Consider the following 230,686-nt stretch of genomic DNA (forward strand, 5'->3'; position numbering starts at 1 on the left):
GCAGTTCGGGCATGGCCTGCGTCTGTGTCAGTACATGCTTGCGGGCGCGCCACCACCGCATGCAGCGAACCATGCACGCGAGGCTCAGCGCGGCTGGAATATAGATGGAAAGCCAGGCCGGCGCGCAATGGAGATGCGTGATGGCAACCGTTGCCGTGTTGACCAGCAAAATGAAGTAGAGCAACGGCACCTGGCTGACGGACGCTTCGAGTTGCGAACGCACGAGTTCGGGGTCGCCTTCCGCGACAGACAGCGTTTTCCTCAATTTCCCAAGCCCGACCATGTTCCTTCCTTAACGTTTGCGCAGCACACGCAGCTTTGTATATCGGCTGACGCGACGCGACCTGAAGGGCGTTGGAAGTTGAAATAATGGGTATTCGCCGTTGATGGTCAGTGGGCGCCGCCCGTGCGGGCCCGCGATCCGGTCATGCGGGAAGGTTGCGGTCAAACTGGCCGATGGACGCCAGCCCGCGGTGAACAGGCGTCACCGCCTGCTCGAAGCGGCGTCCAAAGTGTCGTTCAAAGTGTCGTTCAAAGTGTCGGGCACGACAGCACGTGTTGTGGCGCGAGCGTGGTTCCGGGGTCGCCATTCGTGACGGGGGTGCCTTGCGGCGGGGTCGAGACGAGGCGGACCGAGTCGACTCCCGCGGTGGCCAGCACGTATTTTTCCTGGCTGTCAGCCGGTTGCCAATACGCGCGAAAGACGCCGCCATCACCGAAAACGTGCAGGGTGCCGTGCACGGTTTTTGTCCCGGCGACGAGGTCCACGGGTTCACCGTCCCGCACTTTGAAGCTGTGCAACCCTTGGGAATTGACTGCGCCGGAGAGCGGCGCGCAGCCCATATCGTCGGCGGCGAACGCGGTGAGCGGCACGGCAATAAGCGAGATGTATGTTGCAATAAGGCGAAAATTCATCTTTTTTATCCTCCCGAATTCTTTTAATGAACGGTGTTGGCGGGTCATTGAAACGGCTTCCTGAACCCGCATACGATAGTAAAAATGCCCGAACGGGTTGCGGTTGGCCGTGCTAAAGCACTGAAATTGCAACGGATTGTGATAGGCCGATTGCCGTATTGGACCGCTTGAGTCGCGTAAGCACGCGTTTCTTATGGCACTTTGCACGTAAAAAACGTCAAATTGGCTGTGGGCGGGTGATACACGGCTTACACCCAAGGTTTGCGCGAATGCGCGCCTATGCGTTAGTGTGTCGGTCCCGGCGCAACAGATGTAGCGCCGGTTCCATGATTACCATACGGGAAGTGCTATGAACAAACAGGAACTGATTGACGCAGTCGCCGCAGCAACGGGCGAGAGCAAAGCGGCCACCGGCCAGACCATCGACGCTATCGTCGAAGCGGTAACAAAAGCCGTTGTGGGTGGCGATACGGTGCAACTGGTCGGTTTCGGTTCTTTCTCGACCGGCGCGCGCGCAGCACGCGTGGGCCGCAATCCGTCGACGGGTGCCGAGATCCAGATCGCGGCGGCCAAGACCGTGAAGTTCACGGCGGGCAAGGCGTTCAAGGAAGCGGTCAACGCTTCGTAATGCCACGCGCCTTGCGTCGGAGCATGCTTGCATGCCACCTCGGCGCGCGCAGTGCGATGCCTCGGGCGTAAGGAATCACGTGCTGCACCACCTCGGATGGTGAACCGTCCGGCGGCGGGTGCGGCGCGTGTGCATCGCGTTTATAGGTTTTCCGTTGCTGAGCCCGCGCGACGTTTGCGGGTGGCATCGGCCAGCGTGTCGAGCACCGGTTCGGTCTGTGCCCAGCTCACGCAGGCATCCGTGATCGATACGCCGTAGCGTAGCGGCACTCCGGCTTTCAGATCCTGACGGCCTTCCTCCAGATGACTTTCGAGCATGACGCCGACAATCCGGCGCTCGCGCTGCGACAGTTGTTGCGCTATATCCTGCACGACCTCGATCTGACGCAAATGCGATTTGCCCGAATTCGCGTGCGAGCAGTCGATCATCACCTGCTCACGCAAGCCCGCTGATCGCAGCGCGGCGCAGGTCGCCTCCACTGATGCGCGGTCGTAGTTCGGCCCTTGCTTGCCGCCGCGCAGGATCACGTGCGCATCGCCGTTGCCGCGCGTTTCGAAGATGGCCGCCATGCCCATCTTGGTCATGCCCATGAATGCATGGCTCGCTCGCGCGGCGACAATGGCATCCGCGGCGATCTGCACGCCGCCGTCGGTGCCGTTCTTGAAGCCGATTGGGCAGCTCAGCCCCGACGCCAGTTGACGGTGGCTCTGGCTCTCGGTCGTGCGTGCGCCAATGGCGCCCCACGCGATCAGATCGGCAATATATTGCGGGCTCAGCAGATCGAGAAACTCGGTGGCGGTGGACAGGCCAAGACCGTTGATATCCAGCAGCAATTGCCGCGCGAGACGCAGACCCTCGTTGATACGGAAGCTGCCGTCAAGACGCGGGTCGTTGATATAGCCCTTCCAGCCGACGGTCGTGCGCGGCTTTTCGAAGTACACGCGCATCACGATCAGCAGATCGTCGCGATAGGTGTCGGCGGCAACTTTCAGCTTGCGCGCGTAGTCGATTGCCTGGTCGTGATCGTGAATCGAACAGGGGCCGACGATCATCACGAGGCGATCGTCCCGGCCATGCAGGATGTCGGCGATTTCCGCGCGCGTTTTCTCGACGAGCGTTTGCACCGGCTCCGGCACGGGCAATTCGTCCTGCAGCAGTGCCGGCGATATCAGCGGACGGACTGCGCCGATCCGCACATCGTCGATGCGCGTGGTGTCCCGGGTGGCGTCGGCCGAGCCGACTTCCCGATCGTGCAAAGGATTGTCGATGGCGCTCAAAATATTCTCCCGGACCTGAATGAAGAGCGGGCCTCGCGGCCCGCATGAAATGACTGTGGACGTGCTGCGTGAGTGACTCGCCGGGATTATGACACTCGCGCGTGCCGGCCGGAGCAACACGCTCAGATGCGCTTGATGAGCGCCATGGCAGCGGCCGGATTGCGTTCCTTGAAGCCGCTGATCACGTACAGATAGACGTCGCGCGCCACGGCTTTTGCTGGCGCGGAGGCAGTCGTTTCCAGATCGTCCGGCGTGGCGCCGGATGAAAGTTGGCGCGCGCGTTCGGCCCAGGTGTCGAGCGCTTTGGTCGAGTACCCGTTGGCCTGCTTGTCGGTCGTCCCCATGATGCGCGCGTACACGAACGGCGCGGTGAGATCGGCGATCTGCGGATAGTCGCTGTCGCCGGCGAGCACGACCGCCACTTTGTATTTGCGGGCCAGCGCGACGAATTCCGGCGTCTTGAACGTGTCGTGACGGACTTCAAGGGCGTGTCGCAGTTTCTGTCCTTCGACACTCGAAGGCAGCAGTTTCAGAAACGCTTCGAAATCGTCGGGATCGAACTTCTTGGTCGGCGCGAATTGCCAGTTGATCGGCCCGAGCTTTTGTTTGAGCAGCAACAGGCCGCTCGCGAGAAAACGCTCGATCGTTTCACCGGCATCGGCGAGTACTTTGCGATTGGTCGCGTAGCGCGGCGCCTTCAGTGAAAAAACGAAATCGTCGGGCGTTTCCTGATACCACTTCTCGTAACTCGCGGGCTTCTGCAAACCGTAGAACGTGCCGTTGATTTCAATCGACGACAGGTGTTGACTCGCGTATTCAAGTTCGCGGCTTTGTGTGAGATCGGACGGGTAAAAGGTGCCGCGCCACGGCGCGTAAGTCCAGCCGCCTATACCGATCCGGATTGTCGCGGGCTTTTTTTTCGGCACCAGGCTTCTCCTTGAAAGTCATGCAAAGGGAAGCCGTAGAGTAGCCGGTTTTCAGGCGTTGAACAGCAGTTCGACGAACGCGGCGGCTACGCGTGGTCGGCCGTGCCCTCTGCGCCGTTGCGCGCCGCTTCCTCGAACCGGCGATTGGCTTCGGCCACTTCCGCGCGGAATTGCTGCAACGCGCCGAGTGCGGCATTGGGCGGCGCAAGCGCGGCCCACAGCACGTCGATCAGCTGACCCGCGGTCGCGTCGATATCGATATGCCGGTTCGCGAGCGTGGCGTCCCATAGCACGTGTTCCATCGGGCCGAACACCATCGAGCGCAACAGACGCAGCGGCATATCGGTACGAACCTGGCCGGTTTCCTGTCCCTGTGCGAGGACGCGCATCAACGGTGCGGTGTAGCGGCGCTGCAATTCGACGAGCGCCTCACTCAGTTCATGATGGCGTGCGCGTCCTTCGGACAACACCAGTGCGCATAGATCCGTGCCGTTCACGAGCATGAGCCGTAAATGGGTACGCACGATAAACGCGAACTGCTGACGCACGGTGCCCTCGCGCGGCAAGCCCGACTCGATTGCCTCGATGATCTCGTCGTACCAGTCGCCGATTACCCGCGCGCACAACTCGCGTTTGCCGCGAAAATAGCTGAACACCGTCGCCTCGGAGATGCCCAGACGTTGCGCGATTTCGGCCGTGGTCGCGCGCTCGTAACCCTTTTCGGAGAATACGTCGCGCCCCGCCTGAAGGATCTCCTTCACGCGCTGTTGCGACTTGCGTCCGGCGGGCTGGCGGCGCGAAGCGGGCAGCTCGGCGTTGGTAGCAACCGTCATATGAGTCCAGTTCAGTTTCAATGCTTGAAATCGTTCAGTCTAGCAATCGTATCACGCGCCAGAGCCCGTTTTGCTGCGTCAAACGTTTCTGAGTGATACTCAAAATTACCTATTGACGCTTACGGAAATCTCGCGTGAAATGCGGCTTGAACGTTTTGCGCTTACTCCAGGAGACACCGCAATGAGCAACCTGCCCGGTCTGCAATTCCCGCTTGGCGAAGAAATTGAAATGCTGCGCGACAGCATCGCGGGATTCGCTGCCAAAGAAATCGCTCCGCGCGCCGCGGAAATCGATCGCACGGACCAGTTTCCAATGGACCTGTGGCGCAAATTCGGCGACCTGGGTGTGCTCGGCATGACGGTGTCGGAAGAATACGGCGGCGCAAACATGGGCTACACAGCGCACATGATCGCGATGGAAGAGATCTCGCGCGCGTCGGCTTCGGTCGGGCTTTCGTATGGCGCGCACTCGAATCTATGTGTGAACCAGATTCACCGCAACGGCACCGAGGCGCAGAAGCGCAAGTACCTGCCCAAACTCGTGTCCGGCGAGCACGTCGGCGCACTCGCGATGAGCGAGCCCAACGCGGGCTCCGACGTGGTCAGCATGAAACTGCGCGCGGAGAAGCGAGGCGACCATTACGTGCTCAACGGCACAAAGATGTGGATCACCAATGGCCCGGATTGCGACACGCTGGTCGTCTATGCGAAGACCGATCCCGAAGCCAGTTCGCGCGGCATTACCGCGTTTATCGTCGAAAAGGGCATGAAGGGTTTCTCCGTCGCGCAGAAACTCGACAAGCTCGGCATGCGCGGCTCGCATACCGGCGAACTCGTGTTTCAGGACGTCGAAGTGCCGGAAGAAAACATCCTCGGCCAGTTGAACGGCGGCGCAAAGGTGCTGATGAGCGGCCTCGACTACGAGCGCGCCGTGCTCGCGGGCGGCCCGACCGGGATCATGGTCGCGGTGATGGACGCGGTCGTGCCGTACATCCATGACCGCAAGCAGTTCGGTCAGCCGATCGGCGAATTCCAGCTGATTCAGGGCAAGGTGGCCGATCTGTACACCACGTTGCAGGCGTGCCGCGCGTATCTCTATGCAGTGGGGCGTCAGCTCGACACGCTCGGCAAGGAACACGTGCGCCAGGTGCGCAAAGACTGCGCGGGCGTGATTCTCTACACCGCCGAGAAAGCCACGTGGATGGCCGGTGAGGCCATCCAGATTCTCGGCGGCAACGGCTATATCAACGAATATCCGGTGGGGCGTTTGTGGCGCGATGCGAAGCTCTATGAAATCGGCGCGGGCACAAGTGAAATTCGCCGCATGCTGATTGGGCGCGAACTGTTTGCAGAGACGGCCTGAACGCGGTTTAGCACAGCACCTACAAGAGCGGCGAACTGGAGAAGCCACGCAATGCCGATCATCGAATCAAAGCTGAATCCGCGCTCCGACGACTTCCGCGCCAACGCGGCGGCGCTCGAAGCGCTCGTCGCCGACCTGCGCGCCAAAGTGGAGAAACTCTCGCTGGGCGGTGGGCAGGCGGCGCGCGACAAACACACCGGGCGGGGCAAGTTGTTGCCGCGCGAGCGCATCGCGCAACTGCTCGACCCGGGCACGCCGTTTCTCGAGTTCTCGCAACTCGCCGCATACGGCATGTATAACGACGACGCACCGGGCGCGGGCGTGATCACCGGAATCGGAAGGATCGCGGGACAGGAGTGCGTGATCGTCTGCAATGACGCGACCGTGAAGGGCGGCACGTACTATCCGGTCACCGTCAAGAAGCACGTACGCGCGCAGGAAATCGCCGCGGAAAATCATCTGCCGTGTGTGTACCTGGTCGATTCGGGCGGTGCGAATCTGCCGAACCAGGACGACGTTTTTCCCGACCGCGATCACTTCGGGCGCATTTTCTACAATCAGGCGAACCTGTCCGCAGCCGGCATTCCGCAGATCGCCGTCGTCATGGGTTCGTGTACGGCCGGCGGCGCGTATGTGCCTGCGATGAGCGACGAGTCGATCATCGTCAGGAATCAGGGGACCATTTTTCTGGGCGGCCCGCCGCTCGTCAAAGCGGCTACCGGCGAAGTGGTCAGCGCGGAAGACCTGGGCGGCGGCGACGTGCATACGCGGCTGTCAGGCGTGGTCGATCATCTTGCGCAGAACGATCCGCATGCGCTGGCGATTGCGCGCAGCATCGTCGGTAATCTGAATCGCACGAAACAGGTGCCGGTTGCATTGCAGGAACCGAAGCCGCCACGCTACGACGTCGGCAGCATATACGGCGTGATTCCTGTCGACACGCGCAAGCCGTTCGATATTCGCGAAGTGATCGCGCGTATTGTCGACGACTCCGCGTTCGACGAATTCAAGGTCCGTTATGGCACAACGCTCGTCTGTGGCTTTGCGCATATCTGGGGACACCCGGTCGGCATCATCGCGAACAACGGCATTCTTTTTTCGGAGTCCGCGCTCAAGGGTGCGCACTTCATCGAACTGTGCTGCCAGCGGAAGATCCCGCTCGTGTTCCTGCAGAACATTACCGGCTTCATGGTGGGCCGCAAGTATGAAAACGAAGGGATTGCGCGAAATGGCGCAAAGATGGTGACAGCCGTGGCCACGGCGAAAGTGCCGAAGTTCACGGTAATCATCGGCGGCTCGTTCGGTGCGGGCAACTACGGGATGTGCGGCCGCGCGTATTCGCCGCGCTTTCTGTGGATGTGGCCGAACGCGCGCATTTCGGTCATGGGCGGTGAACAGGCGGCTTCGGTGCTGGCCACGGTGAAGCGCGACGGTATCGAAAGCAAAGGCGGCGCGTGGAGCGCGGAAGAAGAGGAAGCGTTCAAACAGCCGATTCGCGACCAGTACGAACATCAGGGCCACCCTTACTACGCAAGCGCGCGTTTGTGGGACGACGGTGTGATCGATCCGGCGCAAACGCGCGACGTGCTCGGTCTGGGTTTGTCGGCGGCGATGAATGCGCCGATCGAAGACACGCGTTTCGGTGTGTTCAGAATGTGACGCAGCGTCAATCTTAATTCGCGGGAGCGGCAGGCATGCAATACGACACGCTGGATGTGCAGTTCGCCGGGCAGATCGCCACGGTCACGCTGAATCGGCCGGACGTGCGCAACGCGTTCAATGAAACGATGATCGCGGAGCTGACGTCGGCCTTCACTGCGCTCAACGATCGCGACGACACGCGCGCGGTGGTGCTCGCCGCTAACGGCAAGGCGTTCTGCGCGGGCGCCGACCTGAACTGGATGAAGAAGATGGCCGGTTACTCGGATGACGAGAACCGCGCCGATGCCATGCGTCTTGCGGACATGCTGTCGGCGATTTATCGCTGCAACAAGCCGGTGATCGCACGTGTGAGCGGCGACGCCTACGCGGGCGGCATGGGGCTGATTTCGGTGTGCGATATCGTCGTGGCCGTCGAGGGCGCACGCTTCTGCCTGTCGGAAGCGCGCCTCGGACTGATTCCGGCGACCATCGCGCCGTATGTGATTCGCGCATTGGGCGAACAGGCGTCGCGCCGCTATTTCACTACTGCAGAACAGTTCGACTGCGCGACGGCGTTCCGTCTCGGCCTTGTCAGCGAAATGGTGAGCGCGGAACAGCTCGATGCGACTGTGCGGCAGATCGCCGACGCGTTGTGCGCGAATGGTCCGCAGGCGGTGCGCGCGTGCAAGCAGCTCGTGCAGGACGTCGCGGGCCGCGAGCTAAACGCGGCGCTCATCGAAGAGACGGCGGCGCGCATCGCACGCACCCGTGCCAGCGCGGAAGGCCGCGAAGGCGTGGCGTCGTTCCTCGACAAGCGCTCGCCCACATGGCGTGTCTGATGCCGGTCAGCTAGCGGGCAATCCATCGAGGCGCCGGTAGGCCTCCAATAGAACAACGTCCCCGATATGGTCACATCGCGGGCAAACCATCGAGACACTTCATGTTCAACAAGATCCTGATTGCCAACCGCGGTGAGATTGCGTGTCGGGTCGCCGCGACCTGCAAGCGGCTTGGCATCGCGAGCGTGGCCGTCTATTCCGATGCGGACGCCAACGCAAAACACGTTGCCGCGTGCGACGAAGCGGTACACATTGGCGGCGCGACGGCGGCGGAAAGCTACCTGCGCGCGGAGCGCATCGTCGCCGCCGCACTCGCAACCGGTGCGCAGGCCGTGCATCCGGGCTATGGTTTTCTGTCGGAGAACGAAGCGTTCGCAGAGGCTTGCGAGGCCGCCGGCATCGTTTTCATCGGGCCGCCGGTCGAAGCGATCGCCGCGATGGGTTCGAAAGCGGCCGCCAAGGCGCTGATGCATGCGGCCGCCGTGCCGCTCGTGCCGGGCTATCACGGTGACGATCAGGACCCCCAGTTGCTGCATCGCGAAGCGGACGCGATCGGTTATCCGGTGCTGCTCAAGGCGAGCGCGGGCGGCGGCGGCAAGGGCATGCGCGTCGTCGAACGCAGCGAAGATTTCGCTGCGGCGCTTGCGTCGTGCAAACGTGAAGCGGCCAGCAGTTTCGGCAACGATCGCGTGCTGATCGAAAAGTATCTGACGCGTCCGCGTCACGTCGAAGTGCAGGTATTCGCGGACCGTCATGGCGGCGCGGTGTACCTGTTCGATCGCGACTGCTCCGTGCAGCGGCGCCACCAGAAAGTGCTCGAAGAGGCGCCTGCGCCCGGTTTGTCGGCCGGAATCAAGCGCGAGATGGGCGAGGCGGCCGTTGCGGCCGCCCGGGCGGTGAATTACGTCGGCGCGGGCACGGTCGAATTCATCATGACGCCCGCAGGCGAGTTCTATTTCATGGAAATGAACACGCGCCTTCAGGTCGAGCATCCGGTCACTGAAATGGTGACGGGGCAGGACCTGGTGGAGTGGCAGCTGCGCGTGGCGTCGAACGAACCTTTGCCGCTCACACAGGAACAACTGAGAATCGACGGGCACGCGATCGAGGCGCGCATTTATGCCGAACATCCAGCGCGCGGGTTTCTGCCGTCAACGGGTACGCTGAGGCACTTGCGTATGCCGCAGGGCGTCGAGTTCTCGATCGGCGAGCCGGGGCGTAAAGCATCCGTGCGCATCGACAGCGGCGTGCGTGAAGGCGACACTATTACGCCGTTTTACGATCCGATGATTGCGAAGCTGATCGTGCATGGTGCCACGCGTGAAGAGGCGCTCGCGCGTCTGAACAGGGCGTTGCGTGCGTGCGAAGTGGTCGGTCCGCACACCAACGTCGAGTTCCTGCAGCGCATCGTGACAAGCGAGCCGTTTGCCACCGGCGATCTCGACACGGGCCTGATCGAGCGTCATCACGACGCGTTATTCGCACCGGTGCGAAAGCCGTTCAAGGAGGCGCTCGCTCTCGCCTGCGCTGCGTTGCTCGCGCGTGAAGGCGGCACCGCGCACGGCGCGTCGCCGTGGGATGCGTTGTCGCACTGGCGTCTGAATGGCGGCTATACGCAAACGCTCGGCTGGAGCGATGTCGCAAACGACACGCCCTTTACCGTCACGTTTGCACGCGACGGCGCCACGCAAACGCTGGAGCATGACGGCGCGCGCGAAGGTTTCGCGTGGTCGAAGGGCGAGCGCCCGCACGAATACCGTGCGACGATCGACGATGCGCGGGTGACCGGCACCGTATTCATCGACGGCGATACGTTTCATGTGTTCGTGCTGGGTGAAGCGCTGGCATTCGAATGGCAGAATCTGCTCGCGCATGCCGCCGACGCCGAGGGCGGCGAGGGCCGTCTGACTGCGCCGATGCCCGGCAAAGTGATCGCGGTACTGGTCGAGCCGGGCGCGGTTGTCGAGAAGGGTACGCCGCTCATCGTGATGGAAGCGATGAAGATGGAGCATACGATTGGCGCGCCTTCCGCCGGCACGGTGTCAGAGGTACTGTATGCAGTCGGCGATCAGGTCGCAGACGGTGCGCAGCTGCTCGTGCTCGAAGTGAAGCAGCCGTGACCCGCCGCGAAATCGCAGTCAGGCAACGACAAAGCGGTTGCTGATCCAGCGGTAGTTACGCCAGTGGTCAGGCAAGGCTTCACGTTAGACGAGGCGTGCGTAGCCCATCGCGCGCGCGTCGTTTTCGAGTTCCACGATCCGCGCATAGTCGCTGAGCGCAAGCCTGGAAAAGCCGAGCAGGCGCAAACGCCGGGCGCGTTCCGGTTGGGCATCGACGGCTTCGTCGAGCGCGACGCGCAGCGCGTCGATCGTGGCTTGCGGCACGGTTGAAGCGGCAATCAGCGGGAGACCGGGCGAAGCCGCCGTCATGCCGATGCGGCGAACCCTGCGCGCCAGGTCCGGCAACGCGTCGCAAACGAAGGCGAACGTCACACAGTCGATCGCGGCCACGTCCGCTTGATTGTCCGCGACCGCTCGCAACGAGCCGACGTGGGAACCGGTTTGCAGCACACTCGCAAAAAAGGGTTCGCCGTGCGCGAGCGGCGCGACTGCGTGGCGAAAGACGTTCATGCCGCTATTCGAGTCGTCCTGATTGCAGGCCGCGCGCGCGCCGCGGCACGAGGCCAGCGTGTCGAACGGCGCATCGGCGCGTGTCACGAGTACGCTCGAATAGTCCGCGCCCTCGCAGCCGTGCGCGTGAAAACGCGGGGTCGCGACCAGCTGAACCTGCTCGCGCAGGCCGTGCATCAATGGGTAGCCGCAAGTTTGTGACAACAGCAGATCGGGGCGACGCCAGAAGCCGTGCAGTTCCTCACTCACCTCGACGATGCGGCACGCCGGTTCGACGCGGGCCAGGACATCGGCGAGCCACGCGCGCCATTCGTACGCTAGCGCGGGCGTCACTTCGTACATCGGCAGGGCAGCGATCCAGGTCATGACTGGATTCTGTCATACCTAATGCAACACGGTCCGGAACGCGTCGAGGTCAAGCCGTACGGGTTCGGTGGGCCGGACGGTCCACCTGCTTGCGGCCACCGAGAGAATGTCCAGTTGCGCGCCCTCGAACGCAACCAGCAGGTCCTGTTTGCGCTTGCTCGCGGCGCCGCAATAGGCGACGAGCGCGTCCGCGCTGACCTCGAAAATCTGCGCGCGTTCGTCGCAGTACACGCGGAACGCGACTGTTGCGCACTCCGTTACGCAGGGCCTGAAACCCTCATCCACATAGACTGTCATCGTCCTCTCCCGCCACTCGTCCAAGTCGTCAGGATGACAAGACGTAAGTTTCGGGTATGTGTGGGAACCGGCATTCGCAACGAGTTGGCGCATTTTCCGGGCGGGCTATCCGGTTAGCGTGACCGACTGGCCGGTGACCGGCTTGCCTCGACGGTCCACGTGGACGCGCACGTCCGCAGGTTTCAGACCGAGCGTTCGATCGCTTTGCCGAGCAGGTCCAGCCCCAGGTCAATTTCCTCCTCGCTGACGGTCAACGGCGGCGCAATCCGGAACACGCCGCCCATGCCCGGCAACTGCACGATATTCATGCTCAGTCCGAGGTTCATGCATTCGCGCGTGATCTTTGCACCCAGACCGTCCGCCGGCTCTTTCGTGCTGCGGTCCTTGACGATCTCCATACCCAGAAGCAGTCCGCGTCCGCGAATGTCGCCGATGCACGCGTGCCGTTCCATCAGCGTCGTCAAACCGCGCCGCAGCCGCTCGCCCATTACGTTCGCACGCTCGACCAGACCGTCGCGCTCGACCACGTCGAGAACTCGCAGGCCGACGGCTGCGGGAAGCGGATCGGACACGTGCGTCGTATAGAACAGATAGCCCATTTCGTGCGCCCGTTCCTCGATCTGCGCGGAGGTGACGACCGCCGCCAGCGGCAGACCTGCACCCAGCGTCTTCGAGAGCGTGAGAATGTCGGGCGTGACGCCGTCTCGCTGGCAGGCGAACATCGTGCCGGTGCGCCCGACGCCGGTTTGCGCTTCGTCGAGAATCAGCAGCATGCCGCGCTCTTCGCATTTGCGCTTCAACGCGGCCATGTAGCCCTCAGGCAGCTCGATGATGCCGCCGGAGCTTAGGATCGGCTCCGCAATGAAAGCAGCGAGATTGCCGCTCGACTGGCGGTCGATCAGATCGAACGCATAGTCCAGTTCCGCAAGATAGTCGTAAGCGCCATGGCGCTCGAAGCGCGGCCGGTATGCGAACGGTGCGGGAATCGCGAACGAGCCGACCGCAGCCGGACCCACGCCTTTGCGACCCGCGCTGTAAGTGGCGGATGCCGCGTTGCCCGTCATGCCATGCCACGATTGCGCGAAGCCGACGATCTCGTATTTGCCCGTCACCAGCTTCGCCATGCGTATGGCGGCTTCGTTCGACTCCGCGCCGGTGCTGAGCAGCAGCGCCCGATCCAGTCCGGCCGGCGTGATGCCGGCGAGACGGGTGGCGAGATCGACCACGGGCCGTGACAGCATCCCGCTGAAAAGGTGGTCGAGCTTGCCCGCGTATTCATTGATGACCGAAACGATGTCCGGATGGCTATGCCCGAGCACAGCGCTCATCTGCCCGGAGGTGAAATCGAGAATCGCCCGGCCGTCGGCATCATGGACAAAGCTGCCTTGCGCGCGCTCGACGATCATCGGCTCGAAGGTGCCGCCATATCGGATCAGGTGCTGGCGGGCGTGGCGCCAGAAGGTTGCATCGTCGTTGCGGGACACGGCGTTCCTCCATGGATGAAAAGTCGGATTAGCTTGCAGTCTAGACAGCGCCGTGGTTTCATGGAATCGAATAGTCCTTATCGAAGATAGTAGCGGGGCTTATACCTTGAGTCTTTCTCTGGAAATCGATTTGCTGCGCTCGTTTGCCGTCGTCGCCGAAGTGAAGGCGCTCAGCCGCGCGGCTGCCCGGATCGGCCGCACGCAATCGGCGCTCAGCCAGCAGATGAAGCGGCTCGAAGAGATCGTCGACCAGACGCTGTTCCAGCGCACGGGGCGCGGCGTGGTGCTGACCAATCCCGGCGAACGGCTGCTCGTGCACGCGCAACGCATTCTGCGTCTGCATGACGAAGCAATGGCCGATCTGTCCGGCAAAGGGCTGTCGGGCACCATCCGTTTCGGTTGCCCGGACGACTATGCCGCCGTGTTCCTGCCGCATCTGCTGCGGCAGTTTTCGAGTCAACATCCGCAGGCGCTCGTGGAAGTCAGCTGCGCGCCAACACCGCGGCTGCTCGAACAACTGGACATGCGCGCGCTGGATCTCGCGATGATTTCACTGCCGGAAAACAACGCAAGCGACGACATCATCCGGACGGAGCCGCTCGTGTGGGTCGGCTATCCCGGCCTGGAATCCGCGCACTTCGATCCGCTGCCACTGGCGGTCTCCGACGCGGACACGCTCGATCACGTGGCGGCCTGCGAAGCGCTGCAACGCGCAGGCCGGCCCTATCGGATCGCGTATGCAAGCAGCAGCCTGGCAGGGCTCACTGCGCTGGTGCGCTCGGGGCAAGCGTTTGCCGTCATTACGCAGACTGCCGCGCCGGCGGACCTGGCGATCCTGAATGGCGATCCGTTGCTGCCGCCGCTGCCTGCCATTGGCATTACGCTCAAGTTCGAGCGCGGGCGTCCTTCTCATCTGATCAAGGCATTCGCGGAGCACATCCGGTCCACGCTGCCGTTACTGTGATGTCCGCATGCGGTGCTTTCATTTGACCGACACGCGCGCTGATGAAGGTTTCGTGACCGTGCGTGTCACGCGGCCGCCTTGCAACGCTAGTGCACACGGTAGGCACTTTCCCTGTTCTCCCCGACAGGCGCGCCCGCTAATATGCAAAGGCGCTGCAAGTAGGAAAACGTTTGCGCCAGGTTTCCGGGCGTCCATGACCGGTCCGTGTCGCGCATCACGTTTTACCTTTGCTCACGGGATCGTGGTGTCTCGTGGCTGCGAATCACCAGGAGGTCTTTTTGCGCATGCCCACCATGAGTCCTTATACGCCTGTAGCCTCACTGCTGCGTGCGCACGTTCTCCTGCGTGTTGTGTGGCGCTATGGCGCGTATCTCGGTTGCGCGCTGCTGGTCGCGTCGGCGGCGATTGGCGCTGGCGGCACGATCTGGCTGTATCGCAGCGAGGCTGCAATCGATCGTATCTATGACCTTCAAACCCGGTTGGAGCGGCTTCTGTCACTCTGTCTGGAGCAGGAGACGGATCAGCAGAGCTACGTGCTGACCGGCGAGACGCGCTACCTCGAACCTTACAGGGAAGCGACGCGCGAGCTGAATCAACAGGTCAGCGAACTCAGCCATCGCTTTGACGACAACGACGTGCAACGGCAGCGTTATAGCGTGCTTCGCGACCTCATCGCGACGAAGGAAGCCGGGATGGACGCGAGCCTTCAGGCGCGCACGCAGGGCGGCATATCGCCGGCCGTCGCGGTGAAGAGCGTGGTCAACAATCAGGCGCTGATGGAGGAAGCGCGCAATGTTGTCTTTTCCATGGAGTCCAGCGCGCGCGATGGTCTGACACAGCGGGCGCAGAGTGCGGTCGCCGTCAGGGATCTTTCCGTGGCCGCCGGGCTCATTGCGTCGGTGATCGCGGCGGCCATGCTCGTGACGCTCGTCAAGGCGACACGCCGCGTGCTCATCACGCAGAACGATGCGGCAGCGAGGATCGGCGCGACACTCTCGCTGCTCGAAACGGTGGTGTCGAGCATCGGCGACGCATTGATCGTGACCGACGAAAACGGCATGATCAAGCTGATGAACCCTGCAGCGGAACACATGACCGACGTCTCCAGCGCGCATGGAATCGGTGCGCACGTGGATTCGGTGCTGGACCTGCGCTCGCCTGCGGGCGAACGGCTCCTGTGCGCGGCCGTGCAGGCCATCACCGGCGGCCACCGGATCGACAGTCACGATCCGGTCCAGATGCGCAAACCGGGCGGCGCGACGCTTTATGTCGAACAGGACGCGTCGCTGATTCGCGACACCACGGGAACGACGACGGGCGCGGTGCTGGCGCTGCACAATGTCACCGCGCGTACCTTGTGGGAAGAGGAAATCAAGGCGAGCGACCGGCGCAAGACGGAATTCATTTCGGTGCTCTCGCATGAATTACGCAACCCGCTTGCCGCAGTACGCAGCGCATTGCACGCAATCGGTTCACCGTCGTCGCCGGTCGGGCAGGACGAACTGCTTGCCATGGCCGAGCGTCAGATGAAGCACGTGGTCAGAATGGTCGACGATCTGCTGGATGTGGGTCGCCTCGAGCGTGGCGTGCTGCAGTTGCAGATGTCCACCAGCGACATCAACAAGATCATTCAAAGTGCGATCGAAGCGGTGCGCGCCACGTTGGATCGGCGCGGAAATCGCGTCACCGTGAATTCGGCTCGCACGCCGACGTTCGTCATGGGTGACTTCCAGCGGCTCGTACAGGTGTTCTCCAACCTGCTCAATAACGCGTCGAAATATTCGCCGCTGCGCGCGCCCATTCAGGTGACGATCCAACGACACGCCGCAACCGTCGAAGTACGGGTCAAGGATTGGGGCATTGGTCTTGCGCCGGAGAGCATCGGCCGTATTTTCGACATGTTCGCTCAGGTCGAGCCGGTCGCAGGGCGGCAAAAGGAAGGGCTCGGGATCGGGCTGACGCTGGCGCGGCAGATTGTCGACATGCACGGCGGTGAGATTCGCTGCACGAGCGACGGCCTCGGCGCTGGCAGCGAATTTAGCGTCTCGCTCATGCTGGCTCAGGCCGCGACGGCGGAAGGTGTGCCGCCGCCGGCTGCGCAGCCGCACGTGGTGGCGGAGACGGTGAGTGTACTCGTCGTGGATGACAATGAAGACGCCGCCGATGCGCTGGCCGCGGTCCTCAATTCGTCAGGATTCACAACCAATGTCGCATATGACGGACAGCACGGCATCGATCTTGCCGAACGGACACGGCCGGATGCGCTGCTGCTCGACATCGGCATGCCGGGAATGAATGGCTACGAAGTCGCACGCACGATACGCAGGCAGCCTTGGGGCGGCCAGATCGTGATTATCGCGGTGACGGGGTGGGGCCAGGAGTCCGATCGTCACGAGGCACTCGAAGCCGGATTCGACATGCACTTCGTCAAACCCGTGGACTACGCCGCATTGCGTAACGCGTTGCTCGAAGCGGTTGGGAATAAGGCGGCGCATGACGGTGGCTAACGCAAGCTCTCGCAATGAACACGCTCCCCGCATTTCATGCATTGTGTGCGCGTACGACGAAGCGCCCAGAATCGCTGCGGTATTGAAGGTGGCGGCGGCACATCCCATGCTTGCGGAGCTCATCGTTGTCGACGACGGCTCTACCGATAACACCGCAGAGGTCGTGAGACAGTTCCCTTCGGTGCGGCTCATCGAACGGGCGACGAATGGCGGCAAGAGTCTGGCGATTGCCGACGGCATCGCCGCTGCGCAATGCGAGTTTCTGATGCTACTCGACGCCGACCTCAAGGGCCTGAGCCCTGACAATCTCAGTGCGCTAGCCGCGCCCGTACTCAGCGGCCGGGCGGAAGTCAGCATGAGTTTGCGGCAAAACAGTCTGCTGATTTTTCGTGCGCTCGGAATCGACTTCGTATCCGGTGAACGGGTGGTCCGCAAGACGCTTCTCGAAACTGTCCTTGCTGACATTCAAAGGCTGCCGCGTTTTGGAATCGAAGTGTTCATGAACCGGCGGATTATCGAACGCCGTCTGCGGATCGCGGTCATCCATTGGCCTCATGTCACGCAAGCGCGTAAAACCGAAAAGTTGGGCTATTGGCAAGGCGTTCGCGCGGAGTGGCGGATGATTACCGATCTGTTGAAAGCGATCTATCCGCTCGCGTTGATCTCGCAGACCCTGCGGTTATTGTCGCTGCGGATCACTGAAGGACGCGCGCCGTTTGCCGCCAGAATGAGCCGCGCTTCCACTACGCCGCGTTAGACAGGGCCGGTGGCGCATCACGTACGGGGGCCGGCGTCCGGCGAAATAAGTTTGCAAGGTTCGCGCGGTCGGTCCAGTCAGTCGACGTTCACAGTTGAAGCGGGAAACCGCGCGGTTGGAAGCGATAACAAAATTACCTGGGTCAGGTAACAAATGGCAAGCGACCTGACCGCCGCCTGCCTCATCGCCGCAACAGGCGAAACACGCTAAATTCCGAGTCACCGTGTACTACGCGAGGCTGAAAGCCCGTGCAGAGCGACGTCCGCGCCGGTGAGCAAGATTGGCATGCGATTTGCTTGGTATGGTCGATAGCTCCGGAGCCGACCATGAACCATTCCGATACGCCGCGCTCTTCGACCGACGAACTCGACGCCGTTCCAGATACCGCCAGTCCCGCGTATGCGGGCACCCATCCGCTCACCCGTCTTTTCGACAAATTCGCGAGCCTCGTGACCCGTTGGGCGGGCTCGCCAGCGGCGTTCTGCCTCGCCGTGCTCACTGTGATCGCATGGGTCGTGACAGGACCGATCTTTCACTATTCGGACGGCTGGCAACTCGTGATCAACACGGGCACGACCATCGTCACTTTTCTGATGGTGTTTCTGATCCAGCAAAGCCAGAATAAGGACAGCGTGGCGCTGCATCTGAAGCTCAACGAATTGTTGTCGTCGCATCGCGCGGCGAGCAACCGTCTGATCGGGATCGAGGATGCGACGGAGGAGGAATTGCGACGGCTTGCCGCGGCCTACCTGCGCCTGTCCACGACACCCGCTGAAGTCTGCGAGCCGTCGCCGGGCAATACGTTAGCGGAGCGTCGCCGTGAGGCGGACAAGGTGAGGACTTAAGCGCCCGCGCCGTCTGCGTCGGCCGGTTAGCATGGTGTCGGCCATCGCGACGCGTGGCCGGCACGCGAAAAGGCGGGCAGTGAGTTACTGATCTTCGTCGTCCGTGCTGCTGTTCTCGTCTTCCTGATGCGACGCAGCCGATGCGGATGCAAGACGTGCCTGCTCCGCTTCCTCCTCTTCTTCGAAGCTGGGTAAGCCTGCGGCTCTTCGCATGGCATTCGCTTCTACGTGCAGCGTGTATAGCTCCTGCGCTGCCGCCGCAACCAGCGTTGCGGCGCCGTAGCCAATCTCGTCGGCCAGTGCCTTGTCGAAAAATTTCATCATCCCTTTGGTAACGGCGGCCGGTGCGCGAACTTAAGGGAATGGACTGACGATCACTTATAGCGCGCTCCCTCTGCCGAACGACAAAGGTCAGTTGACGAACGTAGCCTGCACGGTAATGCTCGCGCCAAACGAAAAAGGCACCGCGCTGGAAGGACCACTGCGATGTGGTGGACACGCTCTGCGATTCATCGCCCAGGTCGGGATGTAAGCGCGAAAGACGGGAATGACGAACGGGGCGCTATGGCCCGGGCGTTTTCGATCAGCTCGCGCGGGCCCATTGTGGCTTCGCGGCAGCAGGCGAATGGCCCGGGACCGCGTCGGCCAGCTTGCCGTGAAGCGGATGCGCGACGGGCACGAGCGCATGGCGGCCGAGCCACTCGCTGTAGCCTTTGACCAGAAAATTGCCCGAGCGCTCGATATAGCGCTGGCGCGACATTTCATACACCTTACGAAGCGCGAACCACGGCACATGCGGAAGATCGTGATGAACCGCGTGGTAGTTGTTGTTCAGAAACAGCAAACGCCAGAACCACGCCGCTTCATTGATGACCGTGCGATGCTGAGGCGCGTCCGCCACGCGATGCTCGTGAAACGAGCGGATCGATCCCACGGCGAGCGCTCCATATCCCGCGCCGACGATAAACGCCCACGCCGGGATGCCGCAGCAACGCTGCAGCCATGCCGTGAGCGCGGTCAGCGCGGCACAATGCGCGAGCCACACCGGCACGTCGTGCCGGTCGCCGCGAGCGAGCCTGCGCAGCGCCTGCGCGCCAGTCGCTGCAATCGCGAAAGCCGGTCCGAGCAGCAGGCGGCCAATGAACGCGTTGCGCACCACCAGCAATGCCCGGATGCCGCGCCCAGCGTTTTGCCACGCGATGTGGCTCACGAAGTAGCTTTCGGGGTCGCGCTCCGGGTGTGTGAGATGCGCATCGTCATGATGCTGCAGATGCGACTCCCGATAGATGCCGTACGGAAACCACACGGCAAGCGGTGCGAAACCGACGAGCGCGTTCACGAACGGAAAGCGCGTGGGGTGGCCATGCAGCAACTCGTGCTGGAGCGACATGTACCACGCACCGAGCAACGCGAGGAGCAGCGTCGTGACGGGCAGGCCTAGCTCGCGTGCATGCGTGGCGACGCAGAACCATCCGCCGTAGATCGTGATGATGAGCGCCCAGGTCGGCCATTGCGTGCGCCAGGTCCAGCTGCTTGCCAGCCGTGCGAGGGACTGGCGTTGTGCGTCGTCGAGATATATCGCCATGGGCAGAATCGGTCGTCATACGGGTTCAGACCGATCCTACGGACCTGGGTCCAGTACGAGAACGATTTTGTTCAGCAATGCATCTGCGCTTTCGTGCTTAGCCAGGCCGCATCGCGTCATGGCCGCCGGGAGGCAGTTGCGCGATGCCTGATGAAATCAGTCCCCGTCCGCGACGCGGCACTTATGGTCGAGCAGTCCCTCGGCGCTGCCGCTGCCGTTATCCGCTTCGAGGTCACTGTTCACCACCAGCCAGCCGTCCTTCGCCGCCGACGGTCCCGCGCCCGTCACGAGGATGGTTTGCGTCGCCATCGCCGCGTTGTTGCCTTCGGCGTTGCCGCTGGGGTTGCCGCTGACTTGCGCGGCGGCGTCGCTATCCGCATCCTTTCCTGCGTCATGGTCAGGGTCGCTGCCAGCGCCCAGGCCGGGAATGCCGCGCGCGACGAGCCGGAACGGATCGTCGCGCTGTGCAAGCGACATCACGTGCATGATGCGATAGCGGTTCCCATCGAGGGTGTCCCATTGCCACCGGCCGGGCGCGTCGTTCGCATGACGGGCGAGCGCCTCGCTGATATCGCGGCGCATACAGTCGATGTGAATGTGCAACTGGTTCTGCGAACGACGGTATTCGGAATTGATCTCGATGCCGAGCAAGGTGTCCGGCAGCGTGCGCTTCACCGATTTCTCGACGTAAGCACGCGAATCCCACGCATCGACCCAATAATCGCGCGCATGCGGCGCAAGCAGTAGCGGGCTTTCAATACCAGTGATGCGATCGGTCGGAATCAGCAGATGCTGCGAGCGTCCGACAATATCTTTCAGGATAACGTAGTGTTGGTCGAGATTCACGAGCGTGCATTGGCCCGGCGTACCGGTGGCCTGTTGCGACGGCACGCAGCGCAGGTCGACGATTTTCCATAACGCGTTGGGATCGGCCGCCGCCAGACGCGCACACGCGCCGACGGTCAATGCAAGGAAGAACGCCGCGCTCCAGCGTGCGCCGCGGCACAGAAGAACCCGCGTGGTTCGGGCGGGCGATGGTGTTGTCATCGAGATAAGCAATGGATGAAGGGAGGGTTGTTTCGTTCAGACCTGGGTGTCCACAAAACCACGCGCGCTAGATTACCGGCGCCGGCGGCAGGCCGAGCACCTGCTCGACCGCGATGCCGATGGCGAGCAGGCGCCGGTCGCTGCCGAGCGGGCCGTCCAGTTCGAGACCCACGGGCAGGCCGCTCGCCGTCATGCCCGCCGCGAGCGACAGTCCCGGAATGCCTGCCGTGCTGGCCGGATCGGTGTTGCGCAGGAAGGCGTCCATCGTGTCGATGCTCGGCGCGCCGTCGATCGACACCACCGACGAGCCGTTGATGTCGTCGATCGGCACGGCCGCGAGGCGCGTGGTCGGAAACAGCAGCGCGTCGAGACGCTCGTCCGCGAACGTGGCGGCGACGTACTGTTGCAGACGCGGCCGCCACACATTCAGCGCTTCGGCGTAGCGCGTGCCGAGCGTGTCGGCGAGCACTTCGTCGTAAATCGCGCGCACGTCCGGGCTCGCAATGCGGGCCGCGACGCCCGCGACGGTCTGGACGGGCGCGCCGTTCGCTATGAGCCAGTCGCGCATGTCGTCATGCGCCTCATGCACGGCAATCGGGCCGCCTACCATGCTGTTCAGAAGGTCCAGCTCGCTCATGTCGACCGGCACGAACACGACCCCTGCTGCGCGCAACTGCGACAGCGCGGCGCGCGCGACCTTTTCTATCTGCTGTTCGAGACCAGCCCACAGCGGCGCGGGCAGCCCGATGCGCAGGCCGTTCAGCGCCACGACGGGGAGTTCGCTTGCGCCGGTGATCACGCCGTCGAGCAAAGCTAGGTCGGCGACGGTGCGGGCCATGGGCCCCACGGTGTCCCGCGTATGACTGATCGGCACGACCGCGTGCGGATCATGGTAGCGGCGCTCGGCGCCGCCGTTGCCGACAGAGGGACGGAAGCCCGCAGTGCCGGTCAACGCCGCCGGGATGCGTATTGAGCCGCCGGTGTCGGTGCCGAGTCCCGCGGGCACGATGCGCGCCGCGATGGCGACTGACGTGCCGCCCGACGATCCGCCCGGAATCAGCGACGGGTCGTACGGATTGCGCACGGCACCGGCATGCGTGGCCAGGTTCGTGCTGGTAATGCCGAACGCCAGCTCGTGCATGTTGGCCTTGCCGAGAATGACCGCGCCGGCGTCGAGCAGACGCTGCACCGAAGGCGCGGTGGTGGGTGGGACAAAGCCTTCCAGCGCGGGTGTGCCCGCCGAGGTCGGCAGCCCCGCCGTATTGATGTTGTCCTTCACGACGAGCGGCAGGCCGGCGAGCGGCAGGCGCGCTTTTTCGCCGGCGGGCAATGCGTCGATGCGCCGCGCGGCGGCGAGCGCGCCGTCCAGGTCGATCGTGGTGAGGGCGTTCAGGCTCGACAGCGCGGCGGCGCGCGCGAGCAACGTCGCTACGTAGTCGGCGGCATGCAGACGGCCTGACTGGATCGCGGCGACGGCTTCGCTTGCCGTGAGCGCGAGGTGTTCATCGACCGTCCATGTCATAGCCGCTTGTCTCCTGGCGTGATTGACGTGATTTACGCGTTGCGGCGTGTCGGTTTCATGAAACGCAGCGCGAATCGCGCAAGCGTGGGCACGAGGCGCGGGCGCAGCAACCGTGCATCATAGCCGCTCATGCGCCGGTCGTTTTCCGCGAGACACAGTTCGAACAGATCGCGCGCGTGCAGCGCCTCGCCGATCACGCCGCTGCTGGCAGGCAGGAAGTTCGAGTCGTGGGCGACGCCGTCGGCATCGATTCCCTTGGCGATCGCGAGGCGCTGCCACACGAGCACGACCCAGATTGCCGCGACGCGCAGCGAATGCCACGGCCGGCGCCAGAGCGGCATATTGCGCCGATACCACGCCACCCAGTTGATGAAGAAGAGGATATGGCGCGCCTCTTCCTGTATCACCGGCTCGAATGTCTCGACGAGCGCTTCGGGAAAGTAGCCGGACTGGTGCGCTGAGCGAAACAGGCCAAATGCAAAGAAGCTGTCGATGCACTCGCTGTAACCGGTGCGCATCCACTCCCATTCCGGATCGCGCGGCGGCAGATACTCGGGCTCGGGTGCGAGTGCGATGCCGTACGCGGCGACCAGTTTCGAGAGCACATGCTTGTGACGGGCTTCCTCGTTGCCATCCATCGTGATGGCTTCGCGCAGCAGCGGGTCGCTCAGTTGCGCGGCGTAGGTGTGAACGGCGATCGACGCGCGCCCCTCGGTCTGTACCGCAATATCCCAGATCGGCAGCGCGCAGAGCCGCGCAAGTGCATCCGGCGGCAACGGCGGCCATTCGAGCACGGCAGGTTTGTAGGGGTTGTGGGTTTCAAGCAGCATCCGGCAAAACATCTGCTTGTGGGCCTCTGAACCGATCTTCACGCGGGCGGGGCCGCGGAATGTCCAGTGGCGAAGGGTGCGGTCTTCGGCTACATCTGTCAGTGTGTCGGACATGGCAGGCGTACAGAGCGAACGTTCGATGTGTCGCCCATTCTGTCACATCCATTTATTTTTCGACGCGAGGCTGCCTGACGCGTACCGCGTGAACCGCATCGACCAGATGCACCGCGCGGCGCGTCGTTCCCGCATTGATCCGTCACGCCGAATCCGGCGCCCTGTCCTCACTGATGATGGTCGATCCACATGCGTCCCCAGCGGAACGCATAGGCGAGCGCATGTTCTTCGTCGAAAAAATAGTCGAGCGCGTCGAACGAATACGCCTGGGCGTGGTTCGTGGTTTTCTCGATCGTGAGGTTGGCGGCGAACAGGCCGTTGGGCAGCTTTTGCGCGGCAGGCGCGACCTCGTAGCCCTTGTAGCGGTGATGTGAATTCATGTTCCTGGCAGTCAGTATGCCCGCGTGTTTGCGAGAGATCCGGCCAGTGTCATGTCTTCCCGTAGCGTCTGGTGGCCGGTGAGTCGGGCGGGCAGGGATGAGCGTAGGGTGCCCTGCACGGCGAGTGAACCAATCATTCTTCGAAAGCTAATCAGCGCGCGTCGGGAACGGTCATCACAAGACCGGATCGGAACAGGTTCGCCGTTTACGAACATACTATCCAGCGCCGCGCGCGACGGGTCTGTTATGAAGCGCACATGAGCGGGATGGTTGGGGAGAACGTGAGGTGAAGGGACGCGGAGTGAAGTGAAGTGAAGTGAAGTGAAGTACGGGGCGTGGCCTGTCGCATGTCGCAATGAAAAATGCGGGTCGGTAACGCGTGGCGCGCGTTATTGACCCGCATCGCAGGGAACAGGTGTAACCGTTCAGACCGCTTTCAGCAGCCGGGCAGGCGGTGTTTCCTTGAGCACGCCGCCCGCGGCCGCGCCGGCTGTTGCATTCGGCAGGCGATGCGCGGCGAACGCCAGCGCGAATTGCGCGGCCTGCTGGCCAACCGTGGCGAGCTGGTCGACCACCTTCGGGTCCGAGCAGGTGTCCACTGTCTCGAAGCGCGTTTCCAGCGTGTTGATGCCCGCGCCGAACGGTGTCGGCCAGCCGCGCAACGCGTGCACGATCGAGCGCAGCGACGTGAGCACCGAGCCGGCTGCCTGCCAGCCGTAGGCCGTGACGATGCAGCCGACGGCGCGGCCGTCGAGATACGGACGCTCGTCCGCACGCAGTTCTTCCAGCGTGTCGAGTGCGTTCTTGACGAGGCCGGACACGCCACCGTGGTAGCCCGGCGTGGCGATGATCAGCGCGTCCGCGTGACGCACGGCTTCGATCAGTTCCAGTTGCCCGTCGGTACGCTCCGTCTGTTCCGGCGCGTAGTGAGGCAGGCTGTGCAGGAACGTGCCGCCGAACAGCCGCGTGTTCGCGCCGGCCGCTTCCGCGCCGCGCAGCGCGAAACCAAGCGCGCGTTCGGTCGACGAGGCCGCCCGGGTCGTGCCGCCGATGCCGATGACAAGCGGCCGGCGATGATGATCGAAACTGGTCAACGCAATACTCCTTCGGTAGCGGCTCACGGCTCCATGGCGCGGGGCTGCGCGCAGGGGCCGGGGCGAACCGGTCTTTGAAGCGTTATCTTAATGACGGCCGCTGTGATGACGAAGCGACTTTTTGTTCTAACGTTATAACCGCGTGGCCTGTGCGCACTGTTGGCTAGCGCTCATGCGCGTTGCACGGTTTTGGCTCGTGACCCGATGAGGCACCGGACGGCCCGGCAGATAAGCTTATGGCGAACGATTGGTTAGGGGCGCGATGCGGCGCGGCTATGATCGTGTCGTCTCCTCCATGACATCTCCTTGACATGGGATTCGGCCTCGCTGCGTCAGTGGCGAGGCCTTTTTTTCGTCTGCTTCTGGTAGGGGCTGACTGACGGCCGGGCACCGGCAGGCACCGCCGCCTACCATTCGATCGACGTGCTAGTCCGGGAAATCGGCGCTCAGCGTGGTGGCTTCCCAGGCGGCAATTTCGGCACGCAAGTTCTCCAGCTTGCCTTTGACGCGAGCGAGTCCGTCGCCACCGAGGATCAGGTGGCCCGGCGGCGTAGGCGATTGAACCGCGGCGATGATCGCGAGCGCTGCGCGCGCCGGGTCGCCGGGCTGCTTGCCGCTCGCGGCGGCGATGCCGGCGCGGCGCTTGCCGGCGCTTGCCGCATAGGCGTCGATCGGCGTGCGGGTCTGTTTCAGCGAACGCCCCGCCCAGTCGGTGCGGAAAGGTCCCGGCTCGACCGCTGTCACCTTGATCCCCAGTTCGGCTGTCTCGGCGGCGAGCGCTTCGCTCAGGCCCTCCACGGCGAATTTGGTGGCGGCGTAGTAGCCGCTTCCGGGGTTGCCGACCAGCCCGCCCACGGACGTGATGTTGACAATGTGCCCGGCCCGCTGCTCGCGCATGACGGGCAGGACAGCCTTGATCGTGTTGGCAACGCCGAAGAAGTTGACCTCGAACATGTCGCGTACGTCCTGATCATCGCCTTCCTCGATGGCGCCCAGGTAGCCGTAGCCGGCGTTGTTGACCAGCACGTCGATGCGGCCAAAATGTTGTAGCGTGGCTTCGACCGCACGGGCGATCTGGCTCGTCTGGGTCACGTCGAGTTCGAGCACCAGCGCACGATCGCCATAACGGTCAGCAAAGTCTTTCAGCGCGTCGGGCTGACGAGCGGTCACGACGACGCGCCAGCCCTTTTCAAGGGCGGCCACTGCGATCTCCCGGCCGAACCCGGTGGAACAGCCGGTGATGAACCAGACGGGAACGGGGGAAGTGTGGGCAGATGACATGACGTTCCTTTTGACGGAAGCCGAGCGGCAGCAGTGCCGCAAGGACGGATGAGCGGAATGAAAAGTATCGCATGTCGAGGCAGCGCGCGTGGCATGCGCTTTGCGCGACGCTGTGCGCTATCGGCGCTATCGGTGCGATCGCGTCGCGCAACTTCAGGAGCTATCTGTAATGATCCAAGCAGCGATTTTCGATATCGACGGAACGTTGGTTGATTCTGTCGACCTGCACGCCCGCGCCTGGCAGGAGGCGTTCGCCCAGTTCGGACACGACGTCACCTTCGAGCAAGCCCGCAGCCAGATCGGTAAAGGCGGCGATCAGCTTATTCCCGTTTTCCTTTCTGCCGACCAGCAGCGGGAATATGGCGAGGCATTGGAGCAATGGCGCGGCGAGCACTTTCGCTCAACTTATTTGCCCATGATCCGCCCATTTTCGGCGGTGCCTGAGTTAATTAAACGTGTTCGCGACGCCGGGCTGAGAGTTGCGGTCGCGTCATCGGCAAAAAAAGAAGAGCTTGATATTTACCTCGAGATAGCGGGCATCAAGCCATTGATCGACGAAAGTACGTCGTCTGAAGACGCCGACCGATCGAAGCCTGCGCCAGACATTTTTGAAGTCGCGCTGAAAAAGCTGGATATCGCGGCAGCGCAGGCAATTGCCATTGGCGACACGCCCTACGACGCCCAGGCCGCGCGCAAGGCCGGATTGCAGGCGATCGGCGTGCTGTCCGGCGGCTTCACGGAAGCTGACCTCCGCGCGGGCGGCTGTGTGGCGGTATATCCGGGACCGGGGGCGCTGCTTGCATGCTTCGAGACTTCACCGCTTGGCGCGGGGCGGTAGCACGAGTGGACATCGCGCGGCGCGCTTGAGCGATTATCGATTTCTTCGCGAAATGTAAAGCGCACGCGGCAAGTGCGCTATTTTCCTTCAACGCGCAACTATATGGAATGCTGCTTTAGCCGGAACACCGGCTGAGGTTGCACGAGTCGCCGGATAAGCCATGTTCTTTTGCATCAAGCCGCGGCCGCCAGTAAAACATTAAGGTAATAGTAATCAGAAAGGTCAAATCACAGAATATCGGCTGTTTGAACACACTCAACAATTTATACTTATTTGCCGATATCAAGATGGATTGAAGATTTTCGCAAGGTGAGAGTATGTCCGATTGGCCCAACGAGCCAGTTCAGCCCGCGGGCAGCACGACGACATGCGTTGCTGTGATCGCACGCGATGAGCACGAAAGACTCATCATTACCGTCTGTAATGATCTGTTCTTCCAGATGACGGACGCGGCGTGCGCAGGCACTCGGCATTTCCCCATTCCGTTCGACACGCTGGCCGCCAACGTTGGCACGCGCCGATTGCTGAAAAAACTGCTCGCGTGCTTCGACTCGGCCGCACCCAGCCAATGGGAGCCATTTGACGATTTTCACAGCGACGGGAGGGGGTGGCGCCTTTCGTTACAGCCAGTGCGTCGCGCCGGCGGCGCGGACGTACACAAAGTTCTCGTCACTGGCGTTCACATGGCAGGACAGAAGGCCGAACAGAGCGATCCGGCGCAGCAACCCGAGGTGAATGCTTCACGCTATCGCGCGCTTGTCGACCTCGCGTACGACGCGATCGTGACGATGGATGAGCAGCACAACATCACACTGTTTAACCGTGCTGCGGAAAATATGTTCGGCTATACCGCGGCTGAAGTGCTGGGCCGCCCCATCGTCACCTTGTTACCCGAAAGATTTCGCGCGGGCCACGCGCGCAAGGTGCGCCAGTTCGCCGAGTCGTATGAGCCCGGCGTACGGGGCTCCACGCCGCCACGCATGGACGAAAGCAACAGCGTGTACGGCCAGCATCGCGACGGATCGGTGATACCGGTCGAAATTGCAGTCTCCAAAATTGAACTGAGCGGCGGGACCGAGTTCATGGCGGTCGTGCGCGACATTACGGACCGCGCGCGGCTCATGGAGCTGCTCAAAAAGCAGGCGTCGACCGACGCTTTGACAGGCCTGCCCAATCGGCGAGGTTTCCTGGAGTTTGTCGAGAACATCCTGTGCGCCAGCGAACAACTGTCGGTGTTTATCCTCGACATCGACTTCTTCAAACAGATCAACGACACCCACGGTCACGATGCCGGCGATGAAGTGCTGCGCGTACTGGCCCGCGTCGGTGCATCGATAACGCGTGGCTCGAACCTGTTTGCTCGCTGGGGAGGCGAGGAGTTCGTCGCGGCGATGCCAGGCGCGACGTCGGAACTCGCGCTGACGATTGCCGACCAGTTGCGCCAGCGCTTCGAGCATGGCGACTTCGATCATCAGTGGAGTCATGCTGCCATTTCATTCACGGTGAGCATCGGCGTCGTCACGCGCGAGGCCGGCGACGTCGACGTCGACGCGCTGATGAAGCGCGCGGACCGGGCGCTCTACCGGGCGAAGAAAGCCGGGCGCAACCGTGTGGAGGCGGGGTGAGCTGCCGGGCAGCAGCGTGGCATCCAGGCTGGGATATGGGCCTGCACCTTGCAGGCGCGTGCAGCGCTTCTGATGGATGGATTGTGCTTTAAACACCCTGCGGTGGCACATCATGGCAGCTTAAGTAGAGCTGCGAAAATCCGACGGCGTGAGTAACGGGGCGCGCTGGATAGCGTCCACGGAGGATGGACTGACGCTCATCAGCAGTGCGGGTAATGCCATTCATGCCTGCATGCTACGATGGTTCGCGAAACGCCCGCCGCGTAGCCCTCTGGCGGTGTCAGAGCAGAATCCAACGCGAGGTCGAGCAGGCAATGGCAACTCTTTATGACACGCTCGGCGTGCACGCGCACGCCACCGAGGACGAAATCAAGCGCGCCTACCGGAAGGCCGCGATGAAGTGGCATCCCGATCGCAATCACGGCGCGGAGGAGATGGCTCGCGCAAACTTTCAGGAAATCAGGGACGCGTACGCCATTCTTTCCGACGCCGCGCAGCGCGCGGTGTACGACGCCGTGTACGCGGAACAGATGCGCAGCTGGGAAGACCAGCAGGCGCGCCGGGAGGCGGCGCGGGCAGAGCGTGAGGCGTCTGCGAGAGCCGCCGATGAAGCGGCGTACGCGGAAATGGTCGCGCTCGCCATGCGTTTCGCCGACGAAGGCCACAATCGCGACGTGTTGTTCGGTGTGCTACTTGGCCGCCAATACGACGCTCGGCGCGCTTCGCAAATCGCGGATAGCATCGCGGCGTTGCAGGCGGCGCGTCGTGAAGCGGCCGCGAACGCGGCACGTCAAGCACCCGTTGACGCTGACGAACACGCTGCAACCGCCGATGCAACCGCCGGTGACGAAGGCGCCGCCACGCGAAGCCACGCCGCCTCGTCGAAAGACGACGCAGCGCGCGATAGCGGGCGAGGGCGGTGCGCCACGGACAATTGCCACGAGGTCCACGGCGGGGCGCAACCGGCCGGATCGCTCGGCGGGCTATGGTTTCAGTTCTTGAACAGCCTGCGGTTTTGATGCGTCATGCCGGCTGCCCGGCAACGCGCGTCAGTTCGGACACGAGTTCGTCAATGTAGGGGTCGCCGAGCTGGCAATTCGCAAGCGCGTCACGTAGTTTGAATACGTATTCGGCGTTGCTGCCAAACAGCCCGGAAGCCGCGGCGATTAACGGCGCGATTGCGCGGGCGCTTGAGTCGTTTTCGTAATGCATATGGTCAGGCTCGGCGACGAAAGCGATCGCATTCAGTTGCGTGCCGTCGTCGAGCGTAACGGGCGCCCATGTCGGGCGATAGGCGCCCGTCACCATTTCGCGGATCCACAAGATCCGCAACTCCTCTCCGAGCGCAGCGCCGCAAAGGCGTAGCGCGACACCTTGGGTACTGCCGCCCCGTTCGAGCGCGAGCATGCGGCCGGGCTGCTCCGGTGTGCCACGTCCGGCAATCAGCCGGATGCAGAAGCTGCGATGCCAGCCATGCAAAGTCGCAATCCGGCGGCAATCGAAGTCCGAAATGGGATTCCATAGCAGCGAGCCGTAGGCGAAAATCCACACGTCGCCCGCGTCGCCGGCCGGACGCGCGGCCAGCGTCTGCGCAAGCGAAGCGTCGATGCGCGCCTGCGTCCACAACAGCTCTTTCGGCAGCGATTCAAAACTGTCGAGATAGGCGCCAGAGCGAATGGCGTTTCTGTTCAGCATCCAAAGTTTCCCATCTGATCGCCACGCGCTGCCCGGTCGCGCGTGCGCAACTTCTTCCTTATTATCACCGGACGATCAGACGGAAAAAATCCGTATGCAGATAACAGAGCTTTCCATAAACGCGACAATCGGCAACGTGCGCGAATAAACCGCGCGCGACGCGCAACGCGCTGCGTGCCGGGAATGACGCGTTGTCCGCCGGGTCATAGACCTCGACCGAATTGATAGAGACCGCGACCTTCGGCGGATGTCAGAGCGCTTCTAGAATCGAAAGCGTGTCTTCGAAGCGTTGGGCACCGGGGATGTCCGTGTGCCCCGTCAATCACGCCATCCAATCCGCGAGGCGCCAGCCATGTTCACTTTCATTTTCGTCGTCGCGGTTGCGGCGTTTATTCCCTATGTGGCAACGCCTGGGATTGCTAACGGAGTCAAGGCGATCGCGCAGCCTCACCAGGCCATGATCGATGAACCAATGTCGACGCCAACCGCCCCGGCCACAGCCGGCGACGATGCCATCAACCGCCTTGTTAGCGCGCCACGCGAACGGGACACTTCCGTCTGATCACGCCGCCACTCGAGCCGCCACTGCAGTCGTCCAACGGTTGATCCGTCGAAAGCTCCATGTAATATTCAGGCCTGAGTGGATTTGTCATCCTGGTGCAAATTCTCGTGGCGCGCAGATTTAAGACATCGTAGTGTCACGGGTGCGCAAGACTCGGTCGGCAAAATGGCGAACAGAAAATGGTGACGGGGTAAGTGTGACGAAAAAATATAAGGTGCTGTTTCTTTGCCGCGAGAATTCAGCGCGCAGCATCATGGCGGAGGCGTTGCTGCGCGAACTGGCGGGACACCGGTTCGAAGCGTTCAGCGCGGGACCGGAACCCGCTGCGCGGGTTCATCCGCTGGCTGTTGCGCAATTGCGCCCGGGGATTTCCGATCTCGGTGTGCTCAGTCCAAAAAGCTGGCTGGAGTTTACCGGTGAGTGGGCGCCGCGCATGGATTGCGTAATCACAATGGACGAAACCCTCGTTGGCGCATCGGTGCCCGTCTTTCCAGGCGAGCCGATGTGCAGCGCCTGGCGCCTTGCCGATCCGCTGCAGGAAGAGGTGTCCGACGAAGAACGCGGCCGCCTGTTCGCGAAAGTGTTCTGGCAGATTGTGCGGCAGGTGAGCGGCTTGATTGAAGCGCCGCTCGATGCCGGCGGGAGCAGCGCTGTGCTCCCTGCGCGCGCGCAGCGCATCAGCGCCTGCGATGCGTAAAACCGGCCGGCGGCTTATGGAATTCGAAAAGCCTCTGATATAAAACGCCGCGGCGGCCGGACTGACTCACGACGCCATTTATTGGCCGGTAGTGGACGGCGTCGCTGCAGTGTCCGGCGACATGGCCGGCATGGAAGTGTCGCCCGAACTCATAGGCTTCATTGCGCTTCCCGGCATCACGTCGAGTGGACTCGGCGCCGGGTCGCCGCGGTATGTCATGCCAGCAGTGGCCGCACTATGTGCGTTACCACCGCCCGAACCGCCCTGGCCATTACCGCCGCCTTGTGCATGGGCCGCTCCGCTTGCCAATACGAGCGAAGCCGTACAACCCAGCATGATTCTGAACATTGATTGACGCATGACAGTTCTCCCGACGTGCTCGTCAGGCTGATATGGCCGCGAGCTGGATAGACGCCGCCCATGATCATCATGACCGGTTCCCGTAGGCAACACGTGATCGCGCTGCTCTGACCGGATATACGGCGCACTCTGCTGTCTGGATGCAATGTGGGGATGCAACGCGGGGGTGCAACGCGGGTATGCAACGAGCAGTACCGCTGCACGCAAAGGGCACGCAACGTACGCCTCGGCAAGACACCGGGCAAACGACAACTTAGCGGATTATCGGCTGTTCGACGAACGCGCGAGCGGACTGCCCGCAAACGGATCGTTAGTCCAGTCCACATGTTTTTTAGGCTGTGAGACCGGAGCGGTTTTGCTCGACAATTCAAAATGGTCGATTGATTGACCGGCGCTAATTGCCTGTTTGAGCCACTGCGGCATTTCACCCTGGCCGTCCCAGCTATCTCCGGTTGCGCTACGGTAGCGTTCAGCCTTTTGTGCGGCCGGCTCCGCTGCAAGCACAGCGGCCAGGTCTTCTGGTTCGATACCAAACTCTTCCATGCGATGGCGGAGATACGCAATCATGCTATCTCGCTTTCTTTCGTCCATAAGATATTCGTCCTTCTAAAGCGTCCAGCGTTCTGTCAATTACAGATTGCAAGAAAAGCCGCGGAAGCCTTGAGCCCTTAAACAGGGCCGGCACGCGGCGGGGTGATCGATTGAAGGGAAATGCGACGGGCAGCGTTAGAAAACGTCGCTCCATTATTGCCAATAATTGCTATACAGCATCTGCTGGCCGTTAGCAGGGTGAACGCACCACTCAGTGACTAGTCAAGCCGTGCGCCGATAGAGGCCGGTGAGCCTTGAAGACGCATTGGAAATACCGGATTTGTTTGTGCACTGATTGCGAACGGCCGGTTCCGCTTTGGCCTCCGCCTTTCGATGGCGCCGTCTGCGGATCGATTTTCTGGGTTATGCCAACATAATAGCGCACTGTACGACGGAAATATGCATTCCCATTGAGGATTTTCTTGCGCCGAAGTGGTCTTACGCACTTTGCGTACAGCCGTCTGCGGGGTTTCCCGGAGATTGCATTCCTGATTGGCCGAGCTATAACCAGATTACGGAGTCAACGCTCCGCGCTTCCAGCTTGTGGTGTCCGCTTCCGTTGGCCGCACAGTCCAATCGACACCGGATCGCAAGTCGGGCAACTCTTCAGTCGATGAATTCGGTGACTCGCCGCAGTGTCATACGGGCGGTAAAGCATCGCCGATGCGTCTGCTCAATGATGGTCTGGACGACCTGTCGTCTTTCGCGAAACACGTCAAAGGGGACGACCGTCGCGGCGCCGGATTCGAGGAGTCTGGACATGAAACTACGTTTATTGACTGCGGTTACGACCGCCGTTTTACTTCTCGCGCCGAAAACGGCGAACGCGCTGGACACGCAGGGTCAATACAGCGCCGTAGCTTCCGGGCAAGCGCTAATGCAGAACGCCAACGAGTCGGTGCAAGCCACGACCGATATGTCGTTCAGTGACCCGGGGATGGACGCACCAGCGGCGTCACAGGCCGCACGAAACGGCTCTTTTGGTGGGATAGGAGGTGTGGTTGCCGGGCAATCGGAAATGGGATCGAGACGGGACGAGTTGTGCACCGGCGGGCCGCAGTGCAAAATTTATTTTGGCCACTGAATCTTGCCGTTAGATTTAGCCGCTTAATCTTGGCCGCTTGATTCTGGTCCCCTAACTGCCCGCGTCGCGCGGTGCCGGTTGCCGAGAGCGATAGACAACGGCTCGAACCGGCACCGCAGCGCCCTGTTTCAGGCCAGCGCGACGGGCTGCGCGACCCGGTCCATATGCTTGCCGATGCGGCCCACCATCGCATCGAAGCTGACTTCTTCCGTTGCCGAACGTTGCGCAAAGCCGCGGAATTCGTCCAGCAGCGCTCGCCACGATGCGTCCCAACGCGTTTCCTTAATGCACCTGCCCGACGAGTCGGCAATACGAAGCACGCCGTTGTCCGGGTAGAAGGTCACCGTGACCGGCATACCGTCGATAACGCAAGTCGAGGTGCAGGGGCGTGTGCTGAGCATAGTCAAAATCCTTTTTTATGAGCTGTTAGAGAGTGCGCTGAACGCTGACGTTGCGTTGAGCAAACAGCGTGCCCAACCCTCGTCGCGAGCATATTCACCGCTTCGCCATATAACCTCACAGCGAACGCACTCATTTCTGATTGTCGAGCAAGCCGCTAAATGTAATGTTAAGGTGTGTCCGGTTCTGGTTTCACCCACTTAATTTCCAACGTGATTCCCGCTAGAGGCGACCCGGCACGGCTCGCTTTGGGCGTCGGCTCGTGCCGCTTTTTCAGCGCGCCGCATCAGCGATTAGTTCGGTGAAATCGCTCCAATATCACCCTTTGTTTAGTCACTCGCGAACAAAATATTATGTTGATCGAAGATAATCCGCCGACGAACGGTGTTCTGGCGGACGACGACACGTCCTCGTCCCTGCGTTCGTGGCTCGCCGTCGTCGCAGTTGCCATTGGCGCTTTTGCGTTCGTCACCACGGAATTTCTGCCAGTGGGCGTGTTGCCGCGCGTTGCCGTGGACCTGGGCGTGCTGCCCGGCACGGCGGGCCTGATGGTGACCGTGCCCGGCGTGATTGCCGCCATTTCCGCACCGGGGTCGATGCTGGTTGCGGGACGTATGGACAGGCGGCGCGTATTCCTTCTACTCACCGCTTTGTTGCTCGCGTCGAATCTGATTTCCGCGTTCGCGCCGACTTTCCTGATCATGCTGGTTGGCCGCGCGCTGCTCGGAGCCGCGCTCGGCGGATTCTGGACGCTAGCGACGGCGGCATCGGGTCGCCTCGTCAAGCCAAAAGATTCGGCACGGGCAATGGCGACGATCCTGACTGGCGTGACGTGCGCCACCGTGATCGGCGTGCCGCTTGGCACGTTCATCGCCAGTTTCGCTTCGTGGCGCGCGTCTTTTATGGCAACAGGCGTGCTGGTCGCGGTTGCACTCGTCGCGCAATTTATTTTCGTGCCGTCGCTGCCATCCAGCGCTGCGCTGCGTCTGCGCGATCTGGTCGAGCTGCTGCGCCGTCCCCATCCGCGTCGAAGCATGATGATGGTTGCGCTCGTGTTCGGCGCGCATTTCTCCTCGTACACCTACATCACGCCTTTCCTGCTGCGCAACGCCAATCTCGGCATGGCGACGATTACCTGGCTGCTGCTCGGCTTCGGCATCATCGGTTTCTTCTCGAACTTCGCCATTTCGTCGACGGTGACGCGTCATCTGAAAATGTCGGTAGGCGCAATGGTGTCGTTGTTGATGGTCGCGCTCGTCTCGTTGCCGCTGCTGCAGCATTCGTCGCTGGGCGTGGTGGCGCTGGTGCTCGCGTGGGGCGTGTCGTTCGGCGCGTTACCGCTCTGTTTTAGTGTCTGGATTCAGCGTGCCACGCCGGATTCGCCGGAAGCGGGTTCCGCACTTTTTGTCAGTATCATTCAGGTGGCGATCGCCGTCGGTTCGCTCGTGGGTGGTATGGTGGTCGACCACGTGGGTATCACTGCCGACTTCATGTTTGGCAGTGGGCTTGCCTTGTTCGGCCTCGCTACGCTCGCGAGTTTTGGCGCGCGTGAGAAAGCGGCTGCGACCGAAGCCGTGCCGTGTCCGGCCTGCACCGACTGATCACGCGAACGAGGCGACCGACCTGCAGAGGGGAACCGGGAAAAGGCAGCGTGCCGGCATAGCGAGGTGCTGTTCGCCGCCATTGATCCGTGTGACCACGTCCCCATGTGTGGGGTTTGTTCAACGCCGCGTGTAAGCTGACAGAGATGCGAAAACCCGAATTCAACGAACCCGCTAGCGCGCGCCCTGACCTGCTGTGCTTCCTGGTTGCGATCGCCGCAGCCTCGTATGCATTGAGCGAGGAGTGGCGCGTCGATCACGTCGTGGAATGCTGCCGCCGGTGGCTGACAAAGAACCAGATGACGATGGACTGGCTCGACCGGGTCCGCATCGGCCAGCTTGCGTTGAAAATTGCGAGCAAGGATCTGCTGGAGGCGGGCGTCGCGGTCCGGCTATCGAGCGTGAATGCGCTCTTTACCGACGAGATGGAACTCAACGAGGCCAGCACGATGGTTCAGCGCATGCTGGCGCTCTGTCACGAAGCGCTTTAATTGCGCGCCGGCCACGGCCAGCCTCTTTTTTCGCCAGCCTGCTCCTGCGCGGTATTTAAAGCCGGTGCCTGTTCCGCCGCCTGTGTCGTGGCGGCCGTCGCGCCGATTTGCGCGCGCGCAACACCGGCTCCGAAACCTTCGACTTTCTGCTGGACGTGAGCAAGATAGGCGTCCCACCCCTCGGCGTTATGGTCGAAAAGATTGCGTAGAACGGGTAACGCCAGCGCGTTGCTGTCCAACTCAGCCGCAAGCAGCGCTTCGGGCCACACGGCAAACGTTGCGAGGACTGCACGGGCAAATCCGGCCACCGTCATCGTAGGCGCCAGCGTTTGCAGAAACGCATGCGAGCGCAATGTCTCGTCCTTATTTGCGATTGCCCTCACTGGCGCGTCTGGCGCATTCGCTTTCGTCAAACGGCTGGCGATGTCGAGCATGTCGCCCAGGTGAAGCAGCAGTTCTCGCCTGTCAAATCTGTCGTCCATTGCTGTTGGTCCGCTCAAGTCGTGTTTGGTGGGGTCTCGGATGCGCTACGCAATGCATTGTCGTCTATGCATGTGCAGTATGGGGGAAGGCAGCGCGTTGTCGGGTCCCAGCTGCACCTTTTCCGTGCGAAAGAATGTTGCTCGTGATTGATGCCCAATTGCGAAACAGCCCTAGCCGCTATATTGAGCAAAAACCCGGCTCTATAGCTATTGTTCAATTTGGCACGTAGCTTGCATAAATGAGGATCCGGCGAGTTGCGGGGCAGACCATGAATAAAAGTTTTCGCGTTGTGGCGAGCGTGACTTTCAATGAGAACCGCGTAACTGCTGAGTACGACCGGTCCTCAGGCCGACTGCGCATTTTCGATAATGACGAGGTCAAGACGGAATGGTTTCCGCCTCACTCCTGGTTTGCACTTGCAACGGTGGCCGGGTCACGCATGTGGGGCACGAATCCAAGCGAGGAGGATCTTCGCATGTTCATCGAAGATTTCGCGGGAAAGTGCATTGATTAACGGTCGCTCATGAGTTTGCAAAGCACGGTAGCGGGAATCGATGTGGGTGGCGACCGCAAGGGGTGCCACCTGGTGATCCTCCACGGCAGCCGGATTGTGGTCAATCTGAACAGCACGTCGCCCGCAGTTATGCTCGAGGCGTGTCTCGACCATGACGTGATTGCAGTGGGCATCGATGCGCCATGCCGATGGCGAACCGGAGAAAGCGGCCGGCAGGCGGAACGTCAGCTCGCGCAGCAGCGTATTGCGTCATTTGCCACGCCAACCCGGCAACAGGCCGAGTCGAATACCAGCGGCTTCTATGCATGGATGTTCAACGGCGAGCGAATGTACCAAACGTTTTCTGCCCACTATCCTCTCTTCGACGGTTGCCTCAACGCCCGCGCGCGTTTCTGTTTCGAGACATTCCCGCATGCCATCACGTGCGCGAAACTCGGCAGGGAAGTCGCTTCTGCGAAACTCAAACGCACACAGCGCCAGGCGGTGCTCGAACTGACGGGCATCGACACCACCACGCTCAAGTCCATCGACGACATCGACGCCGCGCTTTGCGCGCAGATGGCCAACTGGCTGCTCGCGGGGCAGGCGCATGCGTATGGCGACGCACTCGACGGCTATATTGTCGTGCCCCATTCGAAAACAGGCGAGGCCACGGCGGGCAGCGTGCCATTGTTCGACTCACAGCAATTGTGATTTCGCGCCATTGGCATAGAAAAAAGACAGGTCGCGTCTACACTCAATCTTGTCAACGCCGTACGTCTTCTGGCTTCGGCGCTTCTAATCAGATTGGGGAATCATCATGAAGAGCAAACTCCTTGCAGCATTGCTGGTTGCTGTCACCGCTTCTATTGCCGCACCGGCATTTGCCAGTGGTTACGGGCCGGCACCTTCGTATCGTCCTTCGGTTGGAGCGCCTGCTTCGCAACGCGGCCAGAGCGCGCAAACCGTGGCCGCCGAGAATGGCAATTCAGCGGGTTCAGTCAGCGATTCTTACGGCGGTGTGATCGGCTCGACTTCTCAATCGGGTAGCCGTCAGGTGGCTGATGCGAATAGCCATCTGTTTTCTCGCCATTGAGGCTAGAGCGGTTCGCCGCTAAAGGGCGATGTGAGGTGATGACATGTTGAAAATAACGGAAGGTGGGCTGTTCGTTGGCGCGCTGCTGCTTTACCTCGCGCCTTCGATCATCGCCGACGCGAGGGAGCGCAAAGATGCGTTCGCGGTAACGATGGTGAACATCCTGCTCGGGTGGACGGTGATCGGCTGGTTTGCGGCGCTGGTGTGGGCACGGCATCCTGTCAGCGACCGGCGCCTCAAGCAGTTTGCGAAACGGGCGCAGCGCGCGGTGGCGCGAGTAACGATCGATGCAATCGTAGCGCGGGCGGAAGGGCGGGCAGAAGGGCGCGCCAGTTCTTTTCCAGCGCTCAATCCGCGGCTTGTACCCGTCGTCGCGCGCATTGCAGCTGAAAGAAGGCAGCACCGCAGGTACTGAGACAACCGGCGGCATGGCCGGTGAACGAAAGCCCCGGTATTAGCTTTGACGGTGGCCGACGTGATCGGCCATTAATCGCCGCATGGTGGTCAATAGCACTGCAGGCGCGACGGGCTTGCGAAGAAATCCGTCAAAGCTGACGAACGCCGGCGGACTGGGCTCCCCGGACACCAGAATGAATGCGACATCAGGAATGCCGGGCACTGTCCGTAGCCGGTGGCACAGTTCGCTGCCCGACATGACCGGCATGCGCCAGTCCGCGACGACGACATCCACGGGTGATTCGATAAACATGGCCAGTGCGGCTTCGCCGTTCGTGGCAGTGCGCACCGTGAAGCCATCGGCAGCGCAAACGGCGCTCAACGCCGCCAGCGTCTCTTCTTCATCATCCACAAGCAAAACGCTCGCCATTCCCTGTGCCTCGAACACTGCCAATATGTCCATTCGGCAGACTTAAGCATTAAAAAGTTCAATCGGCGTGGCGGGTTGTCAAGGGGGAGGGCGAAATTACCTTGCTGCGCATCGCGGTCGCAGGAAATCGGCAACCTTTGGATTAACACTTGAACCGGCCTACGGTCAACTGCTTCGGCTGGCTTTGCAGCATCACGCTTTGGCCAGGTATAAGCAGATTAGTTAGGATGCCAGATAAATAAAAGGCGGCCCGGATTGCGAATGCGAGCGACAGGCGAGGGGCGAGCCAGCGCGTTGTGCGGCAATTTGATAATCTCGCTGACCTGTCTACCCCGCAATGTATGGACGCAAGGAGCATCAAGCATGAGTGATTCCGCTGATTGCGAACCGCCGAAAGTCTGGACCTGGAACAAGGACAACGGCGGCCGGTTCGCGAACATCAACCGCCCGATCTCGGGATCGACCCACGACAAGGATCTGCCGGTCGGCCAGCATCCGCTGCAGTTGTATTCGCTTGCCACGCCCAACGGCGTCAAAGTCACCGTGATGCTCGAAGAGTTGCTGGCGCTGGGCCACCACGGTGCGGAATACGACGCGTGGCCGATCAAAATCGGCGAAGGCGAGCAGTTCGGCAGTGGTTTTGTCGAGGTCAATCCGAACTCCAAGATTCCGGCGCTGCTCGACCGCAGCGGTCCGACACCGATCAGAGTGTTCGAGTCGGGCGCAATCCTGCTGTATCTCGCCGAGAAGTTCGGCGCTTTCCTGCCCACCGAGCCCGGTGCGCGCGCTGAATGCCTGTCGTGGCTATTCTGGCAGATGGGCAGCGCACCCTATCTGGGCGGCGGCTTCGGCCACTTCTATGCTTACGCGCCAACTAAAATCCAGTACGCAATTGACCGGTTCGCGATGGAGGTCAAGCGTCAGCTCGACGTGCTGGACAAACAGCTTGCCGTCAACGAGTACATTGCCGGCAGCGAGTACACGATTGCCGACATGGCGATCTGGCCGTGGTATGGCGGCCTCGTGAAAGGTTGGCAGTACGGCGCCGCGGAGTTTCTCGCCGTGCAGGACTATCGGCATGTGCAGCGCTGGGCGGACCTGATTCACCAGCGTCCGGCGGTGCTTCGCGGGCGCAAGGTGAACCGGCTCTTTGGCGAGCTTTCGGATCAATTGCATGAACGTCACGCGGCAAGTGATTTCGACACCAGTACACAGGACAAGCTCGCCGCGTCGACCTGAAGTCTTTAGCCAGCCGATCCATTTTTGTTATCGCCCTCTTCAATAGTCGAATTGTTCGCGCATCGCCCGGCTCGTATATTGACTGCATCATCAGCAGACAGCAAAACGACAACATCAGCACGCTGGTCGGGCGTGTCACAGGAGCACAGCGATGAATCAGATCGATCTGGAGGGGCGCGTCGTCGCCATTACGGGCGGCGCGCGCGGCATTGGCTATGCGGTCGCACAGCGGGCGCTCAACTCGGGCGCCTCCGTCGCGCTCTGGGATGCCGACGCGGAACGGCTCGCGCGCAGCCAGAGGGAGCTAAGCGAACTCGGCAGAGGCAAGGTCACGGCGGTTACTGTGGAACTCACGCAGGAAGCCAACGTCGCGCAAGCGGTCGAACAAACGGTTGCCGATCATGGCGCGATCCACGTGCTGATCAACTCCGCGGGCATCACCGGCGGCAATGGCACGACCTGGGAGCTGGAACCCGACGTATGGCGCCGCGTGATCGACGTCAATCTGATCGGCCCGTACCTGACTTGCCGCGCCGTGGTGCCGCACATGCTCAAGCAGGGGTATGGCCGCATCGTCAATATCTCGTCGGTGGCGGGCAAGGAAGGCAATCCGAACGCGTCGCACTATAGCGCGTCGAAAGCCGGGCTTATCGGCCTTACCAAATCTCTTGGCAAAGAGCTTGCAACGAAGAACATCCTCGTGAACGCGGTCACACCCGCGGCAGCCAAAACCGAGATATTCGATTCGATGTCGCAGCAGCACATCGACTACATGCTCTCCAAGATTCCGATGAACCGCTTCCTGTTGCCGGAGGAAGCAGCTTCGCTCATTTTGTGGCTTTCTTCCGAAGACTGCGCGTTCAGCACAGGTGCGGTGTTCGATCTGTCGGGCGGCCGCGCGACGTACTGACCACGCTCTGCCCCGCGACACGCCGCGCATCAGGCAATAGCGGCCGGCAACGCATAAAAACGCCAGGACACGCATGCACGTGTCCGGTGAAGGAGACGACATGGACCCGCAGGCGCCCGTTTCACTCGAAGCGGTCAACAGCAAGGTGATGCGGCGGCTGTTGCCGTTTCTGCTGCTGATGTACGTGCTGGCGTTTCTCGATCGCGCGAATATCGGTTTCGCACAAAAGGCGTTGCAGCACGATACAGGTCTGTCCAACGCCGCGTTCGCATTCGGCGCGGGTGTGTTTTTCGTGGGCTATGCGCTGTTCGAGGTACCGAGCAATATTCTTCTGCATCGGGTCGGCGCACGGGTGTGGATGTGCCGGATCATGGTGACGTGGGGGCTCGTGTCAGCGGCAATGTGTATGGTGCACACGGCCACTGCGTTCTACACGCTGCGCTTCCTGCTGGGTGTTGCCGAAGCCGGGTTTTTCCCCGGCGTGATCTATTACCTCACACACTGGTTTCCGCAAACGTCGCGGGCGCGAGCGGTTGGCGTGTTCTACTTCGGCGCGCCGCTTGCCTTCATTTTCGGCAGTCCGTTATCCGGCTCGCTGCTGCAGTTGCACGGCGCGTGGGGTTTGACAGGCTGGCAGTGGCTCTTTCTCGTTGAAGGCATGCTGGCCTCGGCAGTCGGCGTGTTGGCGTTCTGGTATCTCGACAATCGTCCGGAAAACGCCGGCTGGCTCGATGCACAGGAGAAGGCGACCCTGCGCAGCGCACTCGACGAAGACGCGCGCACGGCGTCGGCGCACGGCCCGCACCGCATTCTCGCCGCGCTGGTGGATCGTCGCGTGCTGCTGTTGTCGGCGATCTATCTGCTGATCCAGATGAGTGTCTATGGCGTGATCTTTTATCTGCCGCAACAGGTGGCCGCGTTTCTCGGCACGTCCGTTGGCTTGCGCGTTGGAATGGTCGCCGCGCTGCCCTGGCTGTGCGCGCTGGCCGTGACCTGGTATGTACCGCGTCGAGCGGATCGTACGGGTCAGCATCGGCGGTGGGCGGTCGCGTTGCTGGTGATAGCGGGCCTCGGCATCGGCGTATCCGGGCTTGCGCATAGCCCTGCGATCGGCCTGATCGCGCTGTGCTGCGCCGCAAGTGGTTTCATCGCCGCGCAGCCACTGTTCTGGACATTCCCGACACGGCATCTGACAGGCGCCGCTGCTGCCGGCGGTATCGCACTGATCAATTCGCTCGGCGGGCTTGGCGGTTTCATCGCGCCGAGCTTGCGGACGGCGGCGGAACATACCTTTGCGTCGACCTCCGCGGGACTGGTCGTGCTTGGCGTGTCGAGCCTCGTCGCCGCGCTGATGATCGGCACGCTGCTGCGCCGCGATCCGGCTCAGTCGAGCGATGCCTTCGGTCACGTCATGCATCGCGCCCGCTAGGCGCAGACAGCTTGTGTCGAACGAAATGGCGCGACTCGTAGCGGGCAGAACGCAGCAGACGCAGCAGACACGCAACACAGACAGGCGGAATACATTCCGACGCACTCATCACGGAGCCCATTCATGGCCATGCCCACTATCCGGCACGTGCGTGCCTTCATCGTTCGCGGCGGCGGCGCGGATTATCACGATCAACCCGGCGGACACTGGATCGACGACCACATTGCCACGCCGATGGCACGCTATCCCGAGTATCGCCAGAGCCGCCAGTCGTTCGGCATCAACGTGCTCGGCACGCTCGTCGTGGAAATCGAGGCCAGCGACGGCACAGTCGGCTTCGCTGTCACGACAGGCGGTGAGATCGGCGCATTCATTGTTGAAAAGCATCTGGCGCGCTTTCTCGAAGGTCAGCTCGTGACCGACATCGAAAAGATGTGGGATCAGATGTATTTTTCCACGCTCTATTACGGTCGCAAGGGCGTGGTGCTGAATACGATTTCGGGCGTCGATCTCGCGTTGTGGGATCTGTTGGCGAAAGTCAGAAAAGAACCTGTGTACCAGCTGTTGGGCGGACCCGTTCGCAATGAACTCACGTTCTACGCAACCGGCGCGCGGCCGGATCTCGCGAAGGAGATGGGGTTCATCGGCGGCAAGCTGCCCTTGCAGCATGGTCCGGCCGAAGGCGAAGAGGGGCTGAAGAAGAACCTCGAAAAACTCGCCGATATGCGCAGCCGCGTAGGCGACGACTTCTGGCTGATGTACGACTGCTGGATGAGCCTCGACGTACCCTACGCGACGCGGCTCGCGCAGGCCGCGCACGAGTATGGTCTCAAGTGGATCGAGGAGTGTCTGCCGCCCGACGACTACTGGGGTTACGCCGAACTGCGCCGCAACGTGCCGCGCGGCATGATGGTGTCCACCGGCGAGCACGAAGCCACGCGTTGGGGATTTCGCATGCTGCTGGAGATGCAATGCTGCGATCTGATCCAGCCGGACGTCGGCTGGTGCGGCGGCATCACTGAACTGATCAAGATTTCCGCGCTGGCCGACGCGCACAATGTGCTGGTCGTGCCACATGGGTCGTCGGTGTATAGCTACCACTTCGTCGTGACACGGCACAACTCGCCGTTCGCCGAGTTTCTGATGATGGCGCCGAAGGCCGACGAAGTGGTGCCGATGTTCACGCCGCTTCTGCTCGACGAACCGGTGCCCGTGAACGGGCGCATGAAAGTACCGGACACGCCGGGCTTCGGCGTGCGGCTGAATCCGGAATGTGCGCTGGTGCGGCCTTACCCGCGTTGAACATGGCGTGGTATTGAATCAGGAACGACAGGAGGATAGACGTGTTGCTCAAGGACAAGGCCGTGATCGTCACCGGCGGCTCGCGCGGAATTGGCCGTGCGATTGCCGTTGCGTGTGCAACGGAAGGCGCGGACGTGGCGATCAACTACTGGGGCGATAACGACGCATCGTATGGGCGCCGCTCAGCGGTCGCGGAAGTGGTCGCCGAGATCGAGGCGCTCGGCCGGCGTGTCATCGCGATCGAGGGAAACGTCGCTGCGCGCGAAACGGGGCAGCAACTCGTGCGTCAGACAGTCGAAGCATTCGGCAAGGTCGACGTGCTCGCAAGCAATGCCGGCATCTGTCCGTTTCATGCGTTTCTCGACATGCCGCCCGAGGTGCTGGAGTCGACGGTAGCGGTCAATCTGAACGGCGCGTTTTATGTCGTGCAAGCCGCCGCGCAGCAGATGAAGGCGCAGGGTACCGGCGGCGCGATTGTCGCGACGAGTTCGATCAGCGCGCTGGTGGGCGGCGGCATGCAAACGCATTACACGCCGACCAAAGCAGGTGTCCATTCGCTGATGCAGTCCTGCGCGGTCGCACTGGGGCCCTACGGCATTCGCTGCAATTCGGTGATGCCGGGGACGATCGCGACCGACCTGAACGCCGACGATCTCGCTGACGAAGCCAAAAAAGCGTACTTCGAGAAGCGCATTCCGCTCGGCAGACTGGGACGTCCGGACGATGTCGCTGAATGCGTGGTGTTTCTCGCGTCGGACCGCGCGCGCTACGTGACCGGCGCAGCGTTGCTGGTGGACGGCGGCCTGTTCGTGAACCTGCAGTAAGCAAGCGATGCCGACTTCAATCCACGGGAGCGGACGCCACAACCGCCGGCGTGCTCGTGACAGCGGCGGCGCTGGTTTCGTCGCGGGTCAGTGTGCGCGAGAAACCGCGCAGCAGGTCGATGAAACGCAGCGCGGGTTCGGCGAGCGCTTCGCCTTTGCGCGTAAGAATCCCGAAACCCGCAAGGCTCTTGCCGATTTCGAGTGGCAATGCGACCAGCAGTTTGCCGCGCAGGTGATCACGTACCACCGACTCCGGCAGCATGGCCACCGCGTCGTAATTTTCAAGCAGTTGCAGCGTGGCGAAAATCGACGCGCATTCGGTGAGATTCACCGGCGTGGCCAGTCCCGCGCGCGCGAGTTCTTCTTCGAACAGCACGCGCGCCGGACTGGTGACGGGTTGCGCAACCCACGGCCAGTCCATCAGTTCGCGCAGCGTGATGCGTGTGCGCTGGGCAAGCGGATGCACGGCGCGCACCACCAGCAGCAGCGTCTCGCGGGCAAGCGGTTCGAAACTGAAGTCGTTGTGTTCGAGTGGACTCGTCAGTCGCCCGAGCGCGAGATCGACTTCGCGGCGATGCAGCAATTGCACGACCTGGTCGCTCGTCTCGCCGAGAATGCGCACGTTCAGCAGCGGACTTTCCGTCTTGAGCGCGGCAACCGACATCGCAAGCAGATCGGGCGCGGCGCCCATGATCGCGCCGACGGTCAGCTGTCCGTGTCCGCCACGGCGCTTGACGTCGAGGTCTTCGGAAAAGCGCGTGAGTTCGGCGAGCGCGCGGCGCGCGTAAGCCAGTGTGACGACGCCAAGCGGCGTAGGCGTCATCCCGCGCGCGTTGCGCTCGAACAGCAGAAAGCCGAACGCTTCCTCGATGTCGCCGAGCATGCGGCTCGCGCTTGGTTGCGCGACGTTGACGGCCTCGGCGGCCTGATGCAGATTGCGCGCGTCGTCGAGCGCGACGAGCAGCGCGAGGTGCTTGAACTTGAGCCGATTGACGAGTGCGACGGTTGCTGAGGGTTGGCTCATGGTTCCGGTGCGATTCGGTTTGTGGATCGCCCAATCCCAACAACGGATTGAGATGCTATCGACGCAGGAATTATAGTCGTATCAGACGCTTCTACGTTTCACAGGGAAAGCGCCCCGACACGACGGGAGACAGGCCGCTATGGAGACAATCGCTTTCCGGATGGTGCTCAACCCCGGCATGCGGGAGGAATACGAGCGACGTCACGCGCAGATCTGGCCAGAGCTGGTCGACGCGTTGCACAACGCCGGCGTGCGCGATTACCGCATATTCTTCGACGCGGACTCGCATCATCTTTTCGCCATCCTCACGCGCACGACCCATCATTCCATGGACGCGCTGCCGCATCTCGACGTGATGCGCAAATGGTGGGATTACATGGCCGACATCATGCACACGGCGCCCGATCATACGCCGCTTCAACAGGCGCTGGAGCCCGTGTTTCATCTGAATACCGTCAACCGGCCGGTTCACACGAACTGAGTACGGAGCGAACGTTCATCGAATGGAGAATGACGCATGCAGGTTGTCGATTCGCATATTCATCTGTGGGATCTGAACGCATTGCGTTACCCGTGGCTGGAGAATCCGGGCGTCTCGTTCGTGGGCGACGCCCGTGCGCTCAAGCACGATTATCTGCTCGAGGATCTGCTGGGCGAGGCCGGCGAGATCGAAGTGCTGAAAGTGGTGCACGTCGAGGCGAATCCCGATCCCGCGAATCCCGTTGCTGAAACGCGCTGGCTGCAGTCGGTGGCCGATAGCGCGCGCTCGCGCGGCATGCCCAATGCGTTTGTCGCCGCTGTAGATCTGTCGGCGCACAACGCTGCCGAACTGCTCGAAGCGCATGCGTCGTTTGCAAACACGCGCGGCGTCCGGCAGATCCTGAATGTGCACGACGACAAGCTTTACGACTACGTCGGCCGTCATTTCATGCGCGAGCCGCAATGGCGTGAACATTTCGGCTTGCTGCGAGCGCACGACCTGTCGTTCGATCTGCAAATCTATCCGTCGCAGATGGATGAGGCCGCGGCGTTGGCGCGAGCGCATGGCGACACGCAGTTGATCGTCAATCACGCCGGCATGTTCGTGGATCGCAGCAGCGTGGCCGGTTATCGTGCGTGGCGCGACGGCATGCGGGTGCTCGCGGGCTGCCCGAACGTCGCAGTGAAAATCAGTGGCTTTGCGATGTTCGATCACAAGTGGACGGTGGAAAGCCTGCGGCCGTACGTGCTCGAAACGATCGACACATTTGGTGTGGAGCGGGCGATGTTCGCGTCGAACTTTCCGGTCGACCGGCAGTTCAGTTCGTACACGGATTTGTGGCGCGCGTACGCGTCGATCGTGGACGGCGCGAGCGACACCGACAAGGACGCACTGTTTCGCCGCAATGCAGAACGTTTTTACCGCATCTGACGATGCGGGTTCGAACGCGAAAAGAAGGAGGCAGGTAGTGCAGTCAACCCCATCCGCTGTGCCGAGGCTCGAACTGCGGCATGCAAGCAAATCATTCGGCCGCGTGCGCGCTTTGTCCGATGGCGACCTTGCGCTCTGGCCGGGCGAAGTGCATGCGCTGCTCGGCGAAAACGGCGCGGGCAAATCGACGCTTGTGAAAATACTCGCCGGCGTGCATCAGCCCGATAGCGGCGAGCTTCTGGTGGACGGCGCGCCGCGCCGCTTTGCGACGCCCGCTGAAGCACGCGACGCGGGCCTCGCCGTGATCTATCAGGAGCCCACACTATTTTTCGATCTGTCGATCGCGGAAAATATCTTCATGGGCCGCCAGCCGGTCGACCGGATCGGGCGCATTCAATACGATGCGATGCGCCGTGAAGTGGACGGCCTGCTGGCGTCGCTGGGCGTGGATCTGCGTGCCGATCAACTGGTGCGCGGCCTGTCGATCGCGGACCAGCAGGTGATCGAAATTGCGAAAGCGTTGTCGCTCAATGCCAACGTGCTGATCATGGACGAGCCGACAGCAGCGCTCTCGCTGCCGGAAGTGGAGCGGCTCTTTGCGATCGTGCGCAAGCTGCGCGAGCGCGACGTGGCGATACTTTTCATCACGCACCGGCTCGATGAGGTGTTCACGCTCACGCAACGCGTCACGATCATGCGCGACGGCGCAAAAGTATTCGACGGCCTGACTGCCGACCTGACCACCGATGCGATCGTGGCAAAGATGGTCGGCCGCGACCTGGAAACGTTTTATCCCAAGGCGGAGTGCGTGCCGGGTGAAGTGCGTCTTTCCGTGCGCGGCCTGACGCGCACGGGCGTATTCAAGGACATTTCCTTCGACGTGCGCGCCGGCGAAATCGTTGCGCTCGCGGGTCTCGTGGGCGCGGGGCGCAGCGAAGTGGCGCGCGCAATTTTCGGCATCGATCCGCTCGACTCGGGTGAAATTCAGATTGCGGGCAAGCGCCTCCCGGCAGGCAGTGCCGCTGCGGCCGTGCGTGCCGGTCTCGCGCTGGTGCCGGAGGACCGTCGTCAGCAGGGACTCGCGCTGGAGTTGAGCATTGCCCGCAATGCGTCGATGACGGTGCTCGGCCGTCTCGTCAAACATGGCCTCATTTCCACGCGCAGCGAGACTCAACTCGCGAATCAGTGGGGCACGCGTCTGCGTCTGAAAGCGGCGGATCCGGCCGCGCCGGTCGGCACGCTGTCAGGCGGTAACCAGCAGAAAGTGGTGCTCGGCAAATGGCTCGCGACCGGCCCGAAAGTGCTGATCATCGACGAACCGACACGCGGCATCGACGTCGGCGCGAAAGCCGAGGTCTACAGCGCGCTCGCCGAACTCGTGCGGGACGGCATGGCCGTGCTGATGATTTCGAGCGAACTGCCCGAGGTACTCGGTATGGCGGACCGTGTGCTGGTGATGCACGAGGGTCGTATTAGCGCGGATATAGCGCGCGCCGATGCGAACGAGGAGCGCATCATGGGCGCCGCGCTCGGCCAGCCCGCAGGCCAACCTGTCGGCCAACCCGTCGGTCATCCGACTCCACCGTGGGGACACGCCGCATGATGCGCCAATCTTCCACTCATCCCGCACCGGTCCAGGCGCCGGTGCCCAGACGCGCCGCCGCTTCGCCCGGCGGCCTGATCGGCAGCGTGGCGAAGAGCCGCGAAATCACGCTGTTCGTCGTGCTGATCCTGCTGATCGTGGGCACGGGGCTCGCCAAGCCGCAGTTCCTGAACCTGCAGAATCTGCGTGACGTGCTTCTGAATGTATCGATCATCAGCTTGCTGACAGCCGGCATGACCGTGGTCATCCTGATGCGGCATATCGATCTTTCGGTGGGCTCGACCGTCGGCATCAGCGCGTATGCGGTCGGCAGTCTATACGTGGCGTTTCCGCACATGCCGGTGATCGTCGCGCTCGGCGCGGGCCTCGTGTTCGGGCTGGTCGCCGGCGGCATCAACGCGCTGCTCGTCGCGGTGGGACGCGTGCCGTCGCTGGTGGCCACGCTCTCCACGCTGTACATCTTTCGCGGAGCCGACTACGCATGGGTGCACGGTGGCCAGATCAACGCGACGAGTTTGCCCGACGCCTTTTCGCGGCTTGCGACCGGCACGCTGCTCGGCGTTCCGACGCTTGCATTGATTGCGATCGTCGTGCTGATCGGACTGGCCGTGTATCTGAAGCAGTTTCGTGCTGGGCGTGAGCACTACGCGATCGGCTCGAACCCGGAAGCGGCACGCCTTGCCGGCGTGAACGTGGAACGGCGCGTGATGTCGGGCTTCCTGCTGTCGGGCGCGATTGCCGGTTTCGCGGGCGCGTTGTGGCTCGCGCGCTTCGGTACGGTGGACGCGAGCACGGCGAAGGGCATCGAATTGCAGGTGGTGGCCGCGGCGGTGGTGGGCAGTGTCGCGATCACCGGCGGGGTGGGCACGATCCTCGGCGCGACGCTCGGCGCGCTCGTGCTCGGCGTCATCAGCATCGCGCTCGTCGTGCTGCACGTGTCGCCATTCTGGGAGCAGGCGATCGAAGGCGCGCTGATCGTCGCCGCGATTACCGCCGACACGTTGCTCGCCCGTTCCGTCGCCAAACGCATGATGAGGAAACGCGATCATGGCTAAACCCGATTCCGCGCTGATTACGCGCAAACGCGAAACACCGCTCCAGTGGGAAGTCCTGCTGTTGATCGTGCTGATTCTGTCGCTCGTGCTGGGCCGGGTGCTATCGCCCGTGTTTCTCACCGGCGCGAATGTGAGCAACATATTGGCCGACCTGACGGAGATCGCGTTGATGGCGTTGCCGATGACGCTCATCATCGTCGCCGCCGAAATCGATCTTTCGGTCGCGTCGGTGCTGGGTGCGTCCAGTGCGTTGATGGGCGTGCTCTGGCATATGGGTCTGCCGATGCCGGTCGTGATCGCACTCGTGCTGATTGCCGGCGCATTGGCGGGCCTGCTCAACGGCCTTGTGATCGTGAAGCTGAATCTGCCTTCATTGGCGGTGACGATCGGCACGCTCGCGCTCTTTCGCGGTCTGGCGTACGTGCTGCTCGGAGACCAGGCGGTCGCGGACTTTCCAGCTGCGTACACGGCTTTCGGCATGGACACGGTCGGCGCGACGTTCATTCCGCTGCCGTTCGCCATCGTCATCGTGAGCGCGGTTCTGTTCACGGTGTTGCTGCAGTCGACCGCATTTGGACGCAGCCTCTATGCAATCGGCGCGAATCCGACGGCGGCGGCGTTCTCCGGCATCGAGGTCGCGAAGATGCGCTTGCGCCTGTTCGTGCTGTCCGGCCTGATGAGCGCACTGGCGGGCGTCGTCTATACGCTGCGCTTCACCAGCGCGCGCGGCGACAACGGCGAAGGCTTCGAGCTGTCGGTCATCGCGGCGGTGCTGTTCGGCGGCGTGAGCATTTTTGGCGGACGCGGATCGATGGTTGGCGTACTGCTTTCGTTGCTCATCATCGGCGTGCTGAAAAACGCGCTGACGCTCGACGACGTATCGAGCGAAACGCTGACCATCGTCACCGGCTTGCTGCTGCTTGCGTCGGTTCTGATTCCCAATCTGGTTGCCCGGTGGCGCGCGGCGCGCGACCGGCGTTTCATCGCGAAGTCGGCTTCTTCCGTTTGATTGTCTGGCTGTATGTGTCTGCGAAGCGAAATACCAACGACTGATAACCTGGACCTCGTCACGTCCAACAACAAGGCAGGAGACACTTCATGTTCAAACCTCTTCGTCATACCGGCAAGGCTGCGCTCTGCGTGGCGCTGATCGCGCTCAGCTGCGCCGCGTCCGCGGCAGGCCTGAAAAGCGGGCTCAAAATCGCGTTCGTACCGAAACAGATCAACAATCCTTATGAAGTCACCGCCGACAACGGCGGTCTTGCGGCGATCAAGGAGTTCGGTGGCGTGGGCAAAGTGGTGGGACCGTCGGACGCGGGCGCGTCGTCGCAGGTGCAGTACATCAATACGCTGATCACGCAGCGTCAGGATGCGATCGTGATCGCCGCGAACGATGCGAACGCAGTGGTCCCCTATCTGAAGAAAGCGATGGCGCAAGGCATCAAGGTGGTGACGTTCGACTCGGACACCGCGCCTGACGGCCGCCAGTTGTTCGTCAACCAGGCGAATGCGGAAGGCATTGGCCGCAGCCAGATTCAACTCGTCGCGAAACTGATGGGCGGCGAGGGCGAGTTCGCGGTGCTGTCGGCCACGCCGAACGCGACCAATCAGAACACGTGGATCAAATGGATGCAGGAAGAGCTGAAGAAGCCCGAGTACTCGAAAATGAAGCTCGTGAAGATTGCCTACGGTAACGACGACGACCAGAAGTCGTTCGTCGAAACGCAGGGCTTGCTGCAGGCTTATCCGAATCTGAAGGCGATTGTGTCGCCGACCACGGTGGGCATTGCGGCGGCGGCGCGCTATATCTCGTCGTCGTCGAGCAAGGGCAAAGTGGCGGTCACCGGGTTGGGCACGCCGAACCAGATGCGCGCGTTCGTGAAGAACGGCACGGTCAAGGCGTTCCAGTTGTGGGACCCGAGCCAGCTCGGCTATCTGGCGGCTTATGCGGCGGCGGCTCTGTCGTCGGGCACCATCACGGGTAAGGAAGGCGAATCGTTCGACGCCGGCAAGCTCGGCAAGCGCACCATCGGCCCGCAAGGCGAAATTATTCTCGGACCGCCGACCACGTTCGATGCGAGCAATATCGACAACTTCAATTTCTGACGGATCAGGACGCGCCGCGCTGCGAGGCTCGCCACGGGCGGCACATCTCGCGGCGCGCCGTGCTGTCCATCATCCGCGCATCGCAAAACTTTGCGCGTAGCCCGCTGGCGATGTATTGCCGTCCCACACTTTCCCGTCGATCAACACCTGCCCCGCGCGCGCCTCTCGCGCGGGCACGTTCACACTGGCCGCTGCTTCGCGATACAACGCCGTCTGATTGATGCTCGCCGCAATGTCCGCATAGTCGGTGCGCGCGTCGATCATGCCCCAGCGTTCGAATTGCGTGAGAAACCATGCGCCCTCGAACGGACTCGGAAAGTTGACCGCACCGTTATCGAAAAAACGCACCGGCAGTCCGCGCGGCATAGTGGGTGCGCCGCTTTGCGCGAGGCGCGCGGCGATCAGCGTTTCGTCGATGCCGATGTACTCCGGGCGCGCCAGCCAGTGAGCGATCTCGTCGCGATGCCCCGCGCCGTCGAGCCAGCGGCACGCTTCGATCATCGTTTGCACGAGCGCACGCGCCGCATGAGGGTTGGCGCTGACGAAATCGCGCCGGCATGCGAGCACTTTTTCCGGATGGTCGGGCCACACATCGCTCGTATAAGCCGCCGTTCGGCCGACCTTTTGCGCTTCCGCCAGCGCGTTCCACGGCTCGCCCACGCACAGGCCGTCGAGTTTGTCGTCGGCAAGCGCGGCGACCATTTGCGGCGGCGGAATCACCACGCTGTCGATGTCGCGCAACGGATGCACGCCTTGCGACGCGAGCCAGTAATACAGCCACATTGCGTGGGTGCCGGTCGGGAAGGTTTGTGCGAACACCGGTTTGCGGCCGAGCGTGGCAAGCGCTTCGGGCAACGTGCGGTGCCTGTCGAGCGCGTCGGCGAGACGGTTCGACAACGTGATCGCCTGGCCGTTGCGATTAAGCACCATCAGCACGGCCATATCCGTTTGCGGACCGCCAAGACCCAACTGCACGCCGTAGACGAGACCGTAGAGCGCATGCGCGGCGTCGAGGTCGCCCGCCAGCAGTTTGTCGCGCACGGCGGCCCATGACGGTTGCCGGCACAACTCGAGCGTCAGCCCATGGGCGTGACCGAACTCGAGCAGCTTCGCGGCGACGAGCGGTGCGGCGTCGGAGAGGGCGACAAAACCGAGCCGCAAGTGAGTCTTCTCGAGCGGCCCGGCGGTCAACGGTGAACGGGAGGAAGTGGAAACGGTCATGGGCAGCGCTTCATTTGAGCGAGTCAGCCGACGCGACGACGGCGCGGGCGACTTCGGCGAGTTTGACGCCCTGATTCATTGCGCGCTTGCGCAGGCTCGCGTAGGCGGCATGTTCGGTGATCTTCTGCTGATCCATCAGCAGGCGTTTCGCGCGGTCGATCAGCTTGCGCTCGGCAAGTTCCTTTTCCACCTGGGCGAGCCGTTCGCGCAATTGCGACTCCTGCGCGAAACGCGCGAGCGCGACTTCGAGAATCGGTGCGAGCCGTTCGGTTGCAAGACCTTCGACGAGATAGGCGGTGACGCCCGCGCTGACCGCGTCGCGAATCAGTTGCTGGTTGGCGTCGTGACTGAACATGAGCACTGGACGCGGCGCGGTGGCGTTCATCACCGCGAGCTGTTCAAGCGTGTCGCGCGACGGCGACTCCGTGTCGATGATGATCACGTCGGGCCGCTCGCTTTGCACGACGCGATGCAGCGCCTGCGGTGTCGCTGTGCCGGCCAGCATCTCGTAGCCGAGCTGGGCCAGCGCGTCGCGCAGATCGCCAATTGGCTTATCGGTGTCGGTGACCAGAAGGACGCGCAGCATGAAGTGACAGAGTGTGATCGGCGGCAGCGGTCGATTAAAGCAACGGCTATGCCAGCGGCGTGACAGGCATCAGGTCGACTGGACACCCGCTCGGGAGCGGCGCGGGAACGCCGGGCACTCCGCACGGTGCACTTGCGCGGGGCATACGGCGCGAATGCACCGAACGGGCGCACGATCGGCGTGCGCATGTCTATCAGGGCTGGAGTTACAGGGGGTGGAGCAGGTGCGCAAACGCGCCTCGGGCGACGACCCGGCGCAGTCTCTGGCGTGTTGGGAAAAGGCGGTACGGGCAACGAACGAGCCCGCAAGAGAGGTGTGCTACGAAGCTGGAACGACGAACCACCAGTACGGTTGATGCGACGCCGCTGCGCGCCGCTCAGGTCGAAAGATAAATCGTCGAACCGGAGAGGGCGCGCGAAAGGCTTCGCTAACAGCTCAGGTGAAACTCAACTGTGAATGCGCACGCAGCCTCAGGGGAGCAGACCGTGCGAGGCAGACGCGCTGCGCGCCTTAGCGGCGACGGAATTGCGTGTTGCGAGCACCGCCGCCACCGCTGGCGCGCTCGTCTTTGTGACGGAAATTGATGCGGCCCTTGGTCAGATCGTAGACCGACAGTTCCAGCGTCACGCGGTCGCCCGCGAGGATACGGATGTGATTCTTGCGCATGCGTCCGGACGCGTAAGCGCCAACCACGACGCCGTTGTCGAGCGTCACGCGGTAACGGCTATCCGGAAGTACTTCGTCGACGATACCGTCAAGTTCAAGCAGTTCTTCTTTCGCCATGCATAACTCCTGGTCGATGGGGATAAGGGGTGTTGGTCGCCCATGCCGGGCAGCACAACATCTAGATGGGGTCAAACGCGGCTTTTTCGAGCCCGCGGTCCTGCGGCGCCGGCGGATGGATTCGCCGTCATGCCGCTCAATGTCAAAGATCGGCGACCGACTGGCCGTCTACCTGACCGTCGATCAGTTGCTCGGCGTGAGCCATGCACGCAATGCGCGCCTTGCCCGTGCCGTCGAACGGAAACAGATACTGCAGCCGGAACACCCGGCCTTCCGACGCCGGATTGGCGCCTACACGGCAGATGCGCACCGACGCGTCATAACCGGCGTCAGGATTGCGGCGCGCCTGCGCGTCCGTAGGACGGCGCGGATAGACGAGCGGGTGAATCTCATAACCTTTGTACGTCTTGACAACTGAATTCATGAAGCTCATGTCCTGTATTACGTGGCCGCCGTGTCACGCGTGTTACGCGCGGCAAGACAGGCCGGGCTGCGCAGCACCTTGGGGCGCGCCGCCATGGAAAGAGGTTGGCACAGGCCCGATGGCAAGGGCTTGAGCGCGGCCGCGCTAAGTCGCGGGTTCGATGGAGAAGAAACACGCCGATGTCGCGCGGACACCGGGCGCATAAACCTGACTGGGAGCTGAACAACTCAGCTGCACAACTCGCGACGGCGAATGCATGCGGCGCATTGCCGGAGTGACGGGAGCGCCGACGGGCGGCGATCGAACAGTCGGGGGTAGTGCGGAGAAGCCGTTTGAAACTGCCTGCCGTTGCCTGAATCTGCGCAGAACGCTCGCGAACACGGCAGAAACTGCGAAAGCGGAATACAGCTATTCCAATATGATGCACTAAATGGGGCTAATTGGATAGCGAAAAGTTCCGCGCACAGCCAAACTGCCCGCCTGGCGGGACATTCAGCGTCTGGGCGCGTTTTCTCGGTGATGAACGTTCCGCCTGAGCGGACCGGCCGGCTGGCGAGCGCGCCGCGCGCCGCGCGCTTGCGTTCGGAAGCGGCTGATCGTGATGACCCGTCAGTGCGGCGTTGGCATCGGCATCGGCATTGAGGCGAGCGAAGAGCCGGCGGCGGGTCAGCGGGACGTTTCGGCGACGCGTTTCTGCAATTCGCGCGACGCAGCGAGCGGAATGCGCGCGTCGTCCCAGCCGGACAGCCATTCGACTTCCTTCGACGTAAAAATCTGTCCGTGATTGCGCAGCGCGTACTGCAACGAATCGATGATGTGGTTCTTGATGATTTCCGGCGTGCCGTCGTCGTCGAGCACGGCGCGAAACGCTTCGAGCGTGGCCATCTGCTGCTCCGTCAAATTGATTGCTCTGTTATCGCACGAAAAAAAACCGCTCGCCACGAGACAAAAATCGGGGGCACTCGTACGTGCGCATGGGCGGGCAGCGGATTTTCGTTCCCCATCCGCGCGACGGTCGCCGTGGCCGGACGAGGTGGCTACAATGGCGAGTTGCCGCGGGCGGCCGGCGGGCTTGATGCCGCACGCTGCCTCCCTGGACTATCGCGACTGTCAATGCGCAACCCGAACGTGACTTCTGTTAAAGACCTGTTGCTGGCCCGCTACGCGCCCATCGCCGACGGCATCGCCGCGCTCTTCTATCCGTGCGCGGAGGTGGTGATCCACGATTTGCGCGACCAGACCATCGCATACCTGGTCAACAATCTGTCGAAGCTCGAAGTGGGCGGCCCGTCCGTGCTCGACGAGGTGCACTATGCGGCACGCGGCCAGACGATCGGCCCTTACGAGAAGCTCAACTGGGACGGCCGGCGCATGCGCTGCGTGAGCAACATTCTGTTCGACGACGACGGCAAACCCGCCGGCATGCTGTGCATCAACTTCAACATCGCAGTGTTCGAAGACGTGCGCTCGACACTCGATCTGTTCATCAAGGGTGGCACGCTGACCGACGCGCCTGCGGAGGAACTCTTTCGCGACGACTGGCAGGACCGCATTAACACCTATCTGCACACGTGGTTGCGTGAACGGCAGATCGGCATCAATGCGCTGACGCGCGAGCACAAGCGCGAGATCGTCGAAGCGCTTCACGCACAAGGCGCATTTCGCGGACGCAGTTCCGCGAACTACGTTGCCGCCGTGCTGACCATGGGCCGCGCCACGGTCTACAAAATCCTCAAGCAGATGAAAGAGGGCGCTTGACGTGAACACGCGGTGCTGCTCAATAGATAGGAGTTTCAGATGACACAAGCATCGCAGGCAGCGCAGCCAGTGCGCTATCGGCACTACAAGGGCGGCCTGTACGAACTGGTGTGCGAGGCTACGCTCGAGTCCGATCCGACGATCACGATGATCGTCTACAAGGCGAGCAATGGTACGATCTGGACACGTCCGGCGTCGGTCTTTTTCGAGTGGATCGAGCATAACGGTGCGAGGATCCAGCGCTTTGCGCGGATCGATTGAGCACCTCCAGCGCGGTAGGTGCCGTCACCGCGTAGTCGTACTCACTATTATGAAAACAGGAAAATCTGAATGCGTTTATTGCTTGCCATTATCTTGCCGTGGTTCCAGTTCTTCACAATCGGGCGACCGTTTGCCGGAATCATCTGCCTGATCTTGCAGATCACGCTGATCGGCTGGATTCCCGCTGCGATCTGGTCGGTGTACGCGCTAAGCCAGTACAACACGGACAAAAAGATTTCCCGCGCGATGGGAAGCGGGCGGTAAGCGCGGATTTCCGCTTAGCCTCGATCGCAGCCGTCAGCGCGGCGGCACTGCCACTGCATCCGGCGCTTCGATCACCACGTCGGTTTCCGCGACCGCCACGCACGGCAGGATGAAACCTTCCGCTTTTTCTTCCCGGCTCAGGCCCGGCCATTCGATCGTGTAGCGCACGCGCCCTTTGGTCATTCTGCACAGACAGGTGCGGCACGTGCCGTTGCGGCAGGAGCGCGGCAAGCGCACGTCCGCAAAGCCGGCGGCTTCGAGAATAGTGAGCGAGTCCGGCGCTTCGAAGCTCTTGCCAAGCGGCTCGACGCGCACGTGTGGCGGGCGGGTGGGATCAGACATCATGTGGAGGCGATGAAGTGCACCGTAGCGGATTGCGCCACACTTTACACGCTGATGCTGGCATCCAGGCCGGGCAGCGCCGATGCACTTCAATGCGTCGTGCCGCGCCGCAGATATTTGTACACCGTATTGCGCGCGAGCCCCAGTTCACGCGCCGCCGCGGACACGTTGCCGCCCAGTCGTGCGAGCGTTTGTGCGATCAGCGTGGCCTGCCAGTCTTCCATTCGTCCTGTCGATGCAGGCCGGGAGACTCGGGCGTCGCAATCAGCGTGAGCGCGATCGAAAGCGGCGTCGACGTGCCGTAGCGCGGCGCCAGCCTGCGGCGCGTCTCGCGCGGCCGCCTCCGGCACGCAATCCTGCAAAAAGTCGTCCGGCAGATCTTCGAGCTCGATCTGCTCGGTGCCTTCCGCCATGATGCTCGCGGTGCGCAGCACGTTCGCCAGTTGACGCAGATTGCCCGGCCAGCGGCATTGCGCGAAGCGCGCGAGCACTTCCTCGGACACGCGACGCGGCAAGCTTTCGCTTTCCGGTTGCAACGCCAGCATGCGCGTGACGAGTGTGGCCAGGTCGCTCCTTTCGCGCAGCGGCGGCAACGTCAGAACCAGCCCGTTGATTCGGTAATACAGATCTTCGCGGAAGCTGCCCGCTTCGATCATCGCGCGCAGATTGCGGTGCGTTGCGCAGATGATCCGCAGATCGACCGGAATCGCTCGTGTGCCGCCGAGCGGTACCACGGTGCGCTCCTGCAGCACGCGCATCAGCCGCACCTGCTGCGCGAGCGGCATATCGCCAATTTCGTCGAGGAACAACGTGCCGCCGTCCGCCTGCACGATCTTGCCGACGCTGCCGCGTTTCTTCGCGCCGGTGAACGCGCCGTCCTCGTAGCCAAACAGCTCGGCTTCGATCAGCGTGTCCGGCAGCGACGCGCAATTCAGCGCAACGAACGGTGCCCCGCGTCGCGGTGAATCATGGTGGATCGCGCGCGCGAGCCACTCCTTGCCGGTGCCCGTCTTGCCCAGCACGAGAATCGGAATGTCGCGGCCACGCAGCTTTGCGACGCGGTGCAGAAGTGCGGCCACCTGCGCGTCGCCGGTGTCGAGCGTGTCGAGCGTCGCAACGGGCGCAGCCGGCGCGTGTGTCGCCGGATCAGCGTGTCGCGCTGCTTCGGGTGATGACGCGTAGGGCGAACAAGGTGCCCGCTGATAGACCGACCGATGCGCGCCGCGCGCGTAGTCGACCTCATTCGCGCGTGCCGCGCTCGTGACACTTTCCGCGGGCGCGACGAACCGCGGCGTCGAGTAGTCGGCTCGCGCGACGACACGCACGCCGCTTGGCAACGTCAACAGAATGTTTTCGCCGGGCGCGCGCGCGATTTGCCGCAGCAGTCGGGCGAACGCGCTGCCGAACAGCCCGTCGAACGGTTGCTTCTGCAATTCGTCGAGCGGCCGGCCGAACTGGAACAACGCGCTGCGATTCGCGGACAGCAGGCCGCCGTCCGGTGCGAACGCGGCCAGGCCTTCGAACAGCGTGCCAATGAATTCCGCGCGCGCATGAAAATGAACGCGCACGGCATCGGCGAACTGGTTTGAAAACAGATGGTTTTCGATCATCTGCGCCGACATTCTGACGAGCGCGAGCGTGTGCTTATGAAAGCCGCGCGTGTCGCCGCTCACATCGAGCGCGCCGATCGTGCGCCCGAACGCGTCCGCAATCGGCGCGCACGAACAGGTAAGAATGCGATTGGCATGCAGGAAGTGTTCGCCGGCATGCACAACGGTTGGCTGGCCGTCCACCAGTGCGGTGCCGATGGCGTTCGTGCCGCGATCGGCTTCTGCCCACGACACGCCCGGACACAATGCCACCCGTTTTGCCTTTTCGACGAAGTCACTGTCGCCGAGGCTGTGCAGAATCACGCCGCGGTAGTCGGTGAGCAGCACCATGCTTTGCGTATCGACGATCTGCGCATGCAGCGTTTCCATCACGGGCAGCGCATGCAGGTAGAGCGACTGATTGCGATCGACCAGTTCGCGCAGTGCGGGCTGGCCCAGCGGCTGAAAATCCGGCGCCTCGCACGCTCGCAATCCAGTCCGAAGCGAGCGGGCATGAGCTTGCGCGATGACTTCAGGCCGGCCGATCACGGGCGGCGTGGCGGAACGTTGGGTCAAGGCATGTCTCCGATGGTCGGACGCAGCGGGTGCGTTGCCCGCCTGGGATGCCGCAGCGCAACATGCAAGCGTGTGGCTCAATCCCGATCTTACAGGAGCGAACGGGTGCTGCACGACAGGGAAAAAACGGAGTCAGCCGGTCATTTGCGCACCGCGACGTGGCACGCGCAGCACCAGAAGCAGGCGCATCGTCGGCCCTCACAGACGGAAACGCAGCAAACAGGAAGAAAACTTGCGCCGTCGCCGAACTCGTCTAAAGTGATCAAATCACCTCCGCGGCGCGCGAACTCATCGAGCATGCACGCGGAGTGATCAGCCCGCGTCATCGGCATACAAGGAGGAGGCTCAAGCTGCTAACGCGACCAGGTGCAACCGGCGTGCGCATCAACCGTCATGAACATGCGCGGCCTCCAACTTCCAGGTGGACTCCCATGCAGATCCTTTTCCCGAACGAAACCCCTGAATATTCAGGTCGCGAACTCACCCTGGCGTTTCCGGCGCTGGTCGATGGGCAAAGGGTGGAATGCATGATCACGGCGGAAGCGCTGGAGGACCACTACGGCGCGGCATCGCCAAGACTCGAAGACATGGTCGGTGCGTTCGATACGCACCGCGCGCGCATTGAGGCGGCCACGCGACGCCTGATTTCGGAAACGCGCGCGCAGTGCCTCGTATTGAGAAGCGGCTATGTGCGCTTCTACGAGGCGAACTGGCGCAACTGACGGCTCGGACCATCCACTTCGGATGGCTTTAACGGCGCGTTGCAACCCTGCGCCGTTGGCCTGCCATGCCCGCTCCCCGCGTGACGTCATTCGCTGCCGAGATAGAAATAACGGAACAGAAAAATCGCGGCAATGATCCACACGACGAGTTTCACTTTGCGCGCCTGGCCCGTCAGCAGCTTCAAACCGGCGTACGAGATGAAGCCGAACGCGACACCATTGGCGATCGAGTAGGTGAACGGCATCAGCAAGGCGGTAAGTGCCGCGGGCACGACTTCTGTTGCGTCGTCCCACGGCAGGTCGAGCATCTCGCGCAGCATCAGGCACGACACGTACAGCAGCGCGGGCGCCGTCGCATAGCCCGGCACCACGCCCGCGAGCGGCGCGAAGAACAGCGCCGCGAGGAACAGCACGGCCACCGTCAACGCGGTGACGCCGGTGCGGCCGCCGGCCTGCACGCCCGATGCGCTTTCAATATAGGCGGTGGTCGACGAGGTGCCGAGCATCGAGCCTGCCAGAATGGCGGTGCTATCCGCGAGCAGTGCGCGGTTCAGGCGGTGCATCTTGCCTTCGACCAGCAGTCCCGCGCGATTGGCGACGCCCATCAGCGTGCCGGTCGCGTCGAACAGTTCGACGAGGAAAAACACGAGGATCACGTTCAGCACGCCGCTCGACAGCGCGCCGCGAATGTCGAGTTGAAAGAGCGTCGGCGCAATGGATGGCGGCGCGGACACGACGCCGTGAAACTGGTTGCCGCCAAAGAAAAAGCTCAGCACGGTGACGCCGACGATCCCGATCAGGATCGCGCCGCGCACTCGCAGATGATCCAGCGTGACGATCGCGAAAAAGCCGATCACCGCAAGGATCACGTGCGGGCTGTGCAAATCGCCCAGCGTGACGAGCGTTGCCGGATTGCCGACCACGACACCCGCCGTCTTGAGCGAGATGATCGCGAGAAAAAGGCCGATACCGCCGGTGATCGCAATGCGGATCGAATGCGGAATGCCGTTGACGATCACCTCGCGCACACGGAACAGCGTGACGATCAGGAACAGGCAGCCGGAGATGAACACCGCGCCGAGCGCGGCCTGCCACGTAAAGCCCATGCCCTTCACCACGGTGTACGCGAAGTATGCGTTCAGCCCCATGCCGGGCGCGAGCGCGATCGGGTAGTTCGCATACAGACCCATGATCAGCGAAGCCAGCGCGGCCACGAGGCAGGTCGCGACGAATACCGCTTCCTTCGGCATGCCGGCGTCGCCGAGGATCGCCGGGTTGACGAAGATGATGTAAGCCATCGTCAGAAAAGTGGTGACGCCGGCGAGGACTTCGGTGCGGAAGTTGGTACCGGCGGCTTCAAAACCGAAGTAGCGTTTAATGGAGTCCATGAGGCGGGTCTCTCGTCGATCAGATACGTGTGTTGTGATGAGGTGTTGACGTAGCGAATGAGCGGGCGAGGCGCCGTTGAACGCCGTACCCGTGCGCTGCGCGAGCGCGCCACGGGCGGATTGTAATTGTGATTGATGCCCAGACGGGGAATTGGCACGATGAATAGGTCGCTTCGACGTGCATCCCGTTCCGGATCGGCCGGTGACTGTGGCGTACGCGCATCAGCCTGCGGCGGCCACTGCTGCGCGAGCAGCCGGCCGGCGGCCGGGCTCGGCGAGCGACAGTCTTGCTATTGCACCGACTGAACGCAGCAACGCCGGTGATAACGACGCCGTTGCCGCACAAAGCGAAAGCGCGAAAACGCAAAAACGCGAAAAAACCGCAGCGTCACACGCGCTCGCCGGCGACCGTTGCAATCGCGGGCGAGTCCAGCAGATGCGTCGAGAAGGCGAGGAAAGCTAAGGCTTTACTGGACGAGCGTGCCGCCGTTTGCTTGCGCACGCCGCGCCGCCACGATCCGGCCGGCACGCTGCGCATTCTGCGGATAGTCGATCCAGTCGAGCGGATCGTAGCCGGCGGCGCGCCATTCGACCAGATCGGCGCGCACCTCGGCACGGGTTTTCGGCGCGGAAGGATCGTTCTGACGCGCGGGCGTCTGCGCGAACGCGGCACTGATGCTGACGGCGGCGAGCAACGCGCCGAACGCGATAAATGAAGCAGGTTTCATGATGAGCTCCCGTGAAGCGGTTAAAAGCGAGGGCTGAATTCTAGTTTCCCAATGCGTTTCGAGTAATGCCGTTGAAGGCAATGATCCGTTTCATCCAGCGAACCAACGCCGACCGTACCGGCTGCGAAGCGCGCCGGCGCCGAATGGCGTTCACGGGACCGTCGGCTTGCCGAAGCGGTCGAGTACCGCGCTCAGCAGGTCGATCGGCAACGGGAAGACGATCGTCGAGTTCTTGTCGGCGGCGATGGTGGTCAGTGTTTGCAGGTAACGCAACTGCATGGCCTGCGGCTGCCGCGCCAGCGTCTGCGCCGCTTCCAGCAGATGCTGCGACGCCTGCAGCTCGCCTTCCGCGTGAATGACCTTGGCGCGCCGTTCGCGCTCGGCTTCCGCCTGCCGCGCAATCGCGCGGATCATCGTTTCATTGATATCCACATGTTTGATTTCGACAATCGACACCTTGATGCCCCACGCGTCGGTCTGGGCGTCCAGCACCTTCTGGATGTCCGCGTTCAGTTGCTCGCGCTCGGCGAGCAGCTCGTCGAGCTCGTGCTTGCCGAGCACCGCGCGCAGCGTGGTCTGCGAAAGCTGACTGGTCGCCTCGAAATAGCGCGCCACCTGGATGACGGCTTTTTCCGGATCGACGACGCGGAAATACACCACTGCGTTGACCTTCACCGAAACGTTGTCGCGGGTGATCACGTCCTGCGGCGGCACGTCGAACACGATCGTGCGCAGATCCATGCGCACGGCCTGCTGCACGATCGGAATGATCAGCACGAGGCCGGGTCCCTTTACCTTCCAGAAACGCCCCAGCATGAACACCACGCCGCGCTCGTACTCGCGAAAAATCCGTATCGACGACGCCACCAGCGCGGCCACCAGCAGAATCAGAATGCTGGTGAAGCCGAATGTGAAACCGATCATGTGTGTTCTCCTCGATGGTCCTGTCGCGCGTCGGTGGGCACGACCGTGAGCGTGAGTCCGCGCCGTGCGATGACGCGCACGGCATGACCCGCCGCGAGCGGAGCCGTGCTGGACACCCGCCAGCGTTCGCCCTGCACGCGCGCCCATCCGGCCGCCGCACCGTGTGCGTCCGGGGCGCCTGTCGTCTCATCAGCTAGCAAGCCGTCGTCCAGCACCACGCCGACGCTTCCAATCAGCGCTTCCGGACCCGTGACCACGGGCCGCCGCCGCGCGCGCAGCGCGAGGCGCGACATGCCCAGCACGAAGCCCACGCTGAACACGACGATGGCCGCGATCATCGGCAACGGGATGCCGTAGCCGGGCACGTCGGTGTCGATCAGCATCAGCGCGCCGATCACGAACGCGACCACGCCGCCGAAGCCGAGCGAGCCGAAGGTCGGCAGAAATGCTTCGCCGATCAGGAAAGCCATGCCGAGAAAGATCAGGCCCAGGCCGACATAGTTGACCGGCAACATCTGCATCGCGAACAGGCCCAGCAGCAGACTGATCGCGCCGACCACGCCCGGCAGCACGAAGCCCGGATTGGCGAATTCGAAGAAGAGGCCATACATGCCGGCCATCAGAAGAATCAACGCGACATTCGGGTCGGTGATCACGGCGAGAAACTGGCTGCGCCAGTCGGGTTCGAGTGTGACGACCCGCGCGTGCGCGGTGTGCAGCGTGACCGTCCCGCTCGCGGTGCTCACGGTGCGGCCATCCAGCTGACGCAGCAGATCGGGCACGTCGCGCGCGGTGAGATCGACCACGTGCTGAGCGAGCGCCTCCTGCGCGGAGAGGCTCACCGCCTCGCGCACCGCGCGCTCGGCCCAGCCGGCGTTGCGGCCGCGCAGCTGGGCAAGTCCGCGAATGTAGGCAGCGGCGTCGTGAACCTGCTTGCGCAATTCGGTCGATGAAGTGTCGAGCGGCAGCGTGCTGGAATCGGGCGCGCTCGCGGACCGCGCGGCGCTGGCCGAACCCGCCGAACCCGCCGGCGCCTGTCCGCCGGCGCCGGTCGACGGCGGCGCGCCGCCGCCCAGGCCGATCTGGATCGGCGTTGCCGCGCCGAGGTTGGTGCCGGGCGCCATCGCCGCAACATGGCTTGCATAGACGATATAGGTCCCGGCGCTCGCCGCCCGCGCACCGCCTGGCGCAATGAACGTGGCAACCGGCACCGGCGACGCGAGAATGGCCTTGATGATCTGGCGCATCGCCGTGTCCAGCCCGCCAGGCGTATCCAGTTGCAGCACCGCGAGTTGCGCGCCGCCGGATTGAGCACGTTGCAAGCTGCGCACGAAGAAATCGGCGCTTGCAGGCCCAATCGCGCCGTTAAGTGGAATCACCACCACCTGAGCGGGCGCGCTCGACGCAACGGTGACTGCCGCATGCGCCCCGTTCAACAGAAGACCTTCGCACGATGCGAATCCGAACGACAACAGCATGCCGAGCACGGTCATGCCGCGCACCAACCGGCTCATCGCGGTGCCCTGGTCAAGCAGCGCGCACGAGCCAGACTGCCGGAACGGGAGACGCGGATACGTGCTCATCGTCGACGGCTGCCGCGCCGGTCGACGGGTTTCGACCGGCGCGGGCCGAACCCCAGGAAGGCCTGCTGCTTACAGCTTAGTCCGATTCCGCATGCGGCGTGTGATCCGCCTGTGCCGGGCGGTAGTCGGTCGGACGCATGCCCGTCCACTTGCGGAACGCGCGATGAAACGCGCTGGGCTCCGCGAATCCTACGGACGTGGCGATCTCGGCAATCGTGCGTTTGCCGTCCTGCAATTCGCCGATCGCAATGTCGCGCCGCAGGTCATCCTTGATCGATTGGTACGTATAGCCTTCCTGCTTCAGACGCCGGCGCATGGTCGCCTCGGCGACGTTCAGGCGCTCGGCCATGCGGTCCGCGGGAGGCCAGTTCGCCATGGGCAGCGCGCGCAGCATCTTGCGCACGCGTGCCGCGAGCGAGCCCGGATTGCGATATTTGACGATGAAGCTGCCGGGCGCGTCGCGCAGGAACGCCTTGACGGTTTGCGTCGTCTGGATCACCGGCAGGTCGAGGAACGACGGCGCAAGATCGACATACGAGCCGGCCTGATCGAAGCTCATCTGGTCGCAGAACATCAGCCGGTATTCGTGCGCGGCGGGCGGCTCGGCGCAGCGGAACCCCGCTTCGAGCAATGGAATGCGCCGGCCGACCAGCCAGCACAGCAGCCCATATACGAGGATGAAATAGGTCGCGTAAGCGAACATGGCGGGTGGCATGCGGCCTTCGCGTTCGACAAAGCGCAAGCGCACGTAATCCGTACCGGTTTCGATCTGCGCGGCAAGATCGTCCAGCACGAGCCGCATGAAACTCACCGCGCGGGCGAGCGCCTGGCCGCCCGTGCGCGCGGTGAGCGCGGCACGGGTCATGGCGACGAAACTGCCGCTTTTCATCCGGTGCGAATCCTGGCCGAAGAATTCGTCGTCGAGCGCGCGGGCGATGCTGGCCCACAGCGCGCCGTATTGCGCCGCCGACACCCGGCTTCGCGGGGACGCCAGCAGCGGCGCGGCGATGCCTGCGGCCTCCGCGAGCGGCAACGCGTCGAGCCCACTCGCGCGCGCGAGCGCCAGGGTTTCTTCAACGAGGCTGACGGAAATCGTGCCGCGGTCGTGACCCGCGCTTCTCAGGGTTTTCATGGGTAAGAGCTGGCAAACGCGCTCAACAATCTGCTTGGAGTGAATGGCTAAGCCCTTGAAAATGCGGGCCGACTCGCTATTTCAGTGCGCGGGTATGGCAATCGCGCTCAGTGAGAATGATCGGGCTGAGCATCGAACCTGTCCAGCGCCATGCCTACACTTGCTTGAGGATGGCGCACCGCGTACCCCGCGCGCGATCCCACGCACATCACAGGACCACGCCATGGACAGCCTTTATACCGACGAACAACGGATGATTCGCGACGCCGCGCGCGACTTCGCCACCGAACGGCTCGCGCCGCACGCGGCGCAATGGGACCGCGACGCGCAACTGCCCGCCGAAGTCGTCACGCAGATGGGCGAACTCGGCTTTCTCGGGATGATCGTGCCGCCCGAATGGGGCGGCTCGTACTCCGACTATGTCGCCTACGCGCTTGCCATCGAAGAAATCGCCGCGGGCTGCGCGTCCTGCGCCACGCTGATGAGCGTGCACAACTCCGTGGGCTGCGGACCGATCCTGAACTACGGCACGGATGCGCAGAAGGACCAGTATCTGAAAGACCTTGCCACCGGCCGCCGGATCGGCGCCTTCTGCCTGACCGAACCGCAGGCCGGCTCGGAAGCGAACAACCTGCGCACGCGCGCCGTGCTGCATGACGGCAAATGGGTGCTCAACGGCAACAAGCAGTTCGTGACCAATGGCGCGCGTGCCGATATCGCCATCGTGTTCGCCGTGACCGACCCCGAGCGCGGCAAGCGTGGCCTGTCGGCGTTCATCGTGCCGACCAGCACGCCGGGCTTTAACGTCGGCAAACCGGAGCACAAGCTCGGCATACGCGCATCGGATACCTGCCCGATTTCGTTCGACGACTGCGCGGTGCCGCAGGCCAATCTGCTCGGCGAGCCCGGCGACGGGCTGCGCATCGCGCTGTCGAATCTGGAGGGCGGGCGCATCGGCATCGCGGCGCAGGCAGTCGGCATTGCGCGGGCGGCTTTCGACGCCGCGCGCGCTTATGCCAGTGAGCGCGTGCAGTTCGGCAAGCCGATCAGGGAGCATCAGACGGTCGCCAACATGCTGGCGGACATGACCACGCGTCTGAATGCCGCGCGGCTTCTGGTGCACCATGCGGCGCGGCTGCGTTCGGCAGGTCTGCCGTGCCTGTCGGAAGCGTCGCAGGCCAAGCTGTTCGCGTCCGAAGTGGCCGAGCAGATCTGTTCGGACGCCATTCAGATTCACGGCGGCTACGGCTATCTGGACGACTACGCGGTGGAGCGTCATTATCGTGACGCCCGCATCACGCAGATCTATGAAGGGACGAGCGAAGTGCAGCGCATGGTGATCGCGCGCAACGTGTAGGCGCAAATGCGTGAGGGTTCCAGCGCAGAACAGCCGGTGAGCGCACCGGCGGGCAGGCAAGGTAGCAGCGAATCAAAGCGGCATACATAGAGCGCACAGCGCGCCATCCGGAGACGACGATGACTGCAGCGAAAGCCTTTTTCGACGCGCGTGACCTGTTACAGCGCCATCGAACCGACTACGACCGTGCGTATCGCGAGTTCGCGTGGCCGGTGCTGGGCGAGTTCAACTGGGCGCTGGATTATTTCGACGTCATCGCGCACGGCAACGACAACCCCGCGTTGTGGATCGTCGACGACCCGGCCACCGAAGGTTTGCGCCTCTCGTACGCACAGATGTCGGAGCGCTCGGCACGCATGGCGAATTTTTTGCGCGGCGTGGGCGTGGGACGCGGCGACCGCCTGCTGCTGATGCTGCCGAACCGCGTCGAACTGTGGGACGTGATGCTCGCCGCGATGAAGCTCGGCGCGATCGTGCTGCCCGCCACCACCCAGCTTTCCGCCGACGACGTACGCGACCGCGTACAGATTGGCGGCGCGACGTTCGTCGTGGTGGATAGCGCGGAACTCGCCAAGTTCGACACGCTGGACGTGCCGCTTACGCGCCTTTCGGTCGGCGCGGCGCGCGAGGGCTGGATCGACATCGCCGCCGCTTACGAGGCCTCGCCGCATTTCACGCCAGAAGGCATCACGTACGCCACCGATCCGCTGCTGCTGTACTTCACGTCCGGCACCACGTCGAAGCCGAAGCTTGTCGAGCATACGCACCAGAGCTATCCGGTCGGCCATCTGTCCACGATGTACTGGATCGGCCTGCAGAAAAACGACATTCACTGGAACATCAGCTCGCCTGGCTGGGCCAAGCACGCATGGAGCTGCTTTTATGCGCCCTGGAACGCGCAGGCCTGCGTGTTCGTGTTCAACTTCGCGCGCTTCGTGCCGAAAGATACACTCGACGTGCTGGTGCGCTTTAACGTCACCACGCTGTGCGCGCCGCCTACCGTCTGGCGCATGCTCGTGCAGGAGCATCTCGCGGAGTATCCGGTCAAGCTGCGCGAGATCGTCGGCGCGGGCGAGCCGCTCAATCCGGAGATCATCGAGCGGGTCAGGCATGCGTGGGGCATCACGATTCGCGACGGTTTCGGCCAGACCGAAACCACCTGCCAGATCGGCAATCCGCCGGGTCAACCTGTCGTGGCAGGGTCGATGGGACGGCCGCTGCCGGGCTACCGCATCGAACTGCTCGACGCCGACGATCAACCCGTCACCGAAGGCGAAATCTCGCTGCCGCTTGCGCAGCGCCCGCTCGGACTGATGACCGGCTATGCGAACAATCCGAACGCCACCGCGCAAGCCATGCGCAACGGCTTCTATCACACGTCGGATGTCGCGCTGCGGCGCGAAGACGGGTACTACGTGTATGTGGGCCGCGCGGACGATGTTTTTAAATCGTCCGATTACCGGCTCAGTCCGTTCGAGCTCGAAAGCGTGCTGATCGAGCACGAGGCGATCGGCGAAGCCGCCGTGGTGCCGAGCGCCGACGCGCTGCGTCTGTCTGTGCCGAAGGCGTTCGTCACCGTGCGCCAGGGTTACGAGGCCGGTCCTGAACTTGCGCGCGCCGTGTTCGCGTTCTCGCGCGAAAAACTCGCGCCGTACAAGCGGATTCGACGCCTGCAATTTAGCGAGTTGCCCAAAACCATCTCGGGGAAAATTCGCCGCGTCGAACTCAGGCGCCGCGAAATGGAGCGTGCAGCTGAACCGGCGCGGCTGCCCGGCGAATTCTGGGAGGAAGATTTTCCGGATCTGCGCTAAAGCCGTTTCGTCTTTCGGCTTTTCGGCCGGCTTTAAAGGTCGATGCAGGCCGATTCGTTTCAGTCACTGTCCGGCCGCCGCCGCGGCCACTGCAGAGGAGTTTGAGCATGAGCGCAACTGATTCCAATCCCGGCGCGCAGGATGTCGCCAAAGTCAAATTGTTGATCAACGGCGAATTCGTCGATTCGAAAACCAGCGAGTGGCGCGATATCGTCAATCCGGCCACGCAGGACGTGCTGGCTCGCGTGCCGTTCGCGACCGTCGAGGAAGTGAACGAGGCGGTCCGTTGCGCGCACGCCGCGTTCAGGACCTGGAAAGACACGCCGGTCGGTGCGCGCATGCGCATCATGCTGAAGTACCAGGCGCTCGTGCGCGAGCACATGCCACGTATCGCTAAAACGCTAAGCGCCGAGCAGGGCAAGACGATTCCCGACGCCGAAGGCGATATTTTCCGCGGCCTCGAAGTGGTCGAGCATGCGTGTTCGATCGGCACGCTGCAGCAGGGCGAATTCGTGGAGAACGTGGCGGGCGGCGTCGACACATACACGCTGCGTCAGCCGATCGGCGTGTGCGCCGGCATCACGCCGTTCAACTTCCCGGCCATGATTCCGCTGTGGATGTTTCCGATGGCGATCGTTTGCGGGAATACGTTCGTGCTGAAGCCGTCCGAGCAGGACCCGATGTCCACCATGCAACTCGTCGAGCTTGCGCTGGAAGCCGGCGTGCCGAAGGGCGTGCTGAACGTCGTGCACGGCGGCAAGGAAGTGGTCGATGCGCTTTGCACACACGAACTCGTCAAGGCGATTTCGTTCGTCGGTTCCACGGCGGTCGGCACGCACGTGTACCGCCTCGGCAGTGAACACGGCAAACGCGTGCAGTCGATGATGGGCGCGAAAAATCACGCCGTGGTGTTGCCGGACGCGAACCGCGAACAGACATTGAACGCGCTCGCGGGCGCCGGCTTCGGCGCGGCCGGGCAGCGCTGCATGGCGACCTCGGTCGTGGTTCTGGTCGGCGCGTCGCAACAATGGCTGCCCGATCTGGTGGCGAAAGCGAAAGCGCTCAAGGTCAACGCCGGTAGCGAGCCGAACACGGACATCGGCCCGGTGGTCTCGCGCGCGGCCAAAGAGCGCATTCTCGGGCTGATCGAAACGGGCGTCAAAGAGGGGGCGACGCTCGCGCTCGACGGACGCGGCGTGAACGTGCCCGGCTACGAGCAGGGCAATTTCATCGGCCCGACGATCTTTACCGACGTCACGACGGACATGCAGATCTATCGCCAGGAAATTTTCGGCCCGGTGCTGGTGGTGCTCAACGTCGCCACGCTCGACGAAGCGATCGCGCTCGTCAATCGCAATCCGTTTGGCAACGGCGTCGGCCTGTTCACGCAAAGCGGCGCGGCGGCGCGCAAGTTTCAGAGCGAGATCGACATTGGCCAGGTGGGGATCAACATTCCGATTCCGGTGCCCGTGCCGTTTTTCAGCTTCACCGGTTCGCGCGGCTCGAAGCTCGGTGACCTGGGCCCGTATGGCAAGCAGGTCGTGCAGTTCTATACGCAAACCAAGACCGTCACCGCACGCTGGTTCGACGACGACACCGTGAACGACGGCGTCAACACCACGATCAGCCTGCGCTGAGCGTTGCGCATCCAGTGAGTGCCTTAACGGAGACGGCATCATGAAAATCGGTTTCATCGGACTCGGCAACATGGGCGCGCCGATGGCGCAGAACCTGCTCAAGGCGGGCCACGCGGTCAACGTGTTCGATCTCAATGCGCAAGCTGTGCAGGCGCTCGTCGACGCGGGCGCGGTGGCCGCAGGTTCGCCGAAAGCAGCGGCGCAGGACGTGGAGTGCGTCATCACCATGCTGCCCGCCGCCGCGCATGTGCGCAGCGTGCTGAGCGACGCCGATGGCGTGCTCGCCGGCATCGGCAAAGGTGTGACGATCATCGATTCGAGCACGATCGACCCGGCGAGCGTGAAGGCGTTCGCCGGGCTGGCCGCGCAGCATGGCAATACGTTCGTCGACGCGCCGGTGTCCGGCGGCACCGGCGGCGCGGCGGCCGGCACACTGACCTTCATGGTGGGCGGCAGCGCAAGCGCGTACGAGCAGGTCAAGCCGGTACTCTCCGCCATGGGCAAGAACATTGTCCATTGCGGCGACACCGGCACCGGCCAGGTCGCGAAAATCTGCAACAACCTCGTGCTCGGCATCACGATGGCAGGCGTGGCGGAGGCGATGGCGCTCGGCGAATCGCTCGGCATCGACGTCAAAGTGCTGGGCGGCATCATCAATACGTCGACCGGGCGCTGCTGGAGTTCGGACACGTATAACCCGATGCCGGGCGTGATCGACACCGCGCCTTCCACGCGCGGCTACACGGGCGGGTTCGGCACGGATCTGATGCTCAAGGATCTGGGCCTTGCGACGGACGCCGCGAAATCCGCGCGTCAACCGGTTTATCTCGGCGCGCTGGCCCAGCAGCTTTATCAGACGATGAGCACGAAAGGCGCGGGACGCCTCGATTTTTCCGCGGTGATCCGGCTGTATCGTCAGGACAGGAATGAAGGTAAGGACGGAGCCGTGTGATGATCGATCTCGACTACGCCCACGACGGCAGCGTCGCGCTGCTGACGCTCAAACGGCCGCCCGCCAACGCGTTCACGCCAGAGGGATTGTTGCAGTTGCAGCACACCGTCGAGCGGCTGAACGGCGAGGCGCGGGTGCGTGCCATTGTCGTGACCGGCGACGGCCCGAAGTTCTTCAGCGCGGGCGCCGACCTGAACACGTTCGCCGACGGAAACCGCGAAGTCGCGCGCACGGCGGCAGCGCGCTTCGGCTCTGCGTTCGAGGCGCTGCAGAACGCGCGGCCCGTGGTCATCGCGGCAATCAACGGTTATGCAATGGGCGGCGGTCTCGAATGCGCGCTTGCGTGCGATATCCGGATCGCCGAACAGCACGCGCTGCTCGCGCTTCCGGAAACCGCAGTTGGGCTGCTGCCTTGCGGATGCGGAACGCAGACGCTGCCGTGGCTCGTCGGCGAAGGCTGGGCCAAGCGGATGATCCTGACCGGCGAGCGTGTGGACGCAGCCACCGCACTGCGCATCGGTCTGGTCGAGGAGGTGGTGGACAAGGGCGCGGCGCGTGAAGCCGCACTGACCATGGCCGCGCGCGTCGCCACGCTCAGTCCGCAGGCGGTCGACTCCAGCAAGACGCTGATTCATCAGGCGCGCAATGGCGTGCCGCGTTCGGCGGCGCTCGCGCTGGAGCGCGAACGCTTCGTTGATCTGTTCGATGGTGCGGATCAGCGCGAAGGCGTGAACGCGTTTCTCGAAAAGCGCGCGCCGCAATGGCAGGTCGCACGGCACGAGCCCGCCGATCCCGCTGACGCTGCTTCACGCGCCGAATCCGTGCGACCACCGGAGGCGCATTGATGAGCGCTTTGCAAAGCGCCGCGCCCGACGTCGCCGCGGAGGCCGAGCGGGAGATCCTGTTTCGCGTGGTCAACCGCGTCGGAATCATCACGCTGAACCGGCCGGCGGCGCTCAACGCGCTGTCGCATGCGATGGTGCGCGAACTCGCCGTGCTGGTCGAGCATTGCCGCACGGACGACGCGATCGTGGCGCTCGTGCTGAAGGGCGCGGGCAGCAAAGGCTTCTGCGCCGGCGGCGATGTGCGCGAAGTGCATCGTCTCGCGAAAAACCGCGATCCGCGCTGGCTTGCATTCTTCGTGGACGAATACCGGCTCGACTATGCGTTGCACCGGTTCCCGAAACCCGTGGTCGCGCTGCTCGACGGCATCGCAATGGGCGGCGGCATGGGGCTCGGGCAGGGGGCCCGCCTGCGCATCGTCACCGAGCGCAGCAAGATTGCGATGCCGGAGACGCGCATCGGCTTTCTGCCCGACGTCGGCGCAACCCGCTTTCTGAACGTGATGCCCGCGGAAGCGGCGTTGTACGTGGGCTTGAGCGCCGCGACGCTGTCGGGCGCGGACGCGCTACGCCTGCAACTAGCGGATCTCTGTGTGCCTGCCGACTGGCTCGCCACGTTCGAGGAACGCCTGCAGCGCATGTCGCATGAAGGGGGGCTGATGATGGCGTTGCGCGGCGTTTTCGAGCCGCCTTGCAATATCGTCCCGCATGCGGCGCTTACGCCGTTTTCACAGCTGATCCAGCGGCATTTCGACCGGCGCTCGGGTGTCGAGCGGATGGTCGCGACGTTGCGGCACGATCTGGATCGCGATCCGCCGCGCGAAACCAGGCAATGGCTGCAGTCCGCATACGACGCGTTGACCAGCCATTCGCCGACGATGCTCTACGTGACCCGCGAGGCATTGCTGCGCGGTCGCCAGATGTCGCTGGCCGAATGTTTCAGGATGGAGCTGGGCATCGTGAAACGCGCGATTGAAGACGGCGATTTCTGCGAAGGCGTGCGCGCGCAGCTGATCGACAAGGACCGCAAACCGCGCTGGGCGCCTGCGACGCTTGCCGAAGTGCGGCCTGAGCGCGTGCGGCAGTTTCTGGCGTCGCCGTGGAAGCGCGACGCGCATCCGCTCGCCATGCTGGGCGCGGAAGACGTTTGAAACGGGGTGAATAACCGGCTGCATTGAACATCGGCCGACAGCTTGCAGGATGAGTGGTTGTCGGAGGATGCTTGCCGACGGTTGTATTTTTTACCGGCGAGCGCCGATAAAAACCGTTGGTCAGTCGGTTCTGCTACATCCTGGCGGTCCGTTTGGGCGGAAAAGCTGTACAGTGTAAGCGGACAGGTATTGCACTATGCGACTGTCCCGCGCCTGGTGCGCTTGCATCATGCGTTCTGGTGCATCCGCGATTGGCGCAGTGACTTCTTTTGGTTAATTCTGCGAACTGGACAGGCTCTCGCGCGCCAAGCACGCGCCCATAACAATGAAAGGAACACCCTCCGCCACACCCACGCAACTGGTGCAAGCCAAAGATCCGGAGGACGCGCCGCCGGACGACAGGATACTGCGTTCGCAAACCGACCGCCGCCAGTTGCAGCAAATCATTACAGGGCTCACTGAAGGCGTGATCCTGATCGAACCCGACCAGACGATCGTCTGGGCAAACCAGGCCGCGCTCGACATGCACGGCATCGATGAAATTGCGCAACTGGGCGCCGACGTCACCGAATACCGCGAGCGCTTCCGGCTGCGTTACCGGAATAATCATCCGTTGCCGGAGGGCAGCTATCCGATCGAACGCGTGGTCGCGGGCGAGTGTTTCAGCGATGTCGTGGTCGAGGTCTTTCCCGCCGACGATGACACGGTGAACTGGGTGCATCGCGTGCGCAGCCTGGTGCTGACCAACGCGCAAGGTGAACCGGACTGTCTCGCGCTGATTCTGCACGACGCGAGCGAGTGGGCCAGCGCCGAGCGGCGCTTCGAGAAGACCTTCAACGCAAATCCGGCGCCCGCCGTGATCTGCCGTCTGAGCGACCAGCGCTACATCAAGGTCAATCAGGGCTTTCTGGAAATGACCGGCTATGCGCGTGAGGACGTGATCGGGCGCTCGGTGTATGAACTCGACGTATTCGAGAACGCCGACAGGCGCGAACTCGCAGTCGAGCGGCTCGGCAAGGGTGAAACGATTCCGCAGATGGAGGCGACGCTGCGTTTGCCCGACGGCAGCGCGAAGTTCGTCGTGGTGGCCGGCCAGCCGATCGATATTGGCGAGGAGGCGTGCATGCTCTTCACCTTCATGGACCTCGAGCCGCGCAAGCGCGCGGAGAGCGCGCTGCGTCAGAGCGAAGAACGCTTCGAGAAGTCGTTCCGGATGACGCCGGTGTCCACGGTGCTGTTTGCCGCCGAAGACATGACCACGCTCGATATCAATGACGCGTTCACGGCGACCACCGGCTTCACGTCGGAAGAACTGATCGGCAAGCCGCTCGACCAGAGTGCGCTATGGACCGACGACGCCTGCGCCCGCGTCTGTGCCGCACTCCAGGAAAGCGGCAGCGTGCGCAACGTCGAATTCGAGGTGCGCACGCATGGCGGCGAGCCGTTGAACTGCCTTGTGTCCGCAGAGGCGGTGGCGATTCACGGCAGGGCGTGTGTGCTGATGACACTGCTCGACATCACCGAGCGCAAACGCTCCGAGATGGAACTGGTGGCGGCAATCGAAACGGTTATGCAGGACGCCTCGTGGTTCAGCCAGACGCTGATCGAGAAGCTCGTGAATGTGCGGCGCGCGAATGCGCCCGACGCCGGTGCGCATCTCGCGGACCTGACCGCGCGCGAGCGGGATGTGTTCGCCTGCCTGTGTGCCGGACTGGCGGACAAGGAAATCGCGCGCGAACTCGGGCTGGCGCCGAATACGGTCCGCAATCACGTCGCCACGATCTATGCGAAGCTCGACGTGCACAGCCGTGGCGAAGCGATTGTCTGGGCGCAAGCCCGCGGGCACTTCGGTCTGAAGCCGGGCAGTGCGCCACGCCGCAAGTCGTCAAAGTGACGCCTGAGCGGGCGCTCCGGGCCTGACTGGGCCGCCTTCGGGAGCGCACGCGAAAAGCCGGGAACGAACTGTGCTGCTCTGATGCGCCCGGGCGCTGCGAGTTGCGCCGCGGGCGGCCGACATTGTTCGGTTGCAGTTCAACCGCTCCAGAAGAATCAAGGAGAGACCATGATGGATAAGAATCGTGTGGAAGGCGCGTCGAAACAGGTCAAGGGTTCCGTGAAAGAGGCGATCGGCAAGGTCACTGGCAACCGGACCACCCAGGCCGAAGGCGCGGCTGAAAAGCTCGCCGGCAAGGTCCAGTCCAAGGTGGGCGAAGCGGCCGACGCCGTGAGAAACCGCATGAAGAAGTAAGGTAGACCAACTCGACAGTTTCAATTACCTGTGTTCAAGGAGAACGACGATGAATTCCAACCAGTTCGAAGGTACGGTGAAAGATGCGGCCGGCAAGGTGCAGGACGCTGTTGGCGGCCTCACAGGCGACGCGGATCTCCAGGCGGAAGGTAAAGTGCGTCAGCTCGCCGGCAAGGCCCAGGCCAAATACGGCGAGAGCGTGGATCAGGTCGCAGAGACGACTCGCAATAATCCGATCGGCGCGTTGCTGGTCGCCGCCGGCGTTGGTTTCCTGCTGGGCAAGCTGCTCTGACTTCACGCCGTGACGGTGTAGTGCGGATGAAGTGTGGTGTCCGATGTTCCCGGCGCGTCCGAGGCGCCGGATCTCATCGTTAATCAAGGAAGTTCCATGCTGGGATTCGATGTTGGCACGGCCAGAAAAGTCTGGACCGCGTTTCTGATCGCGCTGCTGCTGTTCATTATCTATACCGCGTCGTCCACCGTGCTGGTGGTGGTGTTCGCGGTCTTCTTCAGTTATCTCATCTACCCGATGGTCGAGCTGGTCGAGCGCATCACGCCGCGCCGCGTGCCGCGCGTGGCGTCGATCGCGCTCGTGTTCATCGTGGTGGTCGCGGTGATCGCTGTGGCCGGCTCGATCTTCGGCGTGCAGTTGCAGGATCAGGCCACGCATCTTTTTTCGCAGTTGCCCGCCTTGTTGAAGTCGGACGTGCCCAACCGGTTTCCGCTGCCGCACTTTCTGGAGCCGCTGCGCGAACGGATTGTCGACTTCGTGCGCAGCCAGATCGAAACCGGCTCCGACAAAGCGGTGCCGATGGCGCGCAGTGTCGGCCTCGGCGTGGTGCATGCGGCGAGCAATCTGATCTACCTCGTGCTGATTCCGATTCTGAGCTTCCTGCTCATCAAGGAAGGTCCGCAGATGCGCGACTCCTGTCTCGCGCTGCTGTCGGACCGGCATCGCGTGTTATGGACCGAGATCGTCACGGATCTGAACGTGCTGTTGTCGAAGTACGTGCGGGCGCTGCTGTTTCTGTCGCTCGCAACCTTGATCTGCTATGGCGCGGCGTTCTCGCTGCTCGGCGTGCCGTATGCGTTCCTGCTGGCGGTCAGCGCGGGGCTGCTCGAATTCGTGCCGTTCGCCGGGCCGCTCGGCGCGGTGGCGATTACGCTCGTGGTGGCGGTGTTCAGCGGCTACGGGCATCTGCTGTGGCTGGTCATCTTCATCGCAATCTACCGGGTGTTCCAGGACTACGTGCTCAATCCTTATCTGATGAGCGAAGGTGTCGAGGTTAGTCCATTCCTCGTGATCGTCGGCCTGCTCGCGGGCGATCAGCTTGGCGGCGTGGCGGGCATCTTTCTCGCCGTCCCGGTGATCGCCATGCTGAAGATCATTCTCGGCCGCGCGAAAGTGTTCTACTCGCGCTCGCACGCCGAAGGTGAAGAGGCAAGAAAGGCGCTGACGGGCAAAACCGATTGAACGCTGGCGGGCCGCGTCTAAGTGTCGGCGTGGCTGCCCGTGAAACTTGTGAAAGCGGCATACGGCAGACTCAACGGGACGCCATTGACCATGATCCCGTAAGTGCTGTTGCCGCTGTCCAGCACGTAATACATGACCGACTGGATGTTGGCCGATTTTCTCGCGGCGTAGAACTTGCCCAGCTGTGTCGTGATGTAGGTCGCGCGGAAAGCTTCTGTCTGGTCCGGGCCTGTGTTCCATTCGGTGATCATGAAGGGCACGCCGTACCGTGCCTTGCAGTACGCAGGAAGATCGAAAGCCGGACCTTGGCCGTCGCTGCCGATGCTGAAGATATCCCCGTATGCGTCGTAGTTGTGCCACGTGGTCATGTCCCACCGCAGCGGCGGATGGCCGCCGCTGCCGTCCGGTTGCATGCCTTCCCATAGCGCGTCCGAGGCGCCCACGTCCGCGACGCAGAAATTCACTCCGCACTTTGCCGTCGGCTGAACCGATTTAACGCCGTCTATCATGCCGCGCATCACGCCGCGCATGGCAGGCCAGTTCGCATTGTTGAAATCCATCGCGAGGGTGCCCGAGTAGGACGGGTTCATGATCGTCGCATCCTCGCGGGTCAATTCATTGCCGCATTCATACAGGGCGACGCCATACGGCATCATCGCGCGGGCAATCGTCTGCGCGCAGGCGAAGCCGCGCGCGTAGGCCGCGGTTTCGCTGGCGAACACGTTGCCGCTGGCGTCGTAGACGCCCTGGTTGATCAGCACGAAAAGCGTCAGTCCGGCCGCGCGGAACGCTTGCGCCAACTGGACCACGGCCTGGATCTGCGCCGGGGCGTCGGTGCAGCCCACGCGATAGGTCGAGCAACGCATCGCCTTCATGAACGCGACCACCTGAGTGGGCGTGTACGTGTAATCGAAGTGTCCGTTCATCCCGTAGAACATGCCTGGATCGAAACTCACCGGCGTGTGCGGATCGCTGCACGGGAGCCACTGCGCCGCGACGTTTCGTCCGTCCACGTTCACGTAGTACTGGCCACCAGTGCCGACATGCCAGATTTTCCCGCCCAACCACAGCACGAGCGACACGTTGTAGTTCACGCCCACCGTCGCGCCGTTCCGATAGATGACGTCGTCGACGAGTGTCCAGATCGCACCGGTCTGGTCGATGATGTAAGGCGAAGCGGGGAGTGTGGTGCCGTCGGCGGAGGTGCCACCAAGACGCGGATCGTTGCAGATATTCCAGATCGAGCCGTTCCACGCATAGAATTGCCCATCCGTTCCGCGGCAATACAGGGAGCCGCCGTACCAGAGCAGCAGCGACACGTTGTAGGTCATGGAGAGCTTGACGCCGTTTTCATAAACGGCGGCCTGCTGCACGGTCCACACGGAACCGGCGCTATCCGTGATCGACGTAGCCGGCGGCACGGCCGTGCCCGACGCCGACGCTAATGACGCGCTCGCGTGAGCAGTCGGCCTGTGGTTCGCCCCTTGAGAAGCGTCATCGTCTGAGCCGCCTCCACCTCCGCACCCGCCGAGAAGATAACTTCCCCCCAATGCCGTCAGGCAGCCCATGAACCGACGTCGTTTCGTCATTGCGAGTCCTCAGCCAGAAAACGCCGAAATAACCTCTGCCCTGTACGTGATGCTAATTAATTAGGATTAGAAAATATCGAGCGGACGAGGAGAGGGGTTGCGGTCAACGAGCGGCGATACGGCCGCCGCCGCGAAGTCGATGATCGACCTTGCGTCGGGCTTAGCCGTCAGGGTCGAGCGCGACTGTCGGTTTCAAAAAAAGTGTAGGTGAGCGGGCCGGCAAAGAGCGTTTTATTCGTTTTTTTTGCCGGCGAGCGACGGACGTTGAAGCGGTGCCGGCGTCAGACTTCGCCGACGGGTTCAGTCGGCAGCGCGCCCGCACGAGGGGGCGTCTTCGTTTGCGCGCCGCGCACGCGCGACACCCACAGCACGCCGAAGATCGCGACTGCCACCGCGGTCCAGCCCACGGTGCCGTAGCCGGCAATCTGTCCGCATGGCGCATTGCCGAGCATCAGACCGCCGAGCCACGCGCCGCACCCGGTACCGAGCGCCTGCAGTGCGCTGTTCGCGCTCAGGAACGCGCCGCGTCGCGCAGGTTCGGGAACGGTGGTCAGAAGCGCTTGCATGGGCACCATGCGCCCGGACATCAGAACCATGAAGAATGGAAAGAAAATGACGAGGCCATAAAACGGCAGATTCGGCAGATGCGTGACGAACAGCACGGGCAGGCATGCGAGCAACGCCGCGATCCGGAACACGCGGCGTGTGCCGAACCGGTCAGCAAGCTTGCCGACTTGCCGCGACGTGAAAAACGTCGCGGCGCCGCCGGCCATATACAGCCATGACAGTTGTTCCGGCTTTACGCCGTGGTTGGCGACCAGCACCGGCGAGATGAATGGAATCACCAGCATGTGCGCGACCATCATCATGAACGTGAGAACGAACGCGTTCAGATGACGCGGGTTACTCAGGAGCCGCCACAAATCCGGCAGCACTTGCGCGAGCGTCGGTTGGCGACGGTTCAGATGTTCGGCGAGCGACGGCACCAGTTTCCAGCCGACCGACCAGATCAGCAGCGAGAGCGCGACCAGCAGGAAGAACGGCGCGGCCCAGGTGTAGTGCGCGCCGAGCATCACGCCGGCCGGTACGCCTGCGATGGCTGCGAGCGAGAACGCCGTCATGATCGTGCCGGTCGCCGCGCCGCGGCGCTGTACAGGAATCACGTCGCCGACGATCGCCATGATCACGGAGCCGAGCACGCCCCCCGTGATGCCCGCGAAAGCGCGCGCGACGAGCAGCAGCGCAAAGCTGTCCGCCAGCGCGCACGCGAGGTTCGACGCCGCGAACAGCGCATACACGGTCAGCAGCAGACGGCGCCGGTCGAAGCGGTCGATATAGGTCGCGGCGAACAGCCCCGACAGGCCCGAACACCACGAGTACGCGGACACGGCGGTCGCGAACGCGGCCGGCGTAATGCTGAACGCGTGCATGATCTGAGGCCCGAGCGGCATCATCACCATGAAGTCCATGATGATCGTGAACTGCGTCAGCGCGAGCAGCCAGAGCAGGCGCCGCTCGTGTTTCGTGCTGATTGAATACATAGTTCAAATCCTTGTTCTGAACGAAGCATCGCCGCTCGCAGGGTTTTGTCACGGCATCCTGATTGCCGGAAACGCCGCGCGACTCAGGCCGCGACGCCGTGCATGCTCAATCGTCGAGCTTTTCGTGAACAGCCCGAGCGCCCATTTTCCAGTAACTTGACGCCCGGATGCGCGATTTGTCGACACCGCGTTCCGTGCACAGGTGATACCGCACGGCGCGCATCGTCGACGATTCGCCGGCGGCCCACACGTAACCTTCGCCGTCAACGGGCAAGTACATTTCACGCACGGCCTTCAGCAGCGTGTCGCCACGCTCCGCGGCTTCGCTGCGATAGCACCAGAGAACGTGCAGTTCGGCCTGCGTGCTAAATTCGAGTTTCGCCGACGCGTCCGCTACTTCGATCACGGCCGCCACGCGCGTGCCGGGCGGCAGTTCTTCGAGGCGTCGTGCGATGGCTGGTAACGCGGTGTCGTCGCCGACGAGCAGATGCCAGTCGAAGCCGGTGGGAATCACCATCGAGCCGCGCGGGCCGCCAATGCCGAGATACTGGCCCACTCTGGCTTGCGCCGCCCACGTCGCGGCGGGCCCGGCTTCGTGCATCGCGAATTCGATATCGAGTTCGCGTGCGTCGCGGTCGAAGCGGCGCGGCGTGAAGTCGCGCGCGGTCGGACGCTTGCCGTCGGCAAATACTGGACCGTCCGGCCCGGCTTGCGGCAGCAGCGGTTTGTCCGCGCCCGGCTCGGGAAAGAATACCTTGATGTGATCGTCGAACGACGCGGACACGAAGTCGTGCAGGTCGTCGCCTGTGAACGTGACGCGGATCAGGTGTGGCGTGAGCTGGCGCACCTGTTTAACCTGCAGCAGACGGAACTTCAGCGGATGCCGCACGCGCTGTACGGCAAGGTGGTCACGAGGGTCGTTGGTCAGCATGAGGGTGTTGCTCCTGTCAATCTTGCGGATTCATAGAGAAGACACCTCCGCGCGTGAGGGCGCAAGCGGGAGCATGCTGGCGGCAGCGTGCGCGCTAGCGTGCTCGTGGATGGGCGTGCGTGTGCGTGGCGGTGCGTGTGGGTGTCTGCGGCGCCCGTGCGGCCGTGCGGGCGTGCGGGCGTGTCAGGGCGTGTCAATGGTGGGATCGCCGTTCCCGTCACTGGCTGCCGTGTTGCCGTCACCTTCGATTTCCCTCGCGGCCCGCATCAATATGTCGGCGATGCGGCGTTGCTCGGCCGCCGGTGCGTTGTCACGGCGCAGCAGCGCGCGCTTGAGCACGCGGCGCGCTTCGTTCAACTCGGGCGCCCAGCCGCCTTCGCTGATGTCCGCGGGTTCCTCGCCGGCGAATGCCCGGCGCACCGAGTCCATCTTGCGCGCGATGTGGTTCAGCTTGGCCAGCATCAGTTCGACGCGCTCGCGATTGGCGGCAAGATAGTCGCGACCCGTTTCCGATAACGCGTAGCGCTTGCGGTTGCCTTCGAGCTGTACGGTCACGTAGCCAAGTTCTTCCAGATACGTGAGCGCCGGATAGACCATGCCGGGGCTCGGGCTGTAGAAGCCGTTCGAGCGCGTTTCGAGCGCCTTGATGAGTTCGTAGCCGTGGCTCGGCTGTGCGTCGATCATCGAAAGCAGCAGCAGTTGAAGATCCTCGGAAGTGAATTTGCGGCCGCGCGGAAAGCCGTCGCCATCGCCGCCGAAACCGCCGGGTCCGCCGCCAAAGCGCCCGCCCCGGCCACCGCCGCGATGGTCGTGGTGACGACCGATCATGTGCCGCAGCGCATGAAGGGACAAGCGTTCGTGCGATTCGGCGAAATCGCGGCCAGACTCATAGCCCGCGTACCCGCTGCGATGCTGGTAACGGCGCGCAAAGGCATGCCAGAGGGCGTGTAGCGAAGCATGGCCGTCGTCGGCGCGGCGCGCCTCGTCCGCGTGGTGCGAACGGGAGAAACGAGAGTGATGACGCATCTTGGATACTCCATCTATGTCTTAAGATGTGTCGTAAGATATATATCTAAAGATAGATTGTCAAGGAAGGATCGCGAAAACCCGAACGGCGGCCGTGCCTGCGACGGAACTGCGGATTATTTGCCCCGAAGCGGGGCGCGTGCTGAAGAGAAGTAAGCGAGACCGGAAGAGATTCGACGTGCCGGCGACTGAACGGAACCTCAATATTTCCGTCACCGCAACCGGAACTAAGCGCGCGCAAAAGCGCCGGCTGCCGGGCCGGCAGGCGTCGCGCATCGATTGAAAAATCATGCCGCCACGATCGATCGTGGCGTTGCTGTTACCCGGGTAGCGGCTCGGCTCGTGCTGTCCATGTCGAGCTACCCGGTTAATCCCGCTGGGCGCTTAGTGTGCGCCCGCTGCATCCGGGCCGCCGCCGCCTTTTGCCGGACGCGTGATCCAGATCAGCGGAATGATCAGAATGAAGATGATCGCCGACACGAAGAAAATATCGTCGAGGCCGAGCATTGCCGCCTGCGTGTTCACGGTGAAGTCGAATAGCGCATGCGCGGATTGCGTGTTCAGGTGAAGCAGCGACTGCGTCGAGTTGATCTGCTGATTGAATACCGGATTATTGACGGTGGCGATTTCGGTCAGGCGTTCATGGTGCAGCACCGTGCGGTTATTCCACTCGTTGCCCGCGATCGATGTCCCGACCGCGCCGCAAAACACACGCGCGAAATTGGACAGACCAGCCGCCGCCGGAATACGGTTCGGAGGCTGACCTGACAGGATGATCGATGTTAACGGCACGAAGAACAGCGCCATTGGAATGCCCTGCAGCAGCGTCGGAATCACGAGGTGCCACGTGTCGATCTCGATCACATATTTCGAGCGCATGTAAAAGACTATCGCAAAGCCGATGAACGCGAGCGTGGCGATCACGCGCGCGTCGGAACGCGGCAGCACGCGGCCCATGACCGGCGCGAGTAGTACGGCGAATACACCGAGGGGCGCGGTGACGAGACCGGCGTCCACCGAACGGTAGTTCAGGTATTCCTGCATCCATTGCGGCAACAGCACGAGGTTGCCGAAAAACACGCCATACGCGACTGAGATCGCAATCGTGCCGCCCAGGAAATTGCGCTGCTGGAAGAGCCGCAAATCGACGATCGGGTTCTCCTCCGTCAATTCCCACACGAGGAAAAACGCGAAGCTGATCAATGCGGTGACGCCGAGAATCACGATCACGGGCGAATTGAACCAGTCGAGGTCCTTGCCCTTGTCGAGCATCACCTGCAGCGACGCGACCCAGGTGATCAGCAGGCCGAGACCGACCACGTCGATCGGCGGTTTGCGGGTGGCCGACTCGCGCGTGCGATAGATCATCCACGTGACGCCGGCGGCGAATATGCCGACCGGAATGTTGATGTAGAAGATCCACGACCAGCTATAGCTGTCCGTGATCCAGCCGCCGAGCGCCGGGCCGGCGATCGGGCCGACCGTCGCGGTCATCGCCCATAAAGCGAGCGCCGTCGACGACTTCTCCTTCGGATACGAGCCGAGCAGAATGGCCTGTGACAACGGAATCAGCGGACCGGCCACCGCGCCCTGAAAAACACGTGCGAGCAGCAGGATAGGCAACGTGGGCGCGATCCCGCACAGCCACGAAGCCAGCACGAACGAGAGGATCGCCCCCACGAACAGCTTGACCTGGCCGATGCGCTGCGTGAGCCAGCCGGTCAGCGGAATCGACACGGCATTGGCCGCGGCGAACACAGTGATGACCCACGTGCCTTCGTCGACGGAAACGCCCAGGTTGCCCGAGATGGTCGGGATCGCCACGTTCGCAATGGACGTGTCGAGCACGTTCATGAACGTGGCGAGCGCGACGGCAATGGTCGCCAGAACCAGCTGGCCGCCTTGCAGCGGCGGCGGAGGTGGGGGGGCTGCGGATGCGGCGGGCGGCCCCGGCGGCCCCGGCGGTGCTGGCGGTGCGGAGGCGGGCGCGGAAGTCGGCTGGCTCAAACGTTTCTCCGGATCGGAAGGTGACAGTGGTGCGGCGGTCGTGTAGCGGTCGTGCAGCCGTTATTCTGGCTCGATGGGCGGTTCGCCGGATGCGTTCAGTTCACAGGGGCCGCACCCGAACTCGTGCGGCGGCCAGCGCTACCGCCGCAAGCTCGCAAAAGCATACCTGCATTCGGGTTTTGCCGTCGTCGTCCGCCGCAGGCTGGCCGACGAAAACAAATGCGCGGGTCCTCGAGCGAGAGTCTGCCGGACGTCGCATTCACGTCGCTCGACGGCACCGACGCGTTACGTGGGACACGAACTTCCTGTTACTGTCCGCCCAGCCTTCCGATGGTCGGTAGTCATTTCCTCATAGACAGGAAGATGGCCCTATCCCAACGCCAAAAGCCCCGTTTGAAGAACCAGCTCCTGCCGTTTCCCGGCACGATAGTCCGCATGATCTCCGTCCGGCATCATGGCGCGCTGTCTTTTTCACGCGATGGCGATCACGTGTATGCACTCGTGTTCTCACCCTACATGGCCTACCTAACGGGGTGCAGCCATGTGGCTTTGTTCGGGCGCAAACAGGAAGGGGTGACGAGATGAGTGGCACATGCTCGCGCTCCCTAGCCCGGTGCGGCACTCAGTGCCGCGCGCTGGCAATGCGTTTTGCGTATTGAAAAACTAAGGATAACTATGGATACGGACTGGCTTCATCTCGACCTGTCGTGTGGCGGCTTCGCGCTGCTGGTCGTTGTCCTGCTAGTGCGGAATTTCTTCGGCGGGCGGCGCAAGCCCTGATGGAAGGACGTCCTGGAGGCCGCAGCATGAGCATAGCGCCTGGTCTGCTACGCGTGAGACACAAGCACTTGTTGTTGCCCGCTAAGCCAGCGCCGGTTGTGCGGACGTTGTGCGCGCAACTTATGCGCGGTGCATGTCCGTTGTTTGGAGACAAAGGTTTGGAGACAAAGTCATACCCTGTGAGTCTGTAGAAGAATCAAAAATTCATTTCATGATTTGTCCCATTGCGACTGTACGGTGATACTGATATTTTTGAACTCACTAAGCATTTAATAATTGATTTGAGAATGGCGAAACTTGCCTTGAAGATCTGGATATGCCATTCCATGAAGCGCGGGGCGCTGCCTTTGACGCTGGGCGCGACAATCTTGATGTGTACGGCACTCCCTGTCGAGGCCGCAAGTCTGGATGATCTGGTCAATGATGCAATTGCGCACGATGCTACCCTCGCGAGTGCCGAGGCTACGTACCGAGCCGGACTCGAAAGGGAACCCGAGGCACGAGCCGCGCTTCTCCCTCATCTTGGCCTCACGCAGTCCGATTTCAAGAACGGGATTCATGTACCGGGACAGCCAGCGGCTCCGTATTCGACGGTCGGTGCGTCACTGTCACTTAATCAGACCGTCTTCAAGTGGGACGACTGGCAAAGCTGGCAGCAGAGCAAACTATCCGTGGCCGATGCGGGGCTTGCGCTTGCAAGCGCGAGACAGGACCTGCTACTGCGAGTCGCGCAGGCGTACATAGACGCACTTGCTGCAAACGACGGACTTCTGCTCGCGCAGGAGCACCAGCGCGCGGTCAATGAGCAGCTGGCGCTGACGAAGCGTACCTTCGCGTTGGGCGCGGCGACTGTCGTAGACCTGAATGAAGCTCAGGCCGCTGCGGACGCTGCTCAGGCCGACCTCATCCATGCGCAGGGCGTTCTCAACACGCGCTATGCGTCGTTGCAGAAGATTGTCGGCCATCCGGTCGATAGCGTCGAGCCGCTTGATGCCAAAGCAGGTCTTCCGGTCGTAGCGTCGGATGCGTCCGACCGCTGGGTTGCCGACGCACAAATATCTGGTTTTGACGTGAAGCGGCGGGAGATCGCATTGGAGATTGCGCGACGTGAAGTCAGCAAGGCTGACGCGGGATATATGCCAAGCGTTTCAATCATTGGCAGCGTCAGCAACGGTAATGCCGCGTTCATTAACGGACAGACGAATTTTTATACTGGTGCGAACCGCGCCACGTCCGGGGAAATCGGCATACAGATCAGCATCCCTCTCTTTGATGGCTTCTCGACAGTGAGCAAGAAACGGGAAGCGCTTGCACTGAGGGACAAGGCTGAAGACGATCTTGAGGATGCGCGCCGGTCGGCTGCGTTTGATGCCCGTCAGTCGTTTCTTGGCGTTCAGGACGGGTTGGCGCAGATGGCGGCGCTGCGCACTGCGCAACAGTCCGCTGAAACGGCACTGAAGTCGAACCAGAAGGGATTTCGCGTTGGTGTGCGGATCAATGCGGATGTTCTGAACGCAGAAGACAAGCTATCAGGTACGCGTCGCGATCTGGCGAAGGCGCGGTATGACACACTCATGCAGTTTCTGCACCTGAAGGCGAGCGTTGCCCAGCTCGACCAGACAACGCTTTCACAGCTTGATTCTGGTAGCGGGGCATCGCCAGCGGAATCCGGGAAATAACACATGACTATGTTCCAGGCGATCCGGCGGCATCTCTGGCTCGCCGTTCTGTTTGGCGTCGCGAGTAATCTGCTCTTGCTGGCGCCCACTATCTATCTGCTCCAAGTCTATGACCGTGTGCTGCCGAGCCGGAGTCTGGAGACATTGGCAATGCTGATGGTGGTCATGGGGATTGCACTCGCCATGGCGCTGGCTGTCGATGTCGTACGCAATCGATTGCTGGGGGACCTGGGGCGTCAGCTAGCCGACCAGCTTGACCGGCTTGCGCTTGAGGCGCGCATCGAAGCTCAGGCACGGCGCACCGTCCGTACTGATCTTGCAACGGCGCAGGACGTTGCCGCGCTGCGCACGTTCCTTTCCGGCTCGGGTGTCAACGCGCTGCTCGACATGCCGTGGCTCGTCGTGTACCTCGGGGTAATGTTCCTGTTTCACTGGTCGCTCGGGCTGATCGCTATCGCGAGCGCAGTGCTGCTTGTCGGTCTGACGCTGCTTAATGACCGGTTGACCCGGAATAGCGTCCGCGCCTATACGGCCCGGCAGCGGGAGACGGATCAGTTCTATGCGCAGCTCAGCCGCAACGCGGAGATCGTCACGGTGCTCGGTATGAACAGGGCGCTGATCGATAGCTGGCTCGCGCGTCGCTCCGTCGATCTTGATGCTCAGGCGAAAGCGGCCGATACCTCAAACCTGAACCGCAGCATTGGCAAGATGGTGCGACAGGCTATACAGGTTGTGATGATGGGTGCGGGTGCATGGCTCGTCATCAACCAGTTCGCCACAGGGGGCGTGATGCTGGCGACAACGCTTCTGCTTGGCAAGGCGCTCGCGCCAATTGACCAGATGCTGGGTAGCTGGAAGCAGTTCACAGAAGTGCGTCAAGCGTGGCCCCGGCTCGATGCGCTCTATGGTCGGCCGTCAGCCCCTCGCGCGGTGGAATTGCCGCGTCCGATGGGGCGGCTCACGGTCGAGGCGCTGGCGTTCAGCAGCGGGAGGCTCGGTGATCCGCGCGCGCGCATGCTCATCCGGGGTGTCCAGTTTGCGCTTGCCCCCGGTCAGTTGCTCGTGATTGTCGGACCCAGTGCTTCGGGAAAATCGACACTGTTGCGGCTGCTTGCTGGACTTTGGGAGCCGCAGGCAGGGGCAGTGAGGCTCGATGGAGCCGATGTCGCAAAGTGGCCACGCGATATGCTCGGGCGCTTTCTCGGCTATTTGCCGCAGGATGTCGAACTGTTTGCTGGAACCGTGGCTGGCAATATCGCCCGTAATCCTGATCCGGCAACGCACGACGCGGCTGCCATCGTCGAGGCGGCTCAGCGTACAGGTGTGCACGATCTGATCCTGAGCCTGCCGAACGGCTACGAAACGCAGATTGGCGAGTCAGGCGAAACGTTGTCTGGTGGGCAGCGCCAGGCGATTGCGCTGGCCCGGGCGTTATATGGCGATCCGAGCCTGGTGTTGCTTGACGAACCGAATGCAAATCTCGATGCAGAAGGTGAGCGGCTCCTGAATCGTACCCTGCTGAATCTGAAGCAGGATGGCGTAACCGTGGTCGTCGTCACACACCGGCAGGCCGTGCTTTCCGTTGCCGACCGGGTCATGGTGATGCGCGCCGGAGAGGTTGAATACTTCGGCACACGCGAACAGGTCGAGGCCGCGATGCAGTCGCGGGCGAAGTCAGGCGGCACGGCGACACAGATTACGCGTCAGGAGGCGACTGCATCATGAAAGTGCCTGCCATCATTCAGGCGATTCGCAGCGACGTTCAGGGCATGCTTGCAGTTCCCGAGGCGGGAATGGCCGGTGAGCCGCTGCGGTTGCCGCGCGGGGTGATCGCCGCCGGTTGCGCATCACTGATATTAGGCACCGGCGCGCTTGCGCTCTGGGCCGCCCTCGCGCCGCTTTCGGGTGCAGTGGTGGCCGAGGGCATGGTGCGCGACGAGGGCGAGCGCAAGACCATCCAGCATCAGGAAGGTGGCATCATCAAGGCGATTCTCGTGAAGGACGGAGATCATGTCCGGGCCGGACAACTTCTCGTCATGCTCGATAACGTCCGCCCCGATGCCGAGGTGGCTGCGCTTCATTCCCAGCTGGATGACGAGGAGGCGAAAGCGGCGCGGCTTGTGGCAGAGCGCGACATGAAGAGCACTATCACATTTCCGCAACGGTTGACCGCGCAGGTTTCCGATCCCCGTGTTGCCGCGCTATTGCAGCGGGAACGCACGCTCTTCGATTCCGAACGCCTGACCCTGACAGACCAGTTGACGCTGTTACAGGAACAGCTCGCACAGACCCGGCTGGAAATCGCTACAGAGTCGGAACTCGTGCGTACGAGCGAGCAAAGCCTTGGCATCTCGAAGCAGGAGCTTCAGGTTAACGAACAACTTCGAAGCGAAGGCTATGTCACGGAGACCAAGCTGATGGAACTGCGTCGTGCTGCTGCCGACTACCAGTCACGCCAGCAATCGGATACGGCAGAGCTGATTCGGGGGCACCAAAAGCAGACGGACCTCGACCTGAAGATCACGTCGTTGCGTAACGAATACGTGAAATCTGCCGACGGCCAGTTGAAGGACACGACGGCGAAAATTCTCCAGTTAACCGAACAGTTGCGTCCGGCTCAGGACATCGACGCGCGCACCCATATCGTGGCTCCAGTTGCAGGGGAAGTCGTGGGGCTGCGCGTTCATACGATTGGCGCGCCTATCGGCCCGCGTGATCCCATCCTTGATCTGGTCCCGGCAAGCACGCCGCTGATCGTCGAAGCGAAAATCAAGCCGGACAACGTGCGCGAGATTGTGCCTGGCAGCAAGGCTGATGTGCGGTTGACGGCGTACAACCCGCGCACTTCTCCGGTACTGGAAGGCAAGCTGACCTATCTGGCGGCCGATTCGCTCAATGATAGGGATACGCACCAGTCGTTTTATCTGGCGCATGTGGAGATTGCGCCGGAAACACTGGCGAGGGCAAACCGGCTCGCGCGTGAGCCGATCGTGCTTGGCCCAGGGCTGCGGGCCGAAGTGTTCATTAAGACTCGTTCCCGTAGCGCGTTCGACTATCTGTTCGAACCGGTGTGGGATGGCATACAGAAATCCATGCGAGATTAGTCGATATGGAATTCTTAAAAAATTTGAAATATACGATAACCAAAACCACACATAAAGGGTGATTGGATATGAAAGATAAGTTTTTGTTTTTTTTATTTGCTACCGTTCCGGTAATTCTTTTTTCGATTGTCTTTTTTTCGAATTGCGATGGATTCTTGGTTGCGGTAAGGCGTTTGCCGAATTCTCTCGCTGTCTTGTTGGTGCTTTCCATTGCTGTTTTTTCCGCTGTATCTATTATTTATGCAATATTTAAATTCTTCAGAATTTATGCGATTCCAGGTAGCGGCGGTCTGCTGATTTCTAGGCGTCTGGGTATCGCCATTGCTGTCACATTTGCGATTTTTTTGGTTGGGATAAAAGCGATTTCAGATCGAATTTGCAGTGGGTAGTTCTGTGGGTTGAAAAGTTGCAGTTCGGATGTTGATATAGATTTTTATTTACACAGGAAAACTAAATGACTTCTTTGGCTGTAGCTGGAAACGTTATCGGTGGTCTGGATAGTTATGCTGGTGTTAAAGACGCCGCGGCGCAATTGGCTGCGAATCCGAGCGATCTACATCTGATTGCCAACTATGATGCTGCATTGGCTAATGCTGCAGCCACTGTTGCGGCGGCGACGGATAATGGGGAAATTGCGTCCACATTTGCTGCGAATGCGATTATCGCAAACATTAATAATCTTAATTCTAATATCTCGACGATGAGTCTGAATGACGTCGAGAGCTCTATTGCTGCGATTACCGGTGAGGTTATTACCCTTGTTGGTCAGGGTGTTTCCTTTTACGGTGTGGAGGAGGCGAATGTCAATCCCTTGGCCGGTGGTGCAACGATTACGGTTGGTCAGGTGTTGAATATAGTTGGCTTTATTGTCACTGCTGTTGGAGCAGGTCTCGATGCAGCAACAATTGCGAATGTTGCACACCAAGAATTGGATGCGGCAGGCATATCAACCGATCCAAACGCCATAATTACTCCGTCAGGATTCAGTAATTCAAATTTCATTTGTGATGCTGATAACGCTTCCACCATGTTCAACATGGCGGTGGGAGACAATACGCTTGATTTGCAGGCCCCGTCGATTACAGTGACGCCCGGTGCAGTCGCAACGGTGGTCGTTGAAAATGCCCAAGACCAGGCGCTCATCATTTCCCCGGGTGTCAATGGCTCGGGCATGAATGTCGAAATCAGCGGTGGTGGTAACGACATCACGCTTAAGCAGGGCGCAGCGGTAACGGTGAATTCTACCCAAGCCAACACCATTCACAACGATGTGACTGGACAGGATTTCACCGTTTCGAGCGGTCAGATCAGCACCAGCGGTGGAACCGAAACGCTTTCAGGCGGTGCTCTGAATGAATTTTCGGTCAACGGCGACGGGTCACTGGATGTCACGATGGCGAATTCCAGCGGAATCGTGACGGGAATTGCGACCTACAGTTCCCAAGGAGCTTTGCAGCAGCAGGTTTTCTATGATCCGTATTCAGGTCGCGAGACACAGGTAAATAATCATAATGCTGACGGCAGCCAAGTAGACCACCTTTTCAATGTCAATGGCACGCAGACTGCAACCGTCTACGACGCTGCGGGCCATGAGACTGAATATGCTACGTTTGGCGCGAATGGCATGAAGACGCAGGATATCTTCTTCGATGCCACGACAGGGCGCGAGACGCAGGAGAACGACATTAACGCCGATGGCAGCCAGATCGACTGGACCTTCAATGCGAATGGCTCGCAGAACGCGACCGTGATCAACGCCACGGGACACGAAACCGAGTACGCGACGTTCGGAACCAATGGTGCCAAAACGCAGGACGTTTTCTTCGACGCCACCTCGGGTCGCGAGACGCAGGAAAATGACTTCAATGCCGACGGCAGCCAGGTAGATCACCTCTTCAACGCCAACGGCACGCAGACTGCCTATGTTTTCAATGCGGCAGGCCATGAAACCGAGCAGGCCAGCTTCGGTACAAACGGCAAAATCACGCAGGATCTCTTTTATGACGCTACCAGTGGCAAGCTGACCCAGGAGAACGACTACAACGCAGATGGGAGCCAGACCGACTGGACCATCAGCGCAAACGGTACGCAGAACGCGACCGTCATTAACGCCGCCGGACACGAGACCGAGTACGCGACGTTCGGGACCAACGGCCAGAAGACGCAGGACGTTTTCTTCGATGCTACTTCGGGCCGCGAAACGCAGGAAAACGACATCAACGCTGACGGCAGTCAGGTGGATCACCTCTTCAATGCCGACGGTACGCAGAATGCAATCGTGTTCAATGCGGCAGGTCACGAAACCGAGCAGGCGAGCTTTGGCACCAACGGCAAGATGACGCAGGACGTGTTCTACGATGCCAGCACGGGCCGCGAGACGCAGGAAAACGACATCAATGCCGATGGCAGCCAGATTGACCACGTCTTCAACACAAACGGTACCCAGACCGCCTACGTCTTTAACTCGGCGGGTCACGAGACGGAGCAGGCCAACTTTGGCACTAACGGCAAACTGACACAGGACTTTGTGTTCGATGGAACAACTGGCCGGGAATTGCAGGAGACGGATTACAACGCAGACGGCAGCGGTGTTGCGCATATCTTCAATCCGAATGGCACGCAGAACGCCGCCGTGTTTGATCCGAATGGTCATGTTTCCGAGTATGCAACCTTCGGTGCCAATGGCCAGAAGACGCAGGATATCTTCTACGACACCAGCACGGGGCGTGAAACGCAGGAAAACGACTTCAACCCGGACGGCAGCGCGGTCGCACACATCTTTATTCCCGATGGTTCGCAAACTGCCACGGTATACAACGCCGCCGGTCATGAGACCGAGTACGCGGTTTTTAATACCAGCGGCCAGAAGACGGACGACTACTTCTATGATGGCACGACCGGGCGCGAAACCGAGTACAACCAGTACCACGGCGACGGCAGCATGACGGCATGGCAGTTCAATGGCGACAATTCGTCTGATGCCATTATCTTCAACGGAAACGGTCAGGAGCTTGAGTACGATTCGTACAACTCCAGCGGCCAACTGACCGGCTTTACCCAGTTTACCTATGGTGCCGGGGGTGGCTACAACGCTGTGGCGTATGGTCCGACTGGATATGAATTGGGCTGGTCAGACTACGGCAGCAACAATATGCTCATTTCTTCCGGCGGAGGCGAGTATGACTTCTCGTTGAGCGGCGATTACGGCAGTGGAGTCGATACGTCGGGATTCGAGCAGTCGTTTGAGAATGACTTCGGCTATTCGTGCGACTTCGGTTTCTAAAACTGGAAATGTGAAGAAGAAGGCGCGGACCACAAGCTCGCCTGATCTGCATATCAAATGCCGCGCCACAAGCGCGGCGTTGTGCATCGAGCGATGACTTTTGCTGGCCTGTGGCAGTTGCTTTCCTATGATTGAAGCCGCTAAATAAATAAAAGGTAGGCTGATGCTGCGCTTCTGCTGGGCGAGAGCGTCCACGCGTCACGGATCGTCATAAAGCGCTGGTTCAGCGTCCACGCTTCTTTGGGACTCAGGACCCGCTCACGGTGCAGCTTGTAGTCAGGCGGCAGGAGTCCGCCGATGGCAATCAGCTCGACCGGGTTCACGTCGAGCAGTGCGCCATGGATTGCGCACGAGGCCGCAACGCAGCGCCAGGACTGCGAAGGTAACAGTTCGATAGCGCCGCGGCACTTGCCTTCGTCAATGAGTGCGCGTAGCCGCGCCGTGAGGGCGCTGTCGTTCAGATCGCGCAGCTTCGTGCGCCCGAGCAGCGGCAGCAGGTGGCGTTCGCAGAAGCGTGCGCATATTCTCCGCCATCCTTGCGCAACAACCCCTCCGTTTGCCAGCTCGCGTGTAGGTCGCCAAACGTCAGTTGCGGTTCGCGCCGCCGCTCGATGTCGTCCTGCTCCTGCTTCACCTTTGAGGCGACTGCCTGCTTCCGTCCAGCGGGATCGATGCCGTGCGAGACGCGCAGCCTTATTTTCTCGAAGCGGTCGCGGATGGTGTCGGGGCCGTCCCGCGGTCACGCGCCGAGCGTCGCCTCACGCGCCTGATCGTCAAACCGCGAGCGGTAGCGAAAGTGCACCGACACCGCGCCGTCGCGCGTGACGTGCACGTTGCCCGAGATGCCCGAGCCGTCGCGCACGGTACTGTTGTCGTCGGCAGAGCGCCGCAGCATCTATTTATCATGGACGTGTCGAGCACGTTCATGAACGTGGCGAGCGCGATGGCAGTGGTCGCCAGAACCAGCTGGCCGCCTTGCAACGGCGGCGGAGGTGCGGGGGCCGCGCATGCGGCGGCGAGCGGCACCGCCGCAAGCTCGCAAAAGCATACCTGCATTCGGGTTTTGCCGTCGTCGTCCGCCGCAGGCTGGCCGACGAAAACAAATGCGCGGGCGTATGCTCGCCATTCATCCCACATGGATCTGCAACGGGTGTTGAGGTCCATGAACGACGTTTGACTCACATTGCACGCGGAGAATGAAAAGCATATGGCCTGGGAGCAATTCGAACATGGCTGGCGACGCGCACCGGTCAGCGCGCCGGCGAAAGGACTGGTCGTGCTGATGCACGGCGTCGGCAGCAACGCGCGCGATCTGATGCCGCTCGCCGACATCTGGAGCGAGAGTCTGCCGGACATCGCGTTCACGTCGCTCGATGGCACCGACGCGTTCGACGGCGGCTTCGGCGGACGCCAGTGGTTCAGTCTGCGCGACATCACCGAAGGCAATCGCGCTGCGCGCGTGGCGGCCGCCTATCCGGCGCTGCGCGAGAGGCTCGACGCCGAACTTGCGCACGCGCAGGTGTCGTTCGGGCGCCTTGCGCTGGTCGGATTCTCGCAAGGCTCGATCATGGCGCTGCATCACATTGCAACCAGCGACGAAGGCGCGGCCGGGGTCGTCGCCTATTCCGGGCGGCTCGCGTCGCCGGTAACGGCGCGCAACGCCGCCGCAATCACGCTGATCCATGGCGAGGACGACGAAGTGATCCCGGTCTGGGAACTGGAACGGGCCGCCGACGCGTTCAATGCAGCCGGATACACCGTCGACGCCTATGCGCTGCCCGGCATTGGTCATACGATTAATGCGGACGGTGTCGCGCTGGGTCACGAAGCGCTGGAACGAGCGCTCGGCGCGTTGTCGCGCGGCTGAGACAGCACGTTTGTAAAGTCACCCTAAAGATTCTGATCCGCTTGCCGTTATCTGCTCATTAGTATGACAATCACCCGCGCCGCGCTTACCGGGCGGCGCCTGCAGAGGCGCAACAGACGGCTCGGGTGACCTGGGGCGCGCTTTGCAGACTGCCCGGGTTCGGGTGGACAACAGATAACAGCCAACCATCAGAGCCTTTACATGGGCAGACCGACGCCGCAACACCCGCTCTTCGACCGCCTGTTTCGGCACGCCGTGACCGTGGACCTCGGTACGGCCAACACACTGATTTATACCGACGACGGCGGCATCGTGCTCAATCAGCCGTCGGTCGTCGCGTTTCAGAAAGATGGCGGCGAACGTGGCAAACGCGTCGCCGCAGTGGGCGCCCAGGCGCGCCAGCTGCTCGGCCGGGAGCCGCGCAATCTCGAAGCCGTGCGGCCGATGCGCCACGGCGTGATCGCCGACTTTCCCGCTGCCCGGCAGATGTTTCGCCAGTTCGTCGACATCGCGCGTCCGTGCACGCCGTTCAGCCGGCGTGGCACGTTCACGGTGTGCGTGCCCGCGGGCGCGACCCAGGTGGAGCGTCGCGCGATCCGCGAAGCGGCCGTCGCGGCCGGCGCATGGAAGGTGAGCCTGATCGGCGAATCGCTTGCGTCGGCAGTGGGCGCGGGGCTGCCGGTGGCGGAAGCGACCGGGTCGATGGTGGTCGATATCGGCGGCGGCACCACCGAAGTCGGCGTCATCGCGCTAGGCGGCACGGCCTATAGCGGTTCGATCCGCGTTGGCGGCGACGACTTCGACCTCGCGATCGTCAATTACGTACGCAACCTGTACGGCGTGCTGCTCGGCGAACAAACCGCCGAGCACGCCAAGCGGAGCATCGGCTCGGCGATGCGCGATGTCCCCTTCGAACATATTCATGCCACCGGCCGCAGTGTCGACGACGGCTTGCCGCGCACAGTGCAACTGAGCAATCACGATATCGCGGACGCGCTCGACGGTCCGTTGCGGCAGGTGATCGGCGCGGTCAAGCGTGGATTGGAAATGGCGCCGGCCGAGCTGGTAACCGACATTGCCCATCACGGCATCGTGCTGACAGGCGGCGGGGCGCTTCTCGGCAACCTGAGCCGCCGCCTGACCAACGAACTCGGACTCGACGTGCGGGTCGCCGACGAACCGCTGACGTGTGCGGTGCGTGGCGCGGGCGCGGCGGCAGCGGCCGGACTGGTCGAGGATTTCGCCGACGCGTGAGCCGAACGCGCGAGCCGACTGCATACCGGGTGCATGACGGGCGCATGACCGAGGGCATGGAGGGCGCATGACGTGCGCTCTGACGCGCGGCCGTCCGGGCATGCCGGCGTCGCTCGATTTCCTCCGCACACGCACGCGGATTCGACCCGCGTGTGACAATGGCCCCGCGTCCCCGCTTTCGAGGACGACAGCGCGTTTCTTCTCCCATCCAATTCTAACGATCGCCGCCACGCTATTCGTGGCGCTGCGACGCATTTAACCCATTGCCTGTGAGCCGATCCTATTCCGAGCAGCCCGCATCTTTCATCGAGTTGAAAGGCGGCTTGCGCATGCCGTACGTCGAAGCCGGCGAGGGCGAACTGCTGCTTTTCGTGCATGGCTCGCTGTGTGATTACCGTTACTGGCAGCCGCAACTCGCGGGTCTTTCGCGGCATTATCGCTGCGTGGCCGTGAGCCTCACGCACTATTGGCCCGCGACGGACGTCGACCCAGGATTGCCGTTCGGCTGGAGCCGCCATGCGGACGAACTGGCGGAGTTCATCGACCGATATGGAGCGGGGCCCGCGCATGTGGTGGGCCACTCGCGCGGCGGCTGCGTGGCGTTCCATCTCGCGCGGCGGCACCCTGAACTGCTGCGCACGTTGACGCTGGCCGATCCCGGCGGCCCGTTGCAGATAAGCGGACGGTCGTCGGGCGACGCTGTGCCGGAAACCGTCAACCCGCTACGTGCGAAAGCGGCGCAGCTGATCGAAGGGGGAAACGTGGACGCGGGACTGCAACTGTTCGTGGATTCCGTGAGCCGTCCCGGCTTCTGGGCGATGAGCACGCCCGCCTTCCGCACGATGGCGACCGACAATGCGCACACGCTCGTGCGGCAATTTGGCGATCCGCTGCCCGCCTATGTACCGGACGAGGCCGCGCAACTGCGGTGTCCAGTTTTGCTGATCGATGGCGAAAAGAGCCCTGATCTGTTTCGCCGCACCGTTGCCGCGCTGCAAGCGTGGCTGCCGGATGCGCGCCGCGAGACCGTGCGCGGCGCATCGCACGGAATGAATCTCGCCCATCCGTCCGCATTCAATCGCTACGTGGACGAGTTCATTCGCGCGGTGAACAAGCTGAACTGAAGCGTTGCACTGGCGCGCTGCACCTGGTGCGAAGGCTGGTGCCCGACTCGCATTCACCAGTCAGCTACGCGCGTAGTGACGCTCAGGCCTTGCGGTGCGCGTCTTTATCGAGCATGCGTTCCGCGGCTTCGCCAACCAGACCGTGATAGTAGAGGTGCACGCCGATCGCAAGCGAATCGTTGCGGATCTCATGGAATGCGCGCCATGCCTTGACCGGATCTTTGAACAGCAGATAGTGCGCTTCCCGCGCGACCAGGTCCGCCACTTCGTGCAGACCGTGACCATGCAGCGCATCGACGAGTGCATCGAGACTGCGGTGCGTGCGCGCATCGGTGCGGGGATAAAGCATGTGCAAGACCGCCACGTCCTGCGTCTTCAGCGCCGCCGACAAGGCGACCACGATGTCCTGATGATTCAGCGCGGTGACGATGTTTTCGTCAGTGTGCACGTGATCCGGAAACAGCGTTTCAAGAGAGGCGTTCATGGGGTTGATCCTTTTCTTCTGCTGAGTAAAAAGGCCTGCCGAAAAACGGCAGGCCAAAGACAGCTGTGTGCTTGCAGGGGAAGCAGAACACGAATTCAGTATCGCAGATGGCTCAGTCGCGCGCAGCCCGCCTGCAGCAAAACATTGTTGCAGCAGGTGTTCTAACTTTCATTTGGCTGGCGACGTGGTGGCGACATGGTGGCGACGCGTGAGGCATTCTGCGCAGCGTATTCGTGCAACATTCACGCAGTCCTCAGTGGTCTTCAATGCAGTCCGCGTGGCAGTCTCCAATGCATTTCCTACGGCAGTCGCTACAGCGATCCTTCACGCAACGAATGTTGCGTCAGTCGAGATGGATTGTTGCGGCCAATCGTCGCAATGCCCGGGCTCGTGGACCGTAGAATGCACAGCGGAGCCGGAGCATGCGATAGCGCTTATCGACAGCAGCCACCTGCATGCCGGCATGTATGCGATGTCAAAGTGAAAGGAACGCATAGAGATGAATTCGAAGACGCACGCAACGCTAAGCTTTTCCGACAGCGATCAGACGATTGAGCTACCGATCTATCAAGGCACGCTCGGGCCGGACGTAATCGATATTCGCAAGCTGTATGGTCAGACTGGCAAGTTCACGTACGACCCCGGTTTCATGTCCACTGCGGCGTGCAACTCTGAAATCACGTATATCGACGGTGACAAGGGCGAACTTCTTTATCGCGGATATCCGATCGACAATCTCGCACAGAACGCGGACTTTCTCGAGACCTGCTACTTGCTGCTCAAAGGAGAGTTGCCGAATGCGCAGCAGAAGGAAGCGTTCCAGCAAAGCGTCACGCTTCACACCATGGTGCATGAACAGATGCACTTCTTCTTTCGCGGTTTCCGTCGTGACGCTCACCCCATGGCTATTCTGGTCGCAGCCGTCGGCGCGTTGTCGGCGTTCTATCACGATTCGCTCGACATCAACGATCCACAGCATCGTGAATTGTCCGCGACCCGCATGATTGCCAAGCTGCCGACGCTCGTGGCAATGGCGTACAAGTACACGGTGGGTCAGCCGTTCGTGTATCCAAAGAACGACCTGTCGTACAGCGCGAATTTCATGCGCATGATGTTCGCCAATCCGGCGGAGGAGTACGTGGTCAATGACGTGCTGGTGCGCGCGCTCGACCGCATTCTGATCCTGCATGCCGATCATGAACAGAACGCGTCGACCTCGACGGTTCGGCTGGCCGGTTCGTCGGGAGCCAATCCGTTCGCCTGTATTGCTGCCGGGATCGCGTGCCTGTGGGGTCCGGCGCACGGCGGCGCGAACGAAGCCGCGTTGAATATGCTGGAGGAGATCGGGTCCGTCGACAATATTCCGGAGTTCATTGCCAAGGTGAAGGACAAGAACTCGGGCGTGAAGTTGATGGGGTTCGGCCACCGTGTGTACAAAAACTATGACCCGCGCGCGAAGTTGATGCGCGAGACGTGTCACGAGGTGCTCGAGGAACTCGGCCTGCACGACGATCCGCTGTTCAAGCTCGCAATGGCGCTCGAAAAGATCGCACTTGAAGATGAATACTTCGTGTCGCGCAAGCTTTACCCGAATGTGGATTTCTACTCGGGTATCGTGCAGCGCGCGCTGGGCATTCCTACGTCGATGTTCACGTGCATCTTTGCAATGGCGCGTACGGTTGGGTGGATCGCGCAGTGGAACGAAATGATCGCCGATCCGGAGCAGAAGATCGGGCGACCGCGCCAGTTGTTCATTGGGGAGAGCGAACGGGTCGCTCGTCCTGTCGCGGAGCGCTAAGGCTCTGCACGACCCGTGCCAAAGACAAAACCCGAAAAAACTGGAAACTCCGCATCAATAACGTCGTCTGACGCGATCAGAGCCTCTACAATCGGAATGACCTGACAAACTGGCACCAGGCAAACGAGACACCGGTCCCCAGAGCCGGAGCAACGCGCCAGCGTGCAGAGCACCAGTAAAGCGCATACCGAACGCGAACCCAAAGGAGCGACCCTGATGCAGCAACCAGAAGCCCTCGGCGGCCTGTCCGGCGGAATCGACCACCGCGAATCCGAGCCAGATGGCGTTTTCATCCCGACGGAAAATCTCAACGTCGCAAGCGCCGCCCAGCATGTGTTGAAATCGGGCGACACGTTCATCGTCAACGATCCTCTGGGCGATATCACGGGTCACGACGACGGCCTCTTCGTCAACGATACCCGCGTCCTCTCGCGGCTGCGTCTCACCTTCGGCGGCCGCGCGCCTTCGCTGCTCTCGGGCAGCGTCAGCAGCGACAATACGTCCTTTACCGCCCACCTGACCAACCGCCCGCTGCCCCCGCTTGGCGGCGACAGTACGCCTGAAGGCGTCATTCACGTCGAACGCGTGCGCGTGCTGTCGGGCACGGTGCTCAACGAGGCAATCGAACTCACCAATTACGGCACGAGCGACGCGCTCGTCCCGCTGTCCATTTCGTTCGCGAGCGACTTTCGCGACATGTTCGAAGTGCGCGGCCTGAAGCGTGACAAGCAGGGCCGCGTCGAACCGGCGCGTGTCGAAAATCGCGAGGTGTTGCTCGGCTATATCGGTCTCGACGACGTCGCGCGCAACGTGCAGATAGCGTTCTCGCCCGAGCCCGACAAACTGTTTGCCGATCGTGCCGACTACACCGTCAAGCTGCCTGCACAGGCATGCGTGTCGATCTATCTGTCGGTAGCGGTGCAGGTCGTCGCGCAACCGGGCAAACCGGGCGCCGGCGTGTCGCAGCCAACCCACGCGCTGAGCGAGTCGCACCTGTCGCAGATCGATGCCGAGCGGCCGCGCGTCGGCCGCACGGCGGTGCGCGCCGCGCTTGTCGACGCCCACCTCGTCATGCGTGAACGGCGCCGTGCAACCGCGCGCGTGCGCTCGAGCAACCCGCTTTTCAACGCGTGGATCGACCGTTCGCTCGCCGATCTCGGCCTGCTGACCACGGATCTCGCCACCGGCCCGTATCCTTATGCGGGCATTCCGTGGTTTTCCACGCCGTTCGGCCGCGACGCGGTCATCACGTCGCTGCAGACGCTCTGGCTGCAACCGGCGCTGGCTGCAGGCGTCTTGCGCTTTCTTGCCGAACATCAGGCGCGCGAAAATTCGCCGTTCCGCGACGCCGCGCCCGGCAAGATCATGCACGAGATGCGCAAGGGCGAAATGGCGGCCACCGGCGAAGTGCCGTTCGCGCTGTACTACGGTGGCGTCGACACGACGCCGCTTTTCATCGTGCTGGCTGGTGCGTACGTGGCGCGCACTGCAGATCTCGCATTGATCGACGAATTGTGGCCGGCGCTCGAACGTGCCGCGCAATGGGTCGCGGGCGTATGCGACAAGAACCGCCTGGGGCTGCTCGACTATCAGCGCGAGTCGGACGGCGGTCTCGCAAATCAGGGCTGGAAAGACAGCCACGACTCGGTGTTTCATGCCGACGGGCGCTTTCCCGATGGTCCCGTTGCGCTCGTCGAAGTGCAGGCGTATGCAAGCGCGGCGTTCGACACCATGGCGCATTTCGCCACACTCCGCGGACTGCCCGACATCGCCACGCAGTACCGCGAACGGGCGAAGAAAATCCGCCAGTGCGTCGAAGAAAAGTACTGGATGGAAGAGGCCGGTTTCTACGGCATTGCACTCGACGGCCACGGCGAACTGTGCCGTGTGATGGCGTCGAACGCCGGGCACTTGCTGGCGTTCGGTTTGCCGTCGCGCGAGCGTGGGGAGTCTGTCGTGCGCGCCTTGGACTCCACGCTGTTTCACACCGGCTGGGGTGTGCGCACGCTCGCCGCGAGTCAGGCGCGCTTCAATCCAATGGCCTATCACAACGGTTCGGTGTGGCCGCACGACAACGCGCTTTGCGCGCGCGGTCTGTCGCGTTACGGCGGCAAGGCGGCGGCCGTGCGATTGCTGCAGGCGCTATTCCAGGCTGCGGTCAATTTCGACATGCGGTTGCCCGAACTCTTTTGCGGTTTCCCGCGTCGGCGCGGCGAGCCGCCCACCGCGTATCCGGTCGCCTGTTTGCCGCAAGCGTGGGCTGCGGGCTCGCCGTTCATGATGCTCGAAGCGTGTCTGGGTATCACGATCGACGCCGAACGCCGCGAAGTGCTGATCGAGCAGCCCATGCTGCCCGAAGGCATCGACTGGCTGGAAGTGAGCGATTTGCGGGTCGGCGGTGCCACGGTCTCGATCACGTTCCGGAGAATCGGCGACAAAGTCGTGGCGTCCGCCGAGCAGGGCGATGTGCGAGTCGTGGCGCTGCTTTAAACGCGGATGTTTTTACGGCGCGGAAGCGTCAGGTGGCGCGCTCACGCTCTGGCGCCTGCGGCGCGAGAGCGTGAGCGCCATCCAGCAGAACGCGGCGCTGGCGGCCCCCACCACGCCACCAAAAGAGCCAATCCACGGCAACCCGAAGTCGTGCGCGATGTGGTTGCCTAACAGCGCGCCCGCGCCAATGCCGACGTTGTACAAACCCGAAAAGAGTGAGACCGCCAGATCAGTCGCGTCGGGCGCGAGCTCGAGAACCTGCGCCTGCATGGCGAGCCCGAAGCAAATAATCACTCCGCCCCACAGCAGAATGTGAAGCGACAATGTGCCGATGGTCAACGCGAAAGGAAATAGCAGCAGCAGGCACGCTGCGAGCAACGCGATGGTCGTCAGCAGGAACTGGCGCGGTTGCTTCGGGTAGAAGCGATTGAAGCAGATCGCCGCCGGGATGCCGGCGACACCGAAGAGAACCAGCAGGTAGGTAATCCGGCCGTTGCTCGCATGGTTCACGAGGTGCGCGAACGGTTCAAGGTACGTATAGACCGAAAAATGGGCCGTCACGGTGAGCACCGTCACCGCGTAAAGCACCATCAGCACGGGCGTCTTGAGCAGCCCCGGCAGACTTTTCAGTGAGCCTGCGCGTTCACTCGGCAGAACCGGAAGCGTCACCCACAGCCCGGCCATGACCACGAGTGCCGCGCACGCAATGAGCTGAAACGTGGTGCGCCATCCCAGCGCTTCCCCGATCACCCGGCCAATGGGAATGCCCGCCACCATCGCAATCGAAGTCCCAATGGAAAGCAGCCCAAGCGCACGACTTTTGTCCCCCGGCGGTACAAGGCGCACGACCATTGCGACGGAGACGGACCAGAAGATTGCGTGCGCAAACGCAATGCCGATTCTGCCGATCACCAGTATCGTGAAGTTGGGCGCAACGCCGGTAACCACGTGGCTGACGATAAAAAGCCCGAGCACCTGCATCAACAGCTTGCGCCGTTCCACCTTGCGCACGAGCAACATCAGCGGCATGGAGGCGAGGGCGACCGTCCATGCATAAATCGTCAGCATCAAGCCGACGTTGGTCGGTTCCATGTCGAGGCTGTTGCCGATCGCGGTGAGCAGACCAACCGGAACGAACTCGGTCGTATTGAAGACGAATGCTGAGCATGTCAGCGCGATCACACCCCACCAGGGCCGCTTGAAATAGGAGAAGTCGGTTGTCGGCATCATGAGTTCGAAGTGGACGCTGGCAGCACGAATCATATCAACCGACGTGACGCGCGGTATGGCCTCCTGAGGCGAAGAACAACGTGGGTGTGGCGCTGGGCAGACATTCCTGAACGATGGCCAACCGCTGGCGGTCTAGGCTGCCCGGTCGGTCGACGCGGCAACGCAGCTGCCGCACGAGCGTGCCTTACCTAGTCGCAGGCGTCCTGCGCTGACGACCGTCTCGTTGCCGCATTCGCACCGGCAAACCCACAGCCCATCGCCCGCGTATCGCTCGGTCATCAGCTGACCAAATACTTCGCCGCTTTTCAGCGCGGGCGAACCGGGCCGCGATCGCCACACGCGACGCTGTTCGCGACAGCCGCAATCTGTCACGACGCCGTCTTCCACGAGCCTGAGCGCGGCTGACACCTCTCTGCCGCATCGGCACTCCCAAAGCCATACCTCCGCGCCGCGATACTGAAGCGCGACGAGATCGCCGCATGCGCGACCCGTCATGTCGCGACGTGGCGGAAAAGGCCATTGAGGCTGCAAAGGACGGCGAGTGCGTTTGTTCACGGAAACGTAAATGGTGTGCAGGCTTGCCGCTTTCAAGCAGTGGAGGGGCGCTCGATGGCGGGACAGTTCGTTGACGCGGTGCACGCATTATCGTGCTTCAGGCGAAAGTTGGCTGACAGGCGGCGGCGCGTGGATGAACTGTAAGGGACGTCCGGCCCATGATCCAGCGGTCGATGAGGTGTGATTTGCGCCTTCGTCGCCGGCGCGTCGGCAGCCTGAGGCCGTTGTGTGCGATTCCTCACACTTTGTTTCAATTTGTTGCAAATGGTTCGGAGTGTTGCCTGGCAAGGCTTTTCGGGTTTTCCTCCCTCTTCGGAGGGTCCGCCTGCCTTCTTGCTGGGTAAAGATTGCAAATGCGGGACCGTTAAAAGATTTAACGAGTCGGAGGTCACATCGTATGAAAATCGAATCCAGCCATTACCAGATCACGCCGCTGAACAAACGCATCCAAAGCGGGACAGATGCAGGCGACACGAACGGCAGCGTCGAATCCGTCCAGCAGGTGGGCGCTGCCAGTGCGCAGAATTCAACGGTCAATCTCTCATCCATGTCCACCCTGCGCTCATCGAGCGATTCGGACATCGACACGGCTAAGGTCGAGTCGATCAAGGCCGCGCTGCGCAATGGCACTTACAGTATCGATTCCAGCAAAATCGCTGACGGCATGTTGAACAGCGCAAGCGAATTGCTAGGTAAGTCAAGCCGCTGATCGGCGCCTGTTGGCGGCGGTGCCCGGGTGGTAACATTTGTTGTCATCCCTATCAGCCGTTATGCCCGGGTCATCGCATGCCAGACAGTTTCGACCAGCTCGCCGCCCTGATTCGGGCGCGCTTTTCAGAACTGAGTCCGCAGTTCCAGATGGGAGCAGGTTTCCTGCTCGATCATCCCGACGAAGTCGCCGTGTCGTCCATGCGCAAGGTGGCGGAACGGGCTCAGGTGCAGCCGGCGTCGCTGGTGCGCCTGTCGCAGCAACTCGGTTTTCCGGGCTGGAACGAGTTGCGCAATCTGTTCGTCGCGCGCGTGCGCACACGGCCTGAACCGCTTACCAGTCGCGCGCGCTCGCTCGTCAAATCAAAAGACGCGCTCGCGAACGATCTGCTCGTCGCACAGCAACATAATCTCGACGTCACCGCCGCCCACAACGGTCGCGCGATCGTCGAGGCAGCGCGTCTGCTACGGCGCGCGCCCCATGTGCATGTGGCCGGTTTCCGCTCGTGCTATCCAGTCGCGTTCGGCCTCGTCTATGGGTACAGGCTGTTCCGTTCGTCGGTCTCACTGCTTAACGGCGAAGCGGGTACGCTCGAAATGCAGTTGCGCACGCTCGCGCGTGACAGCGCCACCATTGTCGTCAGTTTCGCGCCGTATTCGGTCGAGGCCGCCCGCGTGGCCGAGGCGGCGCTCGAAAAAGGCAGCAAGCTGATCGCCATTACCGACAGCGCGGTGTCGCCCATCGCGCTGAACGCTGACAAAGTGCTCATCTTTTCGCACGAAAGCCCTTCCTTTTTTCCGTCGCTCGTTGCCGCGACCGCGATCGCCGAATCGCTCGTCGCGCATCTGCTGGCGCTCGAAGGCGCGGGCGCAGTCGAACAGCTCGCGATCGCTGAGCAATCGTTGCATGCGAAGGGCGCCTACGTCCCCTAGGATCTTTTCTGCTGAGGTTTGAACGCTTGCGGTGCGAACCCGTCGCACCGTCTGGATCGCGTGCGGCCTGTTTGACAACAATTGTTGCCTAGCGTTATAAAGACGTATCGATCGTTGAGGCGCTACGGCGATTCGCGTCTGGCGTGCGCATGGCAGTCAGGGCGCTGGCATCGAAAACCCGCTGACGCGTATCGAAGCGCTTTGCAAAAACCGCACTTTTACACAGGAATCGGCAACGCATGTCCACTGTCTTCCATCGTTCTCCGAAGCAATCGCTGCCGCTCGCGGTCGCGGGCGACGGTATCGAGATCATCGACTCCGCGGGCAAGCGGTATATCGACGCGTCCGGCGGCGCCGCCGTGTCATGCCTCGGCCACAGCAATCAGCGCGTGATCGACGCGATCAAACAGCAAGCCCAGGCGCTGCCCTATGCGCACACATCGTTCTTTACGACCGAACCCGCGGAAACGCTCGCGGATCATCTGGTGGCGAACGCGCCGCAAGGGCTCGAACATGTGTATTTCGTATCCGGCGGATCGGAGGCGATCGAGGCGGCGCTGAAACTCGCGCGTCAGTATTTCGTGGAGAAAGGCGAGCCGCAGCGCCGCCACTTCATCGCCCGCCGGCAGAGCTATCACGGCAATACGTTGGGCGCGCTCGCCATTGGCGGCAACGCGTGGCGGCGCGAACCGTTCCTGCCGATCCTGATCGAAGCGCATCACGTGAGCCCGTGCTACGCGTATCGCGAGCAGCGTGCGGGTGAAACAGAAGAAGCGTTTGCGCAGCGTCTCGCCGACGAACTCGAACAGAAAATCCTCGAACTCGGTGCCGATTCGGTGGCGGCGTTCGTTGCCGAAACGGTGGTGGGCGCAACGGCAGGCGCAGTGCCGCCGGTGCGCGAATATTTCCGCAAAATTCGCGCGGTGTGCGATCACTATGGTGTCTTGCTGATTCTCGACGAGATCATGTCGGGCATGGGCCGCACCGGCTATCTGTACGCGTGCGAAGAGGACGGCGTCGCGCCGGACCTGCTCACCATTGCCAAGGGGCTGGGCGCGGGCTATCAGCCGATCGGCGCGACGCTCGTGAGCGAGCGGATCTATCGGACGATTGTCAGCGGCTCCGGATTTTTTCAGCACGGCCACACGTATGTCGGTCATGCCACCGCCTGCGCTGCCGCGCTCGCGGTGCAACGCGTGATTGCCGAAGACAAACTGCTCGCCAACGTGCAGGCGCGCGGCGAGCAATTACGCGCCCGGTTGCGCGGGCACTACGCGCAGCATCCGCATATCGGCGACGTGCGCGGCCGCGGACTGTTCGTCGGCGTCGAGCTGGTGAATGACCGCGTGAGCAAAAGGCCATTCGACCCGGCGCTGAAACTGCACGCGGCGATCCGTCGCGAAGCATTCGCGCGCGGCCTGATGGTGTACCCGATGGGCGGCACGGTGGACGGCAGGATCGGCGATCATGTGCTGCTCGCGCCGCCGTTCATCTGCACTGCGCGCGATATCGACGAGATCGTCAGCCGGCTCGCCGATGCAATCGAGAGCGCGCTGGCTGCCATTTGAAGCATCCGACATCACGACACCACACGAGACACCTCATGACCGACCGCCTGCCTCACTTCGATCCCGCCACCGCCACGCCCGAGCAACTGTCGGTGCTCGACGAGATTCTGGCCGGCCCGCGCGGCAATCTGGATGGGCCTTTTCTCGGTTGGATCCATAGCCCGGAACTGGCGCAGCATGCGCAGCGCCTCGGCGCGTTTTGCCGCTACGAGACCGGCTTGCCGCTGCGCCTGTCCGAACTGGCCATTCTGGTGACGGCCGCGCGTTGGCGGGCGCAGGCCGAATGGCACATCCACTATCCGATCGCGCTGCGAGCCGGGCTCACGCAAGCGGACGCGGAGGCGATCCGCGCTGGACGTCGCCCCGATTTCGCGGACACGGACAACGCGTTGGTCTACGACTTCGCAAGCGAGCTTTACGAGACGCAACGTGTGTCCGATGCGACCTATGCCAAGGCGGTCGAGCGCTTCGGCCATCAGGTCGTGATCAACCTCGTGGGACTGCTCGGCTACTACGCGCTCGTGGCCATGACGCTGAACGTCTTTGGCATGCGGGCGGCGGGGCAGGAGAGTCTGCCGTTCCCGGAATGACGGGTGAGTTGTCGCTGCTTTTACGCCGACCTGTTCGGCCCGCTTTTTGCTGAGTGCTCGCTTCGGGCGCAATGGAAGGTCTGTTCACGCTATCGCTGACACCGTCACGACGCTGGAACACGGATGCGCCTATGATGAGGTTCGGTCCATGCCCACGTCTGCTGCGCGGCGCCACGGAGACGACCGATGCCAATACCGCGGAAGATCCGGGCGGGACCGCTGCGGCGGCATCAAAGGGTTGTAAGCGAGCGAAGCAGAACACAACTGGAGAGAGCGATGAAGCGCAAGGCATCAGCAGTCTGGCAAGGCGGTCTGCAAGACGGCAAGGGCTCGATTTCCACCGACAGCGGTGTCCTCAAGGACACGCAATACTCGTTTTCGACACGCTTTGCGGACGGCATCGGCACGAATCCCGAAGAGCTGATTGCGGCGGCGCACGCAGGATGCTTTTCGATGGCGCTGTCGGCGGAACTGGGCAAGGCCGGCATCACGCCGGAGCGTATCGGCACGACGGCCACGGTCACGCTGGACAAGGAAGGTGGCGGCTTTGCGATCACCGCTGTGCATCTGGATGTAGCCGTCAAGATTCCGGGCGGCGACAAGGCCGCATTCGACAAAGCCACGGCTGACGCCAAGGCGGGTTGTCCGGTGTCGAAGGTGCTGAATGCGACGATCACAATGGATGCGAAACTCGAAACGTGATCTGGATTGAAGCCGCGATGCATGCGGCCCGAACGAGGTGATAGAGGTAACAGAGGCAATAGCGCCGGCGCGCGGTCCACCTCCGCGCGCCGGCTTCCTTGCGTGGCCGTGCTGCGGCAGCGTTATCCGACTTTCGCAAGACGATTGGGCGCGGTGTGCGTGGCGGCCGCGCCGTTCGACATGGATTCACGCACGTGGCGCGCGAACTCCTGAGCTACCGGCTGCACCGTGGCCGGCAATCGCAGGCAGATCGCGAACGACGGCAGCGCAGGCAAGCGCACCGCATGCGGCGCGACGATCTCCAGGTCGGACGGTACGGTCGAGACCAGCCAGGTCGTGACGGCGAGGCCCGCCCGCACCGTGGCGGCTGTGGCTTCAATGTTGCCGCTCTCGAACACCGTGCGCCAAGGTATGCCTTCTTTCGCGAGCGCGCCCAGCACCACCGGGCGGAACGCGCAGCGTTCGTCCACCATCGAAAGCGGCAGCGGTCGTTTCTGCCACGCGTCGCTGCCACGGCCGTTCACCCACACCAGGGGTTCGACGCGGATTACTTCGCCGTGCGCTTCGTCCGCCACGTACTCGACGAGCGACACGTCGACGCGCCCCGTGTTCACCGCCTCGTTCAGTTCCGGTGACGCGGCGCATACGAGCGAAATCTCAACCTGCGGGTGCGCTTCGGCAAACGCTTTCATCGCAGGCGCGAGCGGCGTGACCAGATCGTAGGGCACACCCACGCGCAGGCTGCCGTGCAACGGCTGGGCAGTCGCGTCGTCCCAGATTTCGTCGTTCAAGCGCAGTAGCTGCCGCGCCTTGACGAGAAACTGCTCGCCTTGGCGTGACAGTTCGAGCTTGCGCGTCTTCCGGACGAACAGCAGGCAATCGAGCGTGTCTTCGAGGCGTTTCACCTGCTGGCTGACCGCGCCTTGTGTCATGTGCAGCAGATTGGCGGCGACCGTCATGCTCGCATTGTCGGCGACGGTCACGAAGGTGCGGATCAGGTTGAGGTCGAGGTTTCGGGTCATGGACGCATTATGCAGGTTAATGTGTTGCATCATCATTATTGGCTTTTGTGATGCGTAGCGACTGCCTATAGTGGGCGATCCGTTTCTCCTGAACGCATCCGATGACTTCGATTTTGCCCCTCGTTCTGTTCGTCGCCGTCGCGACGGCCACACCCGGCGGCGCGACCACGCTTGCCACCGCGTCGGGCGCGCGCTTTGGCTTCGCGCGCTCGATTCCGCTCGTATTGGGCATTGCCGTCGGTCTCTCGCTGCTCGCCGCCGTCGCGGCGCTCGGCCTTGGCAGCCTGTTGCGGGCAAGGCCCGCGCTGCAGACGGGCGCCAAGGTGGCAGGCACCGCCTATCTGCTGTGGCTTGCGTGGCGCATTGGGCGAAGCGGTCCGCCGGACGGGGGCAACGGGCCCGCGCGACCCGTCACGCTCGGGCAAGGCGTCCTGCTGCTATGGCTTAACCCGAAGAGCTGGGCAATGACGGTTGGCGCGACGGCCTCGTTTGCAACGCTTGCGAGCAGCGCGAGCCGGCTCGCCGTGGTGCTTGGCGTGGCATTCGGCACGGCTGCGTGTGCGTCGCTGATGCTGTGGTGCGCGCTCGGCGTGCTGCTTGCCCGACAGCTGCGGACCGCGCGGCATTGGCGCATCCTGAACCTCGTAATGGGCGTGCTGCTCGCCGCTTCCATCATTCCTGCGTGGAGATAAAAAATGTCTGTCTATCCATTTGCCGAGTCGTTCGATCTGGACACCGCCTTTGCGGAGGTGTCGGAGTACTGGTCGCCGAAAGTCGTCGCGCAGGTCAACGACCAGTACGTGAAGATTGCCAAGGTGCGTGGTCAACTTGTGTGGCACGACCATGCGCACGAGGACGAAATGTTTTACGTCGTGCGGGGGCATCTGAAGATCGAGTATGAAGGCGGTCGCGTGGTGGATTTGCCTGCCGGGTCAATGCATGTGGTGCGACGAGGCACCTTGCACAACCCGGTGGCGGAGAGCGAGTGCTGGATCGTGCTGATCGAGCCCGTGCAGACAAAACATACGGGCGACGTTCAGTCGCCGTTGACGAGGAGCATTGACGAGCAGCTACGGGCATAGGCGCAGGCAGCAGGATCGTTCAGGCTGAGCTCCCACCGTCTGCGTCTCTTGCTGCCTTCAGGAACCGCGTAAGCGACAGCAACACCAGATTAATGCTGCGGTGCTCACATCGAGCGGGTGCTCGACCGCTACGGTGACGCTGCATTGCAGCGGGCGGTTTGTGCGGTTCAAGAAGTGGAGTGCATATAGACGATTTCAGAGCTGCTGCTGGAATTTATCGAGTATTTTCATTCGCGATCCAATGATGGACGGTTGGATTTACCGATGATCCCTTTGTTCACAGGTAATTTCAAATATCCCGGCCGCACGCAACAAGATTTAATAAACCGTAATAACTTTTCAGTCAGCATTTAGATATGGTTGAGAAAGGTCAGCGTTCTCCGGAATGCGGTGGGAGCGTCGACAGTAACTCTTGCGATCGTGCAGTGCCGCACGGGGGCAAGGCCTGGCATAGGTTGCCGCTTTTTCCGCAAGTTTTATCGCTGCGCGTGTTGTGCAGTGCTTATCGCTGCAGTGAAAACGGTATCAATTAAAAATTGCTTGCCGGCATTAATTTCGATTGATAATCTGGCGTTTCATTTGGAGTTTCCTTCCGTGGGTCGGATGTCGAGAAGCGTGGCGCAATGACTTAATGAGTTCATCGGGTTGAGTGGGGGATTGAAATGCTGACAGCGACTGTTGACACGATGCAGACCCCGCCGCCCGGAACCTTTAACGTCGGCGATGTGGTGACAATCAAGGAAGGAGGCCCGCGGATGACGGTGACTTACGCGGGGCCGGTGGCCTTGAATCCCGGTGACTGGCTCGTTTGCGAATGGTTCGACGAGCACGGCGAACTGCGCCGCGAGATGTTCGCCCCTGCCAGTGTGCAGGCGGAGCCGCGCTCCATCCCTGCTGCCTCGGTTTTATGGAACCGGGTCGGGCGCGCTGCCTGACGAATCTGACCTGCCTGCACAAGTTTCCGCCGGCGCTCCCTCGCGTTCGTTGGCTATGGTCTATTGCGCGCTTCTGCGCAAACCGTGTTGGACTTGACCCGCTTGCCTGCTGCGGTTCGCCGGAACCCCTGCATTCGTCGCTGACCAGCTACCTCTTAGGCCGCTCCTGCGCGGCCGCGCGCCGCTGCACGCGAATCATCAAAGCCGCCGAAAACGCCCGCATGCGCACCACCTTCCGGTTTTCCACGACTTCGCCCGCAATGGCCGGCGGCGGGTTCGGCTGCAGCGACCAGTAGAGTGCGAGCAGCCAGCCGAAACCGGTCCAGCCGAGACAGGCATTGAATAGCGCGAGCGTCAGCACGTCGTGACGCTTGCGGCGGTCCGCGAGAATGGCAGGCAGGAAGTAGAGCGCCAACGCGAGAGCGGCGGCGACAGCCTGAACCAGCACAATGCCCCTCATGAGCGGCTCCGTGGGGGTGCGGCGATTGCCGCGATGCGGCAATTGTCGCGCGATTGCCTGCTTTGCGCAGCCTTGTCGCACGCTGTGCAAAGCGGGTGCTGACGGGCAAGCGGCGAAGTCTCCGATCGTCCGGCGCCGGCATGTCACGCAATGTTCAACAGGCGGGACGCGTGGCGAGGGGTTTAGCCGATCGCCCATCCGGACTATCATGGTCGTTTCCGACCACCGACAGCACGGACCGCCACCATGATCTCCGACGACACCACCCAGCAGGTTCAGCGAATCAACCACGACACGCTCCGTGAATTTGTGGACCGCAAGTGGAACGACGAGATCGTGCCCGCGCTGACGGACTACATTGCAGTGCCCGCCAAAAGCCCGGCGTTCGATCCCGAGTGGGTGAAGAATGGCTACCTGGAGCGCGTGATTACCGACGCCGCGCAATGGGCCGAGCAGCAGCCCGTGCGCGGCCTGAAGCTCGAAGTCATTCGCCTGCCGGGCCGCACGCCGGTCATCTATTTCGAAACTGCCGCGACGCGCTCGGGCAGCGAAGAAACCATCGTGCTGTACGGCCACCTCGACAAGCAACCGGAGTTCGACGGCTGGCGCAACGATCTCGGTCCGTGGACCCCCAAGATGGAGGACGGCAAGCTCTACGGCCGCGGCGGCGCGGACGACGGCTACGCGATCTACGCCAGCATCACCGCGCTCGCCGCGCTGGACCAGCAGGGCGTCGAGCGTCCGCGCTGCGTCGGACTGATCGAAACATGCGAGGAGTCGGGCAGCTACGATCTGCTGCCGTACGTCGACGCGTTGCGGGAGCGGCTCGGCAAAGTGGGGCTCGTCGTGTGCCTCGATTCGGGCGCGGGCAATTACGACCAGTTGTGGCTGACCACGTCGCTGCGCGGCCTCGTCGCCGGCGATCTGGAAGTTCAGGTGCTCGACGAAGGCATTCACTCTGGCGGCTACGGCGGCATCGCGCCGTCGAGCTTCCGCGTGATGCGCCAACTGTTCGACCGCCTGGAAGATTCGGCCAACGGCACGCTGCTGCCAAAGGGTTTTCACGTTCAGATTCCCGCCGACCGTCTGCGTGAAGCCGAAGCCACCGCCCGCATTCTCGGCGACGACGTGTGGAAGAAGCTGCCGTGGGCCTGCGGCGAAAACGGCCGTCAGGTGCTGCCCACCACGACCGATCCGAAAGAAGCATTGCTCAATTCGACGTGGCGTCCGTCGCTGTCGGTCACGGGCGCGGCCGGTTTGCCCGCGCTCGCCGACGCCGGCAACGTGCTGCGTCCGCGCACCGCGTTCAAGCTGTCGCTGCGTCTGCCGCCGATGGTCGAAGCCGAGAAGGCGGTGGCCGACCTGAAGGCGCTGCTCGAACTCGATCCGCCGTACAACGCCAAGGTGACGTTCAAGCCGGACGCGGGCGCGGCAAGCGGCTGGAACGCGCCCGACCTCGCGCCGTGGCTGGCAACCGCGCTGAACGACGCGTCGCGCCAGCATTACGGCGCGAATGTCGCATACATGGGACAAGGCGGCACGATCCCGCTGATGAACGTGCTGAAGGCCGGTTTCCCGAAGTCGCAGTTCATGGTGTGCGGCGTGCTCGGGCCGAAGTCGAATGCGCATGGGCCGAACGAGTTCCTGCACGTGCCTTACGGCAAGAAGCTGACCGCCGCCGTGGCCGACGTGATCGCCGCCGCGCCGTGACCGGCCAGGCCGTTCGGTATTCATTCCCTTCGCATCCCTCGTGAGGCCTGCTCGCTGAATGACCGATAAACCGACTGTGACTGTTCAACCGGCCCCGTCCCGCATCGCGGCCGACCAGCTTCATGACTACGTCCGCGCGATATGGGAGCGGGCGGGCAGTTCGCCGCGCGAAGCGGAACTGGTCGCCGATCATCTGGTGGCGGCGAATCTGACCGGGCATGATTCGCATGGCGTCGGCATGATCCCGCGCTATGTCGCGTCGCTCGCGGACCGGCAGCTGCAACTGAACCTGCATGCGCAGGTGGTCAAGGACGCCGGCGCCGTACTGACTGTCGAAGGCGGTAAAGGCTTCGGACAGGTGGTGGCATTCGAGGCAATGGCGCTGGGCATCGAGCGCGCCAAACGGCTCGGCATCTGCGCGGTCGGCTTGCGCGGCGCGCATCACATCGGGCGAATCGGTCACTGGGCCGAGCAGTGTGCGCGGGCCGGGCTGGTGTCGTTTCATTTCGTCAATGTCGCGGGCGATCCGCTCGTCGCGCCGTTTGGTGGCGCGGACCGCCGCATCGGCACGAATCCGTTCTGCGCGGCGTATCCGCGGCCCGGCAAGCCGCCCCTCGTGCTGGACTTCGCCACGAGCACCGTGGCTTATGGCAAGACGCGGGTCGCCTATAACCAGGGCAAGCATGCGCCGCCTGGCGCACTGATCGATCACGAAGGGTATCCCACGCTCGAACCCAGGGTGATGCATGAAGAGCCGTTCGGCTCGCTCACACCGTTTGGCGGCCATAAGGGGTTTGGCCTCGCGGCCATGTGCGAGATTTTTGGCGGCGCGCTTTCGGGCGGTTTCACCACGCATCAGGGGACGCTTCGCACGACCAGCGCGATCATCAACTGCATGCTGTCGGTCATCATCGATCCGGACGCTTTCGACGCGCCGAACGCGCAGGCCGAAGCCGACGCGTTCCTCGACTGGGTGAAGGCGTCGCCTCTCGCGGCGGGCAGCGAGCGGATTGACGAGCCAGGCGAGCCAGAGCGCATGACACGCACGCAGCGCGAGGCCGAAGGCATTCCAGTGGACCCGGCCACGTGGCAGCAGATTCATACGGCGGCGCTGGCCGTTGGCATGAGCGAGGAAGACGCGGCCCGCTGGTCGGCGGCGCTGCGATGACAGGCGGATGGCTGCAATTGCGGCTCAACGGGTATTTTCGTTAATCCCGACCGTTAGCCCTGCGGTTCATTAAGCGGCATTGAACATGCCTTTTTTATGCGTCGATTCAATCGGCTGCCCGGTATTCCATTTTTTTGGCCCGAATAGAAGTCTCTTTTCCCATTCTCGGCGGCCCAAGCTTGCGGGTTGCCCAATTGCCGGGCGCGTGTCGCCCCTTTCCGGTGCGCAAGCGTTGCGCGCGCGGCGCTCCCCGCGGTCGCTGCCGCTCCCCTGAAAGCCCCGCCTGGCAAGGCTCTTATAACGGCTTGCATTCATCTGTTGGTTACCCCGCTCCCATCTCATTACGGTCTGCTTTAGGCTCCCATTGCACGCCAGTGTTTAACCTCAAAAGGACCGCCAAAATGAATTTGCATAACCATCCCGCCTGCCGCCCATTTCTCGAAGCCGGCAATCTGTCGCAAATCTCCGCTTACTACGAGGAAGGCCGCAACGTCATGTGGATGATGCTGCGCGCGCAGCCGCGCCCCTGTTTTAATCTCGAACTCGTTCACGACATTCTGGGTCTCGCGCAAGCAGCACGGGAATCCGGCCTGCCGATCGATTTCTGGGTTACGGGTTCGGTGATCCCGACGATGTACAACGTCGGCGGCGATCTGGATTTTTTTGCCGAGACGATCCGCTCGGGCAAGCGTCAGGCGCTGATGGCTTATGCACGCGCCTGTGTGGACTGCGTGCATGCAGCGGCGCGGGGTTTCGACACGGGAGCGATTTCCATTGCGATGGTGGAAGGCACGGCACTCGGCGGCGGCTTCGAAGCAGCGCTCGCGCATCATTTTCTGCTCGCGCAGAAAGACGCACGCATGGGCTTCCCTGAGATCGCATTCAACCTGTTTCCGGGAATGGGCGGTTATTCACTGGTGGCGCGCAAGGCCGGCATGCGGCTCGCCGAGGAACTGATCGGCATTGGCGAATCGCATACGGCCGAATGGCATTACGGCAAGGGCCTGGTCGACCAGCTGTTCGAGCCGGGCGACGCGTACATGGCGACGCGCACGTTCATCGACACGCTGAAGCCGAAAATGAACGGCATTCGCGCGATGTTGCGGGCGCGCCAGCGCGTGCTGCAACTCTCGCGCGCCGAATTGATGGAAATCACCGAGGACTGGGTGGACGCCGCGTTCACGATCGAGGAAAAAGACCTCGCTTTCATGGAGCGGCTGGTCATGCTGCAAAACCGCCGGACGTCGAACCTGCGCCAGACGGCGAGTAGCACGGCAAACTTCGCCTGAACAGATCCCGGCTGGGCCAACGTAAGCCGCAGCGGTCAGTCGGCGAGCTCAGGCAATCAGTCTGAGCTTCTGACGGTCCTGCAACCAGCGCTCGAACTCCGCGGCGGGCATGGCCTGACCGTACAGGAAACCCTGCACGTATTCGACGCCCAGGCCCTTCATGAATAGTTCTTCCGATTCGGTTTCGATGCCTTCGGCCACGACCTTGAAGTCCAGTTCCTGCGCGACCGCGACCATCGAGCGCACCAGCGCCTGCGCTTTGGTGTCGGCGTTGATGGAGCGCACGAAACTGCGATCCAGTTTGATGACGTCGAGCGGAATCCGCCCCAACTGCGAGAGCGACGAATAGCCGGTGCCGAAATCGTCCAGATGAACCTGCGCGCCGATCTGGCGGAACTGCTTGATCAGATCGATTGCTGCCGCTTCGTCTTCGATCAGGCAGCTTTCCGTCAGCTCCAGGTCGATCAGGCAGGGATCGAGTTCGGCCTGCTGCAACGCTTCGCTAAAATGCCGCACCACGGCTGTATCCACCAGTTGGCGCGCCGACAGGTTGATCGCGATGCGCAGGTTATAGCCCTCCGCCTTCCATTTCGCGGCCTGTTTTGCCGCTGTGACCATCACCCAGCGGCCCAGCACGCCGATCAGGCCGGACTCCTCCGCGTAGCGGATGAACTCGTTTGGCATGATCTGCCCGCGTTCCGGCGAATTCCAGCGAACCAGCGCCTCGGCGCCTTGCACGGCGCCGGTGGCGAGCGACAGCTTGGGCTGGTAGTGCAGCGTGAGCTGGCCTTCGTCCAGACCGCGCCGCAGATTCGTGTCGAGCCACATGTACTCGGCGACACGGCGGTTCATGTCGGGCGAAAACACGCGGTGCGTTCGCTTGCCCTCGTCTTTCGCCACGTACATGGCCGTGTCGGCCGAGCGGATCAGTGATTCGAGGCTGTCGCCATGTTCCGGATAGCGCGCAATGCCGATCGAACAGCCCGTATACACCTCGACGAGACCCAGCGCGAAGGGCGTGCGCATGCGCTCCAGAATGCGTTGCGCGGTGTCTTCGAGTTGATGCGCGGTGCCTTTTGCCGCGAGCACGATGAATTCGTCGCCGCCCAGCCGCGCAAGCGTGTCGCCCGGGTTCAGGCACGTGCTGATCGCTGACGACACATCGCGAATCAGCCGGTCGCCGAAGACGTGGCCGTAGTGGTCGTTGACCTTCTTGAAGTTGTCCAGATCGAGAAACAGCACGCCGACCGCCTCGTCCGGGCCCGCGTCTTCGATGGCCGCGCGGATTCTGTCCTGAATCGCGTTGCGATTGGCAAGGCCGGTGAGCGCGTCCGTATTGGCGAGTTCGGTCAGACGGTCCTGCGCGCGCCGCTGTTCCGTGATGTCCGTGCCGGAGCAGATCAGGAACTGTTCGTCGACGCCGCTGCCGCTTTGCACGAACTTGTTGCGAAACAGGAAAAGCCGCTCGCCATGCACGGTTTTGACGCGCCGCTCGACTTCGTACGACACGCCGCGATTGAAAAAGCCTGCGATATTCTGACTTGACGCCGCGCCGTCTTCGGACGTCATGAAAAGCGCCCACACGTTGCGGCCAATAATATTTTCTTCCTTGACGCCCGTGAGTTCCTCGGCGAGGCGGTTAAAGCGTTGTATCCGGCCATGCCGGTCGACGATCACCACGACCGAGTTGACTTCGGACACCACCTGTTCGGCGAAGGAGAGACCGTGAACCAGATCGCGCGCGACGGATTCGGTGTCGTCATACGCCGACGCGGTCCCGGCCCACGTGTTGCTGTTGAGCTTTTTGCCGACCAGATGCAGGCGCAACGGCTCGCCGAACAGACGGATGTCGAGTACCAGATGCGCGGTGACGCCCGTGAGGCAGCGGATTTGAGAAGCCTGCTGGGGATTGAGCGGAATGGCGACATTGACCGGCACGTCGCCGTTCACGGGCGTGAGTTCGAGCGCGTTGCTGTCGTTCGACAGACGCCAGCATGGGCTGCTTGTGCCGAACTGGGCAAAAAGCACCTGGTCGTGTTGGTCGTCGTTCATGAGATCCCCGGGCGGTGCCGACGGCCGTCGTATGGGCGGTCGGGCGGCAAACAGTCTTTATCATACTTAAGACCGACCCCATTGTAGCGAAGCGGCTTGAATTCATGCTTATAAACATTAACGGTTATTCAGCATGGGGTCTTTAGCCTTTTTTGCGGCTAATTGATGACGCGCGTGCAATTATTGCTTTTATCGGTGATTCCGTGGTCCTAAAAGCGGCGTGCGAGCAAGCTGCGAGCACGTTCGCGCTCCGCCGGAATGTGTTCCACCGATGCGTCGAACCAGAAAGTCCCGGACGTGAGCGTGGCGATTACGATCCCGTCCCGATACAGAATCCGGTTGCCCGAGACGGCCGGCACCCGTTCGCCGACGAGCAGTGTACCGGCAAAATTCAACGGGTCCGTGCCCGCGACGCAGACGAAAGTACCGTCGTTCGCATGGCGGCGCACTTCGCGCAATAACGGAATGGCCTCGGGTAAAGCGAACTGTTCGCCGGCAAGACCGCTCACGAAGCGTCCGCCTCGAATCACGCCGCGTGCCTCCAGACGTTGAAACACGCGCAGCAGGTCACGCCACGGCGGCAGCCATTCGGCCTCGCGTTCCAGCAGACGCCAGAACACCACACCATACCGGCGCAGCAGCGTCATCGCGATATGTTCGAGCACTTCCGGCGCGAGCGCGCGGCGGCGCTCGGGCTGCTTTTCCGCCTGCTTGAGCGGCACTTGCGCACCGGTTTCCACCTCGGCCGACGCCCTCGCGCCGGTTTCCGCGCTGGCAGCAGGGCGCGCGACGAGCGCCCAGCGGCCCGCGTCGTCCATGCCGCCGATCAGCGCGCTCGACCTCGCACGCCGGCTGCCCGAAAAGGCGCTGCGTTTCGCGGCGGGCCTCACCAGCGCGCGCAGCCCCGCAAAACTGTCGGAATTCACCAGCCCGGCGGCCACGAGTTCACCGAGCGCGCTCTCGAGTTCCATGCGCAACACGCAAACTTCGCCGAGCAGTTCGTCGAAGAACATCGCGCCGTGCTGCGACAGCGCGTCATGGACGCTTTGTGCGCGAGCCGACAGTTCAGGCTGTTTCGACGGATCGATCAATGCGCGCCACAGGCGAACCTGCGCACGCGGCAGAAGCACGATCGGCGTGCTGCGCACCGGACCGGCGGCGCTGCGTGCGCGCTCCGTCAAACGGGTCCACACGACCTTGCCGGCACGGCATAGTTCGTCGAGCGAAGTATTGGCGTAGGCCTTCACGCGGGCCGGCAGAATGTCGTCCTCCCACGCGCCTGCCGCGGCCTGGAAGCCTTCCAGCTGGTCGAGCACCGCCGCGAGCGCGTCGCGCCCCTCGCTTCGCGTGTCCGGCGTGAGGTGCTGCCATTCGAACAGGAAACGCATGAAATCGTGTCGTTCGACAGGCTCGATCTCACGGCGCAAACGTTTCACCGTGTACCTGTGGATACGCGCAAGCAGATGGCGCTCGCACCACTCTTCGTCCGTGGCGTTCGGGGTGAAGCGGCCGCGCATGACGTAGCCTTCCGCTTCGAGTCGAGCCAGACACCGTTCGACCGACGCCGCCGGCTGTCCCAACGCGTCCGCGATCGCCTGCACCGGCAACGGGCCAAAGCCGGTCAGTCGCGCGCGCAGTACGTCGAGCAATGCGTCTTCGGCGCTCCAGTTTTCCGTGAATCCCTTTGGCGCATCGAGCGGCGGCTCGACGCGCGCGCCGGGATAGAGCGCTTCGAAACACCGCACGCGCTCGACGGGCACCCACACAGTGAGACCGGCCGGCAGGATGACGCGTGTAGCCCGGCCGCCCGCCGCCAGTTCCGCCAGCCAGCCGCTCCAGCCCTCCTGACGGCGCGCCTCGGCCTCGGTGATGCAGGCAAGACCCGTCAGCGCTTCGTGCATCTCGTCGGCTGAGCGCGCCTGCGGCCATGCTTCGTCGCGCACGCTGTCGATCGCATCGGCGTCCAGCGCGCCAAGGTCGTCGGCGCTGGCCGGATCGGTCCAGCGGCGGTTCAGAACGGCTTGCGTGCGACGCTCCTCGATGGGCGCGTCGTCGAGATACGCATACGGCTTCGCGTTGAGAATTTCGGCCGCGAGCGGCGAGGGCGCGGGCAGGTCGCGTGCGATGAGCCGCACCTCACCCGCCTCGATGCGGCGTAGCAGCGCGAGCCAGCTTTCGCTGTCCATGGCCTCGTGCAGGCAGTCGTCGATCGTTTGGTCCACTAACGGATGACTGGGCAACTCGCGCTCGCCGACCACGTTCTCCAGACACGCAGCCTGCTCGGGGAACACATTCGCGAGCAGGTCCTCGCTGCGCATGCGCTGCAATTGCGGCGCGGTCTTGCGGCCGCCGGTATAGCGCGGCAGACCGAGCGCGGTGGTCGCGTTCCAGCGCCAGCGCACGCCGAATAGCGGCGCGTCGAGCAGCGCCTGGATCAGCAGACGCTCGGCGCTGGTCGAATGCAGATAGCGCCACACCTCGTCGAGTACGAAAGAGTGGCTGCCCGTGAGCGAGAGCACGATCGCGTCCTCGGTGGCGGCCGCCTGCAATTCGAAATTGAAGGTGCGGCAAAAGCGCTTGCGCAGCGCGAGGCCCCATGCGCGATTCACGCGGCTGCCAAACGGCGCATGAATGACGAGTTGCGTGCCGCCGGATTCGTCGAAAAAACGCTCCATGACGAGCGTGTTCTGGGTGGGCAGCACGCCGAGCGCGGCACGCGCCCGCGCCAGATAGTCGACGATCTGACGCGCGGCGGCTTCGTCTATCGCGAGTTCTTCGACAAGCTCGCCGACCGCATATTCGATCGCGGCGCAACGCGCGTGATCGGGCGAATCGGCCGCCGCTGTCGCCGGGTTCTCGCTGTCGAGCAGGCGTTCGATGTGCTCGCGCAGGCGTGCGACGCCGAACGACAGTTCGTCGCTGCGCCCCGGCGCTTCGCCGAGCCAGAACGGAATATTCGGCGGTTGCCCTTGCGCGTCTTCGACCCGCACGCGGCCGCCTTCGATCCGCAGAATCCGGTATGACGCATTGCCGAGCTGGAACACGTCGCCCGCGAGGCTCTCTACCGCGAAATCTTCGTTGACGGTGCCGATGTTGATGGCCTGCGGTTCGAGCACGACGGCGTAGTCGGCATTCTCGGGGATCGTACCGCCCGAGGTGACGGCCACCAGTTTGCCGCCGCGCCGCCCGCGCAGCGTGCCGCTCACCACGTCGCGATGAATATATGCGCCGCGCGGCCCGTTGCGGCTCGTATAGCCTTCGGCGAGCATGCGCAGCACGGCGTCGAACTGTTCGCGCTGCAACTGCGCGTAAGGCGCGGCGCGCCGCATCAGGTCGAATAGCGCGTCCTCGCTCCATTCGGCGCAGGAGACTTCGGCGACGATCTGCTGTGCGAGTACGTCGAGCGGGGCGCGCGGAATATGCAGCGCGTCCAGCTCGCCGCGACGCACGCAGTCGAGCAGCGCCGCGCATTCGATCAGATCGTCGCGCGACGCTGGAAAGAGCCGCCCCTTCGGCATGCCGCCGACGTGATGCCCCGAGCGTCCCACGCGTTGCAGGAACGGAGCAATCGCACGTGGCGAGCCCATCTGGCACACCAGGTCCACGTCGCCGATATCGATACCGAGCTCCAGCGACGCCGTGGCGATCAGCACGCGCAATTCGCCGCGCTTCAGCCGCTGTTCGGCATCGAACCGGTGTTCCTTCGCGAGGCTGCCGTGGTGCGCCGCGACCGCCTCCTTGCCGAGACGCTCGGTCAGATGACGCGCGGCGCGTTCGGCCATCCGCCGCGTGTTGACGAAGATCAGCGTGGTGCGGTGCATCGCCACGAGTTCGGCCAGGCGGTCGTACACGCGCTCCCATACTTCGTTCGGCATCACCGCTTCGAGCGGCACGGGCGGGATTTCGAGTGCAAGGTCACGCGCGCGGATGTGGCCGACGTCGACGATCGCGCAATCGGCCGGCGTCTCGCTGTCGACGCTCGCGCCGCCCACGAGAAACTGAGCGACGGCGCTCACCGGCTTTTGCGTGGCCGACAGGCCGATGCGCGGCAGTCGCCGTCCGCACAACGCGTCGAGCCGCTCGAGGCTGAGCGACAGATGGGAGCCGCGCTTGCCGCCCGCGAGCGCATGAATTTCGTCGACGATCACCGTGCGCACGGTGGACAGCATGCGGCGGCCGGAATCCGACCCGAGCAGCACGTATAGCGATTCGGGCGTGGTCACGAGGATATGCGGCGGACGCTTCTTCAGCGCGTTGCGTTCCTGCTGCGTGGTGTCGCCGGTTCGCACGGCGGTGCGGATGTCGAGCGCTGGCAAGCCGCGTTCGGCAAGCTCCTGCGCGATGCCTTGCAACGGCACCTGCAGATTCAGGCGGATGTCGTTCGACAGCGCCTTGAGCGGCGACACGTAGACCACCAGCGTTTCATCCGGCAGCGCGCCGCCGTTCGCGAGGCCTTGCTGGACCAGTTCGTCGAGAGCGGAAAGAAAGGCGGTGAGCGTTTTGCCAGAACCCGTTGGCGCGGCGACCAGCGTGGAGCGGCCGCTGCGGATGTGCGGCCACGCGTCGGCTTGCGCACTGGTGGGCGCAGGAAACGTTTTCAGAAACCAGCTGACGACGGCCGGGTGAAATCCGTCCAGCGCATGAGCCGTGGACGGTTTTGCCGTGGTCGCCGCCGCGCGCGCCGGATCAGCGGAAGACGATCGCTCCGTAGGCGTGGTATCGAGAGTCGTGGCCGAAATCATGACGGAGTAGATGGGGACGCTTTGAGCCAAATCCAGCATTCAGTCTCGCAGGTTTCCGCGCGCGTTGCCGGAAACGTCACAGCATGATGTAGCGCATCGAAAAGGCCCCGCCTGACGTTCGCGGCGGGCGTTAATTGCCGATGCCGCCGCGTCTTTCGGGGATTGCACGCAAGAATTGCCGCATCGGTTGCGGCTGATTGCGCACGAACGCGAGCCTTGCGCGATGCTCTGCCGACTCAGCGCAATTGCAGTACTCTCTACGGCTCACGATCCCCGATCCAAAGGAGTTTCAACGATGCGTTACAACCAGTTGGGCCGTACCGGCGTGTTCGTTTCAGAGCTTTGTCTGGGCACGATGACTTTCGGCGGCGGCGAGGGTATGTGGAAGCAGATTGGCGATCTGCAACAGGCGGATGCGGAGCGGCTCGTCGGCCGCGCGCTCGACGCAGGCATCAATTTCATCGATACGGCCGACGTGTATGCGGAAGGCCTGTCGGAACAGATCACCGGCCAGGCGCTGAAAAACCTCAAGGTGCCACGCGATCAGGTCGTCGTCGCCACCAAAGTGTTCGGGCCGACCGGTGCGTCGCAAAATGCACGCGGCGCCACGCGCTATCACATCATCGACGGGATCAAGGCGAGTCTGAAGCGTTTGCAGCTCGATCACGTCGATCTGTATCAGATTCACGGTTTCGACCCGGCCACGCCGATTGAAGAAACGGTGCGCGCGCTCGACACGATGGTTCAGCACGGTCATGTCCGGTACGTCGGCGTATCCAATTGGGCCGCCTGGCAGATCGTGAAAGCGCTCGGCATTTCGGAGCGGCTCGGGCTCGCGCGCTTTCAGACGCTGCAGGCGTATTACACGCTGGCAGGCCGCGACCTCGAACGCGAACTCGTGCCCATGCTCAACAGTGAAGGGTTGGGGCTGATGGTGTGGAGCCCGCTCGCGGGCGGCCTGTTAAGCGGCAAGTACGGGCGCGAGCAGCAGGGCGAGGCGGGCAGCCGCCGCACGACATTCGATTTCCCCCCGGTCAATCGCGAGCGCGCGTACGACTGTATCGACGCCATGCGCGAGATCGCCGACGCGAAGCGGGTGTCGGTCGCGCAGATTGCGCTTGCGTGGCTGCTGCATCAGCGCGCGGTGACGTCGGTGATCGTCGGCGCGAAAAAAGTTGAACAGCTCGACGACAACATCGCGGCCACCGGCGTGTCGCTCACCGCCGATGACCTCGCGAAGCTCGACAAGGTGAGCGAACTGCCCGCCGAATACCCCGGCTGGATGCTGGCGCGCCAGGGTGAAGCACGGCGCAAACAGCTCGAGGAGGCGCGCCAGGTGGTGTAATCCTGCGCGGCGTGGTGCGCCGCGCAAACGGTCGACGCAAGCTTGGCGAAAGCGTCGGCCGCGCACGGCGTTCACCACGCGTGTTGCTGCGTCTATCCGGCTAGCTCGCGTTTTTTTCGGCGGTGTAGGCTGCAACGGCGTCCATCGTGCGAGCCGAATACACCATCGTGGCGCCTGCGTTCATCGCCACCGCAACGCCGAGTGCTTCGGCGATTTCTTCACGTGTTGCGCCCTGTTTGAGGGCGGCGTCCGTATGCACGGTGATACAGCCGTCACACCGCAGGCTGACCGCGACTGCGAGTGAAATCAGCTCGCGCGTTTTGGCGCCGAGCAGGTCGGCCTTCTGACCGGCGCTCGACAGGGTCTGATAAGCCTTGACGGTATCCGGCGACAGTTTGGCGATTTCGCCGATGCGGCCAAACAGTTGCTTGCGGTAGTCGATCCAGTTCAACATGGCAATGCTCCTTGATCTGATGCGCGTCGGCGGGTGCCGGCGTCGTGAGAGGAAGTATTGCGCCGCGTCGTCCTATCCTGAATACTCGATTCGCTCAACTTTTAGCGCCGGCGTCTCATGGACACACTCAGCCGGTTGATCGACCTTGCGCGCCCTCAGGCGAGGCTCGATTTACGCTGCCTGCTGTCGGGCGGTTTCGATATCGACCACGCGCCAATGGAAGCGGGCATTGCGCCGTTTCATCTGGTGCTCGGCGGTGCGTGCGTGGTCGACACCGCCGCCGGCGTGCAGGTGCCGCTGCGCGCGGGCGATTTCGTGCTGTTTCCGCGCGGCGCGGCGCACCGGATACGTGATGTCGCGTGCTCGCCCGCCACCGCGCCGCTGACCATCGCTCACGACGGCATGCTGCCGCTCAGACGCAATCAGGACGAAAGCGCATCGGCGCCGGCCGACCTCGATCTGCTATGCGGGCGCTTCGTCTACTCACCGGGCTCATCGGCGCTGCTGCTCAATGCACTGCCCGATCCACTGCACGTGTCGCTCGGCGACGAGCAATCGCTGCATGCGTTGCAAACGGTGATCGCGCTCATGCGCACCGAAGCGGAGCGACGCCAGGCCGGCGCGCTCGCGATCGTTACCGCGTTGAGTCAGGCGCTCTTCGCGATGGCGCTGCGCGTGCATGGCGAGACGAATGCTTCGGCTTCCGGCGTGTTGGCACTGCTCGCCGACGCGCGGCTCGGATCGTCGGTGCAAAGCATGCTGCACGCACCCGAACGCGCATGGACGATCGCCGAACTCGGGGAGCGCGCGGCGATGTCGCGCGCCACGTATGCGCGCCATTTCGCCGAGCGTGCCGGCATGACCGTGATGGACTTTCTCACGCAGATCCGCATGACGGTCGCCTGCGACCTGTTGCTGCGCACGCAGCGCAGCGCGGCGGATATCGGCGAAGCGGTGGGGTATCAGTCAGAGGCGGCGTTCGGCAAGGCGTTCCAGCAGTGCATAGGGGTGACGCCCGGACGCTATCGGCGCAAGCAGCCAGGCGCGGAGGGCGCGGAAGGCGCGGCGGGTGCGGCCGGTGCCTAGGTTTTGCCGCCCTCGTTCGAGTTGTCCGGCGCGCCCAGCACGTGCCGCTCGATCGCCGACATGATCCACGCCACGAGCAGTGCGCAAAGCGTGCCGAGCGTCACTTCGAATAGACGCAGCAGCGCTTTGTCCCACACCGGTCCCATACCCGGCACAAGCAGCATGATGGTCGCGGTAATGCCGCCCAGGCGCGCGGCGCTGCCCACGTTGCCGATCCAGCAGATCACGATCGCCGCGGCGACCGTCGCGGCGTAAGCGGCAAAATGGCCGCCGCCAAGCGTCGCGCCGACAAGACCGCACAACGCGCCCGCCATGGCGCCGAGGAACTGGTCGCGCGACAGCTTGCGGGTGTCGATGTAGCTATGTTGGCTTACCGCGATCGCCGTGATGGCCGCCCAGAACGCCTGTTCGGTGTGCAGCGCGCGGCCGATCGCGACCGCGAGGCTCGCGCCCGCCACCGCCTGCACCGCCATGAAACTGCCTTCGAGAAGCCGTTCGCCGAACGGCAGCGACTTGAGAAACGCAAATAGCGAATTGGCGGCGCTCGCCCGCGCGGCGCGCCGTGAATCATCGGGTCGGGTCATTGAACGCAGACGCTTATTGCAGCATGAAGGTCTCGTATTCTAGCGACTCCAACTTACGATCGAGCAGATACAGGCTCGCCAGGACCACCACCAGCAGCGAGCACGCAAAGCCATAGCCATAGAACGCCGGATTCAGCGCCAGCGTGATGGCGGTGAACACCACATTGAGTCCCACGAAGCCCGCCACGAGGCAGAGCACGATCCGGCGTTTGTCCAGATAGAAGAACACGTTGATCGTGCCCATGAACACCACCTGCATGCTCGCTGCGATCACGTCGATGTAAAGCAGCGGCAGATAGAGCGTGGAAATTTTCAGCCACGACAACAGCACGGTGCCGGCGGCAAAGAGCATCATCGCGGCGATCGTCTGAACCTTGATGATTTCCCAGATGCCGTTGCGCAGCGCCTCCACCATCGCGTTGCGCATCCGCTCGATATGTTGCAGCGACGCGCCTCCGCGCACCGCGTCGTAGAACGCGTCGTAATACTCGACGAAGTCGGTTTCGATCCGCATCAGGAAGACGGCCATGCCCGGAATGATCGCCAGATAAGCGAGAAACACGGGAATGTCATAGATGATCGACGCACGCAGCGGACCGATCACCGGCTGGCCCGTGCCCGGCGAATACCAGAACATGAACTTGTCGACCCAGATGCCCAGGTTGTAAAGCAGACCGGTCAACATCAGCGAAGGGTAGCGGTACTTCTTCCAGAACACTTCGAACGAGATGAAATGGTCGCTGCGGTAATCGCGATAGATCAGTGAGAGCAGACCGGTGAGCAGAACGGTCTGGCCGGCCACGAAGCCGGACAGCAGTCCCGTCAGACCAAAGCGGTTCAGTGCCAGTGCGGCGCAGGTGGTGAACGAATAGCCGATGAAAAACACGACGATGATCGACACATACTGCTTCATGCCGGACAAAAAGATCGTCGCGATCCAGATGTTGCTCATCACGACGAAGCCGGCCAGCATCAACAGCCGATAGGCCACGGTCTGCTGCGCAAACAGCACCACGACCGCGAGCGCACCGAGCACCGCGGCGGCGGCCGTCACCACGAAAACGACCGCGTGATAGTTGGGCAACACGAGATCGTCGCGTTTTTCGAACAGACGGTCGGACGTGAAACGCGTATAGGCGAGTTGCAGCGGACCGGTGAGGATCAGCGAAAGCGAGATCAGATACGTGACCGATACCTGGAACTGCGTAATGAGTCCGGTCGGCAGCACGAAGGGCAGGCTCAGCACGCCGATCAGCAGAATGCCGACGATCGACAGCACCCACGGCCCCGCGCCGATCAGTCCCGCGTAGGTGTAAGCCTGCATCAGCCCCAGCAGCGTATTGCGGCGGAGCATCTTGCGCAGTTCGAAACCGATTCCGGCCATGGCAATGCGTTCCGTGTGTGTCGGGTTGTGCGATCAGCGATGCAGCGTCGCGAGCGAAGCCGGTAACGCCTGTGGCTCTTCCACGTCCGGCAGTGTGGTCAGCCGTGCGTACAGTTCGCGATACGAGCCCACCATCTGGTCCTGCGTATAGAAACGCTCCACGCGGGCGATGCCGGCCTGCTGCGCCGCATGCCAGTTGGCGTCGTCGAGCAGATCGAGCGCGGCCTCCGCCAACGCACGCGGATCGGCAATCTGCACCACGCGGCCCGCCGCGCCGAGCGCCGCGTCTTCGCCGTCGAGACCGTAGATCAGTTGACGGCACGACCCGACATCGGTAGTGACCGACGGCACACCCGCCGCGAAGCCTTCCAGCACGACGAGCGGCAGTGCTTCGGATATCGAACTGAGTACCAGCACGCCGCATTTCGGCAGCAGCTCGTCGATTTTCTGGAAGCCCAGGAATTTCACTTTGTCCTGCAAGCCAAGACTTTCGACCAGTGCGCGGCATTCGTTCGCATACGACACGTCTTCGTCCTCAGGGCCGGCAATCCACGCTTGCGCGTCGGGCATCTGGCGCACCACAGTCAGCATTGCGCGAATGAAGGTCTTGATGTCCTTGATCGGCACCACGCGGCCGATCAGGCACAGCGTTTTCGGCACCTCGGCGCTGCGTTGCGCGCGCAGCGGCGCGAGGCGTGGCAGATTGACGCCGTTTGGAATGTTGGCGGTCTTGTGTTCCGGTGCGCCGTCGATGATCTGCCGGCGCCGGTTGCCTTCGTAGAGCGCGATGATGTCTTCGGCGGCGTCGTAGCAGACCTGGCCGAGCGTCTCGAAGAAACGCACCCACAGGTCGCGGAAGTAGCCGATCTGCGACACGTCGCGCTCGAAAATGCTGCGGTTGTCGCGAATCCACTGACTCTGGAAGAGGTCGATCTTGCGCTCTTTCGTATAGATGCCATGCTCCGACACGAGCAGCGGCCGGCCGTGCCGATAGCGCAGCAGTGCGCCGAGAAAGCCCGCGTAACCGGTGGAGACGGTATGGAACATCTTCACCTTGGGCAACCCTTCCGCGATTCGCGCGAGCTGCCAGAGCGGCTTGTGCATGATCCGCACGGTCCAGAAATAATCGACGAACGACGGGTCCGTGCAGAACTGCCGGTACTGGTCAGTCAGATAGGTCCACGCTTCCTTCGAGTACAGGAACGCTTCTTCGCCGAGCGCGCCGCCCGGACGCAGATCGTCGAGCATGTCTTTGAGCATGCGGCCCGCCGCCTGACGCATGGCCGGATTGCGCAACTTGTCGTGCATCTGCGCGGCCTGCATGAAAGCCGCGGGGTCGCCTTCGTGGCGCTGGACCATCGGCGGCGGCGCGAAGTCGTACAGGTAGTGATTTTCCAGATGCACGACGTTCTCCGGCAGCGCATACGACATCTTCGGATAATCCTGCGGACGGCTGCCAAGAAAGCACAGCGCGAACGTGTACTCCGGAAACGCGCGGATGATCTGGTTGACCCAGCTCGACACGCCGCCGCTCACGTACGGGAACGTGCCTTCGAGCAGGAGGCCGATATCGGCGGACGCCGCGCGCGGCAGCGCCGCCGGCATGGCGGCGGATGATGGCGAGGGCGAGGGCGAGGGCGAGGGCGAGGGCGAGGGCGATGCCACGGCGGACCTGGGCGAGTTCATGTTGGCATTCTCAAAGGGGAGTGCGCCGGCCAGCGAGGCGGGCAGCAGGGCGCACGGCGTGGCCGGCGGCCGCTGTGGCAAGCGCGGCGGGCCGGTCGCGGGCTTGCCAGAACGCGAGCACGGCGTGCATCGTCGATCCGCCGGCGTGGCTGTCCATTTCGCCGAGCAGGCGGCGCACGCGCGCGAAATCGCGCCGCTGGTAAGCGGCCTCCGCGAGATACGGCAGCATCCGCTCACGTGGAAAACCGCAGTCGATCGCACGTTGCAGCATGGTGTCGGCGGCGTCGAGGTCGCGCCGGTCGAGCGCGAGGCGGCCGCGCAGGCGCCACAGCGAAGCGTCGTCGGGGTCGGACGCGAGCGCCGCGGCGGCGAAGCCTTCGGCCTGATCGGCGGCGTTGCGATATACGTCGCCGGTCACGAGATGTTCGTAGATCAGTTCGCTATAGAGTTCGGCAAGCGCCTTGTTCGCGCGGCGCCGGTCGACATCGTTCAGCTCGGGATGCTGCGCGCGGTCGAGCTTCGGCCGCTCCTCCAGAATCTGTTTGGTCAGCGCTTTTTCACGGTTGTCGAGAATGCCGTAAGCGAGGAGCCGGATGTCGTCGAGCGGGTCGGAGAGCATGCCTTGCAGCAGCGGCGAGACGGTGCGCGCGGGCATCGATTGCATGGCCAGCAGCGCGGTCATCCGAAACGCGGTGCCGGCATCGGCGTTCTGCAATTCGGCCTTCAGACGCGCGCCGCGTCCATACGCGACGTTGCCGATCAGATTCGCGGCGAACTCCGGTTCGTCGATCTGCGTAACCGGCAAGCGCGCGGCCGGGCGCGGCAAAAGGCGCGCAATGCCGAGCGCACCGAGCGTGCACGCAATGCCGCCAATCGGCACCGCGAAATTGAGGAACCACAACGCGGCAAGCACGCCTTTGCGCGGCGTGCGATAGCGTAGCGGCATCGCGCGCGCGATGCCGAGCGAAATCAGCAGCGCGGCCACGGCTTGTATGGCGAGGCACAACAGCAGTAAGCGGGTATTGAGCGCTGGGGTGGTGAACGGGATGTCGGCGGGCAGACCGCCTAGTTCCTGCGCCGATCTGTCCGGCGCGCCGTGCGCCGCGATCGCGAATGCGACGGCTTGCAACGCAAGCCCTGCTGCGCCGGCGAGCAGGGCCAACCACGCGCCGATGCGTGAAGGGCGCCGCGCATTCGCGTCTGCGCCCTCGCGGCCCGCGGAAGCGGGTTCAGCCGCGCGCATCGCAGCGCTCCAGCAGACGACGCAACGCGGCCACCGGTTCTTCGTCCGCGATCACCATCGTATGTACCGCGATGCGTGCCGACTCGAAGTCGACCCCGTATTGCGCCCGCAGATTGTCTTCGATCCGCAGCAGATAGCCGTCGATCGAGCCTTCGCCGGAGAGCGGCATCAACGTGAGAATGGTGCGGTGCTGACCGTCGCCGCGCGCCCATTGCACGTCGAGCGCGCGCCGCGTGCGCAACACGTGTTCATACCAGGTCGTGCTTGCGTCACGCCCGTCGAACACCAGTCCCACCAAAGACGATCGCACGCGGGTATCGCGATAGAGATGGACGAGCCGTGCGTAATCCAGCGCGAACTCGTACGGGCAATCGGGAAACGCTTCGAGCATGTCGCGCGTGACGTCGGCGTGGCGCACACCGTCCGCGTAGTAGTTGCACAGCACCAGCAGAAACTGAAGGTTGTCGCGAGTCAGCGCGAGAAACGGCATGCGCTCGATCACCAGCAGCCCGACCGGCTCCTTCATGGCATCGACGAGCGGCACGCATGCAATATAGCGGCTCGGCGCGCCGGATTCCTGCGCGCCCGACTCGATATGCACGAGCGTGCGGGTCTCCAGCGCTTCACGCACCAGCGGATCGTCCGGCTCCAGATCGAAGGCGGAGCCGATCCACGCTGCGGCGTCGGCGTTCGGCTTGCCGTCGCGCCATGCATAAAGGCGCGCGCCTTCGAGCTGGCAGGCCTGCGCGGCAGTATCCAGAAACTGCTGCGCACCGCGCAGATCGACCACGCCGCGCTGTGCGATCGCGGGCTCCTTCGAGATCGTCACGGCGCGCATACGGGCCAGCGAATCGCGCAACGTGGCGGGACGTCCCAGCAGATCCTGCTCCAGCCGTTCGTGCGAGAGCCGCAGCAGGAACTGGTTGCGCGTGAGGATCGACAGACGTTCGGCCAGATAGTCGTTGGCCATGCGCGCCTGGCCGAGCCGCGTGATCCAGACGTCGCCGAACTGCCCGCACAGCAGCGTAAACACGAAACCGCCGAAGAAGAAGCCAACCGGAAAAGCCTGCGCACCCGGCGGCGATTCGAGCAGCGAGTGCGCGATCGAACCGATCGACGACACATCCGCCCCGGGATAAAGCACGTACCACGCGCCAAGCAGAATCAAGCCGGAAAACGCGCCGGCGATCGACCCATAGCGCAGTGCCAGCACGATCGGCACGATCCAGATCCAGCCGAAACCCACGTGAATCAGCAACGGATTGTGCGGCCGGAACAACCAGCACAGCGCAATGGCGAGCAGCGTCGCGAGAACCGACTCCAGTGTGGTCACCGCGCGCCGGTGCATGGAACCGCGCGGCGGCGAGATCAGCCGCGCCCACCACGAGCCAGCGCCGACGCTCTGTGCCTGGCGGCGCTTGATCCGGGTGCGCGGCGCAAATTGATCGGGAGCGCGCGTATTCATGGCGATGCCTTTCTGATTGCGATTGAGCGGTCGCGGCAAGGTCCGCGCCGGATAGCGCGCTTTACCTGCGGTTGCCGTGTACTGCGCGACATGGCTGGAACCGGAAGCCGTCAGCGCGCGAGCGGGCCGAGCAGGTCGCGCTCGAGTTTCTGCGCGACGCCCGAAACCGCATCGCGGCTCCAGCCGGTGCGGCTGCCGCTGCCGCTCCAGACGACCTTGCCGCTTTGCACGTCGAGTACTTCCAGCGTCAGGCCGACGGCCGGCTCACCATCCACGCCGACCTTGTAGCGCCATTCGTTGACCGCGCCGGTCAGCGCATAGTGCGCGTTCTGCTGACGCGCCCAGTTCAGCGCGTTCTGTTGCGCGTCCGGCTTCGCCGGGTCGAACAGCGTTTCGTCGTCGGCGCTCGCGGGGTAGCGCGCCAGATTGCCGTACCCGTAGGACGCCAGCAGACTCTGCGCGATCGATGCGGCGCGCTGCCCGGCCTGCGGCGTCTCCGTGTTGTTGGCAATCGGCAGGATCGCCCACGTGTCGCTCTTCGACAACGCGGGAGCAGCGCTGCGGTCGATCACCGAGCAGCCGGCCAGCACGCCGCCGAGCGTCGCGCCGAGCACGATCGATAATACGGCGGCTCGCGCAACCGGGCGCGTCGTTTGGAATTGTTTTACTTGATGCATCTCGCTCTCCAGTCAGACAGGCTTGATTCACACGCTTGCATTTCCGATTCAGTACAGCCACTGATATCGCGCACCCAGCTCCTTCACCGAAGTCGAATGGTTCGACGACGCGCCCTGATACAGCCCATAAATCAGCATCTGGTCGCCGCCGAACAGACTGCCCACGAGCCCGCCCATTACCTGAGCGGACCAGCCGGCGCGCGAGTCGCGCAGTGGTCCGGCGGAAAACATCGGGCGCCATGCCTTCGAGTAGTTTTCCGGCAGATCGTCGCCGAACGAAAAGAGCAGGCCGCCTTGCGTGAAGGTTTGCGGCATGAAGGCCTGCGCGTCGAAACTGGCGCCCGGCGGCAGGATGTCGTGCAGCGCCTGCCCCGGTGTGCCGTTGGCGCTGTACTGGCCGTGTGTGAACACCGCGCGGATCGTGTAGTCCGGATAATCGGCCTTGATCTTGTAGCCAGCGTTCAGCTCGACCAGATGCCCGTCGCCGAGCGACGAGCGGTCCTGCCCATGAAAACGGTCGTATTCGTAACGGCCGCCGCCAAACCAGTGCGGATCGAGCCGGTAGTTGAAGCCGACCGAAGCAAGGTCTTTCACGCCGGCCACGGTCAGTTGCGTCGTTTCGGTCGCGGCCTGGTTGTAGCCGGCCGCGTACGTCAGCGTGAGTTTTGGATCGACCGCATAGGTGCCTTCCACGCGCGCAGTCACGAAATTTGTCACGGCTTCGCGGCGGCCGACGATCACATGTTCCTCGTCGTATTGACCCTTGTGCTGATAGACGCCTTCGAGCAGGCGGTCGTGGTTCGGCACGTTGGGCAACGAAGCGGCGTCGCTCGACTGGTCGCGCTCGCGAAAGCGCAATTGCAGCGCCTGCGAAGGCGTGAGACGCACGCCGCCCGTCAACGATTCTTCGCTAAAACGCAGCGGCCCCTGATCGCTATAACGCACCGACGGCGCGACGGCCTGCGCGTTACTCAGAAGCCGGTCGTGCAACTGGCCGTGCATCACGCTGTCGTCCGGCAATTGCGTGAGCGAGTCGAACGCGGTGGTTTGCGCATCGGCGTTGCGGCCCGTCAGTGTTTGCGCGTCGACCTTGTTCTGTCGCGGAATCAGATCGGGCAGCGTATCGAGCAGGCGCGACAGTTCGTTGACGTCGCCGTCGTTGATCGCGAGCTGCGCCTCCGCGTAGACCGGGCGGGTGCTGCGCTGGATGTACTGTTTTTCCAGCCACGCGCGTTCCATGTCGGACGCGTCGTGCGCCTGTGCCCACGAAATCGCTGCTTCGCGCGCAATCGCGGAGTACACCCGCCGTTCCTTGACGATCGCGGCGCGCTGAGCGGGCGGCAACATGCCGATGTCGCCCAGTTCCGATTGCTGTGCGTGATCCGTCCGGGTATCGGCGGCGCGATCCGCGCACAGCAGGTCGATCAGCACGGCGCGCGAGCGGTCGCCGCTGTCGAACATCGTGCTGAGCGCGACATAGCGGCCGCGCAGGTCTTCCTGTTCGGCGGCGGCGAGCGCATTCGCGTCAGACGGATCATGGCGGCGCCGCGCGAGTTCGAGCCAGACGCTGCGGCGCAACTGCCACGCTTCGTCGACGCGATTGTTCAATTCCAGCGCGTCCGCATAGGTGAGGCGCCACAGGGGGCTTTGCTGGGCGACTCCCGCCTCACCCACCTGCTTGCGCAGATAGTGCAGCGCCGCGCGGCCGTCGCCGAGCCGCATCGACGCGGCGGCATACGGCGCCCACAACTGCGCGTTGTTCTCGGCCGCGCCCGAATAGCGGCGCAGCGCGGATCGCAGCTCGGCATCGGTGCCGCGGTCGTTGAGCATCCACAGATAGGCGGCGCGCGCCTCGGTATTCTCCGGTGCAAGGGCGGCTGCGCGTTCGATGTCGCGCTCGGCGTCGTCGAGCGAACCCGTTTGCCGCTCGTATTCGGCGCGTGCGAGCAGAAACGTGGCGGACTGTTCGGCCGCGGCCAGTTCCTGCGGCGACAGTGAAGACAGCAACGCCCGAATCCGGCCCCAAGCCCGCGCGCGCTGATAGTTATATAGCGCCTGCGACAACGTGCGCGGCGGCCCGCCGTGGCGGAACGCGTATTCGGCCAGACGGCCCGCGTCGAGCGGCGAATCGCTATAGAAGCCGATCATGCTCTCGTAATCGTCGGCCTCCGCGTTGCCGCCCGCGATCAGCGCGCGATAGCCGACATTGACTTCGCCGGGATGCTGGAGCGTGCTGGCAAGCAGCGCGTAGAAGCGCCAGAAGTCCGCATCGGTATTGGGCGCCGCGCGTTTGGCTTCGTTCATTGCGGCCAGCGCGGCGTCGAACTGCGTGCGTGTGTAGAGTATCGTGCCGATCTGCAACGCGTAGCCGCTGTCGGGCCCGTATTCGCGTTCGAGCTCGCGATAGGTGCGCAACGCAAGTTCGTCGTCGCCCTTGCGTCCGGCGATCAGTGCGTAGCGCTCGATAACCGCGCGGCGCTGCGCGCCGTGCATCCGCGACTGCAGGAAGCGCAACGCGCTGTCGGGGTCCGCGAGCAGCTCGTAGGAAAACACCACGGCGTCGATCAGTTTCAGGTCGTCGGGCTGCTGCGCCGACTGATGCAGCGTGACGGCAAGCATCGCGGCGTTGTCGTTCAAGCCCGGTGCAAGACGGGCGACCTGCTGCCATGCGTTCGCGTCGCCGTTGTCTTGCGCGAGCGCCAGGTAATTGCGCAGCGCGATCTGCGGCTGGTGATTCCACTCGGCCACCTGCGCAAGCCGGCCGCGCCAGAGCGCGGACTGCGGGTCCGTGTCGAGCGCGGCTTGCGCAATCCGTTGCGCGCCGGCGACGTCGCCATTGGCAAGGAAAACGCGGTACCCGAGTTCGTCATCGCTTTCAGCGCCCGGCGCGGTGGCGGACGCCGGCGCAGCGGCCGAGGCCGCCGGGGCGCGTTGCGTCGCCGCCGCGATCCTGATGAAGCCAGCGCCGTGATGCGCGGATTTCAACGAACCTGCGAGCGGCAGTTGCACGACTCGCGCGCTGCACGGGTGGCCGTGCGTTCCGTCGCATGAATTCGACGACAACAGCGCCGTGCGAACGCCTCGCGCGTGCCGCTGCGGACGCTGCCAGGCGCTGCTGCGTAGCCAGACGCCCAGCGCGCCGCGATATTCGACGAGGTTGTCCGCTTCTATCGCGTTGTCCGCCGCGTTCGCCGCGTTCACTGCGTTCGCACTCGCATCCCCATGCAACGCCGCGAGCCGCACGTTCCCGCGTCGCACCGCCGACATCTTGAGCAGGCGTTTCACATACTGCTCGGCCAGATCGGGCCGACCCGCCGCGAGCGCGAGATTGGCGAGATAACGCAACGTCTGCGGATCGTCGGCGAGATCGCCGAGATGCGTGCTCGCCGCCTGGATTGCCGCAGCGGGATCATTGCCCGCCCGCAAAGCCTGCAAGCCCGCGATGAAACGCGCGCGACGGGTATCGCGGTCGGGAGCGTGATCCTGCGCTTCGAACCACGCGTTCGCCGCCGCCGCATACTGCCCGGAACCCAGCTCGACCTGCGCGAGATCGACCAGCCAGTTGCTCGCGTGCGCGCTGTCGTGTGCGATCAACTGGCGATAGAAACGCGCGGCCAGTTCGCTGTCGTTCAGACCGCGTGCCTGGCGGGCGAGCAGCGCGAGCTGCTCGTTGTCCCATGAAAAGGTGAGCGCCTCGCGCAGCAATGCATCGAGCTCACGCAAACGGGCGGCGCGGGCGGGATCGTCCGGCTTCAATGCATAAAGACGCTGCTGCGCGATCGACACGCGGATCGCCAACGCGCGTTGCCGTGCCGCCGGATCCTGCGATTGCTGCAGCCGTTCGAGCACGCGCGACGCCTCGGCGATACGCTGGCCTTTCAGATATTCGCGCGTCAATGCAGACAACACCTCCGTGTTGTCCGGATCGATGCGCAACCACGCTTCCAGATACGCGATGGTCAAACCGTCGGCCGGAGCGCTGCCGAGCAGCCGCGCCTCCAGCTTTTCGCGCGGGAAGGCGAGCACCAGCATCAGCGCGGTCAGCGCGCCGAGCACGAGAATCACAGCGGGCGAGAAGAGCCGCTGACGATCAGATATCGCAGGCGACGTCGACATGCACTTGGTGGGCGTCGTTGGAAAGAGGGTGGCGACTGACGCGGCAGGCGCCTGCGTTGGCGACGCGTAGCTGCGGCGCAATTCGCGAGTGCAGGTCGAACGAAAAGCCGCCGGCCGTGCGTTCGAAATGGTCGATCCTGCCGTTGGCTTCGGCCAGATAGGGCACGTGCGGCGCACGTGTCGCGTCGATCACCGTGAAGCTCGCTTCGCCGCCCGTCAGATGGACATAAGTGCCGCCCGGTCCGGGCAGATAGCCGGCCACCCCGGTTGCGCTCGCCATGTCCGGCACCCGGCCGGCGGGCAGGCGCACGGTGCGAAGCGCTCCGGCGTCGCGTACGACCCAACGGTCGCCGTCGCGAGCCACGCTCATGTCGAGCCAGTCCAGCACCTTGCGCGCGTATTCCGACGAAAACACCGGGTTGACCGGCTGCTTCAGCACCGTGTCGAAAATGTCCTGTAATGCTTTCAGCGACGCGTATTTGGTGCCCGAGAACATGTGGTAGTAGATGTCCATCGGCTTGAAGCGGATTGGCTCGTCCGTCATCGCGAAGGTTTCGAGCACGCGCGTGAAGCCATAGTACGGACCGTGCCACAGGTCGGTGTACAACTCCTCGTTCTGGTTGGGCGCGAATACCTGGTAGTAGCCGTCTTTCATCACGCCGAGCGGCGCGATCGCGGTCCAGCTCGGATAGCGCTTCGTAATCAGCGTGTCGCCGCCGTTCATGTTCAGCACGCCCGCGTCATAGGCCGCCTTCAGGACGGGAGCGGGCACCTGGCAATCACCGCTCCACAACACCATGCGCACGGGCTTCGTGGCCGGCGCGATCTGCCGGTCGATGTAATCGATCGAACCTTCGATTTCCCGGTCGATGCTGAAGTGGTAGCCGGGAATGCTGATCGAGAGCCCGGTGTTGCTGGTCTGACTCCCGCCTTCGGTCGGCGTGTCCCTGTTCGATACGCCCAGTCCGGTCACGCGCATCCATTGCAGCGGGTGCGTGTAAGTATGGGTCGCCACTTCGACATTCGGCAGGTCGAACAGGCGGCGGCCGAGCGAGCGCAGGTGCGCGGCGAAGGCCTTGTACGGGCCTTCGTCGGTGACTTCGCCTTCGATCAGCGAGACGGTGGTCGGCATGCCGGAGTCGCGTAGCAGGCGCAGCAGCACATCGCCGGAATACTGCGGCGCGGCGTCGGTGTTGGCTACGCCGTGGTCGCTGAATTCGGCGCGCGACGCGAACCCGTCGCCGTCGATATGCGACATCAGTAAGCGGCGGCCGTTTTCGGTCGTGGTGTCGGGCACCGGCATATCGGCGGGCAGGCGCAGCGCTGCTTGCAGGAACGCGATCGGCTGCGTGACCCAGCGCGCCTGGTTCACCGCGCCCAGGTCGAATACGCCGAACGGCCGCATCGCGTAACCGCCCCACGGTGTGAGCGCGGCCCCGTCGATCACGAAGTTGCCGGAGCGCAGCCGCAACAGCGAGCGGCTATGCGGGCCGACCCGCACCGCGGTGTAGTCGTGCGGATCGGGGCGAGGCTTCATTTCAAAGCCCATCAGCGCCGGGTCGAACGATTCGACGTCGAGCCTGCCGTTCGACGGCTGCCCGGACACCACTTCCAGGTCGAGCTTATGTGCGAGCGCCGGATCGAGTTGCATGCCGAAGGACGTAAAGATCGCTACCGGCATGGCCTCGTCGATCTGCGTGGATAGCCATGCGCGAAATTCCGTCGCGCGCGGCGCGTCGTTATTCATCCACAGCACGACGCCCGCATACCGGTCGCGCAGATCGCCTTGCGGCAGCGGATCGCGGGCGTCGGCGTAGTCGATCTTGTAGCCGAGATAGTTAAGCGGCATGGCAAGAAAGCGCACGCCCGGCGATACATTCAGGTCGGTTCGCGCGGGCGGGTCCTGGATCACGAGAATGCGCCGTCGCACCGGTTGCATCGCGCCGACACCCATCGTCGCGAGCGCGCCGTCGGTCACGAACGGTATGACTCCTTGCGCACGAATTTTCGCGATCGTGTCTTCTGCGCAGGCACGGTCGGCGGGCGGGCAATAGTCGATCGAAATGACGGGCAGATGATATTGATCGCGGATCGTTGCCGCCTGACCGAGCAGCCAGTCGCGATCGGCTTGCGAAATGTTCGTGTAACGCTGTTCGGACTGATTCCAGCCGCGGTACAGCGACTCGAATGCGACCGCATAAACCAGGTCGTGAACCTGCGGCAGAATTTCGAAGCCGCGATTAAAAATCAGCCTGGCATTCGGGTAACGGTCTTTTACTGCACGTATCACTGCAATCAGGCCCGCCTGTTGACGCGCGCGGTCTTCGTCCGTTTTCGCGACGAGTTGCCAGGAATCGAGCGTGTCGAGAAAAAAACCGCGATAACCTTTGTTCCATAGCGGCGTGATCACGTGGTCTACATACCAGGCCGGCCATTCCGGCTGACTCTGGTCCACCACGCGCGAAGCCCACGCTTCGTTATGGCCGGCAAGCCATGCTTTGGGCAGCGCCGCGTAATAACTGCGCGACGGCTGCACTTCGCCGACGCTCGCATAGGCGAACCACGTGGTGTGGGGCAATGCATGCGCCGACGGATTGAAGCCGCTGTCGGGCTCGACCACGGCGGCGTCGTAAGCGGAGAGTAATTCGACCGGCGGATTCTTGCCGTAATAGAGCGCGAAGGACGCCGCGCTCGACGCAGGTTGCGCGGCGTCCGTCCGTGATGACTGCGGCGGCGCGGCGGCCCCGGCGGTGGCGGCATGAACCGCGACGCTCGACAGCATCGCGAAGAACAAGAACGCCACAGACAAGCCGGGCAGAACGGACGCCGCCGCGAGAATCACGTTCTCCATTGCGCGCTGGTTAAAACGGTGCGCGATTGATGCCGCGCTGGATAGCGGGGAAAGCAGTGCGGCCAAACTCCGCGGTCCGGATGACGACAACGTTTGCGCAGGCGGTCGCAATAGTGCGCTGAATAAGGAACGCGAGCCACGTGGCGTCATTGAACTAGGTCATGCGCGTGGACCTTCAAGAACACCCGGTACGGTCGCATCGAGGTCGTCGCGCTCTCTTATTGAGTTAGCGGCTATCTTAAATAAGATTGTGTAATGCGACTAGAGTCCCTTCTGCTTTTTTCGCCTAGGCCAAATCGGACATACGATGAGTTGGTTGTTGAGAACATGCCCGACGCATGCATTGCCCACACATGAAGTGAGTGGCGAGCCGCAAAAGTTGACACCCGATTCATAGTGAAAAGGTTTGGCTGTCTGCCTGTTGAGTTTTAACAGCATGAAGTTGCCGGCGACGGTGCCGGCGGTTTGCCTGCTTATCTCGCCGGTGCCATTAGTTTTCGCTGCTGCGCAGCCAGTGGTACCAGTTCATCAGCGGTGTAGCCGACACCCCATGAATCACCACCGAAGCCGCCACTACCGCGAGCGCAAGCGGTACCAGCTGAATGACGTTGGCGCCAGCGCTGCTCTCCAGTGCGTAGGCAAGGTAGTAAAACGAGCCGATCCCACGTATGCCGAACCAGCCCATCAAACGGCGTTGCGTTGCCGTGGCGCTCGATCCGATCAGTGACAGCTCGACGGAGGCCGGTCGCACGAGCAGAAACAGCACGGCAGTGAGTGTCACGGTCTGCCAGGTGAAGAGTGGCGTTTTCAAGGTAGCGAGCACGTTGCCGACCATCGCCATCACTGCGACCTCCGCGATGCGCTCCAGCTCGATCGTGAAGCCGAGCACGGATTCCGTCATGTAAGCATGCGCTTTACTCGGATTGGCGGCGGTGGCGTCCACGTCTTCCAGGTCCACTGTACCGATCGCCTGTTGCGGGGACGCGGTTCCGCTCGCGCGATGTTCGACGCGCCGCATCGCGACGCCCGCCGCGAAGACAGCGAGAAAGCCATAGGTATGCGCAAATTGCGCGGCGCCGAATGACAGTTCGATCAGACCGAGCGCGAAAAAGCCTTCGAGCCCGAGCGCCTGCGCGTGTCGCGTGCGCAGCCATGTGACCGCATGCGTGGTGGCCCAGCCGAGCGCGGCGCCGATCGCGATCCCGCCCACGACGCCCCACGCGACGCTGCCCACGAATCGCAGCGTGAGTACGTCGGCGACATGGGGCTCGGGCATCGCGCAAAGCGTGAGCCCGATCATGGCGAAGGGCAGCGCGATGCCGTCGTTCAGGCCGCCCTCGCCGGATAGCGCAAAGCGCAACAGATCATGATCGCCGGGGTTGTGTACCTGCACGTCATGGGCGAGGACAGGGTCGGTCGGCGCGAGTATCGCCGCGAGCAATATCGACGGTCCCCAGCCGAGGTGCAACACATAGACGCCGAAGAGCGTGAGCAGCGGAATGGTTGCGAGCATGGCGAGAAAGCCGAGCCGCAGCGGTACAGTCCACAGTTTGTCGAGCACACCCAGCCGTAAGCGCAGGCCGATCGCGAACAGCGAAACCAGCAGCGCGACTTCGGTGATGATGCGCAGCACGTGCGCGTCGGCGACCATATCGAGGCGCAACAGGCCAAGCGCGGGCGGACCGAGGACGTAGCCGATCGCAAGATAGAACATCGCGGCGCTGACAGGCAGCCGCCGGAAGCTCGTCGCCGCTACGCCCATGAAGACGAGTACGGCGCCGACGATGAGGAACCACAGAGTTTCGTGCATGAGCATCCGGTATGGGGCCGGCATGCGTGGAGGCATGCCTGCCGGTTGAAAAGGGCGAAGCGCCGGACGCGACGCTCACGAATCAGGTCACGGCGCGCGACCGAATGCTTCGCGTAGTTTGCGCTTGGCCTGCTGCAAAGTCTCGCGGCGCGATTTGGGCAGGTTTCTGCCCGCGCGATTGATATAGAAGTTCAGCATGGACATGGCCGACTGGTACGGCGTGCCTTTACGGCGGCGGCTCGTTGTCGACGAGTGTTTGAGCGACTGGGCGATGGATTCGGCGCTGCCGGTCTTGAAGATATCGTGTTCGAGATCCATCGCGTCGCTGGTTTCCATCACGTGCTGCGACCACTTCTGTGTGCCCGTGCGTGGCTTCCCGGCTTTCGTGCGATGCGCGGCACGCGCGTGAGCGTGCCGCTGACGCGGTGGCCGGCCTGAACGGCCGCGCGCCACGGTGCGCTTCGACTTACGGGTCGGTTTTTGCGTAGGCATGCCGCCTCCTCGATGCGGTTTTCAGGTTCGGAATTGAATTCGAGTGCAGCTCTGACCGATGCGGCAGTGCGCGTCGGCTTGATACGAAGTGCGTCGTCTCGTGCGCGGTTTCGTTCGCGCCCGTGCTCGAATGAAACGCGCCGGCTGGCCGCGGCGCGGTCAGCCGGCGCATCGACTTGGCGAAAGCCAGATCCAGCGACGGCACGCAACAAGCGTCGCGCCCTGCCGTATGCGTTACGTCACGCGAGACGTAACGCCGGGGCGGGGCATCAGAGCTTCAGTCCGCCAGCTTCGGGCGCGTCCGACGAACCTGCCGGAATATCGCCCACGCCCACGTCGTCGCGTTCATACGCGGCGCGGCCCCAGTAAGGCTCGCTGCCGTAGTACTGATGCACGGAGGTCGCCCATGTCTGATCCGCCATCGCGGGCCAGTGGTCCTTGTCGAAACCCGGCGCGTTCTTCACGCGCTCGGCCGTCATGTCGAGGACGAAGCATTTCTGCTGCGTGTCGAGCGTCAACGCATGCCAGGGAATGGCCAGCAGCTTGTCGCCGATGCCAAGAAACCCGCCGCTCGACAACACTGCGTAAGCAATGCGACCCGATCCGACATCGAGCATGATGTCCTTGATCTTGCCGATATCCTCGCCGTCGCTGCTGATCACCTTGTTGCCGTCCAATGTGGCGGCGGCCATCACGTCCGGCCCCGGTCCTTCCGCAGTCGCGCTGCCCTTGCCGACGATCCGGGCGCCTTGCGTGCCTTGTGTCTGTGTCTGATTGAGCATGATGAGACTCCTTACAGGTTGGGTGACGATGAGCGAGCAACCGCTGTTCCTCGTGCTGCGCTTCGGCGCTTTGGAGTCGCTGTGAAACACGGTTCAATCGCCGTGGGTGGCGTCGCGTAAGGCGTGCAGCCTTGTTTGAAATTATTTCGCTCGCCGACCATGCGGCCAAGTTGCAAGTCGTGGGAATTCGGCCGACGCGATTCAGCGCACGTTGCGTGCGGCATGCCCCTTGCTTAGTGACAGTCGGGAGCACCAGGCGCACGACAGCGCGCAAGCCGACTCGCGGCCTGCCTCTGTGTCCGCTTCTATGTCCGGTGGCTCCAGGTAGCACGAATCAGAACCAGCAGTGACGCGGTCTTCTGCGTTTTAAAGACCGGAATCACGCACGCTGTCCATCCACTCAGGGAGATAAAGATGAAACACTCAAAAGCATTGCTGGTATCCGCACTCATCGCCATGTCGGGCGCGGCGTTCGCACAAGCGGGCGGTGGCAACGGTAACGGCGGTAATGGTGGAACGGGCGGGTCGGGCAATGCACATGGGGCCGCGACGGCCGCGCCGACGACCGGCGGTAGCGCGTCCACGGGCGCGATGAGCTCCGGCTCGATGAAGATGAATCATATGTCGAAGTCGAAAACCAAGAAGCCGATGACCGACTCGACCAACATGCCTGGTGCGGACGCAAGCAGTGACACGAAAGGCCAGTAAGTGATCGCGTAAACACGTATGGCACGCCGTTGCGGCGGCGTGCCACAACCATTCTTCTTCTCTTATCTGGCCGCCTGTTTGAGCTCCCGTGCAGCGCCTGCGGAGCGCACGCTGCCCGTGCCTCGTGCCGGCTTCACGCCGGCTTTCGCGTCGGCCTTTGCCGCCGCTTCCTTGCGTACTGTCCTCGACTTCTTCAGCAGGCTCGTCAGTGATCCGTTGATGCTTTCGGTCACCTGCGCTTCGCGCACCTTGCGACCCTTCGCGCCGGCTTGCCGCGCGAGTTTTGCCGCACGCTTCTCGGCAACCGCCAGCAGTGCGGCGAATGCAACTTCGTCCACGCGCAGTCCGCGGCGGGACTGACCGGGCGGCAGGGTTTGAAGCTCATCGGCTTCGAACGCGCTGATGATCGCAGGATGGATATAGCAGCGTTTGCATACCGCCGGCGTATTGCGCAGCATGGCGGCCACTTCTTTCACGGTGGAGACGATATGTTTGCGCGCCTCCGCGGCATTGTTGCAGATCAGGCGGCGCAACGCGGCGAGCGCATAGACGCTGCCCGCCCAGGTGCGGTAATCCTTCGCCGTGAAGTCCGCGCCGCTCGCCCGGCGCAGGTAATCGTTGATGTCCGCGGAACCGACGGTGCGGCGTGTGCCATCGTCGTCGAGATACTGGAACAGGTCATGACCCGGCAACTCGGCACAGCGTCGCACGATCCGCTTCACTCGCGGATTGTCTACCGTGACGTCGTGTTCAATGCCGCTCTTGCCGCGAAAGCGGAAACGCAGATGGCCCGCCTCGATCTTTACGTGTTTCTTGCGTAACGTCGTCAGACCGTACGACTGATTTTCGCGCGCATATTCGACACTGCCAACCCGGATCTGCGTCGTGTCGAGTAACTGCACGATCGCAGCGATGACCTTGTCGCACGGCATGCCCGGCAGCGCGAGATCGCGCGCGACACGCGCGCGAATCTTCGGCAACGCGCGGCCGAATTCAGCCATGCGCTCGTATTTATTTGCGTCGCGCGTCTCGCGCCAGTGCGGGTGATAACGATACTGCTTGCGGCCGCGCGCATCCCGGCCCGTCGCCTGGATATGGCCGCGTGCGTCGGCGCATATCCAGACGTCCTCGTACGCGGGCGGAATGGCGAGCGAATTGATGCGCTTGATCTCGTCTTCGTCGGTAATGCGCTTGCCTGCGGCGTCGTAATAGACGAAGCCTGACTTGTCGCGTTTGCGCGTAATGCCGGGCTTGCTGTCGTCCGCGTGACGCAGGCCCGGTGGCATTGCAGGCGGGGCGGCAGGCGTGGCGCTGTCGTCACGGCGCTCGCTGCGATCGCCGCGCACGGAGCGCGTGGGGCTGGGTTGAGTCGAATGAGAAGCGGTGGTAGCAGGCATCGTCGCAAGTAGAAGTTTCAAGCGTGGGGCGCATGACACGCCGGTGTCATGCTAGAGCAAAGGCAGTGCCCACGGTGCAGGCGTGCGCAACGGCTGTTTGCCGGTCGCAGGCCGGCCGCGTCGGGCGCCGCATGTGGATCGCCACGTCGCCCTACCAATCGCGATTCGCACGACTACGCTGCCGTGCTTATGCAGTGCCTCCCGCAGTGCTTCGAGCGATCGGAGGTGCGTCGCCGTGCCCGGCGGAACAATCCTTGCGAAACGGACAGCACGAGCGCGAATCGCGCGCACGAATGTCACAAGGAGAGAGTGCCATGAGCAGCACACTGAACCCCGATGAAGAGCCGCAACACGTCGTTCAGGAAACCGCAACCAGCGGCGGGCTTGGGCCGAGCGACTCGTCCGATAGCGGCAGCGATGTCGCCGGAGCAAAACGCCATGCGTTCGATATCGATAGTGAACTCGATAACCACGCGCTCGAAACGAGCGAGAGCGAGCTTGCCACCGACACCGACCGCGCGGGAACGGGCGAGCGAGCGTCGGCTGACGGTGACTCGACGCTCACGCCCGACGCCGACGTCGAGCCGGATCAGATAATCGATCCGATGGCGGAGGATGACGACGACGGCCTCGACGAAGACCCGCAAGGTTTGTAATTGCGCGGTGGAGAACGCATTGGCGAAGCGCGCATTGCGCTTCGTATCCTGGCACGGCGCGCTAGTCGCCCGTGCGTGTATGGGCACGCCTTTTGCTGCCTGTCATGTAGCGACGGATCGTAGTGGTCCGGTTGAAATGAAGGAGAGCAACGATGTCGAACACGCTGGATGGATACAAAGTCGCAGTACTCGCAGTGGACGGTTTTGAACAGGCTGAATTGATCGAGCCGAAACGCGCGCTCACTGAAGCAGGCGCCACGGTGCACGTGATTTCCGAAAAGTCTGGCACGATTCAGGGCTTCAAGCACGTTGATAAGGGCGAAAGCGTTGAAGTCGACACGACCTTTGACAAAGTGCGCGCGGGTGATTACGACGCAGTGGTCCTCCCGGGCGGCGTCGTCAACGGCGATGCGATTCGCACCCTGCCGCAGGCGCAAGCTTTTGTGAAAGAGGCGGACAGCGCGAAGAAACCTATCGCAGTGATCTGCCACGGCGGTTGGCTGCTGGTGTCGACGGGCATCACGAAAGGGCGCACGCTCACGAGCTGGCCGAGCTTGCAGGACGACATTCGCAACGCAGGCGGTACGTGGGTCGATCAGGAAGTGGTCGAAGACGGCAACCTGATTTCGAGCCGCAAACCCGACGACCTGCCCGCATTCAATCAGGCATTGATCAACCAGTTGTCGAAACGCAAGGCCGCGTAAGCGGTGGTGCAGAAGCGAACGCGGTGCGCAGCGCGCCGCGTCCGCAGAAGAGTCCGAGCGAATGATGCCGTTTCGGTGAAGCCGCCCATCAGGGAGAAAATGCATGAAATTCCGGTATTCCCTACAAGTGATGACTGTCGCGCTGGGTTTGGGCGCAGCATCGATCGGCGCTGTGCATGCACAGGCAAGCGATGCGCCGGCAAGCGCTGCGCCAATGAGCGGAACGCAGGTTTCGCCCGCGGACCAGCAGTTCGTGCAGGACGCCTCCCAATCGGACGCCACTGAAATCGCCGCCAGCAAGATTGCGCTCAAGAATTCCAGTGACGCACGCGTGAAGAAGTTCGCTCAGCAGATGATCACGGACCATACGAAGCTGTCACATGGTATGGCCGCGATTGCGAAGAAGAAGGGCATCGCGCCGTCGCCGTCCGCCGATTCGGCGCTCGTCGGCAAGTTGCAGACGCTCAAGGGCAAGGAATTCGATCAGGCGTATATCGAGCAGGTGGGATTGGAGGCGCATCAACGTGCGGTGGACCTGTTCACGCAGGAGAGTCAGAGCGGCACCGACGCGCAACTGAAAGCGGCAGCCGGCCATGCGTTGCCGACGATCAAACACCATCTTGCAATGGCGCAGCAACTGGCCGGCGCCATGAAGGGTTCGTCATGAACGCGATCCTGCCGCGGCCCGCCTACGAGGACTCTCTTATGCAGATTACCTTTTCCGACGACCAGCCGGCTTTCGACGGATCGAATCTGATGGTGCGTTTCATGGCCCGCGTCGACGGGGAGCCGGTGGTATGCGCGATTACCGCCGAGGCGCTCGAAGATCACTTCGGCGCGGATTCCGCGCTGGAATCCACGCTGATGCATGCTTTCGACAAGGGGCGTCATCGCATTCGTTCAGTGTGTGCGGAAGCGCTCGACCAGAACAACGGTGAAGGCGTGGTATTGCACAGCGGCCTCTTCAGGGTGGAAGGCATGGAGCCGGACAGAGGCGCGGCGGCGTAGCGAAGCATGTCATTCGCGCTGTGCATTCCGCGCGGCAGCCGTCACGCGGTATTGCGCTTCGCAAACGCATTCAACGATGCAAGGAGGCGTCATGTCACTCATCGTCGCAGCACGGTTCACGACATTTCCCGCCGCTGAAGAAGCGGCACAAAGACTGTTCAACGCAGGTTTCGTCGAGGAAGACGTCACGCTGTTTTTCGTCAATCCGCGTGGCCAGCACGCGCGCTATCCGATTGGTGGCGACACGCATACCGATGCAGGGTCCAAAGAAGCACCGAAGGGCGCGGGCATGGGCGTGACGATTGGCGCGGTGGCCGGTGCGGTGGTGGGCGTGGGGATTTTCGCTGCCTTCTCCGCGCCGATAATCGTGTCGCTGATCGCGGCCGGCGTGGGTGCCTATGTAGGCTCGCTGGTCGGCGCGATGTCACGCACCCGTTCGGGCGGGCACGCCGGAGAGCGCACACCGCTTCACGAGGAAACGCGCGATTCCGGCGTGCTCGTTGCGGTGCATGTGTCGCCGGATAATCAGCTCGAAGCGGCGGGCGTATTGCGCGATGCGGGAGGCGTTGCAATCGAACGCGCGAGCGGCCGCTGGCAGCAGGGCCGTTGGGCCGACTTCGATCCGCTGAAGACGCCGGTTCCGATGAAAGAGTTCGCGGAGAAGCGGGCGTAACATTCGTTCGCGTCAGGTCGCGAGGTGCAGTGCGAGGCGGCACCCTTTGCGATCGACATGCAAAAGGCCCGATACGCGTCGGGCCTTTTGCATTGGGCCGCACTGGATCGAGCGGGGTCTAACCGGTATCGGCTGCGCGCTGCTCACACCCAAACCTGGGAAATGACGCGAGGCATGGCAGGCGTAGGCTCGCTGCGCGCCGGTTCTTTCTGCTGTTCATCCTCGTTTCCGCGCATTGTTTCGCATGCTGTCGGGACGACACCGCTGCGGCTCATGCCGCACAGCGTTGCCAGCCGGGAAGCGGACTGCTCGGCAGCCGCGGCTGCGGGGCGCGACTGCATATGTTCGCGTATCTGCATCGCTGTCGCCGATGAGATGATCGCTACGGCTACGAGAAACTCTGTACGCCTGATTTTCATGTTGAGACTCCCTGTCGTATCGAATGCCCTTAGTTTTCAATTTGCTGGCGCGTTTGGATGGTGGTCACGCATGGCATCTCGCGCCCGGGCGCAACTGCTTGAGCAACACCCATGCCATGCGCCGACAGGCACGCAGCGGGCGTTGACCATCTATCTGCCGACGTGATGCTGCGCAACATTTACGCTCGGATGCAGGATTGCCAGTGGCGGGAATGGCCTGTTTGCCGGGTCGTGCGACGGAACGGCAGGCACGCATTGTGCGGACATCTCGATGAATCCCGCCGTGCGTGGCGGGCTTCCCGATCAACGAAACCCTTGGAGGTATTGAATGGCTACGAACGTCGTTTCCGTATTGAACGATCTGGTCGAAACGTCGAAAGACGGCGAGAAGGGCTTTCGCAAGGCTGCAGAAGACGCGCATGATGCCCAGTTGAAGACACTGTTTCTGTCGCGCGCTGAAGACTGCGCCCGTGGCGCCCGCGAACTGCAGGAAGCCGTCGAGCAACTGGGCGGCAAGCCGGAAACCGGCGGCAGTGTGGCCGGCGCGCTGCATCGCGGCTGGGTCGACGTGAAGTCGGCGGTGACGGATCGCAGCGATCACGACATTCTTGCGGAATGCGAGAAGGGTGAAGACGTCGCGAAGAAGCGCTATCACGACGCGCTTGAAAAAGAATTGCCAGTCGATGTGCGCGCGATCGTCGAGCGCCAGTATCAGGGCGTTCTGCAGAACCATGATCGCGTGCGCGATCTGCGCGACCAGTACGCTGCGGCACGCCGTTAATCACGGCGCGAGAGGCGACGCAGTCACGCGCCGTCAATCGCGATAGCAATGCAGTCCGCACAGCCGGCGCTCGTTATCGAGCGCCGGTTTTGTTTGGCGGTGCTTAAAGATAGAACTGCTCGCCGTGGCTCATGACCCGAGGGGGCAGGCAATAAAAAAGCCGTCCGCGATCTGATCGCAGACGGCTTTTCTGTTCGGAAAGCGCCAGGTGCGCTGACGCTTCCCGGATCGCCCGAACTTATTCGGCGGCGACCTTCAGGTGGTTCTTCACGCTCGACACGCCCTTCACGTTCTGCACGACTTCTTCCGCTGCGGACTTGTCGTCAGCCGACGGGACCGAGCCCGTGAGCCACACCACACCCTTGCGGGTCTTCACATGGATGTGCGTCGACTTCACGTTCTTGGCGGCCAGCAGGTCGGCCTTGGCCTTGGTCGTGATCGTGCCGTCGTCCACGTGCTGGCCGATGGTTTCGGACGATGCCGACGGGGCCGAAGCGCTGGTCTGCGCCGTAGCGTTCAGTGCAAATGCGATGCAAGCGATGCTGCCAGCGGTCTTCAGAAGTTGGATGGTCTTCATGGTTTCTCCTTCGGGTGTTGATGAAAATTGCGGTCTTGTTACCTGCGGTCGATCGCGGTAGAAATCGCTGATGACTCGCGTGGGGTCGTTGCCGCTACGGTTCCGTCAGGGCCCGTTATCGACACCGGGCGACGGCCTGTGCATGCGTGTCACGCGCTAAAGCGCTTGTACCGCGTCATGCAAAAGCCGACGTCCGTCCACGACGTGCCTTGTTGCAAACGTCGTGCCCAATGTGGCCGAGGAAGACTAGTGCACTGCAAAAAACCGTTTTGGTACAGCCATTTACGCTGACAAATTTTTTTCGAAGTCAAGCTGTTCAGCGCGTATTCAAACGGTTGGGCCGAGGACCGGAATTTGCCGGCCGCTTGTAAAAATGGCGGCGGAGAGCGTGCGCAATTGCCGGGCCCGAAAAAAACAAAGGCTAGAAAAAACAGTGTGTTGCGCGACCTGGTACAACAGTTGCTCTATAGAGGTCACTTGCCATTTTTAAGCTCTTAACGGGACCTCACTACAATGCCTTCAATTGAACTACGTACAAGGCAGTCTCTCGCACTCACGCCGCGTCTGCAGCAATCGGTGCGTCTGTTGCAGTTGTCGTCTCTGGAGTTCCAGCAGGAATTGCGTACCGCGCTCGATACGAATCCGTTCCTTGAATACGATTCTTCGGATACCGAAGACGTAGCGCTTGCGACCGCCTCGACAGGTGAGGACGGCAGCGCGCTGCCGGCAACCGATACGGTCGCTGCCGCCGAAGCCGATTCGTTGCCCTCGGACAGCGGCAGCAGCGATACGATGGAAGGCGCGGGCCAGGACGACATGCCGGGCGACTTCTCGGGTGACTTTTCCGGCGATTATGGCAGCCGCAGTTCAGCACGCCAGAATGGCGATTCCGATAGCAGCGATCCCGCCGAATGGGCGCGCTCGCAGCCCACACTGCGTGAACAGCTGCACGACGCATTGCGCCTCTATCGTCTCGACGACCGCGACCGCGCGGTGGCGCGCTTCATCATCGAGGCACTCGACGACGATGGCTATCTGCGTCAGGAGCTTTCCGATCTGGCTGACAGCGTCGATCTCGAGCCCGAGCTGACGGAAGAAGAATTGCTGGTTGCGCTGCGCCTCGTGCAGTCACTCGATCGGCCGGGGCTGGGCGCACGTTCGTTGTCCGAATGTTTGTCGCTGCAGGTCAATGCTTTGCCGGACGATACGCCGGGCCGCGAAGTCGCGCGGCAGATCGTCGAGCATCATCTCGAACGTCTGGCGCGTCGCGAGCAGGCCGAACTGCAGAAACAGATCGGCTGTAGCGCCGAGGAATTGCGCATTGCGTGCGCGCTCGTGCGTAAGCTCGATCCGAAGCCGGGCAACTGCTATGGCCGCACGGAAGACAACTACGTCGTGCCGGACGTGATCGTGCGCCAGGTGCGCAACAAGTGGACGGTACAGATCAATCCGGCTGTGCAGCCGCGTGCACGCATTCACCGCATGTATGCAGAACTGTTCGCGCAGTCCGCCGGTGCAAGCCGCTCGCCGCTTGCGCAACAATTGCAGGAAGCGCGCTGGCTGATTCGCAATGCCCAACAGCGTTTCGACACGATTCAGCGCGTGGCCGAATGCATCGTCGCCCATCAGAAGGCGTTCTTCCAGTATGGCGAAATCGCGCTCAAGCCGATGGTGCTGCGCGATGTGGCCGATGAACTCGGCCTGCACGAGTCGACCATCTCGCGCGCGACCGGCAACAAATATATGGCAACGCCGCGCGGCATTTTCGAATTCAAGCACTTCTTCCCGCGCGAACTCGGCACGGAAAGCGGCGGTACGTGCTCGGCAGCAGCGGTGCGCGCGCTACTGAAGGAAATGATCGCGGCGGAAAATACGCGTGATCCGTTGTCCGACGTGACGCTCGCCAAGATGCTCGCCGACCAGGGCGTGCTGGTGGCGCGCCGGACGGTGGCGAAATATCGGCATCTGATGAAGGTGCCGCCTGCGGAACTGCGCCGTCAGATTTGAGCGGGCTTTAAGAAGCCTGGCGTTCAGAATCAGAGAACGCGCCGCATTCCTGGCTTGCATTGAAGGAGTCACCTGAGGCCACGTCTCGCGTGACTCCTTTTCGCATCTGGACGTTTCGCGTGTGCGCCAGTACATTGTCGGCTCTGTCAAATGGGGAAAGGCGGTGCGCGACATGAAGTACTCGAATCGGGTCGAGCGTTTGCAAGGCCGGCGCACGTCGGCGTGGGAGATTCATCGCGTCGCGCAGCAGGCCTTTGCGGCGGGCGAAGATGTGATCGTGCTGAGCGTGGGAGATCCCGACTTCGCGACACCGGCACCGATTGTCGAGCGCACGGTGGAAGCATTGCGCGGCGGCGATACGCACTACAGCGCCGTGTCGGGGCGCGAACCGTTGCGTGCGGCCATTGCCGAAGAACATGCGCGTATGACAGGCCGCGCCGTGAGCGCCGCCAACGTGATCCTGACGGCCGGCGCGCAGAACGGCGTCTTCGCCGCTTCGTTGTGCCTGCTCGAAGCCGGCGACGAAGTGATCATGCCCGAGCCGATGTACCTGACGTATGAAGCCTGCGTGCGCGCCACGGGCGCCACGCTCGTCCCGGTTGCGGTGGATGCGTCGCGCGCGTTTCATCTCGACTGCGATGCACTGGAAGCGGCGGTCACGCCGCGCACGCGCGCCATTTTCTTCGCGACGCCCTGCAATCCGACTGGCGTCGTCATGCCGCGCACCGACCTCGAGCGCATTGCACGCATTGCCTGTGAGCACGACTTGTGGGTGCTGTCGGACGAGGTCTACGCCGATCTGACATTCGAGCGCGAGCATGTCAGCATTGCCGCGTTGCCTGACATGGCCGAGCGTACGGTGACGCTCGGCAGTTTGTCGAAATCTCACGCCATGGCGGGCTGGCGTGTCGGCTGGGCGATTGGACCGGCAACGTTGATCGAGCATATGGGCCGCCTCGCTCTTGCCATGCTGTACGGACTGCCCGGCTTTATCCAGCAGGGCGCGTTGACGGCATTGCAGAACAAGGCGCAGATCGTAGCTGAAATGCGCGCCATCTACCGGCGCCGCCGCGACGTGGTGTTCGAGCACCTGCATCGAGTGCCGGGTCTGCGCTGCCTGCTGCCGGAGGCCGGCATGTTCATGATGGTCGACGTGAGCGGCACCGGGCTCGATACCGTGGACTTCACGTGGCAACTCTTCCGTGCGCAGCGCGTGTCGCTGCTCGATGCGAGTGCGTTCGGCGAGACCGCGAATGGCTTTGTGCGGCTGGGTTTCGTGGTCGATGAGGCGCGCCTGATCGAGGCGTGCGAGCGGATTGCCGCCTTCGTCCGTACGTTGCCCGCTTGTAGCGGACAGGCGAGTGGCATCGAGGCGACGTAATGCAGAAGATTGCAACGAATGCGACTATTGCGACGCAACCTACGCTGCCGTGTTCGACGAGGCAACGGCACGTCGAAGCGCAATTCGACGCGTTTTTACGCGGGCGGGCGGCCGTAGCGGCAAACGTGCGAACGGTATAATTCGTCGACCGGAGCGTCCGGTGGCGAGGCCGCGCCGGCCTCCGTGTGTGCTTCATCCAACGGCTTCATCATTGCTGCCCATGCCATTCCGCCCGATCCAGTCTTTCACGCGCAAGCGGCTCTCCGACGTGGTTTCCGACCAGATCAAGCAGCTGATTTCGGACGGCACGCTGATGCCTGGCGACCGCTTGCCCGCGGAGCGCGATCTGGCGACACAGCTCGGAGTGTCGCGGCCTTCGCTGCGTGAGGCGTTGATCCGGCTCGAAGCCGACGGCTACATCGAAACCTCGGGGCGGGGCGGGTTCACGGTGGTCGACATCACCGCGCCGATCATCTCCAAACCACTTGCCGAATTGCTGCTGCAGAATCCGCGCACCAGCGCCGACATTCTGGAGCTGCGCCAGGGGCTCGAAGCGATTTCCACTGTGTATGCCGCCGAGCGCGCCACGGCGGCGGACCGCCAGAAAATCGTCGAGGCGTTCGAGGCGTTGAAGGCCGGCTCGCTTGCACAGGATCGCGCGAATCTCGCCGAGCGGGACGCCGCGTTTCATCTCGCGATTGCCGACTCCACGCACAACGTTGCCCTTGCGCATGTGATGCACGGCATTCATACGCTGATTCGTGAAGGCATGCGTCAATACCATCGGCTGATCGATTACGACGAAGCAATGGAAAAGCAGTTGATGAGCCAGCATCAGGCCATCTACGACGCCGTGATGGCGCGCGACGCGCAGAAGGCGCGTAAGGCGGCCGAGCGGCATCTGGCCTATGTGCGTGAAATGTATCGGGACAGACATAAGGACGAGCATCGGGACGACGCGGACAGCGCCGCGCAGCACGTCGGCTCCTGACTGACCGCAATTGACATGATCCGGCGACTTCCCTATATTCGTGGTCTGACCAACATGACCAGTCTTACAGGTAGCGTCACTTGGTCTTTCAAACCGGGGGCGTTCATGCTGCCGCGTTTCTTTGCTAAGAGCTTATGAAAGTCGCCCTCTTCATTCCGTGTTTTATCGACGCGTTCTATCCCGAAGTAGGCATCGCCACGCTCGAACTGCTCGAACGTTTCGGCATTCAGGTCGACTATCCGCCGGAGCAAACCTGCTGCGGGCAACCCATGGCCAATAGCGGCGCGCACGCTGAAGCCGCCGGCGCGGAGCGCGTTTTCGCGCGCAACTTCGCGGGCTATGACTACATAGTCGGACCGTCGGCGAGTTGCGTTCATCACGTGCGCGAGCATCTCACCGCGATCGAACAGACGGACGAAGTCAAACAGGTCCGCGCTAACGCTTACGAACTGGTCGAGTTTCTTCACGACGTGGTCGGCGCGCGCGACTTTCCGTGGGCCGAATTTCCGCATCGTGTTGGATTGCACAACAGTTGCAGCGCGTTGCGGCATCTGAAGGAAGCGTCCGTTTCGGAAGTCGCCGGCGCGCCGTTTTCGAAGCCGCGCACGCTGCTCGAAGGCGTGAAGGGCATCGAGTTCGTGACACCCGCGCGGCCCGACGAATGCTGCGGATTCGGCGGCACGTTCTCGGTTACCGAAGAGCCTGTCTCGGTTCGCATGGGGCAGGACAAGGTGCGCGACCACCTGAACGCGGGCGCCGAATACATCGTATCGGGCGACATGTCGTGTCTGATGCATCAGCAAGGCTGCGCCGAACGCATGAAAGCTGATGCGCGCTTCATTCACATCGCGCAGGTCCTCAATGGAGCACGCGCATGAGCCGGATCGACCACGCGAAGGCGGCAGGCGCTTTCATCAGCAAGACAGAGCATGTTGCGTTTCACGACAGGCGTCTGTGGGATCTGCGTCAGAAGCGTGATGTGCAGGCGCACGGCATTGCCGAATGGGAAACGTTGCGCGAACTCGCGTCGGGCATCAAGGAACATACGCTGTCGAATCTGTCCTCCTATCTCGAACAGTTCGCGGCGGCCGCCGAAGCGAATGGCGTAACCGTGCATTGGGCGGCCACCGCGGAAGAACACAATGCGCTCGTGCACAAGATCATGTCCGAGCGCGGCATGACCACGCTCGTCAAGAGCAAGTCGATGCTGACCGACGAATGCAAGATGCGCGAATACCTGGAGCCGCGCGGCATCACGGTCATGGAAACCGATCTCGGCGAGCGCATCCAGCAGCTCGACCATCAGGACCCGAGCCACATGGTGGTGCCTGCGGTGCACAAGCTGCGCGCCGACGTCGCCGAACTGTTCGGGCGCACCATTGGCACGGACCCGAAGAATAGCGACATTCACTATCTCGCCGAGAGCCAGCGGATGAACACGCGGCCCTATTTCGTGCGCGAGAAAACGGCCGGCATGACTGGTTGCAATTTCGCGGTGGCGGAGACGGGCACGGTCGTCGTGTGTACGAACGAAGGCAACGCGGATCTGTCGGCGAACGTGCCGCCGTTGCATATCGCGTCGATTGGTATCGAGAAGCTGATTCCGAAGGTGTCCGATCTCGGCGTGTTCGTGCGCATGCTGTCGCGCAGCGCGCTCGGCTCGCCGATCACGCAGTACACGTCGCACTTTCGCGCGCCGCGTCGCGGCACGCAGATGCATTACATCCTCGTCGATCATGGGCGCTCCGAGCGCCTGGCGATGGAAGACTTCTGGTACTCGCTCAAGTGCATTCGCTGCGGTGCGTGCATGAACACGTGCCCGGTGTACCGCAGGAGCGGCGGCTTGTCTTACGGCGGCACGTACTCGGGACCGATCGGCGCGATCATCAATCCCACGTTCGACCTGAAGCGGTACAGCGCGCTGCCTTTCGCGTCGACGTTAAACGGCAGCTGCACGAACGTGTGTCCCGTGAAGATCAATATTCACGAGCAGATCTACAAGTGGCGTGCGGTGATCGCAGAGCGCCACGAAGTGCCGTTCGTCAAGCAGGAAGTGTTGAAGATGGCCGGGCGGCTGCTTGCAAGCCCCACGTTGTACCGCGCAACGGTGTCGTCGATGAGTAGCGCGCTGCGGCGCTTGCCGAATTTCGTTCTGTATAACCCGCTCAATATCTGGGGGCGGCAGCGTGAATTGCCCGAGGCGCCCACGCAGACCTTCCACGCGTGGTACAAAAAGAATCGCGGAGGCGGCAATGGCAACGCGTGAAGCGTTTCTTGCAAAGGTGCGCGCGGCGCAACCGGCCGCGCGGCCAAGGCCCGACGTGCCGCTCTTCGACCCCGTGGGCGGCGATCTGCGCGAGCGTTTCACAGCGGCATTGCAGGCCATGGGCGGCACCTGCGTATATGCGGCCAACGCGAATGAGGTCGCTACGCTGATTCGCGAACGCTTTGGCGAGGCGGCGTCGATTGCGTCGGCGACGTGGGAAGTGACCGGTACGCGCACGTTGACCGCGGACACGGAGCCGGCGTCGTTGCAGGATATCGATGTCGGCGTGGTGCGGGCGCGCTTTGGCGTCGCGGAAACCGGTTCGGTGTGGTTCAGCGAGCGCGAGTACGTGGTCAACGCATTGGGTTACATCGTCCAGCATCTGGTCGTGCTACTGGATCCTGCTGAATTACTCGACGGCTTGCAGGATGTGTACCGCCGCGACGACTTCCGCGAAGCGCGCTATGCGGCGCTCGTGACCGGACCGTCTGCGACAGCGGATATCGAAGGCGTGCTGATTCGCGGCGCGCAGGGCGTACGCTCGCTGACGGTAATGTGGCTCGCCGGGTGAGCAGGCGCCTGGTACGCCGATTTCGATGCCGGCGACGCCGTCGCTCTATTTCAGGCTTTCGCGGCGACGATCGGCGCTTCGAGCAGACAACCGAATTCGCGCGCAAAGTCGACGGAAACGCGCGCATGCACGGCGCCCTGTTTGTCGAAAAAGCGCTGTGTTCCGCTGAGCGTGAACACGCCCTCATGCCAGATGCCCGGATGGATGTAAAGACCCTGTGTTCCGTCGAAGCGGAAGCACACGAAGCTTTCTGGCGCGATGTCGTCGCCGGGTAGCGCGAGCGGCACGTAGAAGGGGCGGCCCTCGAGCGGAAAGAAGAGCTGGCCGCCGTCGGGGTGATAGTTCGCGTGCCACAGCAACATGCGCTCTGGCGCGTTTGCGTGGTCTTCGCGTGCGGCTTCGGGCTCTTTCGCATACGCAAGGATGTAGTTGCCCCCCACGGCCTCATTGCGACCGTACAGAATGTCGCCGCGCCATTCGCTGACGAACGTGCCTTCGGTCGTGCCGGCTTCGTCGCCTGTGCCGGCATCGATGGGCCGCGATCCGGTTGCCGGCCACTGAACGATCTCGATTGTGCAGTCGCCCGGCTCCGCGACGAGTCTGCCGAAATGCTTCAGCGTGGCCGGGGTCGCGTCGACCACGGGCATGGAGACAAGCCGCAGGTCGGGAGGCAGGGCGGGGTTCAGGTAGTCGATGGCTTCGGACATGGGTTTTGAGGTGGGAATCAAGGAACGCTGGACGGCGGCTGGCGTTCAGGTGGGTCGTCTGACGGTTTTACAATTTTATGCTCGATTCGCCGAGCGTTCGAGAGATGAACGAGCCCTGCTGCCAGCCTGAACCTCAAGCGCACAGCCTGGGCACGCGTCGATTCCTTCAACCTGCCACCACTCTTTGCTATCATCACTGTACATCCATACAGGTCCAGCAAATCGCCGTGGCAGCACCATTTCCGCCCGACATGCGCTCCGGCGTTCCTTACTATCTGCAGAACTTCGAGCGCGCGCTTGCGTGGCTCGCCGAGCGCTACGACGATCTGCTCGATGCAGGCGAACGTGGCTTCATGCGCGATTTCGCGGCTTTGCCGCAAGCAGCCCGCGCGCTGCTCGTGCGCATGCTCATGCGTAAAGGCACGCTGTTTCGCGCCAGCCGTCTCGCTTACGACGAGATCGGCTGTCCGCTGCAGGCCGGCACGCCGCTCAGCGCGCTGCGCTGGATCGACACCGAACCCGCGCTGACACTCGACGAGCTGTTCGCGCTCACGCCGCGCGCCGAATTGCTGGTCATTTTCGCGGACACGCTCGCGTTGATTCCCGGCGCAAAGAACCTGCGCAAACCGGAGCTGCTGGACGCGCTGCGCCCGTTCTACGCGGTCGAACGCGAAGCGGGCAGCGAGCCGCAGCATGGCGCGGCGCGCCCGCTTTCGTTGTGGCACGCCGGCACCAGCGACCGCGTCCTGCATGTTGCGATCGCGCCGCTGTGCGAGCGGCTACGGCTGATGTTTTTCGGCAATCTGCGCCAGGAATGGTCGGAGTTCGTCCTCGCCGACCTTGGCATCTTCCAGTACGAAAAAGTGGCGTTCGCCGCGTCGTCGCGCGCGTTCCAGCAGCGTGCCGATGTCGACATCTATCTCGCGCTGCACGCCTGTCGCGAAGCGCTCGACCGGCTGCCGGCCGGCGATCCAGGCGCGGAGCACGAGGCGATCCGTGAACTGGTCACGGCCGTCGGCGCGATTGAAACCTCGAATGCGTGGCTCGAAACACGCCGGGCCAAGCTGCTTTTTCGCATTGGCTACCATTGCGAGCGTCGGCAGCAATGGCCTACCGCGCTTGCTGTGTACGAAACGAGTGCGTGGCCCGGCGCGCGGCACCGGCGCATGCGGGTGCTCGAACGCAGCGAGCGCTTCGACGAAGCGCTCGCGCTCGCGCAGCAGGCCGCGGCATCGCCCGAAAGCGAAGAGGAAGCACAGCGTATCGCGCGCATGCTGCCGCGTTTGCGGCGCAAGCGCGGTGAGACGCCGGTCAGGGCGCCCGCGGCGCGGGCGGTCGAGCGCAGCATGGTGGTGCTGCCAAAGCCGGGCACGCCGCAAGCGGTCGAATACGTCGCACGCGAGCATTTGACGAGCGACACCGCGCCCGTGCATTACGTCGAAAACGCGCTGATCAATTCGCTGTTCGGGCTGCTGTGCTGGGAGCCGGTTTTTGCGGCGCTGCCTGGCGCATTTTTTCATCCGTTCCAGCGCGGTCCCGCCGATCTGCACGCGCCGGACTTTTATACGCGCCGCGCCACGCAATTTGCCGCATGTCTCGCGCAACTCGATGGTGGAGCGTATCGCGAGACCATTCTGCGGCATTGGCACGGCAAGGCCGGCCTGCAATCGCCGTTCGTGTTCTGGGGGCTGCTCACACCGGAGCTGATGACGCTGGCGCTCGATTGCCTGCCGGCCGCGCACCTGAAGCTCTGGTTCGAACGTCTGTTGCGTGACGTGCGCGGCAACCGGTCGGGCTTGCCGGACCTGATCCGCTTCTGGCCGAACGAACGGCGCTATGAACTGATCGAGGTGAAGGGGCCTGGCGACCGTCTGCAGGACAACCAGATTCGCTGGCTTGCCTACTGCGTCGAGCATGGCATGCCGGTTCGCGTGCTGGATGTGCGCTGGGCCGAAGAGGCCATCCCGCAAGACGCCGATCGGGCAATGAGCCCGACCGAGGTGGCCGCATGACCTATATGGTCGCCGTGCGCGCCCTGTGCGAGTTCACCGCAAGGCGCGGCGATCTCGATCTGCGCTTCACGCCCGCGCCCACGTCGCTCGAAGGCATGGCCGGGCACGTCACGGTCGCGGGGCGGCGTGCAGGCGGCTACCAGACCGAAATCACGCTGACGGGCACGCATCGCGGCCTCACGGTGCGCGGCCGCGCGGACGGTTACGATCCGGTGGCGAACCGGCTCGAAGAGGTGAAGACTCATCGCGGCGATCTCGAACGGATGCCCGCGAATCACCGCACGCTGCATTGGGCACAGGCGCTCGTGTACGGGCATTTGATGTGTCGCGCGCGCGGCCTCGCAGACATGACGATCGCGCTGGTGTACTTCGATATCGGCAGCCAGAAGGAAACGCTGCTCACGCAAACGCACAGCGCACGCGATCTGGAGATTTTCTTCGTCGAACAATGCGAGCGCTTTCTCGACTGGGCCGTGCAGGAAGAGGCGCATCGCGCGGCGCGCAACGCGGCGCTCGGTGCGTTGCAGTTCCCGCATGGCCAGTTCCGCAGCGGGCAGCGTGAGCTGGCGGTCTCGGTGTATCGCGCGGCGCGCGACGGCAAGCCATTGATGGCGCAGGCGCCTACGGGCATCGGCAAGACGCTCGCGACGATTTTTCCGTTGCTCAAGGCGTGCGCGTCGGAACAGATCGACCGGGTGTTCTTTCTGACCGCGAAAACGCCGGGCCGCGCACTGGCGCTCGACGCGATCGAAACGCTGCACCGGAGCGCCGTGTTGCCGTTAAGAACGCTCGAACTGGTGGCGCGCGACAAGGCCTGCGAGCATCCGGACAAAGCGTGCAACGGCGAGTCCTGTCCACTTGCGCGCGGTTTCTATGACCGGCTCGACGCGGCGCGCAGCGCGGCGCTCGCCGGCGCCCGCTTGAATCGTGCCGCGGTGCGCGAAGCGGCGCTCGCGCACGAGGTCTGTCCGTATTATCTGGCGCAGGAGCTGACCCGCTGGGCGGACGTGGTGGTCGGCGATTACAACTACTACTTCGACAGCAACGCGATGCTGTACGCGCTCACGCAGATCAACCAGTGGCGCGTCGGCGTGCTGGTGGACGAAGCGCATAATCTGCTCGAGCGCGCGCGCCGCATGTATACGGCGTCACTCGACCAGGGCGCGTTCCGGCTCGCGCGCAAGTCGGCGCCGCCCACGTTGCGCAAACCGCTCGAACGCTTGCAGCGCGAATGGAATGCCGTCAAACGCACGCAGACCCAGACTTACCAGGTCTATCCGGAGGTGCCCGGCAAGCTGCTCGCCGCCGCCCAGAATCTGATCGGCGCGGTCACGGATCAGCTCGCGGAGGCTCCGCTGTCCATCGACGAGGCGTCGCTGCGCTTTTTCTTCGACGCAATGCATTTCGTCGCGCTTGCCGAGCAGTTCGGCGAGCATTCCATGTTCGACATCACCCTCACTCGCGACCTCTTCGCGCCGCGCGACAAAACCAGCGCCACGCTGTGCGTACGCAATGTGATTCCCGCGCCTTTTCTCACGCCGCGCTACGCCGCCGCCCGCACCACGGTGATGTTTTCCGGCACCCTCAATCCGCATCACTTTTATCGCGACACGCTCGGGTTGCCGGCCGACACGCAATGGCTCGACGTGGAGGGGCCGTTCCGGGCAGAGCAGTTGCAGGTGCGCGTGGCAGGCAATGTATCTACGCGTTGGCGTGATCGCGAGCGTTCGCTCGTGCCGATCGTCGATCTGATCGCGCGGCAGTACGCGGCGCAGCCCGGCAATTACCTGGGATTTCTGAGCAGTTTCGACTATCTGCAAAGCGTGGCCGCGTTAATGCGCGAGCGGCATCCGGAGGTGCCGATCTGGACGCAGGAGCCGCGCATGGACGAAGCCGCGCGCGACGCGTTTCTCGCGCGTTTTCGCACGACGAACGAGGGCGTGGGCTTCGCGGTGCTGGGCGGCGCGTTCTCGGAGGGCGTCGATCTGGTTGGGCAGCAGTTGATCGGCGCGTTTATCGCCACGCTCGGTTTGCCGCAGATGAACGAGGTGAACGAGCAGATGCGGCGCACGATGGAGACGAAGTTCGGCAGCGGGTACGACTACATGTATCTGTATCCGGGGCTTCAGAAAGTCGTGCAGGCCGCGGGTCGTGTGATTCGCACCGAGCACGATCAGGGTGTCGTGCATCTGATCGACGACCGCTACCGTCGTCCCGAAGTGCGCCGTCTGTTGCCGCGCTGGTGGGAAGTGCGATAGCGGCCGTGCGGACCGCGTGGCCTGCGATTCCGTTACTCGTGTGGCGAGGTCTGGCCCGGATTGGCGGGCGTGCCCGGACCGCCCGCAGGGGTTGGATCCACCGGCAACTGATCGTCCACTGGCGCGTCACCGGCCTCCTTGGCCGATGCTGACAATGCGTCCGCTGCCGCGTCGGGCTTCGATACCTGTTCCGCCGCCGGGTTCACCGACCCCGCGCGTTGGCTTGCTTCGACACGAGCCGCCACGCTTGCCGGGTCCCACGTGAGCAGATTGCGCTGCGGGTTCGCGATCGCGATGCCGCGCTCGGTAAAGCGGTCGAGAATGCGCCGGTTGAATTCACGCTGCACGCCCCAGCGTGCGCTGTCGCGGCACTGGATCTGGCCGGCCAGCGTGATCGCCGAACCGTCCACCGCGTCCACGCCCCAGAAACTGAAGTCCGACAGAATGCCGTCCTTGAACGCGTCGTCCTGGCGCAGGCCGGCGCCGATTTCCTTGAGCGTGTCGATCGCGCGGTCCACGTCCTGACCGAACACGATGCTGACCTTCACCGCCGCATTGCCCAGGCCGCGATTGGTGTTGTTGACCGTCGACACCGAACTGAATGGCACGGTGTACAGCGAGCCATCGCCGCCACGCAGCCGAACCGTGCGGATCGACAGGTATTCGACCGTGCCGGACACGCCCGCGAGCGTGACCCAGTCGCCGACCTGCATCGCATTTTCCATCAGCAGGAAAATCCCCGTGATGAAGTCCTGCACGAGCTTTTGCGAGCCGAAACCGAGCGCGACGCCGAAAATGCTCGCGCCCGCGAGCAGCGGCCCAATGTTGACACCGATCTCGCTCAGGCCAGTCAGCACGACCACGAGCGCGATTGCGCAGAAGAGGCCGGTGCGCAGCATCGGCAGCAGGGTGCGCAAACGGGCGGCGCGCACGAGGTCGCCGCTCGTGGTCCAGCGGTCGAGGCGCTGTTCCACCGACACGTTCACGCCTTCCCACACCAGCAGTGCAAGCACCGCCGCGACGCCGATCGTCACGATAGCCGACGCGAGGCGATGGCCGACCGTCCCGCTGCGGAACAGATCGACGACGTCCACGCCCCACACCTGCAGCAGTCCGAGTGCGGTAATGACGCCGATCAGCGTCGAGATCACGCGGCGCACCATCGGGTAGTAGCGAAACGCGTGCTGATGCACGAGCGACTTCGGCGTGTCGCCCTGTTCGTCCTCTACGTGGAAAAGGCGCGCAAGCGCGCCGAAGAGCACGATCGCCACCACCCGCGCGCCGACCAGCACGGCGAGCGAAATGCCACCCAGATGCAGCAGCGTCGAATAGCCGTTCTGCACGTCGAGCGCCCAGACGAACCATAGCGCCATCACCACGAACACCGCGAAATAGGCCCACGCGTCCGCAAACGCGCCGCCTACCATTTCGAGCGAGCGCGTCGCCGCGGCGCGCTTGCGGATCAGTTGGGCGACCGGTTTCGCGCACTGCAGGATCAGGATCGAGATCATGACGTGGCCGACCAGCGCCACGACCTTGAGCAGCGCGAGGTGCGCGGCGTCGTTCAGTCCGAGCGATTGCGCGATTTCCGCGATCGCCGAGCCCGCACCCACCACGCTGACGATGCGCACGACCCAGTGCTGGACGAAAACGGCCCACGCGTCGCTCATGCGCAGCAGACGCAGGCGGGGCGCGCCCGGCTGCAGGAAAAAGCCGCTGACGATCACGATCACACGGCACAACTCATAGATGTCGATCAGCGAATCGAGCGCGCGGTCTTGCGGCGTGCCGTCGTCGGTGAAAATCGACATCAGGCCGCTGGCCGCGCCGACGAGCACCGCGAGCGGCAGCAGGCGCAGCACCAGCGTGAGCAGTGCGCGTGGCAGGCGTTGCAGCAGCGTCCAGTGATGCGCGGCGCTCTGCTTGCCCTTCGCTTCGGTGACCTTGCCCTTGGCGGCCACGGCTGCGGATGTGCCTGCGGGCGCGGCTTGCGCCGTGGCCTTGACTTCGGCGGCGGTGACGGGCTCGACTGGCAGCGGCGGCGCGGCATTCGGTGCGTCGGCCGAGGGCGGCACGACATCGACGGGCAAATCGGTGCGCGGCGCGTCGGCCCCGTCGCCCAGTTCGCGGCGCGCAGCCAGCGCTCGATAGGCGCGCCGCAGCAGACGGCGCGCGAGCCATTCGAGCGCCAGTGCGGGCAATAGCGCCGCGAGCAGCGACCACGCGACATGCGCGAGAACGCTGCGCGCTTGCGGATTGGTGAACTGCCAGTGCCACCACGCGCGTACCGACGCGGTATCGAAAAGCGCGGCAACCGAACTGCGCAGTGACTTGCCGAGGTGGGCCGCCCAATGCGCGCCTTGACGCGCCAGTTGTGACGCCAGTCCGTTGGACTGGAATGCGGCGGGCACGAGCGCCGCTGCGCCGCTCGCCGCCGACGCGCCCGAGGCGGCGGAGGCCGCGGATGCGCCGGAAGCCGGCTGCGGCGCGCTCAGCGCGCCGGCTGCGGCGATGGCCTGAAGCGTATCGGAGACCTGCGCACGGCGTTTCGGATCATTCAGTACGGCGAGGGCCTGACGGGCCTGGTCGGGCGTCAGCGAAACCGCGCCGCTGGAGGCCGCCGTGGCGGGTGCGGTGTGCGTCGCGGTGGCGGCGAAGGCCGGCGCGGCGCCGAGCAGGAGAAGAGCGAGACAATAAACGTGAAGGAGTTTGCGCATAGGGTCCAGAGACAGGGGGCCAGGTGCGGAGAGCTTGCCACACGCGCAAAGCGCGTCCGGTGCCGTAACCAGGAACCGACACGGGATCGATCGCACAAGTTCCGCGGCGACCGAGTCTAGCGCGCCGGAGATCGGGCGGCTTGCAATGCCCTGTCGGGTAGCAGAAAGCCTGCCTGCCGTGCGCTTGCTCTGGACCGGCACCCGAGCTTTATGCTCGGCCAGGCTTCATGTCGAGCGTGCCGTCGACGAGCCGGGTGAAGGTCCGTTCCTCGCGCAGGATGAAACGCAGCGTCCGCGCGAGCCGGAAGTTTTCGCGCGCTTCGTCGTCCGCTCGCAATGTTGCGCGGTAGTGTTCGTAAGCGGCGAGACTGTCAAATGCGATCAGCCCCCACGCGATGTCATTCGTCCCTTCGTGCGGCAGAAAATACCCGAGCAGATGGCCGCCGCAGCGCGGAATGATGCGGCCCCAGTTGCGGGCATAGGCGTTGAAGGCATCGAGTTGGAACGGGTCGATCTGGTAGCGGATGAAACAGGTAACAGGCATCATGCGTCTCCGGCGTAGCGGGTGGGCGGTGGACCGGTTTCCAGTATCGGGCCCGCTCACGAGCGACGTTTCACCGTGTGCTGAACGGTCTACGCGTTGTTCTGCCGCCGATGGCGGCGCACGCAATTCAGTCGCGACTGAATGGGCACGTTAGCTCGAAGCGGGTGGCGTGCTTTCCTTGCCGTTGTCGCCGCCAATCGTCAGCGCCCCCAGTGCGGCGCCTGCCAGCGCGCAGATCGCCGACACGAGCGCCACCGCCCGCAACGCGGCCCCGAGCGCTTCCGCCTGGGCGCGCGCCACTTCAGCCCGACTCGACGCATCCGACCGGGTAGGGTCAGCGGCGGGTGTCGCGCCTTCCGTCACGGATGGCTTGGCCGCGGTCGAAGGCCCCGGCGACTGCGGCAAAGCTTCCGGCTGCGCGCCGGCGCCCGCGAGCGTCGCCGCATTACGTGCCTGCTGCGGCACATGCGATGCCGCAAGCTGTTTCTTCAGCGCCGTGTCGTGCGACCAGACGAACACGATCCCCAGTACTGCGATCGCCAGCAGGCTGGCCACGCGCGCGACCGCGTTGTTGATGCCCGATGCGACGCCCGTTCGCGCGCGGGAGACCGACGTCATCACCGTCGTAGTGAGCGGCGCGACGGTGATCGTCATGCCGAACCCGAGCACGACTAGCGCCGGGAAGAAACCGCGCCAGTAGTCGCCGCGCACCCAGGGCAGCGCGATCATCGCGAAGCCGGCTGCGGCGATTACCGGGCCGACGCTCAGTAGCGCGCGTGCGCCGAAGCGGCCGGTCAATCCGCCGGTCACGCGCGAGAGCACCCCGATCGTGACTGGCACCGGCAGCAATGCCGCGCCGGCTTGCGTCGCGCTGTAGCCGTAAGCGCGAATCAGCGTGAAGGGCAAAAAGAACAACGCGCCGCCGAGCCCAAAGTACAGCAGCAATGTGACCAGGTTCGCGCCGACGAAAGCGCGCGAGCGGAACACGTCGAGCGGCATCATCGGATCTCGGGTTCGCGCTTCGAGCGCAACGAAAGCGGCCAGCCCGATCAGGCCGCCGAGGATCAGCCCCAGCACCCGACGGTCGCCGAAACCCTGCGTGGACGCGAGCGTCAGCCCGTAGGTGAGCGCGGCAAGGCCCGCGGTCGCGGTCAGCGCACCCGGCCAGTCGAGGCGCGAGCGCCCATGCGCCTGGACGCCCGGGCCGCCGGGTCTGCCGAGTTGGCCCGACGCGGCGTGTTCGGCGGATTTGCCGAGCTCGGCCTCGTCGCCGGGCTCGCCAGGTTCGCCAGATTTGCCGGACTCGCCAGGTTCGCCAAGCTCGCCGGACTCATCTTCCTGCCGGCTGTCCGGCACGGCCACGACGGCCAGCGCGACCGTCGCGCAGGCAATGGGGACATTCAGAAAGAAAATGGCCCGCCATGAAAATGCGTCGACGAGCCAGCCGCCCGCCACCGGGCCGATCGCCGACGTGATCGCCCCGACGCCCGCCCACGTGCCGATGGCGCGGCCGCGTTCCCTGTCGTCGAACACCGCGCCGATGATCGCAAGGCTGCTCGGCACCAGCAACGCCGCGCCGACGCCTTGCACGGCCCGCGCCGCGATCAGCGCGCCCGCACCCGGCGCGAGTCCGCAGCCGATCGAGGCCAGCGTGAACAGCACGATACCCGCGATGAATACCGTTCGCCGGCCCAGTCTGTCGCCGAGCGAGCCGCCCACGAGCACCAGCGCACCGAGGAACAGCAGATACGCATCGACGACCCACTGGATCGCGGCGACGCTCGCGCCGAGTTCGGTCTGGATGGACGGCAACGCGACGTTGACCACGGAGCCGTCGATGAAAGCCATGCTCGAGCCGAGGATAGTCGCGGCCAGCGCGAGCTTTTTACTCCGGCAAGGGTGAGTGTGGCTGGACGAGCGCGCGTGAATGGCGAGCGTGTCGCACGGACTGGCCTGAGCCGGCCATGCGGAGGAGGACAGGCGGGCGGCTTGACGGGTTTGCTGCGCGCGACGATCGGCCAAGTCCGTCCCCAGGTGGATCAACGGCTTTCAGCATAGCAACGTCGCCGCCTCGCCGATAGACAGGTGGCGTTGAAGCGGGCGAGTCGACGGCGCGGCGGCAGCCGGGTCCGCCCGTGTCACGCCATGGACGACGCCTGCCGCTCCGCCTCAGCGTCGGCGTCCGCGCCGCTGCCGTTCGTCGCGCGCCCGTTCGACGGCTCCTGGTGCAAGCGGTTCGCGTGCATCAACCGGTATAGCGTGGCGCGCGAAATGCCGAGTTCGGCGGCCGCTTCGGACAGCTTGTAGCCATGCCGCAGCAACGCCTGCTCGATCGCGTCCTTCTCGGCCTTGCTGCGGATTTCCGCGAGTGTCACGGCCGGACCGTGTTCGGCTTCCGGCAGGCCGAGATCGGCGGCGGTAATGAAACGGCCTTCGCTCATCACCACCGCGCGGCGCACGCAATTGATCAGCTCGCGCACGTTGCCTGGCCACGGGTAGTTCGACATCGCGACGATCGCGTCGCTCGACAGCCCGCGCAGCTTGCGCGCGCCGTCCTGCCTGTACATGCTGAGTGCGTAGTTGGCGAGCAGTTTGATGTCGCCGCCACGTTCGCGCAGCGGCGGCTCGATCAGGCGCAGCACGCACAGACGGTGATAAAGGTCCGAGCGGAAGCGGCCTTCTTCGATCGCCTTGTCCAGATCGACGTGGGTCGCGGAGATCACGCGCGCGTCGACCTTGATTGGACCACCGCCGCCCAGCCGTTCGATCGTGCCTTCCTGCAGGAAGCGCAGCAGCACCGCCTGGCACTCATGCGGCATGTCGCCGATTTCGTCGAGGAACAGGGTGCCTTCGTGCGCGCTCTCGATCCGGCCGATCTTGCGCTGAAGCGCGCCGGTAAAAGCGCCGCGCTCGTGGCCGAACAGTTCCGCCTGCAGCAGGCTCGGCGGAATCGCCGCGCAATTGATCGCGACGAACGGCTTGCCCGCTCGCGACGAACGCTCATGGATCGCGCGGGCGGTCAGTTCCTTGCCCGTGCCGGATTCGCCGGCGACGAACACCGGCGCCTCCGTCACCCCGCACTTGTCGATGCGCCGGTACAGTTGTTGCATCGCCTCGCACTGTCCGACCATGCCGTGCCGTCCGAGCGAAGGCTCCGGCGCCATACGTCCCTGGCGCAGACTGGAGAGCCCATGTGCGTGACCAAGCGCGAAAATGAGCCGTTCGGTCAGCCACGGCCGCGTGACGAAATCGAAGCAGTAATCGAGAATGAAACGGCTGACCAGTTCGTCATCCGCCTGACCCGGCGCGATCAGCGCGACCCAGTTGGTTTCGACACGCCGCATGCACGATGCGAGCGCGGACAATTCCTGCGACGTGCAGTCGGCCGGCAGTTCCACGAGGCCGACCTTGATATGGCCGCGTTCGAGCAGACGCTCGGCGATGGTCGTGTTTTTCGCCTGCGCTGCCTGCCAGCCCGACTCCGCCAGAAACTCGGCGAGCTTTCTGTCGGGCGAACTGGACACGCATAACACCGTGCGTTCCATATCGACTGGCGTGGCATTGGTAGTCATGTAACCCCCGGATGGATACTGCCAGAACGGATCTTCGACAAAACCGGCCGACCGGCAAGCCGTGCCGCTCTCTGATTGACAGGGCACGCCGGTCCGTTGCACGGACTCGAACACAAGCTGCGTGACGGTAGCGTGAGTGGAGCGGGCATGGAGCAGGGCGGCGCATACCGCAAGTTGCTACATACTGGACGGGCGGCGGACAGCGTTCATTGCTGCAACCTGCCGAACGGATGGATTCCCCGAATCGCGCGTGCCGTTTTTCCTCGTTGTTTTCTCATACAGGCGCTCTATTGGCGCATCGCCTAACGATAAGCGAAAGCGCTTTGGAGCGCCATACAAACAATTCTGGATTCAGAAATAAAAAGGGGCGCCGCGGCCGATCAATTGCTATCGGTATTAAAACGTCAAGCCCCTTAATGCGGTGTTTCGCACGTTGCGACGCATTTAAAATCGCTGCGTCGTGTGATTGAATTCGTGAACGGCGCTCCACGCATGTCTCAAGTTTGCGACACTTTGGGCAAGACGCTTAAAAGCGTAAACCATCGCTGGCCGACCGGTATATTTGACCTGTCCACGCTGCAAACCCCGTCCAGCCGCGCGCCGCTGCGCCATTGGAAGAGTATGGAACAGGTACGAGTTTCCATCCATACGCCGTATGGTCTGAACGATGTGTCGTAATCGAATCAACGCGTGACGCGAAGTTCTCCGAAACAGGTTGCAGCGCGGCGAAAAGCGCTGCTGCACAGGCGTTTGAGTCCGCATGGCATACCCATTGCATTAGAGCAGCCACGAAGAATACAAGCTGCCATTCCAGCGACGGGGATCAAACAGGGAGCGGCAGAGTGACGAGGGATTCGCAGGGAGGCCGGGGAAGCAGATATGTCTTGCGAGTAAGCGGCGGGGCCATTAAAAAAACGTCAAAAACGGGGCGAGTGTTCGATGCGGTTAATCGGACACTCGCCACCGGACGCACGAAGCGCACACAAACTGACTTCGCCACGTTTTTCGTCTGGCCAGACGGGACATGAAGGCGAGGCAAATGACGACAGGCAGTGCGCCCGCAAAGCCGGCGGGTGGACAGTCCACACAATATCCGCATTAAGCGGAACTGCAGAACAGGCGGGAAGAAGCTGGAATAAAGCGGGAGCAGGCAGGAATAAGCGACGGGGCAGCGCTTGGCCAGGACCAGCCGGCGCGATGATGCGGGGAGAAATGGCCTGAGCCTCCGCAGAGAGGCGGAAGTAGAGGTGAACCGGGCGCCGTGTCCGCGCTTCGCGGGCACGGCTCACCTGGATATGTCCGGCCTGACCGGCACGGTCGGCAACGGACTCATCATTCGGGGGAGTGTGATGAACGACAGAATCAACAAGCCGGCCGCCAGCGCGCGCCCGGTTCACGGAGCGGAAATCCGCGCCAGCGGGCTTCGGTACGAACCTGCTTGGCAGCCCGCACCGAAATCCACGCTGCAGCAACGCCGTGGCACGGCACGGACGCTCTTCGCCGCGCCGCCAGTCGACCTGATGACGCTCGTCATCGCGGACGAAATCAGGCGCAGGCAACAGGCCGAACTTCAGCGCGACACGCTGCGCGACGCACGCTACGAAATGCCCTTGCCGCGCGAACGTCGCGACGGACGATATGGTGAGAGCGACGATAGCCGCAACGGGCGACGCGCGGATAGCCGGTCTTCCGGTTCCGACGAATAACAAAAAATTGAACGGCGGCCGCGAGCGACGCGGCCCCCGTCATCACCGAACGGCCCAGGACCGGCCGGGACCACATGATCGACATCCTTCTGATTTCGTCCGGCATGGAGCGCATGCCGTTGATCGCTGCGCGCCTCGAAAAAAGCGGCGTGCCGTACCGGCTTCGCACGGCCTACGGGACGGCGCGCCAACTTCGTGTGCATGCACGGCTGATCAGAATGGCCGATCTGCTGATCGTCGACGACGTGGACCTGAGCGCGCGCGACCTCGACGACGTCGAAGAAGCGCTGGCCTGCACACCGGCGTTGCATTGCATGCTGGTGACGCCGGCGCCGTCCACCGCATTGCTGGGCGCCGCGATGCGCGTCGGTGTGCGGCACGTGCTGTCCTGGCCGCTCGACGCGGATGAGCTCGGCGCCGCGCTGATCCAGGTCGATGGCAGGAAAACGGCCGGCGTGCGGCGTAACGGGCGGGTGGTCTCGCTCGCGTCGAGCAAAGGCGGCAGCGGCACGACGCTGATCGCGGTGAACCTCGCCTGTTCGCTCTCCGCGTTGCGCCACCGGCGCGTGTTGCTGATCGACCTGACCCAGCAGTTCGCCGACGCGAGCCTGCTGATGGCCAACAAGCCGCCGCCCGCCACGCTCGCCGACCTGTGCGCGCAGATCGACCGCCTCGACGCGGCGCTGCTGGAATCGTGCGTCATGCACGTGCACGTGAACCTCGACGTGCTGGCCGGCGCAGGCGACCCGCTGCGTGCCGCCGAGCTGCAGCCCGCGCAGTTCCAGCGCATTCTCTCGCTGGTGCGCGAGCGTTACGACGCAGTGCTGATCGACGTCGGACAAACCCTCAATCCGCTGACGATCCACGCACTCGACCATAGCGACGCGATCTGCATGGTCGTGCGGCAAACCCCACTCTATCTGCACGGCGGCCGCCGGATGATCGATATTTTCCGGGAGTTCGGCTACCCGGCCAGCAAGGTGCGGGTAGTCGTCAATCAGTACGACAAGAACGCGCAGATCAACCTGTCGACGCTCGAACGGACACTGGGCGCGAAGGTGTCGCATCAGCTTCCGCGCGATGACGCGCACGCCGACGAAGCGCTCAATCGCGGCGTGCCGCTCGTAACCTCGGCGAGGGACAGCGCGTTGGCGCGCGGCATCGGTCTGCTTGCGGACATGCTGTGGCCGGCGCTGACCGCCGAGCGCCGCAAGAGCGTGCTGGGCCGTCTGTTCGCGACACGGCCCAATCTGCCGCCGCCGCAATGGAAGCCGGGTCACTGAGCAGGACGTTGCCGTGCCCATGGCGCTGCCGCCACCATGAGACGCCCGGTTGGCCCGATCGATTGACCGCGCAGCTGGACGCCCGGTAGCCACCCACGCAGTGCCACGCTCAGCACGCACTCGATTGGTAACGCCGGTTGCGTGCGCAGCCGTGCTGTAGGCGAAGCGCTTTTCGACGGTATATGGTGTACTGATGGTCGAGCGGGGCCCGACGGCCCGATTGAATACCCGATCACCCGATCCACCTGATCCACCGCGAGAGAGCCCAGTGAGCGCAGCACCGTTCCAGCCCAACGACATGGCTTCGATTCTGTCCAATCCGATTCTCAACACGGATTCGTACAAGGCCTCGCACTTTCTGCAATATCCGCCAGAAGCCACGGCCATGTTCTCGTACATCGAGTCGCGCGGCGGCCGCTATGACCGCACGCTGTTTTTTGGCTTGCAGATGCTCATCAAGGAGTATCTGTGCCGCCCCGTCACATCGGCGATGATCGGGCAGGCCAAAGCGTTCTTCACCGCGCATGGCGAGCCGTTCAACGAGGCGGGCTGGCGCTATATCGTCGATCAATGCAATGGCTATCTGCCGGTGCGGATTCGTGCGGTGCCGGAAGGGTCCGTGGTGCCTACGCACAACGCGCTCGTGACTGTCGAATGCGACGATCCACGGGTGTTCTGGCTCGCATCGTATCTGGAGACGATGCTGCTGCGCGTGTGGTATCCGATCACGGTCGCGACGCAGAGCTGGCATCTGCGCAAACTGATTCGAGCCGCGCTCGTGAAAAGCAGCGACGATCTCGCGCAGTTGCCGTTCAAGCTGCACGACTTCGGCGCGCGCGGCGTGTCGAGCGCGGAGTCGGCCGCGATTGGCGGCGCGGCGCATCTGGTGAGCTTCATGGGTTCGGACACGGTGCTCGGCGTGGTGGCCGCGAACCATTACTACAACGAGTCAATGGCCGCGTTTTCCGTGCCGGCGGCGGAGCACAGCACGATTACCTCGTGGGGACGCGAGCGCGAAACGGACGCCTTTCGCAACATGATCGCGACATTCGGCAAGCCCGGCGCGATCGTCTCCGTGGTCTCGGATTCGTACGATCTGTTCGCCGCGCTCGACGTCTGGGGTTCGGAACTGAAACAGACCGTAATCGATTCCGGCGGGATGCTGGTCATCCGGCCCGATTCGGGTGATCCGCGCACCATCGTGCTGCAAACGCTGCGCGCGCTGGATGCATCGTTTGGATCGACGGTGAATGGCAAAGGACGCCGCGTGCTGAACAACGTGCGCGTGATTCAGGGCGACGGCGTGAACCCCGAGTCGATCGAAGCGATCCTCGCCGCGATGGACGAAGCCGGTTTCGCCGCGGACAACATCGTGTTCGGCATGGGCGGTGCGCTGTTGCAACAGATCAATCGCGACACTCAGCGCTTCGCGATGAAATGTTCCGCGATCCGTCTCGGCGACGAATGGCACGACGTGCTGAAAGATCCGGTGACCGACGCCGGCAAGCGTTCGATGAAAGGGCGTCTCACGTTGCTCGTCAATCGTCGCACGGGCGAGTATCGGACCGTCACGTTGCCGCTCGCATGGGACGACCGCACCGCCGAAGCCGACTGGGAAGACGCGCTCGTCACGGTGTACGAGTCGGGCAGGCTGCTGGTGGACGAATCGCTGGCGGCAATCAGGCGCCGCGCGCACGCAGACGAAAACTAGGCCGGTTCTCGAACCGGCCAGACATCGACGCCTTCAGCGCGTACGCTGATCCGGCAGGGCGAGCCTTCTCGCAAACTTGCATCTTCGCTGGCAATATCGAAGTTGACGCCGGCGATGTTCACCCGGATATAGCGCTCGCCGCGCCGCAGTTCGATTGCGTCGACCACGCCGGCATGCGCGCCGTCGGCCATCAGCGTCAGCGCGTGCGACGAGACGCGCCACATGACCCGCTGACCCGCCGCGAATGCGCCTTCCCGTACGCCGGTTTCGAACACCAGCCCCGCAGCAAGCGCCAGGCGTCCAGGCGCGCCGATCACGCCCTCGCCGACATTGTGCAAACCGAGCAATGCGGCGACTCGCATGGAAGCGGGCCGCTCGAATACAGCGTCGATCGCGCCGGCCTGGAGGACGCGTCCCTGTTCGACGACGAGAACTTCGTCGGCGAGCAGCGCGGCCTCGTCGGGATCGTGTGTGACGATGATCGTCACCGCCGCGATCTCGCGCTGCAGGGTACGCAACGACTGCTGCAGACGGCGGCGCCTGGGCGTATCGAGCGCGGCGAACGGCTCGTCGAAGAGCAGCAGTTCGCTATGCCGGGTCAGCGCGCGTGCCAGCGCCACGCGCTGCCGCTGCCCGAACGACAACTGGTGCGGCAGCCGTCCGACCAGATGCGCGAGCCCCAGGTGATCGAGCCAGTAGCGTGCGCCGGCCGGGTCGGCATCGACCGGAAAAGCGAGTTGCTGTGCCACCGTCATGTGCGGAAAGAGCCCGTAGTCCTGCGGCATGTAGCCGATCTGGCGGCGCTCGGGCGGCAGCGTATCCAGTTGCGTGTCGCCAAGCCGCACGGAACTCGACGCATTCGATTCGAGCCCGGCAATCAGGCGCAACGCGAGCGACTTGCCCGAACCCGATGGCCCGATGATCGCAAGGCGGCGCGTGGTAGGCGCCCACGCAATGTCGAGATCGAATGCGCCAAGCTGCCGGTGCAAGTGGAACGCGAGGCTTCTACCGGCCGAGGCGTCGCGACCGGTGGCGAGAGCAGTGCGAGGTTCGAGCGCGTCGTCGGCGGCCTCGACGGGTTCCGCGCCGTTGCGTTGACGCAGACTCAGGATCGACAGCACCGCGCACAGGATTGCGATGGCGAGCGTCGGCAGCAGCAGCGGCATCATCGCGGGCAGCCCCTGGCCGCCGAACACCACATAGGTATAGACCGGCAGCGAATACGGATGATAGGCGACCATCACCGTCGCGCCGAATTCGCCGAACGCGCGCAGCCATGCGAGCGCGAGGCCGGCGCGTATCGCGGGCCACGCGACGGGCAGCATCACGCGAAAAAAGCGGCTCGACGCGTGATGGCCGAGCGTCGCGGCCACGTCGTCGAGCACCGGATCGACGGCGGCGAACGCGGACTTTGCGGCAATGATCAGAAACGGCGCAGCGACGAACGTTTCGGCCAGCACGATGCCGGCGAACGAGTCGGTCAGCGCGCCACCGCTGAGCCGGCCAACCCAGCTGTACGGACCGAGCAGAAACAGCAGCAGCACACCGCTCGTGAGCGGCGGCAGCGCGAGCGGCAACTGGACGACGAAGCCGAGCAGCGCCACCTTGCGTGAGCGGGACCGCGCGAGCAAGTAGCCAAGCGGCACGCCGCCCAGCAGGATCACGAGCGATGCGACGCTGGCGCTGCCCGCCGAGATGCCGACCGCCGACCACGTGGCGCGCCAGTCGACGCCCGTCCAGTCCGCCGCGCCAAGCTGCGGCACGCTCGCTGCGAACGGCGCGCACAGATAGACGGCCAGCAGCGCGGCCAGCCAGAGCAGCGGTCGCGCGGCAGGACGGTTCACCGGGTTGGCGAGGCTGTTCGAGGAATTCGCGATGTTCGTTATCCTGCGTTACTCGTTCGCGGCGTCGATCACGGCCTGCACGGAAGGCGGCATGGCTTGCACGTTACCTTTCACCGTGGGTTTGACGATACCCACGCCGTGTTGCCTGAGCAGCGCGCGTCCTTGCGCGCTCAACAGGAAGTCGACGAAGCTGCTCGCGCCTGTGCGGTTCGGCGCGTCGTTGAGGATCGTCAGCGTATAGCTTGCCTTGGCCTGCAACTCAGGCGCGGGGCGGATCGCCGGAATCTTCAGGTCCGACGTTTCGGTCGAGTAAAAGAAGCCCGCGTCGAGCTGGCCGGATTGCAGACGGCCCACCAGCGTTTCTTCAGGCAGCACCTGCTCCGGATTGTCCGGCGCGCCGAGTATTTTCTGCGCAAGGTCGGGCTGATGGTAGAGGTCTGCCGCCTTCGTCACCATCTCCACGGTGAACGCGCCCTTCGGATCGAGCTTCGGATCGGTGCGGCCAATCCGGATGCCCTGTTCCTGCAACACCTGATCCCAGCGTTTGCCCGTGAACTGCGAAGCGAATCGGCTCTGCGCGTTATAGCCGATCATCAGCGGCGATTCGGCAAAGTTCACGTACCAGCTGACGTGATCGCCATTCGCCTCGCCCATCAGGCTCGTATTGACCTTGGGGCTTGCGCTGATGAACACATCGCCGCGGCGCAGCTTGCCTTTGATTTCGTTGGCAATCTTGTTCGAGCCCGCCGCATAGCCGCGGAAATGCTGCCCCGTGGCCTTCTCGAACGCCGGCCCGACGCTGCGCTCCATCAGATTGACGAGCGAGCCGGCATACAGCACGTTGACCGTGTCAGCCTGCGCGAACGCCGGCGCGGCGTTGACGATGCCGGTGACGGCCACGAGAGAGGCGAGCAACTTGCGAATCATGCGATAACCCGGTTTCGTTATTAAGAGCGCTATATTACGACGTCAGCGCACAATTGTGCGCGGCCGGCAGTATTGCTGTAAGCCTTGACAGGCGCCGTATGTGCCGATGCGCTGCACAGGCGTCGGTTTGCACTTCATGAGACAGCCACGCCAACTCGCTTGCGATCGCTTGCGCATTGCGTTCAGCAGGTCGCGCTTTGTCGCAGTGAAGACCAAAGGCGCATGGAATCTCCCGAGCGGCGCGACCGCGCGCCATCTGTCTTGTGACGAGGTTCGTCTCCGAATGAATAACGACGCCCCGCGCGCCCTGGCGGAATTCGACGATGTCGGCAGCAATATCGCGCTTATCACGGCGGTCGATGCAAAAGCCGGTGTCGCAGCGTAATATACGCACGAATATAGCGAGTCGACAAGCCGCCACGGAACCAATGCTGGAGATAACCGCGCATGGATTGTGAGAACGAAAGTGCGGCGCCCGCCGCGCAGAGCACGCTAATCGGGCGTGGTCCCGAGCCCGGCTGCTCGGTGTGCGGACTCAGGCCGCTCTCTGCCGAATGCAGATGAGGCCGTCCGGCCAGGATGGCGGCAGCAGGCGGTTCGTGTATCCTTTCGCGCATGGCTGATCATGTAAAAACCAAACCAGCGCCCGCGCCAAAACCTCACAAGACACGTCCCGAAGTGCGCTTCAGAATGCGCATCCGTCATGGCGACGCGGTCGCGCTCGGTCCGGGCAAAGTCGAACTGCTCGAAGCCATTCGCGAGCACGGTTCGATCTCGGCGGCGGCGCGCAGTCTCGACATGTCCTACCGTCGCGCGTGGTTGCTGATCGACGTACTGAACCGCTCGCTCAGGTCACCGGCCACGCATTCGGAGCAGGGCGGCCAGAGCGGCGGCGGCTGTTCGCTCACGCCGGTGGGCGAAACGATCATTCGCCTGTATCGCGACGTGGAAATCGAAGCGCAAAAGAGCTGCGCCAGACAGATTGCCGAACTGATCCGCATGATTCGCGTGTGATCGCGTGGCGGGAATCGCGACAGGTCAGCCATGCCGCAGACAGAATGCGGACGCCGGCGGCCGCGTCACTTGCTCCCCCCGCGCAGACGGCAGCCGCGCCATCAGTTCGACGAAGCTCGCCACGCTCGCGGTTCGCAGCGGGTGATAGTCGATCTGCTGGCGTTCGCAGACCCGCTTGAGCATGTTCATCGAATCGTGATCGATGCAGTCGACCGGAAACACGACGACATCCGCGCCGGGCAACGCCGCGGCGAGCAAGCCCTTGCGATCCTCCACGCCGCCGTCGTGCACGATCAGGTCGCCGCCCGCGCTTTGCACGAGCCGCCTGAGTGCGGCATTCGAACCTGGGCGGCCACCCACATACACGATTCGCTTGCCGCGCACATTCTCCAGACTCGCGCGACGCAAGCCGGAGCCATTCGCTGCATCGACAGTGGCATGTTCGAGCGCGTCACATTCGCTTTGCACGACACGCAGCAGCGCGAGCGCCTGGTCGCGGCTCCTGCGCAACGCGAGCGCCGCTTCCCGCTCCTCGTGCACGCGCTGTTCAGCGGCTTCGCGCCGGCTGGTGTGCAGCGCGACACGCTGATCGGCATCGGCAAGCCTGTCACGCAGTTTTTGCAATTCGCTTTCGCCGCTGTTGGCCTCGGCGGCCGCGGTGCATGTGGTCGCTGCGGCAAGTCTGGCAATCTGCTCGTTGAGCGCGGCGATCGACGCGTCGTGCTGCAAGCTCATTTCCTGCAAACGGCTCTGCTGCCGCTCGAGCTTATCCCTGAGTACGGCGTTTTCTTCTTCCAGCGCGACCAGCCGGCGAATGTCCGCGCGATTCGCTGCGCCCACTAGATGCGACAGCATGTGCAGATCGCCGAACGCTTTCTGGCGCACGGGCAGCGTGGCATGCGGATGCGTCATCAATGCCCAGTACGCGGGCGGAATGTCGCCGCTTTTCAGCGCTTCGTCCCACAGCGTCAGCAGTTCGACGTCATCGGCGGCCTTGTCGAAGCGGCGCATCGCGCCCGCATAGCGCTCGTCGAGCAACTTGTGCAGCGCCCTGGCGGCTGCGCCGCCTTCAATCGCTAACTCCACCGCGCAATGGTGAATGTCCTGATCGCTTGCGTCGCGCCGATCGAGCGTCGTGAACTTCGGCACGAGCCTGCGCAATTCGTGCGTGCTCAAACACGTGCCGATGATCGAGCAGTGCAGATGACTGTCGAGTTCAGCAAGGCGCGCGCGACGTTTGCCAGGTGGACGCGACCCGTCGGCTGGTGCGCAACACGCGTTTGCGGCGCGGAGGCCGGTGCCGGCGAGTTCGTCGTCGGAGAGTTTCAGGCGCGCAGGCTGTGCAAGACGGAATGGCGGCGTGTGCATGACTTGTTTGGTGTCCGGTTCGTAGTCGGGGCGGATCAATGCGAGTGCACTGCGCGCTCGTCGCGTTGGCCGCGCTTAACGTCGACGGCCGCGCTTCGATATATATCCACGGATATAACGGTGGGCGCGCGCGGATGGTCTTGATGAGCGTCGGCATGATCCGGATCTGATCGCCCGAAAGGGCCAAGGCGGCGCAGCGCGTGTCGCACGCCGACCAACAGGCGAGCGCGCTTCACGATGCGTACCGTCATATTCAACAGGATATAACGAAAGGAGCCGCGAGTGTTGACCACGACGCGTGAAGCGCAAGGTGCGGTGTTCACGCTTACAATCTTTTGCGAGCGACATCGATGACACGGCAAGCACGCGAGAACAAGGCGCCGTTCCACCAGGCGACTGATCGGGCGTTGCTGATTCGCATGCCAGCAGCGTGACGCCGCGACGCGTGACGCGCGATATGCCGGGGCGGAAGCCGAACCATTCATCTGCGCGGGTGCGTTACTTGGGTTCGGTGTCGCGTCCGGGAGCGCCCGGCACGCGTGGGCCCCGCTTGCTGTTATACCGTCAGTTGATGCAGTATTTTCCCGACGCCCGAGAAAGAGGACCGTTATGCCAGTAGTCGATCCCGCATGGGAGGAATGGCTCAGCAGCAATGCCGCGCGCGGCTGCACGATGGATTCAATGATCGACGCGATGGTTCAGGCCGGCTTCGCGGGCGAAGCGGCGCGCGAAGCCGTCGGCCGGGCTTTTGGATTGGCTACTGCGGGCGCGGCGAACGCGTCGTCGGCGAGCGGCGCGCCCGTTGCGTCTGAAGCGCGTGTCGCACGGAGCGAGCCCCGCCTTTACGAATACGACGACATGCCGGTTGCAAGCGGCAACGTGATCCGCGCGCAGGATCGAGACGTCCGCGTGATGATGCGCTGCGCCAGGCCGCAGATCATCGTCTTCGCGGATGTTCTGTCACACGACGAGTGTGACGAGATGATCGAACGCTCGCGGCATCGGCTTAAACGGTCTACCACAGTGAATCCGGCCACCGGCAAGGAGGACGTGATCCGCAATCGCACCAGCGAAGGGGTCTGGTATCAGCGGGGCGAAGATCCGTTCATCGAGCGCCTCGACAAACGCATTTCCAGCCTGATGAACTGGCCAGTCGAAAACGGTGAGGGGCTGCAGATCCTGCACTACGGCACCGCCGGCGAATATCGTCCGCATTTCGATTACTTTCCGCCGGATCAGCCGGGCAGTGCCGTGCATACCGCGCGGGGCGGTCAGCGTGTGGCGACGCTCGTCATCTATCTGAACGATGTGCCCGACGGCGGCGAGACGATTTTTCCGGACGCGGGTCTGTCGGTCGCCGCGCAAAAGGGCGGCGCGGTGTATTTCCGCTACATGAACGGCCAGCGGCAGCTCGATCCGCTGACTTTGCACGGCGGCGCGCCGGTGCTCGGTGGCGACAAGTGGATCATGACGAAGTGGATGCGCGAACGCGCATACGGATAAGGTCGCGCCGTGGGCGTGTGCGGCAGCCAGCCAGGCGCCGCGCGAGGCACGCCGATGACAGGCCGGCGGTTCGATGCCGTCTGGCCGACGTCGCTTAACGTCGGTCCGAGTGCGCCGGTGCTGCCGGGGTTATCTGGACCGGCGTCCGGCTAGCCTTTCGCCGGTCCTTCGCTGCCGCGCGAGCCGCCGCCGATGCTCTGTCCCGCGTCGCGTGCAAGCCCCATGTAGCCGGTCACCGAAACGAGCGTCAGCACGCCGGCCAGCAGGAACGCGAGCCGAAAGTCGTCGAGCGTGAACACGCGGCCCGTGGTCTCGCCGTTGAAGAACGCGGCCGCGCGCAGCGACACCGCGCCGAATGCGATGCCCAGACCGATCGTCATCTGCGCGGCCGCGCTCCACAGCGTACTGGCCGCGCTCATTTGCGGCTGCGCGACGTCGGCGTAGGCGAGGGTGGCGAGCGTGGAGAACTGCATCGAACGCGCCACGCCGTACATGAACACGACGAAGAGCACGAGTGCGAGTGGCACATTCGGCGTCAACAGCCCGCATGCGACGATAAAAATGCCGGCGACCGTCACGTCGACGATCGACACCATACGGAAGCCGTAACGTTGCAGGATGCGCGTGGTCAGCGCCTTCATGCCGAGATTGCCCAGCGCGCTTGCGAGCAGCAGCAGGCCGGATTTGAACGCCGACAGGCCGAAGCCCACCTGAAACAGCAGCGGCATCAGATACGGCACCGCGCCTATACCGATACGGGTGAACGAACCCGTCACCACCGTCACCGAGAAGGTGGGAATCTTGAGTGTCGAGACGTCGATCAGCGGATGCGGATGGCGCTTCGCATGCTGGAAAGCCACCACGCCCATCAGCAGGCCGCCCACGATCACCGCGCCGGCGATCCACGGGTTCTCGCCGGGCTGGCTCGCGAGCTCGGCGCCGTACAGGATCGCGGTGAGCGTCGTGCCGCTGAGCAGCAGGCCGACCACGTCGAGCGGCTTGCGCTCGGCGCCGCGCAGGTTCGGCACGATGGCGAGCGCCACGGCCATGGCGGCAAGACCGAACGGCACGTTGAGCAGGAAGATCCAGCGCCACGACGCGTAAGTGGTGATGAAGCCGCCGATCGGCGGTCCGACGACCGGCGCGGCGATCGCCGGCCACGTGATCGTGGAGATCGCCTGCATCATCCGGCTCTTTTCGGTACTGCGCACGACGATCAGACGTCCGACGGGCACCATCATCGCGCCGCCCAGCCCTTGCAACAGCCGCGCGGCGGTGAATTCAGCGACGTTCTGCGACAGACCGCACAACACGGAGGCCACCGTGAACACGCCGATTGCGGTGAAGAACACGCTGCGCGAACCGCAGCGGTCGGCGACCCAGCCGCTCGCCGGAATGAAAATGGCGAGCGCCAGCATGTAGGCGGTCATCCCGAGGCTCAGGCTGTTCGGGCCGACGCCGAACGAGTGCGCCATTTGCGGCAGCGCCGTGGCGATCACCGTGGTGTCGAGATACTCCATGAAGAACGTCGCCGCGACAATGTAGGGCAGCCAGGCGGCGTACGCGTTGCGGCTCGGGCTATCGCTCATCGTTGCGGCCTCGCTGCGCCGGTTGCCGTCGTCGCGGACAGCGACTGAGATGCGCGAGGTTCGCACGCTCCGTGAGGTCCCCGTGATCCCTTTACTCGCGTTGATCCGCCTGACTGGCGAAGCGGGCGCGACGCGGCAAACACCGTGCGCACCAGGAGCGATGCCCGCGACTCACGCGGACAGATACGTCGAGCAAGCGGAAAGCATCCGCGCGAGGAACTGAGCGTCATTCTTGCGACAGCCTTTTGAAAACGGTTCGCGGCGCCCGGCAATGTCGACGCGCGAGACAGAAATGCGGCCGTCCGAATGGCCGCCGGTCCTGAATCCTAACGCAATCAATCGCGCCATACCCGCAGCACACGCAATGAACCGGCGGCTGCCGCTCACGCTTGATGACGCGCGCAGGGTCACGTGCGCGCAGTGCAGCGCTCAGTCCTTTGCTGCGTACTCGCGGTCGAGCTTGTCGTATAGCGGTTTGTTGACGAGGCGCTGGCGTTCGCTGAACGGCGCGACCAGGGTGGCGTCCTCGTCGAGGCGGCCATTGCTTTTCAGCGTGCCGAGCGCGCGCTGCATGCCGAGCACCGCCCCCTGCAGCGCGGCATTCGCGTACAGGACGATTCCGTAGCCCAGTCCGGCGAGCGCCTCGCGTGACTGCACGGGCGTTTTGCCGCCAATCACGATGTTGATGAGTTGCGGCGTGTCGAACAGCGAGGGCAGACGTTCGATGTCGGCGAGCGATTCCGTGGCCTCGATGAACAGCACGTCCGCACCGGCTTCGATGAAACGGTGGCCGCGCTCGATCGCATCCTCGATGCCATGAACCGCGGCCGCGTCCGTACGGGCCATGATCTGCAGGTTGCCGTCTTCGCGGGCGTCGACGGCCGCGCGGATCTTGCCCACCATCTCGCTTGCGCTGACCACTTCCTTGCCGGAGAAATGGCCGCACTTCTTCGGCATGATCTGGTCTTCGAACTGGATCATGTCGGCGCCGCTGCGCTCCAGCACGCGCACCGTCTGGCGCACGTTCAAAGCGTTGCCGAAGCCGGTGTCGGCATCGACGATCAGCGGCAGCGCGACCGCGTCGCGAATCCGCGCGGTGTGCTCGGCGACTTCGGCAAGACCAATGAACCCTAGATCGGGCAGACCGAGCGACATATTGGTCACACCGGCGCCAGTGATATAGATCGCCTCGAAACCGGCGTCTTCGATCACGCGTGCGCTCATGGCGTTAAAGGCGCCCGGCACGAGCAAGCCCCGGCGTTCGTTGACTTTGGCGCGGAAAGCGGCGCGGCGTGCAGCAGTGGTGCTCATGATCGGGTGTCTCCGGTTAGATGAAGCGGGTAGTAGCAATGGATGCGCTGCCATTTTTGCAGGAACCATGCCATCGTGCGTCAGGGCTTTTCTCCACCGATAAAGCTGCAATACGGACAGTTTGGCTGGATGGCAGCGCATGGCACAATGAACGCGTGTTTCACAGAACGTTTCGTGGAACGTTTCATTTCAATGCCGGAGCGCTTTTTTCCATGGTCACGCGAACTGTCTTCGAACCCTACGCAGGCCAGCCAGGTGTTGCATGGGTAAGTATCAGCCGTTTGCATGCGCTCTGCGAAAGCGTCGCGCCGCGTTATGCGCAGCGTGCGCGCTTCTTTCCCGTCCGTGAGGGCTACGGCGCGGCGGTAGCGGCGCTGCAGGCCTATGTGGACGCCGGTTCCGTCGACGTCGTGCTGGCGGCGGGCTCGAACGGCGCCTATCTGCGCGACAACCTGAGTGTGCCCGTCGTGATGGTCAACGTGAACGGCTTCGACGTGCTCGGCGCGATCACGCGCGCGACCAGCACGTGGCCGCAGGCGTCGATCGGGCTGGTGCTGCACGAATCGATCGCGCCCGAAATGGCCGACCTGAGCGGCTGGCTGAACGTTCGCCTGAAACAGCGCGCGTACCGTTCTATCGACGACGTACGCCAGGCCGTCGCCGACCTTGCCGCACAGGGCTGCAGCGTGATCATCGGGCCGGGCATGGCGTGTGATCAGGCGCAGCAGGCGGGCCTGGAAAGCGTGTTTCTTTACTCGCTTGGCGCGGTGGAGCAGGCGTTCGAGCGTTCCGTGGAACTGGCGCAGGTGAGCCGACAGAAGGAATCGAAACGCGTGCGCCTCAATACGATCGTCGCCCATCTGCGCGACGGCGTAGCCGCTTTCGACGATGCGGGCCGCGTGGAAGCGGTGAATCCGGCCATGCTCGATCTGCTCGGTCTGGACCGCAATCAGGACGTGCCTGCGCAACTCGCGCATGCAGTCGGCCCGCTGCTTCGTGAGACGCTCGCTCACGGCCGGCCGATCGAGGAGCGGATAGAACAGATCGGCGGCCGCTCGCTGATCGTCAATTGCCTGCCGATCGTCGAACACGGCGCGCGCGCCGGCTCGGTCGTGACGGTGCAGGACGCGCTCGTGGCGCAGCGCATCGAGCGGTCCCTGCGCACGAGCCAGCGGCCAAAGCACTTGGTTGCACGGCATCATCTGGATGATCTGACCGGCCGCTCGGCGGCGCTGCAACGGGTGCGGCGGCTCGCTCGGGCCGGCGCGGCGCATGATGCGACCGTGCTGCTCACCGGCGAAAGCGGCACCGGCAAGGAACTGGTGGCGCAGGGCATTCATAACGCGAGCCCGCGGCGCGGCTGCCCATTCGTCGCGTTCAACTGCGCAGCGCTGCCCGAAGGGCTGATCGAAAGCGAGCTGTTCGGCCACGAGGAAGGCGCGTTCACCGGCGCGCGGCGCGGCGGCAAACCCGGGCTTTTCGAAATCGCCCACACCGGCACCATTTTTCTCGACGAGATAGGCGAGATGCCGGCGGCGCTCCAAAGCCGCCTTCTGCGTGTGCTGCAGGAGCGCGAAGTGATGAAGCTCGGTTCCGGCCGCGCGACGCCTGTCGACGTGCGCGTCATCGCCGCCACCCACCGCAATCTTCATACACTCGTGGAACAGGGCGCTTTTCGCGCGGATCTGTATTTTCGTCTGAATCTGCTTCAGATAGAATTGCCGCCGCTGCGTGAACGTCGGGAGGATATCGTTCCGCTGGCGCGGCATCTGTTGAGCCGCGAGGCGGCGCAATATGGTCTGTCGGCGGGCGCGCTCGAACAGATTCTCGGGTTTCTTGCGCCGCTTTTCGAGCACTACGCATGGCCGGGAAATGTGCGCGAGTTGGAGAACCTTCTGACGCGGGCCGCGATCTACCTGCAGGACGCGACTGAAGTCGCGTTGCTGGATCGGCAGGCGGTATTCCCGGAATTTGGGCGGATGAACGGCCCAACCGGCACGCAGCCGGCGCCGGTCACACCAACGGCCGCACCCGCGAACGGCCGCGCCGTGCCGCGCGGCACACCGGCCCATGCGGACGTGGTGCGCGCGTTGCACGAAGCGGGCGGCAATCGCGCCGCCGCGAGCCGCGCGTTGGGAATCGGCCGCACGACACTCTGGCGGCTCCTCAAAGATGCCCGACCCGCTTCGGAAGGCCATTCAGACAGCGATAGTCAGGGATAGCGCATTAAATAGTGTCAGACTATCACTATCATTAAAACAATCCGCTTTACCTATTAAGCGTCGTCTGACATACTGACTCCACTTTCCAACCACTCAGAAAGAGGACTCAGTCAAATGCCGATTATCAACAGTCAAGTCAAACCGTTCAAGGCACAGGCTTATCACAACGGCGATTTCACTACCGTCACTGAGGAAAGCCTGAAGGGCAAGTGGTCGGTGTTCGTTTTCTACCCGGCTGACTTTACCTTCGTTTGCCCGACCGAACTGGGTGACCTGGCCGATCGCTACGCGGAATTCCAGAAGCTTGGCGTGGAAATCTACAGCGTGTCGACCGATACGCATTTCACGCACAAGGCCTGGCACGACACGTCGGACACGATCCAGAAGATCAAGTACCCGATGATCGCCGACCCGACGCTCGCGATCTCGCGCAACTTCGACGTGCTGATCGAAGAAGAAGGTCTGGCGCTGCGCGGCACGTTCGTGATCAACCCGGAAGGCGAGATCAAGCTGTGCGAAGTGCACGACAACGGTATCGGCCGTGACGCAGGCGAACTGCTGCGCAAGGTGCAGGCTGCACAATACATCGCGGCTCACCCGGGTGAAGTCTGCCCTGCCAAGTGGACGCCGGGCGCAGAAACGCTGTCGCCGTCGCTGGACCTGATCGGCAAGATCTAAGGTCTGACAGGCCCGCGAGTCCTGTGTAACACGCGACCCGCGCAGCAGACAGTCGTAGCAGGCGCCTTTGGGCGCATCGCGTGCGAAGTGCTTTCTACAGTGCTTCGCATGGTCCTGGGCTCCGCGCTTCCTGTCCGGAAGTGCGGGGCGCCGGGAACCCAACACCCCTCGTCACGGAATCGAAAAGCCATGCTTGACGCCAATCTCAAGACCCAGTTGAAAACGTACCTCGAAAAGGTTAGCAGGCCTATCGAGATCGTCGCGTCGCTCGACGACAGCGCGAAATCGCAGGAGCTGCTGGCATTGCTGAACGATATCGCGACGTTGTCGGCCCGCGTGTCGGTGATCGAGCGTCGGGATGACGAAGAGCGCAAGCCGTCGTTCTCGATCGGCGAGCCGGGCAAGGACATCGGCATCCGTTTCGCCGGTATTCCGATGGGTCACGAATTCACGTCGCTGGTCCTTGCGCTGCTGCAGGTCGGCGGCCATCCGGTCAAACTCGACGACGCGGTGATCGAACAGATCCGCAGTCTCGACGGCGACTATCAATTCGAAACGTATTTTTCGCTGACCTGCCAGAACTGCCCCGAAGTCGTGCAGGCGTTGAACGTGATGGCGCTGATCAACCCGCGCATCCGCCACACGGCTATCGACGGCGCGCTGTTCCAGAACGAAGTCGAAGCGCGCCAGATCATGGCTGTGCCGACCATGTTCATGAACGGCGAAGTGTTTGGTCAGGGCCGCAGCGGCGTGAAGGAAATCCTCGCCAAGCTCGACACCAACGCCGGAGCGCGGGCGGCGAAGGCGCTGGAAAAGAAGCCGGTGTTCGACACGCTGATCGTCGGCGGCGGCCCGGCGGGCGCGGCGGCTGCAATCTACTCGGCGCGCAAGGGTATCGCGACGGGAGTTGTTGCCGAGCGTTTCGGCGGCCAGGTGCTCGATACGCTGGCAATCGAAAACTTCGTCTCCGTCACGGAGACCGAGGGGCCGAAGTTCGCTACAGCGCTCGAACAGCACGTGAAAACGTATGAAGTCGACATCATGGACGTGCAGCGCGCCGAAGCGCTGATTCCGGGCCGCATCAACGAAGTGCGTCTGGCCAACGGCGCAGTGCTGAAAGCGAAGACGATCATTCTGGCCACGGGTGCGCGCTGGCGCGAAATCAACGTGCCGGGCGAGCGCGAGTACCGCAATCACGGCGTGGCGTATTGCCCGCATTGCGACGGTCCGCTCTTCAAGGGCAAGCGTGTGGCCGTGATTGGCGGCGGCAATTCGGGCGTCGAAGCGGCGATCGATCTGGCAGGTATCGTGAGCCAGGTCACGCTGTTCGAATTCGGCGCGACGCTGCGAGCCGACGAAGTGCTGCAACGCAAGCTGCGCAGTCTGCCGAACGTCACGGTCATTACCGAGGCGCAAACTACCGAGATCACCGGCGACGGCAAGAAGGTCAACGGACTCGTGTACAAGGATCTGCGTTCAGGCGAGGTGAAGAAGGTTGAGCTGGAAGGCGTGTTCGTGCAGATTGGCCTCGTGCCGAACACCGAATGGCTCAAGGGCACGGTGGAGTTGTCGAAGCACGGCGAGATCGTGGTCGACGCGCGCGGCGCGACGTCGGTGCCGGGCGTGTTCGCGGCCGGCGACGTCACCACGGTTCCGTTCAAGCAGATCGTGATTGCAGTAGGCGAAGGCGCAAAGGCGTCGCTCTCCGCGTTCGATCACCTGATCCGTCATGGCGAAGAGGTCGAAGTGGTCAGTGAAGTCGAAGCAGAAGCAGCAGTCTGAGTACGTGGTAATGGAGTGGACGGCGGCCCGCGGGGCCGCCGTTTTTTTATGTGTTTCCGGTTCAGCGGATCGTGATGCCCGCGTGACTTACTTCCACAACTCGGACACTTCGTTGTCGCGCAGATCGAATACCAGCACTTCCGCGTCATGGCCTTGTGCGAAAGTCAACGCTTCTTCACCGCGCACTCGCGCGCCATCACCTTCGCCGAGTTCCACGCCGTTCACCGTCACGCTGCCGCGCGCCACATGGACGTAAGCGTAGCGATTGCCGGCGAGTTCGACGCGCGCGGTTTCGTCGCCGTTGAAGAGGCCAGCGTACACACGCGTGTCCTGTTGCACGACGAGCGAATCGTCCGCGCCATCCGGTGACAGCACGAGGCGCAGCTTGCCGCGCTTCTGTTCGTCACCGAAATGGCGTTGCTGATAACGCGGCGTCGTGCCCATGTGTGCCGGTGCGATCCAGATCTGCAGGAAGTGCACGGGCTCGCTCTTTGAATGGTTGTATTCGCTGTGCGCCACGCCGGTGCCCGCGCTCATCAACTGGATGTCGCCCGGGACGATCACCGAACCGGTGCCCATTGAGTCCTTGTGTTCGAGCGCGCCCTCCAGCACGTACGAAAAGATTTCCATATCGCGGTGCGGATGCTTGCCGAAGCCTTGTGCCGGCGCGACACGGTCGTCGTTGATCACGAGCAGGTCAGAGAAGCCGTTCTGCTTCGGATCGTGATAATGCGCAAACGAAAACGTATGACGCGAGCTGAGCCAGCCATGCTCTGCGCGGCCGCGTTGGTTGGCATGTCTGATTTCGAGCATCTTTTTCTCCTTGGGTTGATCCGGTCAGTTGTCTGTCCGCGATCCATGAATGACAGTGTAGTCAATCCAGATGGATATAATCGGTCTGATATCGGAAACACTGTCTCATTGAAGTAGACAATTCTATGCAACTCGACGACATGCGGATTTTTGTCGCAACGGTCGACGCCCGTAACTTCACCGCGGCGGCACATCGGCTCGCGCTCTCGAAGCAGTTCGTCAGCCGCCGCGTGATGGCGCTCGAAGAGACACTTGGTGTGCAACTGCTGATCCGCAACACGCGCAAGCTGGCCGTGACCGACCTCGGGCAGGAATTCTATGAACGAGCGAAGCGCATTCTCGGTGAGGTGGAGGACGCCGAGCAGGCCATGTCGGTTCGGCGCGCCGGGCTACGCGGTCTGCTGCGCGTCAGCGCGCCGATGTCATTCGGCATGACGCACTTATCGCCACTCGTGGCATCGTTCCTGCGCGAGCATGGCGATGTGCGCTTCGATATGGAACTGAGCGACCGTACCGTCGACGTGATCGGCGAAGGCTTCGACATGGCGATCCGCATTGGCACGTTGCCGGATTCCACGCTGATCGCGCAGAAGCTCGTCGACATCAGAATGGTCGCGTGTTGCAGTCCCGGCTATCTGCGCCGGCGTGGCACACCGAAGGCACCGGCGGATCTGGCTCGCCACGCGTGTCTGCTGTATGGTCACGGCGGGGCGGTCAGCTGGGAATTCGTGGTGGACGGCGTGGTGAAGAACGTCGAAGTCAACGGGCCGCTTCGGGCCAACAATGGCGAACTGATCCGGGACGCCGCGGTGGCCGGTCTCGGTATCGTTCGGCTTCCTGATTTTATTGTCGAGAACGCGCTGAAGGCGGGGCAGCTCGTTCCTGTGCTCGAAGCGTTTCTGCCACCGGCTGTGAGCGTGTACGCGGTTTATCCGCAGCACCGGCAAACTTCGCTGACGATCCGCGCGTTCGTGGAGTTCTTGCGCGAGCAATTGCCAAAGAAGTGGATCGCCTGAAGGCGCGCCACTTCCTTGTTATCGTCGAACCCGGTGTGACTGCTTCACCGGCTCGCCGCTGACGCGCGACTTAGACCGGCCGCTACTCAGCCGTTGCGGAAAATAAAGCTGTAGCCATTGAGCGCCGGCACGCCACCGAGATGGGCATACAGTACCCGTGAACCAGCGGGAAATTCGCCGTTGCGCACCATCTCGATCATCCCGTGCATCGACTTGCCTTCATAAACGGGATCCGTGAGCACGCCTTCAAGCCGCGCGCACAAGCGGATCGCATCGAGCGTACCGTCGTTCGGCAGACCGTATTCCGGACCGGCGAAGCGCTCGTCGAGCACCACATCGCGCGCGACGATATCGCGCCCGAGGTCCACTTGCTTTGCCGTCTGCTGGGCGATTCGTGTTATCTGCTCACGCGTTTGCGCGGGTTTCGCAGAGGCGTCGATACCGATCACGCGATCAGCGCGCCCGTCGGCGGCAAATCCGACCACCATACCCGCCTGCGTGCTACCGGTTACGGAACACACCACCACGTAGTCGAATCTGAAGCCGAGTTCAGCTTCCTGCTGCCGCACCTCTTCTGCAAAGCCGACAAAGCCCAGTCCGCCGAGTGGATGGTCCGAGCAACCTGCCGGAATCGCATACGGCCTGCCGCCTGCCGCGCGCACGCTTTCCAGCGCGTCTTCCCAACTCTTGCGAAAACCGATGTCGAAGCCATCCGCGACGAGGCGCACGTCCGCGCCGAGAATGCGCGACATCTGAATATTGCCGACGCGGTCATAGACAGCGTCCGAGTAGTTGACCCAGTTCTCCTGGACGAGTACGCATTTCATGCCGAGGTGCGCAGCCACGGCGGCAACCTGGCGCGTCTGGTTCGACTGGATGCCGCCAATGGACACCAGCGTGTCGCAACCCTGTGCGAGCGCTTCAGGAATCAGATATTCGAGCTTGCGGGTCTTGTTGCCGCCGAAGGCAAGGCCGCTGTTGCAGTCCTCGCGCTTTGCATACAGATGGACGTGGCCGCCGAGATGGTCGCTGAGCCGTTTCAGAGGCTGGATCGGCGTGGGTCCGAAAGTGAGCGGGTAGCGAGGGAATCGTTGCAGGTTCATGGCGGCTCCGGGTGAATTGATGGGCGCGAGTGGTCTATGGATCGCGTTGCAAAACATGGTAGGTAAAAGCGCCGGAAATGAGCTTGCGAAAAAAATGGGTTAGACGTACTTTTAAAATTGTCCAGAACAGTACGGCCTAATAAAACAAGGCTTGAAAGACCATGAGCGCAACAAAATTTCGCCGTGCGATAAGTGCGGCGACTCCGCTTGCCGCCCGTCCGGGTAATGCACTGCAATCGCTCGATCGCATCGACCGCGCAATTCTGCGGCAGTTGCAGACCGACGCGTCGATCTCCAACGTCGCCCTGGCGGCGAAAGTGAAGCTCAGCGCGCCGGCTTGCCTGCGTCGCGTAGAGCGTCTCAAGGAGTCGGGCCTGATTCGCGGCGTAGTCGCCCTGATCGACCCGAAGGCCGCAGGCGCGGGCATGCTGGTGGTGATTGGCGTGGTGCTGGACCGCTCCACGCCCGAGTCGTTTGCCGAGTTCGAAAAGGCGGCGCAGAAGGTGGCCGGCTGCATGGAATGTCACGTGGTGACCGGCGAATTCGACTACTTCATGACCATCCGCACGCGCGACAGCGAGAGTTTTAACCGTCTGCACGCGGAGCAACTGCTCTATCTGCCGGGTGTGCGGCAGATCCGGTCGTTCATGGTGCTCAAGGAGATCCTTTCGACCACGAAATTTCCGCTCTGATAGCGCAGTCGAAGACTGAGGGCGAGCATGCCGGCACTATGGGGTGCGTCGCAACGCGTGGAGTTCGTACAGTCCGGTCAACGTCCCTCGATCCGCAAGCCGCAGACACGCGAAACCCAGTTGCCGGTGCGCATTTTGTATAAGTGGGCTCCCCAAGGCACGTGTACCGCGGCGCAAGCGCCAGGATTTAACTAGCGGGTACAACGTTTGCTCCCTCTTTCCGCGCGCGAGCCCGGATTCCCCCACCGCCGCGCCCCGAACAAGGAGCAGATTCCCATGGCAGGTAAGACGAACACGAAGCCGGCAGCAGCCAACGCCCAGGCGAAGGCGAAAGCAGACGTGCCGGCGAATGATCTGAAATCGAAGGACCTCCAGCAGTTTCGCGTCAGCCCTGAAGGACAGGCATTGAGAACCAATCAGGGCGTCAAGATCTCCGACAACCAGAACACGCTGCGAGCAGGTCCGCGCGGCCCGTCGCTGCTTGAAGACTTCATCATGCGTGAGAAGATCACGCACTTCGACCATGAGCGCATTCCCGAGCGCATCGTGCATGCGCGCGGCTCGGCGGCGCATGGCGTGTTTCAGGTGTACGAGTCGATGAGCGAGTATACGAAGGCGGCATTCCTGCAGGACCCGTCGGTACAAACGCCGGTGTACGTGCGCTTTTCGACCGTGCAGGGTCCGCGTGGATCGGCCGATACGGTTCGCGACGTACGTGGTTTCGCGGTGAAGTTCTACACCCAGGAAGGTAATTACGATCTGGTCGGCAACAACATGCCGGTGTTCTTCATTCAGGACGCAATCAAGTTTCCCGACTTCGTGCATGCGGTGAAGCCCGAAGCGCCGAATGAAATGCCAACGGGCGGCTCGGCACACGACACGTTCTGGGATTTCGTATCGCTCGTGCCTGAATCCGCGCATATGGTGCTCTGGACCATGTCGGACCGCGCGATTCCGCGCAGTCTTCGCACAATGGAAGGCTTCGGCATTCACACGTTCCGCTTCGTCAACGCGAAAGGCGAAGGACGTTTCGTCAAATTCCACTGGCGTCCGGTGCTGGGATCGTACTCGCTGCTGTGGGACGAAGCGCAGAAGCTGGCCGGCAAGGACCCGGACTTTCACCGACGCGATCTGTGGGAAGCGATCGAGCGCGGCGATTACCCGGAGTTCGAGCTGGGGGTGCAGATCATCGAAGAAAAAGACGAACACAGCTTCGATTTCGATCTGCTCGATCCGACCAAGCTGATCCCCGAAGAACTGGTGCCCGTGAAAATCATCGGCAAGATGACGCTCAATCGCAATCCGGATAACTTCTTTGCCGAGACCGAGCAGGTCGCGTTTCACCCGGGGCATATCGTGCCGGGTATCGACTTCTCGAACGACCCGCTGTTGCAGGGTCGCCTGTTCTCGTACACGGATACGCAGATCAGCCGCCTGGGTGGCCCGAACTTCCACGAGATTCCGATCAACCGGCCCGTCGTGCCGTTCGTCAACAATCAGCGCGATGCGATGCACCGCCAGGCCATCAACGTCGGACAGGCATCATACGAACCGAACTCCGTGAGCGGCGGCTGGCCGAAAGAGACCGAACCGGCTGCGTCGGACGGCGGCTTCGAAACCTATCAGGAGCGTGTGGACGGCACCAAGATTCGCGTGCGCAGCGAATCGTTCGGCGATCATTTCTCGCAGGCCGCGCTGTTCTATAACAGCATGTCGCAACCGGAAAAGGACCACATTGCCGCGGCCTACCAGTTCGAACTCGGCAAGGTGACGCGGCCCGAGATCCGCGCGCGCGTGGTCAACGAAATCCTTGCCAACTTCGACGCGGACCTCGCCGCGCAGGTTGCCGAAGGGCTGGGCTTGCCCGCGCCGAAGAAAGGCACGGTCAAGCTGTCCGGTCCCAAGGATTCACCGGCACTGAGCCTGCTCAATCGTGTCAAGCCCGGCATCAAGACCCGCAAGATCGCATTGCTCGCTGCGCCCGGTTCCGATGGCGCTTCGATCAGGAAACTGCAGCAGGCGTTGCAAGGCGAGGGCGCGGCGCCCATGCTGATCGCGCCGACGCTGGCCGCGATCGACGGCCTCGCACCGGATGCGACGATTGCCGGCTTGCCGTCGATCATGTTCGACGCGGTGATCGTGGTGGGCGGCGACGCCGGTGCGAAGATGCTCGCGCAATCGGGCGACGCGCGCCACTTCGTGCTGGAGGCGTTCAAGCATCTGAAGGCCATTGCGGCGATCGGCGCGGGGCGAGACGTGGTTGCCGCCGCGCACTTGCCGCATGATGCCGACGGCGTGGTCACCGGCGACGACAAGCAGGTCGCCGACGTGCTGAAGAAATTCGTCGAAGTGGCCGGGCAGCATCGCGTGTGGTCGCGTGCCGCGCAGGCCGAATCGGTGCCGGCTTAAGCACGGGCAATGTTGGCTGCGTGTGGCCGCAACGAGCCGCAAATAGCCCGCATGCAGCGCGCACGTAGCGCGCCTGCAGCTTGCACGTAACCCGCGTGTAGGCTGCAGGTGGAAACAGAAAATGGCCGGTTGAGGCAAACCGGCCATTTTCTTTGCGCGTAATGAAAGAACGCTTACGGATTGACGCGCGTGCTTTCGTGCAGACGGTGGCTATTCTTCGGCGCAACGGCGGCGGACGCTGCCGCCGCCGACACACCTGCCGGACCTTCGGGAATGTCGCTCGGCCGCGTGGCTTGCACGGTCTGCGGATAAAGCAGGAGCAGTGCGCGCAGCACCCCGTTGGTCCAGCCAAAGCCATCCTGAAGCGGGTATTCGCCGCCGCCTGCCGAGACGCCGGATGTGGTTGCGTCCACATCGTATTTTTCGACGAGTTTGCCCGTGTGCTGGTAGTACGACACGTTGGTTTTTATCCAGCGTGTCGCAATGGTTTGCGCAAGCGCGGGCTCGCTGTACCGACGCAAGCCCATGACCGCGAGGTATTGCAGCGGCGCCCAGCCGTTCGGCTCGTCCCATTGCTGGCCGCTGTTCACCTGCGTGGTGGCGAGGCCGCCGGGCCGCAGCAATTCGCGCCGCACGGTGGCCGCCACGGTCTTCGCCTGCTGCCGGCTGGCCACACCGGCGTATAGCGGATATACCGTCGCGGCGCTGAGCCGGTGCGTCAGCTTGTGGTTCACGAAGTCGTAGTCGCCGAACGCCTGCATCTGCGGGTCCCATAGCAGGCGGCGGATCGCGTCGGCACGCGTGTTGGCACGCTGCTCCATGTTCTCGGCGTGCGTCACGTCGCCACGCAGACGATAGCCCTTCGCAAGCGTGCGTTCGAGATCGACCAGCAAGCTGTTCAGATCCACCGGGACGAGCGACGTGACATCCACGGTGGCGAGTGTCTTGCCGTCCGCGAACCAGCGCGAGCTGAAGTCCCAGCCGGTCTCGCCGCCCGCGCGCAGGTTGCGCCACAAATCCGCGGAGTCGCGTTGCGGCATCTGCTGCGCGGTAAGTACGTCCTCGCGGTATGACTCGTCGCGTGGCGCTGCGCGTTCGTCCCAGTAGCGGTTGAGCAACGTGCCGTCCTGCAGGCGCACGACATGCCGGTTCGCGTTGCCCGCCGGCAGTCCTTCGCTGCCGTTCATCCAGTATGCGTACTCGCGTTCCAGTTCGGGCAGGTATTGCGCATAGACGGCGTCGCCGTCCCTGTCGGCGACGAGCCGCACCATCTGCGCAAAAAACGGTGGCTGCGAGCGGCTCAGATAGTAGGTGCGGTTGCCGTTCGGAATATGACCGTAGCGGTCGATCAGGGTCGCGAAGTTTTTCAGTTCATCGACGACGAGCGCATGCTGCCCGCTTTCTTCGAGGCCGAGCATGATGAAAAACGAGTCCCAGTAATAGATCTCGTCGAAGCGGTCGCCCGGCACGATGTACGGATACGGCAGCGGCAGCAGCGACGACCACGGGCTCGCCGTTGCATCGGGATCGCGCCGCAGAACATTCCACAACGTGTCGATATGGTCGACCACGTTCTGATTCGGATCCGACACATACGCCTTCGATGCGCGCGCCGGCAACGTGAAGTTGTGCTTCACGAAATCGGCGAGGCTGAAGTTGGGTTGCTGTTTCGCGGCATCGTAGGCCGCGGCGATCTGCGCGGGCGCCGACAGCGGGACCATGTCCGCGAAGGTCTTGCTGTCCGGGTACAAATGCGCGAGTTCCACGTCGCGATAGAGCACGGGATATTGCTCGGACGGCGGCACCGCGACCACCGGCGAGCTTTGCGCGGGCGCTTCGACATGCAGCGCGGCGCGGGTCACGCCGCTGGTCGCGCGCGTGGCGGCTGCGACTGCGGCGGAGGCTGGGACAGCCGGGGCAGCTGGGCCCGACGGCGAAGCGGCACCCGCCGGCGACGCATGCCACACGGCCGTGGCCAGCACGGCGGCCAACGCGACGGCGCGTGCGCAGGTGCGCAATGGTGCGTGCGCGGCGAATTCAGGGGAACAGCGTGGCCAATCGGCATGAAGGTCGAGGGTCATCGGCTAACGGAAAAGAGTGGAGGGTGACGGAGCAGGAGGTGAAGAATTCGCGATGATCTGATTCTTCGCAGGATTGACCCGCGCGGGCTGCGCAAAGTTGCGTCGTCTGGTGATAGCCCCGCCCAGTAAGGCGCAACCGGCTGTAGCAGGTCGCAGGACAGACCTCATCCTGTATGATTACGCCGGTCGCGCCGCATCTCAAAAAAGCGCCACGGAAACCCGAAAAATATTCCGAATCGCTTGATTCGCTACGCCCGAAGACTGAAAAAATGACCGCATCCCAGGCCGTCGACCAGAATCGTTTTCGCAGCATCATTCGCCGCAATATTGCGCTGCCACTCGTAGTCGGTCTCGTCACGATCGCCGTGTTCGTCGGCCTGATCGCTTATCTCGTGTCCACGATGAACTGGGCCGAGCATTCCGAGCGCGTGATCGGCCAGGCCAATGAAATGCTGCGTCTGGCGGTAGACCGTCAATCGTCCATGCGCGGCTTTCTGATTACCGGCGACGAGAAATTCCTCACGCCGTACGAGACGGGCGGCCCGCGCTTCAAATCGCAACTCGACGCGTTGCAGGCTCTCGTCTCCGATAATCCGCCGCAAGTCGCCAAGCTCAAGCAGATCGACGCGATTCAGGACCGCTGGAGCCGCGTGGCCGAAGAGCTGATCGACGCGCGGCGCCGCCATCAGGACTTCCAGGGCGCCGTGTCGACCGGCCGCGGCGCACTCGAATTCGAGGAGATGCGCCACGAATTCGACGATTTTCTCGGCGTCGAACTGGGTTTGCGCCAGCAGCGCGCCGAAGCCACGCACCGCGTCACCACCACGCTCGTGAGCGTGTTTCTGCTGTTCAGCCTGAGCGTGAGCGCGCTGCTCGCATGGATGGGGCGTCGCGAACTGATGAGCCTGTCGTCCACGTATGACGGCGTGTTGCGTCGTCAGGCCGAACAGACCGAGATTCTGCAGCAGCAGGTCTGGTTGCGCTCGGGGCAGCGTCTGCTCGCCGAGAAAGTGGTCGGACAGGCCACGCCGAAACTGGTCGGCCGCGCAATGCTCGATTTCCTCGCCGAATATCTCGACGCTGCCGTCGGCGCGCTCTATGTGCGCGACAAGCAGCATGGCACGTTGCGCCGCATCGCCGCCTATGGCTTCAGCCGCGAGAGCGAACAGGCCGCGGACCGTCATTTCGAGGATGCGGAAACGCTGGTGGGCCAGGCCGCGGTCGCGCGCCGCACGCTGGTTCTGCGCGATGTGCCGGATAACTACATTCAGGTCGTGTCGGCCACGGGCCGCAGCGCGCCAAAGAACCTGCTCATCATGCCGATCGACAACGACGGCCAGGTCAACGGTGTTGTCGAGCTGGGCTTCATTCGCGAACTCGGCCCGCGCGATCAGGAGTTCATGGAACTGATCCGCAGCAACATGGGCGACTTTATCGAAGCCGCGCTGTATCGCGAACGTCTGCAGGACGCGTTGGCGGAAACGCAGCAGCTGAACGAAGAGTTGCAGGTACAGCAGGAAGAGTTGCGCGTGTCGAACGAGGGGCTGGAAGAGCGCGGCCGCGCGCTGATGGAGTCGCAAACGCGGCTCGAGGCGCAGCAGGCGGAACTTGAACAGACCAACGTGCAGCTCGAGGAGTACGCGCAACGGCTCGAACGGCAAAAGTCCGACCTGTTGCGCGCGCAGGACGATCTGGCGGCCAACGCCGAGCGGCTCGAACAGTCGAGCCGCTACAAGTCCGAGTTCCTCGCCAACATGTCGCACGAATTGCGCACGCCGCTGAACAGTTCGCTGATTCTCGCAAAGCTCCTGCAGCAGAATCGTACCGGCAATCTCACCGAGGAACAGGTGCGCTATGCGGAAACGATTCACGCGTCGAACAGCGATTTGCTGGTGCTGATCAACGACATTCTTGACCTGTCGAAAGTCGAAGCCGGTCAGGTCACCGTCGAGCTCGAAACCGTATCGGTTGACGCGACACTGCAGTCGCTCGAAGAAATGTTCCGGCCGATCGCAGGCAACAAGCACCTGCGTCTCACGTTCGACCGCGCGCCCGGCACGCCGGACACGGTCGTGACCGACGGGCAGCGCGTCACGCAGATTCTGCGCAACCTGCTTTCGAACGCGGTCAAGTTCACGGATCAGGGCGAAGTGTCGCTGTCGGTCGCGCCCGCGGCGGATAACCTGCTGCGCATCGACGTGCGCGACTCCGGCATCGGCATCCCGGCGGACAAGCTGGAGATGATTTTCGAGGCGTTCCAGCAGGCCGATGGGTCCACCAGCCGTCAATATGGCGGCAGCGGGCTGGGACTGTCGATTTCACGCGAGTTCTCGCGTCTCATTGGCGGCCGCATCACCGTGGCGAGCGAAGTAGGCAAGGGCAGCGTTTTCACGCTGTGGCTGCCGCTCGACGCCGAGGCCGCACTCGCCGGCTTGTCCATGAACGCAGCGCCGCACGCAGCCGCGCAGTCCGCGGCGCACGCAGCAGCGTATCCGCGCACCGCGGCAGCAAGCCCGTCGCCGATGTTCACGCACAGCCCCGCCTTCCCATCGCAACCTGCCGCGGCTGAGACCACGGCCGAGCCGCTGCTCACGCGCGGCGCGTCGGCCAACGTGCAGCCGGCGGTGATCACGCCCGCGAACGGGCTCATCATTGGCAAGGCGCCCGAGGCCACGAGCGGCCCGATCGCGGACGATCGCGACAACCGCACCCGCGCCGGCCGCCTGATCATCGCGGTCGAAGACGATCTCGCCTTCGCCGAAATCCTGCGTGATCTGACGCACGAGCTCGATTTCGACTTCGTTCATGCAAGCGACGCCGCGAGCGGCCTCGCACTGGTGCGTGACATGCGCCCGGCAGCCGTGCTGCTCGACGTCGGCCTGCCCGACCGTTCCGGCCTAACGGTGCTCGAATGGCTGAAGAACGATCCGCTCACGCGGCACATTCCGATTCACATCGTCTCCGCCACCGATCACGCCGACAAGGCGCTGCACCTGGGCGCAATCGGCTACACGCTCAAGCCGACTGCGCGCAGCACGATGGAGGCCGCGATCCGCCGCCTTGAAGCGCGTTTGCAACAGCGCCTCAAACGGGTGCTGGTGATCGAGGACGACGCGCCGATGCGCGAAAGCATTCGCGCGCTGCTGCAAAGCGAGAACACCGAGATCGTGGCGGTCGCGACACTGGCCGAAGCGCTGGAATACCTCGCGAAATTCACGTTCGATTGCGTGGTGACCGATCTCGCGCTGCCCGACGGCACCGGCTACGACCTGCTCGAACGGCTGGCTGCGAACACCGCGCATGCTGCGCTGCCGGTGATCGTCTACACGGGCCGCATGCTGTCCGACGAAGAAGAGCACCGCCTGCGCCGCTACTCGAAGTCGATCATCATCAAGGGCGCGAAGTCGCCGGAACGTCTGCTCGACGAAGTCACGCTGTTCCTGCATAGCGTGGAGTCGTCGCTCGCGCCCGAACAGCAACGGATGCTGCGCACCGTGCGTCAACGCGACAACGCTTTCGAGGACCGCACGATCCTGCTCGCCGAAGACGACGTCCGCAATATTTTCGCGCTCTCGCACGTGCTGGAACCGCTCGGCGCGAAGCTGCAGATCGCGCGCAATGGCCGCGAGGCGCTGGAGGTGCTGGAGAACGGCCCCGAAGTGCATCTGATCCTGATGGACATCATGATGCCGGAAATGGACGGCATCACCGCGATGGGCGAAATCCGCCGCAATCCGCGTTTCACCCATCTGCCGATCATCGCTCTGACCGCGAAGGCCATGGCGAACGATCGTGCGCGCTGCCTCGAAGCGGGCGCCGACGATTACGTGTCCAAGCCGATCGACGTCGACAAGCTCGTCGCGCTGTGCCGCGTCTGGCTGCGGCAACGGTAGCCGGCGCGCATGCACCGCAGAAAGCGTAACGGAAGCACGGGAACACGATGAGCCGCTCCGAATTCGACGCGCCCCAACGGATCAGCGATTTCGACATCGAGTTGAAACTGCTGCTGGAGGCGATTTACCTCAAGTATCAGCACGATTTTCGCCATTACGCGATGTCGTCGCTGCGTCGCCGTCTCACGCAGGCGCTGGAGGAGTTCGGGCTGCGTTCGCTGTCGCAGATGCAGGACCGCATCATGCGCAGCGGCGACGAATTCTCGCGGCTGTTCCAGTACCTGACGGTGCAGGTCAGCGACATGTTCCGCGATCCGGCGTATTTCCTCGCGCTGCGCGAACACGTGTTGCCGCGCTTGCGCACGTATCCTTCCATCAAGGTGTGGGTAGCGGGTTGCAGCACCGGCGAGGAACTGTGGTCGCTGAAAATCCTGTTCGACGAGGAAGGGCTTACTGAGCGCACGCTGTTCTACGCGACCGACATCAATCCCGACGCATTGGCGCGCGCCGAATCCGGTATCTACTCGCTCGAGCGGATTCAGGGCTTTACGCAGAACTATCTGGCCGCAGGCGGCAAGCGTTCGTTGGCGGACTACTATCATGCGGCTTATGGCGGCGCGCGCTTCGCGGGCTCGCTGAAAGACCGCGTGGTGTTCGCCGATCACAGCCTGTCGACCGACGAAGTTTTCCTCGAAGCGCATCTGGTGTCGTGCCGCAATGTACTGATCTATTTCGATCGCGGCCTGCAGGACCGCGCGCTTGGCCTCTTCGAAAACGCGCTCGTGCGGCGTGGCTTTCTGGGCCTCGGCAGCAAGGAAAGTCTGCGCTTTTCAAGTCATTACCAGGCGTTCGACGAATTCCGTCCGGCCGAACGCATTTATCAGAAACGCTAGTACGCTCATCATGTCACCGTCAATCGTCAAGCCAGCCGTCCATGCGGACCCGAGCGCCGGGGGCGGACGCGCGTTCGAGCTGGTCGTGATCGGCGGTTCGGCGGGCGGTATCGAGGCGCTCAGCGTGCTGCTGGCCGCGTTGCCCGCGCGGTTCGCACCGGCCGTGATGATCGTCACGCATTTGCCGCCCGACTCGCCGAGCTATCTCGTGCAGGCGCTCGCACATCGCTGCGCGTTGCCCGTGCTCGAACCGGACGCCGGCGAGCGCATTTTGCCGGGACGCGTGCATGTCGCGCCACCCGGCTATCACATGCTGGTGGAAGTGGACGGCACAGTGGCGTTGTCCACCGACGCCGCCGTGCGTTTTTCGCGTCCGTCGATCGACGTACTGTTCGAATCTGCGGCCGCCGTGTATGGCGAGCGCCTGCTCGCCATTCTGCTGTCCGGCGCAAACGACGACGGCGCAAACGGCTTGAAGCGCGTGCGCGCGCTGGGCGGCACCGCGTGGGTGCAGGCGCCCGACAGCGCCAGTTCCCCCGAGATGCCACGCGCCGCGATCGAACGCGGCGCGGCCGACTTCATTTACTCTCCCGAAACCATGGCCCGGCGGCTTGCTGCACTGCCGGCCTCTCTCAGAACGATGCCATGACGAACGCACCCGTGAATATCCTGATCGTCGACGACATCGTCCACAACATCACCGCGCTCCAGGCGTTGCTCACGCGTCCGGATGTGGCCGTGCTCGTGGCCGATTCCGGTACCGCGGCGCTCGACCTGCTGCTCAAGCACGAAGTGGCGCTCGCCATCCTCGACGTCAACATGCCCGGCATGAACGGCTTCGAGCTCGCGGCGTTGATGCGCGGCAGTCCGCGTACGTCGCACGTGCCGATCATCTTTCTGACGGCCACCGCGCAGGACGCCTCGCGCACGTTCCGAGGCTACGAGGCCGGCGCGGTCGACTTTCTCTACAAGCCGTTCGACCCGCGCATCCTGCAATCGAAAGTCGATGTGTTCGTGCAACTTGAGCAGCAGAAGCGCCAGCTTGCCGCGCAGCTCGTGACCACGCGCCAGATGCTCGAAGCGAACGAAATGCTGATGGCGGTGCTGAGCCACGATCTGCGCACGCCGTTGGGCGCGGTGCTGGCATCGGCGGAATATCTGATGCGCACCGCCGCGGACGAGCAGTCGGCGGCCGTTGCCACGCGCGTGAAAAACAGCTCGCTGCGCATGGCGCGCATGGTCGATCAACTGCTCAATCTCGCGCGTTTGCAAGGCGGCCGGCTGCCGTTGCAGCCGCGGTCGATCGAACTGGCGACGCTGTGCCGTTCGGTGATCGACGAGTTCGCGTCGCGCGAAAACGGCAAGCGGATCGTGTTCGCGGCGCGCGGCGATACGGCCGGTGCGTGGGACACCGATCTGGTGTGGCAGGCCGTGTCGAATCTGATCAGCAATGCGCTGCATCACGGTGCGCCGGGCGGCGACATCGGCGTGGAAGTAGACGGCGAGTCGAGCGATGTCGTGCGCCTGAAAGTGGCGAATCCCGGCACGATCCCGACCGAGGTGTTTCCCTATCTGTTCAAGGCGTTCGGGCAGAATGGCAGCGGGTCGCGCTCGCGCGAGGGGCTGGGTCTCGGTCTGCACATCGTGCAGGAGATTGCCCGGATGCATGGCGGCAGCGTGTCCGTGCATTCCGACGAAACAGTCGGCACGGCGTTTACGATCGAACTGCCGAGAATGGTCACGTTGCAGCGAGGTTCCTTCACGCGCAAGTAATGCGGCAGTGACGCACTGTGCTACGCTTGCCTGAACCGAATCCACGCAGCGCGAGCCCATCTCCATCATGCGTTTCTGGCGTATTTCTCCGTCGAATCGAAGCGGACAGATCAGCACCGCGCGCGCGAGCGACCTCGTCATGTCGATCTCGCAGGCCGACCCGGACGCGCTCGCGGCGAGCATGCTGAAGACTGTCGGTGACATGTTGCCGGTCTCGCAGTGCACCATCTTCGCGTATGAATTCGACGCACGGCCGCGCACCGTGTCCGCAGCGGATCATCGGGGCGGCCGCTTTTTGCGCGACGTTGCCGATCGCTACACCACGCATTTCTATGCACTCGACGGCAATCGCGCGATCATCGGCAGTCCGCTCAAACGGCGGGCGCAAGACGCGCTGTTGTTGCATCAGCAACAAAGCGAAGAGATCGAGAACGAAGCCTATCGGGCGGCGTGCTATGCGCAGCCAAATGTGTCCGACCGGTTGTCGTTGCTGATGCAACCTGTGGAACGCGTGTGGCTCTCGATCAACCTGTATCGCGATCGTGCTTATGGCATGTTCGGGCCCGGCGAGGTGGAGCGCGTGGAAAGCGTCGCCCCTCTGTTCGCCCATGCGGCGAAGAGCCACTATTCGCTCAACGGTCAGCATCAGCAGGGACCGGCGGCGGCAATGCTCGCGCGTGTGCGGCGGGCATGCCCGGCGCTGACGCCGCGTGAACTGGATGTGCTGCGCGGGACGCTGGAGGGTGCGAGCGCCGCCGAGATCGCGCAGCAGATGGGCGTCAAACCGGCGAGCGTGATTACGTATCAGAAGCGCGCCTATGCGCGGCTTGGGATATCGAGCCAGCGGCAGCTCTTCGCACTATGTTTGCAGCCGGAATGGGGCGTGGATCGAGGCCGAGGATGAGCTGGAAGATGAGCTGGAAGGCGGCAGGGAAGCGCAGCGCCGGGATGCTCGATCGGTAATCAAGGCCAGCAACAGTTCGCGCACAGCAACAAAACGACGCGCCGTCTCAAACGCGCTTACCTCGCGCCTGCGCTTGCGTCTCGCGGTCCCAGCGTTTGAGCCACGGCATCACGAATTCAGCAAAGCCGTCCGCCGGCGGCGACAACGTCCGCTCTGTCGAGCGATACACGCAGATGTCGCGAATCGTTTCCGGATCGACGATCCGTTTCATCACCAGCCCGAATGTGCGCGCGAGGGGCGCCACATAGGCCGGCGCGAGCGTCACCGCGAGTCCGTGCGCGGCGATGCCGAACGCGGTCGTGACGTTGTCCACCACATCGACCGGAATGATGCGCGCCTCGACCGGCAGGTTGGCCAGCATCTGCGCGACCGCGCGTTCGTGGTCGCGGCCCGTGGCAATGATCGGCACCTCGCGCAGATGCCGCCATTGCACGCGGCGGCGCGCGGCGAGCGGATGCGTTGCCGCGCACCACATCACCCACGGGCTCGTGAACGCGGGGTCGCAGCGCACGCGTGAGCCGCTTTGCCGGTTCGGACCGATGGCCAGATCCACGTCGCCACTTTCTACGCGCTCCACCAGTTGCTCGACCACGGTATCGCAAACGCGCACGACGACTTTAGGCTTGTCGCGCGCATATTCGGCGATGGCGGCAGGCAATGCCGTGGCCGCGATCACGAGCGGCGCGCCTACGCGGACGATGCCGGCGGCGCGATTGCGGATGTCGTCAGCGGATTGCGCGGCGGCGCGTACGTGGCGCAAAACCGATTCCGCCGACGACAGAAAATCCTGCCCCGCGCTCGACAGATCGACGCGCCGCGTGGTCCGGTCGAACAGACGGAACCCGAGTTCCGTTTCCAGTTCCGCGAGCAACTGGCTGACGGCGGACGAGGTCAGGCCGAGCCGTTCCGCCGCCGCGCCGATACTGTGCAGATCGACGATGGCGAGAAAGGCTTCGAACTGGCGGATCGTAACGCGTGTGAGGGGCATACGGCGATTCTAAAGAAAAACTTACGAATCGTGAAAAATCGATTGATTGTGTCTGGCGGCCGGATCACCGAGACTTGCCCCAATCGACGCATACCGTGAAACACGCTTAGACTTTCGCATCCGGTTTCGTGCACCGTCGCTCGAACACACCGTTTCGCCTCGCGGCTTGCCGCGCAGCGCCAGGCTCGCCGCAACCGCAATCAGCGTTTCATTGAAGGATTGACGATGTTCGACCACATTCCCGCCTATCCAGGCGACCCGATTCTGAGCCTGAACGAGGATTTCCAGCTCGACCCGCGACCCAACAAGGTCAACCTGAGCATCGGCATCTATTTCGATGACGCCGGCAAGCTGCCCGTCATGGAGGCGGTGCGTCGCGCGGAAACGGCGCTGCTCGACTCGATCGGCCCGCGTTCGTATCTGCCGATGGCAGGCCTTCCGTTGTACCGCGACGCCGCACAGGCGCTCGTTTTCGGCGCGGACAACCCGATGCGCGCGGCCGGGCGGATCGCCACGCTGCAAACCATCGGCGGCTCGGGCGCATTGAAAGTGGGCGCCGATTTCCTCAAGCGCTACTTCCCGGCTTCGCAGATGTGGATCAGCGACCCGAGTTGGGAAAACCATCGCGTGGTGTTCGAGGGCGCGGGCCTGACCGTCAACACCTATCCGTATTACGACGAGCAGACTGGCGGCCTGCGTTTCGCCGACATGGTCGAGACGATCGGCCGTCTGCCGGAGCGCAGCATCGTATTACTGCATGCGTGCTGCCATAACCCCACTGGCGTCGACCTGAGCCCGGCGCAGTGGGCCGAACTGGTGCCGGTACTGCAACGCCGCAAGCTGATTGCGTTCGTCGACATGGCGTATCAGGGCTTCGGCGCGGGTCTCGATGAAGACGCGGCGTGCGTGCGTCTGCTGGCTGACGCGGGCATTGCGTTGATCGTCGCGAATTCGTTTTCGAAGAATTTCTCGCTGTACGGCGAGCGCTGCGGCGCGCTGAGCGTCGTGTGCAGAAGCAGCGAGGAGGCGTCACGCGTGCTCGGCCAGTTGATGTCGACGGTGCGCGCGAACTATAGCAATCCGCCCACCCACGGCGCGCGCCTCGTGGCGAACGTGCTGTCCAGTCCTGCGTTACGCGCGTCGTGGGACGCCGAACTCGGCGGCATGCGCGAACGCATTCTCGCGATGCGCAAGACGATCCACGACGGACTCGCGGGCCGTGTCGACGATGTGATGCGCACGCGCTATATCGCGCAGCGCGGCATGTTCACCTATACGGGTCTGACCGAAAGCCAGGTCGAGCGTCTGCGCAGCGAGCACGCGGTGTACGTGCTGCGCTCGGGCCGCATGTGCGTGGCCGGGCTGAACGCGCGCAACGCAGGCTATGTGGCGTCGTCGATCGCGGCGGTGGTGAACGGCGCCTGAGCGCTGCGTGCAACCTGTTCGTGTCTGCGAAAGGCACGTAAAACGGAGACTTCGATGACAACCCTCGAACTACAACCCGCTGTCGCGCCGTCGGCCACCGCGATGCATCCCGACGAATGGCAAGCGCGCGTGCAACTGGCCGCCTGCTACCGGATTTTCGACATGCTCGGCTGGACCGAGATGATCTACAACCACATTACGTTGCGCGTGCCGTCGAGCGTGAGCGGCAACGAGCGGCATTTCCTGATCAATCCGTTCGGATTGCACTACAGTGAAGTAACAGCCAGCAACCTCGTGAAGATCGACGCGCAAGGCCGCGTGCTCGACCACTCGCGGTATCCGGTGAATCCGGCCGGCTTCGTCGTGCATGCGGCGATTCACGAAGGTCTGCCCGACGCGCACTGCGTGATGCACACGCATACCACTGCGGGCGTGGCGGTGGCCTGTCTGGAAAATGGTCTGGAGCAGACCAACTTCTACAGCGCGCAACTGCATGACCGCATCGCGTATCACGATTTCGAAGGCATTACCGTGCATGCGGAGGAGGGGCCGCGTCTGCTCGAACATATCGGCAATAAGCAGGCGGTGATTCTGCGCAATCACGGTTTGCTCGCGTGGGGCCATACGCTGCCGCAGACTTTCGCCGTGTTGTGGACGCTCAACCGCGCATGCGAAATCCAGATGGCGACGTTCGCCATGGGCAGCGCGCGTCGGATACCGGAGGCGGTGGCGATACGCTGCTCGCGCGACGCGTTGCAGTTCGACCCGCGTCACGGCGCGGGGCAGGATGTGTTCGACGCACTGGTGCGCAAGGTCGACCGGATCGACGCGAGTTATAAAGACTGAGTACGGCGTCAGAGAACCATCATCAGAAAAACACGAGGACTCGGTCAATGAAGATAGCAATCTACGGTGCCGGCGCGATTGGCGGCTGGATGGGCGTAAAGCTTTCGCAGGCCGGACACGAAGTGAGCGTGGTCGCGCGCGGCGCGACGCTCGATGCATTGCGTGCGCACGGCCTGCGTCTGGTTGAGGACGGCACGACCCACGCGGTGCCGGTGAAAGCCAGCGCGGACCCGGCGGAGCTGGGCGTGCAGGATCTCGTCGTGGTGGCGGTCAAAGGCCCCGCGATGGCGTCCGTCGCCGAACAGATCGCGCCGCTGCTCGATTCGCAGACAATCGTTCTTACCGCGATGAACGGCGTGCCGTGGTGGTTCTGCGACGGACTGGGCGACGATTTCGCCGGCAAGCGGCTCAAGTCGATCGACCCGGACGGCGCAATCGCCGCGGCGATTCCGTCCGCGCAAACGGTGGGCTGCGTGGTGCATGCAAGTTGTCTGGTCGATGCGCCGGGCGTGATCCGGCATCACGTGGGCAATGGCTTGATCATCGGCGAAGCGTCCCGCGAATCAGGCGAGCGCGTTCAGGCGTTGCGCGCGACCCTCGCGGCGGCGGGCTTCAATGTGTCCGTGTCCGCGCGGATCCAGCGCGACGTCTGGTACAAGCTGTGGGGCAACATGACGATGAACCCGATCAGCGCGATCACCGGCGCGACCACGGACCGGATTTTGAGCGACGAGCTGGTGCGCGGCTTCGTCACGCGCATCATGCTGGAGGCGCAGGCAATCGGCGCGCGCTTCGGCATTCCGATCGATCAGAACCCGGAAGATCGCAATGAAGTCACGCTCAAACTCGGCGCAATGAAAACCTCGATGCTGCAGGATGTGGAGGCGGGCAAAGCGGTGGAACTCGATGCGCTGGTGAGTGCGGTGCGCGAACTGGGGCAATTGACGCAGGTGCCCACGCCTTACACGGACGCGTTGCTGGGACTCGCGCGGTTGCATGCCAGTACGCGGGGTCTGTACCCGAGGCAGTGAGGTAGGTGTTGAATGCTGCGTTGTTTGCTGGCTCGCCTGTTAATGGCAACGACCGGAGAAAGCCACCACGTGCACGCGGTGGCTTTTTTCATGCCGCCGTTTGCACCGTCAATGCGGACGATGCAGGCAGTCTCGCCGCCTCGATCAGCGCTAGTGCGCGCGGCGCGTCGTCAAATTCAGTGATGCATAACATCGCGAGCCGGGCCAGATAAAGCGGCGCCTGTCCTTCCCCTTGCTGTGTGAGCGCGTTGCACAGTGTCGTGTAGACGAGATCGAGATCGCTGTCAGTCATGATGAGGCGTGTTCCTGCGTGGTTTGGCGGTCATTGAAGCTTGTGGGGGTGAATTTTGCGGCGGCGTTCAGCCGGCCAGACAGGCGACGATGGCTTGCTGAATGGCCGGCGCGCCGCCATTGCGCCAGCGCGCGAGCACGTGGCCGTCGGGACGGATCAGATAGACCGTGCCTGGTGTGGCGTCGAGCATCGCGTGCAGGTGCCCGGTCGTGTCGTAGAGAGGCAAGCTCGCTTGCGTCGGCAGGTCGGGCGTGCCCGAAAGCACCGTCACGCTTTTGAACGGAATGCCGCGTGCGGCGAGCGTGTGCTGCGCCTGCTGCCAGGCCTCGTCGTGCGCATCGCTCTGTGCGGCGGATGGCTCGAAGCGCAGCGCGGTGAAGCAGGGCGCCAGCACGTCTGTCAGATGACACGCAGTCAGCGCGCCGTCGCTCTCGCGCGTCAGGCGGCATTCCGGCAACGCGGAGCCGGGCGCGGGTCCGCAACCGAATGCAGGGTCAGGTGTGGCGTCGACGCTCGGGTTCAGCGGCGATTCCCGATAGGCGATCGCATGCGTTTGCCGCGGATTGATCAGCGGACGCACCTTCGGATGATGCGCGGCAAGACCGAGCACGGCCGTGCGCATCAGGTCGAACGCAAAGGAAGGCGGCGCCATGAACTCCGTGCTTTTCATCCCGTAGCTGAGATTTTCGCGGGCTGCGTACACGCGTTCGTCGCTGTAACTGTCGAGCAGTCGCGGGGATGCGGTGCCGTTGACCACGCAGCCGAGTTTCCAGCCGAGATTGTCGGCGTCGTCGATGCCGGAGTTCGCGCCGCGCACGCCGAAAATCGGCACGAGGTGTGCGGCGTCGCCGGCGAAGAGCACCGGCCCGTGACGGTAGCGTTCGAGCGTCAGCGCGTTGGCCTTGTAGACCGTGATCCAGATCGGCGACCATTCGCCTGTTTCGCCCATTGAGTCGAGCACGCTCTGAACACGCGGCATCACGTTCTGCGACTGGACCGCGGCCTCCGGGTCTTCGTCGTCGCGCAACTGGTAATCGATGCGCCAGACATTGTCGGGCTGCTTGTGGACCAGCACCGTGGAGCCGGGATTGGACGGCGGATCGAAGTAGGCAAGCCGTTCCGTCGCGCGATCGCTCTGCAATGCGATATCGACGATCACATAGCGGCCTTCATACGTCGTGCCGGTGAGCTTCACGCCGAGCGCGTCGCGCACGGTGCTGCGGCCGCCGTCGCACGCGACGACCCAGTCGGCGTCCATTTGCCAGGCTGTGCCGGCGTGGGCGCCTGCGATAGCGCCTGTTTTGCCTGCTGGCGTTGGGCGTGTTGTGCTGCTTGTAGTGCTTGTAGTGCTTGTAGTGCTTGTAGTGCTTGTAGTGCCGGCGCCGCCCGTTTGCAGGGTCAACGTTGCGCCAGAGCCCGCGCCTTCGACGCCATGCCGCTCGATTCCGGTCAAACGCGTCTGCCAGCGGATTTCGATCAGATCGCCATGCCGCTCCACTTCGTCCAGCAGCAACTGTTCGATCTGATACTGCGCAATATTGATCATCGGTGGCAACGATTGCTCGTCGTCCTGATGCATGGTAAAGCGGAACACTTCGGCATCACGGTAGAAACTGCGGCCGCCCGTCCACGGCAAGCCTTTTTGCAGAAAGCCCTGCACCACGCCGAGACGTTTGAAAATTTCCAGGCTGCGCCGCGAAATGCAGATGGCGCGACTACCGGTGCACACGCCGTCGTCAGCTTCGATCACCACCGAGCGCACACCCTGGCGCGCGAGCGCAAGCGCGAGCGTCAGGCCGACCGGACCGCCGCCGACAATCGCGACGGCGCGCCGCAACGGATCGCGGCCGTCGACGAGCGCGGGCACGACGCCCTCATAACGGCGAGACGCAAAGGGATAAGGTTTGAAAGCGCGGCTCATGCCTGTCTCCTGATTGTTCACGCCGACTGCTTGCGCGGCCGAATGTGTCGGCACTTGCCCGGCGGCGGATCGATAAGGAAGTATGAAGGCGTGGCAACGCGGGCGTGTCCTCATTTTGGGTACAGACGACCGTGCCGTCGGCCAGCCAGGCGCCGTGCCGCGCGCGTAGCTACGCGGCGCGTGTAGCGGAGGGAAGAGCGGCGGGCTGAGCGGCAGGATAAGCGGCAGACTGAGCGCTCGTCAGACATTCCGCGTTGGAACGGAACCACGCGATAGAGAAGTCGACGAAAGAGCGCGTTTTCGCGGAAATATGGCGACGGTCCGCATAGACGATCGCCAGTTCCTTTTCGGCATTCATGATGCGGAAATCGGCGAGCAGCGGCAGCAGTGCGCCGTTGCGCAGGTCGCCGATCACGTGGTTTTCGGGCAGCACCGCGATGCCCATGCCGGCGAGCGCGGCATGCCGAAGCATCACCGCGTTGTTGACGGCCAGCGTAGCTTCGAGCGTGACGTGCGTTTCATGCCCGTCCGGCGAAAGGAACTGCCAGTTGCCGTCCTGCCCGACGGCCGTGAGCGACAGGAACGTGTGCGCGGTCAGGTCCGAGGGTTTGAGCGGCTTACCCTTTGCGTCGAGATACGCGGGCGACGCCACGGCGACCGGCCGCACGTTCAATAGCGGACGCTTGATGAGCGTGGTGCCGCTGATCTGCCGTGGCTGGACGATGCCTACGTCGAAACCCTCGCGCACGAAATCCACGTGCTGATGCAGCAGCGTGATCGCGAGTTTGACGCTGGGGTACATCTGCAGGTACTGCTGCAACAACGGCGTCAGACTCGACAGCGAAAAAGACGCACCAGCGGCGACTTTCAGCGTACCCGATGGCTCGGTTGCGCCGCGGATCGCGACTGATTCGATTTCTTCGATCTCGTCGAGAATGGACCTGCAACCTTTGGCGTAAAGCTCGCCTTCTTCGGTCATGGAGAGCGTGCGGGTATTGCGGTTGACGAGCCGTGTATTGAGATGCGCCTCCAGTTGCTCAAGATAACGCGTCACCATGGCGTTTGAAATGCCGAGATTGGCGGCCGCCTGTCCAAACGACATGGTTTCGGCGATATTGATCAGAACTTTCATTGCCTGAAGTTGATTCATGCTGATTCCAGCTTTAACGGATAAATGGCAGGGGAGATAAGTGTATGGGGCGTTTTTGACCAGTTTTTTTAAATTCGATTTTTTACACAAAGTGTTTTGATCAATTTTGTAATATTCCAGGGTATCGTTAATTCCTTCTCAAAAAAAGACGGTGAATTCGTGTTGTGGGAAGTAAGCAACGAAGACCCACCACAGCGGCTTTGTTAGAAGGCGCCAAAGTGTTGTCTGATAAGGATTATCCTAATTAAAGCGCATGCTTCGATTAACGCTGAAAATAGTTTTGCGTATTCGTGGCTGATGGCTGAAAGAAAGAAGCCACTAAGATTCTGATTCTACGTTGTGCGCACTATCCGGACGTATCGCGAACTGAAATCCGGAAAGTGACGGCAGCGTTTGGCAATGTCCGGCCTCGTTGCGCGCCGGGTTCAAGAATCTAACGCAAGGCATTCAAATGAAAAAAATCCTTATTGCTACCGCTGTATCCGCCACGTGCGTGGGCGCCGCACACGCGCAAAGCAGCGTCACGCTTTACGGCATTATCGACGCGGGTCTGACCTATGTGAGCAATGAGGCCAGTTCGTCGTCGCAGATTACGCCGGACGGACGTCTTACCGGTGGCAAGGCGGTCGTCGCGATGACCGGCAGCAACGTGGAAGACAGCCGTTGGGGACTGAGCGGCGTCGAAGACCTGGGCGGCGGCCTTAAAGCGGTGTTCCGGCTCGAAAGCGGCTTCAATATTGCGAACGGCAGCCAGGTCCAGTCGAACACGCTGTTCAACCGCCAGGCTTACGTAGGTCTGTCGAGCGACGTGGGCACGCTCACGTTCGGCCGCCAGTACGACTCGGTGGTCGACTATCTGAGCCCGCTCACCGCCGCGGGGAGCTGGGGCGGCACATACTTCGCGCATCGGGGCGACAACGACAATGCGGATGCGTCGATCAGTGTGAACAACTCGGTCAAGTTCCAGAGCGCGAACTATGCCGGCTTGTCATTTAGCGGGCTGTATGGTTTCTCGAATCAGGCGGGTTTTGCGGATAACCGTGCTTATAGCGTAGGCGCCGGCTACACAATCGCTGGTTTGAAGCTGGGTGCAGGTTATCTGCAATACCAGGGCATGGACCTGAACCAGAGCAGCGGCGCGATCGAAGGCGGCACGTTCGCGGCGTCGGCACTGAGCGGCGTGCAGAACCAGCGCACGTGGGGCGCTGGCGGAAGCTATGATTTCGGCCCGTTCGTCGTGGGCGCCGTGTTCACGCAGAGCCGCTTCCAGGACAAACTGGCCGATAGCTCGGTCCGCTTTAACAACTACGAGGTCAACGCTCGCTACAACGTCACGCCGGCTTTGGGGCTGGGCGTCGCCTACACGTACACGCAGTCACTGCGCGCAGCGCCTGGTACGACCGACTCCGATACCGGCGCGGCACACTGGAATCAGTTGGGTCTGCAGGCCGACTATTCGCTGTCTCGCCGTACCGACGTCTACGCCGAGGCGGTGACGCAACTCGGCGCGAACAACAGCCGCGGCGTGAACATGGCGCAGGTCTACGGCACGTCCGAGCCGTCCACGTCGAGAAGCCAGTTCGTCTTCACGACCGGTATCCGCCACCGCTTCTGATCGACAGGCGGCCGTACTTCGTTCAGGCGTCGCACGGTTTAGCTCGTCGGACGTGGCCTGTCTGACGAGATGCCTGCCTGACGACGAGGCTGCCTTCAATCGGCGCCGGCCGTGTGCGCGACAGCGTGCGTGTACTGCACACTGGCGGCGAGCTGACACTCTTCGATCATCGCGCGAAAGGTGGGTGCCGCGTGCGAAGCGCCGGTCGCGCTCATTTCGGCGCCGCCCTCGGGCGCACCGCCAACGCCTACTACGAGCGTCGCGCGCGGCCGCCACTCGCGCGTGCGCCGCAGCATGTTGCGCAGATAGGGCGGCGATTCAGGTGCATCGAGCGAAACGATGCAGATGATCGGCGCGTCCCTGAAGCTCGGCTCGTCGGCGCGGGCACTGCGATAGCCGGAGTGCGTCGCCATCACCGGCGCAAGGCCCTGGCGGGCAAGTAACTGCACGGCAATGGCCGTCGTCACCTCGTCGAATGCGCCGCGTCCGGGCACGCATAGCACGGAGGTCCTGTTCGCTTCGCTATCGGAAGACGTTGTGTGCGCCTGTGACTGGGCGGAGGCGGGGGTCGTGGTGTGCGCGTCTTGCGGCTCGCCATGATCCGCTGATGCGGAGCCGGGCAACGCTCCCGGCGGTTCCGCAGGCTCGGCGCGGAGCAGCCGGTCGGGCAGCCCGTCCGCAATTTCCAGGTTTTCGACGATGTCCACCAGCGATTCGTTGATGCGCGCCAACTGGTCCGGCATCAACACGCCGCGCGTTGCGTCGTTGCGGGCGAGCTTGAGGCCTTCGAGCGCGACCTTGTCGTAATAGTCGATCAGCGACATCTCGCGCAACAGACGCTCGGCCTGCACGATTGCTTCGTGTGGGTCGTCCGCGAGGAGCCGCTGATAAAAGTTCTGCGCCGGCGTGAGTGCAGGCTGATCGCCAAGCAGCACTGTGAGAAAGTTCAGGCGGTCGGCATAGCGTCCGAGCGTCACCACGCACAGCGTGAGCGGCGTGGACAGCACGAGACCGATTGGCCCCCACAGCCAGCTCCAGAAAATCGCCGCGACTACCACCGCGAGCGGAGAAAGGCCCGAGCGGTGTCCGTAGAGCAGCGGCTCGGCAATCTGTCCGGCCACGACATCCACGACGGCGAACAGGATCAGCGTATAGACCGCCATGGTCCATTGCGGCTGGATGGCGGCTGCGAGAAAGACCGCGAGAAGCGCCGCGATCCAGATGCCGATGTACGGCACGAAGCGCAGCAACGCGGCAATCACGCCAAACAGCAGCGCGCCCGGCACACCGATGATGGCAAGACCAATCGCGATCACGCCGCCCGCACTCAGATTCACGCCGAGTTGCGCGACGAAGTAGCGGCTGAGCCGCACCGCGGCGTCATTGATCGCGGTCGTGGTCCGGTGCAGATCGCGCGAGCCGAACAGGCTGATCAGCCGGTCGCGCAAGTCCTCGCGTTGCAACAGAATGAAAATCGTCACGACGAGCACGATGAAAGTCGTCTCGATCGGCGCGATGGCTGGCGACAGCGCGCGCTGTGCGAGCTGCATCGGCGTGGGCGACGGTTCGTGCACCTCGACTGGCGTCGGCACGGCCGGCGCATTGCGCGCAGCACGCCCTCTCGGCGCCGGCGGGTTCGGCCGCGTGGGTGCGACGCGCTGCAATGCGGCCGCGGCACGGCTCATCATTGAATCCGCGCGGCCTACGGTTTTTTCCTGGATCGTCTCGACCTTCTGCTCGATCGCCACCTGATACTGCGGCAGGTCGCCAGCCAGTTGCACCAGTTGCGCACCGATCAGGCCGCCGACCGCCAGCAGACTCGCCAGAGCAAATATCACGGCGATGAAAATGGACGGCAATTGCCCCATGTGCAGCCGTCGCAGCATCTGGACGAGTGGCGCGAGCAGAAAACTGAGCAGCACGGACAGCGTGATTGGAATCAGCACCTCGCGGCCGAAATACAGCGCGCATACCACGACGACGCCCGTGATGACCGACGCGAGCCCGTGCAGACTCGGCGTGCCCGGCGGGTAGACGCGATTCGGCCGCCCATGCGGCGGTAGCGATATTTTCATGAACACACTTTCCGGTGAATGGCGCGATCGCCCGGTCCGTTACACGGGCGGGATGCTACGGCTAGCTATGCGCTAAAGCAAGTCATATGCCCGCATGTTTATCCCACATGCATTCTCAGCAGCTCGAACAGTTGCGACGCCGTATAGAGCAGCAAGCCGATGAAACCGCCAACCAGCGTCCCGTTGATCCTGATGTACTGCAGATCCTTGCCGATGTTCAACTCGATGTGCCGTGACATTTCGCGGGCGTCCCAGTTCTTGACCGTATCGCTGATATGGCGTGTGAGGAATTGCGCGAATTCCGGCGCCATTGCGCGTGCTGCGTCTTCCAGGTGATCGTTCAGCGACTGACGCAGCGCGGGATCACGCGCCAGTTCGCGCCCCACCCATTGGCCCATTGCCATCACGCGTGCATGCAACGCCGAATCGCTGCTTTGCAGGTCGCGTTTGAGCCATGCGCGCAACTCGCCCCACATGTCCTTGACGTATGTGCCGAGCGCGTCGCTTTCCACCAGATAGCGCTTCACCTCCTCGCCCTTGTGCAGGAACGCCGGGTCGGACTTGAGCTTCACGATGAGCTTCTGCACAGCGTCGTCGAACTTCTGCCGAAGCTCGTGCGTGGGATTCTCGCTGATCTGTTCGAGCATGCGGTTCACCGCGCCAGCGATGGCGTCCGCGCCTTTTTCCCCGAGCCACGCGGACGGCAGTATCCGCTCCATTTTCGGATACTCGCCTTTCACCCAGTCGACGATTCGTTCCGCGATGAATTCGCGCGCGTGCGGTTCCTGCAGCAACGCCAGCACCTGCCCGATAGCCGCGTCGAGCAGCGCCTGGTGGCGTCCGTCTTTGGTGAGGGTGTCGAGAATGGTGCCCATCGACTGCGACAGATCGACTTTGGCCAGCACGTCGCGCAGCGCATCCTTGATGAATACCTGGATGCGCACGTCGTCGGTCAGCTCGAGTATTCCGCCCGTGAGTCTGACGACATAGTCGCCAAGACGCGCGGCGTTCGCCGGCTCGGTGAGCCAGCGGGTGATGCTGCGCGCCGGGTCGTATTTCTGGATCAGACCGACGAGCGAGGGCACGTCGAGAAATTTGTCCTGCACGAAAACGGCGAGGTTGTCGGCGATCTTGTGCTTGTTCCTCGGAATGATCGCGGTGTGCGCCGATACGACCGGAATGGGCACGCGGCGAAAAAGTGCGGCCACCGCGAACCAGTCGGCGAGCGCGCCCACCATTGCCGCCTCTGCAATCGCCTTGACGCCATCCACCCATAATCCGCGCGGCATGAATGCCGTGACGACGAAGATGCACGCAGCGGCCAGCAGGAGCAGCAGCGGCAAGCGCTTGGCCTTTTTCAACTCGATTGACTTGTTCATCGGCAGCGGCGCAACAGGGCGGCAGGTACGTTTCCAGAACCGCGAGTGTAGCGCCGCGCGCCACGCAACGGACGAGGCGTTGCAATGATTGCGCTGTCCTATGACTTCTGGACAATCCCATCTGGGGCACGCTTTGCATCGTTGACGCGGTAACATTCATGGCTTGACTGCGAGCGTCAGCGCCCGCGGATAACTCGCAACATCGGGCAACTCGGGCGTTAAGAGTAGGGGAGGCACAGTGATCAGGTTCCTGCACACCGCAGACTGGCAGATCGGCACGCAATTCGGCCAGTTCGAGCCGGACGAGGCGGCGCATCTTGCCGAAGCGCGCTTCGAGACAGTGCGCCGGATCGCCGGGGAAGCGGCGGCGCGCAAGGTCGACGCGGTGCTCGTCGCGGGCGACGTATTCGACCTGCAGACCGTTTCGGATACGGTGATCCGCCGCCTGTTCGGCGCGCTGCAAGGCTTTTCCGGACCATGGATCATGCTGCCGGGCAACCACGACGCCGCGCTCGTCGAAAGCGTATGGACGCGCGCGCAGCGTCTTGGCTGCATCCCGCCGAATGTGCGCGTCGCGCTCGCACCCGGTGTGATCGCGCTGGAGTCGTGCCGCAGTGCATTCCTGTGTGCGCCGCTGACCCAGCGCATCACGTACGACGACACGACCGGCTTCTTCGACACCACGGAAACACCTGCCGGCTATCACCGTGTGGGGCTCGCTCACGGCAGCATGAGCGGCATCCTGCAGGAAGGCATCGACTCGTCGAACCCGATTTCGCCGACCCGTGCCGTGAGTGCGCGGCTCGACTATCTGGCGCTCGGCGACTGGCACGGTCACCTGCGCGTGGACGAACGCACGTGGTACGCCGGCACGCACGAGCAGGACCGTTTTCGTGCGAACGATCCCGGTTTCGTGCTCGACGTCACGCTGGACGAGCCGGGTGCGCCGCCACGCGTGGAGCCGGTGCGGGTCGGCAAATACCGGTGGCACCGCTGGGAGGAAACGATCTCCGTGCCAACCGACATCGATTCGTTACAGGCGCGCCTCGCCGGGATGAGCAGTCACGACGTGCTTCGGCTGGTGGTGACCGGCACCGCCACACTGGCGGATGCACAAAGGCTGCACGTGGCCGTGGAGGAAACGCGCGCCCGCGTGCGTGCGCTGCGTGTCGACCTGGGCGCGCTGCAGGTTTTGCCCACCGCGGACGACCTGGCCGAACTCGGCGCGCAGAGCGGCTATCTCGCGAAAGTCGTCGCACGGCTGCGCGCCATGCAGGAAGACCCGCACTCCGATCCGCAAACGCTCCGGCGAGCGGCCGAGGCATTGCTGCTTCTGGCGCGGTTTCAGCGTGATTTGCCGCGCGAAGCGAGGTCCGCATGAAGCTGCGTAGTATCGCGATTCAGGAGTTCAAGCAGTTCAGCGGACGGCTCGTCATCGACGATCTGCAGCCTGGTCTGAATCTTTTCACCGGTCCGAACGAAGTGGGCAAGAGCACGGTCGCGGAAGCGGTACGCGCCGTGTTTCTCGAACGCTACAAGGCTTCGCATCTGAAAGACCTGCTGCCGTGGGGTAAGGCGAGCGGGCAACCCTCGGTCGAGGTGACTTTCGAGCTGGACGGTGCGGCATGCCGGTTGTCCAAGCAGTTCGTCACGCGCCAGCGCTGTGAGCTCACGATTGGGTCCGCCGTCTACGGCGAAGACGAGGCCGAAGACAGGCTCGCGGCGCTGCTTGGCTTTTCGCGTGCGGCGCGCGGACCGCTGAAAGCCGAGCACGCCGGCGTGCCGGGTTTGTTGTGGGTGCAACAGGGCGGCACACAGGACGTGCGCCATTCGACCGGTCACGCCGCGCAGTATTTGCGTGACGCGCTGTCGCAACTGTCGGGCGGTACGGAATCGGCCGGCGAAGACGCGCTGATTGCAGCCGTGCAGCGCGAGTTGCGCCAACTGCTCACGGCGCGCACGCAGAAGTCCACGGGGCCGCTCGCGGAGGCCGAACAGGCGCTCGCTGCGCTGCTCGCCGAGCGTGAAGGCTTGCAACAGCAGCGCCAGCAGTTCGAGGAGAACATTGCGCGTCTCGCCGCCCAGCAGGAGGCGTTCGACGACGCGCAGCGCAAGCGTCCCTGGGAAGTTCACGAGCAGAAGGCCATGCTCGCGCAACAGCGCGCCGACGCCGCGGCGGATCTGGAGCGCGGCCTCCAGCAAGTCGCGCAATCGTTGCAGGTGAGCGAGGCGGAGCTTGCGCTGTCGTTGCAACAGGAGCAGGGCGCGGTTGAACTCGAAGCGGCCATTGCGCGTGAGCGCGAGCAACTGGACGCGGCGCGTGCCAACGTCGCCGCGGCCCAGACCGCGCACGCGCAAGCGGCGTCGAGCGTCGCGCAGTTCGAGCAGGCCGCCGCCGACGCGAACCGTGCGCTCGAACTGGCGAACGCGGCGGTCACGGCGGCCGATCTGCGCAGCCAGACCGGGCTGTATCGTGCGGAAAGCGAGCGGCTGCAGACGTCGATCGCCGCCGCCGGCGAGGCTGCCGAAGCCATGCTTGCAGCGGCGCGTGCGGCCGCCGCGCTCGAGATCGACGAGGCGAAGCTCAAGCGGCTGACAGCGCTCGACGGCGAGTTGACCGTGCTGCGCGCGCGTACCGAAGCGGCGATGACGCGCGTCGAGTATCGGCTGAATGGCGCGGTCACGGTCGGCGGCGAAGCGGTAAGCGGCATCGGTGTGCTGCGTCTGGATGAAGAGAAAGTCATTGGTCTCGGCGAACTGGGCGAATTGCGGGTGATTCCGGGCGTGTCGGATCTTGCCGCGCAGCTCGCCGCCCTGGCCGCGCTGGAAGCGCACCATGCACAGCTGTTGCAGAGTCTTGGCGTGGCGTCGCTCGGCGAGGCCGAGGCGCGCCATGAGCAATGGAAGGCGCTCGTCGCGCAGCAGAAAAGCCAGGCGAGGATTCTCGAAGTGCATGCGCCTGATGGCATCGACGCATTGCGCGCCGCGCTGGCGTCAACGGCAGCGCGTCTGCAAACCGCCGACGACCGGCTCGCGGCGCTGCCCGATGTGTCGGCTGCGCAACCGCTCGACGAAGCGCGGCGCAACGCCGGGATCGCGCGCGATGCGCTGGAAGCCGCGCGAAAAGTCCTCGCGCAGGCAGCGGAAAAGCGCTCTACCGGCACGGCGACTTGCGAGTCGCTTGCCGCGCAACTGCAGCGCAAGGAATCCCAGCTGAACGACGAAACGTTGCGCCGCAACCGCGCGCAGTGGCAGGCAAAGATCATCGAGCAACGTGTGCAGGTCGAGGCGCTGCGAAAGCAGCGCGAGACCCGCGAACGTGAGCTGGAAGCGGCGCGCCTGGACGATCCGGCTGCCGAAGCAAAGCGCTTTCGCGCATCGGCGGAACTGGCGCGTGCGGAGCAGCACGAGCGGCAGGTGCGGATCGCGCAATTGCGAACCCAGCTGGAAACAATGGGGGCGTCCGGGCTAGGTGAAAGGCTTGCCGCTCTCGAGGCGAAAGCGGAGCAGGCCGCGCGCCGCAAGGACGAACTCAGCGTGCGTGCCGGCGCGCTGAGTCTGCTTGACGAAATACTCGTCGAGGAGCGCGACGCCGCAGTTGCACAGTTGCGCGCGCCGCTCACCGACCGGCTCGGCCATTACCTCAGACGCATTTTTCCGCAGTCCACCATTGCGCTCGGCGACGATCTGAGTCCCGCGACACTCGAGCGCAACGGACGCGCAGATACGCTCGACGCGCTGAGTTTCGGCACGCGCGAACAGCTTGGCATTCTTACGCGGCTTGCCTATGCGGACCTGCTGAAGGCGTCCGGCAGGCCGACCCTGCTGATGCTCGACGACGCCGCCGTCCATACCGACTCCGTGCGGCGCGACGCAATCAAACGTGCATTGATCGACGCCGCCACGCGCCACCAGATACTGGTGTTCACCTGTCATCCGGAGTTGTGGGACGATCTTGGCGTGCGGCAGCGGGCAATCGAAGATCTGAAGGTTGCGGCATGAGCGCGCCGGTGCGCCGTCAGGATTGAATAATCGGGGGACGTCATGACTGAGCTTTATCGCGGAATGGATCAGACGGCGCTACGCGCCGCTTACGACAACGTGGCGGCCGTCGCGGACGCGGCCGCATGCATGCTCGGTTTCCAGACGCGCAGCGCGGAGCTTTATGAAAGCGTGACATGCCGGCGCGATATCGCGTATGGTCCGCGGCCGCGTCAGCGCTTCGACTGGTTGCCTTGCGGCAACGCCGAAGCGCCGCTGTTCGTGTTCATTCACGGTGGCTACTGGCAGGCGCGCAGCAAGGAGGATTTCGCGTTTGTCGCGAGCGGGCCGCTCGGGTGCGGCTTTAACGTGGTGCTGGCCGAATACACGCTGGCGCCGGAGGCAACCATGACGCAGATCGTCGGCGAAATCGGCACATTGCTCGACGCCCTCGCTGCCGATACTCACGGGCTCGGCACCCGTGCGCCTGTCTGCCTCGCGGGCCATTCGGCGGGCGGCCAGCTGAGCGCGTTGTATCGCGCGCACGAGTCGGTGGTTCACGCACTGCCGGTCAGCGCGCTCGTCGATCTCGAACCGATCGCAATGTCGTGGCTAAACGACAAGCTCCAGCTCACGCCGCAAGAGATCGCAGCGTACAGCCCGATGCGACACAGCGGCCACGGCGTGCCCATGACGATCGCCGTGGGTACCGCGGAGTTGCCCGAACTCGTCCGGCATTCGCAGGAGTATGCGGCGGCGTGCGAGCGGGCGGGTGAGCAGGTGCGATTCGTGCCGCTTGCCGGCCGCAATCACTTCACGATACTCGACGATCTCGCCGAGCCCGACGGCGTGCAGATGCGCGCGGTCATGGCCGCGATGCAGCGGTGATGCGCGCCGTTCCGGTTCACGGGTACCAGCGTGGCGTGTAGATCCACTCCGCGCCTGGCAGGTGTTCGGCGCTGTCGGCTTCACCCGCTTCGGCGGTGCCTTCGGAACCGCTTGCGCGGCGGGGAAAAGCGCGCGTGGTCGACGATCCGACGATCAACATGGTCCGCATGTCCACATCCGACGAGCGCAATTCGCCGAGCGTCATGGTGCGTAATGTGGCGCCGGGCCGGTCGATATCCCGGCCGATCACTACGCGCGTCGACGGGCTGCGATATTCGCGCACGATGTCCAGCGCCTTGTCGAGTTGCCACGGACGGGCGCGCGAAATCGGGTTGTAGAACGCCATCACGAGATCGGCTTGTGCGGCATGCCGCAGGCGGGTTTCGATGATCGTCCACGGCTTCAGGTTGTCCGATAGCGACAGCATGCAGAAGTCGTGGCCGAGCGGCGCGCCGGCCTGGGCAGCAGTGGCGAACGCGGCCGACACGCCGGGCACGATCGTCAGCTCGACTGCGGCCCAGTCGGCATTGTGCGACGTTTCGAGCGCTTCGAGCACGGCGGCGGCCATCGCGAACACGCCCGGATCGCCTGATGAGACCATCACCACCGCTCGTCCTTCGCTCGCCAGCTCGAACGCATGGCGCGCGCGTTGCATTTCCTCGCGATTGTCCGTGCCATGCACGCGTTGACCGGCGCGCAGCGCGCCGGCCATCCGGACATAGGTTTCGTAGCCGAGAATGTCGGTGGCGTCGTCTAGTGCGCGGCGCGCGGCGGGCACCATCAGCTCCGCACTGCCAGGGCCGAGGCCGATCACCGTCAGACGGCCGCGCGCGCGGCCGATGGTGTCGGCGTCCAGCGCCAATGTCGCCAGCGCGAGAGTGGTGCCTCGATCGGCGTCGCTCGGCAGCGTTTTGTACGGGACGCGCAGAGCGGCGTGCAGCAGGCCATCAGTCAGGCCGCGAGTCTGGCTGTCAGTCAGGCCATGAGTCTGACCTCCAATCAGGCCGCGAGTCAGGCCATGAGTCTGTCCGTCAGTCCGGCCATGAGGCACGCCGTGAAGCCGCGCGGCGTCGTCGGAATGTGCGGTAATGAAGCGCAGTGGCACGCCGAGCTCCGCTGCGGCATGCGCGAGCGCGGCGTCCGTCATGCGCGACGATGGCGCGAGCAGCGCGGCAAGTGACTGCGCGGCAAGTCCGTGCGCAGCCAGTTCTTCGCGTACGCGAGCGGCGATCCCGTCGCCGGCAGGCCCAGGCGACGCCACCTCCGCCACTACACAGCGCGGATGAATCACCAGTTCATCCCGACTTCCGTCCCACGCACGCGGCGTCACACGAATCGCGAGCCGCGCCGTCTCCGAGCAAGGCAGTTGCGCATTGTCCAGCCACGGCGCATCACCCTCGACACGTGTTTTCTCCCCCGCGAGCAGATCCGACACGAAGCGCTTGCCCTGTCCGATATCCGCAAGCACATAACCATCGGGCGGGTTGAGCACGCAAGTGCCGAAGCGCAGTTCGCCGCTCGTCGTGATGCCAGGAGAAACGGCGAGCGCAGAAGCAATCTTGCGCGCCATCACGTTCACGCCGGCCAGACCGCCAAGCAGCGGCACGACCGCGCTGCCGTCTTCGGCAACGGCGAGCACCGGCGGTTCGACACCCTTGTCCGACAGCAGCGGCGCAACGCACCGGATCACGATGCCCGCGGCGCACAACGCGACGATCGGCGTGCCGCGCGCGTACAGATCGCGCAGATGCACACCCAGCTCGCGATAGCCCACGTCCGCTTCCACTCGCCCCTCGAGCGCGTGCACGTCGCTGCCCTCGAAGAGCGCCTGAATGCGCCGCGCGGTGGGCAGCGCGCCCGCGCCGAGAATCACGATAGCGGGTGGCGTCAGCCTTGCCATTTTTCCCCCGGCACGACGAGCAGCGAGAAATACGGCGATGCCATCGGATCGACTTCGGCCAGCGGCACGATGCGCTGATTGCCCATCGTCGCGCGTTCAACATAGAGCGCGCGACGATCGAGGCCGAGTTCGCCGAGCACACGCCGGACCTTGTCGAAATTGCGCCCGAGTTTCATCACGACGGCGGCGTCGGCATCCGCGAGGCGGCGGCGCAATTCGTGTTCGGGCAGCACGCCCGACAGCACCGACAGGCTCTGGTTGCGATACACGAGCGGCGCGCCGAGCACGGCCGCACCGCCGAGCATCGAGCACACGCCCGGCACGACCTCGCTTTCGTAGCGCGCCGCGAGCCGGTCGTGGAGGTACATGTACGAGCCGTAGAAAAACGGATCGCCTTCGCAGATCACCGCGACGTCGCGGCCCGCGTCGAGATGGGTGGCGACCACTTGCGCGGCCGTGTCATAGAAGTCCGCAATGATCGCTTCATACGACAGCGGCGGCTCCAGCGCCTCGGTCGTGACCGGGTACACCATGGGCAAGTGCTGCTGCGCGTCGTGCAAATGCGTTTCGATGATGCTGAACGCGTTGCCTTTCTTGCCCTTCGCGACGAAATAACCCACCACGTGTGCCGCTTTCAAGAGGCGCAGCGCTTTTAACGTGATGAGTTCCGGGTCGCCGGGGCCGACGCCGAGTCCGAACAATCGTCCTTGCGCCGCCATTTACTCGACCTCCGTCGCCAGCGCGTTCACGGCCGCCGCGGCCATCGCGCTTCCGCCGCGCCGCCCGTGCACCACCACGTAAGGCACGCCAACGCGGTTTTCGGCAAGCGCCGCTTTCGATTCGGCCGCGCCCACGAAACCCACCGGAAAGCCTAGAACGAGCGCGGGTTGCGGCGCGCCGGCCTCGAGCATGTCGAGCAGATGGAAGAGTGCGGTCGGCGCATTGCCGATCACGACGACGCTGCCCGCGAGATGCGGCCGCCAGAGTTCGAGTGCGGCGGCCGAGCGCGTATTGCCGATCTCGCGTGCCAGTGACGGCACACTGTCGTGCATGAGCGTGCAGATCACTTCGTTTTTTGCGCGCAGACGCGCGCGAGTGACGCCTTGCGCGACCATGCCGGCGTCGCACAGAATTGGCGCGCCCCGCGCAAGTGCCGCGCGGCCTGCCGTACCGGCGCCGGCCGAGAAAGCAAGATCGTCGACGACGTCGACCATGCCGCACGCGTGAATGACGCGCACCGCGAGTTTTTCGAGGTCGGCTGGAATGCGGGAAAGCTCGGCTTCCGCGCGGATGATCGCGAACGATCGACGATAGATTTCCTGACCGTCGCGAATGTATTCAGACATCGGGGGCACTCCGGGCCAGTTGATTGAGCAGGCTCGCCGCCTGGTCGATCGTCAGTCGGTGCGCGACGCACTCGCCGAAACCCGGCTGGGCGTCGCGTCGATAAAGGTCGTAAAGGCCGGGCGCGACCGCAAGCAACGTGTACGGCGCGCAGTGCGCGGCGGCGCACGAACGCAGGCAACCGCTCAGGTGCACGTCCACATCGGGCGGCAGGCGCTCGGCGAGTTGCAGCGCGTCGGCTTTCGTGTCGGCCAGGCCCTTTGCACAGCCGCTCGAACCCGTGCACGCAATCAGGCGGGCGAGGGGCTGTGCGCGCTCGCGCGCGAGGCCGAGCGCATCGAATTCGTCGAGCACGGCTGGCACGTGGTGCCCGGCGATATCGGTGAGTAGCACGCTTTGCCAGGGCGTAACGTGCAGCGTCGCGTTGCCTTGCCGTTGCGCGAGCACGGCAAGCCGCTGGAGGCTTGCGGCGTCGAGCCGGCCAAGCGGTACTTGCGCGCCCGCATGCCACAGGTGCGGCGTGTGCTGTCGGTGCGCGCCTAAGCGCAGCGTAGCGTCGGCGGCTGCCGTGCCGCGCCAGTTCGCGAGGGAAGCGTCGCGCGTGAGCGGAAAGTCCAGGTACGTTTGCGCGTGCCGCAAGATCGTGTCGACGGCGCGCACGGCGAGCAGGTCGCGCATGCGGGTCGCGTCGGCGTCGGCGAGGTCGACGAACGTCAGCAGCAACGCACGCGCAAGCGCGGGGACCTGCGACGGCAGCACGGCGGCGAGCGCCGGAGCCGCGTGCTGCGCCGCGCCCGTCTGCAAGCGTGGTGCACACCCCGCCAGCCCGAACACGAAGCGCACGCCGTCACGCGTCGCTGTTGCCGCAAACCACACGTCATGTGGATGATCGACCCGCACGAGGCGTTCGCCGCCGTCCAGCATCAATGCGAACTTTGGCGACAGCGCGGCGAACCGCGTTTCGCCTTGCAGCAGCGCGAGCAGCTCGGCGCAAATGGGGCGAGTGTCGATCAGCGCAGCCGGATCGCGCCCGGCCAGCGGGCTGATCATCACATTGCGCACGTCGTCCGCCGCTGCACTGGCCGGGTCGATCGGACCGAGCCCCGCGCCGATCAACGCGGCGCTCAACGCTGCTTCATGCCCGCTTCGCACGCCGCGCACCTGCAGATTGGCGCGATTGGTCAGCTCGATGACGCCGCTGCCGTGCAGCGCGCTGCTGCCGGCGATGGCCGAAGCCTGGGCTGCCGTCAATTCGCCGCCGGGCAGTCGGATCCGGCAGATGCCGCCGTCGCGCGCGGCGACGATGCGCAGCAGCCCCGGACACGCCGAGGGCCGCAGCGTGGCAACCGCGTCGGACAAAACGGAGGAGAGCGTGGCTCGATTCAAGACGGACACCGGAGTTAGCGTCGCGCGACGGCCCGAGCAAGCCGCCCGCGAGGCGGCTGTGGCTTCGGCATCGGTACACCCCGCCCGACGTTGGTTGGCACGAACAGTCTCGCCGGCAGGTCTCCTGGCTCGCAGGTCATGGTCCGCCGCAGCCTTCCCAGTCCTGCCGAGGCGGCAGGACCAGTGGCACGCGGAGCAGGCGGACTCGCTGCATACAGTTGCGGGGGCAGCCACAGTAACGCTGTGTTCCCTCTTCGGCCCCGAAGGGCACCGGCGGCTGTATTATGCCTTTTTTCGAACAGCACAACGAGGCTGGACGCTTTGATCAGCGTGGCTCAGCGCAACTTTTGAAGACACAGAACGAGGATGGATGCATGCCGGCATGGCTGACCGTGGTGGGCATCGGCGACGACGGTTTCGCCGGCCTCGGACGACCCGCGCGGCGCGCTTTGCTGCAAGCGTCGGTAGTGTATGGCGGCGAACGTCATCTGGCGATGCTGCCCCGGCGGCTCGGCGCACGCCGCACGGCATGGCCGCGTCCGTTCGATCTCGCGCCGTTGCTCGCCGAGCGGGGCGGCGCGGTGTGCGTGCTGGCGAGCGGCGACCCGATGCTGTTCGGCGTCGGCGCGACGCTTGCGCGCCAGTTGCCCGCTGAGGAGCTGCGCGTGCTGCCTGCGCCGTCGTCGCTGTCGCTGGCGGCGGCGAGGCTTGGCTGGCCTTTACAGGATGTCGCCACGGTCTCGCTGGTCGGACGTCCGCTGCCGGCGCTCAATGCGCATCTGCACGATGGTGCGCGCGTTTTCGTGTTGAGCGCCGACGGGCGCACGCCCGCCGCGCTCGCCGAACTGCTCAACACACGCGGCTTCGGCGCGACGCGAATGATCGTGCTCGAACACCTGGGCGGGGACGACGAACGGCGCATCGACGGCCGCGCGGATCAGTGGCCGGCGGGCGAGGTCGCGGCGCTCAATCTGATCGCGCTCGAATGCCGCGCCACGAACGGCGGCCCGCGTCTGCCGCTGACCTGCGGCCTGCCCGACGACGCGTTCCGTCACGACGGCCAGTTGACCAAACGCGACGTGCGCGCCATCACCATTGCACGCCTCGCGCCGACGCCCGGCGAACTCCTGTGGGACGTGGGCGCGGGCAGCGGCTCGATCGGCATCGAGTGGATGCGCGCGCATCCCACGTGTCGGGCGATCGCGGTCGAAGCGCACGCGGAACGGCAGCGCTTCATCGAACATAATCGCGATGCGCTGGGTGTGCCTGGCCTGCAACTCGTCGCGGGGCGCGCACCCGACGCGCTCGCCGGTTTGCCCACGCCGGACGCAGTATTCGTGGGCGGTGGCGCGACGGTGCCGGGCGTGCTGGACACGTGCTGGGCGTCGTTGCGCGACGGCGGCCGGCTCGTCGCGAATGCGGTGACGTTGCAGGGCGAGGCGGTGCTCGCCGCATGGCGCGAGCGTCACGGCGGCACGCTGACACGCATTGCGCTGGCCGATGCACAGCCGCTCGGCGGCTTCGACACATGGCGCCAGGCGCTGCCGATCACGCTGCTCGATGTCGTGAAAACGGCGGCCGATGCGTCGCGCGCGAGCTAGGCGGAGCCGGCCCATGACGCGAATCCTGCTGCTCGGCGGCACCGGCGATGCGCTCCTGATCGCGCGTCAGCTCGGCGCTGCGCACGTGTACAGCCTGGCCGGCCTCGGCAAGGTGCCGGACGATCTCGTGTGCACGGTGCGTGTGGGCGGATTCGGCGGCAGCGAGGGCATGGCGCGCTATATCGAGGCTGAGCGGATCGGCCTCGTGGTCGACGCAACGCACCCGTACGCCGCGCGAATCAGCGCGAACGCCGTGCAGGCGAGCCGCGCGGCGCGCGTGCCATGCTGGGCGCTGCGCCGGCCCGGCTGGCAAGCGGGAGCGGGCGACGACTGGCGCATGGTCGGCGGCTGGCCGGAGCTGATCGGGCAGCTCGCGCCATTTCGCCGACCTCTATTTACGCTGGGGCGCGAACCGCTTGCGCATCTGGACGACATCCCCGCGCATCAGTTCTGGACCGTGCGCTGTCTCGAGTCTGACGCAACGCATGCGCGCGCGCGGATTCTGGCGACACGCGGTCCCTTTACGCTGGAAGGCGAGCGCGCGCTCTTTGAAGCCAACGCTTTCGACGTGGTGGTCAGCAAGAATAGCGGCGGCAACGCGACGGAAGCGAAACTCGTTGTGGCGCGCGAGCGCGGCCTGCCTGTAGTGATGCTGCGTCGTCCGGTGCTGCCGCCGGTCGATCGCGAATTCGAGCATGTTGCCGATCTGCTTGCCGTGTTGCCCGACGCGTTGCAAGCGTCGCAGGCGTCGCAAGCGCTACAGCCAACCCAAACGTTGCAGGCGCGGCAGGCGCGCACGACCGGCGCGTGACTCAATGCATGATCTGGAGTGTTGAATGACGGTGTTTTTTATCGGCGCGGGTCCCGGCGATCCGGAACTCATCACGGTCAAAGGGCAGCGCCTCGTGCGCAGTTGTCCGGTGATCCTGTACGCGGGCTCGCTCGTGCCGTCCGCGGTGCTCGAAGGCCATAGCGCCGCCCAGGTGGTCAATACCGCGGAGCTCGATCTCGACCAGATCGTGGCGCTGCTCGAAGCGGCGCACGCGAAAGGCCAGCACGTGGCGCGCGTGCATTCCGGCGATCCGTCGTTGTATGGTGCAATCGGCGAACAGATTCGCCGTCTGCGGATGCTTGGGATTCCGTATGAAATCGTGCCCGGCGTGACAGCAACGGCCGCCTGCGCGGCCACGCTCGGTTGCGAACTCACGCTGCCCGAAATTTCGCAAACGCTGATTCTGACACGCTACGCGACGCGCACGTCGATGCCTGACGGCGAGCAGCTCGGCGACCTCGCCCGGCACCGCGCGACCATGGCGATTCATCTGGGCGTGCGGCATCTCGCGCGGATCGTCGATGAACTGCGGCCGCATTACGGCGGCGCGTGTCCGATCGCGGTGGTCTATCGCGCGAGCTGGCCGGACGAAGAAAAGATCACCGGTACGCTCGACGACATCGTGAGCAAAGTGCAAACCACGCAGATCGAGCGAACGGCGCTGATTCTCGTGGGGCAGGTGCTGTCCGCCGAAGGTTTCGCGGACTCGACGCTTTACGGCAAGCGCGACTGAGCCGCGATGTGGGAGCAGGACTCCGCGCGCCAGGCGTCACTCTTCCGGACGAACGGCTTCTTCCCCACCCGTTGCGCCTACAGGTAAGACTCGATCGGCAGTATCGACATGAACCACACTCCGAGCCGCTTGAACCAACCCGTGTTGGGTTCGGTGGTGTAGCTGCGTTCGTGGTTGCTGTCCTGCGCGATCCAGAACAGCTTGTCCTTGTGGTCCAGCCGCACCGTATAAGCCATTTCCGGCACGACCGTGTGGAACGTCGTCGTGATCCTGCTGGCCAGCGCCGGGCTGTCGATGATGAGCCCGAGCTCAGTGTTGAGCTTCGCCGAGCGCGGGTCGAAGTTGAATGAGCCGACAAACGCGCGGCTCGAATCCACTGCGAACGTCTTCGCGTGCAGACTCGAACCCGAACTGCCGAATCCGCCGGTGTGTTCCTTGCCGCCCCGCTCTGCGGCGTCGGGGCTGGCGGCCCGCCGCAGCTCATACAGTTGCACGCCGCCCTTTAACAGCGCGACGCGGCGTTTCGCGTAGCCGGAATGCACGGCGGCGACGTCGGTGGCTTCGAGTGCGTTCGTCAGCACGCGCACGGACACGCCGCTTGCCGCCAGTTGCGTGAAGTACTGCACACCCGCGTCGTTCGGCACGAAGTAGGGCGAAACCAGATCCAGCTCCTCGTGCGGTTCGCCGAGAATGTCGTGCAACTGACGCAACACCAGCGCATCGCCGGATGCCTCGTTGAGTCCCTTGGCCGGATCGTCGCTGACGAGGCGCGTCTTCGCCCATTCGAGCGGCAAGGTCCCGGCCGGCAGTTGCTGTGCGATGGGCAGGTCGCGCACCGCGTTCGCATATGCGGTCGCAGCGGGATCATGCTGCATCGACTGCGCTTTCGCGGCCAGTTCGCCCAGGTGGTCCGCGCTCACCGGCCGCAGGATCCGGTCGACGGGATAGGCCGAGCCGCTCGACCAGTAGCGGTCGAAATCCTGCGCGACATCGCTTGCCGCCGGGCCGACGGCGAGCACGTCGAGGTCCGAGAACACGACCCCGTCGGTCGCGCCGAAATATTCGTCGCCGATATTGCGGCCACCGACGATCGTCGCGCTGCTGTCGGCGGTCATCGATTTGTTATGCATGCGACGGTTGGCGCGCGAAAAATCGGTCAGAAAGCCGACGAACTTCGGCTTGCGCACCACGAACGGGTTGAAGAGTCGCACTTCGATGTTCGGATGCGCATCGAGCGCGGCCAGCGTCGCGTCGAGCGACGGCGGGATGCCGTTGTCGTCGAGCAGCAGGCGCACGCGCACGCCGCGGTCGGCCGCTTCGTGCAACTGTTCGAGCAGCAGCGTGCCGGTCAGATCGTCGTGCCAGATGTAGTACTGCACGTCGAGCGTGCGCTGCGCGGCGCGTGCGAGAAACACACGCGCGGCGAATGCGGCGCGGGGATTGTCGAGCGGGTAGACGCCGGACAGGCCGGGATG

General features: G+C 63.3%; 197 protein-coding genes and 1 riboswitch (2 of these 198 cut by a window edge). Of the genes, 110 read left to right on the forward strand and 87 right to left on the reverse strand.

Annotated elements, in window-relative coordinates:
* Both AAGS40_RS18085 and AAGS40_RS18090 read right to left on the reverse strand, forming a co-directional pair.
* Window positions 1-283, reverse strand: partial view of an EAL domain-containing protein gene (locus AAGS40_RS18085; RefSeq protein ID WP_345816149.1) — the 5' end (the start) only. It extends 1,709 nt beyond the left edge of the window; the window shows 283 of its 1,992 coding nt (coding positions 1-283); it begins with the start codon at window positions 281-283; its stop codon lies beyond the left edge, outside the window.
* Window positions 284-531: 248 nt separating this feature from the next.
* Window positions 532-915: a hypothetical protein gene (locus AAGS40_RS18090; RefSeq protein ID WP_345816621.1), complete on the reverse strand. Its 384-nt coding sequence runs from the start codon at window positions 913-915 to the stop codon at window positions 532-534.
* A 349-nt stretch (window positions 916-1,264) separates the two neighbouring features.
* Between AAGS40_RS18090 and AAGS40_RS18095 the strand changes: the two genes are divergently transcribed.
* On the forward strand, window positions 1,265-1,543 hold the full coding sequence (locus AAGS40_RS18095) for an HU family DNA-binding protein (RefSeq protein ID WP_006049832.1): 279 nt from the start codon (window positions 1,265-1,267) through the stop codon (window positions 1,541-1,543).
* A gap of 140 nt (window positions 1,544-1,683) precedes the next feature.
* Here AAGS40_RS18095 and AAGS40_RS18100 read toward each other — a convergent pair whose 3' ends face one another.
* The 3 genes from AAGS40_RS18100 to AAGS40_RS18110 all read right to left on the reverse strand — a co-directional run bounded on the left by AAGS40_RS18100 (window position 1,684) and on the right by AAGS40_RS18110 (window position 4,579).
* Entirely contained in the window at window positions 1,684-2,820 is a 1,137-nt protein-coding gene (locus AAGS40_RS18100; protein WP_345816150.1) for a 3-deoxy-7-phosphoheptulonate synthase, read from the reverse strand.
* 122 nt (window positions 2,821-2,942) lie between these two features.
* Entirely contained in the window at window positions 2,943-3,746 is an 804-nt protein-coding gene (locus AAGS40_RS18105) for a DUF72 domain-containing protein (protein WP_345816151.1), read from the reverse strand.
* A gap of 86 nt (window positions 3,747-3,832) precedes the next feature.
* Complete coding sequence (locus AAGS40_RS18110; RefSeq protein WP_345816152.1) at window positions 3,833-4,579, reverse strand: TetR/AcrR family transcriptional regulator; 747 nt, start codon at window positions 4,577-4,579, stop codon at window positions 3,833-3,835.
* A gap of 181 nt (window positions 4,580-4,760) precedes the next feature.
* Here AAGS40_RS18110 and AAGS40_RS18115 point away from each other — a divergent pair, with 181 nt between their 5' ends.
* The 4 genes from AAGS40_RS18115 to AAGS40_RS18130 all read left to right on the forward strand — a co-directional run bounded on the left by AAGS40_RS18115 (window position 4,761) and on the right by AAGS40_RS18130 (window position 10,542).
* Window positions 4,761-5,942 (forward strand): isovaleryl-CoA dehydrogenase, encoded by a 1,182-nt coding sequence (locus AAGS40_RS18115; protein ID WP_345816153.1) that lies wholly within the window; start codon window positions 4,761-4,763, stop codon window positions 5,940-5,942.
* Window positions 5,943-5,993: 51 nt separating this feature from the next.
* Window positions 5,994-7,601: a carboxyl transferase domain-containing protein gene (locus AAGS40_RS18120; RefSeq protein ID WP_345816154.1), complete on the forward strand. Its 1,608-nt coding sequence runs from the start codon at window positions 5,994-5,996 to the stop codon at window positions 7,599-7,601.
* Window positions 7,602-7,636: 35 nt separating this feature from the next.
* Complete coding sequence (locus AAGS40_RS18125; protein WP_345816155.1) at window positions 7,637-8,422, forward strand: enoyl-CoA hydratase/isomerase family protein; 786 nt, start codon at window positions 7,637-7,639, stop codon at window positions 8,420-8,422.
* A gap of 101 nt (window positions 8,423-8,523) precedes the next feature.
* The gene (locus AAGS40_RS18130) at window positions 8,524-10,542 is read left to right on the forward strand and encodes an acetyl/propionyl/methylcrotonyl-CoA carboxylase subunit alpha (RefSeq protein ID WP_345816156.1); all 2,019 of its coding nucleotides are present in this window, start codon (window positions 8,524-8,526) and stop codon (window positions 10,540-10,542) included.
* Window positions 10,543-10,626: 84 nt separating this feature from the next.
* Here the strand turns inward: AAGS40_RS18130 and AAGS40_RS18135 are convergent, their stop codons facing one another.
* The 3 genes from AAGS40_RS18135 to AAGS40_RS18145 form a co-directional block, all read right to left on the reverse strand.
* On the reverse strand, window positions 10,627-11,418 hold the full coding sequence (locus tag AAGS40_RS18135) for a PhnD/SsuA/transferrin family substrate-binding protein (protein ID WP_345816157.1): 792 nt from the start codon (window positions 11,416-11,418) through the stop codon (window positions 10,627-10,629).
* An 18-nt stretch (window positions 11,419-11,436) separates the two neighbouring features.
* Window positions 11,437-11,715 (reverse strand): DUF1488 family protein, encoded by a 279-nt coding sequence (locus AAGS40_RS18140; protein WP_345816158.1) that lies wholly within the window; start codon window positions 11,713-11,715, stop codon window positions 11,437-11,439.
* Window positions 11,716-11,897: 182 nt separating this feature from the next.
* The gene (locus AAGS40_RS18145) at window positions 11,898-13,199 is read right to left on the reverse strand and encodes an aspartate aminotransferase family protein (protein ID WP_345816159.1); all 1,302 of its coding nucleotides are present in this window, start codon (window positions 13,197-13,199) and stop codon (window positions 11,898-11,900) included.
* A 106-nt stretch (window positions 13,200-13,305) separates the two neighbouring features.
* Between AAGS40_RS18145 and AAGS40_RS18150 the strand changes: the two genes are divergently transcribed.
* The 4 genes from AAGS40_RS18150 to AAGS40_RS18165 all read left to right on the forward strand — a co-directional run bounded on the left by AAGS40_RS18150 (window position 13,306) and on the right by AAGS40_RS18165 (window position 18,272).
* Window positions 13,306-14,163, forward strand: a complete 858-nt coding sequence (locus AAGS40_RS18150) for a LysR substrate-binding domain-containing protein (RefSeq protein ID WP_345816160.1) — start codon at window positions 13,306-13,308, stop codon at window positions 14,161-14,163.
* A 284-nt stretch (window positions 14,164-14,447) separates the two neighbouring features.
* Complete coding sequence (locus AAGS40_RS18155; protein WP_345816161.1) at window positions 14,448-16,670, forward strand: response regulator; 2,223 nt, start codon at window positions 14,448-14,450, stop codon at window positions 16,668-16,670.
* The gene (locus AAGS40_RS18160) at window positions 16,657-17,427 is read left to right on the forward strand and encodes a glycosyltransferase family 2 protein (protein WP_345816162.1); all 771 of its coding nucleotides are present in this window, start codon (window positions 16,657-16,659) and stop codon (window positions 17,425-17,427) included. The genes AAGS40_RS18155 and AAGS40_RS18160 overlap by 14 nt, the downstream gene beginning before the upstream one ends.
* Window positions 17,428-17,753: 326 nt before the next feature.
* Window positions 17,754-18,272: a low affinity iron permease family protein gene (locus AAGS40_RS18165; RefSeq protein WP_345816163.1), complete on the forward strand. Its 519-nt coding sequence runs from the start codon at window positions 17,754-17,756 to the stop codon at window positions 18,270-18,272.
* A gap of 84 nt (window positions 18,273-18,356) precedes the next feature.
* Here AAGS40_RS18165 and AAGS40_RS18170 read toward each other — a convergent pair whose 3' ends face one another.
* The 8 genes from AAGS40_RS18170 to AAGS40_RS18205 form a co-directional block, all read right to left on the reverse strand.
* A complete protein-coding gene (locus tag AAGS40_RS18170; protein WP_345816164.1) occupies window positions 18,357-18,596 on the reverse strand; it encodes a hypothetical protein in 240 nt (79 codons plus the stop codon).
* 259 nt (window positions 18,597-18,855) lie between these two features.
* On the reverse strand, window positions 18,856-19,857 hold the full coding sequence (locus AAGS40_RS18175; RefSeq protein WP_345816165.1) for a fatty acid desaturase: 1,002 nt from the start codon (window positions 19,855-19,857) through the stop codon (window positions 18,856-18,858).
* Between the two features lie 156 nt (window positions 19,858-20,013).
* A complete protein-coding gene (locus AAGS40_RS18180; protein ID WP_345816166.1) occupies window positions 20,014-20,904 on the reverse strand; it encodes a CDP-diacylglycerol diphosphatase in 891 nt (296 codons plus the stop codon).
* 67 nt (window positions 20,905-20,971) lie between these two features.
* The gene (gene iaaH, locus AAGS40_RS18185; RefSeq protein ID WP_345816167.1) at window positions 20,972-22,426 is read right to left on the reverse strand and encodes an indoleacetamide hydrolase; all 1,455 of its coding nucleotides are present in this window, start codon (window positions 22,424-22,426) and stop codon (window positions 20,972-20,974) included.
* Between the two features lie 32 nt (window positions 22,427-22,458).
* Complete coding sequence (locus tag AAGS40_RS18190; RefSeq protein ID WP_345816168.1) at window positions 22,459-23,370, reverse strand: ferritin-like domain-containing protein; 912 nt, start codon at window positions 23,368-23,370, stop codon at window positions 22,459-22,461.
* A 167-nt stretch (window positions 23,371-23,537) separates the two neighbouring features.
* Window positions 23,538-23,750 (reverse strand): transcriptional regulator, encoded by a 213-nt coding sequence (locus tag AAGS40_RS18195; RefSeq protein WP_345816169.1) that lies wholly within the window; start codon window positions 23,748-23,750, stop codon window positions 23,538-23,540.
* Window positions 23,751-24,175: 425 nt separating this feature from the next.
* Window positions 24,176-24,844, reverse strand: a complete 669-nt coding sequence (locus tag AAGS40_RS18200) for an NAD(P)H-dependent oxidoreductase (protein WP_345816170.1) — start codon at window positions 24,842-24,844, stop codon at window positions 24,176-24,178.
* A 426-nt stretch (window positions 24,845-25,270) separates the two neighbouring features.
* Entirely contained in the window at window positions 25,271-26,125 is an 855-nt protein-coding gene (locus AAGS40_RS18205; protein ID WP_345816171.1) for an oxidoreductase, read from the reverse strand.
* 169 nt (window positions 26,126-26,294) lie between these two features.
* On the opposite strand from AAGS40_RS18205, the gene AAGS40_RS18210 reads away from it, so the two are divergent.
* The 3 genes from AAGS40_RS18210 to AAGS40_RS18220 all read left to right on the forward strand — a co-directional run bounded on the left by AAGS40_RS18210 (window position 26,295) and on the right by AAGS40_RS18220 (window position 29,607).
* Complete coding sequence (locus AAGS40_RS18210) at window positions 26,295-26,963, forward strand: HAD family hydrolase (protein WP_345816172.1); 669 nt, start codon at window positions 26,295-26,297, stop codon at window positions 26,961-26,963.
* Window positions 26,964-27,646: 683 nt separating this feature from the next.
* Window positions 27,647-28,588 carry a diguanylate cyclase gene (locus AAGS40_RS18215; RefSeq protein ID WP_345816173.1) on the forward strand — a complete coding sequence of 314 codons (942 nt, stop codon included), beginning with the start codon at window positions 27,647-27,649 and terminating at the stop codon, window positions 28,586-28,588.
* Between the two features lie 314 nt (window positions 28,589-28,902).
* Window positions 28,903-29,607, forward strand: a complete 705-nt coding sequence (locus AAGS40_RS18220; RefSeq protein WP_345816174.1) for a J domain-containing protein — start codon at window positions 28,903-28,905, stop codon at window positions 29,605-29,607.
* Between the two features lie 4 nt (window positions 29,608-29,611).
* Here AAGS40_RS18220 and AAGS40_RS18225 read toward each other — a convergent pair whose 3' ends face one another.
* A complete protein-coding gene (locus AAGS40_RS18225; protein ID WP_345816175.1) occupies window positions 29,612-30,283 on the reverse strand; it encodes a gamma-glutamylcyclotransferase in 672 nt (223 codons plus the stop codon).
* Window positions 30,284-30,635: 352 nt separating this feature from the next.
* Here AAGS40_RS18225 and AAGS40_RS18230 point away from each other — a divergent pair, with 352 nt between their 5' ends.
* Both AAGS40_RS18230 and AAGS40_RS18235 read left to right on the forward strand, forming a co-directional pair.
* On the forward strand, window positions 30,636-30,845 hold the full coding sequence (locus tag AAGS40_RS18230; RefSeq protein ID WP_345816176.1) for a hypothetical protein: 210 nt from the start codon (window positions 30,636-30,638) through the stop codon (window positions 30,843-30,845).
* A gap of 196 nt (window positions 30,846-31,041) precedes the next feature.
* Complete coding sequence (locus tag AAGS40_RS18235; RefSeq protein ID WP_345816177.1) at window positions 31,042-31,542, forward strand: arsenate reductase ArsC; 501 nt, start codon at window positions 31,042-31,044, stop codon at window positions 31,540-31,542.
* 78 nt (window positions 31,543-31,620) lie between these two features.
* Here AAGS40_RS18235 and AAGS40_RS18240 read toward each other — a convergent pair whose 3' ends face one another.
* From AAGS40_RS18240 to AAGS40_RS18250, 3 genes are all read right to left on the reverse strand, one after another.
* Window positions 31,621-31,902, reverse strand: a complete 282-nt coding sequence (locus AAGS40_RS18240) for a hypothetical protein (protein WP_345816178.1) — start codon at window positions 31,900-31,902, stop codon at window positions 31,621-31,623.
* A gap of 261 nt (window positions 31,903-32,163) precedes the next feature.
* On the reverse strand, window positions 32,164-32,493 hold the full coding sequence (locus AAGS40_RS18245) for an H-NS histone family protein (protein WP_345816179.1): 330 nt from the start codon (window positions 32,491-32,493) through the stop codon (window positions 32,164-32,166).
* Between the two features lie 606 nt (window positions 32,494-33,099).
* Window positions 33,100-33,255, reverse strand: a complete 156-nt coding sequence (locus AAGS40_RS18250; RefSeq protein ID WP_345816180.1) for a hypothetical protein — start codon at window positions 33,253-33,255, stop codon at window positions 33,100-33,102.
* On the opposite strand from AAGS40_RS18250, the gene AAGS40_RS18255 reads away from it, so the two are divergent.
* Window positions 33,254-33,577, forward strand: coding sequence for a hypothetical protein (locus tag AAGS40_RS18255; RefSeq protein ID WP_345816181.1), 324 nt, complete (start codon window positions 33,254-33,256; stop codon window positions 33,575-33,577). The genes AAGS40_RS18250 and AAGS40_RS18255 overlap by 2 nt on opposite strands.
* 128 nt (window positions 33,578-33,705) lie before the next feature.
* On the opposite strand, the gene AAGS40_RS18260 is transcribed toward AAGS40_RS18255, so the two are convergent.
* The gene (locus AAGS40_RS18260; protein ID WP_345816182.1) at window positions 33,706-33,978 is read right to left on the reverse strand and encodes a hypothetical protein; all 273 of its coding nucleotides are present in this window, start codon (window positions 33,976-33,978) and stop codon (window positions 33,706-33,708) included.
* Between the two features lie 351 nt (window positions 33,979-34,329).
* Between AAGS40_RS18260 and AAGS40_RS18265 the strand changes: the two genes are divergently transcribed.
* Window positions 34,330-35,577 (forward strand): MFS transporter, encoded by a 1,248-nt coding sequence (locus AAGS40_RS18265; RefSeq protein WP_345816183.1) that lies wholly within the window; start codon window positions 34,330-34,332, stop codon window positions 35,575-35,577.
* Window positions 35,578-35,723: 146 nt separating this feature from the next.
* Complete coding sequence (locus tag AAGS40_RS18270; RefSeq protein WP_345816184.1) at window positions 35,724-36,068, forward strand: hypothetical protein; 345 nt, start codon at window positions 35,724-35,726, stop codon at window positions 36,066-36,068.
* Here AAGS40_RS18270 and AAGS40_RS18275 read toward each other — a convergent pair.
* Window positions 36,065-36,550, reverse strand: coding sequence for a hypothetical protein (locus tag AAGS40_RS18275; protein WP_345816185.1), 486 nt, complete (start codon window positions 36,548-36,550; stop codon window positions 36,065-36,067). The genes AAGS40_RS18270 and AAGS40_RS18275 overlap by 4 nt on opposite strands.
* Window positions 36,551-36,819: 269 nt before the next feature.
* Here AAGS40_RS18275 and AAGS40_RS18280 point away from each other — a divergent pair, with 269 nt between their 5' ends.
* The 4 genes from AAGS40_RS18280 (at window position 36,820) to AAGS40_RS18295 (ending at window position 38,555) form a co-directional block, all read left to right on the forward strand.
* Complete coding sequence (locus AAGS40_RS18280; protein ID WP_345816186.1) at window positions 36,820-37,065, forward strand: hypothetical protein; 246 nt, start codon at window positions 36,820-36,822, stop codon at window positions 37,063-37,065.
* Window positions 37,066-37,074: 9 nt separating this feature from the next.
* Complete coding sequence (locus AAGS40_RS18285; RefSeq protein WP_345816187.1) at window positions 37,075-37,758, forward strand: DUF429 domain-containing protein; 684 nt, start codon at window positions 37,075-37,077, stop codon at window positions 37,756-37,758.
* Window positions 37,759-37,864: 106 nt separating this feature from the next.
* On the forward strand, window positions 37,865-38,140 hold the full coding sequence (locus tag AAGS40_RS18290; RefSeq protein ID WP_345816188.1) for a hypothetical protein: 276 nt from the start codon (window positions 37,865-37,867) through the stop codon (window positions 38,138-38,140).
* A gap of 43 nt (window positions 38,141-38,183) precedes the next feature.
* Window positions 38,184-38,555 (forward strand): superinfection immunity protein, encoded by a 372-nt coding sequence (locus AAGS40_RS18295; protein WP_345816189.1) that lies wholly within the window; start codon window positions 38,184-38,186, stop codon window positions 38,553-38,555.
* A 39-nt stretch (window positions 38,556-38,594) separates the two neighbouring features.
* Here the strand turns inward: AAGS40_RS18295 and AAGS40_RS18300 are convergent, their stop codons facing one another.
* On the reverse strand, window positions 38,595-38,966 hold the full coding sequence (locus tag AAGS40_RS18300; RefSeq protein WP_345816622.1) for a response regulator: 372 nt from the start codon (window positions 38,964-38,966) through the stop codon (window positions 38,595-38,597).
* Between the two features lie 363 nt (window positions 38,967-39,329).
* Between AAGS40_RS18300 and yghU the strand changes: the two genes are divergently transcribed.
* The 5 genes from yghU to AAGS40_RS18325 all read left to right on the forward strand — a co-directional run bounded on the left by yghU (window position 39,330) and on the right by AAGS40_RS18325 (window position 44,670).
* Complete coding sequence (gene yghU, locus AAGS40_RS18305) at window positions 39,330-40,205, forward strand: glutathione-dependent disulfide-bond oxidoreductase (protein WP_345816190.1); 876 nt, start codon at window positions 39,330-39,332, stop codon at window positions 40,203-40,205.
* Window positions 40,206-40,356: 151 nt separating this feature from the next.
* Window positions 40,357-41,115 carry an SDR family NAD(P)-dependent oxidoreductase gene (locus AAGS40_RS18310; RefSeq protein WP_345816191.1) on the forward strand — a complete coding sequence of 253 codons (759 nt, stop codon included), beginning with the start codon at window positions 40,357-40,359 and terminating at the stop codon, window positions 41,113-41,115.
* Between the two features lie 100 nt (window positions 41,116-41,215).
* Window positions 41,216-42,544: an MFS transporter gene (locus AAGS40_RS18315; RefSeq protein ID WP_345816192.1), complete on the forward strand. Its 1,329-nt coding sequence runs from the start codon at window positions 41,216-41,218 to the stop codon at window positions 42,542-42,544.
* Between the two features lie 123 nt (window positions 42,545-42,667).
* A complete protein-coding gene (rhmD, locus tag AAGS40_RS18320) occupies window positions 42,668-43,846 on the forward strand; it encodes an L-rhamnonate dehydratase (protein ID WP_345816193.1) in 1,179 nt (392 codons plus the stop codon).
* A gap of 41 nt (window positions 43,847-43,887) precedes the next feature.
* On the forward strand, window positions 43,888-44,670 hold the full coding sequence (locus tag AAGS40_RS18325) for an SDR family NAD(P)-dependent oxidoreductase (protein WP_345816194.1): 783 nt from the start codon (window positions 43,888-43,890) through the stop codon (window positions 44,668-44,670).
* 16 nt (window positions 44,671-44,686) lie between these two features.
* Here the strand turns inward: AAGS40_RS18325 and AAGS40_RS18330 are convergent, their stop codons facing one another.
* The gene (locus AAGS40_RS18330) at window positions 44,687-45,694 is read right to left on the reverse strand and encodes a LysR family transcriptional regulator (RefSeq protein WP_345816195.1); all 1,008 of its coding nucleotides are present in this window, start codon (window positions 45,692-45,694) and stop codon (window positions 44,687-44,689) included.
* A 139-nt stretch (window positions 45,695-45,833) separates the two neighbouring features.
* On the opposite strand from AAGS40_RS18330, the gene rhaM reads away from it, so the two are divergent.
* The 6 genes from rhaM to rhaS all read left to right on the forward strand — a co-directional run bounded on the left by rhaM (window position 45,834) and on the right by rhaS (window position 51,869).
* Window positions 45,834-46,175 carry an L-rhamnose mutarotase gene (gene rhaM / locus AAGS40_RS18335; protein WP_345816196.1) on the forward strand — a complete coding sequence of 114 codons (342 nt, stop codon included), beginning with the start codon at window positions 45,834-45,836 and terminating at the stop codon, window positions 46,173-46,175.
* A gap of 36 nt (window positions 46,176-46,211) precedes the next feature.
* Window positions 46,212-47,105 (forward strand): amidohydrolase family protein, encoded by an 894-nt coding sequence (locus tag AAGS40_RS18340; protein ID WP_345816197.1) that lies wholly within the window; start codon window positions 46,212-46,214, stop codon window positions 47,103-47,105.
* A gap of 37 nt (window positions 47,106-47,142) precedes the next feature.
* Complete coding sequence (locus tag AAGS40_RS18345; protein WP_345816198.1) at window positions 47,143-48,708, forward strand: sugar ABC transporter ATP-binding protein; 1,566 nt, start codon at window positions 47,143-47,145, stop codon at window positions 48,706-48,708.
* On the forward strand, window positions 48,705-49,763 hold the full coding sequence (locus tag AAGS40_RS18350) for an ABC transporter permease (protein ID WP_345816199.1): 1,059 nt from the start codon (window positions 48,705-48,707) through the stop codon (window positions 49,761-49,763). The genes AAGS40_RS18345 and AAGS40_RS18350 overlap by 4 nt, the downstream gene beginning before the upstream one ends.
* Window positions 49,756-50,772, forward strand: a complete 1,017-nt coding sequence (locus AAGS40_RS18355) for an ABC transporter permease (RefSeq protein WP_345816200.1) — start codon at window positions 49,756-49,758, stop codon at window positions 50,770-50,772. Before AAGS40_RS18350 ends, AAGS40_RS18355 begins: the two co-directional genes overlap by 8 nt.
* An 89-nt stretch (window positions 50,773-50,861) precedes the next feature.
* On the forward strand, window positions 50,862-51,869 hold the full coding sequence (rhaS, locus tag AAGS40_RS18360; RefSeq protein ID WP_345816201.1) for a rhamnose ABC transporter substrate-binding protein: 1,008 nt from the start codon (window positions 50,862-50,864) through the stop codon (window positions 51,867-51,869).
* A gap of 69 nt (window positions 51,870-51,938) precedes the next feature.
* On the opposite strand, the gene AAGS40_RS18365 is transcribed toward rhaS, so the two are convergent.
* The 5 genes from AAGS40_RS18365 to AAGS40_RS18385 form a co-directional block, all read right to left on the reverse strand.
* Window positions 51,939-53,090: a CmpA/NrtA family ABC transporter substrate-binding protein gene (locus AAGS40_RS18365; protein ID WP_345816202.1), complete on the reverse strand. Its 1,152-nt coding sequence runs from the start codon at window positions 53,088-53,090 to the stop codon at window positions 51,939-51,941.
* Window positions 53,091-53,100: 10 nt separating this feature from the next.
* On the reverse strand, window positions 53,101-53,676 hold the full coding sequence (locus AAGS40_RS18370; protein ID WP_345816203.1) for an ANTAR domain-containing protein: 576 nt from the start codon (window positions 53,674-53,676) through the stop codon (window positions 53,101-53,103).
* A gap of 510 nt (window positions 53,677-54,186) precedes the next feature.
* Window positions 54,187-54,459, reverse strand: a complete 273-nt coding sequence (gene infA / locus AAGS40_RS18375; RefSeq protein WP_042325066.1) for a translation initiation factor IF-1 — start codon at window positions 54,457-54,459, stop codon at window positions 54,187-54,189.
* 142 nt (window positions 54,460-54,601) lie between these two features.
* Complete coding sequence (locus AAGS40_RS18380) at window positions 54,602-54,883, reverse strand: hypothetical protein (protein WP_345816204.1); 282 nt, start codon at window positions 54,881-54,883, stop codon at window positions 54,602-54,604.
* A 666-nt stretch (window positions 54,884-55,549) separates the two neighbouring features.
* Complete coding sequence (locus AAGS40_RS18385) at window positions 55,550-55,768, reverse strand: hypothetical protein (protein WP_345816205.1); 219 nt, start codon at window positions 55,766-55,768, stop codon at window positions 55,550-55,552.
* A 228-nt stretch (window positions 55,769-55,996) separates the two neighbouring features.
* Between AAGS40_RS18385 and AAGS40_RS18390 the strand changes: the two genes are divergently transcribed.
* The 3 genes from AAGS40_RS18390 to AAGS40_RS18400 all read left to right on the forward strand — a co-directional run bounded on the left by AAGS40_RS18390 (window position 55,997) and on the right by AAGS40_RS18400 (window position 57,166).
* Window positions 55,997-56,641: a PAS domain-containing protein gene (locus AAGS40_RS18390; protein ID WP_345816206.1), complete on the forward strand. Its 645-nt coding sequence runs from the start codon at window positions 55,997-55,999 to the stop codon at window positions 56,639-56,641.
* 39 nt (window positions 56,642-56,680) lie between these two features.
* On the forward strand, window positions 56,681-56,902 hold the full coding sequence (locus AAGS40_RS18395; RefSeq protein WP_345816207.1) for a DUF1653 domain-containing protein: 222 nt from the start codon (window positions 56,681-56,683) through the stop codon (window positions 56,900-56,902).
* 69 nt (window positions 56,903-56,971) lie between these two features.
* Window positions 56,972-57,166, forward strand: a complete 195-nt coding sequence (locus AAGS40_RS18400; protein WP_345816208.1) for a YqaE/Pmp3 family membrane protein — start codon at window positions 56,972-56,974, stop codon at window positions 57,164-57,166.
* Between the two features lie 33 nt (window positions 57,167-57,199).
* On the opposite strand, the gene AAGS40_RS18405 is transcribed toward AAGS40_RS18400, so the two are convergent.
* Window positions 57,200-57,508 (reverse strand): 2Fe-2S iron-sulfur cluster-binding protein, encoded by a 309-nt coding sequence (locus tag AAGS40_RS18405; RefSeq protein ID WP_345816623.1) that lies wholly within the window; start codon window positions 57,506-57,508, stop codon window positions 57,200-57,202.
* 89 nt (window positions 57,509-57,597) lie between these two features.
* Window positions 57,598-59,673, reverse strand: a complete 2,076-nt coding sequence (locus AAGS40_RS18410; RefSeq protein ID WP_345816624.1) for a sigma-54-dependent Fis family transcriptional regulator — start codon at window positions 59,671-59,673, stop codon at window positions 57,598-57,600.
* Between the two features lie 431 nt (window positions 59,674-60,104).
* On the opposite strand from AAGS40_RS18410, the gene AAGS40_RS18415 reads away from it, so the two are divergent.
* On the forward strand, window positions 60,105-60,395 hold the full coding sequence (locus tag AAGS40_RS18415) for a DUF1488 domain-containing protein (RefSeq protein WP_345816209.1): 291 nt from the start codon (window positions 60,105-60,107) through the stop codon (window positions 60,393-60,395).
* An 86-nt stretch (window positions 60,396-60,481) separates the two neighbouring features.
* On the opposite strand, the gene AAGS40_RS18420 is transcribed toward AAGS40_RS18415, so the two are convergent.
* From AAGS40_RS18420 to AAGS40_RS18440, 5 genes are all read right to left on the reverse strand, one after another.
* On the reverse strand, window positions 60,482-61,783 hold the full coding sequence (locus tag AAGS40_RS18420) for an NCS2 family permease (RefSeq protein ID WP_345816210.1): 1,302 nt from the start codon (window positions 61,781-61,783) through the stop codon (window positions 60,482-60,484).
* Window positions 61,784-62,250: 467 nt separating this feature from the next.
* On the reverse strand, window positions 62,251-62,511 hold the full coding sequence (locus AAGS40_RS18425) for a DUF4148 domain-containing protein (protein WP_345816211.1): 261 nt from the start codon (window positions 62,509-62,511) through the stop codon (window positions 62,251-62,253).
* A 150-nt stretch (window positions 62,512-62,661) separates the two neighbouring features.
* A complete protein-coding gene (locus tag AAGS40_RS18430) occupies window positions 62,662-63,435 on the reverse strand; it encodes a slipin family protein (RefSeq protein WP_345816212.1) in 774 nt (257 codons plus the stop codon).
* Window positions 63,432-65,018, reverse strand: a complete 1,587-nt coding sequence (locus tag AAGS40_RS18435; RefSeq protein WP_345816213.1) for a nodulation protein NfeD — start codon at window positions 65,016-65,018, stop codon at window positions 63,432-63,434. The genes AAGS40_RS18430 and AAGS40_RS18435 overlap by 4 nt, the downstream gene beginning before the upstream one ends.
* Window positions 65,019-65,094: 76 nt before the next feature.
* Window positions 65,095-66,150 carry an AraC family transcriptional regulator gene (locus tag AAGS40_RS18440; RefSeq protein WP_345816214.1) on the reverse strand — a complete coding sequence of 352 codons (1,056 nt, stop codon included), beginning with the start codon at window positions 66,148-66,150 and terminating at the stop codon, window positions 65,095-65,097.
* A 223-nt stretch (window positions 66,151-66,373) separates the two neighbouring features.
* On the opposite strand from AAGS40_RS18440, the gene AAGS40_RS18445 reads away from it, so the two are divergent.
* The 10 genes from AAGS40_RS18445 (at window position 66,374) to AAGS40_RS18490 (ending at window position 77,622) form a co-directional block, all read left to right on the forward strand.
* On the forward strand, window positions 66,374-67,507 hold the full coding sequence (locus AAGS40_RS18445) for an acyl-CoA dehydrogenase (RefSeq protein WP_345816215.1): 1,134 nt from the start codon (window positions 66,374-66,376) through the stop codon (window positions 67,505-67,507).
* Between the two features lie 119 nt (window positions 67,508-67,626).
* The gene (locus AAGS40_RS18450; protein ID WP_345816216.1) at window positions 67,627-69,318 is read left to right on the forward strand and encodes an AMP-binding protein; all 1,692 of its coding nucleotides are present in this window, start codon (window positions 67,627-67,629) and stop codon (window positions 69,316-69,318) included.
* A 107-nt stretch (window positions 69,319-69,425) separates the two neighbouring features.
* A complete protein-coding gene (locus AAGS40_RS18455) occupies window positions 69,426-70,955 on the forward strand; it encodes a CoA-acylating methylmalonate-semialdehyde dehydrogenase (protein WP_345816217.1) in 1,530 nt (509 codons plus the stop codon).
* 40 nt (window positions 70,956-70,995) lie between these two features.
* Window positions 70,996-71,907: a 3-hydroxyisobutyrate dehydrogenase gene (gene mmsB / locus AAGS40_RS18460; protein ID WP_345816218.1), complete on the forward strand. Its 912-nt coding sequence runs from the start codon at window positions 70,996-70,998 to the stop codon at window positions 71,905-71,907.
* The gene (locus AAGS40_RS18465; RefSeq protein ID WP_345816219.1) at window positions 71,907-72,752 is read left to right on the forward strand and encodes an enoyl-CoA hydratase; all 846 of its coding nucleotides are present in this window, start codon (window positions 71,907-71,909) and stop codon (window positions 72,750-72,752) included. Before mmsB ends, AAGS40_RS18465 begins: the two co-directional genes overlap by 1 nt.
* Window positions 72,752-73,900, forward strand: coding sequence for an enoyl-CoA hydratase/isomerase family protein (locus tag AAGS40_RS18470; RefSeq protein ID WP_345816220.1), 1,149 nt, complete (start codon window positions 72,752-72,754; stop codon window positions 73,898-73,900). Before AAGS40_RS18465 ends, AAGS40_RS18470 begins: the two co-directional genes overlap by 1 nt.
* A 325-nt stretch (window positions 73,901-74,225) precedes the next feature.
* Window positions 74,226-75,794 (forward strand): helix-turn-helix transcriptional regulator, encoded by a 1,569-nt coding sequence (locus AAGS40_RS18475; RefSeq protein ID WP_345816221.1) that lies wholly within the window; start codon window positions 74,226-74,228, stop codon window positions 75,792-75,794.
* 171 nt (window positions 75,795-75,965) lie between these two features.
* Window positions 75,966-76,148: a CsbD family protein gene (locus AAGS40_RS18480; RefSeq protein ID WP_345816625.1), complete on the forward strand. Its 183-nt coding sequence runs from the start codon at window positions 75,966-75,968 to the stop codon at window positions 76,146-76,148.
* A 49-nt stretch (window positions 76,149-76,197) separates the two neighbouring features.
* Window positions 76,198-76,440, forward strand: a complete 243-nt coding sequence (locus tag AAGS40_RS18485; protein ID WP_345816222.1) for a CsbD family protein — start codon at window positions 76,198-76,200, stop codon at window positions 76,438-76,440.
* Window positions 76,441-76,536: 96 nt separating this feature from the next.
* Window positions 76,537-77,622 (forward strand): AI-2E family transporter, encoded by a 1,086-nt coding sequence (locus AAGS40_RS18490; RefSeq protein ID WP_345816223.1) that lies wholly within the window; start codon window positions 76,537-76,539, stop codon window positions 77,620-77,622.
* A 17-nt stretch (window positions 77,623-77,639) separates the two neighbouring features.
* On the opposite strand, the gene AAGS40_RS18495 is transcribed toward AAGS40_RS18490, so the two are convergent.
* From AAGS40_RS18495 to AAGS40_RS18515, 5 genes are all read right to left on the reverse strand, one after another.
* Entirely contained in the window at window positions 77,640-79,211 is a 1,572-nt protein-coding gene (locus tag AAGS40_RS18495; protein WP_345816224.1) for a hypothetical protein, read from the reverse strand.
* 281 nt (window positions 79,212-79,492) lie between these two features.
* The gene (locus AAGS40_RS18500) at window positions 79,493-80,752 is read right to left on the reverse strand and encodes an MFS transporter (RefSeq protein ID WP_345816225.1); all 1,260 of its coding nucleotides are present in this window, start codon (window positions 80,750-80,752) and stop codon (window positions 79,493-79,495) included.
* A 106-nt stretch (window positions 80,753-80,858) separates the two neighbouring features.
* Window positions 80,859-81,683 carry a siderophore-interacting protein gene (locus AAGS40_RS18505; protein ID WP_345816226.1) on the reverse strand — a complete coding sequence of 275 codons (825 nt, stop codon included), beginning with the start codon at window positions 81,681-81,683 and terminating at the stop codon, window positions 80,859-80,861.
* Window positions 81,684-81,866: 183 nt separating this feature from the next.
* On the reverse strand, window positions 81,867-82,709 hold the full coding sequence (locus tag AAGS40_RS18510) for a PadR family transcriptional regulator (RefSeq protein ID WP_345816227.1): 843 nt from the start codon (window positions 82,707-82,709) through the stop codon (window positions 81,867-81,869).
* Window positions 82,710-83,093: 384 nt separating this feature from the next.
* Window positions 83,094-84,716: a DHA2 family efflux MFS transporter permease subunit gene (locus AAGS40_RS18515; protein WP_345816228.1), complete on the reverse strand. Its 1,623-nt coding sequence runs from the start codon at window positions 84,714-84,716 to the stop codon at window positions 83,094-83,096.
* Window positions 84,717-85,783: 1,067 nt separating this feature from the next.
* Between AAGS40_RS18515 and AAGS40_RS18520 the strand changes: the two genes are divergently transcribed.
* From AAGS40_RS18520 to AAGS40_RS18540, 5 genes are all read left to right on the forward strand, one after another.
* Window positions 85,784-87,175: a TolC family outer membrane protein gene (locus tag AAGS40_RS18520; RefSeq protein WP_345816229.1), complete on the forward strand. Its 1,392-nt coding sequence runs from the start codon at window positions 85,784-85,786 to the stop codon at window positions 87,173-87,175.
* A 3-nt stretch (window positions 87,176-87,178) separates the two neighbouring features.
* Window positions 87,179-88,900, forward strand: a complete 1,722-nt coding sequence (locus AAGS40_RS18525) for a type I secretion system permease/ATPase (protein ID WP_345816230.1) — start codon at window positions 87,179-87,181, stop codon at window positions 88,898-88,900.
* A complete protein-coding gene (locus tag AAGS40_RS18530) occupies window positions 88,897-90,279 on the forward strand; it encodes an HlyD family type I secretion periplasmic adaptor subunit (protein ID WP_345816231.1) in 1,383 nt (460 codons plus the stop codon). Before AAGS40_RS18525 ends, AAGS40_RS18530 begins: the two co-directional genes overlap by 4 nt.
* 68 nt (window positions 90,280-90,347) lie before the next feature.
* On the forward strand, window positions 90,348-90,668 hold the full coding sequence (locus AAGS40_RS18535) for a hypothetical protein (RefSeq protein WP_345816232.1): 321 nt from the start codon (window positions 90,348-90,350) through the stop codon (window positions 90,666-90,668).
* A gap of 65 nt (window positions 90,669-90,733) precedes the next feature.
* On the forward strand, window positions 90,734-93,562 hold the full coding sequence (locus AAGS40_RS18540) for a hypothetical protein (RefSeq protein ID WP_345816233.1): 2,829 nt from the start codon (window positions 90,734-90,736) through the stop codon (window positions 93,560-93,562).
* Window positions 93,563-93,702: 140 nt separating this feature from the next.
* Here AAGS40_RS18540 and AAGS40_RS18545 read toward each other — a convergent pair whose 3' ends face one another.
* Together AAGS40_RS18545 and AAGS40_RS18550 are read right to left on the reverse strand one after the other, a co-directional pair.
* Complete coding sequence (locus tag AAGS40_RS18545) at window positions 93,703-93,885, reverse strand: hypothetical protein (RefSeq protein ID WP_345816234.1); 183 nt, start codon at window positions 93,883-93,885, stop codon at window positions 93,703-93,705.
* Window positions 93,886-94,301: 416 nt separating this feature from the next.
* Window positions 94,302-94,457: a hypothetical protein gene (locus tag AAGS40_RS18550; RefSeq protein ID WP_345816235.1), complete on the reverse strand. Its 156-nt coding sequence runs from the start codon at window positions 94,455-94,457 to the stop codon at window positions 94,302-94,304.
* Between the two features lie 312 nt (window positions 94,458-94,769).
* Here AAGS40_RS18550 and AAGS40_RS18555 point away from each other — a divergent pair, with 312 nt between their 5' ends.
* From AAGS40_RS18555 to AAGS40_RS18565, 3 genes are all read left to right on the forward strand, one after another.
* The gene (locus AAGS40_RS18555) at window positions 94,770-95,429 is read left to right on the forward strand and encodes a dienelactone hydrolase family protein (protein WP_345816236.1); all 660 of its coding nucleotides are present in this window, start codon (window positions 94,770-94,772) and stop codon (window positions 95,427-95,429) included.
* Between the two features lie 201 nt (window positions 95,430-95,630).
* A complete protein-coding gene (locus tag AAGS40_RS18560; protein ID WP_345816237.1) occupies window positions 95,631-96,683 on the forward strand; it encodes a rod shape-determining protein in 1,053 nt (350 codons plus the stop codon).
* Between the two features lie 329 nt (window positions 96,684-97,012).
* Window positions 97,013-97,807, forward strand: coding sequence for an alpha/beta hydrolase (locus tag AAGS40_RS18565; protein ID WP_345816626.1), 795 nt, complete (start codon window positions 97,013-97,015; stop codon window positions 97,805-97,807).
* An 82-nt stretch (window positions 97,808-97,889) separates the two neighbouring features.
* On the opposite strand, the gene AAGS40_RS18570 is transcribed toward AAGS40_RS18565, so the two are convergent.
* Window positions 97,890-98,291, reverse strand: a complete 402-nt coding sequence (locus AAGS40_RS18570) for a hypothetical protein (protein WP_345816238.1) — start codon at window positions 98,289-98,291, stop codon at window positions 97,890-97,892.
* 499 nt (window positions 98,292-98,790) lie between these two features.
* Here AAGS40_RS18570 and gltA point away from each other — a divergent pair, with 499 nt between their 5' ends.
* Window positions 98,791-100,089 (forward strand): citrate synthase, encoded by a 1,299-nt coding sequence (gene gltA, locus AAGS40_RS18575; RefSeq protein WP_345816239.1) that lies wholly within the window; start codon window positions 98,791-98,793, stop codon window positions 100,087-100,089.
* Window positions 100,090-100,305: 216 nt separating this feature from the next.
* Window positions 100,306-102,579 (forward strand): amylo-alpha-1,6-glucosidase, encoded by a 2,274-nt coding sequence (locus tag AAGS40_RS18580; RefSeq protein WP_345816240.1) that lies wholly within the window; start codon window positions 100,306-100,308, stop codon window positions 102,577-102,579.
* Between the two features lie 12 nt (window positions 102,580-102,591).
* On the opposite strand, the gene AAGS40_RS18585 is transcribed toward AAGS40_RS18580, so the two are convergent.
* Window positions 102,592-103,806: a sugar transporter gene (locus AAGS40_RS18585; protein WP_345816627.1), complete on the reverse strand. Its 1,215-nt coding sequence runs from the start codon at window positions 103,804-103,806 to the stop codon at window positions 102,592-102,594.
* Window positions 103,807-104,761: 955 nt separating this feature from the next.
* Here AAGS40_RS18585 and flgM point away from each other — a divergent pair.
* The 5 genes from flgM (at window position 104,762) to AAGS40_RS18610 (ending at window position 108,865) form a co-directional block, all read left to right on the forward strand.
* The gene (flgM, locus tag AAGS40_RS18590) at window positions 104,762-105,073 is read left to right on the forward strand and encodes a flagellar biosynthesis anti-sigma factor FlgM (protein ID WP_345816241.1); all 312 of its coding nucleotides are present in this window, start codon (window positions 104,762-104,764) and stop codon (window positions 105,071-105,073) included.
* A 77-nt stretch (window positions 105,074-105,150) separates the two neighbouring features.
* Window positions 105,151-106,005 carry a MurR/RpiR family transcriptional regulator gene (locus AAGS40_RS18595; protein ID WP_345816242.1) on the forward strand — a complete coding sequence of 285 codons (855 nt, stop codon included), beginning with the start codon at window positions 105,151-105,153 and terminating at the stop codon, window positions 106,003-106,005.
* 239 nt (window positions 106,006-106,244) lie between these two features.
* On the forward strand, window positions 106,245-107,573 hold the full coding sequence (locus AAGS40_RS18600) for an aspartate aminotransferase family protein (RefSeq protein ID WP_345816243.1): 1,329 nt from the start codon (window positions 106,245-106,247) through the stop codon (window positions 107,571-107,573).
* Between the two features lie 35 nt (window positions 107,574-107,608).
* A complete protein-coding gene (locus AAGS40_RS18605; RefSeq protein ID WP_345816244.1) occupies window positions 107,609-108,163 on the forward strand; it encodes a carboxymuconolactone decarboxylase family protein in 555 nt (184 codons plus the stop codon).
* 276 nt (window positions 108,164-108,439) lie between these two features.
* The gene (locus AAGS40_RS18610) at window positions 108,440-108,865 is read left to right on the forward strand and encodes an OsmC family protein (protein ID WP_345816245.1); all 426 of its coding nucleotides are present in this window, start codon (window positions 108,440-108,442) and stop codon (window positions 108,863-108,865) included.
* A gap of 122 nt (window positions 108,866-108,987) precedes the next feature.
* On the opposite strand, the gene AAGS40_RS18615 is transcribed toward AAGS40_RS18610, so the two are convergent.
* A complete protein-coding gene (locus tag AAGS40_RS18615) occupies window positions 108,988-109,887 on the reverse strand; it encodes a LysR substrate-binding domain-containing protein (protein WP_345816246.1) in 900 nt (299 codons plus the stop codon).
* Window positions 109,888-109,988: 101 nt separating this feature from the next.
* On the opposite strand from AAGS40_RS18615, the gene AAGS40_RS18620 reads away from it, so the two are divergent.
* The 3 genes from AAGS40_RS18620 (at window position 109,989) to AAGS40_RS18630 (ending at window position 111,904) form a co-directional block, all read left to right on the forward strand.
* Window positions 109,989-110,579, forward strand: a complete 591-nt coding sequence (locus tag AAGS40_RS18620; RefSeq protein WP_345816247.1) for a LysE family translocator — start codon at window positions 109,989-109,991, stop codon at window positions 110,577-110,579.
* A gap of 3 nt (window positions 110,580-110,582) precedes the next feature.
* Window positions 110,583-110,969: a cupin domain-containing protein gene (locus AAGS40_RS18625; protein WP_345816248.1), complete on the forward strand. Its 387-nt coding sequence runs from the start codon at window positions 110,583-110,585 to the stop codon at window positions 110,967-110,969.
* Between the two features lie 662 nt (window positions 110,970-111,631).
* A complete protein-coding gene (locus AAGS40_RS18630) occupies window positions 111,632-111,904 on the forward strand; it encodes a YodC family protein (protein WP_345816249.1) in 273 nt (90 codons plus the stop codon).
* Window positions 111,905-112,052: 148 nt separating this feature from the next.
* Here the strand turns inward: AAGS40_RS18630 and AAGS40_RS18635 are convergent, their stop codons facing one another.
* The gene (locus AAGS40_RS18635) at window positions 112,053-112,364 is read right to left on the reverse strand and encodes a superinfection immunity protein (protein ID WP_345816250.1); all 312 of its coding nucleotides are present in this window, start codon (window positions 112,362-112,364) and stop codon (window positions 112,053-112,055) included.
* Between the two features lie 246 nt (window positions 112,365-112,610).
* Here AAGS40_RS18635 and AAGS40_RS18640 point away from each other — a divergent pair, with 246 nt between their 5' ends.
* The 3 genes from AAGS40_RS18640 to AAGS40_RS18650 all read left to right on the forward strand — a co-directional run bounded on the left by AAGS40_RS18640 (window position 112,611) and on the right by AAGS40_RS18650 (window position 116,531).
* A complete protein-coding gene (locus AAGS40_RS18640; protein WP_345816251.1) occupies window positions 112,611-114,074 on the forward strand; it encodes a M20 family metallopeptidase in 1,464 nt (487 codons plus the stop codon).
* Window positions 114,075-114,150: 76 nt separating this feature from the next.
* Entirely contained in the window at window positions 114,151-115,242 is a 1,092-nt protein-coding gene (locus tag AAGS40_RS18645) for a malate/lactate/ureidoglycolate dehydrogenase (RefSeq protein ID WP_345816252.1), read from the forward strand.
* Window positions 115,243-115,643: 401 nt separating this feature from the next.
* Window positions 115,644-116,531 carry a crotonase/enoyl-CoA hydratase family protein gene (locus AAGS40_RS18650; RefSeq protein ID WP_345816253.1) on the forward strand — a complete coding sequence of 296 codons (888 nt, stop codon included), beginning with the start codon at window positions 115,644-115,646 and terminating at the stop codon, window positions 116,529-116,531.
* 48 nt (window positions 116,532-116,579) lie between these two features.
* On the opposite strand, the gene pdeR is transcribed toward AAGS40_RS18650, so the two are convergent.
* Both pdeR and AAGS40_RS18660 read right to left on the reverse strand, forming a co-directional pair.
* On the reverse strand, window positions 116,580-118,583 hold the full coding sequence (gene pdeR / locus AAGS40_RS18655; protein ID WP_345816255.1) for a cyclic di-GMP phosphodiesterase: 2,004 nt from the start codon (window positions 118,581-118,583) through the stop codon (window positions 116,580-116,582).
* Between the two features lie 209 nt (window positions 118,584-118,792).
* On the reverse strand, window positions 118,793-123,325 hold the full coding sequence (locus AAGS40_RS18660) for a DEAD/DEAH box helicase (protein WP_345816628.1): 4,533 nt from the start codon (window positions 123,323-123,325) through the stop codon (window positions 118,793-118,795).
* A 295-nt stretch (window positions 123,326-123,620) separates the two neighbouring features.
* Between AAGS40_RS18660 and AAGS40_RS18665 the strand changes: the two genes are divergently transcribed.
* Window positions 123,621-124,670, forward strand: a complete 1,050-nt coding sequence (locus tag AAGS40_RS18665) for an aldo/keto reductase (protein ID WP_345816256.1) — start codon at window positions 123,621-123,623, stop codon at window positions 124,668-124,670.
* A 100-nt stretch (window positions 124,671-124,770) separates the two neighbouring features.
* Here AAGS40_RS18665 and AAGS40_RS18670 read toward each other — a convergent pair whose 3' ends face one another.
* Window positions 124,771-125,124 carry a carboxymuconolactone decarboxylase family protein gene (locus AAGS40_RS18670; RefSeq protein ID WP_345816257.1) on the reverse strand — a complete coding sequence of 118 codons (354 nt, stop codon included), beginning with the start codon at window positions 125,122-125,124 and terminating at the stop codon, window positions 124,771-124,773.
* A gap of 117 nt (window positions 125,125-125,241) precedes the next feature.
* Between AAGS40_RS18670 and AAGS40_RS18675 the strand changes: the two genes are divergently transcribed.
* On the forward strand, window positions 125,242-126,210 hold the full coding sequence (locus AAGS40_RS18675) for an AraC family transcriptional regulator (protein WP_345816259.1): 969 nt from the start codon (window positions 125,242-125,244) through the stop codon (window positions 126,208-126,210).
* Here AAGS40_RS18675 and AAGS40_RS18680 read toward each other — a convergent pair.
* The 11 genes from AAGS40_RS18680 to AAGS40_RS18730 form a co-directional block, all read right to left on the reverse strand.
* Complete coding sequence (locus AAGS40_RS18680; RefSeq protein WP_345816260.1) at window positions 126,207-126,794, reverse strand: FUSC family protein; 588 nt, start codon at window positions 126,792-126,794, stop codon at window positions 126,207-126,209. The genes AAGS40_RS18675 and AAGS40_RS18680 overlap by 4 nt on opposite strands.
* A 13-nt stretch (window positions 126,795-126,807) precedes the next feature.
* On the reverse strand, window positions 126,808-128,178 hold the full coding sequence (pelG, locus tag AAGS40_RS18685; protein WP_345816261.1) for an exopolysaccharide Pel transporter PelG: 1,371 nt from the start codon (window positions 128,176-128,178) through the stop codon (window positions 126,808-126,810).
* 33 nt (window positions 128,179-128,211) lie between these two features.
* On the reverse strand, window positions 128,212-129,783 hold the full coding sequence (gene pelF / locus AAGS40_RS18690) for a GT4 family glycosyltransferase PelF (protein ID WP_345816629.1): 1,572 nt from the start codon (window positions 129,781-129,783) through the stop codon (window positions 128,212-128,214).
* A gap of 91 nt (window positions 129,784-129,874) precedes the next feature.
* On the reverse strand, window positions 129,875-131,107 hold the full coding sequence (locus AAGS40_RS18695; RefSeq protein ID WP_345816262.1) for a sugar ABC transporter permease: 1,233 nt from the start codon (window positions 131,105-131,107) through the stop codon (window positions 129,875-129,877).
* Window positions 131,094-132,572: a PelD GGDEF domain-containing protein gene (locus tag AAGS40_RS18700; protein ID WP_345816264.1), complete on the reverse strand. Its 1,479-nt coding sequence runs from the start codon at window positions 132,570-132,572 to the stop codon at window positions 131,094-131,096. Before AAGS40_RS18700 ends, AAGS40_RS18695 begins: the two co-directional genes overlap by 14 nt.
* A gap of 110 nt (window positions 132,573-132,682) precedes the next feature.
* Window positions 132,683-133,249, reverse strand: a complete 567-nt coding sequence (locus AAGS40_RS18705) for a penicillin-binding protein activator LpoB (protein ID WP_345816265.1) — start codon at window positions 133,247-133,249, stop codon at window positions 132,683-132,685.
* Window positions 133,250-133,297: 48 nt separating this feature from the next.
* Window positions 133,298-137,365: a tetratricopeptide repeat protein gene (locus tag AAGS40_RS18710; protein WP_345816266.1), complete on the reverse strand. Its 4,068-nt coding sequence runs from the start codon at window positions 137,363-137,365 to the stop codon at window positions 133,298-133,300.
* Window positions 137,340-140,216, reverse strand: coding sequence for a bifunctional glycoside hydrolase 114/ polysaccharide deacetylase family protein (locus AAGS40_RS18715; RefSeq protein WP_345816267.1), 2,877 nt, complete (start codon window positions 140,214-140,216; stop codon window positions 137,340-137,342). Before AAGS40_RS18715 ends, AAGS40_RS18710 begins: the two co-directional genes overlap by 26 nt.
* 490 nt (window positions 140,217-140,706) lie before the next feature.
* Complete coding sequence (locus tag AAGS40_RS18720) at window positions 140,707-142,026, reverse strand: cation:proton antiporter (protein ID WP_345816268.1); 1,320 nt, start codon at window positions 142,024-142,026, stop codon at window positions 140,707-140,709.
* 87 nt (window positions 142,027-142,113) lie between these two features.
* Complete coding sequence (locus tag AAGS40_RS18725; RefSeq protein ID WP_345816269.1) at window positions 142,114-142,518, reverse strand: DUF3175 domain-containing protein; 405 nt, start codon at window positions 142,516-142,518, stop codon at window positions 142,114-142,116.
* Window positions 142,519-142,787: 269 nt separating this feature from the next.
* A complete protein-coding gene (locus AAGS40_RS18730; protein ID WP_345816270.1) occupies window positions 142,788-143,300 on the reverse strand; it encodes a PRC-barrel domain-containing protein in 513 nt (170 codons plus the stop codon).
* 414 nt (window positions 143,301-143,714) lie between these two features.
* On the opposite strand from AAGS40_RS18730, the gene AAGS40_RS18735 reads away from it, so the two are divergent.
* Window positions 143,715-144,008: a hypothetical protein gene (locus tag AAGS40_RS18735; protein WP_345816271.1), complete on the forward strand. Its 294-nt coding sequence runs from the start codon at window positions 143,715-143,717 to the stop codon at window positions 144,006-144,008.
* 62 nt (window positions 144,009-144,070) lie between these two features.
* On the opposite strand, the gene AAGS40_RS18740 is transcribed toward AAGS40_RS18735, so the two are convergent.
* Entirely contained in the window at window positions 144,071-145,294 is a 1,224-nt protein-coding gene (locus AAGS40_RS18740; RefSeq protein WP_345816630.1) for a DNA topoisomerase IB, read from the reverse strand.
* 425 nt (window positions 145,295-145,719) lie between these two features.
* Here AAGS40_RS18740 and AAGS40_RS18745 point away from each other — a divergent pair, with 425 nt between their 5' ends.
* From AAGS40_RS18745 to AAGS40_RS18770, 6 genes are all read left to right on the forward strand, one after another.
* Window positions 145,720-146,061 carry a chemotaxis protein gene (locus tag AAGS40_RS18745; RefSeq protein ID WP_345816272.1) on the forward strand — a complete coding sequence of 114 codons (342 nt, stop codon included), beginning with the start codon at window positions 145,720-145,722 and terminating at the stop codon, window positions 146,059-146,061.
* 152 nt (window positions 146,062-146,213) lie between these two features.
* Complete coding sequence (locus tag AAGS40_RS18750; protein ID WP_345816273.1) at window positions 146,214-146,765, forward strand: type 1 glutamine amidotransferase domain-containing protein; 552 nt, start codon at window positions 146,214-146,216, stop codon at window positions 146,763-146,765.
* A 103-nt stretch (window positions 146,766-146,868) separates the two neighbouring features.
* Window positions 146,869-147,432, forward strand: a complete 564-nt coding sequence (locus AAGS40_RS18755; protein ID WP_345816274.1) for a DUF4142 domain-containing protein — start codon at window positions 146,869-146,871, stop codon at window positions 147,430-147,432.
* Window positions 147,429-147,773 carry a DUF1488 domain-containing protein gene (locus tag AAGS40_RS18760; protein ID WP_345816275.1) on the forward strand — a complete coding sequence of 115 codons (345 nt, stop codon included), beginning with the start codon at window positions 147,429-147,431 and terminating at the stop codon, window positions 147,771-147,773. Before AAGS40_RS18755 ends, AAGS40_RS18760 begins: the two co-directional genes overlap by 4 nt.
* Window positions 147,774-147,864: 91 nt before the next feature.
* Window positions 147,865-148,446, forward strand: coding sequence for a hypothetical protein (locus AAGS40_RS18765; RefSeq protein WP_345816277.1), 582 nt, complete (start codon window positions 147,865-147,867; stop codon window positions 148,444-148,446).
* 747 nt (window positions 148,447-149,193) lie between these two features.
* On the forward strand, window positions 149,194-149,646 hold the full coding sequence (locus AAGS40_RS18770; protein WP_345816278.1) for a PA2169 family four-helix-bundle protein: 453 nt from the start codon (window positions 149,194-149,196) through the stop codon (window positions 149,644-149,646).
* Window positions 149,647-149,884: 238 nt separating this feature from the next.
* On the opposite strand, the gene AAGS40_RS18775 is transcribed toward AAGS40_RS18770, so the two are convergent.
* Window positions 149,885-150,223: a BON domain-containing protein gene (locus AAGS40_RS18775; protein ID WP_345816279.1), complete on the reverse strand. Its 339-nt coding sequence runs from the start codon at window positions 150,221-150,223 to the stop codon at window positions 149,885-149,887.
* 513 nt (window positions 150,224-150,736) lie between these two features.
* On the opposite strand from AAGS40_RS18775, the gene AAGS40_RS18780 reads away from it, so the two are divergent.
* The 6 genes from AAGS40_RS18780 (at window position 150,737) to AAGS40_RS18805 (ending at window position 157,439) form a co-directional block, all read left to right on the forward strand.
* Window positions 150,737-152,230, forward strand: a complete 1,494-nt coding sequence (locus AAGS40_RS18780; RefSeq protein ID WP_345816280.1) for an RNA polymerase factor sigma-54 — start codon at window positions 150,737-150,739, stop codon at window positions 152,228-152,230.
* A 172-nt stretch (window positions 152,231-152,402) separates the two neighbouring features.
* Window positions 152,403-153,611 carry an aminotransferase class I/II-fold pyridoxal phosphate-dependent enzyme gene (locus tag AAGS40_RS18785; protein WP_345816281.1) on the forward strand — a complete coding sequence of 403 codons (1,209 nt, stop codon included), beginning with the start codon at window positions 152,403-152,405 and terminating at the stop codon, window positions 153,609-153,611.
* A 220-nt stretch (window positions 153,612-153,831) separates the two neighbouring features.
* Window positions 153,832-154,602, forward strand: a complete 771-nt coding sequence (locus tag AAGS40_RS18790) for a FadR/GntR family transcriptional regulator (protein ID WP_345816282.1) — start codon at window positions 153,832-153,834, stop codon at window positions 154,600-154,602.
* Window positions 154,603-154,736: 134 nt separating this feature from the next.
* A complete protein-coding gene (locus tag AAGS40_RS18795; RefSeq protein WP_345816283.1) occupies window positions 154,737-155,480 on the forward strand; it encodes a (Fe-S)-binding protein in 744 nt (247 codons plus the stop codon).
* Window positions 155,477-156,868: a lactate utilization protein B gene (locus AAGS40_RS18800; protein WP_345816284.1), complete on the forward strand. Its 1,392-nt coding sequence runs from the start codon at window positions 155,477-155,479 to the stop codon at window positions 156,866-156,868. The genes AAGS40_RS18795 and AAGS40_RS18800 overlap by 4 nt, the downstream gene beginning before the upstream one ends.
* The gene (locus AAGS40_RS18805; protein WP_345816286.1) at window positions 156,855-157,439 is read left to right on the forward strand and encodes an LUD domain-containing protein; all 585 of its coding nucleotides are present in this window, start codon (window positions 156,855-156,857) and stop codon (window positions 157,437-157,439) included. The genes AAGS40_RS18800 and AAGS40_RS18805 overlap by 14 nt, the downstream gene beginning before the upstream one ends.
* Before the next feature lie 50 nt (window positions 157,440-157,489).
* On the opposite strand, the gene AAGS40_RS18810 is transcribed toward AAGS40_RS18805, so the two are convergent.
* Entirely contained in the window at window positions 157,490-158,146 is a 657-nt protein-coding gene (locus AAGS40_RS18810) for an ureidoglycolate lyase (protein ID WP_345816287.1), read from the reverse strand.
* A 251-nt stretch (window positions 158,147-158,397) separates the two neighbouring features.
* On the opposite strand from AAGS40_RS18810, the gene AAGS40_RS18815 reads away from it, so the two are divergent.
* Together AAGS40_RS18815 and AAGS40_RS18820 are read left to right on the forward strand one after the other, a co-directional pair.
* A complete protein-coding gene (locus AAGS40_RS18815) occupies window positions 158,398-160,158 on the forward strand; it encodes a VRR-NUC domain-containing protein (protein WP_345816631.1) in 1,761 nt (586 codons plus the stop codon).
* Window positions 160,155-162,416, forward strand: coding sequence for an ATP-dependent DNA helicase (locus AAGS40_RS18820; protein WP_345816288.1), 2,262 nt, complete (start codon window positions 160,155-160,157; stop codon window positions 162,414-162,416). Before AAGS40_RS18815 ends, AAGS40_RS18820 begins: the two co-directional genes overlap by 4 nt.
* Window positions 162,417-162,448: 32 nt before the next feature.
* Here AAGS40_RS18820 and AAGS40_RS18825 read toward each other — a convergent pair whose 3' ends face one another.
* The 4 genes from AAGS40_RS18825 to AAGS40_RS18840 all read right to left on the reverse strand — a co-directional run bounded on the left by AAGS40_RS18825 (window position 162,449) and on the right by AAGS40_RS18840 (window position 169,249).
* Window positions 162,449-165,133, reverse strand: coding sequence for a mechanosensitive ion channel domain-containing protein (locus AAGS40_RS18825; protein ID WP_345816290.1), 2,685 nt, complete (start codon window positions 165,131-165,133; stop codon window positions 162,449-162,451).
* Window positions 165,134-165,341: 208 nt separating this feature from the next.
* Window positions 165,342-165,677 carry an NIPSNAP family protein gene (locus AAGS40_RS18830; RefSeq protein ID WP_345816632.1) on the reverse strand — a complete coding sequence of 112 codons (336 nt, stop codon included), beginning with the start codon at window positions 165,675-165,677 and terminating at the stop codon, window positions 165,342-165,344.
* Window positions 165,678-165,827: 150 nt separating this feature from the next.
* Window positions 165,828-167,657 (reverse strand): MFS transporter, encoded by a 1,830-nt coding sequence (locus AAGS40_RS18835; protein WP_345816633.1) that lies wholly within the window; start codon window positions 167,655-167,657, stop codon window positions 165,828-165,830.
* A 158-nt stretch (window positions 167,658-167,815) separates the two neighbouring features.
* On the reverse strand, window positions 167,816-169,249 hold the full coding sequence (locus AAGS40_RS18840) for a sigma-54 dependent transcriptional regulator (RefSeq protein WP_345816291.1): 1,434 nt from the start codon (window positions 169,247-169,249) through the stop codon (window positions 167,816-167,818).
* Window positions 169,250-170,544: 1,295 nt separating this feature from the next.
* Here AAGS40_RS18840 and AAGS40_RS18845 point away from each other — a divergent pair.
* The 3 genes from AAGS40_RS18845 (at window position 170,545) to AAGS40_RS18855 (ending at window position 173,949) form a co-directional block, all read left to right on the forward strand.
* On the forward strand, window positions 170,545-170,955 hold the full coding sequence (locus AAGS40_RS18845; protein ID WP_345816292.1) for a hypothetical protein: 411 nt from the start codon (window positions 170,545-170,547) through the stop codon (window positions 170,953-170,955).
* A gap of 74 nt (window positions 170,956-171,029) precedes the next feature.
* The gene (locus tag AAGS40_RS18850) at window positions 171,030-172,238 is read left to right on the forward strand and encodes an AAA family ATPase (RefSeq protein ID WP_345816293.1); all 1,209 of its coding nucleotides are present in this window, start codon (window positions 171,030-171,032) and stop codon (window positions 172,236-172,238) included.
* Window positions 172,239-172,536: 298 nt separating this feature from the next.
* Window positions 172,537-173,949 (forward strand): nicotinate phosphoribosyltransferase, encoded by a 1,413-nt coding sequence (locus tag AAGS40_RS18855; protein ID WP_345816634.1) that lies wholly within the window; start codon window positions 172,537-172,539, stop codon window positions 173,947-173,949.
* Here the strand turns inward: AAGS40_RS18855 and AAGS40_RS18860 are convergent.
* The gene (locus AAGS40_RS18860) at window positions 173,946-175,793 is read right to left on the reverse strand and encodes an ATP-binding cassette domain-containing protein (protein ID WP_345816295.1); all 1,848 of its coding nucleotides are present in this window, start codon (window positions 175,791-175,793) and stop codon (window positions 173,946-173,948) included. The genes AAGS40_RS18855 and AAGS40_RS18860 overlap by 4 nt on opposite strands.
* Window positions 175,794-175,841: 48 nt before the next feature.
* Window positions 175,842-176,720 (reverse strand): extracellular solute-binding protein, encoded by an 879-nt coding sequence (locus AAGS40_RS18865; RefSeq protein WP_345816296.1) that lies wholly within the window; start codon window positions 176,718-176,720, stop codon window positions 175,842-175,844.
* A 615-nt stretch (window positions 176,721-177,335) separates the two neighbouring features.
* Here AAGS40_RS18865 and AAGS40_RS18870 point away from each other — a divergent pair.
* Window positions 177,336-177,734, forward strand: coding sequence for a LysR family transcriptional regulator (locus AAGS40_RS18870; RefSeq protein ID WP_345816297.1), 399 nt, complete (start codon window positions 177,336-177,338; stop codon window positions 177,732-177,734).
* Window positions 177,735-177,758: 24 nt separating this feature from the next.
* Here AAGS40_RS18870 and AAGS40_RS18875 read toward each other — a convergent pair whose 3' ends face one another.
* Window positions 177,759-179,102, reverse strand: coding sequence for a DUF2325 domain-containing protein (locus AAGS40_RS18875; protein WP_345816298.1), 1,344 nt, complete (start codon window positions 179,100-179,102; stop codon window positions 177,759-177,761).
* 609 nt (window positions 179,103-179,711) lie between these two features.
* Here AAGS40_RS18875 and AAGS40_RS18880 point away from each other — a divergent pair.
* Window positions 179,712-180,605: a 2OG-Fe(II) oxygenase gene (locus AAGS40_RS18880; RefSeq protein WP_345816299.1), complete on the forward strand. Its 894-nt coding sequence runs from the start codon at window positions 179,712-179,714 to the stop codon at window positions 180,603-180,605.
* Window positions 180,606-180,754: 149 nt separating this feature from the next.
* Here the strand turns inward: AAGS40_RS18880 and AAGS40_RS18885 are convergent, their stop codons facing one another.
* Together AAGS40_RS18885 and AAGS40_RS18890 are read right to left on the reverse strand one after the other, a co-directional pair.
* On the reverse strand, window positions 180,755-182,194 hold the full coding sequence (locus tag AAGS40_RS18885; protein WP_345816300.1) for an MFS transporter: 1,440 nt from the start codon (window positions 182,192-182,194) through the stop codon (window positions 180,755-180,757).
* A gap of 429 nt (window positions 182,195-182,623) precedes the next feature.
* The gene (locus tag AAGS40_RS18890; protein WP_345816301.1) at window positions 182,624-183,505 is read right to left on the reverse strand and encodes an oxaloacetate decarboxylase; all 882 of its coding nucleotides are present in this window, start codon (window positions 183,503-183,505) and stop codon (window positions 182,624-182,626) included.
* Between the two features lie 212 nt (window positions 183,506-183,717).
* Between AAGS40_RS18890 and prpR the strand changes: the two genes are divergently transcribed.
* The 3 genes from prpR (at window position 183,718) to ahpF (ending at window position 188,187) form a co-directional block, all read left to right on the forward strand.
* Complete coding sequence (gene prpR / locus AAGS40_RS18895; RefSeq protein ID WP_345816302.1) at window positions 183,718-185,727, forward strand: propionate catabolism operon regulatory protein PrpR; 2,010 nt, start codon at window positions 183,718-183,720, stop codon at window positions 185,725-185,727.
* A 114-nt stretch (window positions 185,728-185,841) separates the two neighbouring features.
* Window positions 185,842-186,405, forward strand: coding sequence for an alkyl hydroperoxide reductase subunit C (gene ahpC / locus AAGS40_RS18900; protein WP_345816303.1), 564 nt, complete (start codon window positions 185,842-185,844; stop codon window positions 186,403-186,405).
* Window positions 186,406-186,594: 189 nt separating this feature from the next.
* Complete coding sequence (gene ahpF / locus AAGS40_RS18905; protein ID WP_345816304.1) at window positions 186,595-188,187, forward strand: alkyl hydroperoxide reductase subunit F; 1,593 nt, start codon at window positions 186,595-186,597, stop codon at window positions 188,185-188,187.
* A gap of 87 nt (window positions 188,188-188,274) precedes the next feature.
* On the opposite strand, the gene AAGS40_RS18910 is transcribed toward ahpF, so the two are convergent.
* Complete coding sequence (locus AAGS40_RS18910; protein ID WP_345816305.1) at window positions 188,275-189,000, reverse strand: pirin family protein; 726 nt, start codon at window positions 188,998-189,000, stop codon at window positions 188,275-188,277.
* A gap of 125 nt (window positions 189,001-189,125) precedes the next feature.
* Between AAGS40_RS18910 and AAGS40_RS18915 the strand changes: the two genes are divergently transcribed.
* A complete protein-coding gene (locus AAGS40_RS18915) occupies window positions 189,126-190,016 on the forward strand; it encodes a LysR family transcriptional regulator (RefSeq protein ID WP_345816306.1) in 891 nt (296 codons plus the stop codon).
* Between the two features lie 86 nt (window positions 190,017-190,102).
* On the opposite strand, the gene AAGS40_RS18920 is transcribed toward AAGS40_RS18915, so the two are convergent.
* Entirely contained in the window at window positions 190,103-191,119 is a 1,017-nt protein-coding gene (locus tag AAGS40_RS18920) for a 1-aminocyclopropane-1-carboxylate deaminase (protein WP_345816307.1), read from the reverse strand.
* Window positions 191,120-191,280: 161 nt separating this feature from the next.
* On the opposite strand from AAGS40_RS18920, the gene AAGS40_RS18925 reads away from it, so the two are divergent.
* Both AAGS40_RS18925 and katE read left to right on the forward strand, forming a co-directional pair.
* On the forward strand, window positions 191,281-191,811 hold the full coding sequence (locus tag AAGS40_RS18925) for an Lrp/AsnC ligand binding domain-containing protein (RefSeq protein WP_345816308.1): 531 nt from the start codon (window positions 191,281-191,283) through the stop codon (window positions 191,809-191,811).
* Window positions 191,812-192,087: 276 nt separating this feature from the next.
* Entirely contained in the window at window positions 192,088-194,220 is a 2,133-nt protein-coding gene (katE, locus tag AAGS40_RS18930) for a catalase HPII (RefSeq protein ID WP_345816309.1), read from the forward strand.
* Window positions 194,221-194,393: 173 nt separating this feature from the next.
* On the opposite strand, the gene treA is transcribed toward katE, so the two are convergent.
* Window positions 194,394-196,301: an alpha,alpha-trehalase TreA gene (gene treA, locus AAGS40_RS18935; protein ID WP_345816310.1), complete on the reverse strand. Its 1,908-nt coding sequence runs from the start codon at window positions 196,299-196,301 to the stop codon at window positions 194,394-194,396.
* Between the two features lie 269 nt (window positions 196,302-196,570).
* On the opposite strand from treA, the gene AAGS40_RS18940 reads away from it, so the two are divergent.
* The 5 genes from AAGS40_RS18940 to AAGS40_RS18960 all read left to right on the forward strand — a co-directional run bounded on the left by AAGS40_RS18940 (window position 196,571) and on the right by AAGS40_RS18960 (window position 203,764).
* A complete protein-coding gene (locus AAGS40_RS18940; RefSeq protein ID WP_345816311.1) occupies window positions 196,571-200,194 on the forward strand; it encodes a response regulator in 3,624 nt (1,207 codons plus the stop codon).
* A gap of 47 nt (window positions 200,195-200,241) precedes the next feature.
* Window positions 200,242-201,087 carry a CheR family methyltransferase gene (locus AAGS40_RS18945; protein ID WP_345816312.1) on the forward strand — a complete coding sequence of 282 codons (846 nt, stop codon included), beginning with the start codon at window positions 200,242-200,244 and terminating at the stop codon, window positions 201,085-201,087.
* Window positions 201,088-201,097: 10 nt separating this feature from the next.
* Window positions 201,098-201,736: a chemotaxis protein CheB gene (locus AAGS40_RS18950; protein ID WP_345816313.1), complete on the forward strand. Its 639-nt coding sequence runs from the start codon at window positions 201,098-201,100 to the stop codon at window positions 201,734-201,736.
* Window positions 201,733-202,860: a hybrid sensor histidine kinase/response regulator gene (locus AAGS40_RS18955; protein WP_345816314.1), complete on the forward strand. Its 1,128-nt coding sequence runs from the start codon at window positions 201,733-201,735 to the stop codon at window positions 202,858-202,860. The genes AAGS40_RS18950 and AAGS40_RS18955 overlap by 4 nt, the downstream gene beginning before the upstream one ends.
* A 67-nt stretch (window positions 202,861-202,927) precedes the next feature.
* Window positions 202,928-203,764, forward strand: coding sequence for a helix-turn-helix transcriptional regulator (locus tag AAGS40_RS18960; RefSeq protein ID WP_345816315.1), 837 nt, complete (start codon window positions 202,928-202,930; stop codon window positions 203,762-203,764).
* 106 nt (window positions 203,765-203,870) lie between these two features.
* Here the strand turns inward: AAGS40_RS18960 and AAGS40_RS18965 are convergent, their stop codons facing one another.
* A complete protein-coding gene (locus tag AAGS40_RS18965) occupies window positions 203,871-204,812 on the reverse strand; it encodes a LysR family transcriptional regulator (protein ID WP_345816316.1) in 942 nt (313 codons plus the stop codon).
* A 225-nt stretch (window positions 204,813-205,037) separates the two neighbouring features.
* Between AAGS40_RS18965 and AAGS40_RS18970 the strand changes: the two genes are divergently transcribed.
* The 3 genes from AAGS40_RS18970 to AAGS40_RS18980 are packed head-to-tail and all read left to right on the forward strand — an operon-like array spanning window position 205,038 to window position 208,114.
* A complete protein-coding gene (locus tag AAGS40_RS18970) occupies window positions 205,038-206,237 on the forward strand; it encodes an amino acid aminotransferase (RefSeq protein WP_345816317.1) in 1,200 nt (399 codons plus the stop codon).
* Between the two features lie 54 nt (window positions 206,238-206,291).
* The gene (locus tag AAGS40_RS18975) at window positions 206,292-207,083 is read left to right on the forward strand and encodes a class II aldolase/adducin family protein (protein WP_345816319.1); all 792 of its coding nucleotides are present in this window, start codon (window positions 206,292-206,294) and stop codon (window positions 207,081-207,083) included.
* Between the two features lie 47 nt (window positions 207,084-207,130).
* Window positions 207,131-208,114, forward strand: a complete 984-nt coding sequence (locus tag AAGS40_RS18980) for a 2-dehydropantoate 2-reductase (protein WP_345816320.1) — start codon at window positions 207,131-207,133, stop codon at window positions 208,112-208,114.
* Window positions 208,115-208,202: 88 nt separating this feature from the next.
* Here AAGS40_RS18980 and AAGS40_RS18985 read toward each other — a convergent pair whose 3' ends face one another.
* The 3 genes from AAGS40_RS18985 to AAGS40_RS18995 form a co-directional block, all read right to left on the reverse strand.
* Window positions 208,203-208,406 carry a hypothetical protein gene (locus AAGS40_RS18985; RefSeq protein WP_345816321.1) on the reverse strand — a complete coding sequence of 68 codons (204 nt, stop codon included), beginning with the start codon at window positions 208,404-208,406 and terminating at the stop codon, window positions 208,203-208,205.
* A 67-nt stretch (window positions 208,407-208,473) separates the two neighbouring features.
* Complete coding sequence (locus AAGS40_RS18990) at window positions 208,474-210,327, reverse strand: FAD-dependent oxidoreductase (RefSeq protein ID WP_345816322.1); 1,854 nt, start codon at window positions 210,325-210,327, stop codon at window positions 208,474-208,476.
* A gap of 169 nt (window positions 210,328-210,496) precedes the next feature.
* Entirely contained in the window at window positions 210,497-211,477 is a 981-nt protein-coding gene (locus AAGS40_RS18995; RefSeq protein ID WP_345816323.1) for a LysR family transcriptional regulator, read from the reverse strand.
* A gap of 451 nt (window positions 211,478-211,928) precedes the next feature.
* Between AAGS40_RS18995 and AAGS40_RS19000 the strand changes: the two genes are divergently transcribed.
* Window positions 211,929-213,092 carry a porin gene (locus tag AAGS40_RS19000; RefSeq protein WP_345816325.1) on the forward strand — a complete coding sequence of 388 codons (1,164 nt, stop codon included), beginning with the start codon at window positions 211,929-211,931 and terminating at the stop codon, window positions 213,090-213,092.
* Between the two features lie 95 nt (window positions 213,093-213,187).
* On the opposite strand, the gene AAGS40_RS19005 is transcribed toward AAGS40_RS19000, so the two are convergent.
* Window positions 213,188-215,167, reverse strand: a complete 1,980-nt coding sequence (locus AAGS40_RS19005) for an AI-2E family transporter (RefSeq protein WP_345816326.1) — start codon at window positions 215,165-215,167, stop codon at window positions 213,188-213,190.
* 98 nt (window positions 215,168-215,265) lie between these two features.
* Entirely contained in the window at window positions 215,266-216,546 is a 1,281-nt protein-coding gene (locus AAGS40_RS19010; RefSeq protein WP_345816328.1) for a DUF445 domain-containing protein, read from the reverse strand.
* Window positions 216,547-216,784: 238 nt separating this feature from the next.
* Between AAGS40_RS19010 and AAGS40_RS19015 the strand changes: the two genes are divergently transcribed.
* Genes AAGS40_RS19015 through AAGS40_RS19025 form a run of 3 tightly spaced genes read left to right on the forward strand, consistent with a single transcriptional unit; the run spans window position 216,785 to window position 221,415 of the window.
* Window positions 216,785-217,927, forward strand: a complete 1,143-nt coding sequence (locus AAGS40_RS19015) for a DNA repair exonuclease (protein WP_345816329.1) — start codon at window positions 216,785-216,787, stop codon at window positions 217,925-217,927.
* A complete protein-coding gene (locus AAGS40_RS19020; RefSeq protein ID WP_345816331.1) occupies window positions 217,924-220,548 on the forward strand; it encodes an AAA family ATPase in 2,625 nt (874 codons plus the stop codon). Before AAGS40_RS19015 ends, AAGS40_RS19020 begins: the two co-directional genes overlap by 4 nt.
* Window positions 220,549-220,590: 42 nt before the next feature.
* A complete protein-coding gene (locus AAGS40_RS19025) occupies window positions 220,591-221,415 on the forward strand; it encodes an alpha/beta hydrolase (protein ID WP_345816332.1) in 825 nt (274 codons plus the stop codon).
* Window positions 221,416-221,431: 16 nt separating this feature from the next.
* On the opposite strand, the gene cobJ is transcribed toward AAGS40_RS19025, so the two are convergent.
* Genes cobJ through cobG form a run of 4 tightly spaced genes read right to left on the reverse strand, consistent with a single transcriptional unit; the run spans window position 221,432 to window position 226,045 of the window.
* Window positions 221,432-223,315 carry a precorrin-3B C(17)-methyltransferase gene (gene cobJ / locus AAGS40_RS19030; protein WP_345816333.1) on the reverse strand — a complete coding sequence of 628 codons (1,884 nt, stop codon included), beginning with the start codon at window positions 223,313-223,315 and terminating at the stop codon, window positions 221,432-221,434.
* Window positions 223,303-224,034, reverse strand: a complete 732-nt coding sequence (locus AAGS40_RS19035) for a precorrin-2 C(20)-methyltransferase (protein ID WP_345816334.1) — start codon at window positions 224,032-224,034, stop codon at window positions 223,303-223,305. Before AAGS40_RS19035 ends, cobJ begins: the two co-directional genes overlap by 13 nt.
* Window positions 224,035-224,661, reverse strand: coding sequence for a precorrin-8X methylmutase (locus AAGS40_RS19040; RefSeq protein ID WP_345816335.1), 627 nt, complete (start codon window positions 224,659-224,661; stop codon window positions 224,035-224,037).
* Window positions 224,654-226,045 carry a precorrin-3B synthase gene (cobG, locus tag AAGS40_RS19045; RefSeq protein ID WP_345816336.1) on the reverse strand — a complete coding sequence of 464 codons (1,392 nt, stop codon included), beginning with the start codon at window positions 226,043-226,045 and terminating at the stop codon, window positions 224,654-224,656. Before cobG ends, AAGS40_RS19040 begins: the two co-directional genes overlap by 8 nt.
* 96 nt (window positions 226,046-226,141) lie before the next feature.
* Window positions 226,142-226,335, reverse strand: a riboswitch (cobalamin riboswitch).
* 84 nt (window positions 226,336-226,419) lie between these two features.
* Between cobG and cbiE the strand changes: the two genes are divergently transcribed.
* From cbiE to cobM, 3 genes are read left to right on the forward strand one after another with little or no spacing between them, the layout of a single operon-like run.
* The gene (gene cbiE / locus AAGS40_RS19050; protein WP_345816337.1) at window positions 226,420-227,646 is read left to right on the forward strand and encodes a precorrin-6y C5,15-methyltransferase (decarboxylating) subunit CbiE; all 1,227 of its coding nucleotides are present in this window, start codon (window positions 226,420-226,422) and stop codon (window positions 227,644-227,646) included.
* Between the two features lie 13 nt (window positions 227,647-227,659).
* Window positions 227,660-228,457 (forward strand): cobalt-precorrin-6A reductase, encoded by a 798-nt coding sequence (locus tag AAGS40_RS19055; RefSeq protein WP_345816338.1) that lies wholly within the window; start codon window positions 227,660-227,662, stop codon window positions 228,455-228,457.
* Between the two features lie 25 nt (window positions 228,458-228,482).
* On the forward strand, window positions 228,483-229,211 hold the full coding sequence (gene cobM / locus AAGS40_RS19060) for a precorrin-4 C(11)-methyltransferase (RefSeq protein ID WP_345816339.1): 729 nt from the start codon (window positions 228,483-228,485) through the stop codon (window positions 229,209-229,211).
* A gap of 77 nt (window positions 229,212-229,288) precedes the next feature.
* On the opposite strand, the gene AAGS40_RS19065 is transcribed toward cobM, so the two are convergent.
* A protein-coding gene (locus AAGS40_RS19065) for a phospholipase D family protein (RefSeq protein ID WP_345816340.1) crosses the window boundary here: on the reverse strand, window positions 229,289-230,686 show its 3' portion. It continues 153 nt past the right edge of the window; the window shows 1,398 of its 1,551 coding nt (coding positions 154-1,551); the start codon falls outside the window, past its right edge; its stop codon occupies window positions 229,289-229,291.

This window comes from Paraburkholderia sp. PREW-6R (assembly GCF_039621805.1).
Classification (GTDB): Bacteria; Pseudomonadota; Gammaproteobacteria; order Burkholderiales; family Burkholderiaceae; genus Paraburkholderia.

Coding starts and splice junctions, on each gene's coding strand:
- AAGS40_RS18090 (WP_345816621.1), bottom strand. CDS start 915: ATGAATTTTCGCCTTATTGCAACATACATCTCGCTTATTGCCGTGCCG.
- AAGS40_RS18095 (WP_006049832.1), top strand. CDS start 1,265: ATGAACAAACAGGAACTGATTGACGCAGTCGCCGCAGCAACGGGCGAG.
- AAGS40_RS18110 (WP_345816152.1), bottom strand. CDS start 4,579: ATGACGGTTGCTACCAACGCCGAGCTGCCCGCTTCGCGCCGCCAGCCC.
- AAGS40_RS18115 (WP_345816153.1), top strand. CDS start 4,761: ATGAGCAACCTGCCCGGTCTGCAATTCCCGCTTGGCGAAGAAATTGAA.
- AAGS40_RS18120 (WP_345816154.1), top strand. CDS start 5,994: ATGCCGATCATCGAATCAAAGCTGAATCCGCGCTCCGACGACTTCCGC.
- AAGS40_RS18125 (WP_345816155.1), top strand. CDS start 7,637: ATGCAATACGACACGCTGGATGTGCAGTTCGCCGGGCAGATCGCCACG.
- AAGS40_RS18130 (WP_345816156.1), top strand. CDS start 8,524: ATGTTCAACAAGATCCTGATTGCCAACCGCGGTGAGATTGCGTGTCGG.
- AAGS40_RS18135 (WP_345816157.1), bottom strand. CDS start 11,418: ATGACCTGGATCGCTGCCCTGCCGATGTACGAAGTGACGCCCGCGCTA.
- AAGS40_RS18140 (WP_345816158.1), bottom strand. CDS start 11,715: ATGACAGTCTATGTGGATGAGGGTTTCAGGCCCTGCGTAACGGAGTGC.
- AAGS40_RS18155 (WP_345816161.1), top strand. CDS start 14,448: ATGCCCACCATGAGTCCTTATACGCCTGTAGCCTCACTGCTGCGTGCG.
- AAGS40_RS18160 (WP_345816162.1), top strand. CDS start 16,657: ATGACGGTGGCTAACGCAAGCTCTCGCAATGAACACGCTCCCCGCATT.
- AAGS40_RS18165 (WP_345816163.1), top strand. CDS start 17,754: ATGAACCATTCCGATACGCCGCGCTCTTCGACCGACGAACTCGACGCC.
- AAGS40_RS18170 (WP_345816164.1), bottom strand. CDS start 18,596: ATGATGAAATTTTTCGACAAGGCACTGGCCGACGAGATTGGCTACGGC.
- AAGS40_RS18175 (WP_345816165.1), bottom strand. CDS start 19,857: ATGGCGATATATCTCGACGACGCACAACGCCAGTCCCTCGCACGGCTG.
- AAGS40_RS18180 (WP_345816166.1), bottom strand. CDS start 20,904: ATGACAACACCATCGCCCGCCCGAACCACGCGGGTTCTTCTGTGCCGC.
- iaaH (WP_345816167.1), bottom strand. CDS start 22,426: ATGACATGGACGGTCGATGAACACCTCGCGCTCACGGCAAGCGAAGCC.
- AAGS40_RS18190 (WP_345816168.1), bottom strand. CDS start 23,370: ATGTCCGACACACTGACAGATGTAGCCGAAGACCGCACCCTTCGCCAC.
- AAGS40_RS18195 (WP_345816169.1), bottom strand. CDS start 23,750: ATGAATTCACATCACCGCTACAAGGGCTACGAGGTCGCGCCTGCCGCG.
- AAGS40_RS18205 (WP_345816171.1), bottom strand. CDS start 26,125: ATGTCATCTGCCCACACTTCCCCCGTTCCCGTCTGGTTCATCACCGGC.
- AAGS40_RS18210 (WP_345816172.1), top strand. CDS start 26,295: ATGATCCAAGCAGCGATTTTCGATATCGACGGAACGTTGGTTGATTCT.
- AAGS40_RS18215 (WP_345816173.1), top strand. CDS start 27,647: ATGGCAGGACAGAAGGCCGAACAGAGCGATCCGGCGCAGCAACCCGAG.
- AAGS40_RS18220 (WP_345816174.1), top strand. CDS start 28,903: ATGGCAACTCTTTATGACACGCTCGGCGTGCACGCGCACGCCACCGAG.
- AAGS40_RS18225 (WP_345816175.1), bottom strand. CDS start 30,283: ATGCTGAACAGAAACGCCATTCGCTCTGGCGCCTATCTCGACAGTTTT.
- AAGS40_RS18230 (WP_345816176.1), top strand. CDS start 30,636: ATGTTCACTTTCATTTTCGTCGTCGCGGTTGCGGCGTTTATTCCCTAT.
- AAGS40_RS18240 (WP_345816178.1), bottom strand. CDS start 31,902: ATGCGTCAATCAATGTTCAGAATCATGCTGGGTTGTACGGCTTCGCTC.
- AAGS40_RS18245 (WP_345816179.1), bottom strand. CDS start 32,493: ATGGACGAAAGAAAGCGAGATAGCATGATTGCGTATCTCCGCCATCGC.
- AAGS40_RS18255 (WP_345816181.1), top strand. CDS start 33,254: ATGAAACTACGTTTATTGACTGCGGTTACGACCGCCGTTTTACTTCTC.
- AAGS40_RS18250 (WP_345816180.1), bottom strand. CDS start 33,255: ATGTCCAGACTCCTCGAATCCGGCGCCGCGACGGTCGTCCCCTTTGAC.
- AAGS40_RS18260 (WP_345816182.1), bottom strand. CDS start 33,978: ATGCTCAGCACACGCCCCTGCACCTCGACTTGCGTTATCGACGGTATG.
- AAGS40_RS18265 (WP_345816183.1), top strand. CDS start 34,330: ATGTTGATCGAAGATAATCCGCCGACGAACGGTGTTCTGGCGGACGAC.
- AAGS40_RS18270 (WP_345816184.1), top strand. CDS start 35,724: ATGCGAAAACCCGAATTCAACGAACCCGCTAGCGCGCGCCCTGACCTG.
- AAGS40_RS18275 (WP_345816185.1), bottom strand. CDS start 36,550: ATGGACGACAGATTTGACAGGCGAGAACTGCTGCTTCACCTGGGCGAC.
- AAGS40_RS18280 (WP_345816186.1), top strand. CDS start 36,820: ATGAATAAAAGTTTTCGCGTTGTGGCGAGCGTGACTTTCAATGAGAAC.
- AAGS40_RS18285 (WP_345816187.1), top strand. CDS start 37,075: ATGAGTTTGCAAAGCACGGTAGCGGGAATCGATGTGGGTGGCGACCGC.
- AAGS40_RS18290 (WP_345816188.1), top strand. CDS start 37,865: ATGAAGAGCAAACTCCTTGCAGCATTGCTGGTTGCTGTCACCGCTTCT.
- AAGS40_RS18295 (WP_345816189.1), top strand. CDS start 38,184: ATGTTGAAAATAACGGAAGGTGGGCTGTTCGTTGGCGCGCTGCTGCTT.
- AAGS40_RS18300 (WP_345816622.1), bottom strand. CDS start 38,966: ATGGCGAGCGTTTTGCTTGTGGATGATGAAGAAGAGACGCTGGCGGCG.
- yghU (WP_345816190.1), top strand. CDS start 39,330: ATGAGTGATTCCGCTGATTGCGAACCGCCGAAAGTCTGGACCTGGAAC.
- AAGS40_RS18310 (WP_345816191.1), top strand. CDS start 40,357: ATGAATCAGATCGATCTGGAGGGGCGCGTCGTCGCCATTACGGGCGGC.
- AAGS40_RS18315 (WP_345816192.1), top strand. CDS start 41,216: ATGGACCCGCAGGCGCCCGTTTCACTCGAAGCGGTCAACAGCAAGGTG.
- rhmD (WP_345816193.1), top strand. CDS start 42,668: ATGGCCATGCCCACTATCCGGCACGTGCGTGCCTTCATCGTTCGCGGC.
- AAGS40_RS18330 (WP_345816195.1), bottom strand. CDS start 45,694: ATGAGCCAACCCTCAGCAACCGTCGCACTCGTCAATCGGCTCAAGTTC.
- rhaM (WP_345816196.1), top strand. CDS start 45,834: ATGGAGACAATCGCTTTCCGGATGGTGCTCAACCCCGGCATGCGGGAG.
- AAGS40_RS18340 (WP_345816197.1), top strand. CDS start 46,212: ATGCAGGTTGTCGATTCGCATATTCATCTGTGGGATCTGAACGCATTG.
- AAGS40_RS18350 (WP_345816199.1), top strand. CDS start 48,705: ATGATGCGCCAATCTTCCACTCATCCCGCACCGGTCCAGGCGCCGGTG.
- AAGS40_RS18355 (WP_345816200.1), top strand. CDS start 49,756: ATGGCTAAACCCGATTCCGCGCTGATTACGCGCAAACGCGAAACACCG.
- rhaS (WP_345816201.1), top strand. CDS start 50,862: ATGTTCAAACCTCTTCGTCATACCGGCAAGGCTGCGCTCTGCGTGGCG.
- AAGS40_RS18365 (WP_345816202.1), bottom strand. CDS start 53,090: ATGACCGTTTCCACTTCCTCCCGTTCACCGTTGACCGCCGGGCCGCTC.
- AAGS40_RS18370 (WP_345816203.1), bottom strand. CDS start 53,676: ATGCTGCGCGTCCTTCTGGTCACCGACACCGATAAGCCAATTGGCGAT.
- infA (WP_042325066.1), bottom strand. CDS start 54,459: ATGGCGAAAGAAGAACTGCTTGAACTTGACGGTATCGTCGACGAAGTA.
- AAGS40_RS18380 (WP_345816204.1), bottom strand. CDS start 54,883: ATGAATTCAGTTGTCAAGACGTACAAAGGTTATGAGATTCACCCGCTC.
- AAGS40_RS18385 (WP_345816205.1), bottom strand. CDS start 55,768: ATGGCCACGCTCGAAGCGTTTCGCGCCGTGCTCGACGACGACGGCACG.
- AAGS40_RS18390 (WP_345816206.1), top strand. CDS start 55,997: ATGCGCAACCCGAACGTGACTTCTGTTAAAGACCTGTTGCTGGCCCGC.
- AAGS40_RS18395 (WP_345816207.1), top strand. CDS start 56,681: ATGACACAAGCATCGCAGGCAGCGCAGCCAGTGCGCTATCGGCACTAC.
- AAGS40_RS18400 (WP_345816208.1), top strand. CDS start 56,972: ATGCGTTTATTGCTTGCCATTATCTTGCCGTGGTTCCAGTTCTTCACA.
- AAGS40_RS18405 (WP_345816623.1), bottom strand. CDS start 57,508: ATGTCTGATCCCACCCGCCCGCCACACGTGCGCGTCGAGCCGCTTGGC.
- AAGS40_RS18415 (WP_345816209.1), top strand. CDS start 60,105: ATGCAGATCCTTTTCCCGAACGAAACCCCTGAATATTCAGGTCGCGAA.
- AAGS40_RS18420 (WP_345816210.1), bottom strand. CDS start 61,783: ATGGACTCCATTAAACGCTACTTCGGTTTTGAAGCCGCCGGTACCAAC.
- AAGS40_RS18425 (WP_345816211.1), bottom strand. CDS start 62,511: ATGAAACCTGCTTCATTTATCGCGTTCGGCGCGTTGCTCGCCGCCGTC.
- AAGS40_RS18430 (WP_345816212.1), bottom strand. CDS start 63,435: ATGATCGGTTTCACATTCGGCTTCACCAGCATTCTGATTCTGCTGGTG.
- AAGS40_RS18435 (WP_345816213.1), bottom strand. CDS start 65,018: ATGAGCACGTATCCGCGTCTCCCGTTCCGGCAGTCTGGCTCGTGCGCG.
- AAGS40_RS18440 (WP_345816214.1), bottom strand. CDS start 66,150: ATGAAAACCCTGAGAAGCGCGGGTCACGACCGCGGCACGATTTCCGTC.
- AAGS40_RS18445 (WP_345816215.1), top strand. CDS start 66,374: ATGGACAGCCTTTATACCGACGAACAACGGATGATTCGCGACGCCGCG.
- AAGS40_RS18450 (WP_345816216.1), top strand. CDS start 67,627: ATGACTGCAGCGAAAGCCTTTTTCGACGCGCGTGACCTGTTACAGCGC.
- AAGS40_RS18455 (WP_345816217.1), top strand. CDS start 69,426: ATGAGCGCAACTGATTCCAATCCCGGCGCGCAGGATGTCGCCAAAGTC.
- mmsB (WP_345816218.1), top strand. CDS start 70,996: ATGAAAATCGGTTTCATCGGACTCGGCAACATGGGCGCGCCGATGGCG.
- AAGS40_RS18465 (WP_345816219.1), top strand. CDS start 71,907: ATGATCGATCTCGACTACGCCCACGACGGCAGCGTCGCGCTGCTGACG.
- AAGS40_RS18470 (WP_345816220.1), top strand. CDS start 72,752: ATGAGCGCTTTGCAAAGCGCCGCGCCCGACGTCGCCGCGGAGGCCGAG.
- AAGS40_RS18475 (WP_345816221.1), top strand. CDS start 74,226: ATGAAAGGAACACCCTCCGCCACACCCACGCAACTGGTGCAAGCCAAA.
- AAGS40_RS18480 (WP_345816625.1), top strand. CDS start 75,966: ATGGATAAGAATCGTGTGGAAGGCGCGTCGAAACAGGTCAAGGGTTCC.
- AAGS40_RS18485 (WP_345816222.1), top strand. CDS start 76,198: ATGAATTCCAACCAGTTCGAAGGTACGGTGAAAGATGCGGCCGGCAAG.
- AAGS40_RS18490 (WP_345816223.1), top strand. CDS start 76,537: ATGCTGGGATTCGATGTTGGCACGGCCAGAAAAGTCTGGACCGCGTTT.
- AAGS40_RS18495 (WP_345816224.1), bottom strand. CDS start 79,211: ATGACGAAACGACGTCGGTTCATGGGCTGCCTGACGGCATTGGGGGGA.
- AAGS40_RS18500 (WP_345816225.1), bottom strand. CDS start 80,752: ATGTATTCAATCAGCACGAAACACGAGCGGCGCCTGCTCTGGCTGCTC.
- AAGS40_RS18505 (WP_345816226.1), bottom strand. CDS start 81,683: ATGCTGACCAACGACCCTCGTGACCACCTTGCCGTACAGCGCGTGCGG.
- AAGS40_RS18510 (WP_345816227.1), bottom strand. CDS start 82,709: ATGCGTCATCACTCTCGTTTCTCCCGTTCGCACCACGCGGACGAGGCG.
- AAGS40_RS18520 (WP_345816229.1), top strand. CDS start 85,784: ATGGCGAAACTTGCCTTGAAGATCTGGATATGCCATTCCATGAAGCGC.
- AAGS40_RS18525 (WP_345816230.1), top strand. CDS start 87,179: ATGACTATGTTCCAGGCGATCCGGCGGCATCTCTGGCTCGCCGTTCTG.
- AAGS40_RS18530 (WP_345816231.1), top strand. CDS start 88,897: ATGAAAGTGCCTGCCATCATTCAGGCGATTCGCAGCGACGTTCAGGGC.
- AAGS40_RS18535 (WP_345816232.1), top strand. CDS start 90,348: ATGAAAGATAAGTTTTTGTTTTTTTTATTTGCTACCGTTCCGGTAATT.
- AAGS40_RS18540 (WP_345816233.1), top strand. CDS start 90,734: ATGACTTCTTTGGCTGTAGCTGGAAACGTTATCGGTGGTCTGGATAGT.
- AAGS40_RS18550 (WP_345816235.1), bottom strand. CDS start 94,457: ATGCTGCGGCGCTCTGCCGACGACAACAGTACCGTGCGCGACGGCTCG.
- AAGS40_RS18555 (WP_345816236.1), top strand. CDS start 94,770: ATGGCCTGGGAGCAATTCGAACATGGCTGGCGACGCGCACCGGTCAGC.
- AAGS40_RS18560 (WP_345816237.1), top strand. CDS start 95,631: ATGGGCAGACCGACGCCGCAACACCCGCTCTTCGACCGCCTGTTTCGG.
- AAGS40_RS18565 (WP_345816626.1), top strand. CDS start 97,013: ATGCCGTACGTCGAAGCCGGCGAGGGCGAACTGCTGCTTTTCGTGCAT.
- AAGS40_RS18570 (WP_345816238.1), bottom strand. CDS start 98,291: ATGAACGCCTCTCTTGAAACGCTGTTTCCGGATCACGTGCACACTGAC.
- gltA (WP_345816239.1), top strand. CDS start 98,791: ATGAATTCGAAGACGCACGCAACGCTAAGCTTTTCCGACAGCGATCAG.
- AAGS40_RS18580 (WP_345816240.1), top strand. CDS start 100,306: ATGCAGCAACCAGAAGCCCTCGGCGGCCTGTCCGGCGGAATCGACCAC.
- AAGS40_RS18585 (WP_345816627.1), bottom strand. CDS start 103,806: ATGCCGACAACCGACTTCTCCTATTTCAAGCGGCCCTGGTGGGGTGTG.
- flgM (WP_345816241.1), top strand. CDS start 104,762: ATGAAAATCGAATCCAGCCATTACCAGATCACGCCGCTGAACAAACGC.
- AAGS40_RS18595 (WP_345816242.1), top strand. CDS start 105,151: ATGCCAGACAGTTTCGACCAGCTCGCCGCCCTGATTCGGGCGCGCTTT.
- AAGS40_RS18600 (WP_345816243.1), top strand. CDS start 106,245: ATGTCCACTGTCTTCCATCGTTCTCCGAAGCAATCGCTGCCGCTCGCG.
- AAGS40_RS18605 (WP_345816244.1), top strand. CDS start 107,609: ATGACCGACCGCCTGCCTCACTTCGATCCCGCCACCGCCACGCCCGAG.
- AAGS40_RS18610 (WP_345816245.1), top strand. CDS start 108,440: ATGAAGCGCAAGGCATCAGCAGTCTGGCAAGGCGGTCTGCAAGACGGC.
- AAGS40_RS18615 (WP_345816246.1), bottom strand. CDS start 109,887: ATGACCCGAAACCTCGACCTCAACCTGATCCGCACCTTCGTGACCGTC.
- AAGS40_RS18620 (WP_345816247.1), top strand. CDS start 109,989: ATGACTTCGATTTTGCCCCTCGTTCTGTTCGTCGCCGTCGCGACGGCC.
- AAGS40_RS18625 (WP_345816248.1), top strand. CDS start 110,583: ATGTCTGTCTATCCATTTGCCGAGTCGTTCGATCTGGACACCGCCTTT.
- AAGS40_RS18630 (WP_345816249.1), top strand. CDS start 111,632: ATGCTGACAGCGACTGTTGACACGATGCAGACCCCGCCGCCCGGAACC.
- AAGS40_RS18635 (WP_345816250.1), bottom strand. CDS start 112,364: ATGAGGGGCATTGTGCTGGTTCAGGCTGTCGCCGCCGCTCTCGCGTTG.
- AAGS40_RS18640 (WP_345816251.1), top strand. CDS start 112,611: ATGATCTCCGACGACACCACCCAGCAGGTTCAGCGAATCAACCACGAC.
- AAGS40_RS18650 (WP_345816253.1), top strand. CDS start 115,644: ATGAATTTGCATAACCATCCCGCCTGCCGCCCATTTCTCGAAGCCGGC.
- pdeR (WP_345816255.1), bottom strand. CDS start 118,583: ATGAACGACGACCAACACGACCAGGTGCTTTTTGCCCAGTTCGGCACA.
- AAGS40_RS18660 (WP_345816628.1), bottom strand. CDS start 123,325: ATGATTTCGGCCACGACTCTCGATACCACGCCTACGGAGCGATCGTCT.
- AAGS40_RS18665 (WP_345816256.1), top strand. CDS start 123,621: ATGCGTTACAACCAGTTGGGCCGTACCGGCGTGTTCGTTTCAGAGCTT.
- AAGS40_RS18670 (WP_345816257.1), bottom strand. CDS start 125,124: ATGTTGAACTGGATCGACTACCGCAAGCAACTGTTTGGCCGCATCGGC.
- AAGS40_RS18675 (WP_345816259.1), top strand. CDS start 125,242: ATGGACACACTCAGCCGGTTGATCGACCTTGCGCGCCCTCAGGCGAGG.
- AAGS40_RS18680 (WP_345816260.1), bottom strand. CDS start 126,794: ATGACCCGACCCGATGATTCACGGCGCGCCGCGCGGGCGAGCGCCGCC.
- pelG (WP_345816261.1), bottom strand. CDS start 128,178: ATGGCCGGAATCGGTTTCGAACTGCGCAAGATGCTCCGCCGCAATACG.
- pelF (WP_345816629.1), bottom strand. CDS start 129,783: ATGCCGGCGGCGCTGCCGCGCGCGGCGTCCGCCGATATCGGCCTCCTG.
- AAGS40_RS18695 (WP_345816262.1), bottom strand. CDS start 131,107: ATGCGCGCGGCTGAACCCGCTTCCGCGGGCCGCGAGGGCGCAGACGCG.
- AAGS40_RS18700 (WP_345816264.1), bottom strand. CDS start 132,572: ATGAATACGCGCGCTCCCGATCAATTTGCGCCGCGCACCCGGATCAAG.
- AAGS40_RS18705 (WP_345816265.1), bottom strand. CDS start 133,249: ATGCATCAAGTAAAACAATTCCAAACGACGCGCCCGGTTGCGCGAGCC.
- AAGS40_RS18710 (WP_345816266.1), bottom strand. CDS start 137,365: ATGTCGACGTCGCCTGCGATATCTGATCGTCAGCGGCTCTTCTCGCCC.
- AAGS40_RS18715 (WP_345816267.1), bottom strand. CDS start 140,216: ATGGAGAACGTGATTCTCGCGGCGGCGTCCGTTCTGCCCGGCTTGTCT.
- AAGS40_RS18720 (WP_345816268.1), bottom strand. CDS start 142,026: ATGCACGAAACTCTGTGGTTCCTCATCGTCGGCGCCGTACTCGTCTTC.
- AAGS40_RS18725 (WP_345816269.1), bottom strand. CDS start 142,518: ATGCCTACGCAAAAACCGACCCGTAAGTCGAAGCGCACCGTGGCGCGC.
- AAGS40_RS18730 (WP_345816270.1), bottom strand. CDS start 143,300: ATGCTCAATCAGACACAGACACAAGGCACGCAAGGCGCCCGGATCGTC.
- AAGS40_RS18735 (WP_345816271.1), top strand. CDS start 143,715: ATGAAACACTCAAAAGCATTGCTGGTATCCGCACTCATCGCCATGTCG.
- AAGS40_RS18740 (WP_345816630.1), bottom strand. CDS start 145,294: ATGCCACCGGGCCTGCGTCACGCGGACGACAGCAAGCCCGGCATTACG.
- AAGS40_RS18745 (WP_345816272.1), top strand. CDS start 145,720: ATGAGCAGCACACTGAACCCCGATGAAGAGCCGCAACACGTCGTTCAG.
- AAGS40_RS18750 (WP_345816273.1), top strand. CDS start 146,214: ATGTCGAACACGCTGGATGGATACAAAGTCGCAGTACTCGCAGTGGAC.
- AAGS40_RS18755 (WP_345816274.1), top strand. CDS start 146,869: ATGAAATTCCGGTATTCCCTACAAGTGATGACTGTCGCGCTGGGTTTG.
- AAGS40_RS18760 (WP_345816275.1), top strand. CDS start 147,429: ATGAACGCGATCCTGCCGCGGCCCGCCTACGAGGACTCTCTTATGCAG.
- AAGS40_RS18765 (WP_345816277.1), top strand. CDS start 147,865: ATGTCACTCATCGTCGCAGCACGGTTCACGACATTTCCCGCCGCTGAA.
- AAGS40_RS18770 (WP_345816278.1), top strand. CDS start 149,194: ATGGCTACGAACGTCGTTTCCGTATTGAACGATCTGGTCGAAACGTCG.
- AAGS40_RS18775 (WP_345816279.1), bottom strand. CDS start 150,223: ATGAAGACCATCCAACTTCTGAAGACCGCTGGCAGCATCGCTTGCATC.
- AAGS40_RS18780 (WP_345816280.1), top strand. CDS start 150,737: ATGCCTTCAATTGAACTACGTACAAGGCAGTCTCTCGCACTCACGCCG.
- AAGS40_RS18785 (WP_345816281.1), top strand. CDS start 152,403: ATGAAGTACTCGAATCGGGTCGAGCGTTTGCAAGGCCGGCGCACGTCG.
- AAGS40_RS18790 (WP_345816282.1), top strand. CDS start 153,832: ATGCCATTCCGCCCGATCCAGTCTTTCACGCGCAAGCGGCTCTCCGAC.
- AAGS40_RS18795 (WP_345816283.1), top strand. CDS start 154,737: ATGAAAGTCGCCCTCTTCATTCCGTGTTTTATCGACGCGTTCTATCCC.
- AAGS40_RS18800 (WP_345816284.1), top strand. CDS start 155,477: ATGAGCCGGATCGACCACGCGAAGGCGGCAGGCGCTTTCATCAGCAAG.
- AAGS40_RS18805 (WP_345816286.1), top strand. CDS start 156,855: ATGGCAACGCGTGAAGCGTTTCTTGCAAAGGTGCGCGCGGCGCAACCG.
- AAGS40_RS18810 (WP_345816287.1), bottom strand. CDS start 158,146: ATGTCCGAAGCCATCGACTACCTGAACCCCGCCCTGCCTCCCGACCTG.
- AAGS40_RS18815 (WP_345816631.1), top strand. CDS start 158,398: ATGCGCTCCGGCGTTCCTTACTATCTGCAGAACTTCGAGCGCGCGCTT.
- AAGS40_RS18820 (WP_345816288.1), top strand. CDS start 160,155: ATGACCTATATGGTCGCCGTGCGCGCCCTGTGCGAGTTCACCGCAAGG.
- AAGS40_RS18825 (WP_345816290.1), bottom strand. CDS start 165,133: ATGCGCAAACTCCTTCACGTTTATTGTCTCGCTCTTCTCCTGCTCGGC.
- AAGS40_RS18830 (WP_345816632.1), bottom strand. CDS start 165,677: ATGCCTGTTACCTGTTTCATCCGCTACCAGATCGACCCGTTCCAACTC.
- AAGS40_RS18840 (WP_345816291.1), bottom strand. CDS start 169,249: ATGACTACCAATGCCACGCCAGTCGATATGGAACGCACGGTGTTATGC.
- AAGS40_RS18845 (WP_345816292.1), top strand. CDS start 170,545: ATGTCCGGCCTGACCGGCACGGTCGGCAACGGACTCATCATTCGGGGG.
- AAGS40_RS18850 (WP_345816293.1), top strand. CDS start 171,030: ATGATCGACATCCTTCTGATTTCGTCCGGCATGGAGCGCATGCCGTTG.
- AAGS40_RS18855 (WP_345816634.1), top strand. CDS start 172,537: ATGGCTTCGATTCTGTCCAATCCGATTCTCAACACGGATTCGTACAAG.
- AAGS40_RS18865 (WP_345816296.1), bottom strand. CDS start 176,720: ATGATTCGCAAGTTGCTCGCCTCTCTCGTGGCCGTCACCGGCATCGTC.
- AAGS40_RS18870 (WP_345816297.1), top strand. CDS start 177,336: ATGGCTGATCATGTAAAAACCAAACCAGCGCCCGCGCCAAAACCTCAC.
- AAGS40_RS18875 (WP_345816298.1), bottom strand. CDS start 179,102: ATGCACACGCCGCCATTCCGTCTTGCACAGCCTGCGCGCCTGAAACTC.
- AAGS40_RS18880 (WP_345816299.1), top strand. CDS start 179,712: ATGCCAGTAGTCGATCCCGCATGGGAGGAATGGCTCAGCAGCAATGCC.
- AAGS40_RS18885 (WP_345816300.1), bottom strand. CDS start 182,194: ATGAGCGATAGCCCGAGCCGCAACGCGTACGCCGCCTGGCTGCCCTAC.
- AAGS40_RS18890 (WP_345816301.1), bottom strand. CDS start 183,505: ATGAGCACCACTGCTGCACGCCGCGCCGCTTTCCGCGCCAAAGTCAAC.
- prpR (WP_345816302.1), top strand. CDS start 183,718: ATGGTCACGCGAACTGTCTTCGAACCCTACGCAGGCCAGCCAGGTGTT.
- ahpC (WP_345816303.1), top strand. CDS start 185,842: ATGCCGATTATCAACAGTCAAGTCAAACCGTTCAAGGCACAGGCTTAT.
- ahpF (WP_345816304.1), top strand. CDS start 186,595: ATGCTTGACGCCAATCTCAAGACCCAGTTGAAAACGTACCTCGAAAAG.
- AAGS40_RS18910 (WP_345816305.1), bottom strand. CDS start 189,000: ATGCTCGAAATCAGACATGCCAACCAACGCGGCCGCGCAGAGCATGGC.
- AAGS40_RS18915 (WP_345816306.1), top strand. CDS start 189,126: ATGCAACTCGACGACATGCGGATTTTTGTCGCAACGGTCGACGCCCGT.
- AAGS40_RS18920 (WP_345816307.1), bottom strand. CDS start 191,119: ATGAACCTGCAACGATTCCCTCGCTACCCGCTCACTTTCGGACCCACG.
- AAGS40_RS18925 (WP_345816308.1), top strand. CDS start 191,281: ATGAGCGCAACAAAATTTCGCCGTGCGATAAGTGCGGCGACTCCGCTT.
- katE (WP_345816309.1), top strand. CDS start 192,088: ATGGCAGGTAAGACGAACACGAAGCCGGCAGCAGCCAACGCCCAGGCG.
- treA (WP_345816310.1), bottom strand. CDS start 196,301: ATGACCCTCGACCTTCATGCCGATTGGCCACGCTGTTCCCCTGAATTC.
- AAGS40_RS18940 (WP_345816311.1), top strand. CDS start 196,571: ATGACCGCATCCCAGGCCGTCGACCAGAATCGTTTTCGCAGCATCATT.
- AAGS40_RS18945 (WP_345816312.1), top strand. CDS start 200,242: ATGAGCCGCTCCGAATTCGACGCGCCCCAACGGATCAGCGATTTCGAC.
- AAGS40_RS18950 (WP_345816313.1), top strand. CDS start 201,098: ATGTCACCGTCAATCGTCAAGCCAGCCGTCCATGCGGACCCGAGCGCC.
- AAGS40_RS18955 (WP_345816314.1), top strand. CDS start 201,733: ATGACGAACGCACCCGTGAATATCCTGATCGTCGACGACATCGTCCAC.
- AAGS40_RS18960 (WP_345816315.1), top strand. CDS start 202,928: ATGCGTTTCTGGCGTATTTCTCCGTCGAATCGAAGCGGACAGATCAGC.
- AAGS40_RS18965 (WP_345816316.1), bottom strand. CDS start 204,812: ATGCCCCTCACACGCGTTACGATCCGCCAGTTCGAAGCCTTTCTCGCC.
- AAGS40_RS18970 (WP_345816317.1), top strand. CDS start 205,038: ATGTTCGACCACATTCCCGCCTATCCAGGCGACCCGATTCTGAGCCTG.
- AAGS40_RS18975 (WP_345816319.1), top strand. CDS start 206,292: ATGACAACCCTCGAACTACAACCCGCTGTCGCGCCGTCGGCCACCGCG.
- AAGS40_RS18980 (WP_345816320.1), top strand. CDS start 207,131: ATGAAGATAGCAATCTACGGTGCCGGCGCGATTGGCGGCTGGATGGGC.
- AAGS40_RS18985 (WP_345816321.1), bottom strand. CDS start 208,406: ATGACTGACAGCGATCTCGATCTCGTCTACACGACACTGTGCAACGCG.
- AAGS40_RS18990 (WP_345816322.1), bottom strand. CDS start 210,327: ATGAGCCGCGCTTTCAAACCTTATCCCTTTGCGTCTCGCCGTTATGAG.
- AAGS40_RS18995 (WP_345816323.1), bottom strand. CDS start 211,477: ATGAATCAACTTCAGGCAATGAAAGTTCTGATCAATATCGCCGAAACC.
- AAGS40_RS19000 (WP_345816325.1), top strand. CDS start 211,929: ATGAAAAAAATCCTTATTGCTACCGCTGTATCCGCCACGTGCGTGGGC.
- AAGS40_RS19005 (WP_345816326.1), bottom strand. CDS start 215,167: ATGAAAATATCGCTACCGCCGCATGGGCGGCCGAATCGCGTCTACCCG.
- AAGS40_RS19010 (WP_345816328.1), bottom strand. CDS start 216,546: ATGAACAAGTCAATCGAGTTGAAAAAGGCCAAGCGCTTGCCGCTGCTG.
- AAGS40_RS19020 (WP_345816331.1), top strand. CDS start 217,924: ATGAAGCTGCGTAGTATCGCGATTCAGGAGTTCAAGCAGTTCAGCGGA.
- AAGS40_RS19025 (WP_345816332.1), top strand. CDS start 220,591: ATGACTGAGCTTTATCGCGGAATGGATCAGACGGCGCTACGCGCCGCT.
- cobJ (WP_345816333.1), bottom strand. CDS start 223,315: ATGGCAAGGCTGACGCCACCCGCTATCGTGATTCTCGGCGCGGGCGCG.
- AAGS40_RS19035 (WP_345816334.1), bottom strand. CDS start 224,034: ATGGCGGCGCAAGGACGATTGTTCGGACTCGGCGTCGGCCCCGGCGAC.
- AAGS40_RS19040 (WP_345816335.1), bottom strand. CDS start 224,661: ATGTCTGAATACATTCGCGACGGTCAGGAAATCTATCGTCGATCGTTC.
- cbiE (WP_345816337.1), top strand. CDS start 226,420: ATGCCGGCATGGCTGACCGTGGTGGGCATCGGCGACGACGGTTTCGCC.
- AAGS40_RS19055 (WP_345816338.1), top strand. CDS start 227,660: ATGACGCGAATCCTGCTGCTCGGCGGCACCGGCGATGCGCTCCTGATC.
- cobM (WP_345816339.1), top strand. CDS start 228,483: ATGACGGTGTTTTTTATCGGCGCGGGTCCCGGCGATCCGGAACTCATC.